This is a genomic window from Actinoplanes sp. NPDC049681 (assembly GCF_044465265.1).
Taxonomy (GTDB): Bacteria; Actinomycetota; Actinomycetes; order Mycobacteriales; family Micromonosporaceae; genus Actinoplanes.
Genome location: NZ_JBITLP010000005.1, coordinates 596821 through 768029 on the forward strand (window position 1 = coordinate 596821; position 171209 = coordinate 768029).

The following is a 171209-nucleotide window of genomic DNA, read 5'->3' on the forward strand; positions in this document are numbered from 1 at the left end:
GGTGTTCCGGGACAACGGCCGCCTGCTCGATCGCCTCGACGCCGGCATGCTGGAGCTCGGCCGCCAGGAGGCGCGGTTCCGGTACCTGGCCCAGGAGGCCAACGACGTCATCACGATCATCGATCAGAAGGGGGTCCTGCTCTACGCCAGCCCCCGCCTCGAACACGCGCTGGGTTACACCCCGGAGCAGGTCGTGGGCACCTCGGTGATCGAATACATCCATCCCGACGACCAGCACATAGCGGTGGAGAGCCTGACGGCGGCGCTCAGCAGGTTCGGCCACCGGTCGGTGTGGCAGCTGCGTTACCGGCATGCCCACGGCTCATGGCGGTGGATGGAGATCGTCAACACCAACCTGCTGGACGAGCCGAGCGTGCGCGGCATCGTCAGCACCGGTCGCGACATCACCGAGGCTCGACAGCACGCGGACGAACTGGCGTATCGGGCGACCCACGACCAGCTCACCGGGCTGCCGAACCGGGATCTGTTCACCCGGACCACCACTCAGATGCTCGAGGAGGCCGGGCCGGACGCGAAGGCCACCGTCGTCCTGGTCGACCTCGACGACTTCAAATCGATCAACGACCGGCTGGGGCACGCCGTGGGCGACGCGCTGATCGTGGCCGTCGGTGCCCGGCTGGGTGAGTGCCTGCGTACCGGCGACACGCTCGCCCGGCTCGGCGGCGACGAATTCGGGCTGCTGCTGTCCGGCGCCGGCGACGACGAGGCGACCCGGGTCATCGAGCACGTCCTGGCCGCCCTGCACCGGCCGGTCGCAGTCGCCGGCTACGAGCTCGTGGTGCACGGCAGCATCGGCCTGACCACCGGCGGGCTCGGCGAGGGCCAGGCCATCGAGCTGCTGCGCCAGGCGGACGTCGCGATGTACGCGGCCAAGGAGAGCGGTGGAAACCGCTGCGTGCGCTACGAGCCCGGCATGGACGCGGCCGCGCACGAGCACGCCAGGCTGGCCGCCGAACTGCACCAGGCCCTGGACAACGGCGAGTTCCACCTGCTCTACCAGCCCATCGTCGGGCTACCGGACGGCGACCTCATCGGCGTCGAAGCGCTCGTGCGCTGGCATCACCCAGTACGCGGGCTCGTCTCCCCGGTCGACTTCATCCCCGTGGCGGAACACACCGGCCTCATCGTGCCGGTCGGCGAATGGGTGCTGCGCGAGGCCTGCCGGCAGGGCGCGGAATGGCAGCTGCGCCACGGCGACCGGGCCCTGCGGAAGATCAACGTCAACGTCTCGGCCCGGCAGCTCCAGGAGCCGTCGTTCGTCGGCACGGTGGCGGCGGTGCTGGCCGAGAGCGGCCTCGACCCGTCGCGGCTGGTCATCGAGATCACCGAGACGGCGGTCTTCGGCGGCGGCAGCGCCGCCGAGACGGTCGCGGGACTGCGCGAACTCGGCTGCCGCATCGCCCTGGACGATTTCGGTACGGGACATTCCTCGCTGGGCCTGCTGCGCACCTGCCCGGTCGACGTGATCAAGGTGGACAAGTCCTTCGTCGACGGCGTCGGCGGCACCCTGGAGCAGGAGGCGATCGCCACCTCCATCGGCCAGATCGCCCAGGCGCTGCGGCTGGAGGCGGTCGCCGAGGGGGTGGAGACGGCGGCCCAGGCCGACCGCCTGCACCAGCTCGGATTCCGGCAGGCACAGGGCTTCTACTTCGCCCGGCCGCTGACCGCCGACGCGCTCGAGGCCCTGCTGGACGCCCCGTCGCTGCGACCGGCCGCGGTGGTCTGATCGGCCGTGCGCCGTGGAGCATGGTCGTGCGCCGCCGGGGACGACCGGGCGGCCGCGAATCCCGGGGCCGCCGCGTCACTCTGAGGGGTGCCGGATCCTTCATGTCGGACGCTCCTTCCTGCCGGCGTCCATCCAGCCAAAGGTCGCACACCATCGCCATGCGTCGATGTCGTCAAGGTTGTTAACCTTCGACCGTGGAACCCGCCCGGTCGCCGAACCAGGTCCTCGCCCACTGTCTCGCCGAGCTCGGCTGGAGCCCCCGGACCCTCGCGCGCCGGATCAACGACGCCTACGGCGCGGGCACCATCTCCGCGTCGGCCCCCTACCACTGGCGCGACCACGGCCGGGTGCCCTACCCACCGGTCTCCGGGTACGCCGCCCAGGTGCTCGCCGACGCACTGGGGCGCCCGATCGCCCTGGCGTACCTGTGGCAGGGCCGGGCCGCCGCCGGGCCGGGCGCGCAACCGGCTGAGTTCTGGACCGCTGCCGCCGGCCCGCCGTTCGGGGCGCCCGGCGACGCCGCTCCGGACAGCGGTGTCCTGGCCGACATCGCGTGGCGCTTCCTGGAGTTGGAGCCCGGGCGGCTGGCCGGCGCCCGGGACACCGGCGGCACCGGCGCCGTCCTCGTGGACCAGCTCGAGCGGGGGGTCGGCGCGCTCCGGGAAGCCGCCGAGACGGTCGACGGCGCCGACGCGCTCGGCCACGTGGCGGCGCAGTACCAGGCGGTGTCGCTGCTGCTACGGCAGGGCGGCCGCAGCGACGGGCTGACCCGGCGGCTGGTGCGGGCCCTGGGCGAGCTGGCGCAACTGGGCGCCTGGCTCGCGATGGACGCGGACCGTCCGCGCGAGTCCCGCGGCTATCTCGTGATCGCGCTGCGGGCGGCGCGCGAGGCGGGCGACCGCCGGCTGGCGGCCCACGTGCTGCGTGACCTCGCCGGCAACGTCGCCGCGGCCGGCCGCACCGCCGACGCCGTCCGCATCGGCGAGGCCGCCCTGCAGGCGGCGCCGCAACGGGGTCCGACCAGCGCCTTCGTCGCGGGGCAGCTGGCTTACGCCCTTGCCTGCCAGGGCGATCGCGCCGCCGCCCGGCACGTCGCGGAACGGGCCAGCGAATGGCTCGCGGCGGCGCCTGCCGGCGACGAGCCCGAATGGGTGTATCGACTGGCCTGCGGAACCACCGGCCCGATGGTGGCCCGCACCCTCGTACGGCTGGCGCACCACGACCTGAGGCGCGGTCGTCCGGTCCCGGCCCGCGCGTTGCTGCGGCGTGGCATCGCCCTGCTCGAGCCGGCACCCCGATCCCCGCGCGCCGCGCTCTACGAGGGGATCTACCTGGCCGGGGCCCACGTCGTCGGCGGCGACCTGGAGCAGGCGTGCACCGTCGGACGGGCCGCCGCCGAACGGCAGGCGCGGGTACGGTCGCCCCGCGGCGCCGCCCTCCTGCGAGCGCTGTGCCGGGACCTGATGCGCGCCGGGCCGCGTAACCGGTCGGTCCTGGCGTTCCGGGCCGACGTCGAGGGCGCCCGGTTCACGAGCTGATTCCCTCAGGTCGGTCACGGCGGCGCCGAAGAAGACCTTCGGCCGGAAGAGGAGCGACCATGGACACCACCGCGCTCGACGCCGGGGCCCTGTCGGATGCCCTCACGGAGCTCGAGGACGGGTACGTCTTCGACACGTCCGTCATGCGTACGCGGGCTGTCGCGCTCGAACGACGGGCGTACGAACTCGGCGACGAGCTGCTGGCGGCCCGCGCCCGCCTGTGCTCGGGCCACCTGGGGCTGCGCTCGGGCGATCTCTCTCAGACCACCCGGATCCTGACGGTGGTCACCCGCTGGGCCACCGCGCACGACGCCCGCCCGCTGTTGTCGCGGGCACACTCCCTGTGGGCCACCCTGTACCGCCACCTCGGCGATGCGGCGGCCGCCCTGGACCACATGCTGATCAGCGTCGAGTTGCTCGACGGGTCGGCCACGGCGTACATGCAGGTCTGGCACCGCACCAAGCTGGCCGACGCGCTGGGACAGGTAGGGTCGATCGGTTCCGCGCGCGAGCGCTACGCGCAGGCCGAGCAGCTCGCGGCGCGCCTGGGGCAGGAGAGGCTGCGCGTCGGCACCCTCAACAACTGGGCCTGGACCGAGTCCGCGTTCGGCGACCCGGAGGAGGCCCAGCGGATCGCCGCCGCGATGCTGCACGCCGCGGCGGCGTACGGCCACGAACTCGAGCCCGCCGACATGGACACGGTCGCGTCCATCCACGTCGCGAGCGGCCGGTACGAGGAAGCCGAGCGCATGATGCGCGAGTGCATCGACCGGCACCGCCGCGGCGAGCACGAAGAGGCCGACGCCCTGGCGGAGTACCTGCTCACCCTGGCGCGCGCCCAGCGTGGCCGCGCGGCGGCGGACCAGGCCCAGCGCACCCTGGACGACTGCCGGGCCCTCTGCACCGACCGGGACCTGCACGCCCTCATGGCCCGGGTCCACCAGGAGCAGGCGGAGCTGCACGCCTCGCAGGGCCGGTTCGCCGAGGCCCTGCTCTCCCACAAGGCCTTCTTCGCCCTGCACAGCCGGCTGCACTCGCAGCAACGGGAGGCGCAGGCGCGGACCCGGCAGGCCATGTTCGAGACCGCCGAAGCGCGCCGCGAGGCCGAGCGCTTCCGCGAGCAGGCGCGGCGCGACCCCCTGACCGGCCTGTGGAACCGGCGCTTCCTCGACGAACGGCTCCCCGGCCTGGTCGGCGACTGCTCCCGGCTGACGCTGGCCCTGCTCGACGTCGACAACTTCAAGCGCCTGAACGACGAGCTGTCCCACGACGCGGGTGACCAGGTGCTCGTCCGCCTCGCCCGGATCCTCGACTCGGCACTGGAGGCCTGCGCCCCGGACGGCTTCGCGGCACGCCTGGGCGGCGAGGAATTCCTCCTGGTGCTGCCGGGGATCGCACCAGGGGAGGCCATGCCGATGCTGGATGCACTGCGGCTGCGCATCCGCGATCACGGCTGGAGCGATCTGACCGGGGCACGGCCGGTCACCGTGAGCGCCGGCGTCGCCGGGCTGCCGGACGACGGCGACAACACCGCGCCGGCGCTGCTCGCCGGTGCCGATGCCCGCCTCTACAAGGCCAAGCGCGCCGGGCGCGACCGGGTCGTCCTCACACCTTGAACGTCGTGGCGGTGTGATTCATCTGCTCCGCCATGGAAGCGAGTTCCTCGATGGTGGCGGTGCTCTGCGTCAGGTCGCTGTGGGTGTGCTGAACGGTGTCGGCGACGGCGGCGACGTGTTCGGCGATCCGGGCCGATCCGGTCGCCGTCTGTGCCACGTTGCGGCTCATCTCGGCGGTGGTCGCGCTCTGTTCCTCCACCGCGCCGGCGATGGCGGTCACGTAGTCGTTGATCCGCTCGATGACGCCCTGGAAGGTGCCGATGACCTCGGCGGCGCCGCTGCTGTCGTCCTGGATGGCGCGGACCCGGGCGCTGATGTCCTCGGTGGCCCGCGCGGTCTCCTGAGCGAGGTCCTTGACCTCGCCGGCGACCACGGCGAAGCCCTTGCCCGCCTCGCCGGCCCGGGCCGCCTCGATGGTCGCGTTCAGGGCCAGCAGGTTGGTCTGCTGCGCGATGGCGTTGATGACCTTCACCACCGCGCCGATCTCCGACGACGACCCGTTGAGCTGGCGCACCCGAACGCCTGCGACCGACGCCGCGTTCAGCGCCTCGGTGGACACGCTCGCCGCCTGGGCGGCGCTGTGGCCGATCTCCTGGATGGAGACCTCCATCTCCTCGGTGGCGGCGGCGACCGTCTGACTGTTCGTGCTGACCTCCTCGGCGGCGGCCGCGGCGTTGCTGACCTGGGTCGCCGCGTCGTCGGAGCCCGTGACGACCCGGCCGGTGCCGGCGCGCAGGGCCTGCGACGCCCGCGACAGCTGCGCGGCGTCGGCCTTGATCCGGGTGACGGCGGCACCGAGCGTGTCGGCGGCTTCGTTGACCGCCGTACCCATGTCCCGCAGTTCACCGCCCATCGCCTTGGTGTCGACCCGCCGGGTGAGGTCCCGGCCCGCCACGGCCTTGAGCGTGGCCACCGCCGCGGTCAGCGGCGCGACGATGCTGCGCCGCGTCAGGTACACCAGCGGTACGGCGAGCAGCAGCGCGACGATCATGGCCATGCTGAGCTCGATCTGGGCCCTGCGCGAGGCGGCGGTCGCCTTGGCGGCGGCCTCATCGCTGCGCGACTGGGCGCTGTTGACCAGGTCCTGCGTGTTCTTGAGAATCCGGAAGTAGATGTCCCAGGACGCGCCGCCGATGGTCTCGTTCGCCTTGGCGACCGACTGCGGGGTCCCCTCGGCGAACAGGGCCACGATCGTGTCGTCCATGGCCAGGAAGGCGTCCCAGTCGTCGCGGATCGCCTTGAAGATCTTCTGCTCCTGCGGCGTCATCGTGGTCGTGTCGACGCTCTTGAGATGGGTACGCAGGCGCCCGACGACCTCCAGGTAGCCGGCGCGGCTGACGGCGTCCGGCTTGACCGCCGCCTTGGGGTCACCCAGCGCGGCCTCCCACGCGTACGCGACCTGCCAGCCGCTGACGTCGGAGTTGAAATACTTGATCTCCTGGACGGCCCGGCTGAGCAGCAGCATGTCCTTCATGTGCGCGACCGCGCGGTCCTGCGCCCGCAGGGCGACCAGGCCCACCACACCGGCGGCGACGAACAACGCCACCACCGTGCCCAGGCACACGACCAGCCGCGCGCCGACGCGGAGTCGGCCGAACAGACCCACCATTCTCCGAACGTACAGCGCGCCAGGGGTAGCCGAGGCGCGCTTCGGATACTGCAACGGTCACGCTGCGCGGGCCTTGCGCAGGACGAATGCCAGCACGACTTCGGCCAGACCGACGACCAGGCTGCTCACACCGGTCAGCACCACGAGAGCGGTGAGCGACACGTCCGGCAGCAGCAGGAAGACGACACCGGCGAGCAGCGACACCAGGCCCACGGCGACGAGGCCGATCCGGATGGAACCGGTCCGCTGCAGGCCGATCAGGATCCCGGTGAGCCCGCTGAGGATCCAGGTGATCGCGAAGAGCAGCGCCAGGACGGCCAGGCGGCTGACGAGATCGCGCAGGCAGATCAGGCCCGCGATGAGCACCACGATGCCGACGATCCCGGACAGGACGTGGCGGGCGATGCTCCCCCCGCTGCTCGGCAGGAACGCGCCGATGATCCGGGCGATCCCGGCCACGAGCAGCCAGACACCCGCGAGCGCCGCCATGAGCCGCAGGGAGAGGTCGGGCCAGATGAGGACCGCTGCGCCGAAGACGACGCCGCAGAGCCCGGTGGCCAGCACGGTCCACCAGGGCACCGGCATCGATCGGAGCTCGGTGGCCGCGTCCGGCCAGCCGCCCGCCGTGCCGCGGCCGACGTCTGCGGATGTCCCGGTCATGGTGACCTCCTTGCTCGCCGCGGGGGCGCTGATGCGCTGTCGTGCGCTAACGGCGTGGATCGCCGTGCTGAGCAAACCCGCGCGCCGCCGCGCGGTCATCATCCGCGGTGGGTGAGCGAGCGAGAACCCGGCCGGACGCCGGGAGTCGCCTCATGCCCGGAGGATGATGTCCCCGCGCCCCGCGAAGCGCACGCTGCCCCGTGGAATCCGGAACAATCTCCAGCTGAGCAGGGCGGTGCGGAATGGCTGAGCAGGTCATGGCGGGACGGCCCCCGAGTGCGCTGCGCCGGGCACTCGTTCCCTTCGCGCTGGCGCAGTTCATCTGCAGCTTCGCCGGCTCGAACATGAACGTGATGATCAACGACATCAGCAAGGATCTGCACACGACCGTGCAGGGGGTGCAGATCGCCATCACGATCTTCCTGCTCGTGATGGCGGCGCTGATGATCCCCGGCGGGAAGCTGACCGACCGCTTCGGCCGCAAACGATGCCTGACCGCCGGCCTCATCGTGTACGGGATCGGCGCGCTGCTCAGCGCGGTTGCGCCGGGCCTGGGCGTCCTCATCCTCGGCAACTCGATCCTGGAGGGCATCGGGACGGCGCTGCTGATCCCGCCGGTCTACATCCTCACCACCTTGCTCTTCACCGAGCTGACCTCCCGGGCCCGGGCCTTCGGCGCGATCAGCGCGATGGGTGGCATCGGCGCCGCCGCCGGCCCGTTGATCGGTGGCTTCATCACCTCGGCGTTCAGCTGGCGGGCCTCCTTCGTGCTGCAGGCCCTCATCATTGCGGTGATCGTCGTGCTGAGCCGCCGCTGGGTCAAGGACCCGCTCCCGCCGGACCCGACGCGGCCGTTCGACATCGGCGGCGCGGTCCTGTCGGCGCTCGGGCTGCTCCTCGTCGTCACCGGCATCCTCGCCGCGGACGACAACCTCTGGCTCATGACCGGACTGCTCGCCGCCGGCGCGCTCGTCCTGACGTGGTTCTTCGTGTCGATGCGGGCCAAGGAGCGCTCGGGCCGGGAGGCGCTGTTGTCGATGGCGCTGTTCCACAACCGCACGTCGAACCTCGGTCTGGTCACCCAGCACGTGCAATGGCTCATGCTCATGGGCATCTCGTTCACCGTGTCGGCGTACCTGCAGGTGGTGCGGGGCTACAACGCGGTCGAGACGGGCCTGATCTTCACGGCGACGACCGCCGGCCTGCTGGTGTCGTCGCTGGCCGCAGAGCGGTTCGCGAAGCGGCGCGCCCCGCGGACCGTCATCGTGGCCGGCTTCGTCGTCACGATCGCCGGAATCGTCACCGAGCTGGTCATGGTGAAGGGTACGAGCGAGGTGTGGACCTTCCTGCCGGGGCTCGTGCTGATCGGGCTCGGACTGGGCGCGATGCTGACGCCGTCGGTGAACATCGTGCAGTCGAGCTTCGGCGACGATCTTCAGGGTGAGATCTCGGGTCTGTCCCGCAGCATCTCCAACCTCGGGTCGTCGGTGGGCGCGGCGCTGGCCGGGACCGTCCTCGTCGCGGGCCTCACCTCCACGCCCGAGCGGTCCTACGCGCTGGCGATGGTCGTCGTGGCGGCCGCCGGTCTCATCGGCCTGGTGGCGGCGCTGCTGCTGCCCCGGGGTCGCATACCGGCGGGAACAGGCGTGAGCTGATCCGCTGGCCCGGGACGCGCTCCTGTTCCCGGGCCAGCAGTTCGAGGGCGTGGGCGTCCGCCTCGGTGGGCCGCCCACGGTCGACGGCTCGCGGCCACAGGCGGGCCTCGCGCACCGCGGCGGTCTCGGCCGCGAGGACCAGGGCGTTGCTGAGGACGTACAGCAGCGTGAACATGCCGGCGACCGTCGCGAATCCGCCGTAGACGGGCCCGGCGCGCCGGACGAGGCCGGGCAGCAACGCCACACCGAGCTCCAGCGCGCAGGTCGCCGCGACCGCGCCCGGCAGAGCGGCCGGCCAGAGCGCCCGTACGGGCGCCGGGCGGGCCAGCAGCAGGCGCGCGACCAGCAGAAGAACGGCGAAGACGATCGCCGCCTCCCCCACGACCGCCAGGAGCCCGGACACCGCGGTCACCACGACGAGGCAGCCGACGGTCACCGCCCCGCTCAGGATCAGTACCAGGGCGGCCACGACCCGCAGCGCACCGGACACCATTCCGTGACGCCGCCGGTACGGGACAGCCGCCAGGTGGTTCAGCGTGCGAGCCGCCGCGAAGACCACACCCGTCCCGGACAGCAACAGACCGGTCAGGCCGGCGACCAGGGCCACCGGCGAGTCCGGTACGGCGCCCGCCGCGTCCGCGACCGTGGGCTGCAGCGACGGCGGCACCATCGCCAGGATCAGCCGTTGCTGCAGCTCCGGACGCTGGGCGAGGGCGCGGGTGACGGCCGTCTGCGCGAGCAGCAGCGCCGGGAAGAGGCTGAGGAAGCCGTAGTAGGTGATGAGTGCCGCCTCCCGGCCGCCCCCGTCGTCGAGGTACTTGCGGAGCACCGCGAACGGGAACCCCAGGACCGCCCGGCGCCGCTGCAGGCGGTCGAGCCGTTCCAGGACGGTCAGCGCGGCTCCAGGGCCAGCACGTGGGCACCCCACGGCGGCAGGTCGACGTAGAGGCCCGCACCGGCGAGTTCGGCGCCGTCCCGCCGGTAGACCTGGCCCTCCACCAGGTCGGTGAGCCGCCACTCACGACCGCGCAGCGCTTCCCACGGCAGCGGTACGCGCCCCTGCGAGGCATGGTCGGCCAGGTTCACGACGACCAGATGATGCGGCAGGCTGCCGTGCCAGGCCCAGGCCAGCAGGTTCCGGTGCGTCGGGTTGTCCGGCCACCCGGTGACGCCCAGGAGCGTCCAGCTTCCCCGGCGCAGCAGCGCGGCCGCGGCGATCAGGCGGCGGTAGAAGCGGGCGAGCTCGTTGTCGACCGGCTCGTCCGGGCGTCGGCCGAGGAACACCGGCAGCTGCACGCGGCGCCCCTCGAACTGACCCTGATGCCACAGCGTGGCGCCCGGGAGCGTCGCGATGGCCACCGCCGCAGCCCGGTCCCGGCCACCCGGCAGGGCGGTCGCGGCCCGCGGCTCGTCGTGGTTCTCGATGAAGCGCAGGAGCCGTTCCTGATAGTCCACCCGGGCACCGAGGTGCATCCTTACCGCCCCGGCGTCCTCGTGCGCGAGGCGGTCGTAGAGGCGCTTGTCGTAGCAGAAGTCGAAGCCTTGTTGCTGCAGCGTCCACTCCATGTCCCAGTACGCCTCCGCGATCAGCACCGCACCGGGATACCGCCGGCGTACGTGTCCGATCACCGCCGGCCAGAACTCCTCCGCCGGCGCGGGACCCGCGTGTGCACCCCAGGTCTTGCCGAACACGTCGTTCGTGAGCAGCATCGCCATGTCGCAGCGGACGCCGTCGCAATGGCTCAGGATCTCGCTCAGGACACCCGCCGTCGCCCGCCGCATGCCGCCGTTGTACGCATCGAGCTGCACGACGTCGGGCCACGGCGCGAAGTACGGGTCGCGACCGTGGGCCAGCACCTCCCCACCGATCTCGCACCACGCCTCGGGATCCTTCGCCCGGTCGTCCGCGGTGCCCCGCACGAACCAGTCCGGATGCGCCATCACGGCCGGGTGGTCCGGGGCGACGTGGTTCGGCACGTAGTCGAGGATCAGATGCAGCCCCCGCCGGGCCAGTTGTGCGCGCGCCACCGCGAGCGCGGCCGGGCCGCCCAGGCTCTCGTCCACGACGTACCGGCGTACGCAGTACGGCGAGCCGACGACGTCGTCCGGCCGCAGGTCGGGGAGCGCCGCACGGAAGGTTTCCTGCAGCGCGGCGTTGTGACGAGCGATGTCCAGCCCGGCCCCGCTGCGCTCCCAGACACCCATCAACCAGACGGCGTTGGTGCCCACCGGGGCCAGCTCGTCCCAGATCCGCGCCGGCACGTCGGCGAGCGTCGCGGAGGATCCCAGTCGCTGTCTCAGGGCGGTCAGCCAGGGCACCGTGTCGACCTCGTAGACCACGGGGTGGGAGGGCCAGCCGGTCATCGGACATCCTTTCCGGACCGCTCACGCCGGACGCTGATCAGGCCGTGTTCGAGCAGATCCTCGCTGGTGAGGCCGGCGAACAGGTGCGGGAGCACCGCGACCAGCCCGGTCCACCCGGTCTGGTGGGAGGCGCCCAGGCCGGCGCCGTTGTCGCCGTGGAAGTACTCCGAGAACGTCACGAGGTCGCGCCAGTGCTCGTCCTCGGCGAAGAGGGCCTGGCCCCCGTAGCAGGGCCGGTGCCCGCGGGCGTCCGGCAGGAAGATCCGCGTCAGCCGTCCGGAGATGTCGCGCGCGACCTCGAAGAGCGTCATCCGCTTGCCCGAGCCGGTCGGGCACTCCACGGTGAAGTCGTCGCCGTAACACACGTGCAGATTGAGCAGTGCCCGGATCATCAATGCGTTCATCGGGAACCAGACCGGTCCGCGCCAGTTCGAGTTGCCGCCGAACATGCCGGAGTCGGACTCCGCCGGCTGGTACGACACCTGGAACCGGCGGCCGTCCACCTCCAGGTCGTACGGGTGGTCGGCGTGATACCGGGAGAGCGAGCGGATCCCGTACGGGCTGAGGAACTCGTCCTCGTCGAGCAGCCGCGCCAGGATGCGGCGCAGCCGCGACTCGTCGAAGAGCGCCAGCAGGTGATTGCCGCGCTGGCCCCGGAGCCGGCCCTCGGACAGCACCGAGGTCACGCTCGGGTGGCGGGCGACGAAGTCCTTCGCGGCCTCGAGCAGCTCCGGATACCGATCCGTCATGTGCGGTCCGAGAACCGTGGCGGCGGCCAGCGGCAGCAGACCGACCATCGAGCGCACGCGCAGCCGCGTGGCGCTGCCGTCGGGCCGGCGCAGCAGATCGTAGAAGAAGCCGTCCTCCTCGTCCCACATCGTCTCGGCCTTGCCGGAGGTGTGACCGACCGCGACCGCGATCCACGCGAAGTGCTCGAAGAACGTCTGCGCCTGCTCGAGGTAGACGGGGTCCTCCTCGGCCAGCTCCAGCGCGATCTGCAGCATGTTCTGGCAGTACAGCGCCATCCACGCCGTACCGTCTGCCTGGTCGAGGTGGCCGCCGGTGGGCAGCGGGGCGCTGCGGTCGAAGACGCCGATGTTGTCCAGGCCGAGGAAGCCGCCCTGGAAGACGTTGCGGCCGTCGACGTCCTTGCGGTTCACCCACCAGGTGAAGTTCTTGGCGAGCTTGTGGAACGCGTTCTCCAGCCAGGCCCGGTCGCCGTGCCCCGTGCGGGACTTCTCGAGCTCGTACAGCAGGTACGCGGCCCAGGCGTGCACCGGCGGGTTCACGTCGCTGAAGTTCCACTCGTACGCGGGGATCTGGCCGTTGGGATGCAGATAGCGCCGGCTCAGGAGCAGGTCCAGCTGTCCCTTCGCGAAGGCGATGTCGACCAGGCCGAGAGTCACCGCGTGGAAGGCGAGATCCCACGCCGCGAACCACGGGTACTCCCAGGTGTCCGGCATGGAGATGATGTCGTGGCCGAGCAGGTGGAACCATTCGCCGTTGCGGATGCCCTGCGCGTCCAGCGGGTCCAGGCCGTGCTCGGCGAGCCACTGTTCGACGTCGTAGCCGAAGTACTGCTTGCTCCACAGCATGCCGGCGAGCGCCTGCCGCGTCACCTGCCGCTCACCGTCGCTCAGCTCCGGGGCCAGCAGGTCCTGATAGAACTCGTCCGCCTCGGCCCGGCGCTGCCGTACGATCTCGTCGAAGCCTTCCGGCTCGGTACGGGGATCCGGGGCACCCGGCACGACCCTCTCGTCGGTGAGCCGCACGCGGACCGTCTCCGAGCCGCCGGGCGGTAGCGTCAGCGCGACGTCGACGGCGACCTTCGTGCCGGTCATCGCGGGGTTGACCGCCGTGTCGTCGCCGTGCACGACGAAGCGGTCGATGCCGTCCTTGACGTACGGTGACGGGTTGGGCGTACCGAAGAGCCGCTCGGTGTTGGTGTCGTTACTGGTGAACAGCAACCGGTGGGTGCCCTGGCACAGCAGCCAGCGGTCGCCGAGCCGATGGTGGGAGGCCGCGACGACGGACGCCCCGGGCACGCCGGGCACCTCGCGCAGTGCCGGCCTGTTGCCGTTCGAGCCCCAGGACCAGGTGTTGCGGAACCACACGGTGGGCAGCAGGCGCAGCTCCGCCGTTTCCGGCCCGCGGTTGTGCACGGTGATCCGCAGCAGCACGTCCTCGGGACCGGCTTTGGCGTACTCCAGGACGACGTCGAAGTAACGGCTGTCCGCGAACACGCCGGTGTCCAGCAGCTCGTACTCGAACTCGGCGCGGCTCCGGGACCGGTTGGTCGCGACCAGGTCGGCGTACGGGAATTCCCGCTGCGGATATTTGTAGAGCATCCGCTGGTAGGAGTGGGTCGGCGTGGCGTCCAGGTGGAAGTAGTACTCCTTGACGTCCTCGCCGTGGTTGCCCTCGGCGTTGGTCAGCCCGAAGAACCGCTCCTTGAGGATCGGGTCACGCCCGTTCCACATCGCGACGGCCAGGCACATCCGCTGCTCGGCGTCGCTGAACCCGGCTATGCCGTCCTCGCCCCAGCGGTACGCGCGGGAGCGGGCCTGGTCGTGGCTGAGGTAGGTCCAGGCCTCCCCGTCCGCGCTGTAGTCCTCGCGGACCGTGCCCCACTGGCGGTCGCTGACATAAGGACCCCATCGGCGCCATCCGGCGCCCGTCGTACCGGCCTCGCGCAGCCGTCGCTGCTCGGCCCCGGAGGATGCTGCAGTCGTCATGCCGTCATGGTCACCGCGCCTGGTGAACGGCACGTCACCCCGGACGGATGACCCCTCGCTCCCACGCGGCACCGGTCTGCGCCCGGTACGCCACCACGGCTTCGTCCAGGGTCGGGAAGAAGTGCGCCGGGTCGAGCGGGCCGGTCAGCCCGTACCGGTCCATCCTGCGCCGGACGGGGTCCTTGAGCTCGGCGAGCACCAGCGACGTCCCCCGGGCGTCGAGTTCGCGGTCGAGGGCCTCGAGCATGTCCGCGGCGGTGGTGTCCACGTCCGTCACCGGCTCCGCCGCCACCACGATCCACCGGGGCGCCGGGTCCCGGCGTGCCAGCCGACGGACCTGGTCCCGGAAGACCCGCGCGTTCGCGAAGATCAGCGGCGCGTCGAAGCGGAACATCACGAGCCCCGGCAGGCGCTCGGCGTCCGGGTACGAGCGCACGTCGTGGTAGCCCGGCACGCCCGGGGCCCGTCCCAGCTCGGTCTGGTACGGCCACCACACCCGGCGGAAGACGTTGAGCACCGACAGCCCGACGGCGATGCCGATGCCGGGCAGGACGCCGAGCAGCGCCACGCCGAGGAACGCCGCGATCGCCACGAGGAACTCGAGGCGGCGCCGGTGCCACAGCCGTACCGTGCCGGAGATGTCCGCGAGCGACAGCGACGCGGCGATCACGACGGCGCCCAGCGCCGGCTGCGGCAGATCCCGCAGCAGACCGGGGGCGAACAGCAGCATCATCAGGATGACGGCCGCGCCGACCACGCCGGTCAGCTGGCTACGGGCACCGGACTGCTCGGCGACCGCCGTACGCGATCCGCTGGTGCTGACCGGGAAGCCCTGGAAGAAGGAGGCCGCGAGGTTGGCGGCGCCGACGCCCTTCATCTCCTGATCGGCGCGGACCTCCTGTCCCGTGCGGGCCGCGAAGGCCGACGCCGTCGAGATGGTGTCGGTCAGCGACACGACGGTGATGCCCACCGCGCCGACCAGCAGCAGCGCGAGCTGCGACCACGACGCATGCGGCAGGGTCAGCGGCGGGAACCCGGCCGGCAGGGGGCCGACCAGCTGCACTCCCCGCTCACCGAGGTCCAGCAGCCAGGTGGCGGCGATCGCACCGGCTACGGCGATCAGCACCGCCGGCAGCTTGGGGAGCCAGCGCTGCAGGGCGACGATGACGACCAGGGTGAACAGGCCGACGGCGAGCGCGGCCGGGACGGCATCGCCCGCGGCCACCCCGCGGAGGAAGGCGGCCGCCTCGCCGAGGAGGCCGTGGGCGTCGATCGAGAAGCCGAACAGTTTGGGCAGCTGGCCCACCAGGATGGTGAGGGCGAGGCCGTTCATGTAGCCGATCTGAGTGGGCTGGGACAGCAGGTCGGCGATGAAGCCCAGCCGCGCGATCCCGGCCGCCGTCATGGTCAGGCCGACCAGCAGCGCGAGCATCGAGGCCAGCCCCATGGCGACGACCGGGTCACCGCCCGAGCCGACGATCGGGATGAGCACCGCGGCGATCATGGGCCCGAGCGAGGAGTCCGGGCCCACCACCAGGATCCGGGAGGCCCCGAACACGGCGTATCCGAGCAGGCCGAACACCGTGGTGTACAGGCCGGTGATCGGTGGCAGACCGGCGAGTTCGGCGTACGCCATGCCCTGCGGCACGAGCAGCGTCGACAGCACCAGGCCTGCGACGAGGTCCTTCGTCAGCCAGCTCCGCCGGTAGCCCGACGCGGTCCGGATGCCGGGGATCCAGCGGCCCAGCGCAGCGGCGGCACCGATCGCCGGCGGCCCGGTGCGGGTCATCGCCGGCTCCATCGTGGACCGACGATCAGCCATTCCGACTCCCACGAGCGCAGCCGACGACGATCGAGCCGCCAGACGACGATCCGCCGGACACCGCCCAGGCCCGCGGCCATTCCTCCCACGGCGAGCAGCCCGGCCACCGCGGCGTCCACGGCAGGGCTGCGCCGGCCGGGCCGCGGTACCACGGTCCCGTCGTCGTCGACCCAGATCGGCACCGTGCTACCGGCCCTGAGGCCCTCCGGCGCGGAGACCGTAGCGGTGTGCAGCGCGTCGTCGGGCCCGGTCCAGCGCACCCGTACCCGTACGGTGACGACATCATCCCCGCCGCCCGGACGGGAGGCGTCCTCCAGCAGGACGGCTTGCACCGCGACGTGGTGCTGCCGCTCCCACGCGCTCGCCCGCTCACCGGCCCGGTAGGTGCTCCGGCCCGCCCACCAGGCCACGTACGGCGCGACGAGCACCATCGTGACGATCAGGACGAGCGTCAGCCAGCCCTGGGCCCGGTCGGAGCCGCGGCGCAGCGACATCCGAGCCCACGGCATCCGGTGCGCGAACCGTCTCCCCCACATGCCGGCCTCCCCTGTCATGAGTGGCCTTGGGCGTCGGCCACCTCTGCGCCGTGGGCGGCCACCGCGTACATCACGATGGCGGTCATGGCGATGGCCGTGACCGACCACACCGGATATCTGCCGACGAACGCGAAGTTCACCAGCGCCGCCAGCCCTGCCAGCAGGATCGCGACGATCCGCGCCCAGCGGCGCCCGGCCACAAGCCCTACGCCGGCGGTCACCGCCGCGACGCCGAGCACCAGGTGTGTCCAGGCCAGCGCCGTCAGCGTCACGGGCAGCAGCAGGTCCGCGCGGCCGCCGGCCAGAACCTCGGGCCGGATCAGAGCGACGAGGCCGGTGCCGAGATGCACCGTCCCCAGCATGACGAGCATGACGCCGCCGAGCAGGACCCAGGCCACCCACGCCGTCGCCTGGCTGTGCTCCACCGTGCGCTGTGTCATCGCCTCCACCTCCCCGGTCGCGCAGATCTCAGCAGGTGCCGGACATCGCGTCGCCGAGGTTGCGGACGCTGTTCTGCAGGGTGTTCAGCGTTGCCCGTACGCCCGCCAGAGCCTTGACGTCCGGGTCGGCCCGGGCGGTGTCGACGCTCGCCGAGAACTGGTCGGCAGCCGCACGCACCACCTCGACCTGCGGCCCGAACTGCGCCGCGGCGTCGGTGCGCAGCTGCTGGAGGTCCAGCCTGAGCTGCTGAAGGTTCGTCTCCAGGTACGTCAGGCCGTTCTCGGCGACGTTCGCGTTCCGCACCTGGTTCATCGTTGCCTGCACGGCGGCGAGGCTGTCGCACACCGGCGGCTGATCCGTACCGCATCCACCGGCACCCAACAGCGCGGACACAGCCGCGGCGGCGATCCATTTCGGAGTGCGTGTCATGCTCCGAGCGTCACGGGCGCCCCCGGTGCGCACGTCATCTCGCGGGGATGAACGGGCCCGGAACGCGGGATGCCGGCCCGGACCCATGCCGGCCGGCATCCTGCTCGGTCCGCTACGGCGCCGGTGTGGCGGCCGCCTGCTCGGCCTGCCGGCCCTCGTCCCCACCGTGCAGAGCTTCCTGCAGCTCAGCCTCGGTCTCCTTGGGCAGCGACGACTTGAGCACCGTACCGCCGAAGCGGGACAGGCCCTCGACGGCCTTGTCAGGTGTCACCTGCTCGACCACCAGGAACAACGCCGACGTGCCGGGCTGCAGCATGTCGCGCACCTGGGACTGGAACTCCTTGTTGATCGCGCCCTTGGTCATCTTTCCCATCAGGGCACCGAGGCCCGCGCCGACGGCCATGCCGAGGAACGGGATGAAGAACAGCATGCCGAACAACAGGCCCCAGAACATGCCCCACGTGGCGCCGCCACCCACCGCGTGGTGGTTGGTGGTGACGTGGAACTTGCCCTCGCGGTCGCGGATGATCACCGCGATCGCGTCCGGTTGGATGATGAGGTCCTTGGCCAGCCGTTGAGCCTCCAGCGACGCAGCGGTCGCGGTGGTCTCGTCGGGGTAGCCGATGGCGACGAGGGTAGCCATGATTCGTACACATCCCTTCGCTGAACTGGTCCCCCCAGTCAGTCAGGCGGGCCCTCGGCCGACCTCATTCCGCACGAATGAAGCAGAGAAGCCGGCGCACGGGCACGGTGGGAAGGATCCGACTCGTCACCGAACGAGGGAGGCTGTGTCCCCGATGGGCGTGCAGTACGAGATCTGCGTAGAGGGTTTCCTCGGCCCGGTGCTCCGCTCGGCCTTTGCCGGCGTGCGGTGCGAGGCCGTACCCCGGCACTCGACGATTCAGGCCCGGCTCACCGCGGATGAACTGCGCCACCTGCTCATCCGCCTGGACCGGTCCGGGGTCGAGCTCCTCCGGGTCCAGCTCATCCATCCTGGATGAGGTGGGATCCGGTGGCGGCTCGAAGGATCGGGCGGGAGTGGCATCCGCCCACCGTTCTGTCCGATCAGGAAGGAGAGCCAGCAGATGGCCATCGGTCCGGTCCAGATGATCGTGCTCGGCTTCAATCATCCGAACTTCCATGGCGAGGTCATCGCGGAGCTGGAGCGGCTCCGCAAGAGCGACACCGTGCGCGTCATCGACGCGCTCGCCGTGTACAAGGACTCGCAGGGCGAGATCGAGGTCGAGCACCTGAGCAACCTCTCCACGCAGGAAGCCGTGGAGCTCGGCAGCAAGATCGGTGCCCTGGTCGGGCTCGGCATCGACGGGGAGGCAGGCGCGGAGGCAGGCGCGGCCGCCGGCGCGGAAACCGCGGCGACGCAGGGCCTGCAGGCTTTCACCGACGCCGATGCCTGGGACATCATCGCGGAGATTCCCGACGACACCGCCGCGGCGCTGCTCCTCATCGAGCACCACTGGGCCGTGCCGCTGCGCGACGCGATCGCGCGGGCCGGCGGCTACCGGATCGGCGACGGCTTCATCAGCCCGCTCGACCTGGTCGGCATCGGGTTGGCGACCGCGGAGGAGGCCAAGGAGCTGCACGACCTCGAGACGGCGGCCGCTCGATAGCGCGCTGCCCAGGCAGAAGGAGGTACGGACATGTTCGGATCCCGCCGGGTGGCCCGGCGTACGGCACGCCGCACGGCACGCCGTGTGTCCCGGCGACGCCGCTGACGACCACTCCCCAGGATGCAGCCGGATTCATGTCCGGCTGCATCCGTGTCGTGTGCTCCCCGCGGAGTCATCCCTGGCGGGTGGCTCCTTTCCCGGTCCGACGCGGCACCGTGAAGCCATGACGACCACGGATAACCAGCATGCGGCGGCTGACCGGTCACCCCTCGGGCTCGCCCGGTGGGGCGATGCGGCTCTGGGGACCGCCATGGCGGCGGAGGAGGCCACGGCCGGCTTGATCCGCGATCTTCGCCGGGCCGCGGAGTCGCGCCGGCAGCAGTTCACCGAGCTCGCCGCACGAGGGGCCGTGGAGCGTGCACGCTACCGCCGACGCACCACGGCGGCGGCCGAAGCGGCGGTCACCGCCGTCGCCGCGTCCCCGCTGATCGACCGGGTCGTGGACCATCAGCTCCAGCGGGTGCTCCGGCCCGTGATACGCGCCGTCCTCGACGACGTCCTTCTGCTGCTGGAGAAGGAGCCCGACCGGATCCAGACCCTCATCCGCGGGCAGCGCGAGAGCATGGTCGACGAGCTCGTCGGCCGGCTGCGGGCCGGCGCCGACGCTGGTGACACCGCGGTCGACAGGCTGACGTTCCGCGTGTTCCACCGTGCTCCCCGGCCGGAACCGGCGCCCCCCGCCGACCTGTGAGCACCTCGGCGCGGAGGTACGCCGGCCCGGTCAGCCGGACGATCGCGTACGCACTGGACGCGTTGATCGTCTCCGTGTTCTTCACCGCGGGCGCCGCCCTCGCCGGCCTGATCACCTCGGTCATGGGCACCGAGATACACGACGTGACCCGCTCCGCCGCCTCGGCCGTTCTCCTCGTGCTGCCGGCCATGCTGGCGGCCTACAGCATGCTGTTCTGGGCGCTCGCCGGCCGCACTCCCGGCATGGCGCTGCTGGGCCTGCGGGTCGTCGCCGTCCGCTCGCCCGATCTGTCCTGGCTCTCCGCGGCTGTCCGTGCGGTCGTGCTGGCGTACTTCCCGCTCGGTGCGGTGTGGGTGCTGGTGGACCGCCGGCACCAGGCGGTCCACGACAAGCTGGCTCGTACCGCCGTGATCCGCGTCGGCTGACTCAGGTCCGCCGCGGCCAGTGGTGGACGGGACCGGTGCGCCACCCGGCACCGGATTGGTGACGCTCCTCGACATGGACGGCTTCCTCGTCGATCCGGATCACGGTCCAGGACCGGCCGACCCCACGGGTACGCCGGCTCGTGGCGGTGCCGGCCACCACCTCGATCAGCCGGTGCGAGGTGCCGGCCGTCCGGACCGTCCCCGATGCCGGCACATGGGTGTGCCCGGCCAGCACCAGGTCCGCACGGGCGACGGCGAGGGCGCTCAACAGCCGGCCGCGCCCCGCGACCCGGGCGAGGCCCGTCGCCCGAGGTGGATGGTGCACCGCCAGCAGCCGGACGTCACCGAGGGGCGCGGCGGCGAGCACCGCCACGACCGCGTCGCTCTGACGCCGCGACACCCTTCCGCTCTTCCACCGCCAGGCGGGTGCGGTGGCCAGTCCGAGCGCGGTCAGCCCGGGCAGCCGCACCACCGGCTCCAGGTCCGGCTCGATCAGGACCTGATAACGCCGGTACGGCGAGACCAGCCGCCGGACGCTGATCAGGGGAACGTCGTGATTGCCGAGCACCACGAGCCGGGGTGCCGGTAGCCGGTCGATCAGATGCCGGGCCTGGCGGAACTGGCGGTTCCGGGCACGCATGGTGCAATCGCCGGTGACGACGGTCAGCGCCGGGCGTACGGCCGCGACGTCGGCGACCACCGACTCCACCGTGTCCGGATCGTGCGCCCCCAGGTGCAGGTCGGACAGGTGCGCGATCACGAGCCCGGCGGGGCCGGGTGCGCTCATCGGCGGCCGGTGGACAGGGCGAGCCGGCGCAGCCGGGCCCAGTCCAGCTCCGGCCTCGGCGGGGGGACGCCGGGACGCCGCCGGGGCACCCGCACGCGCAGGGCGCCCGGCACGATCGTGCACAGTACAGGAGTGGGCATGGTCACGGCCTCTCCGTCGATGCCGACGGGCACCGTGGGCGCGTCGGCGTCGATCACGGCTTCCCGCGCGGTGAGCACGGTGAGCGACTTCGCCCGGCGCCGCCCGCGGATCAGGCCGGCCGCGTCCACGGCGCCGCGCACCCTGACGGCCAGCACGCCGAGGACGCCGGCGTCGAGCCGGGGCCGGTGTTCGAGGCCGGCGATGTCCTCGACGGCGTACGGGTTGTTGCTGACGAGCACGGCCTGCGCCCCGGCCACTTCCCGGTCGCCGGCCAGCAGCCGTAACCGGGCTCCCTGGCTCCCGGTGAGCAAGCCGGGCAGCATGTCCAGTGTGGTACGGGTCTTGTCGTCGCGGTAGGCGGGGCTCTGCACGACAGCCGCGTACGCGCCGAACGAGGCATTGTTGACGAACGTCCGTTGCCCCGCCATGCCGAGGTCCACGTGCACCTCGACGCCGTCGGTCAGCGCGTCGAGGCTCCTGGCGGGGTCCTCCCGGTCGAGGCCGAGGTCGAGGGCGAAATGGTTACGGGTGCCGGCGGCGATGACCAGGAACGGCAGCCCGTGCTCGGCGGCCATCCCGGCCACCAGGGCCTGAGTGCCGTCGCCCCCGGCGACACCCAGCAGGTCGGCGCCGTCGCGGATCGCCTGCCGGGCCAGGTCGGTCACGGTCGCGCCGCCACTCTCCAGGAGCAGCACCTCCGCACCCAGCGCCTGCGCCCGCCGTACGAGATCGAACCGCACGACCTTGCCGCCGCCCGACCGCGGATTCATGATCAGATACGGCCGCGCCGGCGGCGGGGTGTCGTACTCGCGGGGCGGCGCGGCCTCGGCTGTCGAAAGGGCCCGCCGACCCGCCGCAAGCGCCGCAGACCACAGCACCGCGAACACGACCACGACCCAGAAGAGCCGGGCATGGACGTACAGGATGGCGACGATGAGCGGGGCGAGGACGACGGCCGCGCCGGCCAGCGCCCGCCGCAACCCGCGGTGCGTCAGGAACCACCAAGCCGCCGCCAGGGTCACGGCCATGCCCGCTGCCGCGACGACCAGCAGCAGGACGCCGGCACGCAGCCCCGCCACGACCAGCACCAGAGCCGTCGCCGCGGCGGCCGCGGCGAAGGAGAGCCGGGCCAGCCAACGCTGCGCCGGACGCGAGGACACCGGCGCCGGCGTCCCGCCGGTTCTGACGTCGATCATGGTCGCCTCCGTGTGGGAGCTCGGGACTTCCGGCAGTCTCGCCCCGCATCGCACCGGGGACCTCATCTCACCGGGATGAGGCGGCCACGGGCTGGCACGGCGGACGCTCGGCGCCAGCATCAGTGCCCGGACAGGAGGACCGCTGTGAAGACGTCCAAGCCGCAGCACACCACCACCACCGGCGGCCTGCGGCACCCCGCCGAGCTGCCGTTCTTCGTCCTGATGGCGGTGCTCAACGTGCTCATCATCGGCCTGATCATCCAGGCCGCCGTGATGCTGCCGCTGCTGCCGGAGCGCCTGCAGGAATCCGGCTGGGCGACGGCCGTGCGCTCCGCCCTCATCGGCCTGCTCCTTCTCGTCCCGTTCCTGATCGTGGTGCGGGAGACGCAGCGGGCCTCCGTACGCGGCACCGCCGTGGAACTGTCACCGCGCCAGTACGGCGATCTGTATCGCATGGTGGACGAGTTCGCGCACCGCCTCGGACTCCGGCGCCGGCCGCAGATCTATCTCGCCAACGGCAACGGCGCCCTGAACGCCTTCGCGGCACAGGCCACCGGCCACGACTACGTCGTGTTGTCCAACGAGTTGTTCGCGAACCTGTACCACGACAACCGGGAAGGGCTGCGGTTCATCCTGGGCCACGAGCTCGGCCACATCCGGCTGCACCACGTGTCCCTGTGGTATCAGCTCGCCGTGGCGTACTCCGAACGAATTCCGCTGCTGGGCCCGGCGCTGTCACGGCTGCGCGAATACTCGTGCGACCGGCACGGCGCCCATCTCGAACCCCTCGGGACGACCGGACTGGTCCTGCTGGCCTCGGGCCGGCACACCGAGAACGTCGTCGACGTGGACGAGCTGGTCCGGCAGGGCGAGCGGCTCAGGGGATTCTGGGTGGGCCTCTCCCAGCTTCCCCGCTCGCACCCGTTCACCGTCCGGCGGCTCGAGCGGCTGCACCGCCTCGGCTTGTTCCACGCCCGGCTGCGCGAGGCCGGCAGGGAGACGCCGGTCTGACGGGTTCAGACCCCTTCACGCACGGTGATCCGGCCGGAGCGTGCGGCCGCGACCAGGCATTCGTAGTCGTGTTCATTGACGTCGGCGTAGTTCTCCGCGAACTGCACCAGCGCCTGGTCGAAGGTGTCCTCGTCGCCCAGGTATCCGGCGATCGCGATGCGGTCGCCGGTGCGCGCGTGGGCGCGGGCGAGGGTCCATCCGCAGAGGGCGCCGTACACGCGCATCGCCTCCGGGTCCATCGTCGCGACCACGGCGGAACCCTTCCAGTCCCGCAGCTGCCGCACATAGAAGTCGCGCGTGCGGCCGTCGAAGCCGGCGAAGGATTGCCAGCCCAGGAAGATGTCGCCGGCTGCCTGCATCAAGCGCTGGCCGGACACGACCCGTTCCCCCTCGCTATGCCATGCGGCATCCGGCCGGGGCCGGACGTGCGCGGCCAGGACCGAGGGCGGCGCCTCCTTCACCTGCAGCAGCAGCGGGTCGTTCTCGTCACGGCCGCTGAGCAGCACCACCCAGCAGCGGGTACCGACGCTGCCCACTCCGACCACCTTCCGGGCCAGGTCCACGAAGTGGAACGACGTGAACAGGTGGCGCCGATCGGGAGCCAGGGTGGCGGCGTACCCGGCCAGCAGGTCACGCATCTGCCGCTCCAGTTCCGCGCGGTCCGCATCCGGCAGCAGATCCTGTACGGGCATCAGCAGCGGTGGGTCGGCGACGATCCGGCGCTGCCCGTCCACCAGCGCCGTCATCTTGCGGAACGCCTGCATGCTGTCCCGGGTGCGCGCCTTCGCCCGGGCCTCGGCGAAGCGCTTGCGGCGGGCCTTGCCGAGATGGGCCTTCAGCAGCTCCTCCACCTCCTCGAGGTCGGCGTGCGCATACCAGACATCGGCCGTTCGCTGGCCGGCGAAGCGCCGCATCGCCTCGCGGTACCTGCCCACGGCGGCGAGAACGATGCCGGAGCGGACCTTGCGGCCGAAGCCGTTGTCCCGGGCGGCCACGACGAGGCTCGCCGCCAGGCGCTTGACGTCCCACTCCCACGGTCCCGGATGGGTCTCGTCGAAGTCGTTGATGTCGAAAACCATCCGCCGCTCGGGGGAGGCGAACACGCCGAAGTTGAGCAGATGCGCGTCCCCGCAGAGCTGAGACGTCCATCCCGATGCCGGGGTCCGGGCGAGATCCGCCGCCATGACCGCGGCGGCGCCGCGGAAGAAGGAGAAGGGCGAGACGAGCATGCGGCCGTACCGGATGGGAACCAGTTCGGGCACCCGGGTCGCCGCTTGGGCGGCGAGCACGTCGACGGCATCCGCTCGCTCGCCGGTCGCCGATACCTGCGCATGCGCGTCGAGGGGAGCCTCAGCACGGGACGCACGCCCCGCCGCCAGTCGCACCTCGGGCGTAGGGCGTGCTCCGGCCGGTTCGGCGTCCGGTGTCGCGCTGCTGCCTCGTACCGTCCGACCTGCCATGGCGCACCTCCGGCGATGAGATCGACCCGTGTCTGCGACCGAACACCCACAGTGCCCGGACGCACACCATCCGCTGAGGAGGAACGGGACAGAAATTATCCGATCCGGACGATGTGGCGCCCCCGCCCAGCCGCAAGGCTGGGTCTCGCAGCTCCGTGGTTGCACCACAGGAGGGAGGACCCGTGCGTGCTGATCTTGCTCTCACCACGCCCCCGATCGGTCCGGTGACGGATGGCGATCCCCTGCTCGAGTCCAAATTCGAGATACCCGAACGTCCACGCTTCATGGTGGCGCGCCCGCGCCTGCTCGAGGCGATGGCCGCCCGCCGGGACATTCCGGTCACCTTGGTGGTCGGACCGGCCGGCAGCGGCAAGACCCAACTGGTGGCCTCATGGATCCGCGCAGGGACCACGAACACCGCCGTCGCATGGATCACCTTGGAGGAAGAAGACGATCAGTCATCGGCGTTCTGGACCTACGTCGTGGCGGCGCTCCGGCGCTCCGGGGTGCCGGTGTCGCCGTCGCTGACCCCACTGCCGTCGCGCGCGGGCGTGGACCGCTCCTTTCTGGTCCGCCTGGCGGCCGACCTGGCCGAACAGGACCGGCCGCTGCTGCTCGTCCTCGACGGCGTTTCGTGCGTCGGCGGGGAACAGTGGGCCACGGACCTGGAGTTCGTCCTGCGGCATGCCAGCCCGATGCTGCGGCTCGTGCTGATCGGCCGATGGGATCCACCCCTGCCGCTGCACCGGTACCGGCTCGCCGGGCGGCTGATCGAGATCCGCAGCGAGAACCTCGCATTCACCACCGAGGAGGCCGCCGAGCTGCTCACCCTGCACGGGGTCGACCTGAGCCCGGCCGGACTGACGTCGCTGCTGGAACACACCGAGGGATGGGCGGCCGGCCTGCGGTTGTTCGCCATGGCGCTGCAGGACCACCGCGACGCCGACCGTCTCGTCGACACGATCACCGGTAACGAGGCGACCATCGCCGAGTACTTCGTGGACGAGGTGCTGCGCGTCCAGCCGCCGCACGTCCGGGCGTTCCTGCTGGAGACCAGCATTCTGGACACGTTCACCCCTGAGCTGGCCGAAGCCGTCACCCGGCGTAGCGACGCCCGCCGGCTGCTCGTGGAGCTGGAGCGCCGGAACGCGTTCGTCCAGCCCGCGGCCGAGTACTCGGCGGCGTACCGGTTCCATCGGCTCTTCGCCGAGCTGCTCCGCGCCCAGCTGATGTGCGAGGCCCCCGAGCGGGCCCCGGAACTGCATCGTCACGCGGCACGATGGTTCGCGGCTCACGGCCAGACGGTCGAGGCGGTCAACCACGCCGTCAAAGCGCAGGACTGGCACACGGCTGCCTCGGTCGCCATCGACCACTACGCGATCGGCCGGCTGGTGGTCGAGGGACGTACCGGCCGGCTGGGCGCGCTCCTGGGACAGCTCCCGGACGACTACGACGACGCGGAGGTCGCGACCGTCATCGCCGCGCTCGACCTCGGCGACGCTGCGGTCGAGCGCGCCGCCCGCCATCTGGCCCGGGCGCAGGACCTGGTCATCAGCCGCGGCTGGGAGTACAGCAAGGCGTTGGCGCTGGCAGACTCGGTGCTCAGCGTTCTGGTGGCGGCGGCCCGCGACGACCACTGCGAGGTCCTGCAGCTGAGCCCGGCCACCGAGCAGGCCCTCGCCGAGGCGCCGCCCGAGGTGCTGGAGAAGCGCCCCGAGCTGCGGATGCTGACGCTGGCGGCGAAGGGATTCGCGCACAGCCGGCTCGGCGCGGTCGACGCGGCCGCGGTGTGCCTGGCGGAGGTGGCAGCCACCACGGCAACGGGATGCCGATACCTGGCGATCGACTGCCTCCAGCACCTCGCGCTCATCGAGGCCTACCGGGGTCGTCTGCGGCACGCCGAGAAGTTGGCGTCCGAGGCCGTCGACGCGGCCGATCGATGCGGGCTGGAGCAGGCGCGCAGGCCGATCGTGGCCCGCGTGGCACTCGCCTGGGTGGCGATGGAGCGGTACGACGTCGACGCGGCGGGACGCCATCTACGCGCCGCCGACCCGAAGCGCCATCCGCGCGACCAAGCAGTTGCCGCCGCCGCGTTCGCACTGGTCAAGGCGCGCCGGCTGCAGGCGCGCGGTGAGCTCCGCGGGGCCTTGAGCCTGCTCGAGGAGGCGTCGGCCCGGCCCGGCCCCGTGCCACCGGAGTGGCTCGCGCGGGAGATCACCGTGGCCCGGGGCCACCTGCTCATCGTGACCGGCCGGGCCGGGGAGGCGCTCGAGGTGGTCGGCCGGTTCCCGCAGCCCCACCCGCCGGAGGTCGTCGTACTCCACGCCGCCGCCCTGGCCGCGGACGGCGGGGCGGAACGGGCGGCCGAGACCCTCGTGCCGGTGCTGAGTTCGGCCGGACTCGCCCCGCCGATCTGCGTGGAAGCGTGGTTGATCATGGCCACGATCGCCGACCGGACGGGCGACGCCGAGAGTGCTCGCAGCGCCCTGCGGCACGCCGTACGGGCTGCCGCCCCGGACGCGCATCGCCGCGCCGTGCAGCAGGTCTGGGCACGGCTGCGCCGCGTGCTGCGTGAGGACGACGAACTGTCCCAGCAGTACCGGAGCCTGCAGGGCGGAACGCCGACGCCTCCGCCGCCGGCCGCGCGGGCACCCGAGCCCGGCACCCTGGTGATCGTCGAGTCGCTGAGCCGTCGCGAGATGGACGTTCTGGAGGGCATGGCCGGGATGCTGCCGACGGAGGAAATCGCCGCCACGCTGTACGTCTCGGTCAACACGGTGAAGACGCACGTCCGCAGCATCCTGCGCAAACTCTCCGCGTCGCGGCGTAACGAGGCCGTTCGCCGAGCCCGCTCGCTGGGACTCATCTGATGCGTCACTCGTCCGGGATGACGTCCGCCGACCACCGCTGCCCGAGGCTGAGAGTCAGCCGCTCGAAGGAGGACCACGATGCCCGCGTCTCCACCGCTGAGGCCCCCGGCAGACCTTGCCGCGGCGTACCGGGAGGCGATGCGGGAACTCGCGACGCTCCGGCGCGAACGCGCGGCACTGAGCCGGAAGCTGAAGGCGGATCACTGCCTGCGGCCGTGGCAGGTCGAGCTGCTCAAGCTCCAGCGCCACCTCGAGGCCGAAGACCTACGGATGATCGTGCTGTTCGAGGGCCGCGACGCGGCGGGCAAGGGAGGCGCCATCCGGCGCGTCACCCGCTTCATGAACGAGAAGCACTACCGTGTCGTGGCGCTGGGACGACCCACCGAGGAGCAGCGCTCCCAGTGGTACTTCCAGCGCTACGTGGCGCAGTTCCCCACCGGCGGCGAGATCGTGCTGTTCGACCGGAGCTGGTACAACCGCGCGATGGTGGAGCGGGTCTTCGGCTTCTGCAGCCGGAAGGAGTACCAGGACTTCCTGCGCGGCGTGACCGGCTTCGAGAAGGACCTGGTGCGCCAGGGCACGGTACTCGTCAAGTTGTACTTCAGCGTCACCAAGGAGGAGCAGGCCCGCCGCTTCGAACGCCGGCTGACCGACCCGCTGCGCCGGTGGAAGCTGAGCGAGATCGACATGCAGGCCCAGAACCGCTGGGACGACTTCACCAATCGAAAGTACGAGATGCTCGTGCGCACCGACACGAGGGCAGCCCCCTGGCAGATCATCCGCTCCAACGACAAGCAACGGGCCCGGCTGAACACGATCAAGGTCATCCTCGGCGCGATCGACTACAAGGAACGCGACCCGGACCTCGATTTCACCCCGGATCCGCGCATCGTGGTCCCGGGCCCGGACGAGGTCGCCATGATGCGGGCCGAGTTGAAGCGCAGCGGCAGGTTCGCGGGATGACCGCTCGGCGGGCGCGGGCGACGGAGGGAAAGATCATGCCCGAGGCGTCATATCAGGTCAGGGTCTCCGGAGAGATCCCGGCAGAGCTGCTCGCGGAACTCCGGGATCTCACCGTGAGCGTCGAACCGCCCGAGACGGTGCTGCACGGATCCCTGCCGGATCAGTCCGCCGTCGTCGGTCTCATCTCGCGCATCCACGGTCTCGGCCTGCGCCTCATCGAGGTGCGCCGGCTTCCCCCCGAGGAGGGTTCGGAGTCCCGGCCGGCCCCACCCCGCTGATCAGCCGTTCCCTCCAGCGCACCAGCTGCCGGTGTACGGCGTCAGCACCATCCAGCTCCTCGGTGACGGGCCAGGCCGCGGGATGGATGAGCATCGCCCGGCTCTGCCACCCGCCCAGGCCGCCGTGACAGCCGATCAGCTCCTCGAAGGCCGCGACCTCCTGCGTCACCGGATCCAGCAGGCTGTTCACGACGATGTCGCCCACGTGCGGCAGCGTGTCGTGGCGGCGCAGGTCGGCCGCGGCCGGCGGGCCGAACCCCGCCAGCGGGTCCTCACCCTCGACCCGGCCGCCGGTGAGGATGTGGCGCCCGGCTCGGCCCAGCACGACCGGGCCGAGCCGGCGCGACCGGACCATGATCCACCCGATACCCGCGTGGCCCACGAGCCCCGGAAGCAGCCGCGGAAACCGCTCCTCGATGTCCTCCATCGTCATCCGGCCGGGATGCCGCGCCAGATACAGCAGGGCCAGATTGCCCGAGGCCGCCACGACGATCTCCGGCACGGCACGGATTTCCTCGGCTCTCCGGCCCGTGCCGCCCACCAGCCCGGCCCGCAACGCCCGGGCCCGGCCGGCCTGCTCGTCGCCCCCGGCCGCCTCGACGGCCGGACCGGGCGTGGCGCTGAGCGAACGGACGAGCTCCTCCAGAGTGTGGCCGTACCGCTGAGCGAACGTCTCCCCCTGACTCTGCCCATGGTCGGAGAGCACCACGAACCGGTACGGGCGAGGAGCCGCCGCCGCGACTTCCTCCAATGTCGCTAGTACTCCGTCGATGCCTTCGAGCGCCGCCAGGGCTTCCGGACGCGCCGGCCCGGCGTGGTGCGCGATCTCGTCGTAGTCGACGAAGTCGCAGAAGATGGCCGGAGCACCCCGCATGACGTGCTCGGCGATGATCGAGAGATTGAGGTGCCGCAGCAGCACGTTGGTGACGCCCCGCAGCAGCACGTACGACGCCGTCCGTCGGATCCGCGGCCGCACCTGACGCAGTCGCTGCCGCCGTGCCTGATGCAGTTCCTTGACCATCTCGCCGACGGTCAGCAGGAGTGAACGGGTGAGGCCGAACGGATCGAGCAGGTACGTGCCGACGTAGCGGTCGGGACGGCCGGGCGCCCCGGACCCGACGGTGCTCATGGTCAGCAGGCTCGTCGGGGCATCGCCGGAGAAGACGTTGCTGACGCTGACACCACCGTCGGCCAACAGGCCTCGTCCGTTGCTCAGGCGGCCCTCCACCAGGGCGCTGTCCGCCGGTCGGTTGGTGACGACGAGGCGGCCCGGATCCTTCTCGTACCAGCGGAAGGCCGGCACCGCGGCGCTCGCGCCGTGCAGCAGGCCGGCCTGGCTGGCCGGGGTGGTCGCCGGCAGCTGTGCATGCCACTCCGTCAGCGTGTGACTGCCCGAGCGCAACCACCGGGCCACCGTCGGAAGGCAACCGGCGTCGATCGCCCACCGGGCCAGCGGCGCGGACAGCCCGTCGATCTGGATGAAGAGCACGCCCGGCACGTCGCTCGAGGGGGCGGCACGCCGGTGTCGGCGGTTCGCCCGGAGCAGATGCCGGGTGATCATCGCCGGCTGACCGGCCGTGACGAACCAGAGTCCGATGGTGGCCAGGGCGGCGTACAGCCAGGACGCCCAGAACGCTGCCCGGAAGCCGGCGACGTGCAGACCCGGTACCAGGGACAGGGCGAGATAGACGATCAGCGCGTGGCCCAGCAGCCAGCCGCCGAGGACGCCGGCCCAGCCCATGCGGGCGAGCAACGTCGCTGCCGCCGGGCGCAGAACGGCGCCGAGCAACCCCAGCACGGCCGCGGCGAGCAGGACGGCCCACCCGCTCGCAGCCGAGATTCCCGGCAGGACGCCGATCGTGATGCCCAGCGCCGCCCAGCCGAGCAGGACCACCGCGACGATCGGCGTTCTCCGCTCACTCATACCGCTCGCCGGGCCTCGTGGTCCGAGCGGATGTGTGCCCCGTACCGGACGGCCCACGGACCGGCGGTCACGCCGTGCAGCACCACGCTGAGCAGGACCGTCAGAACAATGACGGCGACGGCCGGGCCGGCGCGCTCACCCAGCCGTTCCACGGCCAGCAACGCGAAGACGACGGAGGCCAGCCCGCGCGGACCGAACCACCCGACGAACAGGACGGTACGGGTCCCGAGGTGGGCGCCGACGAGGCTCAGGGCGACGGGGATCATGCGTACCGCCGTCAGGCTCAGCACGGCGTAGAGCAGAAGTGCACCGTCGATCCGGCCGTACAGCAGCGGCACGGCGACCGCACCGAAGAGCAGCCAGACCAGCAGTGAGGCCAGCCCGGCGGACTGCTCGACGTAGAAGACCTCGCGCGGACCGCCCCGGCCGGCGACGTGCCCGAAAGCGAGGCCCCCGGCGAAGGCGGCGACGAATCCGTTGCCGTGCAGGGCCAATGATGCCGCGTAGGCCACCAGTGCCAGGGCCAGGACCGCGGGGCCGGCGAAGCTGTCGGCCGCCCAGCGGCGCCGGGCTGCCACCCGCAGCAGGGCTCCCCCGCCCGCGCCGATGCCCACGCCGATCAGCGCGCCGCCCACCAGCTGCAGGGCGGCCGCGCCCACGTTCGCCCCGGCATGACCGGGTGACGACGCGGCCCCGGCCAGCGCCACCATCACGACCGGCGTGACGATGCCGTCGTTCAACCCGCTCTCCACGTTCAGAAGGCGCCGGACCCGGGCGGGTACCGCGGGATGGGTGATCACGACCGCACCCAGGGCAGCGTCCGTCGGCGCGAGGGCGGCGCCGATCAGCAACGCCAGCCACGGCGTCGAGAAGCCGAGGATCGCCCAGGCGCCGACGGCTCCGCCCACCACGGTCAGGGGCAGGGCCAGGCCGAGGAGCCGGCCGTACACGGCGGCGTCCCCGCGCAGCTCGCGTAAGCCGACCCGGGCCGCATCGGAGAACAGCACCCAGACGAGCGTCGCCTCGGTCAGCACGGTGACGCCGGCCGCGTCGGCGTGCGCACCGAAGTCCGAGACGCCGGCCAGCAGGGCACCGACGCCGACGAAGGCGATCGGGGCGGTGAGGTCGGCGCGTTCCAGCCTCGCCGAGAACGCTCCCCAGGCGAACACGGCGGCCGCGATCAATGCCAGGGCGCTCGAGGTCACGCCCCATCTCAACGCGTGGCACGGACCGGTGGATCGTCCCGGGCGAATGGTCGGCCGACGCCCATCTCACCCGCGGCGGATGGCGCGAAGGCCCGGCCCGCCGGGCAACCATGCGAACGACAGCCGAAGGGAGGCTCCCGTGCTCACGTCGCTGATGATTGCGGCCTTCCTCGGCGTGGTGATCGCCGCCGACATCGCGGCGTACCGCAGCCGGCGACGCTTCGTCCGGTTCGAGGACGCCTTCCGGTGCCGGATCCGCACCTGCGGATACCCGTCGGCCATCTGGCCCCGGCTCGGACGGCGGTGGTCGCGACCGATGTGGGCGGCATGGGTGGACGACGTGCTGGTGGTCCGGCGCGGACCGGTGGTCAGCCGCATCATCCCCGTACGGGCCGCGGTGTCGGCCGGCGTGTACACCTTGCCCGCCTACGACGTCAGGCGATGCGGAGCGCAGCCGATCGCCGTCTGCCTGCTGGTGTGGGACGGCTCGCGGATGGAGGTGGCCGCGGACGGCGGGTCACGGCTGGCCCTCGTGGGGCCGTATCTGACGGCGGCGGTCAAGGACCTGCCGCAGGCGCCGGCGCCACGGCGCCGGACATGACGTCCGGTCGAGCGGCCGGACGACCGAAGGAAACCAGAGAGGTGGCATCGTCATGTCGGACACCCAGGAGAAGCGCGGCTACACCGCTGACGGTCCGTACGAGACGCCGACCCGGGCGCGCAGCGGGTGGACCGGGTTCGTCGTCTTCGGCGGCATCATGCTGGTGATGCTGGGCAGCTTCCAGGCCATCGAGGGATTCGTCGCCCTCTTCAAGGAGGATCAATATCTGGTCACCCGCAACGGCCTGACCCTCACCATGGACTACACGTCCTGGGGGTGGACCCACCTGTTCCTGGGTCTCGCCGCCATCGCCATCGGCATCGGCGTCCTGCTCGGCCAGATGTGGGCCCGTGTGCTGGGCATCGTGGTGGCCGTGCTCAGCGCCCTGGCGAACATCGCCTTCCTGCCGGCCTACCCGATCTGGTGCGTCATCGTCATCGCGACCGACATCCTGGTCATCTACGCGCTCGCGGTGCACGGCGACGAGGTCCAGGGACCCTGAGGGTGAGCCGCCCGTCCGGCGGCGTGAGCAACGGCGGCTCCGCCCTGCCTCGCGGAGTCATCGTGCTGCTGGGCCTGGCGAGCGTCGTGGTGTCGGTGGCCGGCCTGCGCTCGGTCTCCGACATCCTCGGCCCGGTCGTTCTCGCCCTCATGCTCACCGTCACCGCCAGCCCGCTGAGCACCTGGCTGCGCGGCCGGGGGGCGCCGGCCTGGGCGGCGGCCGCAGCCCTCATCGCGACGGTGTACCTCGTGCTGAGCGCGCTGAGCGTCGCCCTCGTGCTGTCGGTGACCCGCCTGGTCGACCTGATGCCGCAGTACCAGAGCCAGTTCGCGGAGTTGCGCGGCGCCGCCATCCGGTCGCTCGAGGCCATGGGAGTCGACGGGCAACGGGTGCAGGACCTCACCGGCCAGATCGGACCCGGCGGCGTCGCGGAACTGGTGCTGACCACGCTCGGCGGGGTTCTCGGGCTGCTCTCCAACGGCGTCTTCCTGCTCGCCGTGCTGCTCTTCCTGTGCCTCGACGCCGTCCACTTCCCCGTCCGGCTCGCGACCGCGGCGACGCAACGCCCCGAGGTGATCGGCGCACTGCGCTCCTTCGCCCAGGGAACCCGGCGGTACCTGCTGGTCTCGACGATCTTCGGACTGATCGTCGCGGTCATCGACACGCTGGTGCTGTGGGCGCTCGACATCCCGCTTCCCCTGCTGTGGGGACTGCTCTCCTTCATCACCAACTACATCCCCAACATCGGCTTCGTGGTGGGCCTGGTGCCGCCGGCCCTGCTCGCTCTCCTGGAGGGCGGCCCACCGCGGATGGCCGCGGTCATCGGGCTGTACTGCGTGGTCAACTTCGTGATCCAGTCGGTGATCCAGCCGAAGATCGTCGGCGATGCCGTCGGACTGTCGGCCACCACCTCGTTCCTGTCCCTGATCTTCTGGTCGTGGGTCCTCGGTCCTCTCGGCGCCCTCCTGGCGATCCCTCTGAGCTTGCTGGCCAAGGGCCTGCTCGTGGACATCGACCCGGCGACGCGCTGGATCGGCGCCCTGATCTCCGCGGACGGCGCACGCGGCGGACCGTCGAGGTGACCTGTGCGGCGCACACCGGATCCCCGCATCCTGCCGGCCCGGATCGCCACGGAGTTCGCCCGGGTGCAGATCTTCGACCGGTCGATGACGCTGGCGGCGCAGGCGTTCACGTCCGTCTTTCCGGTCCTGATTCTGCTCGGCGCGGTGCTCGGACCGAGCCGGACCAGTCATATCTCGGACCTCGCGCACGTACCGGAGTCCTCCCGGCGCGTCATCGACGAGGCACTCAGCCACCAGGGCATCGGTGCCTTCGGGGTGCTCGGCAGTCTGGTCGTGCTGTTGTCCTCCACCGGGCTCGCCCGGGCACTCGCCCGCGCCTACGGAGCCGTGTGGTCGGTGCCCCGCACGCCCACCGGTCCGAGGGCTGCCTGGCGATGGTTCGCCACGGTTCTGTTGCTGGCGCTGTTCGCCGTCGGTACGCGCATGCTCGGCCGGCTCACCGCCGGAATGCCTCTGGCCGCCGTGTGGTCGGCCGTCCTCCTCCTGCTGGCGGACTGCACGCTCGCGGTCCTCCTGCCGCTCCTGTTGCTCGCACACACCCTGCCGGTCCGGTCGGCGCTGCCCGGCGGCCTCGCCTTCGGTCTGATGATGCTCGCGGTCCGGCCCGTCGGCGCCCGGTACCTTCCGTGGGCGCTGCGTACCAGCGAGGAGCGTTACGGTGCCATCGGCGTCGCCTTCACCTACATCGGCTGGCTGTACATCCTGGCGTTCTGCCTGCTGCTGGCGGCGGTAGTGGGACACGCGATCGAGCAGGAGCGGCGAAACCATCCCCTCCGGGTGAGGGACCTGCGCGGGGACAGCCGCGAAGGTGGAGCCCGAGCCGAGCGGGAACCTCCGGCCGGCATCGGAGGGGGCACGCCATGACCGACGAGATCGGCACCATCGAGCAGACGAAGCCCGGCGCCTCCGACGGCCGCCGTCCGTGGTACGCCCAGACGGCCAGGGCCACCGTGGCGGCGCTGGAGACCGACCCCGACCGCGGGCTGGCTCCCCGCGACGCAGCGGCCCGGCTCTGCCGGTACGGACCGAACCGCCTGGCCGCCGAGAAGCCTCCGTCGGCGTGGGCGGTGGCGATGCAGCAGCTCCGCGATCCGATGAACATCATGCTCGTGGCCGTGGTCGTCGTCAGCATCCTGATCGGCGAGTTCTCGACCTCGATCATCGTGGGCCTGCTCATCCTGCTCAACGTGGTCCTCGGTGCGCGGCAGGAACTCAAGGCACGGGCGAGTGTGGACGCCCTGTCCAAGATGCAGGTGCCACAGGCGAGGCTCGTCCGCGACAGCGAGCCCACGCTGGTGCCCGCCACGGAAGTGGTTCCCGGCGACATCGCCCGTGTCGAGGCAGGTGACCTGGTTCCCGCGGACGGCCGCATTCTGCACTCAGCCACCCTCGAGGTGCAGGAAGCGGCGCTCACGGGCGAGAGCGTGCCCGTAGCCAAGGAAGCCCGCGCGCTGCCCGCCGGTGACGTCGCCATCGGCGACCGGTCGAACATGCTTTTCCAGAACACGTCGGTGACCAGGGGTACGGCCACGATGGTCGTCACCGCGACCGGCATGCGGACCGAGATGGGGCAGATCGCGACGATGCTGAGCGCGGTGCACCGCACCCGGTCGCCGCTGCAGCGTGAGCTCGACTCGCTGACCAAGGTCCTCGGCATCGTCGCCTGGACGGCGGTCGCGTTCATCGTGGTGGTGGGCTGGGCGCGCGGTATGTCCCTCGACCAGCTCCTGCTGCTGGGCACCGCCATGGCGATCTCGGCCATCCCGACCGGCCTGCCCGCGTTCGTGGCGGGGCTGCTCTCGTACGGCGCCAAGGGCCTCGCGGAGGCGAAGGCCATCGTCAAGAACCTCACCGACGTCGAGACGCTCGGTGCCACCAGTGCCATCAACACCGACAAGACCGGCACGCTGACGATGAACGAGATGATGGTTTCGCAGCTCTACGCCGGCGGCGCCTGGTACGCCGTCGAGGGCGAGGGCTACCGCAAGACCGGAGCCGTCACCTCCGCGGCGGGAACGCCGGTGCCCGAGTTCACCCGGCTGGCCCTCGGCCTGGCGCTGGACAGCGACGCGACGGTCGGCGACGACGGCAGCGTGGTCGGCGACCCGACGGAGGCGGCGCTCGTGGTGCTCGCCGCGAAGCTGGGTGTGGACGCCGGCGAGACGCGGCGCGCCTATCCGCGCCTGGCCGAGGTGCCGTTCGATTCGGACTACAAGTTCATGGCGACCTTCCACCGGTACCCGGTATCCGGGACCGACCGCGTCATCGAGCTGGTCAAAGGCGCGCCGGACGTGGTCCTGGCGCGGTGCAGCCGGGCCGGCGGCCCGTTGAGCGGCTCCCAGACGCCGATCGGCGAGGCCTACGCCGACATCACCGCCGCCAACCAGCGGATGGCTGGGAAGGGTCTCCGCGTCCTCGCTTTCGCGGCCCGGATCGTCGGTGCCTCCGAGGAGACCGCGCTCACCACGGATCCCATGTCCTTGACCCGGGACCTCGGCTTCGTCGGCATGGTGGGAATCATCGACCCGCTGCGTGCCGAGGCCGCAGGTGCCGTCCGGACCGCGCTGCGCGCCGGCATCGACGTCCGCATGATCACCGGGGACCACGCCGTGACGGCCCAGGCCATCGGCGAGACGCTCGGACTCGGGCCGGGCGCGATCAGCGGCAAGGAGCTGGCGGAGCTGACCGACGAGGAGCTGGCGCGGCTGCTGCCCCAGCTGCACGTCTTCGGCCGGGTCTCGCCCCAGGACAAGCTGCGCCTGGCGCGGCTGATGCAGGAGCAGGGCCTGATCGTCGCGATGACCGGCGACGCCGTCAACGACGCCGCGGCGCTCAAGCAGGCGGACATCGGGGTGGCGATGGGCAGCGGGAGCGAGGTCACCAAGCAGGCGGCGCGGCTGATCCTCACCGACGACAACTTCGGGACCCTGGTGCACGCCGTGGAAATCGGCCGCCGCGTCTACGACAAGATCGTCGCGTACGTCCGCTACCAGATGACCCAGCTGCTGTCCCTGGTCATGCTCTTCGTGGCCGCCACCGCCTTCGACATCAACCACGGCGTGGCCCTGACTCCCTCGATGGTGCTCTACCTGTTCTTCTGCGCCACCGCCGTCGGCGTCGTCATCATCGCCGTGGACCCGGGCGACTCCGAGGTCATGCGCCGGCCACCGCGCGATCCCCGGTTACCGATCACCAACCGGACAGCCGTGCTGACGTGGCTGCTCTACGCGGCGGTCCTCTTCCTCGCCGCGCTCACGCCGCTGGTCGCCGGCCCGGACACGCCCCGCACCGACGCGCCGAGCGCCGCCATGACGATGACGTTCGTGGTGATGGGTCTCGGCACGGTGGGCAACGCGCTGGTGAACCGCCGCGATCCCGCCGCCGGTCTGCTCCCCCCGGTGCTGAAGGCGGCAGCCATCGGACTGATCCCCGTCGGGCTGGTGGTGGCCGCGACCCGGATCGACTTCCTGCAACGGAGCCTGCTGACCCAGGCGCTGACCGGTGGGCAGTGGCTGATCTGCTTCCTGCTCGCCTCGGCGCTGCCGCTGGTCGTCGAGGTCGTCAAGGCGATCCGGCGCAGCCGTGCACCGGAGGTGATCCTCGACGCCCGGAGCGCGGTCACGCCCGCGCGAGCCCGTCGCGACTGACCGGACCATCCGCGGACACGCAAGGAGGACACCATGACTCAGCGGATGAAGAACAAGCAGTACCAGCGGGAGTTGCGCCGCCTGGACGGCGAACTGGTCGCCCTGCAGGAGTGGGTGAAGGGTACGGGCGCCAAGGTCTGCATCGTGTTCGAGGGCCGCGACACCGCCGGCAAGGGCGGCACGATCAAGGCGATCACCGAACGGGTCAGTCCGCGGGTCTTCCGGGTCGTGGCACTGCCCGCCCCGACCGAGCGTGAGCGATCCCAGATGTACCTGCAGCGGTACCTGCCGCACCTGCCCGGCGCCGGCGACGTGGTGATCTTCGACCGCAGCTGGTACAACCGCGCGGGCGTGGAACGGGTCATGGGCTTCTGCACCGAACGGCAGACCCACGACTTCCTCGAGGCGGTCCCCGGAGTGGAGCGGGCCATCGTCGACTCCGGGGTCATCCTGCTCAAATACTGGCTGGAAGTCAGTGCGGACGAGCAGACGCGGCGCCTCGAGAGCCGCATCAACGACCCGCGCAAGGTCTGGAAGCTCTCGGACCTCGACCTCCGCTCGTACGGCCGCTGGTACGACTACTCCCGCGCCCGCGACGCCATGTTCCGCGCCACGGACACCGCCTGGGCCCCGTGGTACGTGGCGAACACCGACGACAAGAAGCGCGGCCGCCTCAACGTCATCAGTCATCTGCTCAGCAGCATCCCCTACCGGCCGCTGAAGCCGCTCGACGTGACGCTGCCGAAACGTCAGAAGCCGAACGGCTACCGTGAGGCCGAGCTGTCCGTCCGGCACGTACCGACGCCGTTCTGACGCCGGACCGGGCTCACTCGCCGCCGAACGTCTCGAACAGGACGCCGCGCTCGGCATCGGTGAGGTTGGTGGCGATCAGCTTGCTCCGCATGCCGCGGAACCGCTCGCCCAGGCGGTCGAGGTCGCCCTGGTCCGTGACGGCGAACAGGGCCGACGTGCCGGCCGTCACCTCGGCGCGGATCCTCGCCAGCTCCTCCTTGCCGATCCCGGCGTCCTCGGTCGCCTTGCCGAGGGCGCCGAGCGCCGCACCGGCCAGGCCACCGACCAGCGGCACGAAGAACAGCGTGCCGATGAGCAGGCCGAAGATCGCGCCCCAGCCCGCGCCCTGCCAGACGCCCTCGTGCCCGTGGGTGGTGCTGGGGTGCGAGGCGCCGGCCGGCCACCGCACGATCGCATGGTCCTCGACCTTGACCAGGCCGTCCGCCTCGGCGTTCGTGAGGATCCGCGCGGCATGGTCCGCGCCGTCCGGGTCGTCGAACTTCCACACGGTGAAGGTTGTCATCGCTCGCTCCCGACATCGGTCCGCCCCGGTCCGCCTCCTGCGTGCGCCGGCGTCGCAGCCATGGTGTCCCGGCCGCGGCATCCTGACCCTCATCCCTGACGAGGTATTTCCCCGGGTTCACCCCGCCCGGATGAGGCACTGCGGCCCGCCCGCCGACGACGCTCGGCCCACGAGCGGCCACGGTAGCCGCGGGTGCCGAGGAGGAACGCCATGACGGCGATGTACCAGTCCACGAGTCCGTCACCGCGGCCGGCGCTCAACGCCGGCCGGTTGTGGGCCGGCGGAGCGGCGACCGCGGTCGTGGCCGCGCTCATCGCGATAGTCGGGGTCCTGGTGGGTCGCGGGCTCTTCCATGTGGACGTTCTCGCGCCCAAGGGCGCCGGCGTGTGGGGTGACGCCAGCACCGGCTGGTACGCGCTGGGCGCCGCACTGCTCAGCCTGGTGGCCACCGGGGTGATGCACCTGCTGCTCCTGTTCACCCCTCGGCCCATGCTCTTCTTCGGCTGGGTCATGACGCTGGCGACCGTGGTGGCGATGCTGGCGCCCTTCGTCACCGACCAGGACCTGGGCTCCCGGTTGTTCACCGCGGGCCTCAACTTCATCCTCGGGGTGGCCATCGGCTCGCTGGTCGCCGGTTCCGCGCACACGGCCGTCCGTCCCGCGCCGCGGCCGTACCGCTGAGATCCCTTGCCGCCTACCGGAAGGAACTGACCCGTCATGACCGAGAGCGAGCAAGCACCCGCGCCCGCCGAGCCCGAGGTGGCCACCGCGTGGCTCGGCTGGGTGGTGTTCATCGGCATCCTGCTCTGCGGCGCCGGCCTGATCAACGCCGTCCAGGGGCTCGTCGCGGGGTTCGACGAGAACTTCTACCGCTCGTCGGCCTCGGGCCTGGCGATCGACGTCAACTACGCCGTCTGGGGATGGGCGCTCCTGGTCCTCGGCGCGGTGCTGGTGGCCGCCGGCGGCGGGGTCGTGCTCGGATACCGATGGGCGCGTGTCGTCGGCGTGGTCGTGGCCGCCGTCAACGCGCTGGTGAACCTCGGATTCGTCACGGCCTATCCGGCCTGGACCATCCTCGCGGTCTGCTTCGACGTGTCAGCGATCTACGCGCTGATCGTCCACGGCGGCGAGGCGAAGACGCTGCGGATCACGCGGAGATGACGGGCATGAACGTGGAGTCGGACACCCCTCGCCCGGAAGCCATGCCCGCCGACGAGCTTGCTCGGCTGCGCGCCGAGGTGACACTCCTGCATGCACAGCTCGACACCCGGCGCCGCCGCGCCTCCGGGGTGCGCACCCTGCGCCGCGCCACGGCCGCCGTGCTCGTCGCTCTCACCGCCTTCGCCATGGTCGCCAGCGTGGTCGGAGTATGGGCGGCCACCACCGTGCTGAATACTGATCGATGGGTGGCGACCGTGGCGCCGCTGCCCCAGAATCCCCAGGTCGCCGCGGCGGTCGCCGAGTACGCCACGACGCAGGTGTTCGCGGCCGTCGACGTGGAGCAGCGGGTGCGTACCGTCCTTCCCCAGCAGGCCGCGTTCCTCGCCGGACCGGTGGCCGGCCAGCTGCGCGGCGCCGTACGGACGACCGTGACGAACGTGCTGCAGAGCGATCGCTTCGCCGGCATCTGGGTGGAGCTGAACCGCCGTGCGCACCAGCGCGCCCTCGCCATCATCGACGGCACCAGCACCGTCGTGATCGGCCGCCAGGATCGCGTCGACATCGACCTGCTGCCGCTGATCAACCAGGTGCTCCGGCAGCTCGGCAACCAGATGCCGACGCTGTTCGGCAAGCAGATCTCCCTGCCCGACCTCGACAGCGGCGCCATCCCGGACAACCTGCGGGCCCGGGTGCAGGATGCACTCGGGATCACCCTGCCGGAGAACTTCGCCCAGTTCACGATCTACGACTCGGGCCAGCTATGGGCCGCTCAGCAGGCCGTAGCGGCGGCCAAGCGCGATCTTGTCCTCGGCGTGATCGGCACGGTCGTCCTGCTGTGCCTTGCACTTGTCGTCTCTCCGGAGCGCCGGCGCACGCTGCTGCAGCTCGGTCTGTGGCTGGTCGTCGCCGCGGTGACGGTGACCGCGGCGCTGCGTGCCGTACGGGTCCAATTGCTCGACGAAGTGCCCGCAGGGGTCTACCGCGACGGCGTCGCCGCGGCCTTCACGAGTGTCTTCGGGTTGCTGCGCGTCCGGGGCGTACAGATCATGGTGGTCGGAGCGGTCCTGGCCGTGGCGATGTACCTGATCGGGCCGGGCCGGGCACCGACCTGGCTCCGCCGGCAGACCGTCGCCGGGATACGCGCCGCCGGTCGCGGAGCCCGTGCCGGCGGCCGCGTCCTCGTTTCGCGCGGCCCCGGCTGGGCCGCGGCTCACCTGGACGCTCTCCGCGTCGGCGGCATCGTGGTGGCCGCGGTACTCGCGTTGCTGTGGTCGTCGTGGACCTCCCTGCTCGTGATCGCGCTGCTGCTGGCGGCCTACGAGGTGCTCGTCACCGTCGCCGCCCACGCGCGTCCCCCGGGCCCGCGAACCCCCGGACCCGGCCCCGAGCTCGCCGCCACCGGCGCCCACTGACGGGGGTTACGGTGCGCTCTCCGCAAGCCGGTCCCGCCTCGTCGCGGCCGCCGAAGTCACCGCACGACGTGCAGGAGGCGACCGCGGCGGGCCTGTACGGCATCATCGTGAGCGCCGCCGTCATGGTCGCCTCCCACGCGCCGACGGCCTCGACCACCGTGGTCACCGTACTGGCCACGCTCTCGATCTACTGGGCCGCGGAACGGTACGCCCGGATCGTGGCCGAACGTATCCACGAGGGTCACCGCCCCCGGTGGGAGACCGTCCGCACACAGCTGACCAGCGGCTGGGAGATGATCACGGCGTCCCTCCTGCCGCTCGGCGTGCTGGTCGTCGCGTGGCTGCTCCGCTCCAGCCTGCGTACCGCGGTCGTCGCCGCCCTGATCTGCAGCACGGTGATGCTGTGCCTGGCGGGCTGGCGGATCGGCCGGGAGGGCCGGCTGTCCCTGGTCGAGCAGCTGATCTCCACCGCCGTCGCCGGCCTGTTCGGCATCGCCCTGATCGGCTTGAAGACCATGCTGCACTGAGCCGCGCCGAGGCGGCTCAGACAAGCCCGGATGCCCGCGCGCGCGTCACCGCCTCCCGGCGGCGGGCCACGCCGAGCTTGCGATAGATCGATCGCAGGTGGGCCTTGACGGTGTTGATGGAGACACCCAGCTCAGCGGCGATCTCTCCGGCCGTCAGCATGGTCGGCAGGTACCCCAGAACCTCCCGTTCCCGCTCGCTGAGGTCCACGTTGTGCTGTCCGGCCCGCTCCCCGGCATCAGTCCCCCTCATCATCTTCAGGACGCCCGCCATGAAGGGCGTCGGGCGGTCGGCCAGCAGGTTCTGCCGGCCGATCAGCCGTTCCAGCGGGCCGCCGCCCATGCTGACGAACGGCCGGCGCACATGCTCCTGCTCGGCCAGCGCGAACGCCCTGGCGAGGGCGTCGCCGGCACGGACGCCCTGTCGTCTCGCATCGGCGATGAGGGCGGTGAGGATGTAGGCCTCGACGGAAGCCACCGTCTCGGCCAACGCCGGAGGTGGCCCGGCCAGGTGCCCTTCCGCCTGTCTCACGTTTCCCCTCGCGAATGCCGCCCGCGCGCGGTGGACGCGCTCGGCGAAGGTGAGAACGCCTTGACGCCCCATCTCCGCGTACCGGTGCTCCACGGACTCGGCCGCGCCGGTCAGCAGATCGATCTCCGATTCGACGAGCAGCAGCCACCGGTCCAGGGCCGGCGCCCGGATGCGGGAGTCCCGGTATCGTCGGGCCTGCGCGAGCAGGCTGCGGGCACGCTCCGGCTCGCCCTGCGCCAGCGCCAGCCGTGCCTGGGCGCCCAGCCCCGTCAAACGCTGCACCGCCTCGGGCTCGTTACGATGCGCGCGTCGGCCCTGCTGGAGCGCCTGTTCCGCCTGCTCCGGCTCCTGGCGCTCGACGTGGACGAGCACCAGCGCAAGATGCGCCGCCACGGATTGCAGCGCACAGCTCCATCCGCGCCGGTCCGCGAGGTCCCGCGCCGTCCCGGCCAGCCGGTCCGCCTCCTGCACCGAGCCGTGCATGACCTCCAGCATGGCCAGGTGGCCCAGGGCGTTGATCTCCACCAGCTCGACGCCGGCCGCCCGGGCAGCGGTCGACGCGCTCCAGAGAAAGCGCTCGGCGAGGTCCGTCCTGCCCTGCCACAGCAGCCCGACACCCTTGTTGTTCAGCGCCACCGCGCGGAACTGCTCGGCCGGCGGCACCTCGGTCGATCGGACCCTGGTCAGGGTCGTGAGCAGGCGCGTCGTCTCCGCGACCACCTCCGGCATGTCGCCCACGGCCCGCCGCACGCTCATCTCCAGCGACCGTACGGTGATCTCGACCGGCAAGCGTTCGGACTCCGGGCGATCCCGCAGCAGCTGACGCGCGCCTTCGAGGCGTGCCGGCATCGCGTCCCAGTCCCCCGCGTCGAACAGCAGCAGGGCACCGCACACCATGAGCTCGGCGGTGGTGGACAACTCGGCGGGCGGTACGGCGCGCAGCACCTTCATCAGCGCCGTCCGGTTCGCGGACAGGATGAGCGGGGCGGCCTGCTCGACGACCAACCGGCCGACGAACGGCCAGTCGCGGCCGGCGACCGCGTGCACGAGGGCATCGAAGATCGATCCGTGCGCGAGATGCCAGCGCGCCGCCCGCCCGTGCAGCTCCGGCACCAGCGGCGCATCCCGCAGCAGCAGGTGATGCCGCAGCGCGTCGCGCAGCAGGTGGTGGTAGCGGTACCAGCGCGGTTTGACGCCCAGCCGTACGACGAAATCGTTGACCAGCTCCAGTTCCTCGAGGGTCCGCTGGCCGTCGTGGTCGCCGGTGACCGCGTCGGCCAGTTCCCCGCAGACGTGGTCGCAGATGCTGGTGTACAGCAGGAAGCGGAGCATTCTCGGCGACTGCGCCGCCAGCACCTCGGTCGCCAGGTACTCGTCGACCGGACGTACGTCGCCCGTGAAGTCGGTGACCGGGCGGGGGCCGCCGGGCCCGGCCAGGAAGGCGGCCGCCATCTGCAGGCCGGCCGGCCAGCCCTCGGTGCGCTCGACCAGCGCCGTCACGTCGTCGCCGTCCAGTTCGAGCGCGGGGCGCGCCAGCAGCTGGGCGGCCTCGTCAGCGGTGAAGGCCAGATCGCGGGCGCGGATCTCACCGACGGCACCCGCGAGTCGCAAGCGGTGCAACGGCAGCGCCGGCTCCGACCGGCTGATCAGTATGAGGTGGAGATCGGGCGGCGGAGGGTCGATCAGCGCACTCAGCTCGCGGAGGACCTGGGGATCGTCGATCTCATGAAAGTCGTCGATGACCACCACGGTCGGCGTGGTCAGCCGCTTGATGCCGCTCCCGAGGGCGTGTACGCGCTCATCGTCGTCGGACGGGACGCTCTGCCACCCGCCGAGCGGATCGCCGGCCGGCACCGCGCCGGCGGCCCGCAGCGTCGCCACCACGTACGCCCAGAACGACTGCACGTCGTTGTCGCCCCGATCGACCGTGAGCCAAGCGACGGGAAAGGGGCAGCGCTCCACCCACGCCGACACCAGCACGCTCTTGCCCCACCCCGCGCCGGCGCACACGAGCGTCACGGGAACGCGCACCGAAGCGTCGAGCGTGGCGTTAAGGCGTGGCCGGTGAACCTGCGCCCGTAACATCCGCGGCCGGGACATCTTCGCGGCGTTGAACGGAGTGAGCGCCGGCGGCCCGTGACGCCGGCTCACTCGGTGGCCCGGTCGGTCGGCCGAGGTCAGGAATCCATTCGCCCGCCCGGCCACGTTGTCGACGTCCATGCCGTCCTCCCCGGCACGGGTCCGCATCCGTCGAGGCGTCCGCCGTCGCCGGCGGACGCGCATGCCTCGGGCACCCCCTCGGCCCCGGCAACGACGACAACAGCGTCAGGCGTCTCCCGGAATCCGGTATCGCGGTCCACCGTCCCTGCACCCCTAGAACGACCACGCCTCCAGCGCCTTCGCTCCCCCAGCGAACCATGCGATCAAGGGCGTGGCAACACCCACCGTCACACCGTGTTGCGTGGCTCGGCCCACTCCCTCCTGTGTAGAGCGTGTCAGGAACACGCTGCCACACGCATGCACCTGAGCAGCTCATCCACTACGGACGAAGGACGCCGGCGGAATCCGCCGCAGAGGATGACGTACGGGAGCCCGCGCCGTCCGATGCTCGACCGCGTCCCGCCCGTAGCGGAGGAGGTACGCATGGTGACCCGGCTCAGCGTCCGCGGGAACGCGGTGCAGCCCCTGTTGCTGATGTTCCCGCTGGGCCTGCTCGCCGTGGCGGTCATCCTGGACGTGTTCCGGCTGCTGGGTGCGCCGGCCCTCGTCGGGACGCTGGGGTACTGCACCGTCGTCGCCGGCCTCGTGGGCGGCACCGTGACCGCTGCCGCCGTCTGGATCGACCGGATGACCGCCCGGCAGGCCGAGGACGCCTGGCCCGGGACCGTCCACCGGCTGCTCGACCTCGCCGTGCTGGTCGTCTTCGCGGTCATCGCTCTGCTCCGGATGCGCACCGCTGAGCGTACGGCGGGACCGGGGCTGGTGACGCTCGAGATCCTCGGCCTCGCCCTGGCCGGCACGGCCGGTAAGACACTCGTGATCGGAGGAGAAGATGATGACGTACCGACGAAGGATCGCGACCGCGCTGGGCGTCCTGCGTGGTCGCCCACCCCGCACGGACTACGGCATCCTGCTCGTGATGCCGTTCCTCGCGGCGGCGGGCGGGTCGCTGGTGGGGCTGGCCGTCGACGCCGCGGTACAACGCCGCCGGGCGAGGACCCCCGGCCTCGAGGCGCCGGCCGAGCAGCAGGGACGTCCCGGCACTCCGGTGGCGATGCCGGGGCTGAGAACCTGAACTCATCCGGCGCGGACGAGGCGCGGGCCGGCGCAGCCGCCCAGACTGAGCTCGTCGGCCCGGTCCCGCCGAGGGGGTGGAGACCCGTGCGGTCCAGCGTCGCGGGACCGGGCCGGCATCGGCCGCGATGCGCCGGAGACAGGATTCCGGCGTCAGGTGATCACGAGATCGGAGTCGATGGTCAGGCCGGTGAGCTCACCGATGGTACGGACCAGATCGGGCAGCCCCTCGGCCGGCGAGGTCTTGTCGGTGATGGCGATGACCTTGCCGCTGAGCCGCGTCTTCTCGGCGTCGCTGAGCGTGTGGGCGGTGAGCACGACGACCGGGATGCCGCGGGTGGCCGGGTCGCTGTGCAGCGCGGCGACGACGTCGAAGCCGTCCAGGTCCGGCATGAGCAGGTCGCAGATGATGAGGTCGACGTGGTGCGCCCGCGCGGTACGGAGGCCGTCGACGCCGCCGGTGGCCCGGAGCATGTGGATGCCTTCGCCCTGCAGGCTGGCGTGGATCAGGTCGAGGCTGTGCGGATCGTCGTCGATGGCGAGCACGGTCAGCTCCCGGCCGGTGCCGGGCGGGATCAGGCCGTGCCGGGCCAGCCAGGTGATGAGGGTGCTGCGGTCGACGGGCTTGACGAAGTAGTCGACGGCACCGAGCGCCAGACCGAAGTCGGTGGCGTCCTGGACACTGATGATCACGACCGGGACGTGACGCAGCCGATCGTCCTTCTTGAGTTCCGCGAGCACCTGCCACCCGTCGACGCCGGGTAGATGGATGTCGAGCAGGATGGCCTCCGGGTCGCACGCCCGCGCGGCCTCGAGTCCCTGCTCACCGGAGACCGCCACGGTCACCTGGTAGCCGGCCCGCTGCAGCTGGGTGGTCAGCAGGTCCGCGGCGGCCTGGTCGTCCTCGATGACGAGAACTCCCCCGCAACAGGCGCGGGCGGGGGCCGCACCCTGCTCCATGCCGTCGGCGGCGGGCAGGTAGACGGTGAACTTCGCGCCGCGACCCGGTTCCGACTGCAGCTCGATGCGGCCGCCGTGGGCGTCGGCCAGGCGGCGGGTCAGGGCGAGACCGAGCCCGGTCCCGCCGGAACGGCTCTGCTGGTCGCCGACCTGCTGGAACTCCTCGAACACCCGCCGCTGGTCGGCGAAGGCGATGCCCGGACCGGTGTCGGCGACGCTGAGGGCGATGTCGCGGCCGACGCGGCGGGCCGCGATGAAGATCTTCCCGTGTTCGGGGGTGAACTTGATGGCGTTCGACAGCAGGTTCGTGAGGATCTGCCGCAGGCGCATGGGGTCGGCCTCCAGCCGCAACGGCCCGACCGCCACGGTGAGCTCCAGGTCCTTCGGCCGCCAGAGCGCTGCCAGGCTCGTCACGACCTCGTTCACGGCCCTGGGCAGGTCGACGGGTTCGCAGTGCAGCTCCGTCTTGCCCGATTCGATCTTCGCCAGGTCGAGAACCTCGTTGATCAGGCCGAGCAGATGCTGGCCGCTGGAGTGCACGTGCTCGATCCACTCGGTAGGCACGGTGCTGTGCCCGTCCGCGGCGGGCTCGGTTCGCATGAGGTCGCTGAAGCCGATGATCGCGTTCAGCGGGGTCCGCAGCTCGTGGCTCATGTTCGCCATGAACGTGCTCTTGGCCTCGCCGGCCACCGTCAGGGCCGCCACCGAATCGGACAGCTCGGCGGTGAGGCGATCCCGGTCGCTCAGCAGCTCGGCACGCTGGCTCAGGGCGGCGACCTGGCCGGCAAGGTCGCCGAGCATGTGGACGTCGTCCTCGGTGAACAGGCTGCGATGGGTACCGAGGAGCAACATCACCGCCGCCTGGGTGGGCAGTCGCAGGCTCGCCACCGTGACGAACCGGAATCCCCCGGCCCGGGCGTACTCCAGCGCCACGGCCGGGGTGTCGGCGGGGCGCCTGGTGTCGTTGGTGTCGACGCCGGCGCTGAACTCGACAAGTGCCACACAGTCCGTCTCGCCGGCAGTGGGGCCGGGAGCGGGTACGCCCACCCGCGCCACCTCGGTCAACCGGTCGTCGGCACACGCGAGGACGACCACCGCGCCGGAGGCCGTGGCGTGCCGTACGGCCTGGGCGTAATGCTCCCAGATGTCCTGCGCAGGCGCGTCCGGGCGCACCTGCAACAGCTGCCTCACGACCTCGTACGCGGCCCGGCTCGACCAGGCCCGCCGCGCCCATCCCGGCGGGTTGAACGCCAGCAGGTAGCCCAGCGCCGACGCCAGGGCGATCACCCGGGCCGCCTGCCGCGCGTCCTGCGCGAGTGTCGAGTCCCCCGAGCCCGCGCCGGCAACCATGATCGCCACGGCGAACAGTGCGGTGGCCGCGGCGGCCAGGTACAGCCGGGCCCGGGGCGCACCTCTGCGTGCCGCGGCGAGCCGGGCCAGGTACCACGAGGCGGCGATCTCCGTGGCCACGAACACGCCTACCACCGCGAGCAGGGACCACGCGGTCATCGCCTGCCCGCCGAGGACCAGCAGGACCGCGCTGACGGCCCAGCCGGCCGCCGCCGCCGTGTAGACGCCGGCATGCACCGTCCCGATCCCGCGTACCACGCGCAGGGTCAGGAAAGGCTGGCCCAGCAGCAGGACGGACGCGGCCAGGGAGACCACGGGCGGGGGCTCCCCGGCGACCTGCCGCACCACGGCGAGCACGAACAGCACCGCCATCGCCGAGAACATCACGACGACGTCGCGGTGCAGCCCGTCCCGCCGGTGCAGATAGCCGGCGAGGACGCGCAGGAACACCGCGGTGAACAGCGCTTCCACCAGCAGCGTCAACCATATGCTCGAGCCGTCGGGCGCCATTGACAAAACGTACATCCCGGGCCGGTGCGCCGGGATGGGAAAGCCTGAGCGGCCGGCTACCTCGCCGGTTCGGCGGCGGGCAGGATCCGGCCACGGACCTCGCCGAGGCCGATGACCGTACCGTCCGCGCCGGGCGCGCTCGCGCTGATCACCACCTCGTCGCCGTCCTCGAGGAAGGTACGGCTCGTCCCGTCCGGGAGCCGCAGCGGCTCCGCGCCGCCCCAGGACAGCTCGATGAGCGAGCCGCGCTGGTCGGGACGCTCACCGCTGATCGTCCCGGAGGCGTAGAGGTCCCCGGTGCGCAGCGAAGCACCGTTCGCGGTCATGTGCGCCAGCATCTGGGCGCCGGTCCAGTACATGCCCTCGAACAGCGGGCGCGAGACGACGTGGCCGTTGAGCCGCACCTCGAGCCGCACGTCCAGCCCCCACGGCGGCGTCCCCGAGTCGTCGAGGTACGGCAGCAGGGGCACCGTCCGGGCCGGCGGCCTCACCCGGGCCGCCCCGAGCGCTGCCAGCGGTACGACCCACGGCGAGACCGAGGTGGCGAAGGACTTGCCGAGGAACGGGCCGAGCGGCACGTACTCCCAGGACTGGATGTCGCGGGCGGACCAGTCGTTGACCAGGCAGACCCCGAAGACGTGCTCCTCGAACCCGGCCAGGTCGACGGGCCGGCCCAGGCGCGACGGGGTGCCGACGACGAAGCCCAGCTCGGCCTCGATGTCGAGGCGCGCGGACGGCCCGAAGGTGATCTCGCCGTCGGCGCCGCGGCGCTGGCCGCAGGGGCGCACGACGTCGGTGCCCGAGCCGACGACGGTGCCGGCGCGGCCGTGGTAGCCGATCGGCAGATGTTTCCAGTTCGGCGTCAGCGGGTCCTGCCCGGGCCGGAACATCTTGCCGAGGTTCGTCGCGTGCTGTTCGGAGGCGTAGAAGTCGACGTAGTCCGCGACCGTGAACGGCAGATGCATGACCGCGTCCCGGGCCGGCACCAGACAAGCGCTGACCTGAGAGCTGAAGGCGGCGTCGGTGAGCCAGGTGGTCACCGCCGCACGCACCTCCGCCCACGTTTGCGGCCCGGCGGCCAGCAGTGTGTCCAGCGACGGTCCCGTCACGGCGGGCGCCAGTGACGGGGCCAGGCTCCGCGCCGCGGGCGCCAGGTCCAGGATCATCTCGCCGATCGCGACCCCGACCCGGGCGGCCGGGTCCGAGGCCGTGCTGAACACCCCGTAGGGCAGGGTGGCGACGCCGAACGGATGGTCCGCCGGGACGTCGAGCCAGGTCGCGGCCGAAACGGTGGTCAACGAAGGTCCTCCGGGAGTAGTCCGTGATGCAGCAGGCCGTCGACCGGCTCGGTGACGCTGCAGGTGCCGAAACTGACGAAGTGGCGGCGTACCCGCCCTGCCAGGCCGTCGTCGAACTTCGCGACCGCCGCCGCCACCCGGGCGCCGTCCTGGTCGGCGAGTGCCGCGACGACGTCGCCGCCCTCGAGGGCGCGGGCGGTGGCGAGGAGCACGTTCAGGAACCCGTGGTGTTCGAAGCCCGTGGCGGGATCCCGGTGCCGGATCGGGTCGTGCAGTCCCGCGGTGAGCTTGAACGCGACGCCGCCCCGCACGGCCTCCACCAGGACGCCGGCCAGCTGCCGCTCGTCGGGGAAGGCCGTGGCGACCAGTCCCCCGGTGCGGACCTTGAGGCGCAGGCCGGCGTCCGCGAGCGCGCCGACCGTGGCCGCGGTGACATCGGCCCAGGGCAGCTCGACGTACGTGAGCACCTGAGCGTCGACGGCCTTCACCAGGTCGGCCAGCGTCTCGGCGGAAGCCGGTACCTCCAGCGCCACGAGCCGCACCCGGGGCTCCGCGCGCGCCTGCGAGATCGCGGACGGAACGTCCGCAGCCCCACCGGGCACGGTCAGGGCGACCGGCAGCGGGGAGCCGGCGGTCAGCGTCGCCCGCAGCTCCTCCCACCGGGGCAGGGAGCAGATGAACGGGCCGAGCAACGGCGACGACTGCCGCTCACGGTAGGCCCGTACGGCGTCCGGCACCGGGACGTTGCCGGGCGGGAAGACGGCCGCGTCGTCCAGCAGGCCGGCGAAGAGCTCCGTCACGATGCCGGTCCCCGTCCCGCCCAGGTCCAGGCGTACTTCCCGTCGTCGCAGGCCCGGCCGCCCTCGCCGAGGCCGAGCGGCCGGAAGGTGTCGACCATGACGGCGAGCTCGTCGAAGCGCTCCGCGCCCAGGCTGGCCTCGATGGCGCTCGGCTGCGGGCCGTGGGAGTGGCCGCCGGGGTGCAGGGAGATCGACCCGACGTTGATCCCGGAGCCCTTGCGGGCCTCATAGTCGCCGCCCACGTAGAACATGACCTCGTCGCTGTCCACGTTCGAGTGGTAGTAGGGCACGGGCACGGCCAGCGGGTGATAGTCGACCTTGCGGGGCACGAAGTTGCAGATGACGAAGTTCGTGCCCTCGAAGACCTGGTGCACCGGCGGCGGCTGGTGGACCCGGCCGGTGATCGGCTCGAAATCGGCGATGTTGAACGCGTACGGGTACAGGCAGCCGTCCCAGCCGACGACGTCGAAGGGGTGGTGCGGCGCCACGTGCACGGTCCCGGCGAGCCCGGCCGGCCCGTCGCCGCGGTGCTTGATGTAGACCTCGACGTCCTGCTCGTCGACCGTACGCGGCGCGCCGGGAGTGCGCAGATCCCGCTCGCAGTACGGCGAATGCTCCAGGAGCTGCCCGTACCGCGACAGGTAGCGCTTGGGCGGGGCGATGTGGCTGTTGGCCTCGATGACGTACAGGCGCAGCGGCTCGTGTCCCGCCGGCACCCAGCGGTGCGTGGTGGCCCGCGGGATGATGACGTAGTCGCCCGCCCCGACCTCCAGGTCACCGAAGATGGTCTCCACGGTGCCGGCGCCGGACTCGACGTACGCGCACTCGTCCCCGGTGGCGTTGCGGTAGAGCGGCGACGCCTCGCCGGCCACCACGTAGGCGATCCGGACGTCGGCGTTGCCGAGCACGAGCCGCCGGTCGCGTACGGCGTCCCGCGACTTCCACTCCTGCTCGCCGAAGAGCTCGTGGAGCTTCAGGTGCCGGGGCATCAGCGGCTGGTTCGGCACGGTCGCCAGGTCGGGCAGGTCCCAGACGCGCGCGTCGACGATCGCCGAGGGAACGTGCCGGTGGTACAGCAACGACGAGTCGGACGAGAAGCCCTCCTCCCCCATCAGCTCCTCGTAGTAGAGGGCGCCGCCGGGGTCGCGATGCTGGGTGTGACGTTTGGCCGGGATGCTACCGGCTCGCTGGTAGTGCGCCATCCGTCCGTACCTCCGTCAGAAGTTGCCGCGCCGCTCCTGCTCACGCTCGATCGCCTCGAACAGGGCCTTGAAGTTGCCCTTGCCGAAGCCGAGCGAGCCGTGCCGCTCGATGAACTCGAAGAACACGGTAGGCCGGTCACCGATCGGCTTGGTGAAGATCTGCAGGAGGTAGCCGTCCTCGTCACGGTCGACCAGGATGCCCCGCTTCTGCAACTCCTCGATCGGCACCCGCACCTCACCGATGCGCGCCCGCAGCTCGGGGTCCTCGTAGTACGAGTCCGGCGTGCTGAGGAACTCGATGCCCTCGCCCCGGAGCACGTCGACCGTCCGCACGATGTCGTTGGTCGCCAGCGCCAGGTGCTGGGCGCCCGGCCCGCGGTAGAACTCCAGGTACTCGTCGATCTGGGACTTCTTCTTGCCGATCGCCGGCTCGTTGAGCGGGAACTTCACGCGGTGGTTGCCCGAGGCGACCACCTTGGACATCAGCGCGGAGTAGTCGGTGGCGATGTCGTCGCCGATGAACTCGGCCATGTTGGTGAAGCCCATGACCCGGTTGTAGAAGCCGACCCACTCGTCCATCTCGCCCAGCCCGACGTTGCCCACGACGTGGTCGAGCGCCTGGAAGACCCGCTTGGGCGCGCCCTCACGCTTGCGGAACGACGAGGTCCGCGCGACGTAGCCCGGCAGGTATGGCCCGGAGTAGCCGCCGCGGCTGATCAGCGTGTGCCGGGTCTCGCCGTACGCGGCGATGGCGGCCATCCGGACGGTGCCGTGCTCGTCGGAGACGTCGTGCGGCTCCTCCAGCACCGTGGCACCCTGCGCCCGGGCGTGCTCGATGCACTTGTCGACGTCCGGAACCTCGAGGGCGATGTCGGTGATGCCGTCGCCGTGCTTGGCGTGGTGGGCGATCACGGGGCTGTCCGGGTCGACCCCGCCCTGGATCACGAATCGGACCGCACCGCTCTTGAGCACGAACGACATGTGGTCACGGTTGCCGGTCTCGGGCCCGGAGTACGCCACCAGCTCCATGCCGAGGGCCGACTGGAAGAAGTGCGCCGTCTGCGTGGCGTTCCCGACCGCCCACACGACCGCGTCCCAGCCCGTGACCGGGAACGGGTCGCTGCCGGAGTCGTACTCGACCAACCCGACGAGCTGCTTGAGGGTGTCGAGGTCGAGCTCCGCGAGCCGTTCCTCGTTGGTGAGCGTGTCTTGCACGGACATGGGCTGGTCCCCCTCAGCTGGTCGTCGGTTTGCGGCCTCCAGCTTGGTGAACGGGGCTGTGGTGCACAACACGCCCAGCCCGGAGCGAGCATTCTGCGCAGATCGGCCGGTCTGAGCGGGCCCTGACTGGGCAATCTGCACAGACTACGATCGTCGGGGTGTTGATCGTCAGTACCAACGACCTGCCCGGCTACCGGATCGACGCGGTGCTCGGGGAGGTGTTCGGGGTGACCGTGCGGGCCCAGACCCTCGGCGCCGGGATGACCGCGGGACTGCGGGCGCTCGGCGGCGGCGAGGTGCCGGAGATGACCCAGCTGATGGTGCAGAGCCGCAACGAGGCCATGGGCCGGATGGTGTGGCAGGCCCGGCAGCGCGGCGCGAACGCCGTCATCGCCTACCGGTTCGACAACGGCGAGATCGGCGCGGCGTGGAGCGAGGTCTGCGCGTACGGGACCGCGGTCTGGGTGACTCCCCTCTCCGACCACGCGAAGAAGCAGTACGAGGCGATGACCCAGGCGGGCGGCCTGCCCCACCAGCTGCCGGGCTGAGCCAGGGTGGCGGATCGACGCCGGGTGTGATTCCATCTGATCGAAGGTCGGGCATCTTCCCCCGTGGATGCCCGACCTTTCTGCGTCAGGGAGAAGCCGCACAGGAGGGTGCCTCGCGATGACCGCGGTGCCGCTGCCGACGTCCGAGGCGTTCCTCACCGACCCGTACCCGCTCTACGGCCGGCTGCGGGAAACCACGCCGGCCTGCCGCGTGGAACTGCCCGACGGGGCGCCGGCCTGGCTGGTGACGCGCTACGCGGACGTCCGTGCCCTGCTCGCCGATCCCCGGCTGTCGGTGAGCAAGAGCAACGGCAACGGCAGCTGGCGGGGCTTCTCACTTCCGCCGGCGCTGGACGCGAACCTACTGAACATGGACCCGCCCGACCACACCCGGATCCGCCGGCTGGTGTCCCAGGCGTTCACCCCGCGCCGGGTGGAGAACCTGCGTCCGCGGATCCAGCAGACCGCCGACGCCCTGCTGGACGCGGTCGCGGAGCACGGCGAGGCGGATCTCGTCCGGGACTACGCCGGTCCCCTTCCCGTGGCGGTCATCTCCGACCTGCTGGGCGTTCCGGAGGCGGACCGGCACGACTTCCGGTCGTGGACCGACGCGATGGTCAGCCCGCCGGACTCGGACCGCGCCACGGCGGCGCGGGCGGTCGGCACCATCCACGCCTACCTTGCCGAGCTGCTCGCGGCCAAGCGCTCCGACCCGGCCGACGACCTGCTCTCGGCGTTGATCGCCGCCCGGGACGACGGCGACCGGCTGACCGAGGACGAACTGACGTCCCTGGCGTTCCTGCTGCTGTTCGCCGGCTACGAGAACACCGTGCACGCCATCGGTACGGCACTGTTCACGCTCCTTCGCCGGTCGGCATTCCCGCTCGACCCGGCGCACCTCGGGCCGTCCGTCGAGGAGTTGCTGCGCGTGGAACCGCCCGCGCCCGTGCTCCTGCGGCGCTTCCCGACCGAGGACATCGAGATCGCCGGCGTCGTGGTGCCCCGGGGTGAGACCGTGCTGCTCGTCGTGGGCGCGGCGAACCGCGATCCCGAGGCCTTCCCCGCGCCCGGCGAGGTGCGGCCCGGCCGCTCCGGCGCGCACCTCACCTTCGGCCACGGCGTCCACTACTGCCTGGCGGCCCCGCTGGCCCGCATCGAACTGGAGGTGGCCATCGGCACGGCGGGGCGCCGCTTTCCGCGGATGCGGCTGGCCGTGCCGGCGGACGAGGTGCCCTGGCGGCCGTCGTATCGCACCCGCGGCCTGGTCGCCCTGCCGGTCACCCTGGGCTGAGGACACCGCGGGTCAGAAGCGGACCCCGCCGTGCCGGTAGCCGCCCAGCGTCTCGGCGGTCTTGGTCACCAGCGCGGCGCCCAGGTCCACCCCCAGATACTCGCTCAGCTCCAGGGTCCGGATCAGGATGTCGGCGAGCTCCCGGCTCAGGGCGTCGTCCGGCCGTCGCGCAGCCGGGTCGAGGTCCAGCGAGCGGCTACGGATCTCCTGCAACGCCTCGCTGACCTCGCTGTGCAGCAGGGCCATCCGGGTCGCCGCGACGTAGGCCCGGCCGGCCGGGTGAGCCGCCGCCACGTCGTCGGAGCCCGAGAAGAGATCGATGCTGCTGGCGTACGCGTGAGCGCTGCGCTGGGCGTCCGGCAACAGCGCGGCCAGCTTCTGGATGTGCCGCAGCGCTTCGCTCACGGGTAACCCCCCAATCCCACGCCGCCGGTCCGGACCACAGCTGGTGCTTGTATACACCGCCTCACGAGGAAGCCCCTACCGAGGCCGTCGAGGCAACGACTTCGGCAGGGGCCCGCATCTCCCGGTGTCAGCGGGGCGGTGGCGGCGGCTCCGCCTCCGGAGCGGTCACGGCGGGGGCGGTCTCGGGCCGGAAGACGCGGTCCTCGTCCAGCGCGGACGTCTGCACCACGAGAACGTCGCAGACCGCATTCCGTACGACCCCCGCGGGCACCGACCCGAGCAGCTGGCCCTCGCTCGCGCCCAGTCCCCGGTTGCCGACGACGATGAGGTTCGCCGGGTTGTTGCCGACCGCGTCGAGCAGCGCCTGCGCCGGATCCCCCGCCACCAGCCGTTGATCGATGAAGCGGGCCCGTTCCTTGGTCAGCCCCGTGACCGACTTCTGCAGGGCCTCACGGGCGGCGTCGACGCCGTACAGGTCGCGGTGCACGCCCGCAGCCGCGGCCTGCGACGCGGTCTCGCCGCCCTCGCGATAGGCCGTGACCACGACCAGCCGTGCCTGGGCGGCCTGCGCCACCTCGGCGGCCCGGTCCACGGCGTACAGGCTGGTCGGGGTGCCGTCCGAACCGACCACGACCCGGTCGTAGACGGTGATGCTGCGCTTGCTGCCGAGCGGCACGATCGGCGACTCGTCGGCCTCGTCGGGCGGGTTGACCCACAGCATCGCGAGGGCTCCGATGCCCAGCAGGACACCGGCGAGCGCGATCGCGTTGCTGCCCTTGCCGCCGAGCAGGTGCTGGAAGATCCAGCCGAAGGTGACCGTCTGGATCAGCATCGGCACCACGATCATCATGTTCAGGATGCCCATGTAGACGCCGGTGCGCTTGGCGGGGACCATGCTGGCCACCATCAGGTACGGCACCCCGACCGCGCTCGCCCAGAAGATGCCGACGCCGATCATCGGGAGGAGGGCGACGTACTGGTTGTCGATGCGCGACAGCCAGATGAGCGACAGCGCCGCCAGGCCCAGGGCGACCGCGTGCACCCGCTTGGCGCCGATCCGCCGGGCGAAGCCCACCAGGAACAGCGCGGACACCATGGTGACGAAGTTGTAGGCGGCGTTCTCCAGGCCGCTCCACCCGATCGCCTCTTCCCAGGCGGGGCCGCCCTGCTCCGGGCTGGCATCGAACACGGTCTGGCCCAGGCTGACCGCCACGAACTGCCAGTAGATGAACATCGCGTACCACTGGAACAGGAACACGACCCCGATCTTGTGCATGGCGACCGGCATGGACCGGACGGCGTCCGCGATCTCGGCGACGGCGTGGTGCAGGCCCTTCGGCGCGGCCCGCATCTCCGCGAGCTCCTCGTCCGAAGGCGTCAGTTCCCGGGTACGAGCCATCGCGGTCAGCACGGTCAGCAGGATGCAGACGGTGCCGATCATGAAGCACACGTACATCCAGTAGGGCACGCCGTTGCCGGCGGTCCGCTGCAGCGGCGACACCTTCTCGAGGATGAACAGCGACAGGTTCGCCAGCACCGCGCCGGCACCGGTGAACATGCTCTGCGTCAGGAAGCCGCGCGCCAGCTGGGATTTCGGCAGCCGGTCGGAGATGAACGCCCGGTACGGCTCCATCGAGGTGTTGTTGCCGGCGTCGAGCAGCCAGAAGCAGATCACGGCCAGCCACAGGATGCCGACGAACGGGAACAGGAAGAGGATGACCGCGCAGAGCAGCGCCCCGCACGTGATGAACGGGCGGCGCCGGCCCCAGCGCGGATGCCAGGTGCGGTCGCTGACCGCGCCGATCAGCGGCTGGATGAGCAGGCCGGTGACCGGGCCCGCGAGGTTGAGGATCGGGAGCTGGTCGGGCTGGGCGCCGATCAGCAGGAAGAGCGGGTTCACCGCCGACTGGGTGAGGCCGAAGCTGAACTGCACCCCGAAGAACCCGAGGTTCATCATCAGCAGGGCGGGGCCCGTCATCAGCGGCTTGCGCTCGACCTGTCCGGCCTCGGGCGAGACGGTGGCGGCATTCGTGGTGGTGGTCATGCGACCCCCTTCGGCCGACGCGATCAAACTGCGACCATCGATGCGAAGCTAAGCCCGTTGTGACCGGCCCGCAACTGGGAGCGACGACAAGCGCGAATACTCGCTGAACCGCACGAATGGCGGCCGGACAAGATCTCGACCACTCTGGAGGGCACCGGCTTCCACGGAAGGAGACGACGGTGAGCGAATGGCGGACCATCGTGGTGGGTGTCGACGGATCGCCCGGGAGCCGCAAGGCGCTGACCTGGGCCGCCGCCGAGGCGGCGGAGCACAAGGCCGACCTGGTCGTGGTGAACGTGTGGGAGCACACGCTGCTGCCGCCGGCGGGCAGCGTGAGCGTGTCGGAGCGGTACGTGCCGGACCCGAGCCAGCGCACCGCCGACGAGCTCGTGCAGGTCATCAAGGAGGAGCTCGGCGAGGAGCCGCCCGTGCTGGTGCGGCCGCTGGTCAAGCAGGGCCGCCCGGCGAAAGTGCTGATCGAGGAGTCGTCCGGCGCGGAGCTGCTCGTGGTCGGGCAGCGCGGCCACGGCGGCTTCGCCGGGCTGGTGCTCGGCTCGGTCAGCCAGCACGTGTCCGCGTACGCGAAATGCACGGTGGCCGTGGTCCGCTGATATTTGGACTTGCGCAATACTCTGCCGTGCATGATATTGGGTGGCGTGGCAATCAAGGCATTGAACGAGCAGTCGTTCTTCATCCTGACCTCGCTCGTGGAGACCCCGCGGCACGGCTACGGGATCATGGGCGATGTCGAGGAGCTCTCCGAGGGCAGAGTGGTGCTCAAGGTGGGCACCCTCTACGGGATGCTCGACCGGCTGGTCTCCGACGGCCTGGTCGAGCTCGACCGGGAGGAGCCGCACAACGGGCGGCTGCGGCGCTACTTCCGGCTGACCGACGACGGCCTCGCCGCGCTGATGGGCGAGGTGGACCGGCAGCGCGCCAACGCGACCGCCGCCAGCGTGCGCCTGCGCGCGATCCGCCCGGCGGCCCGTCCAGCGGCGGAGGGCCTCTGATGACCAGCCTGCTGGAGGAGCGCTACCGCCGGACGCTGAAGCTGCTGCCCCGCTCGTACCGCGAGAAGTGGGCGGACGACATGACCGCCACCTTCATGGAGCGGGCGTACCGGTCAAGGCCCGACGATCCCGAGGGGGTCGACATCTCGAGCCCCCGCTGGCCCGAGGTGGCCAGCATCGCCGGGCTGGCGGTGCGGCTGCGGCTGGGCGCGGAGCCCGGGTACGTCGCCTGGGGCGAGGCCGTACGCCGCATCGCGCTCATCGGCCTGCTCGCCCACACGGTGTTCGCCCTGACCGCGGTGACGCTCGGCATCTGGTCCGCCGAGCAGCTACCGGGCGTCCCGGAGCCGGCCGTGAGCTTCACCAGCTGGTGGCAAGCACTGTGGAGCATGTCGAGCCTGCTGTGGCTGCCGGCCTACCTGGCCGCGCTCCACGGTCACCGGCGCGCGGCCCGGGTCCTGGCGGTGGTGGCGTACGCCCCGATGCTGGCGGGCGAGCTGACCCGCCTGTACGGCGAACCCGGCGGGAACGCCACCTGGCAGTTCGCCTGGCTCGCCTTCGACGCCTTGCCGCTCCTCGCCCTGATCGCGTTCCAGTCCGACGATCCGCCGGTCCGGCAGCGACCGTGGCTGCTCGCCCTGCCCGTCGGCGTCGCGGTGCTCAGCGGCGTGGTCCTGCTGACCCTCCACTTCCCGGACCGGTTCCTGCTCTCGTCCGTGGTGGCCGGTGGCACGGGCCTGTGGTGCGCCGGGGTGACGCTCGCGGGTATCGCCGCCCTGACTCCGGCCGGCCGCGCGTCGACCTGGCCGCTGACCCTGGCGCTGCTGACTCCCCCGGTGCTGGCGGTCCACGCGCTGCTGCTCGTCGGCACCATGGGTCTGCTCGACCCGCCGACGCAGGAATACGTCGTACCGGGCCTGGCCGGGCTCGGTCAGTGCGTCGTCCTGCTGATCGTGGGAACCGCCCTGGCGGCGGCCTCGGCGCGGCACGCGCGCACCGCTCTGCCGGCCTGAGAAGTGCCGCTGTCACGCCGCGGCGGGCTCGTCGAGAAGGCGCCGGAGCTCGGCGACGTCCTTGACGCGCTCGGCGCGGGTGGGCGCCAGCGGCGACACCAGCAGCGTGGTGACCCCGGCGGCCGCGAACTCGGCCAGCCGGGTCCGCAGCTCGGCGGAAGGGCCGACCAGTGCCGTCTCCCGGACCAGGTCGTCGGGGACCGCGGCGGCGGCCTCGGCGCGGCGGCCGCCGAGGAACAGGTCCTGGATGCGCTCGGCCTCGCGCCGGTAGCCGTAGCGGCGGACCAGGTCGTTGGAGAAGTTCCGGCCGCGGGCGCCCATCCCGCCGATGTAGAGCGCGAGCTGGGCGCGGTGGGGGGCGAGCAGTGCGGGGCCGGCGTCGGCCACGGCGAACGGCACGGGCACCATGATGTCCAGCGGCCCGAGCTCGGGCCGGCGCCGCGCCAGCCCCTCGGCCAGCGGATCGCCGAAGACGCGGGACGCGGCACGCGGGGCGAGGAAGAGCGCCTGCCAGCCCTCGGCGATCTCCGCGGCGAGCGCGACGTTGCGCGGTCCCATCGCGGCCAGCAGGATCGGGATGCGCTCCCGCACCGGCCGGTTGATCAGCTTGAGCGGTTTGCCGAGGCCGGTCCCCCGGTCGGGCGGCAACGGGATCCGATATCGCTCGCCCTCGAAGACCAGCGTCTCCCGGCGCCAGACGCGCCGGCAGATCTCCACCACCTCGCGGGTACGGGCGAGCGGCGCGTCGTAGGCGATGCCGTGGAAGCCCTCCACCACCTGCGGCCCCGAGGCGCCCAGCCCGAGCGAGAAGCGGCCGCCGGAGACGTAGTCGAGCCCGGCCGCGGTCATGGCGGTGAGGGTCGGTGTCCGGGTGTAGAGCTGCATGACCCCGGACGCCAGCGTCATCCGCCGGGTCCGGGCCGCGAGGTAGCCGAGCCGGCTGACCGCGTCGAAGCTGTACGCCTCCGGCACGACCACGATCTCGGCACCGGCCGCCTCGTACTCGACGACCTCCTCGACCGCGGCGGCGAAGTCCTCGCCGCTGTAACCCAGCTGGATTCCCAGGCGCATGACGGGCTCAGAGGTCCGGGTCGTGGACGACCACCTGCCGGATCACGTCGCCGCGACCGAGCGAGTCCAGGGCGTCGTCGAGCTGGTCGAGGGAGATCCGGTGGCTCACCATGCCCTCGATGTCGAGCCGACCGGCGCGCCAGAGGGACAGCAGGCGGTCGAAGTCGCGCGGCGGATCCGCGGAGCCGTACAGCGAGGGGATGATCCGCTTGCCCTCGAAGAGCAGCTCGAACGGGCTGAACTCGACCCGGTGCTCGGCGCTGCCGGCGCCCACGACGACGACCGTGCCGCCCCGGCGCGCCGCGGTCCAGGCGGTACGCAGCGTCTGGGGCACCGCCACGACGTCGAACGCGTAGTCGAACCCCTCCCCGCCGGTGAGCTCGATGGACAGATCGCTCAGCGCGTCCGGGGTGACCGCGTGGGTGGCGCCGAACCGCCGCGCCACATCGTGTTTGGCCGGCACGGTGTCCACCGCCACGATGAGGGCCGCGCCGGCGACCCGGGCACCCTGGATGGCGGCGATGCCGACGCCGCCGCAGCCGATGACCACCACGGTGTCACCGGGCCGGACGGCGGCCGTGTTGACGACCGCGCCGACGCCGGTCATGACGCCGCAGCCGACCAGGGCGCCCACCTCGTACGGGACGTCCTGCCCGATCCGCACGGCGCCGGCGCGCGGCACGACGATCTCCTGGGCGAAGGCGCCGCAGCCCGCCATCGCGAAGGCCGGGGTGTCGCCGGCCATGAAGCGAGGCGCGGCGTAACCGGCCATCACGTGGGTCACGCACAGGTGCGGCTCGCCGCGCCGGCACGACGAGCACGTGCCGCAGGACGGCAGCCAGTTCACGGTGACCCGGTCGCCGGCGGCAAGGTCCTCGACGCCCTCGCCTACCTCGACCACGTCGCCGGCCGCCTCGTGCCCGAGCACCGCGGGAACCGGCTGGGGCAGCGTGCCGCCGCGGGCCGACAGGTCGGAGTGGCAGACGCCGGCCGCGCGTACCCGGATCCGTACCTCCCCGGGGCCGGGCCCCAGCACGGTCACGTCGTCGCGGATGTCGAACTTCTCGTCGCCGATCCCGTGGAGCACCGCCGCCCGCATGCCGCCTCCTCGAATTAGAACGCGTTCTACGCTAATGGGCGGCGACGCACCGAGCAAGCGATTGGGCAAGCCGGGCAGGTGGTCGCCATAATGAGCCGGGTGACGACCTCCAGGAAGGCCGCGCCGCCCTCGGAGCGCCGCGCGCATCTGATCCGGCTGGCCGGCGACCTCTTCGCCGAGAAGGGCTTCCGGGCCACCACGGTCCGCGAGATCGCCGACGCGGCCGGGATCCTCTCCGGCAGCCTCTACCACCACTTCGACTCCAAGGAGTCCATCGGCGACGAGATCCTGAGCTCGTTCCTCGAGGACGTACTCACCGGCTACCGCGCCGCGGTGGCCGACAGCGACGATGCCCGCGCCGCGATCGAGCGGATCGTCCGCTCCAGCGCCGAGACGCTCAAGCGGCACCGGGCCGCCCTCGCCATGCTGGAGAACGACTGGCAGTACTTCAGCGGCCAGCCGCGGTTCGCGTACCTCCGCAAGGCGATGAAGGAGATCGAGCGGACCTGGGTGCAGCAGCTCGAGCGGGGCAAGGAGGCCGGGCAGTTCCGCGCCGACCTGGACGCCCGCCTGACCTACCGGCTGCTGCGCGACATCCTGTGGATTCCCACGTTCTGGCGACAGGGCCGGGGCGCGGGCTGGAGCAGCGACCAGATCTCCGACGGCCTTCTGCGCCTGCTCTTCGACGGCATCACCGCGCCGTGAATCGACGGCCGCCGAACGCCTCCACCCCTGTTAGGCTTCACCAAGCAAGCGTTTGGTTGTGAGCCGGCACCGGGGAGGGCCGATGGGGCGGCTGGACGGCAAGGTGGCACTCATCACCGGCGGCGCGCGGGGCATGGGCAAGTCCCACGCCCGGCACTTCGCGGCCGAGGGCGCCCGGGTGGTGATCGGCGACGTGCTCGACGAGCGGGGACGCGCCGTCGCCGACGGGCTCGGCGCGCGGACGTGCCGCTTCGTGCACCACGACGTGACGAGCGAGGCCGGCTGGGCCGCCGCCGTGCGGACCACACTGGAAGCCTTCGGCCGCCTCGACGTCCTGGTGAACAACGCCGGCATCCTGCGGTACGCACCGATCGGCGAGATGCCGCCGGACGAGTTCCGCCGGGTGATCGACGTCAACCTGGTGGGCTGCTGGCTGGGCATCCATCACGTCGTCGCGCCGATGACCGCGGCCGGGGGCGGCTCGATCGTCAACGTGTCGTCGATCGAGGGGATGGTGGGGGCGGCGGGGCTGTCGGCGTACAGCGCCAGCAAGTTCGGCGTCCGCGGGATCACCAAGTCGGCCGCGCAGGAGCTGGGACCGCTCGGCATCCGGGTCAACTCGGTGCACCCGGGCGGGGTGCTCACCTCGATGGCGGTCACGGCCGGCGAGAGCATGACCGGGGTGGAGCCGGGCGCGTTCCTCAAGTCACTGCCGATCGCCCGGTTCGCGGAGCCGATCGAGATCTCACGGCTGGTCGCGTTCCTCGCCTCGGACGAGTCGTCGTACAGCACGGGTGCCGAGTTCGTCGCCGACGGCGGACTCCTCAGTGGACCGGGGTACTGACATGACTGACGAGCTGCCTCTCGCGGGACGCGTCGCCGCGGTGACCGGCGCGGCCAACGGGCTCGGGGCGACCGAGGCCACCGCGCTCGCCGCGGCCGGCGCCCGGCTGGTCCTCAACGACCTGCCCGGAGCGGCCCTGGACGGTGTGGCCGAGAAGATCCGGGCGGACGGCGGCGAGGCGGTCGTCTGCCCGGGCGACGTCGCCGAATGGTCGACCGGTGAGGCCCTCCTGCACCGGGCACTGGAGTCGTTCGGCGGCCTGGACATCCTGGTGAACAACGCCGGCGTACTGCGCGACCGCATGGTCTTCGCGATGTCCGAGCGGGAGTGGGACACCGTCATCCGGGTGCATCTGCGCGGGCACTTCGTCACCACCCGGTTCGCCACGGCGTACTGGCGGGAGCGCAGCAAAGCCACCGGCGCACCGGTGTACGCCCGGATCGTCAACACGTCGTCCGAGGCGTTCCTGCTCGGCTCGGCCGGCCAGCCCAACTACGCGGCGGCCAAGGGCGGCATCGTCGCGCTCACCCTGTCGACCGCGCGCGGCTGCGCCCGGTACGGCGTACGCGCCAATGCGATCTGCCCGCGGGCCCGCACCGCCATGACCGGCGAGCTGATGGGACCGGCACCGCAGGGGCCGGACCCGATGGCCCCGGAGCGGGTGGCGCCGCTGGTGACGGCCCTGGCGGGACCGGCCGGCGAGCGGATCACCGGCGAGGTCTTCGTGGTGCACAGCGACGTGGTCGCGGTGCTCGGACCGCCGACGGTACGGGCCGCGTTCCACGCCCCGGCGGGCCAGTGGTCGGCGGCGGAGCTCGGCGCCGCGCTCGCACCGGCGTTCACGTCCGATCCGCCCCGTCCCGGCTTCGTCTGCGAGGAGACGCTGCCGCTGGCGCCGGGCACGTTCGGCGAGCAGTCGTGAAGCAGCGCTCGGTGGTGCGGATGCCGGCCGGCGAGGTCGCCGCCCTGCTGGCGGCCGGGCGCAAGCTGCAGGTGGCCACCATCAACCCCGACGGGACACCGCACCTGGTGACCATGTTCTACGGGCTCCAGGACGAGCGGATCGCGTTCTGGACGTATCGCACCTCGCAGAAGGCGCGCAATCTCGCGCGGGATCCCCGGCTGAGCTGCCTCGTCGAGGACGGCGAGGACTACTTCGCGCTGCGCGGCGTCCAGGTGACCGGCGTGGTACGGCAGATCGACGACCTGGCCGGGGTGACCGAGATCGGCCGGTTGATCGCGGCGCGGATGCCGGCCGGCCCGCCCCCCGGTGCTCTCGAGGAGTACGTGGAGCGGGCGGCCCCCAAACGCGTCGCCTACCTGGTCGAGCCACGCCGGACGGTCAGCTGGGACCACCGCCGCCTGGTCACATGAGCTCGTCGGAGGTGGGCAGCAGCACGGTCTTCAGCTCGGTGTACGCCTCGATGGAGCTCCGGCCGCCCTCCCGCCCGAGCCCCGACCGGCCGAAACCGCCGAAGGCCACGTGCGGCTCGAGCTGGTAGCCGTTGATGCCTACGGTGCCGGCCCGGACCGCGCGGGCCATCCGCACCGCGCGCTTGACGTCGGTGGTCCACACGGAGGCCGCGAGCCCGTACGTGGTGTCGTTGGCCAGCCGCACGGCCTCGTCCTCGTCGGCGAAGGGCACCACGGCCAGCACCGGGCCGAAGATCTCCTCCTGCGCGATGGTGGCGTCGTTGGTGACGTCGGCGAAGACGGCCGGGGTCACGAAGTTGCCGGCGGCCAGGTCGCCGTCGGGCCGCTCGCCGCCGCACACCAGCCGGGCGCCCTCCTGCTGCCCGCGCTCGATGTAGCCGAGGACCCGCTGTAGCTGGCGTTCGTTGATGAGCGGGGATGCCGTGGTCTCCGGGTCGAACGGGTCGCCGTAGTTGACCAGCCCCGCCATGCCCTCGGCGATGGCGAGGAACTCGTCGTAGACGTCGCGGTGGACCAGCGCGCGGCTGTGCGCCACGCAGGCCTGGCCCGAGAGGCCCAGCGTCACCGTACCCATCGTGAGCGTCGCGGCCGCGTACACCTCGGCGTCGGGGAAGACGATCGACGGGCTCTTGCCGCCCAGCTCGAGGCTGACCCGCTTCGTCCCGTCCGCCGCGGCGACGAGGACCCGGCGGCCCACGCCTCGGCTGCCGGTGAAGGTGATCTTGTCGATCTGGGGGTGATTGATCAGCGCGTCACCGGTCGTCTCGCCCGGGCCGGTCACCACGTTCAGCACACCCGGCGGGAGGCCGGCCTCCTCGATCAGCCGGGCCAGCCGCAGGACGGCGAACGTCGCGTATTCCGACGGCTTCAGCACCACCGTGCAGCCGACGGCGAGGGCGGGCGCCAACTTCTGGGCGGCGAGCAGCAACGGCCCGTTCCACGGGATCACGGCCGCCACCACGCCCACCGGTTCCCGCAGCGTCATCACGAGGTGCTCGCCGCCCTGGTAGGCCGGAAGCGTTTCACCGCCCAGCTTGTCCACCCAGCCCGCGTGATGGTCGAAGACGTCGGCGACACATTCGACCGACATCGCGTACGCCTGGCCGAAGGTGAGCGGCACGCTGTTGTCGAGCGCCAGCAGCGCCTCCAGCTCCTCGCGGTGGGAGCGGATCAGCTCGGCGATGCGGTGCAGCACCCGGATCCGTTCCTTGGCGCGGGAGCGCGGCCACGGTCCCTCGTCGAACGCGCGGCGGGCGCTGCGCACGGCGGCGTCGACCTCGGCCGCACCGGCCACCGCGAACTCGCCGACCTGCTCCCCCGTCGCCGGGTGCACGTGGGTCCACGTACGACCGTCGGCGGCCGGGCGCCACTGTCCGTCGACGAGCAGCTCGCCGGCGGTCAGGCCGACCTCGTCCCGCCTCGACTTGATCGAGAGAACCATGAGACACCTCCGGCAGCAGCCATTGGAACACGTTCTACTTCTGCGGAGGGTACGCCGCGGCCCGCAGGTCTGCCAGATACCCGGGCCATTCGCCGCCGCCGTGCAGCGCCAGCGCCGCACCGCTGACGTAGGCGGCCAGGGGCGACGCGAGCAGCAGGCAGGCGGCGCCGACCTCGGCGGGCGTGGCGGCGCGGCCCAGCGGCACCGTGCGGGCCACCGCCTCCGAATCCACCTGCGGTCCGGCCGACCCGGTGGCCACGGGGCCGACGACGAGGCTGTTCACCCGTACCTCCGGCGCCCACTCCATGGCCAGGCTCGTAGCGAGATGGTGCAGCCCCGCCTTGGCCGCGCCGTAAGCGGCGGCGCCGGGCGAGGGCCGCACGCCGCTGACGCTGCCCACCATGAGGATGAGCCCGCCGCCCGGCTGCTCGCGCAGCACCGGGCAGGCCGCCTGGGAGACGTGCAGCGGTGCGAGCAGGTTGAGCTCGACGATCTTCGCGTGCAGCCGGGGCGAGGCGGCGTCCGCCGGGGTGGGAGGCGCTCCCCCGGCGTTGTTCACCAGCACGTCGAGGCCGCCGAACCGCTTGACGGCGGCGGCGATGAGCGCGGCGGCCTGCTCCGGATCCCGGACGTCGGCCCGCACGAACTCGGCGGTCGCATCGCCCGCGCGGGGCAGACCCGCGGGCTCGCGGCGGCCGCAGACGAGCACCCGGGCGCCCGCGGCCAGAAAGGCGGCGGCGATCGCGGCCCCGATGCCCCGCGTCCCACCGGTGACGACCACGGCGCGGCCGGCGACGTCGAGCGGGTCCATCGGTCGATCGTAGACCACCAAGCAAGCGCTAGGTTAGGCTGCGGCGGTGGGCGTACAGTGGCGATCCGGCGCCGTCACCGAGGTGGTCTTCGACTTTCCCCCGGTCAACGCGCTGCCCGCGGCCGGGTGGACGGAGCTGGCCGAGGCTCTCGAGGCGGCCGGCGCCGAGCCGGGGACGCGGGTGGTGCTGCTGGCGGCCGAGGGCCGCGGCTTCTGCGCCGGCGTGGACATCAAGGAGATGCACCGCTCCCCCGGGCACGAGGCGTTGCTGGCCGCCAACCGTGGCTGCGCCGCGGCGTTCGCCGCCGTCTACGAGTGTCCCGTGCCCGTGATCGCCGCGGTGCAGGGCTTCTGCCTCGGCGGCGGCGTCGGCCTGGCGGGCAACGCCGACCTCATCGTCGCGGCCGAGGACGCCACCTTCGGCCTGCCCGAGGTGGACCGTGGCGCACTCGGCGCGGCGACCCACCTGTCCCGCCTGGTGCCGCCGCAGCTGATGCGCACGATGGTCTACACCTGCCGCACGGTCTCCGCCCAGGACCTGCAGCGGTACGGCACGGTGCTCTCGGTGACACCCCCCGCCGGCCTGCGCAAGGCGGCCCGCGAGGTGGCCGAGGAGATCGCCGCCAAGGATCCCGTGGTGATCCGGCGGGCCAAGGAGGCCCTCAACGGCATCGATCCGGTCGACGTCAAACGCTCGTACCGGTTCGAGCAGGGCTTCACCTTCGAGCTGAACCTGAGCGGCGCCGGCGACCGCGCCCGGCAGCGCTTCGTCGAGGGGCGGTGACGGCGTGGGCACGACGATGACCGTCGAGGAGGTGGCCGGCGAGCTGCACTCCGGAATGACGATCGGCATCGGCGGCTGGGGGTCGCGGCGCAAGCCGATGGCGCTGGTCCGCGCGATCGCCCGGGCCGGCCTCACGGATCTGACCGTGGTGAGCTTCGGCGGCCCGGACGTCGGACTGCTCATCGCCGCGGGTTGTGTCCGCCGGGTGGTCACCGGCTTCGTCTCGCTCGACAGCATCCCGCTGGAGCCGCACTTCCGGCGGGCGCGTCAGAACGGCACCGTGGCCCTGACCGAGCTGGACGAGGGGATGCTCTACTGGGGGCTGCTGGCGGCCGCGAACCGGCTGCCCTTCCTGCCGATCCGGGCCGGGCTGGGTTCCGACGTGCCGCGGGTGGGCCCGGAGCTGCGTACCGTCCGGTCGCCGTACGCCGACGGCGAGGAGCTGATCGCCATGCCGGCGCTGCCGCTGGACGCCGCCCTGATCCACCTCAACCGGGCCGACGATCGGGGCAACGGGCGCTACCTCGGCCCCGATCCCTATTTCGACGACCTGTTCTGCCTGGCCGCACGGCGGCGCTACCTGTCGTGCGAGCGCGTGGTGAGCACGACGGAGCTGGTGGACGGCGGGCCGCCGCAGGGCCTGCTGGTCAACCGGGCAATGGTGGACGGCGTGGTGGCCACCCCGAACGGCGCCCACTTCACGAGCTGCGTCCCCGACTACGGCCGGGACGAGGCGTTCCAGCGGGAGTACGCGGCCGCCGCGGCCGACCCGCCGGACTGGACCCGCTTCCGCGCCACCTACCTCGACAGCGACGAAGCCGGTTACCAGAAGGCGGTACGGGCGCGATGAGGGGGCCGACCCGGGCGGAGATCTGCGTCGTCGCTTGCGCGGAGGCGTGGCGCGGCGACGGGGCGATCCTGGCGGGGCCGATGGCGCTCATACCCCGGCTCGGCGCCCGGCTGGCACAGCTCACCTTCGCCCCGGAGCTGCTCCTGAGCGACGGCGAGGCGACCCTCGAGCACCGCGGGACCGTCGAGGGCTGGCTGCCGTACCGTGCGGTCTTCCAGGTGGTGGCCTCGGGCCGCCGGCACGCGATGATGGGCGCGAGCCAGCTCGACCGCCACGGCAACCAGAACATCTCCTGCATCGGCGACTGGTCCCGGCCGGCCACGCAGCTCCTCGGCGTCCGCGGCGCTCCCGGCAACACCGTCAACCACGTGGTCAGCTACTGGGTGCCGCGGCACTCGACGCGGACCTTCGTCGAGCACGTCGACATGGTGTGCGGCATCGGCTACGACCGCGCGGCCGCGCTCGGCATTCCGGCCAACCGGTTCCACGAGATCCGTACGGTCGTCACGGATCTCGCCGTCCTGGACTTCGCGACCCCCGACCGTCGCATGCGCCTGCGCTCGGTGCACCCCGGGGTGGCCGTGGCGGAGGTCGTCGGCGCCACCGGCTTCCCGCTCACCGTGCCGGACGAGGTGCCGCCGACCCGGCTGCCCACCGCGGCCGAGCTCGCCCTGATCCGGGACCGCCTGGACCCGGAGGGCTTGCGGGAGAGGGAGATCCGATGAGGACCCGGCTCACCGACCTGCTCGGCTGCCGGCACCCGATCGTGCAGACCGGCATGGGGTACGTGGCCGGCCCCGCGCTGGTCGCCGCGACCTCGGCTGCGGGCGGCTTCGGCATCATCGCCTCCGCCACCATGAGCCTCGACGAGCTGCGGTCCGCCGTCCACGAGGTCCGGCGGCGTACCGACGCCCCGTTCGGGGTGAACGTCCGCGCCGACAGCCCGGACGCCGCGGCCCGGATCGACCTGCTGATCCGCGAGCGGGTACGCCTGGCCTCGTTCGCCCTCGCGCCGAGCCGGGAGCTGATCCGCCGCTGCGCCGACGGGGGCGTGCTCACGATGCCCTCGGTCGGCGCCCGCCGGCACGCGGAGAAGGTGTGCGGCTGGGGCGTCGACGCGGTGCTGGTGCAGGGCGGCGAGGGCGGCGGCCACACCGGGCCGGTGCCCACGACCCTGCTCCTGCCGCAGCTGGTCGACGCCGTGGACGTTCCCGTGGTGGCGGCCGGCGGGTTCTTCGACGGCCGGGGGCTGGTGGCCGCGCTGGCGTACGGGGCCTGCGGTGTCGCCATGGGCACGCGGTTCCTGCTCACCTCCGACAGCCCGGTCGGTGCGGAGGTCAAGCGCCGCTATCTGGCCGCCTCCGTCACCGACACCGTGGTGACCACACGGGTCGACGGCGTCCCGCACCGGGTGTTGCGTACCCCGTTCGTCGAGGCTCTCGAACACTCCGGGCGCGTCGCCGGTCTCGCCCGATCGCTGCGGCACGCGGGCGCGTTCCGGCGGCAGACCGGCCTGTCGTGGCCGGCGCTGCTGCGGGCGGCTCGCACCACCAGACGGGGTAGCGAGCTGTCGTGGGCGCAGACCGTGATGGCGGCCAACACCCCGGCGCTGCTGCGGACGTCGATGGTGCAGGGCCGGCCGGAGTCCGGGGTGATGCCGGCCGGCCAGGTGACCGGCCTCATCGACGACCTGCCGTCCTGCGCCGAGCTCATCGAACGGATCATGAAGGAGGCGGACGACCGGCTCGCCGAGCTCAGCAGCGCTCGATGACGGTGACGTTCGCCTGGCCGCCGCCCTCGCACATGGTCAGCAGGCCGTAGCGGCCGCCGGTGCGCTCCAGCTCGTGCAGCAGCGAGGTGAGCAGCCGGGCGCCGGTGGCGCCGAGCGGATGACCCAGCGCGATGGCGCCGCCGTTGACGTTGACGCGGGCCGGGTCGGCGCCGGTCTCCCGCAGCCAGGCGAGCACCACGGCGGCGAACGCCTCGTTGACCTCGTACAGGTCGATGTCCGAGACGGCCAGGCCGGCGCGGCGCAGCGCATGGTTGGTGGCCTCGAACGGGGCGGTGAGCATCAGGACCGGGTCGTCGCCACGGGCGGACAGATGGTGGATGCGGGCGCGCGGGCGCAGCCCGTGGGTGCGCACGGCGGCAGCGGAGGCGACAAGCAGCGCGGCGGCACCGTCGGCGAGCTGACTGGACGTGGCCGCAGTGGTGACACCGCCCGGACGCAGCGGCCCGAGCGCGGCCATCCGCGCCGCCGAGGTGTCGCGGCGCGGGCCCTCATCGGTGTCGCACCCGCCCATCGGGGCGATCTCGGCGCGGAACCGGCCCTCGTCGATCGCCCGGATCGCCCGCCGGTGGCTGGCGAGCGCGTAGTCCTCCAGAACGGCGCGGGTCAGGCCCCACTTGGCGGCGATCTCGTCGGCGCTGCGGAACTGCGAGATCTCCTGGTCGCCGTAGCGGGCGGCCCAGCCGGTCGAGCCCGCGTACGGCCCGTGGGGCGCCATGGCGCTGCCGATCGGCACCTGACTCATGCTCTGCACGCCGCCGGCCACGACCAGGTCGGCCGTGCCGCTCAGCACCGCCTGCGCGGCGAAGTGGACCGCCTGCTGGGCGGAGCCGCACTGCCGGTCGACCGTCACGCCGGGCACGTGCTCCGGCAAACCCGCGGCGAGCCAGCTGGTCCGCGCGATGTCGCCGGACTGCGGGCCGAGCGTGTCCACACATCCGAAGACGACGTCGTCGACGGCGGCGGGGTCGGCTCCGGTGCGCCTCAGCAGCGCGGTGATGGCGTGCGCGCCGAGGTCCGCCGGGTGGATCGACGAGAGTGCGCCGCCGCGGCGGCCGACGGGCGTACGGACAGCACCGACCAGAAATGCCTCCACGGTTGACGCCCTCCGCCCGGTCGTCTCTACTAGAACTCGTTCTAGTCTAGGGAATCGGGGTCCATCGTGCACGTGGGATACACACCGGCGCACGTGCAGCTGCGCCGGCAGCTCCGGGACTACTTCGCCGACCTGATGACGCCGTCGCTGCGCGCGGCGTTGACCGACGAGAACGGCGAGTACGGCGACGGCGACGCGTACCGGACGGTGGTGCGGCAGCTCGGGCACGACGGTTGGCTGGCGCTCGGCTGGCCCGTGGAGCACGGCGGCGGCGGGCGGTCGCGGATGGAGCAGCTCGTGTTCGCCGACGAGGCCGCGACGGCCGGCGTACCGGTGCCGTTCCTGACCATCTACACGGTCGGCCCGACGATCATGCGCCACGGCACGCCGCAGCAGCGCGCCGAGCTGCTGCCGCGGATCGCCGCCGGCGAGGTCCACTTCTCGATCGGCTACTCCGAGCCGGACGCCGGGACGGATCTCGCGGCGCTGCGCACCCGGGCGGTCCGCGAGGGCGACCACTACGTCATCACCGGCCAGAAGATGTGGACGAGCCTCATCCAGTACGCCGACTACGTCTGGCTCGCCTGCCGGACGGACCCGGAGGCGCCCCGCCACAAGGGCCTGTCGATTCTCATCGTGCCCACCGACGCGGCCGGCTTCTCCTGGACGCCGGTACGCACCCTCGCCGGGCCGACCACCAGCGCCACCTACTACGCCGACGTCCGCGTGCCGGCATCCGCGCTGGTGGGCGCGGAGAACCAGGGCTGGCGCCTGATCACCGACCAGCTCAACCACGAGCGGGTGGCGCTCACCTCGGCCGCTCCCCTGCGCCGGGCGCTGCGCGAGGTCGCCGACTGGGCGTGGCAGACCCGGCTCGGCGACGGGCGGCGGGTGATCGACCAGGAGTGGGTCCGGCTGCACCTCGCCCGGGTGCACGCTCGCACGGAGGCGCTGAAGCTGTTCAACTGGCGGACGGCGGCCGGCGGGGACGGCACGCCCGCCGCGGCCGGCGCGTCGGCGGGCAAGGTGTACGGCACCGAGCTGGCGGTCGAGGCGTACCGGCTGCTCATGGAGGTGCTCGGGCCGGCCGCCACGGTCCGGGCCGGCTCGCCCGGCGCGCTGCTGCACGGCCGGATCGAGCGCATGCACCGTGCGTCGCTGATCCTCACGTTCGGCGGCGGCACGAACGAGGTGCAGCGGGACATCATCGCGGCCGGCCCGCTCGGCCTGCCCGTACGCCGATAGGGGTGCTGACGTGGACTTCTCTGTGAGCGACGAGGCCAGGGAGCTCGCCGCGCTGACGCGGAGGCTGACATCCTCCGACCGCCCGCTGTGGCCGGCACTGGCCGACGCCGGCGTGCTCGCGGCCGCGCTGCCCAAGCGGGCGGGCGGCGACGGCCTCGGGCTGCTCGAGCAGTGCGCCGTTCTGGTCGAGCTGGGCCGGGCCGCGGCCGTCGTGCCGTACCTGCCGTCCATCGTGGTGGCCGCCGGCGCCCTGGCCCGCTTCGGCACCGAGGAGCAGGTGACCGAGTGGGCCCTTCCGGCGAGCCGGGGCGAGGTCGTGCTCACCGCCGCGGCCGGCACGGTCCAGGCGGAGCGGGCCGGGGCCGGCTGGCGGCTGCACGGCACGGTCCCCGCCGTCCCGGCCGCCACCGGCGCCGCGCTGCTGCTGGTGCCGGCGGAGCCGGGGATCTTCCTGGTCCGCCCCGGCGACGACGGCGTCGGCGTCGAGGAGCAGGAGGTGGCCGGTGGCCCCGGCGCGGGCCTGCTCCGGCTGAACGGCACGGTCGTGGCCGCCGACCGCCTGCTCGCGGAGCCGGAGGCGAGGACGTGGCTGACCGCGTACGCGACGGTCGGCGCCTGCGCGGCACAACTGGGCGTGGCGGAGCGGGCCCTCGAGATGACCGCGGAGTACGCCCGCACCCGCGTACAGTTCGAGCGGCCGATCGGATCCTTCCAGGCGGTCGCCCAGCGGCTGGCCGACGCCTACATCGACGTCGAGGCCCTGCGAGTCGCCCTGTGGCAGGCGGCGTGGCGGTTGTCCGACCATCCCCCGGCCACCGCCGAGGTCGCCACGGCGGGCTTCTGGGCCGCCGAGACGGGGCATCGTGTGCTGCACACCGCGGTGCACGTCCACGGCGGCGTGGGCATCGACGTCGAGTATCCGCTGCACCGGTATTTCCTCGCCGCCAAGTATCACGAGTTCCTCCTGGGTGGCGCCACGGCGCAGCTGCTGACGCTCGGCGAGACCTTACGGTCGCCGGTAGAACGCGTTACAGTTTTCGAATGAAGTTCACCCTCGGCATCGCGCTGAACCCGCTGGACCAGCTGACCGAGCTAGCCCGGACCGCCGAGGAGTGCGGCTTCTCGTCGATCGCGCTGCCCGACTCCATCTTCTACGGCGAGCACGCGGGCGCCGCCTATCCGTACACACCGGACGGACGGCGCTTCTGGACCGCAGCCACGCCGTGGGCCGACCCCATGGTCACCGCGGCGGCGCTGGGCGCGGTCACCGAGCGGATCCGCTTCTACACCCAGGTTCTCAAGCTCGGTCCGCGCAACCCGGTGCTGCTGGCCCGCCAGGTGGGTTCGGTGGCGAACCTGATCGGCAACCGGTTCGGCCTCGGCGTCGGCCTCGGCTGGAACCCGGAGGAGTCACTGTGGTGCGGCGCACCGTTCGCCGAGCGCGCGGGCCGGGCCGACGAGGCGATCGAGGTGCTGCGCCTCATCCTCGGCGGAGGCATGGTGGAGTATCACGGCAAGCACTTCGACTTCGGCCGGCTGCAGATGAGCCCCGCCCCGGGCGAGCCGATCCCGATCTACGTGGGCGGCCACGCCGAGGCCGCGCTGCGCCGCGCGGCCCGGACCGGCGACGGCTGGAGTTCGGCCATGATCCGCCTCGACGGCCTGCGGAAGATCATCGAACGCCTGACGGAGCTGCGCGCCGAGTACGGCCGCGCCGGCGAGCCGTTCGAGATCCAGGCGGTGTGCGTGGACGCCCCCGGGCTCGACGGCTTCCGCCGGCAGGCCGACGTCGGCGTGACGGACGCGATCGTGATGCCGTGGCTCGCGGAGGGCGCCGGTTTCGACGCCCCGGTGGGCGTCAAGAAGGACGCCCTGCACCGGTTCGCGGACGAGGTGATCGTCCGTTTCACCTGACCGAGGGGCGGGCGGCCAGGTAGTCACCGAACGCGTCGTCGACCTCCGCCGCGCTGAGCCCGAAGTCGGCGAGCGCGTAGCGGTGAGCGCGGCGGGGCGCACGCAGCGCCTCGGCCGCGGACCGCACCGGCGACGGGAGCGGGAGGCCCAGCCGGTCGTAGATCGCGGCGGCCGTCCCGGCCGGATCGGTCACGAAGTCGTCGTAGTCGACGTCGACGAAGTGGGCCGGGTCGTAACGCGCCCGATCGGCCATGAAGCGGCGTACCCCGCGTGCCCAGAGTGCGAGCTGGTCGCGCCCGAGCGTCTCGCCGGTGAAGCGCTCGGACCAGCCCCGCGCGGCCCGGGCGTTCAGGCTGCACACCGAGGCGATCGCGGTGCGCGGCGCCCGGTGGGTCTGGACCACCAGGGCGTCGGGATAGACGCTGAGCAGCGCGTCCAGGGCGAACAGGTGGCTCGGGTTCTTCAGCACCCAGCGCCGCCCGGCATCCGCGAGCCCGATCAGCTGCAGGTTCCGCCGATGCCGGCGGTAGGCCGCCGTCCAGTCCCGCGCCGCCAGCCAGGTCGCGTACGCCGGGATGTGGGCCAGGCACTCGAACGACACCGACATCATCGACTGGCACAGCAGCCGCCAGCATTCCTCCACCTGATCGGCGGCGGTGTAGTGCATACCGGTGAATTCGGGATCGGCCTCGTGGTGGCGGCCGTACCCGGCCTGGAGCGCGGCGTAGACGGGATGCGACTCCCAGAGCGCGCGGGGCGGCCGGGGCTGCGGCGCCTCCGCGAGCCAGAGTTCGAGGCCCTGGTGCGCCCGGTCGGCGGTGAGCAGCCGGTGCAGGGCCGTCGTGCCGGTGCGGGGCAGGCCGGTCACGAAGATCGGCCGCGGCACGGCCACCGACGCGTGCTCCGGATGCTGCCGCCACGCCGCCTCACTGAGCAACCGGGACACCAGGGCCCCGCGCACCATCAGCCTGGTTGCCTTGCTGCCCGCCGGGGTCAGGGCACTCTCCTGCGCGTACGAGGCCAGCAGCGTCCGCAGCCCCTCGAGGTAGTCGTCGTCGCCGAAGTCGTCCAGTCCGGTGAGCCGGGCCGCCGAGGCGTGGAGGTCGTCGGCCGTACCGACGTCGGTGCGTGCGTCGCTCAATGGTGGAACTCCCCGCAGTTCACGTCGAGGCATTGACCGGTGATGGCGCGGGCGAGGTCGGAAGCGAGGAAGAGGACGGCGTCGGCGACCTCGTCGGGCTCCGGCAGCCGGCGCAGGTCGGTCGTCGCCGCGGTCTCGTCGTACACCTGCCGGGCCGGCACCCCGCGCTCGGCGGCCTGGTACTCGAACCAGGTGCGCAGGCTGTCGGCCCAGATCCAGCCGGGCGCCACCGAGTTGACCCGTACCCCGTGCGGGCCCAGCTCGCCGGCCAGGTTCTGCGCGACGGCGAGCAGCCCGGCCTTGGCGAGCTTGTACGGGCCGAACGGCCGCCGCGAGTGCCGCAGCACCGCCGAGTTGACCATCACCACGGACCCGCCCGACGCCACCAGCGCGGGCGTGAGCAACCGGGTGAGCCGCAGCGCGGCGAGCACGTTGATCTCGAAGTTGTCGCGCAGGTCGTCCAGGCCCACCCGGCTCAGGCTGCGCATGGGCGGCATCACGAAGGCGTTGTTCACGAGCGCGTCCACCCGGCCGAACCCGCCCAGCGCCGCGTCGGCGAGCCGCTGGGCGGCCGCCTGGTCGGTGAGGTCGGTGGGTACGACCAGCGCCCGGCGCCCCGCGGCGGTCACCTTCCCGGCCACCTCGGCCAGGTACGACTCCGTGCGGGCGGCGAGCACCACGTCGGCGCCCGACTGCGCGGCGCGCACCGCGACGGCCTGCCCCAGCCCCGGACCGACCCCGGCGACGAGCACGACCTTGTCAGCCAGCAGCATCGCGCTCACCCCAGCATCCGGAACGCCACCGCGGCCTGCCGGGCGGCGATCCGCTCCCGGTAGGCGGCCGGTCCGATCGCCTGGTCGTACGGAAGCACCTTGGGCAGGTCGTCCACGGCGACGACCTCGACCTGCGGCCCGTGCTCGGTGGTCAGCGCGCGCGACAACCGCTGCCAGCGCAGCTGGACGTAGCCGCGGCGATGGCCGGTGCACTCCAGCCAGTTCGCGACGCCGGGATCGCGTTCGCTGATGACGTACCGGATCATGCCGTCGGGGTCCACGTGCGCCTGCGGCACCGTCAGGCTGGTCTGGTGGTTGATGTAGTCCAGCGAGACGTACCACATGCTGCCGAGCTGGATGCCCTGGTACGGCGCGCCGGAGACGGGCGCGGTGACCACCATCGCCTGGTCGTCGTCGAGCTCGTAGTGGCCCACCGAGGAATACTGGGTGGCCAGACCTCCGGGCGTCGGCCGGGGCGCGGTCAGCGTGTTCACCGGTAGGCCCAGGTAGAACCGCTCGGCGAAGGCGAGGAAGGTGCGCAGCCGGCTGAGCAGGATCTTGCCGGCCACCCGGTACCGCTTGACGAGGGTGTCGTGCGCCGGTGGGGGCGGGGCCACGCCGATCCGGTCGGCACGCTGGATGCGCAGCACTCCGGGTTGTTCGCCGGCCCAGTCGCTGAACACCTCGCGGACGACCAGCATGGCCGAGCGGGGCGCGAGCGCGAACGCGTTGCGGCCGGAGGCGCCGGGGCCGAACCGCAGACGGAAGGAGCCGTCCGGGCCGGAAGCGATCTCGCGGTCGTCGAAGGCGGCGAGGCTACCGGGGACCTCGAGCGGCGAATAGTCGCCGTCGAGGATCTGGAAGCTCAGGTCGGTGGTGCTGCCCCGGCGCCCGGTGACCACGTATTCCGCGTCGTCGCGCAGCCAGGCGTGGAAGTAGAGGGTGTCGGGATTGTCCAGGCCGAGCTTCGTGTAGGGCCCGGTGGACCTGACGAAGTAGGGGAAATCGCGGTCGTAGGCCCACGCCATCTGGAGCGACGCCCGGATGCTGCCCGCCAGATAGTCGTAGCCCTCGACGAGGTCCTGGTCGCCCCGGACGTGCGGGGCCCCGGCGATGATCCGCTCGGCGTCGTGGATCGCATCCGTGAACGGCTCGGTAAGCACGACTCATGCTATAACGCGTTCTAGTAGAGGGTCAACGAACGGCTATCTCACACCTTGACCACCGGAGGAACGTGTTTCATTCTTGCGGCGTGGGCGAGACGATGCGGGCGTACCGGATGGTGGAGTGGGGTCGCGCGCCGCAGGCGGTCGAGGTGCCGGTGCCGGCACCCGGAGCGGGGCAGGTGCTGGTACGGGTGGCCGGCTGCGGGCTGTGCCGGTCGGACCTCACGATGCGGCGGATGCCCCGGACGGCCGGGGAGCGGCTCGGCTGGGCGATGCCGTTCACGCTGGGCCACGAGACGGCCGGATGGGTCGCCGCGCTCGGCACCGGCGTCGACGGCCTGGCGGAGGGCGACCCGGTCGCACTGACCGCATCCGCTTCCTGCGGCACCTGCTGGCATTGTCTTCGGGGCCTGGACACCGGGTGCCCGCACGGCCTTGCCGGCCGCGGCTACGGGCGCGACGGCGGCCTCGCGGAATACGTCCTGGTGACCGGCCGCCGCGGCGTACTGCCCCTCGGCGGGCTCGACCCGGCCCACGCCGGCCCGCTCACCGACGCGGGCGCCACGGCCTACCACGCGGTCCGGCGCGCGCTGCCACGGATCTCCGCAGGCGGCACCGTGGTGGTGCTGGGCGTGGGCGGCCTGGGCCTGTTCGCGGTCCAGTTCCTTCGTGTGCTCACCGCTGCCCGGGTGGTGGCGGTCGATCCGGATCCGGGCCGCCGCGCCCTGGCGGACGAGGCCGGAGCCGTGCCGTGCGAGGGCGTCAACGCGGAGACTTCCGGACGTCTGCGGCGGCTCACCGGGAGCTCCGGCGCGGACGCGGTGCTCGACTTCGTCGGCACCGACGAGACCATCGCCGCAGGCGTCGCGGCGGTCCGGCCCGGCGGGGCGTACGGGCTGGTGGGATCGGCGGGCGGCCGGCTCTGCGCGCCCTGGTTCGGCACGCTGCCCCGCGACGGCGAGGTCTTCACCTTCCAGGGCTCGACGATCGCCGACGCGCAGGAGGTCATCGCCCTGGCCGGCGCCGGCCTGATCCGCAACCCGGTCGAGGAGTTCGCGTTCGAGGCCGTCGAGGAGGCATACGCCCGGCTGGCGGCCGGGACCCTGACGGGTCGCGCGGTGATCGTGTCAGGTCGGTAACCACATCGACTCTCCGATGTGGAACCCTTACCGAACGCGAACACAATTCGCGTGGACCCCTGACCCGGATGGGATTCGCTGACGCCATGCACACCCCACCCCACCTCCGGCGCGCGCTCATCGTGCCGATGGCCGCCCTGGCCCTCGCCGGCGCGGTGCCGGCACCACCCACGCCGGCCCGGGCCGCCGCGGGCGACGACGCCGTCGACAGCACCTGGCTCGGACTCGGATACAACCAGGACCCCCTGTTCCGCGGCAGCGGCGACGGCTCGCCCGGCAACGACGAATGGCCCGGCACCGAATTCGGCAAGCTGACCGAGCGTACGGACTACATCAGCCCCGGCCTGGTGCGGATCATGGTCAACCGCCCGTGGTTCAACCCCTCCGGGACGGTCGGCTCGTACGACTGGGACACCCCCCAGATGAAGAACGTCTTCCGGATCCTGGCGCACTACAAGGAGCAGGGAACCAACGTGGTGACCGGCATGTGGGGCCTGAACGACCGGGCCTTCTACACCTCGCCGGAGGCCGCCACGCTCCAGGCCGACCTGGTGCGCACGTTCCGGGCCAAGGGCTACACCAACGTCGTCCGGTACAACGGCATCAACGAGCCGAACAACGCCAAGGGCCTCAAGTACGCCGACTGGGTCACCGCCACGGCGAACCTGCGGACGGCGTTCGGCCGCGCCGGTCTCAGCGCCGACCTGATCGGCGGCCCGGACACCGCGGAGGCGGGGATCGCCGCCCAGGAGGGCGACCTGGGTCTGCAGTCGGTGCCGGTGGAAGCGGCCGGGACCGAGCAGAACCTCGTTTGGAAGAAGGCGGGTCTGACGGGCTTCTCGGCCCGCTTCTACCGCACGCCCGACGCCGATGGCGTCCATTGGACGTTCCAGGCGTCGAAGAACGGCACGCAGTGGACCGACGTCGACCTGCAGCAGACGCCGCCGGTGAAGACCAATGCCACCACCGCGTGGTACCGCGTCGACGTCTCCCCTCGCGCGTTCCCGGGCGGCAGCAAATACCTGCGGCTCACGATGCCGCCCCGCCCGGGCATCGAGCGGGCCGTCTCGGCGGTGACCCTGTTCACCGGCGGCGGCGCGACGACCGATCCGATGAACGACCTGACGAGAACGGACTCGCACTCCGCCGGCTGGACCTACCCGGGCGGCTCCTCGACCGACGACTGGTGGCTGCAGTCCGCGCTGGACCGCGAGGTCGCCCAGTCCGAGGCTCACTTCTACGTGCACGAGGTGGACCTCGGTTCGCCGCCGGACTACCCCGAGGGAACACTCACCGAGGCGGTACGGCAGCTCAAGGCGGCGAGTGACGGCGGATCCGTGATCCTCGGCGAGACCGGCATGAAGGCGCCCGGCGACGACCCCGACAAGGACTACTCCTTCACCGGCGAGTACGCCCACGGCGTACGGATGGCCGACCTCGCCGTGCAGGAAGCGCGGGCCGGCGTGGACGGCGCCATGGCGTGGTGCCTCGACGGATACGACGAGGACGTCCAGTGCGGGATGTGGGACCACTTCCAGCCCTTGAGTCCGGCGACGCTGCGGCCGTGGTTCTACACCTGGAGTCTGCTCTGCCGGTACCTGCCGCCCGGGACCCGGATGTACGCACCCCCGCAGCCGGCCGGCGTACGGGTGCTCAAAGCCAAGCTCCCGGGCACCAAGGGCTGGACGTTCGTCCTGGTGAACCGCACCACCACCGCGGCCCGGGTATCGATCACCGCGCCGACCGGACGGATCGACCTCGACAAGTACGTCTACAGCCCGGACAACGCGCCGACCGACCCGGCGACCGGCTTCCCGAAGCCTGCCGAGCACCTCTCCGCGACCTTCGACGACGGTAAGGAACTGAGCGTGGGGCCCAACGCGGTCGCGGTGTTCACCACGACTGTCTGAATGGAGACGAGCCTCTCGACCGGCGGTCTGCTCACTGCGAGTATCGGTTCCGGGGAGGGCGCATGATCACGATCCTGCTGGTCCGGCATGCGGACATCGATCTTCCACCGGTCACGGCGGACCCGCCGCTGAACGACGACGGGCGCGAGCGTGCCGAGGCGCTCGCGCACGTCCTCGGCTCAGCCGGCGTGACGACGGTGTTCACCTCGTCGTTCGCCCGCACCAAGCAGACGGTGGAACCGCTGCTCAAGACGCTCGGCATCACCGCCCGGGAAATGCCGTCCGCGGCCGCCGTCGCACGAAAGGCCCGCGCCGGCGAGCTCGGGGACCTCGTGGTCATCGCCGGCCACAGCAACACCGTGCCGGAGGTGATCGCGGAGCTGGGCGTGGCGGCGCCGCCGGTCATCGGCGAGACGCAGTTCGACAACCTGTTCGTCGTCACTCTCGCCGATCCGGACGGCGCCGGCATGCTGACGCTCAAGTACTGAGCTTGCGCAGCCGGCCCAGGGTCTCGTCCGCCTCGGCGATGAGCTCGCCGAGCACCTCGGCGACCGGCCGCACCCGGTTCATCCGGCCCACGATCTGCCCCACCGGCATCGGTACGACGCTCGGGTCCCCGGCCGCCATGAGCCGCGAGTGCGCCTCCGCGACCAGCATGTTCTGCAGCGGCATCGGCAGCGGCTGCGGGGCCGCCGGCTCGCTCCAGGCGTCGGTCCAGCGATTGCGGAGCAGGCGGGCCGGCTTGCCCGAGTAGACGCGGCTGCGCACCGTGTCGCCCGAGCCGGCCCGCAGCAGCGCCTCCCGCAGGGCGGACGGGCTGCCGTACTCCTCGGTGCCGAGCCAGACCGAGCCGGTCCAGACCCCGAGCGCGCCGAGAGCCAGCGCGGCGGCTACCTGACGGCCGCTGCCGATCCCGCCCGCGGCCAGGACCGGCACCCGCTCCCCCACCGCGTCCACGATCTCGGGGATCAGCACCATGCTGCCGATCTCGCCGGTGTGCCCGCCGGCCTCGTAACCCTGGGCCACCACCAGATCCACCCCGGCGGCCACATGGCCGCGGGCATGGTCGGGCCGACCGGCCAGCGCGGCCACCAGCAGCCCGCGCTCGTGGGCCCCGTCGATGACGTCGGCCGGCGGCGGGCCGAGCGCGTTGGCGATGAGCCGTACCGGGTGGGCGAGCGCCACCTCCACGTGCGAGCGTGCCACCGAGTGCAGCCACCCGAGCACCCCGGAGCGGCTTTCCGCACCGGCGGAGAGCGGGGGCACGCCGAGCCGCAGCAGGGTCCGCTCCACGAAGTCGCGGTGCCCCGGCGGGATCAGGCGGTCCAGGTCGGCGGGGGCGCCCTCCGCCGGTCCGTGGGTGGGCATGACCACGTCGACCCCGTACGGGTGGCCCGCCGTTTCCGCATCCAGCCAGGACAGGGTGGCGTCCAGCTCGGCGGGGTCGTTGAAACGTACGCAGCCCAGCACGCCCAGCCCGCCCGCCCGGCTGACCGCCGCCACCACGTGCTCGGAGGGGCTGAAGGCGACGACCGGGTACGCGACCCCCAGCAGGTCGCACAGCTCAGTCCGCATGGGTCATGGCCTCGTCTCCATGTTTCTCGGCGTACCGGTGCGCCCACCGGTAGTCGGCCTTGCCGCTCAGGGTGCGGGCGATCTCGTCCACCCACCACAGCTGCCGGGGCACCTTGTAGCCGGCGATCCGCTGCCGCAGGTGCTCGTCCAGGTCCGCCGGATCGGGGCGGTGCCCGGGCCGGGCCTGCACCAGCGCCGCCACCCGCTGCCCCAGCCGCTCGTCCGGTACGCCGATGACGAGCGCGTCGAAGACGCCGGGGTGGGCCTTGAGCGCCCCCTCGACCTCTTCCGGGAAAACCTTCTCCCCGCCGGTGTTGACGCACGTGTTGCCGCGCCCCAGCAGCGTGACGGTGCCGTCCGCCTCGATCCGGGCCAGATCGCCGGGTACGGCGTAGCGGACCCCGTCCACCTCGGTCAGCAGGGCGGCGGTCTTCTCCGGATCCTTGTGGTAGCCGAGCGGGAGGTAGCCGCCGCGGGCCAGGCGGCCGACGACGCCGGGCGGGGCAGGCCGGCCATGGTCGTCGATGACGATGGTGTCGGGGCCGGGCGTGAAGCGGGGGCCGTCCACCGCGCCGCCCTCGACCTCGGCGACCACGCCCAGGCCGGCGAAGCCGGTCTCCGAGGAGCCGATCGCGTCGGTGACCAGCACGTTCGGCAGGGTCTCGAGGAACTGCCGCTTGACCACCGGGGAGAACAGCGCGGCGCTCGACGAGATCGCGAACAACGACGAGGCGTCGTAGTCCCCGGCCGCGTACGCCTCGATCATCGGGCGGGCCATCGCGTCGCCGATGAGCACCACCACGTTGACCCGGTACCGCTCGATCGCCCGCCACGCGGCGTCGGCGTCGAAGTGCGGCAGCATCACGACGGTGTCCCCGCCGAACAGTGCCGCGAGCGCCGCCCACTGGGCGTTGCCGTGGATCAGCGGGGCCAGGCAGAGCCGGACCATCCCTCCGGTCTCGGCGCCGTACTGTGCTTGCGCCCATTCGTCGGGGAGCGGTACGCCGGACATGAAGTCGACGCCGCCGCCGAGCACCCGCCAGACGTCCTCGTGCCGCCACATCACGCCCTTCGGGAAGCCCGTGGTCCCGCCGGTGTAGAGCAGGTAGAGGTCGTCGCCGGAGCGCTCCGGGAAGTCGCGACCGGCGTCGCCGGCGGCCAGCGCGTCGGCGTAGGTCACCCCGCCGTACGCGGCGATGTCGGCGTCCGAGCCGTCCGGCAGGGCCACGACGGTGTGCACGTCCGGTGCGCCGGCCAGCACCGCGGCGACCCGAGATGCGTACTTCCGGTCGTGGACGAGGGCGGTCAGGTCGGCGTCGGCAAAGAGGGATTGCAACTCGTTCTCGACGTACCTGAAGTTGACGTTCACCACCGCCGCGCGCAGCTTGTACACGGCGATCATGGCCGTCACGGCGTCGATCGAGTTGCCCGCGTACAGGCCGACGTGGTCGCCGGCCCCCACTCCCCGGGCTTTCAGGAAGTGGGCCAGACGGTTCGCGTCGGCCTCCAGCTCGGCGTACGTCGTCAGCCGCTCGCCGCAGGCTACCGCGACGCGCTCGCCGAACGCGTCCACCGCATGCTCGAACAGATCCGCAATATTGGCCGCCATCACTCGAAAGTAGAACGTGTTATTGTGCCGGGCAAGCCCCACAGCGCGGCGGGAGGAGACGGTCGTGGAAGCCGAGGAACCGCACGCCCTCGTCGAGCAGCGCGGACCCGTCCTCATCGTCACGATGAACCGGCCGCGGGCCCGCAACGCCCTGTCCGCGCAGATGCTCGCCATCATGCGCGACGCCTGGGACCGGGTGGACGACGATCCGGAGATCCGGGTCTGCGTGCTCACCGGTGCCGGCGGCGCCTTCTGCGCGGGCGCCGACCTCAAGGCGATGACCCGCGAGCACCCCGGCGACGGCTTCCGCTCCGGCGGCACCGACCTCTCCCGGATCGACGCGCTGCTCAAGGGCCGGCGCCTGGGCAAGCCGCTGGTGGCCGCGGTCGAGGGGGCCGCGGTCGCCGGGGGCACCGAGATCCTCCAGGCCACCGACGTACGGGTCGCCGGCGCCGGCGCCCGGTTCGGCGTCTCCGAGGCGTGCTGGGGGCTGTTTCCCCTGGGCGGGTCGGCCGTCCGGTTGCCGCGGCAGCTGCCGTACACGATCGCGGCCGAGCTGTTGCTCACCGGCCGGCACATCACCGCCCAGGAGGCCCGCCGCATCGGGTTGATCGGGCACGTCGTGCCCGACGGGCAGGCGCTGGAGAAGGCGCTCGAGCTGGCCGGCCGGATCGCCGCCAACGGGCCGCTCGCGGTCCAGGCCATCCTGCGCACCATGCGCGAGACCGAGGGGATGCCGGAGAACGAGGCGTTCGCGGTGGAGTCCCGCCTGGGCACCGAGGTCTTCATGAGTGCGGACGCCAAGGAGGGCCCCCGCGCGTTCGCGGAGAAGCGCACCCCCCTTTTCCGCGGGCTCTGACGCTCAGATCGCCCGCTCCCGCCCGGCCCAGTACGGGTCTCGCAGCAGTCGCTTGTAGAGCTTGCCGTTCGGGTCGCGCGGGAGCTGGTCGACGTAGTCGATGCTGCGCGGCAGCTTGAATCCGGCGAGGCGGCCGGCCAGGTACTCCAGCAGTTCCGCGGTCAGCTCCGCCCCGGCCCGGACGCCCGGTTCCGGCTGCACCACGGCCTTGATCTGTTCGCCCCACTCATCGTGCGGGATACCGAAGACCGCGACGTCGGCGACGGCCGGGTGGCCGGCGAGTTCGCCCTCCACCTCGGCCGGATACACGTTGACGCCGCCGGAGATGATGACGTCGCTCTTGCGGTCACAGAGGTACAGGTATCCCTCGTCGTCCAGGTATCCGATGTCGCCGACGGTGAACATGCCGGCGCGCCACGACTCGCGCGTCTTCTCGGGGTCCCGGTGGTACTCGAAGCCGGCGTCGCCCATCTGCAGATAGACCTGTCCGGGACGACCGGCCGGCGCGTCGGTGCCGTCGGCGTCCAGCACCCGGATCTTCGACCCGGGCCAGGCCCGCCCCACCGAGCCGGGGCGGGCCCGCCACTCGTCCGCGGTGATCAGCGTGCCGCCGCCCTCCGAGGCCGCGTAGTACTCGACGACCACGGGTCCCCACCAGTCGAGCATCTGCCGCTTCACATGAGCCGGGCAGGGCGCCGCGCCGTGGATCATCACGCGCATCGAGGACAGGTCGTACGCCGTGCGTACCTCGCCGGGCAGCGCGAGCAGGCGGGCGAACTGGGTCGGCACCAGGTGGCTGTGGGTGACCCGGTGCCGCTCGACCAGGCGCAGCGCCTCCTGCGAGTCCCAGTGGTCCATGACGACCACGGTGTGCCCGAGCTGGATCGAGATGACGGCGAAGTTCATCACGGCCGTGTGATACAGCGGCGAGCCGCAGAGGTGTACGTGATCATCGAACGGGCGGAGACCGAAGAGCCCGAAGAACCACGTCGAGGCCGCGGGCACGTCGTCCGGGTCGCCGCCGGTGAGCGGCCGGCGTACGCCCTTGGGCCGGCCCGAGGTGCCCGAGGTGTAGACCATCAGCGCGCCGGCCGTCCGCGAGCGTGGACGGCCGGACCCGCCGGCGCCGAGCCCCGCGAGCGGACGGAAGCCGGGGGTCTGCCCGACCGCGAAGCGTCCTTCTTCCGGCACCCCGGCCTCGTCCGCCGCCGGTACGGCCGCGGCCGCGAACCGTTCGTGGGCGACGAAGGCCCGCGCGCCGCTGTCGCGCAGGATGTAGGCGATCTCGGGGCCGGTCAGGTGCCAGTTCATCGGCACCAGGTAAAGGCCCGTCTGCAGGGCGGCGAAGAAGGCCGCGAGCATGTCGGCGCCGTTGGGCAGCAGGACCGCCACGGTGTCGCCGGGGGTCAGGCCGAGATCCTGCAGCCCGCGCCCGATCCGGTCGGCCTCCGCGGCCAGCTCGCCGTAGGTCACGGTACGGCCGTCGGCGTCCACGATGGCGGCCCGGTCCGCCGACTTCCCCGCGATGGTCCACAACCCGATCTCCGTCATGCCGCGATTCTATAACGCGTTCTATTCAAGGGAAGCTCGGAGCTAAGGCGTCTTGCCCACGCTTACAGGAACATGTTTCACTGGCGTTCGTGGATATCGCGCAAGCGCCGCCGCTGTCCGCCCCGATGGACATCGCCTTCGACTACACCCGCTCGCTCGGCCCGGTTCTCAGCCGGTTCATGACCGGCCTGCGCGATCGCCGGGTCCACGGCTGCCGGACCTCGGACGGGCGCGTCCACGTACCCCCGCTGGAATACGACCCGGTCACCCACGCACCGGTGAGGGATCTGGTGGAGGTGGCTCCCACCGGGACCGTGGTGAGCTGGAGCTGGATGAGCCGGCCCCTGGACGGCCAGCCGCTGGACCGCCCGTTCGGCTGGGCGCTGATCCGGCTCGACGGGGCGGACACGGCCCTGCTGCACGCCGTGGACGCGGGTGAGGCCGCCCGCATGCACACCGGGATGCGGGTGCGCATCCGCTGGGCCGAGGAACGGGTCGGCCACATCCGCGACATCGCGTGTTTCGAACCCGGCGAGGCACCGGCCGGCGAGGCCACCGATGCGGCGGAGCCGGCGGTGACCATGATGACCACCCCGATCCGGCTGCGCTACCGGCACACCACCTCGGCCGAGGAGAGCCGGTATCTCCGGGCGCTGGCCGAGGGCCGGCTGATCGGCCAGCGCTGCCCGGTGTGCCACAAGGTCTACGTGCCGCCCCGGGTCTGCCCCGCCGACGGCGTACCGCCGGACGAGGAGGTGGCCGTGGCCGACCGGGGCACCGTCACCACGTTCTGCGTCGTCAACGTCCCGTTCGCCGGTCAGCGGCTCGACCCGCCGTACGTCGTCGCGCAGGTGCTGCTGGACGGCGCCGACATCCCGCTGCCGCACCTGATCGTCGGGTGCCGGGCCGAGGAGGTCCGGATGGGCATGCGGGTGGCCGCGGTCTGGCGGGACCGGCAGCAGTGGTCCACCACGCCGGAGAACATCGCGCACTTCGCGCCGGCCGCCGAGCCCGACGCGCCCTACGAGTCGTACGCGGAGCACCTGTGAACGCCGTCGCCGTCATCGGTTTCGCCCAGTCGCCCTGCCGGGCCGAGGCGGGCACCACCAGCGGCGTCGAGACGCTCGTACCGGTCATGAAGGAGGCCCTCGCCGGCGCCCGGCTGCACCGGCGCGAGGTGGACTTCTGGTGCTCGGGCTCCTCCGACTACCTCGCCGGGCGGGCGTTCTCGTTCGTCAATGCGGTCGACGCGATCGGGGCGTACCCGCCGATCTGCGAGTCGCACGTGGAGATGGACGCCGCGTGGGCCTGCTACGAGGCGTACGTCAAAATCCTCGCCGGCGAGGCGGAGACCGCGCTGGTCTACGGCTTCGGCAAGTCCTCGGCCGGTCAGCTGCGCCGCGTGCTGGCGTTGCAGCTCGACCCGTACGCGACGGCGCCGCTGTGGCCCGACTCGGTGAGCATCGCCGCGCTACAGGCCCGGCTCGCCCTCGACGCCGGGCTCCTGAGCGAGCACGACATGGCCGAGGTGGCGGTACGGAGCCGGGCCGACGCGGCCGCCAACCCGTACGCCCAGGTGGCCGGGGAGACCACGGCCGAGCGGTTGCTCGCCGAGCCGTATCTCGCCGACCCGCTGCGGGCCCACGACTGCCCGCCGGTCTCCGACGGCGCCTCGGCGCTGGTGCTCGCGGCGGGTGACCGCGCCCGCCGGCAGCACGAGCGACCGGCCTGGATCACCGGTGCGGCACACCGGATCGACCCCCAGGGGCTCGGCGAGCGGGACCTGACGACCGTGCCGTCGGCGGCCGAGGCGGCCGAGGCGGCCGGGTTGCCCGCCGAGCTCGACGCTGCCGAGGTGCACGCGCCGTTCACCCATCAGGAGCTGTTGCTGCGTAAGGCGCTCGGGCTGGGCGACGGGGTGCGGATCAACCCGTCCGGCGGCGCGCTCTGCGGCAACCCGATGTTCTCGGCCGGGCTGAACCGGATCGGTGCCGCGGCCGCACTCGTGATGTCCGGCCGGGCACGGCGGGTGGCGGCGCACGCCACGAGCGGCCCGGCCCTGCAACAGAATCTGGTCTGCGTGCTGGAGGCGCAACGATGAGACGGGCGGCCGTACTGGGCACGGGGCAGACGCATCACCGCACCCGGCGTACCGATGTGTCGATGGCCGGGCTGTGCCGCGAGGCGATCGATCGGGCCCTGATCGACGCCGGCACCGACTGGTCGCAGATCGACGCGGTCGTGCTGGGCAAGGCGCCGGACCTGTTCGAGGGCGTGATGATGCCCGAGCTGTTCCTGGCCGACGCGATCGGTGCCGCCGGCCGTCCGCTGCTGCGCGTGCACACGGCCGGGTCGGTGGGCGGCGCCACCGCGAACGTGGCCACGAGCCTGATCCGCGCCGGAGTGCACCGGCGGGTGCTCGCGGTCGCGTTCGAGAAGCAGTCGGAGTCCAACGCCATGTGGGCGCTGTCCATCCAGCCGCCGTTCAGCGCGCCGATCGGCGCCGGGGCCGGCGGCTACTTCGCGCCGCACATCCGCGCCTACATCCGCCGGGCCTCGGCACCGGAGCACATCGGCGCGCTCGTGGCGGTGAAGGATCGGCGTAACGGGGCGCTCAACCCGTACGCCCATCTGCGGCAACCGGAGATCACCCTGGACTCGGTCCGGTCCTCGCCGATGCTGTGGGATCCGGTCCGCTACGACGAGACCTGCCCCTCGTCCGACGGCGCCTGCGCCGTCGTGATCGGCGACCAGGCGGCCGCCGAGGCGAGCGAGCGGCAGGTGGCGTGGATCCGGGCGACCGCCATGCGCACCGAGCCGACCTTCTTCGCCGGCAAGGACCACGTGGACCCGCGGGCCGGCGCCGAGGCGGCCCGGGCGCTGTGGGACGCGGCGGGCATCACCGACCCGCTCGACGAGGTGGACGTCGCCGAGCTGTACGTGCCGTTCTCCTGGTTCGAGCCGATGTGGCTGGAGAACCTGGGCTTCGCGGAGAGCGGGCACGGCTGGAAGCTCACCGAGGCGGGCGAGACGCGAATCGGCGGGCGGTTGCCGGTCAACCCGTCCGGCGGCGTGCTGTGCTCCAACCCGATCGGCGCCTCCGGGATGCTGCGCTTCGCCGAGGCGGCCATGCAGGTGATGGGACGGGCCGGTGCGCACCAGGTCGCCGGGGCGCGTACGGCGGTCGGGCACGCGTACGGTGGCGGCTCGCAGTTCTTCTCGCTCTGGGTGGTCGGGGCCGAGCCGGATCAGCGGTAACGCACCGGCAGATGCTTGATGCTGTGCAGCCAGCCGGAGCGCAGTCGCTGCGGCGGCCCGGCGAGGCTGATGTCCGGCATCGCGTCGGCGATGGCGTTGAAGATGAGCTCGATCTCGAGCCGGGCCAGGTTGGCGCCGAGGCAGAAGTGGGCGCCGCTGCCGCCGAAGCCGAGGTGCGGGTTCGGGCTGCGGGTGATGTCGAACCGCTCCGGGTGGTCGAAGACCGTCTCGTCGAAGTTCGCCGAGCCGTAGAAGAGCGCCACCCGCTGACCGGCCTTGATGTGCTGGCCGCCCAGCTCGGTGTCGCGCACGGCGGTGCGCTGGAAGACGTTCACCGGGGTGCCCCAGCGGACGATCTCCTCCACCGCGGTCCGCGGCCGCTCGGCCTTGAACAGCTCCCACTGCTCGGGGTGGTCGAGCAGGGCCAGGATGCCGTGCGAGATGGCGTTGCGGGTGGTCTCGTTGCCGGCCACCGCCAGCAGCAGCACGAAGAAACCGAACTCGTCGGTGGACAGGTGCTCGCCGTCGATCTCCGCCTTCACCAGCGTGGTCACGATGTCGTCGCGGGGACAGGCCTGCCGTTCCTCGGCCATCTTCATCGCGTACGCGAGCAGCTCCATCGCCGGCTCCATGGGGTCGGCGCCGCCGCTGTACTCCGGGTCGTCGTAGCCGATCATGGCGTTCGACCACTCGAAGACGTGCCGGCGATCCTCCTGCGGCACGCCGAGCAGCTCCGCGATGGCCTGCAGGGGCAGCTCGCAGGCGACGTCGCTGACGAAGTCGCCGGTGTCCGCGGCGCCCGCCTCGCGGACGATCCGCTCCGCGCGGGCGGCCAGGGCGGTCCGCAGCGCGTTGATCGCCCTGGGGGTGAAGCCGCGCGCGACGACCGCGCGCTGCTTGGTGTGCTGCGGGGGGTCCATGTTGAGCAGCACGCAGCGCTGCATCTCGATCCGCTCCCGGTCCAGCCCCGCCTGGAACCGGACGATGGCCGTGTTCTCCCAGCTGGAGAAGGTGTCGCTGTCGCGGGACACGGTCATCACGTCGGCGTGCCGGGTGACCGCCCAGTAGCCCTCGTCGTCGAAGCCGGCGCTCCCCCGCTCCTGCGGGATCCACCACACCGGAGCGGTCCGGCGCATCTCGGCGAACTCCGCGTGCGGCAGGCCGCCGAGGTAGAGCTCCGGATCGGTGAAATCGAAACCGCTGGGGATGCGAGGCTCGGTCACGGCTCCTCCTACAGTAACAGGTTCCACCACATTCAAGCACGCTCGTTACGGCCTGTGGTATACCTCGGATGCCGCGGAATAAGAACACGTTCTATAGGGAGGCCGCCGTGGGTGTTCCGGTGATCGTCGGCGCGGTCCGTACGCCGATCGGCCGGCGTCGAGGCCGGCTGGCCGGACTGCACGCCGCCGAGCTGCTCGGCGCGGCGCAACGCGCGGTCCTCACCCGCACCGGCGTGGACCCCGCCCTGGTCGAGCAGGTCGTGGGTGGTTGCGTCACGCAGGGCGGGGAACAGTCCAACAACATCACCCGTACGGCCTGGCTGCACGCCGGGCTGCCGTACGCGACCGGATGCCTGACCGTCGACGCGCAGTGCGGTTCGGCGCAGCACGCGGCCCACCTCGTCGCCGGGCTCATCGCCGCGGACGCGGTCGAGGTCGGCATGGCGTGCGGGGTGGAGTCGATGAGCCGGGTGCCGCTGCGCGCCAACCTCGGCACGGACGCGGGGCTCCCCCGGCCCGCGTCGTGGGACATCGACCTGCCCAACCAGTACGTGGCGGCGGACCGCATCGCCGCCCGGCGCGGGCTGACCCGGGCCGACCTCGACCGGTTCGGCGTACGGTCGCAGGGCAACGCCGCCCGGGCCTGGGCCGAGGGGCGCTTCGCGGCCGAGGTGGCACCGGTCGACGCCCCGGTGCTGGACGCGGACGGCCACCCGACCGGCGAGATCCGGACCGTCGACCGCGACGAGGGCCTGCGGGAGACGACGACGGCGGGCCTGGCCGCCCTGCGTCCGGTTCTCGAGGGTGGCCTGCACACCGCGGGCACCTCGTCGCAGATCTCCGACGGCGCGGCGGCCGTCCTGCTCATGGACGCCGGCCGGGCACGGGAGCTGGGCCTGCGCCCGCGCGCCCGCTTTCTCGCGCAATGCCTGGTCGGTGCCGAGCCGTACTACCACCTGGACGGCCCGATCGCGGCCACCGGGCGGGTGCTGGCCCGCACCGGCATGAAGATCGACGACATCGACCGGTTCGAGGTGAACGAGGCGTTCGCCGCCGTGGTGCTGTCGTGGCTCGGCGAGCACGGCGCCGATCCCGGCCGGGTCAACGTGAACGGCGGGGCGATCGCGCTCGGGCACCCGGTCGGCAGTACGGGCTCCCGGCTCATCACCACGGCCCTGCACGAGCTGGAACGCTCCGGCCTGGGCACCGCACTCGTCACGATGTGCGCGGGCGGCGCGATGGCCACGGCGAGCATCATCGAGCGGATGTGACGATCAGGGGTGCTGGCTGCTCACCGAGATGACCTCGCCGGTGAGGTACGAGGCGTAGTCGCTGGCCAGGAACGCCACCACCGTCGCCACCTCCCAGGGCCGCGCGGCCCGGCCGAACGCCTCCCGCAGCGCGAGGCCCGCCAGCTCCTGCTCGGGCATCACCTTCGCCAGGAACGGGTGGGCCGCGAGGCTGGGCGCCACCGCGTTGACCCGGATGCCTTGCGCGGCCACGTCGAGCGCGGCGCAGCGGGTGAACGCCATCACCCCGGCCTTCGCGGCGGCGTAGTGTGCCTGGCCGGCCTGGGCGCGCCAGCCCAGCACCGAGGCGTTGTTGACGACCGCGCCACCGCAGCCCTGCGCGATCATCTGCCGCAAGGCCGCCCGCGTGCAGCGGAACGTACCGGTCAGCGTGACGTCCAGGACCCGCGACCATTCGTCGTCGGTCATCTCGACCACCGGCCGGGTGCCGCCGAGCCCGGCGTTGTTCACCATGACGTCGAGCCGTCCACAGTGGGCCGCCGCGGCCGCGACGAGCGTCTGGACGGCGTCCTCGTCCGTGACGTCGCACGGCACCGCGAAGACCCGGCCCGGGTACGCCGCCGCCAGCTGCTCGCACGTCTCGTCGAGCCGGCGCCGGTGACGGTCGCTGAGCACCACCTCGGCCCCCTCGGCCAGGCACCGCCGGGCGACCGCGGAGCCGATCCCGGTTCCCGCCGCCGCGGTGACCACGACGCCCTTGCCCGCCAGCAGGCCGTGGCCGGCCGGCTCGGTCACCGGCGGTCCTGGCGGGGCAGCCCGAGCACCCGCTCGGCCACGATGGTGCGCTGGATCTCGTTGGAGCCGCCGTAGATGGTGTCCGCCCGGCTGAAGAGGAAGAGCCGCCACCAGCGCTCGACGTCCCGGTCGCCGGGGCCGGCCGCCGCACCGGCAGGCCCGAGCACCGCCATGGCGAGCTCGCCGAGGCCCTGGCGCCAGCGCGACCAGAGCAGTTTGATCACCGAGGCGGTCCCGGTCGAGTCCGGCTCGCCCAGGACGCGCCGTGTGTGCGACCGCAGCACGGACAGGTCGATCCACGCCCGGGTGAGCCGCTCGCGCAGCACCGGGTCGGCGGCCGCCCCCGTACGCCCGGCGAGCGCGATGAGGTCCTCCAGATCCTGCTGGAAACCGATCTGCTGGCCCACCGTGGCGGCGCCGCGCTCGAAGCCCAGCGTCGCCATCGCCACCCGCCAGCCCTGCCCCGGTTCGCCGACCACGAGGTCGCGGTCGGTGCGCGCCTCGTCGAAGAAGACCTCGTTGAACTCACTGTCCCCGGTGAGCTGCCGGATCGGACGCACCGTGATGCCGGGCGCGCGCATCGGCACGAGCAGATACGACAGCCCGGCGTGGCGCGGACCGCCGTCGGGAACCGGCTCGGTGCGGGCCAGCACGAAGCACCAGTCGGCCACCTGCGCGAGCGACGTCCACACCTTCTGCCCGGTGAGCACCCAGTGGTCGCCGTCGAGGCGGGCGCGGGTCGTGACACCGGCCAGATCGGATCCGGCGCCGGGCTCCGAGTAGCCCTGGCACCACAGCTCGTCGACCGCGGCGATGCGGGGCAGGAACCGGCGGCGCTGCCGCTCGGTGCCGAGCGCCATGAGGGTGGGCCCGACCATGGTCGTGCCGATGTGGTCGACGCGCGAGGGAGCGCCGGAGCGGGCGTACTCCTCGTGGAAGATGATCTGCCGGGCGAGGGAGGCGCCGCGACCGCCGTGCGCCACCGGCCAGGCGAGGGTGGTCCAGCCCGCCGCGGCCAGGCGGCGCGTGAAGGCCAGACGCTGCGGATAGGCCTCGTTCTCGCGCCCCGCGCCGCCCACGCCGCGCAGCTCGTCCGTCACGTTCGCCTCGAGCCAGTCCCGGACCTCGCGGCGGAACTCCTCGTCACCGTCCACTGGCGCCACCTCCCGGATCGCCGGTAAAGTCACCCTACCAAGCGATTGCTTGGTTAGCCATGGAGGTCACTGTGGAGCTGACCATCCCGGCGACCGTGGTCAGCGCGGCCCGCACCTTCGGGACGGCTCCGGCTCTGATGGAGCCGGGCGCGCAACGGCTGACCTTCACGGACCTGCTGGATCGGGTACGCACGGTCGCCCGCGCGCTGATGGCCGAGGGTGTGCACCCGGGCGACCGGATCGCCGTCTGGGCACCGAACACCTTCCACTGGGTGCTGGCCGCGCTGGGCGCGAGCTACGCCGGCGCGACGCTGGTCCCGGTGAACACCCGGTTCACCGCCGCCGAAGCCCTCGACGTGCTGCACCGCAGCGACGCCCGGGGCCTGGTCGTCACCGGCCCGTTCCTCGGTGCCGACCGGCTCGCCGCATTGCGTGCCGAGGCCGGCCGGGCCGGGCTTCCCCTGCCCCGCCTCATCGTGCGCGTGCCCACCGACGTCGCGGTCCCGCCCGAGCCGGACGTACTGGAGTGGCCCGACTTCCTGCGCCGCGCTGTCGATGTGCCGGCCGCGGAGGCCGACGCCCGCGCCGGGGCCGTCACCCCGGACGACGTGAGCGACATCCTCTTCACGTCCGGCACTACCGGCCGCAGCAAGGGCGCGATGAGCGCACACCGGCAGTCGCTGGGCGTGGCAGCCGCGTGGGCCGGCATCGGCGGGCTCGTCCCCGGCGACACCTACCTCGTGGTGAATCCGTTCTTCCACAGCTTCGGGCTCAAGGCCGGTCTCCTCGCCTGCCTGCTCAGCGGCGCGACGGTGGTGCCGCAGGCGGTCTTCGACCCGGCGCGCACGATGGAGCTGATCGCGGCCGAGCGGGTCACCGTGCTCCCCGGCCCGCCCACTCTCTACATCGGCCTGCTCGACCACCCCGGCCGGGCCCGGCACGACCTGTCGTCGCTGCGCCTGGCCGTCACCGGGGCGGCCACCGTGCCGCCCGCGCTCATCGCGCGGATGCGCTCGGAGCTGGGGGTACGGACGGTGCTGACGGCGTACGGGCTCACCGAGGCGGTGGTGGCGACCATGTGCCGGCCGGGCGACGACGACCGGACGGTGGCGTACACGTGCGGGCGGGCCGCGCCCGGCGTCGAGGTCGCGATCGGCGAGCCCACCGGCGAGGTGCTGCTGCGGGGCCCGCACGTCATGCTCGGCTACCTCGACGACAAGGAAGCCACCGCCGCGGCCATCGACGCCGACGGCTGGCTGCACACCGGCGACATCGGCCGGCTCGACGAGCGCGGCTACCTCACCATCACCGACCGGCTCAAGGACATGTTCATCTGCGGCGGCTTCAACGTCTACCCGGCCGAGGTGGAACGCGTCCTCGGCGACCTGCCCGGGGTGGCCGAGTCCGCCGTGATCGGCGTGCCCGACGCGCGCCTGGGCGAGGTGGGCCGGGCCCACGTCGTCCCGCGGCCGGGACATGAGCTCTCCCCCGCCCAGGTGATCGAGTTCTGCCGGGGGCGGCTCGCGGGCTACAAAGTCCCCCGGACGGTCGAGTTCCGCACCGAACTGCCGCGCAACGCGTCGGGCAAGGTCCTCAAGTATCTGCTCCGGGAGGAGATCGGATGAGCGAGGTCGTTCTGTACGAGCGCCGCGACCGGGTCGCCCTGATCACCGTCAACCGTCCCCGCTACCGCAACGCACAGAACTCCGCGGTGACGTACGCCCTGGACGCGGCGTTCACGCAGGCCGTGGACGACGACGAGGTCGCGGTGATCGTGCTGGCCGGCGCCGGCGACCACTTCTCGGCCGGGCACGACATCGGCACCCCGGAACGCGACGTGGACACCTCGTTCCCGCGGCGGGCCGCGCTGTGGTGGGACCACACCGGCAAGGCGGGCGCCGACCGGCGCTACTCCCGCGAGCTGGAGGTCTACCTCGGCATGTGCCGGCGGTGGCGGGAGATGCCCAAGCCCGCCGTCGCCATGGTGCAGGGCGCCTGCGTCGCGGGCGGCCTCATGCTGGCGTGGGTCTGCGATCTCATCGTGGCGGCGGACGACGCGTTCTTCGCCGATCCCGTGCTGCGCATGGGCATCCCCGGCGTCGAGTACTTCGCCCATCCCTGGGTGCTCGGGTCGCGGTTCGCGCGCGAGGTGCTGTTCACCGGTGACCGGTTCGACGCGCGGCGGGCGTACGAGATCGGCATGGTGAACCGCGTCGTGCCCCGCGCCGAGCTGGAGGCGGCCACCTTCGCGCTGGCCGGGCGGATCGCCGCGATGCCGGCGTTCGGGCTGGCGCTCGCCAAGCGCGCGGTGAACCAGTGCGAGGACGAGATGGGCATGCGGGCGGGGATGGACTCCGTGTTCGGCCTGCACCACCTCGCGCACGCCCACAACGTGGAGGTCAGCAAGGATTCCCTGGCCGGGCTGGACCCGGCCGCGATGAAACGGGCCGTGCCGTGAACCTCGACCTCGACGCGGCCGCGCTCGCCTTCCGGGACGAGGTCCGCTCCTGGCTGGTGGCCAACGTTCCCGCCGCCCGGCTGCCCAGCATGGACACCCCGCGGGGCGACGCCGCGCACCGGGCCTGGGAACGCCGCCTGGCCGACGCCGGCCTCGCCGTCGTCTCCTGGCCCGTGGAGTACGGCGGCCGGGCCGTGCCGCCCCTGCACGCGCTGCTGTTCGAGGAGGAGTACCACGCCGCCGGAGCGCCGGGCCGCATCGGCCAGAACGGCTTGTTCCTGCTCGCCCCGACGCTGCTGCGGCACGGTACGGCGGAGCAGCGCGCCCGGGTCCTGCCGCCGATGGCCCGGGCCGACGAGGTGTGGGCGCAGGCCTGGTCCGAGCCCGAGGCGGGCAGCGACCTGGCCGCGATCCGCTCCCGCGGCCGGCGCACGGACGGTGGGTGGCTGTTGTCGGGTCAGAAGACGTGGAGCTCGCGGGCGGCCGTGGCGGACCGCGCGTTCGGGCTGTTCCGCACCAACCCGCAGGCGGTCCGCCATCGGGGCCTCACCTGCGTCATGTTCGACCTGCACGCCCCCGGTGTGACCGTACGCCCGATCCGCCGGCTCGACGGTGATCCCGGCTTCGCGGAGATCTTCCTCGACGACGTCTTCGTGCCGGACGAGGACGTGATCGGCGACGCCGGCGACGGCTGGCGGGTCGCGATGAGCACGGCCGGGCACGAGCGCGGGCAGACGTTGCGCAGCCCGGGCCGGTTCCTGGCGGCCGCCGAGCGGCTCGTCGCGCTCTGGCGGGCCGGTGAGCCCGGCGATGCGGCGACTCGGGACCGGGTGGTGGACGCGTGGATCAGCGCGCAGGCGTACCGCATGCGGACCTTCGCCGACCTGCACGCGCCGCCGGGACCGTTCGCCGCGAGCGCCACCAAGCTGTTCTGGTCAGAGCTGGACCTGGCCCTGCACGAGACCGCCTTGGACGTGCTCGGGGCCCGGGCCGAGACGGACGCCGAGTGGACGGACGGGTATCTTTTCGCGCTCGCCGGCCCGATCTACGCGGGCACCAACGAGGTTCACCGCGGCATCGTCGCCGAGCGGATGCTGGGCCTGCCCCGCGAGGCGTCGCGATGAGGCTGGTGCCGTCGGCGGAACAGGACCGGTTCGCGGCCGTGCTGCACGACCTCCTGGCCACCGCCGACGTGCCGGCGGTGGCGGAGAGCTGGGCCCGCGGCGACGCCGGGCCGGGGCGGGAGGTCTGGTCGCGGCTGGCAGACGCCGGGGTCGCCGGGCTCGCCGTGCCGGAACGCTGGGGCGGTACGGACGCCCGCCCCGCCGACCTCGTCATCGCCGCCGAGGAGCTGGGACACCACGCGGTGCCCGGGCCGGTGACCGAGACGCTGGCCGCCGTACCGGCCCTGCTGACCGCGCTGGGCGACGACCGGCTGTGCGACAAGTGGCTGCCCGAGCTCGCCGCCGGGCGGGTGGTCGCCACGCTGGCCGCGCCGCCGTGGCTGCCGTACGCGGCCGACGCCCACGCCGCCGACCTCGTGCTGCTGGCCGAGGGCGACGCCGTACGACCGGCCCGCACCGGGCGCGCGTACGCCTCGATGGACTACACCCGGCGGCTGTTCGAGGTGGTGCCCGCCGGCGGCGCACTGGCCGAAGGACCCGCGGCGGCCGGCGCCACGGCCCGCGCCCTGGACCTCGGTGTCCTCGCCGCCGCCGCGCAGCTGCTGGGCGCCGGCTGCGCGCTGCTGGAGGCAGCGGTGGCGCACGCCCGGACCCGGGTCCAGTTCGGCCGGCCGATCGGCCGGTTCCAGGCGGTCCAGCATCGCCTCGCCGACGTGGCGGTCGGCCTGGAGTTCGCCCGGCCGCTGCTGTACGCGGCCGCGGTGGCTCTCACCGACGCCGGCGAACCCGGGGCCCCGGGTACGGCCGCCCGCGACGTGTCGGCGGCGAAGGTGGCCTGCGGCACCGCCGCGCACCGGGCGGCCCGCGCGGCGCTGCAGGTGCACGGTGCCATCGGCTACACCCGCGAGCACGGGCTGGGCCGGTGGCTGACGAAGGTCCGGGTCCTGACGCTGACGTGGGGTACGCCGGCGCAGCACCGGGCCCGGGTGATGGCGGAGCTGACGAGGTGACCATGGACCTGACCGCGGAACGCCGGGCGCTGCGCGACGCACTGCGCGACCTGCTCTCCGGATCCTCGACGCGGGCGGTGATCGACACGCCGGCCGGCTGGGACCCCGCGCTGTGGGCGCGCATGTGCAAGGAGATCGGCGTCGCCGGCCTGGCCGTGCCCGAGGCGTACGGCGGCGCGGGCGCCACCCTGCGCGAGTCGCTGGTGGTGCTCGAGGAGCTCGGCCGAACCCTGACCCCCGGGCCGATGCTCGGCTGCGGCGTCCTCGCCACCCAGGCGTTGCTGCGCGCGGGCGACGCGGAGGCCTGCGCGCGGCTGCTGCCCGGCATCTGCGCCGGCGAACGCCTCGTCACGCTCGCGTGGAACGGGAATCCCGACGACCTCCCGTGCACTGCGACGGCGGCCGGCCGGCTCACCGGCGAGGTGGCGAGCGTCCTCGACCTGGCATCCGCGGACACGCTGCTCGTCCCCGCGCACGGCACGCTGTACGAGGTGGACCCGAAGGCTCCGGGAGTCACCCGCCACGCGCCCACCCCGCTGGATCCGACCCGCCGGCTCGGGGCCCTGCGGCTCGCCGACGCGCCCGCCCGCCGCCTGGGCGACGGACTCGCGCTGGCGGGCCTGCGCGACCTGGCGTGCGTGGCGCTCAGTGCCGAACAGGTGGGTGCGGCGTCGCAGGCCCTGGCGGCCACCGTCGCCTACGTGCAGGTGCGGGAGCAGTTCGGCCGGGCGATCGGCACGTTCCAGGCCCTGCAGCACCGGCTGGCCGAGGGCCACGTACGGCTCGAAGCGGCACGGTCGGCATCCACCGCCGCGGCCGAGGCCCTGGTGTCCGGCACGGCCGACGCCCCGGCGCTCGCCGCGGTGGCCAAGGTGACCTGCTCGGAGGCGCTGGAGGCGATCGCCGCCGAGATGGTGCAGATGCACGGCGGCATCGCCATCACGTGGGAGCACGACGCCCACCTCTACCTGCGCCGCGCGTGGGCCTCGGCGCAGCTCTTCGGGGCTCCCGGCCGCCACGTCGCCCGCCTGGCCGACTCGCTCCTGCCGGCGGTCAGCGGGAGCGGGCCTCGACCGGCGCGAGCGTCCGCATCGACGCGAGTGCGGCGTCCCGGTCCGCGCCGAGGCCGCTGAGCAGGCTCACGAACATCGGCGTCAGCACCTGCTCGACGCCGTCGGCGCCGAAATAGCCGGCGACCTCGAGCATCACGTACCCGTGCATCGCGGTCCACAGCTGGCCGGCGACGGCCGAGGGCTCGGCAGGCCGCAGCCGTCCCTGGTCCACGGCCCGCCGCGCGGCGTCCACGATCTCGTCGAAGGTGTACCGGCCGCGCCGGCGCTCGTCGGCGGTCTGCGGCCGGTACGCCCCCAGCGAGGCGCTGCCGAACATGACGGCGTACAGGTGCGGGTTCTGCCGCGCGTTGACCAGGTAGGCGAGGCCGAGCCCGGCCAGATCGGTGATCGCGTCCCCGGTGCGCGGCACGCCGGCGAGCAGGGCGCCCAGCCGGCGGAAGCCCTCGTCGACCACCGCGTCGGCGAGGTCGGCCATGGAGCCGAAGTGCGTGTACACCGCCATGGTGGAGGTGTCCGCCTCGGTGGCGACCCGGCGCAGGGTGAGGGCGGAGGGGCCTTCCTCGGCGAGCAGGCGGGCGGCGCCTTCCAGCAGGCGGACCCGTACCTCCGGGTTGGCACGACGTTCGGTCACCACCGGATCCTAGCGCTATATCAGTTGCTATATCTGGTGCTATGGTGGCCGGCGGAGGTGCCACATGACCGACTGGGACGCGATCGTCATCGGCTCCGGGCTCGGCGGCCTGACCTGCGCCGCCTACCTGACCGCCGCCGGGAAGCGCACCCTGGTGCTCGAGCAGAACCAGGTGGCCGGCGGCTGCAGCCAGGTCTTCCGGCGCAAGGGCAACAAGTACGAGTTCGACGTCGGCATGCACTACATCGGCGAGTGCCACTCCGGCGGCCGGATGACAGCGGCGCTGCGCGGCCTCGGCCTGGAGGGCCGGGTCGAGTTCCGCCGGCTCGATCCCGACGGGCACTCCACGCTGGTCTTCCCCGGGCTGACGTTCCGGGTGCCGAGCGACTGGGACACCTACCTGGCCCGGCTGATCGAGGCCTTCCCCGGCCAGGAGCGCGGCCTGCGGCTCTGCGTCGGAATCCTGCGACGGATCGGCGCCGAGCTGCGCACCGCCGAGCTGCCCAAGCGCAGCCTCCCCAGCCTGCTGCGGTTCGCCCGCAAGGCACCGACCCTCGCCAGTGTCGGGCAGTTGCCGCTGACCTGGCTGTTCGCCGCGTGCCGGCTCAGCCCGCTCGCCCGGGCGGTGCTCGTCGGCGAGTCCGGCGACTACGGGGCGCCTCCGTCGCGAACCTCGGTCGCCCTGCACGGCGGCTTCCTCGATCACTACCTCACCGGCGGCGCCTGGTACCCGCGCGGCGGCGGCCAGGTCGTGCCCGCCCACTTGATCGACGTCATCCAGACCCACGGCGGACGCGTACGCACCAAGGCCCGGGTCACCCGCATCCTGATCGAGAACGGCGCCGCGACCGGAGTGGAACTCGAGGGCGGCGAGACGATCCACGCGCCGATCGTGGTGTCCGGGGCCGACCTCAAGCGGACGTACCTCGACCTCGTCGGCCGTGAGCACCTGTCACCGGCCACCGTCGCCCGCGTGGAGCGCTACCGGATGGCACTGCCCCTGTTCAGCGTCTACCTCGGACTCGACATCGACCTCGCCGACCGGCTGCCCAACAGCACGTACTGGTGCTACCCGGACGCCGACGTGGAGGGCGCGTACCAGGCCGCATACGAGGGCCGGATCCCCGACGAGATGCCCATCTTCCTGACGTCGGCCAGCACTAAGGATCCGGGCAACCCGCACGCCGCCCCGCCGGGGCACAGCACGCTCGAGGTCATGTGCCTCGTGCCGCAGGGAACGTTCTGGCCCGGCGGTGACGGCTACAGCCGGGACCCGGAATACCTCGCGCTCAAGGAGGCTCTCGCCGAGCGGCTGATCGACCGGGCCACGACCGTGCTCCCCGAGCTGCGCCGGCACATCGTCTGGCAGGAGGCGTCCAGCCCGGTCACCCACGAGCGGTTCACGCTGTCGAGCCTGGGTTCCTGCTACGGCATCGAGATGGCCGCCGACCAGATCGGACCCCGCCGGCCGGGCCCGCGTACCGAGATCCCCGGGCTGTGGCTCACCGGGGCCAGCACCACCTGGGGCAACGGCATCGTCGGCGCCGTCAGCAGCGGCCTCGGCGCGGCGGGAGCGATCCTCCGCCGCCCGCTCAGCGCCGAGGTGAAGGCCGGTGCCGTCATCGCCGATCCCGCGAAGCTCACGCCGATCGGCCCGGACTGGGACCCGCTGGCCGTCTCGAAGCCCAGCTCACCGCTGCGCCGCCGGACGGCTCGCGCCTAGGGCCTGCGGCGCGCCAGCAGCGTCGAATCCTCGATGTCCATCGTCACGCCGTTGCGGGTGACCGTACGCGGCCGCTGCTCGACCACGACGGCCTCGAAGTCGTCCGGCAGGGCGGGCACCAGGTCCTTGGCGACGAACATCGCCTTGAGCTTGCTCTCCGAGTGGTGGGCGAACGCCTCGCAGGGCGCGTGGCCGACGACCAGCAGGTGGCCGCCGGGCGCCACCGCGCCGGCCAGGCGGCGGGCCACCTCCGGCATGCCGCCGGCCGGCGGGTGCAGGAAGTGGGTGGTGACCAGGTCGTACGACCGGCCGTCCGCCGCGAAGTCCCGCGCGTCGATCCGCCACCAGTCGGTGCGGTCGGCGACCCCGGCCTCCTCGGCGTGCCGTGCGGCGCGGTCCAGGCCGTTGGCGGAGAAGTCGGCGCCGGTCACCCGCCAGCCGTGGGCGGCCAGCCAGATCACGTCACCGCCCTCGCCGCAGCCGACGTCCAGCGCCGTGCCCGGGGTCAGCCGGGCCGCCTCGGCGACCAGCTGCGGATTGGGGTTGCCGCTCCAGACCTTCTCCTCGCCGGAATACCGCTCGTCCCAGCCTTCCGGCTCGAACATGCGGGCCGCGTCGTCCTCGGTGCCGTGATGGCCGTGTTCACTCATTGCTGGTCTCCGCTCCGCGGATCGGCGCTCGTCCGCCGTTGTGGTTCCGGCCGTAGCCTCACCGCTCCGCTCATGGCCCCAGCATCCGCAACGCCGGCGACGTTGACAAACTAACTTGCCGATCCGGCAAGGACCCTCAGATCCAGTCGGTGTGGCGGGGCCAGGCGAGCAGGGTGTCGGCCACCTCGGGTGACTCGTACGGCGACACCGCGGCCGTGCCCGTGTAGCGCCCCAGGTAGAACAGCAGCGGCGCGCCGTCGCGGCACTCCCCCAGGGCCGTCACCCGGCCCACCACGATGGCGTGGTCGCCTCCTGGGTGCACCGCCTCCACCCGGCATTCCGCCCAGGTCAGCGCGCCGGTCAGGAGCGGCGCGCCGGCCGGGGACGGCGTCCAGCGGACACCGGCGAACTTGTCGCCGCCCCGGGTGCCGAAGACGCGGGAGAGGTCGCGATGCTCCACGGCCAGGACGTTGATCGCGAAGAGGCCGGCGCCACGGATCCGCCGCCAGGTCTCCGAGCCGGCCTGCGGGCAGAACAGCACCAGCGGCGGATCGAGCGACAGCGGCACGAACGCCTGGCAGGAGAACCCGGCCGGCCCGTCGTCGTCGATCGTGGTGACCACCACGACGCCCGTGCAGAAGTGGCCGAAGACCCGGCGGAAGAGCCGGGCCTCGACGGCGGCGAGAGAGTCCGGAGAGGCGGTCACTGCGCGCCCGGCGCGAAACGGTGACCCCAGACGCTGTGCGCCGTGGTCTGGCGCGCCACCCACGTGCGCTCGTCCACGGTGGTGCCGCCGGTGCCGTACTCGATGTCGAAGCCGCTCGGGGTGCGGACGTAGAACGAGATCATCCGGTCGTTGGCGTGCCGGCCGAGCGTCGAGATCAGCGGCGCCCTCCGCTTGGCGCAGCGGTCCATCGCCAGCCCCACGTCGTCGATGGTCTCGGTCTCGACCATCAGGTGCACGAGGCCGCTGGGTGCCGGCATCGGGGCGAGCGCGACGCTGTGGTGGCGCGGGCCGCAGCCGAGGAACCGCATCCACAACGGCCGGTCGGAGGGCGGCAGGCCGACCGTCTCGGGGATGAGCCGCATGGAGTCGCGCAGCCGGAAGCCGAGCACCTCGGTGTAGAAGTGCAGGGCCGCCGCGTCGTCGCCGGCCGGCAGCACCACGTGGCCCATGCCCTGCTCCCCGGTGACGAACCTGGTGCCGTAGCGGCTCAGCGCGGGCCGGCTGTCCAGTGCGGCACCGCAGAAGAACTCGAGGCGGTTGCCGAACGGGTCGTCGGCGCTGACCATCTGCGCCACGCGGCGGTCGGCCAGCTCCTCGGCGCCGGCCGGCTTGACCGCGGCGCCCGCCTCCTCCAGGGTCGCGGTGAGCCGGGCCAGGGCGGCCGGGTCGGCGACCTCCCAGCCGGAGGCGGTCAGCCGGTCCCGGTCGCCGGGCACCACCACGATGCGCGCGGCGAGGTCGTCCATGCGCAGGTAGACGCTGTCCGGGTCGGGGCCGCGCCCCTCCACCATGCCGAGCACCCCGACACCGAACTCCCGCCAGGCGGCCACGTCGGTGGCCTCGACGCGGAGATATCCCAGGGATCGCACGAGACTCACGGCCGGTCACCTTCCAGGAAGTCGAACGCCAGGCGGTTGAACTCGTCGAACTTCTCCAGGTGCGCCCAATGCCCGCAGCCGCCGAAGACGTGCAGCCGGGCGCGGCGGATGAGCTTGAGCGCCACGAGCGCCCCGTCCAGCGGATTGACCCGGTCCTCGCGGCCCCACACCAGCAGCACCTCGTGGCGCAGCCGGTGGGCGTCCCGCCAGAGCAGGCCCTCCTCGTAGCGCTCGGGATCGGTGAACGAGGCACCCATCGCGCGCATCGCGCTCATCGCGGCCGGATCGGTGGCCGCGCGGAACCGCTCGTCGATCAGCTCGTCGGTGATGAGCTTCGGGTCGAAGACGAGGGTACGCAGGAACGCGGCCAGCCTCTCCCGGCTCGGGGCCGCACCGAACGCCGAGAGCCGCTTCACGCCCTCGGTCGGGTCGGGCGAGAAGACGTTGAGGCTCAGCCCACCCGGGCCCATGAGCAGCAGCCGCCCGGCCCGGCGCGGATGGCGCAGGGCGAACCGGACCGCCGTGCCGCCGCCCAGCGAGTTGCCGACGAGGTCGACCCGGTCGAGGCGGAGCTCGTCGAGCACCGCGAGCAGCGCGTCGGCGGCGGCGGTGAAGTACTGGCCGCCGATCGGTACGGCCGCGGATCCGCCGTACCCGGGCTGGTCGACGGCGAGCGTGTCGAAGCGCTCCGCGAAGGCGGGCAGCGTACGCCCGAAGTTGCTCCACGCGGAGGCACCGGGCCCACCGCCGTGCAGGAGCACCACCGGGCGCCCGGACCCGGCGCGATGAAGGTGCAGCCCGGCGGCGTGCGAGCTGGTGCCGGCGAAGTCGATGAGGCTGGTGGTCATCGCGGCCTCACACCATCGCGTCCGTGATCGGCAGGCCGAACTCGCCGCGGCCGAACAGCGACAGCGCCCGCTCCGGGTCGTTGATCGCATGCACCCGGCCGGCGTGCGCATCGCGCCAGAACCGCTGGATGGGCGTGCCGGTGGCCAGCGCCCGGCCGCCGGAATTCTCGAACAGCCGGTCCACCGCACCGATCGCGAGCTCGGTCCCGCGGACCTGGTCGCGCCGGGTGCGCAGCCGCAACCGCATGGGCAGCTTCGCACCGGCCGTGGCCAGCTCCATCAGCTCGCGCAGGTCGGCCTCGAGGGCCAGCCAGGCCGCGTCCAGGTCGGCCGCCGCATTAGCGACCCGCACCTGCGAGTACGGGTCCTCGGCCGCTCGCACTCCCACGTAGGAAGCACGCACCCGCTCTCGCAGGTAGCTGACGTGCGCGTCGTACGCCCCGGTCGCCATGCCGATGATCGGTGTGGTGATGGCGTAGGAGAAGATCGATGCGTACGGGATCCGGTAGAGCGGCGCGGTGTTCACCTCCTGCCCGGGGCAGAGGCAGCGGGCGGTGTCGTTGAAGCTGAGGGTCCGGTGTTCCGGGACGAACGCGTCGGACACCACGATGTCGTTGCTGCCGGTGCCGCGCAGCCCGACGGTGTGCCAGACGTCCTCGATGGTGTAGTCCGCGGCGGGCAGCAGGAACGTCCGGAAGTCGGCCGGTGCGCCGTCGCCGCCGGGCGGGATGATGCCGCCGAGCAGCACCCAGCCGGCATGGTCGCAGCCGGAGGAGAAGCTCCACCGGCCGTTCACCCGGTAGCCGCCGTCGACCGCGCGGATCGTGCCGGTCGGCGCGTACGACGAGGACATCCGGGTGCCCGGATCCTCGCCCCAGACCTCCTGCTGCGCCTGGTCCGGGAAGAGCGCGAGCTGCCAGTTGTGCACCCCGATCACCGAGGCGACCCAGCCGGTCGAGCCGCACGCGCCGGCCAGCTCGCGCACCCCGCGCAGGAAGGTGACCGGGTCCGCTTCGTACCCGCCGAACCGGGCCGGCTGCAGCAGCCGGAAGAAGCCGGTCTCGGCGAGCGCTTTGACGGTCTCGGCGGGCAGCGCCCGGCGGTCCTCCGTCTCCTGGGCGCGCTCGCGAAGGGCGGGCACCAACTCCCGCACCGCGGTCAGCACCGTCGCGCCGGCGCTTGCCTCCATGGGATCCCTCCAGCGGGTTGGCCGACGAACTGGACGGTCCCTATACTAGAACACGTTCTACCTCTGCGGCCACCATCACAGGGAGCGGCTCATGCGCAACGGCGACGGAGCACGAACGATCGACGCCGGCGCGCTGCCGACGCGTTTCGCCCGCGGCTGGCACTGCCTCGGGCTGGCGGACCCCTTCCGGGACGGCCGGCCGCACGCCATCGAGGCGTTCGGCACGAAGCTGGTCGTGTTCGCCGACTCCGGCGGCGCGCTGCACGTGCTCGACGGATACTGCCGCCACATGGGCGGCGACCTCACCATGGGCACCATCAAGGGCGACACGATCGCCTGCCCGTTCCACGACTGGCGCTGGCGCGGCGACGGCCGCTGCGAGTCGGTCCCGTACGCGCACCGCGTGCCGATGCGCGCGCGCACCCGCTCGTGGCTCACCCTCGAGGAGAACCGCCAGCTGTTCGTCTGGAACGACCCGCAGGGCGCCCCTCCCCCGCCGGAGATCGTGATCCCGCGCGTGGCGGGCGCTTTTTCCGACGAGTGGAGCTCGTGGACGTGGGACTCGATCCGCATCGACGGCGCGAACTGCCGCGAGGTCATCGACAACGTCGTCGACATGGCGCACTTCTTCTACATCCACTTCGCCTTCCCCACGTTCTTCAAGAACGTGCTGGAGGGTCACGTGGCCGCCCAGTACCTCACCACCCGGCCGCGCCCGGACGTGCCCATCGGCGCCAGCCAGTCCGGCGGGGGCGGGTTGCGGTCCGAGGCCGCCTACTACGGGCCCTCGTACATGATCGACAATCTGTACCTCGACTACCAAGGCGTCGATGTCGAGGCCGTGCTGATCAACTGCCACTATCCGGTCACCGCCGACTCGTTCGTGCTCCAGTGGGGCCTCATCGTCAAGCGACTGCCGGGCCTCAGCACCGAGCAGGCACAGAAGGCGGCGGCCAAGTTCGCCCGCAGCATCGGCGTCGGCTTCCGGCAGGACGTGGAGATCTGGCAGCACAAGAGCCGGATCGACAATCCGCTGCTGTGCGTCGAGGACGGCCCGGTCTACCAGCTCCGCCGGTGGTACGAACAGTTCTACGTGGACGTGGAGGACGTCTCGGAGGACATGGTGGCCCGGTACGAGTTCGAGGTCGACACCACCCGGGCGGTGCAGACCTGGGAGGCCGAGGTGGCCGAGAACCTGCGGCGCCAGGCCGGAGCGGCGGCGCCGTGACCTCCGATACGCTCGCCGAGCGCCGGGCGTACCTGGAGGACGGTCTCGCCGAGCTGAGCTGTGACCGCTGCGGCGCCCTGGTCCGCGCCGGCAAGCGCAGCCTCCAGCAGACCAGCGTCCAGTGGACCGTACGGGCCGCCCGTGAGTGCACCGCACTCGCCGCCGCGCACGCGGCCGGGCGCCCGGCCGCACTGGTGCCCACCTGCCCCGACCTGCGCGACAGCATCGACCGCGCGGTCCGTGAGGGCCGGCTGGAGGTGAGCTGATGTTCCACCGGCTGCGGGTCGCCGAGGTGATCACGGAGACGGCGGACGCGCACTCGCTGGTCCTGTCGGTGCCCCCCGCGCTGGCCGCGGCGTTCGGCTACCTCCCGGGGCAGTACCTGACCGTGCGGGTCCCCGGCGGCGGGGGCACGGTCGCGCGCTGCTACTCGCTCTCCAGCTCACCGCACACCGACGCGGACCTGAAGATCACGGTGAAGCGGGTCCGCGACGGGCAGGCGTCGAACTGGATCTGCGACCACGTCCGGGCCGGCGCCGAGCTCGACCTCGCACCGCCGGCCGGGACGTTCACCCCGTCCTCCCTCGACGACGACCTGCTGCTGCTCGCCGGCGGCAGCGGTATCACGCCGGTGATGGCGATCATCAAGTCCGTGCTCGCCCACGGGCGCGGGCGGCTCGCCCTCGTCTACGCCAACCGCGACGCCGCCTCGGTCATCTTCGGCGCGGAGCTGGCGGCGCTGGGTGACCGGCACCCCGAGCGGCTCACCGTGACGCACTGGCTGGACGACGAGCGCGGCGCTCCCCGCGGGGCGGATCTGGCACCGCTGCTCAGCCCGTACGCGGAAAGGGAGGCCTTCGTGTGCGGCCCGGAACCGTTCGTCGTCGTGGCCCGGGAGGCCCTGGGCCGGGCGGGCGTGCCCGAGGACCGGATCCGGGTGGAGCGTTTCGAATCCGCCCTGCCCGCCACCCAGGACGCCACCGCCGAGGTGACGCTGGACGGGCAGACCCACCGGCTGCCGTGGCCCGCCGGCACCCGCCTGCTCGACTTGATCATCTCGGCGGGGCTCAACCCGCCGTTCTCCTGCCGGCAGGGCAACTGCGGCGCCTGCGCCTGCCGGCTGCTCGCGGGCGAGGTCGAGCTCGTGCACAACGAGGTGCTGGAGGAGGAGGACTTCGCCGACGGCTACATCCTCGCCTGCCAGGCGGTGGCCCGCAGCGGCACGGTCGCGGTCACCTATTCCTGAGCCGCATCGCGATGTCGATGAGCTGGTCCTCCTGACCGCCGACCAGCCCCCGTTCCCCGGCCCGCACCAGGATCGCCGCGCCGGAGACCCCGTAGCGCTGCGACAGCGTGGAGGCGTGGGCGAGGAAGCTGGAATACACCCCGGCGTAGCCCATCGTCAGGGCGAGGCGGTCCAGCAGGCACTCCTGGGGCATGACCGGGCGCACCACGTCCTCGGCCGCGTCCACGATGGCGAAGAAGTCGATGCCCGTACGGATGCCGAGCTTGTCGCAGACACCGACGAACGCCTCCACCGGGGTGTTGCCGGCCCCCGCGCCGAAGCGCCGGGTGCTGCCGTCGATCTGCACGGCACCGGCCCGCACGGCCAGCACCGAGTTGGCCACGCCGAGGCCGAGGTTCTCGTGGCCGTGGAATCCCACCTGCGCGTCGTCGCCCAGCTCCGCCACCAGTGCGGCGACCCGGTCGGCGACCTGGTCCAGAACGAGCGCTCCCGCCGAGTCCACCACGTACACGCACTGGCACCCCGCGTCGGCCATGATGCGGGCCTGTCCCGCCAGCACCTCCGGCGTTTGCGAGTGAGCCATCATGAGGAAGCCGACGGTCTCCAGCCCGCGCTCACGGGCCAGCCCGAAGTGCTGCACGGCGATGTCGGCCTCGGTGCAGTGCGTGGCGATCCGGCACACGCTCGCACCGTTGCCGGCCGCCACCCGGATGTCGTCGGCCACCCCGACGCCCGGCAGCATCAGGAACGCGATCCTGGCCCGCGTCGCGGTCCGCACCGCGACCTCGATCAGTTCCTGCTCCGGCGTCCGGCTCAGGCCGTAGGTGAACGACGAGCCGCCCAGCCCGTCGCCGTGCGCCACCTCGATCACCGGTACGCCGGCCGCGTCCAGCGCGGCGACCACCGAGGCGACCTCGGCGGCGGTGAACTGGTGGCGCTTGGCGTGCGAGCCGTCGCGCAGCGTCGAGTCGGTGATCCGTACGTCCGGGTCCGGCATCCGATCTCCTAGGCGGGTACGGCGGCCCGGGCGAGCTCCTCGCCCACCCGGGTCGCGGCGGCGGTCATGATGTCGAGGTTGCCGGCATAGCGGGGCAGGTGGTCACCGGCGCCGGTGATCTCGAGGAGGATCCCGACCCGGGTACGCCCGCCGGTCGCCGGGGACGGCGGGTCGAACTGCGGCTCGCCGAGCAGGCGGTAGCCGGGCACGTAGCGGGCCACGGCGGCCACCATCGCCACGATCGAGGCGGTGACGGCGCCGGGGTCGGCCTCGGGGCCGATCGCGCAGAACACGGTGTCCCGCATGATCAGCGGCGGCTCGGCGGGATTGAGGACCACGATGGCCTTGCCGCGGGCCGCCCCGCCGACCACCTCCAGCGCCCGTGCGGTCGTACGGGTGAACTCGTCGATGTTGGCCCGGGTGCCCGGTCCGGCCGACCGGGAGGCGACCGTCGCGACGATCTCGGCGTAGCTCACCGGGGTGACGCGGGAGACCGCGTACACCATCGGGATGGTGGCCTGCCCGCCGCAGGTGATCAGGTTCAGATTCGGCGCGTCCAGGTGTTCCCGCAGGTTGACCTCCGGCACCACCGGTGGGCCGACGGCCGCCGGGGTGAGGTCGATCGCACGGATGCCGGCGCGGGCGTAGCGCGAGGCGTTGGCCCGGTGCACGGCCGCCGACGTGGCCTCGAAGACCAGGTCGGGGAGCGGGTCCTGGGCGAGCAGCCAGTCCGTGCCGGCCGTGCTCGTGGCCAGCCCGAGCTCGGCGGCGCGGCGCAGGCCCGGACTGTCCGGGTCGATGCCGGCCATCCAGCGCGGCTCGACCAGCGGCGAGCGCCGGAGTTTGTACAGCAGATCGGTGCCGATGTTGCCGGACCCGACGATCGCGGCCGTGAGCTCAGCCATGCGACTCCTCCTCGAAGGTCACGCCGACCTCGCCGAGGCCCGTGAACACCGCCCGGAACCGGTCGCCGGGGTGGACGTCGACGGCGCGGGCGCAGGCTCCGGGCAGCACGAGGTGGCCCGCGCGCAGCCGGACCCCGAAAGCCGCGACCGTACGCGCCAGCCAGGCCACCGCGGTCACGGGATTGCCGAGCACGGCGTCCGACCGTCCCCGCGCCACCTCCTCGTCACCGCGATAGAGAACGGCGTCGATGGTGCGCGGGTCCACGGCATCCGGCGCCACCCGGGCCGCGCCGATCACGAAGCCGGCCGAGGACGCGTTGTCGGCGACGGTGTCGGCGAGGCTGATCTTCCAGTCCGCGATGCGGCTGTCGATCAGCTCGATGGACGGGGCGAACGCCTCGGTGGCGGCCAGCACGTCCGCCTCGGTGCAGTCCCGGCCGGGCAGGTCGGCCCCGAGCAGGAACGCGACCTCGATCTCCACGCGCGGGTAGCAGTAGCGCGACGCCGGCGCCGGCTGCGTCTCGGACAGCCGCATGCCGGCCAGCAGGTGACCGTAGTCCGGCTCGTCGACGCCCATCATGGCCTGCATCGCCGCCGACGACAGGCCGACCTTGTGCCCGACCACGGCCTCGCCGCGGCGGCGCACGTTGAGCAGCTGGATCGCGTACGCCTCCGCCGCCGTCAGGTCCGGATGCTCGGACACCAGCGGCGGTATCGGCGCCCGGTCCCGCTCGGCGGCGTGCAGCCGGTCGGCCAGCACCCGCAGCTCAGTCTCGGTGAGCATGCACCCCTCCACGGTCCTCGGCCGGCGCGCTCCGGCCGGCCCGCCGTCCGGAGAAGACGCAGTCGGCCAGCGACAGCCCGCTGACGTAGCTGTGCGAACAGACGCCGACCGCGGTACGGCCGGCCGCGAACAACCCCGCCACGCCGCTGCCGTCGGGCCGCAGCACCCGCCCGGTGCCCTCGTCGACCCGCAGGCCCCCAAGGGTGAGCATGGGCGCCGGCACGGCGAGCCGCGGGCGGATCGAGACGTCGATCAACGAGTACGGCGGCCGCACCAGCGCCCGGACCAGATCCGCGGTCTTACCGGCGGGATCCGGCCCGCCGGCCTGATACGCCGCCACGGTGGCGGCCAGCCCCGCCGGGTCGATCCCGGCCTTGCGTGCCACCCGCTCGAGCGAGGACGCCGCGACCCGGTCCACTCCGAACAGCCAGCGGGCCTGCAGCCATTGGAACCACGACGCCTGCCCGCGCAGCTGGCGACGAGCCTCGGCGAGCAACGGCGCATCGACCAGCAGCCACGCGCGACGGTCCGGGCAGTGCAGCACGGCGTCGCCGATCGCGGCACCGTAGCGCGACTCGTCGCAGACGCGCCGGCCGTCGCGGTCGACCAGCAGGCCGCCGACGAGCGCGGACGGGGGCGTGAGGAAGCGCCAGATGCTGACCCGGTCCAGATGGCCCGTGGCGGCACCCGCCGCGGTGCCCAGCCGGATGCCGGAGCCGTCGTCGCCGGGCGTACCGAGCCGCAGGCCGCCCCGGTATGCCGGGGCGTGCTCGCGGAACATCTGCCGGTCGAACACGAATCCGCCGGCGGCGAGGACGACGCCGTGCGAGGCTGCGATCCGCAGCGGCCGGGCGTACCGGCGTTCCAGCCAGGAGACCGGCCGGTGCAGGGCTCGGCCGAGCACGGGCACGTAGAGGCCGGGCTTGACCGACCAGCGGTGCAGGACCCGGTGGGCGTGCCGGGCCCAGGCCGGTGCGTCGCGCAGGCTGTGGCACTCGACTCCGGTCACCCGGCCGTCCGCGGCGGTGACCAGCCGGTGAGCGCGGGTCTGGGCACGGATCTCCGCGCCGGCGGTACGCGCCGCGGCGGCGAGGCGGGCGAAGAGCACCCGGCCCGAGGCGCCGGGGGCGTGCGTACGGTGACCGCGCGGTGCGGGCCGGGGGAAGGAGAGCTCGCTGCCGGAGTAGTAGAGGAAGTAGCGATCCGTCGGATAGGAGGTCTTGTGCGGGCAGAGGCGGGCGTCGAACGGTACGCCGTGCTCCTCCAGCCAGGCCAGCATGGCGGGACTCTCCACGCAGAACCGGCGCAGAGTGGCCGGGGAGACGGCGTCGGCCACCTCCTCGCGCAGGTAGGCGGCCATCGCCTCCGGGGTGTCCGTGACGCCGGCCTGCGCCTGCTGGCGGGTGCCGCCGCCGGCGTAGACGACGCCGCCGGAGATCGCCGTCGCACCGCCCCCGGTGAAGCGGTCCAGGACCAGGACGCGCGCGCCCGCCTCGGCGGCCTCGATGGCGGCGCACGCCCCGGCGGCACCGAACCCCACGATCACGACGTCGGCGGTCTCGTGCCACGCCGCGGATGGCATCCCCATGCGCAAAACTATAACCTGTTCTAGTGGCGGAATTCGATGTCGTCGTGGTCGGCTGCGGCGCGGCGGGAATGGCGGCGGCGCTCACCGCGGCGCACCGCGGGCTGAGCGTGGTCGTCGTGGAGAAGGCGGACGTGTTCGGCGGCTCCGCCGCGCGCTCCGGCGGCGCGCTGTGGCTGCCCGGCAACGCGGTGCTGCGGCAGGCCGGGGTCATGGACGACGCCGAGGCCGCCCGGAAATACCTCGCCCACGTCGCCGGGCCGGAGGTGGCCGAGTCGCGCCGCGAAGCGTTCCTGGCACACGGACCCGCGATGCTGGAGCTCGTCCGGGAGCGCACGCCGCTCGAGTTCGCCTGGGTGCCGGGCTATGCCGACTACTACCCCGAGGCACCGGGCGGGCTGCCCGGCGGCCGCACCATCGAACCGCGGCCGCTGGACACCCGCGTGCTCGGGTCCGACCTGGACACCCTCGCCCCGCCGTACCGCGCGGCGCCGGCCGGCATCACGGTGACGGCGGCCGACTACCGGTGGCTGTCGCTCGGCACCCGGCACCCACGCTCGATCCTGACGGCGGCCCGGCTCGCCGCCGGTGGCCTGAGCGCCCGGATCCGGCACCGGCGCCGGCTCACCATGGGCCAGGCGCTGGCCGCGGGGCTGCGCGCCGGGCTGCGCGCGGCCGGCGTTCCGGTCCGGCTCGGCACGCCCATGACGCAGCTCGTTCGCGAGGGAGAGCGGGTCACCGGGATCCATGCCGGACAGGAGCACGTCCGGGCCCACCGGGGCGTGCTCATCGCCAGCGGCGGATTCGAGCAGAACGAGGTCATGCGCCGGCAGCACCAGCCGGTCGGTGCCGCATGGACGACGGGCGCGCCGGGCAACACCGGCGACGGCATCGAGGCGGGCCGGCGGCTGGGCGCCGCGCTCGACCTGATGGACGAGGCGTGGTGGGGGCCGTCGCTGCCGCTCACCGGGGGGCCGTACTTCTGCCTCGCCGAGCGGAACCTGCCGTGCAGCCTCCTCGTGGACGCCACGGGCCGCCGGTTCGTCAACGAGTCCGCGCCCTATGTGGACGCCGTGCACGCCATGCTCGCCGCGCCCGGGCACATGCCGGCCTGGCTGGTCACCGATCAGACGTACCGGGACCGCTACCTGTTCGCCGGGCACGGCCCGCGCTCGCCGCTGCCCCGGCGCTGGTTCACCGCCGGTGTGGCACATCGGGCGGGCACCCGGGACGAGCTGGCCGGGCGGATCGGCGTCCCGGCCGGCGCACTGTCCGAGACGGTGCACCGGTTCAACGGGTTCGCCGCCTCCGGCCGGGACGACGACTTCGGCCGGGGCGACTCCGCCTACGACCGCTACTACGGCGACCCGCGGAACCGGCCGAATCCCTGCCTCGGGCCGGTACGCAAGCCGCCCTTCTACGCCTTCCGGGTCGTACCCGGGGACCTGGGCACCAAGGGCGGGCTGCGCACCGACGACCGGGCCCGGGTCCTGCGCGAGGACGGGACACCTGTTCCGGGCCTGTACGCGGCCGGCAACGCCACCGCCTCGGTGATGGGCCGCAGCTACGCCGGGGCCGGCGCCACCCTGGGACCGGCGATGACCTTCGGATACCTGGCCGCCCTCGACCTCGCGGGCTAGGACGTATGTCTTCCGCATCGGCGCGTGACTGGCCGACGGGTCAAATGTGGATTCTTCGACTCCGCGGCGCGGACCGGTTCGCGTGTTGTCGCGTCGCGCGTCGGGCGCAGCCGGGTGACCGCCGCGACGTTGCCTTGCATGGCCGGCCGTACCTGCTCAAGGACGGGGTCGGACTCGCGCACCGCGACGTGAAGCCGCAGAACATCACAGTGCTGCCGGCCGGCGAGGCGAAGGATTAGCTGGTGACGGAACTTCGTTACCGGTCGTCGCATAGGGGCAGCCCCGCCACCTCGTCCTCAAAGGCGTCAACCTCCGGCGTTCCCTGGTACTTCGCCAGCTTCGCCCGCAACGCGCCGATGCGTTCGTCGACCCGTACGGAGCTCGCCGTCCGGCCCAGCCGTACCGCCTCCGTCGTCGCGCTCGCCGCCCGCTCGACCTCGTTTGCCTGGAGTAACGATTCGGCAAGCCAGGTGAGATAGAGGGCTGTCTCTCGGCTCGTCTCTTCGCCATACCCGGCCGTTGCCCGCTCCAAGATGGGCACCGCCCGGAGGGGGCGCCGAAGTTGCGTCCAGACCCGGCCCTCCATGATTTCGATCTCGTCCTCGTCGAGCCAGTAGACCCAAATCGGGTCCTCCTCCGGGCGCCGATGGGTGTATGCCTCCTGTACGGCCCCCAGGGCGCGCTCGGCACCGCCCACCTCCCCGACGCGGGCCTCCGCCCAAGCGACGCGCTCCGCGAGCAGGGCCGTTGTCGTGGCCGTAGCCGCTCCCTTCGCCCCAGCGAGCGCAGACCTAGCCAGCGTGACCGCGATTCGTGGGTCGCCGACGTTCGCGATTTGATAGGCCAGTGACGAGAGGTTGTTCGCCGCGCCAGCGAGGTCCCCGCCTGCGTGCGCCGCGCGCATACCGGCAAGGTAGTACCGCTCGGCCTCGTCGTAGCGTCCAGCGTCGCTCGTGACCCATCCGGCGACCTGGGCCAGCTCACCGACCGCGACCAGGAGACGTCTCCCGACGTCCTCGGTATACGCCGCGTCGCGGAGGAGCGCCGTCGTCGCTGCGAGTTCACCCACGACCATCGCGTGTGTGTCCTGGCCTCCGACGTAGTCGTCAAGGCGGCGTAGCTGGTGGACGCGGGCTTCGACCTCGGCGACCTGGGCAAAGCCGATGCGCCGGCCAGCCCTCGTCGCACTGACCTGGGGCGGTTCGGAAATCAGCCACTGGTGGGCCAGCACGACGGCGTTCGCCGCGGTGACGCGCTGGCCGACGACGGTTGCGGCGAGGCTTTCGGAGTCGTTTGGGCGCCAGATTCGACCGTCGAGTTTCCAGAGCACGTTGCGGGACCCGGCGACGAGGGCGGCCAGCTCGCCGCCTGCGGCGTAGGCGTCGTCGAGGGCTTGGGCGACCGTGATCGTCGGAGGACGCTTGCCACTTTCGATCCGCGAGAGGTGCCCGGGGTCCATGTGCGCGAGGCGTGCGGCTTCGCGGACGCTGCGGGCACCGCGTAGGCGCCGGGCCGCGTCGCCAAACGTCTCCATGGCCCCTCCCCACGCGTTGCCAGTGTTGCCAGAGAGCAAGCTTGCCTGATGGCAGCGCGCCATATCTACCGACGGCGGAGTGAGACCGACACGCTACTTCTATGACACATCGCCGACGCCCCTTCCCCCGCCGCTCGAGATGCTCTTGCGGGCACCGCTGGCCATGTCCCGACGGTGTCTACGATTTCTCCGGCGGAGACCCGATTCCCGACGGCGACCGGCACTCCCGGCTGTCGCACCCGGCGCTGTACGAGCCAACAGTCGCCCTCGCCCAGGTCGGTCGCGCGGGCACGCTCACGCCGGCTCAGGCTGAGCGAGCCGGCCTTGGAGGCGGTCACTGATGCCGACGCCGCCCACTCCCGGACTTCTCGTCTCCATGCTCCAGCTTGTCGGTACGTCGCCGCCGGATCGCGAGTTCGGCCCGTTCTCAGAGACCCGGCTCGAGAAGGGCTGGGATAACACCATGAGGATTGCGTGAGCGGGTGGCGCGCCATGACAAGGCGCCACGCACGTCAGGCACGCGGTCCTCCCACCGTTCGATCGGCCGCGCCGCGCCACTAGACCGACCAAGCGGCGCGGAACCAAGTCCGCGCCCACACGCACGGGTTGAAGGAGGAGTCATGACCACTCTCGCAGAACAGTCGGCCAGGATTGCAGATGACCCGAGAACCCTCGTCTCCGGGGAGGTGTTCGACAAGCTCGCCCGCCACTTCGCCGCGGTGCAGGAAGTGACGCAGATCTACGCCGAGCGGGCGATCGGGCAGATGCTGCTCATGTTACGGGCGCACGCTGACTCGCAGAACGATCTCGATTTCGGCAGGCGCCTGCCCGACGGTCGGTCGTTCCGCGTCGTTCCGACCAAGCCGGTCGACGTCGCCTGGCACGTGTCCCTTCAGCACACCGAGCCTTACCTCGCCGCGTGCCAGCAGATCGCGGGCGGCTTCGTCCATCACGTGCCGGTCCTGACCGAGGGGATGGCGAACGGTACTTCCATGGACTACACCCGCAAGGCACTCGACGCCACCGGCTACTACGTCGACCTGGAGTTCTGGGATGGCGCGGCGGAGTCCTGCTGTCCGCCGAACCCGCCCCAGCCCGGTCGGGGCTAGCCGATAAGGTGTCCGATGCGCACTGACTGGACCGCTCTGCCCGCAACCGTCACCACAAAGATCGCGGAACGCGTCGGCGGAACCCGCATAACTCCGTCCTCGACCGGCGACCACGCGGAGATCGCCGCGACTGTCGGTGGGCCGCACACGAAGGTCTTTGTCAAGGCGGCTTCCTCAGATCTGGGCGTCCGGTCGCTGCGTTACGAACTGCTGGTGAGTGAGGCTGTCGACCGGTCTTACTCACCAGCAGTCGAGTGGCACTTCGAGACCGACGGCTGGCTTGTGGTCGGTTTCGAGCAGCTCGATGGCCCTCACGCCGACTTGTCTCCCGGCAGCCGGCATCTCGATCTGCTCGCGGCCGTCGTGGATGACCTCAGTCGTACGCCCGCGCTGGGGTCTACCTGGTTCACTCCGGCGACGCGGCTCGGGTTCTCGCATCCTGTGGCGGAGGGTCAGATGCTCGTCCACACCGACCTCAACCCCGCCAACCTCATCGTGACCTCGTCCGGCCTGCGAGTCGTCGACTGGGCATACGCGACCAAGGCGGCACCGTGGCTCGAACTCGCACTACTAGCTCAATGGTTGATTGGTAGCGGCCACACTCCCGAGCAGGCCGACAAGTGGCTGACCCAGTTTCCGGCCTGGGGCACGACCGATCCGGAAGCCATCGACGATCTCGCGTCGCGAAGCGCCTCGAAGTGGTCGGCCAAGGCTCACGGAAGCACCGACAAGTGGATTCGCGACCTCGCCGACTGGACCGGCCGGTGGGCGGCGTACCGGGCCGAACGATAACCGGCCCTCTGGCCTGGCGAATCAGGTGGTGCGTGATCGCTACGACCACCGCACTCGACCTCGCGGCCTAACTGCCGGCGCGGGCCGCGCGCCAGGGGGCGACGGTCGTCCGGCCGGCATGGCGCAGCATCGCCCGGACCACGAGCGGGTGCACCAGCCGTACCACGGCGAGGTAGAGCCGGCCGGCACGGGACCGCGTCGCGGCCAGGGTGGACACCGTGACGGTCGTGCCGTCGTCGTCCGGTTTCACCAGCACACTCGCCCGGAAGTCGAGATGGCCGGCGTCGACTCCCAGCAGCACCTCGCGGTCGGTACGGGAGATGGTGTCGAAGGCGGATTCATCCCCGCGGGCGATGCCGAGCAGGCCGACCAGCCGGTTGCGCAGCTGCAGCAGCGCGACCACCGGCCGGGGCGGGTTGCGGAAAACGGCGTCCGCCCAGGCCTGCGGATCGGTGGTGGTGCCGGGAGGCACGCGCAGGGCGAACGCGTCGGCCAGGTCGGGCCGGGCGACGGAGCTGTGGAGCAGGGTGGCGGCGGCCGGAATGGGTACGGCACGGACCCGGCTGCTCTCGAGGCTCACGGCGATCCGGGACCGCCACGGATAGCGGACGGGCCGGGCGACGGTGCCGGTGACGGCACGCTCGGCGTTGTCGAAGGCGTGTTCGATAACGGTGTTGTGGCAGACCTTGACCAAAGCCGGCCAGAGCAGCCGCATGGCGCCGGACGGGCGGGCCGTCAGCCGGTGTCGCAGCAGGCAGGCCTGCGGACCGTCGTCCTCGACCTCGAGGGTGTGCGTGCCGTGCAGGCCGGTCCGCGGGTGGAAGGTGAACTCCACCCGCCGGCCCGGCCGGTAGTCGGTGACGTGGTACCGCACGGGGCCGTGACCGCCGTCGGCGCCGACGCCGAGCGGCCGGTCGAATCGCATCGGCACCCAGGCCGGGGAGGGCCAGAGCGGGTCGTCCGCCGCGCCGATCCGGTCGAGTAAGCGGCCCACCTCCGCGGCGGGAACCGGCAACGCGCGTTCGTGGACGTTCTGCACCGGGACAGCCATCGTCGCCTCCATACGGCTGCGTATGTTTTCCGTACGCTACCGTACAGTCATGCCGGAGCGACCTGTCAAGCAGCGGCGGCTGACCGCCGACGACTGGACCGCCGCAGCGCTGGAGGCGATGGCCGGTGGCGGGCTCGCGGCCGTCGCGGTCGAGCCGCTGGCCGCCCGGCTCGGCGCGACCAAGGGCAGCTTCTACTGGCATTTCGCCGACCGGAACGCGTTGATCGAGGCGGCCGTGCTGCGGTGGGAGCGCGAGCACACCGAGGCGGTGATCGCGTTCGTCGACGCCGAGCCGGATCCGCTCGCCCGGCTGCGCCTGCTGATCGGGGCCGTCCTGGGGTCGACGACCCAGCAGCCGGACGGCAACATCGAGCTGGCCATGCTCGCCACCGCCGGCCATCCGCACGTCGCCCCGGTGCTGGCCCGGGTCACCGAACGCCGGGTGGCGTACACCGCCGGGCTGTTCACCGCGCTCGGCTGGCCGCCCGATCAGGCCCGGCGCCGCGGCCTCCTGGCGGTCACCGCATACCTGGGCCACGCCCAGGTCGCCCACGTCGCGCCGGGCACCCTGCCGCAGACCGAGGCGGACCGCCGGCACTACGTCGACCAGGTGGTCCGGCTGCTGACCGCCCCGGACAGTTAGCCGGCGAGGATCAGACCGCTGGTGGGCACCCCGGTGCCGGCGGTGACCAGGACCGGACCGTCCCCCGGGACCTGGTTGACCGCGGTGCCGCGCACCTGGCGGACCGCCTCGGCGATGCCGTTCATGCCGTGGATGTACGCCTCACCCAGCTGTCCCCCGTGCGGGTTGACGGGCAGCCGCCCGCCCAGCTCGATGCCGCCGTCGGCGACCAGGTGCCGGGCCTCCCCCCGGCCGCAGAAACCCAGCTCCTCCAGCTGCATGAGCACGTACGGGGTGAAGTGGTCGTACAGCACGGCCGTACGCACGTCCGGCGGCGCGTACCCGGACTGGCGCCATAGTTGCCGGGCCACCACGCCCATCTCCGGCAGCGCGGCCAGCTCGTCGCGGTAGTAGCTCGTCATCACGTACTGATCGGGACCGCTGCCCTGGGCCGCCGCGCACACCACCGCGGGCGGCTGCCGCAGGTCGCGTGCACGCCGCGCGGAGGTGACGACCAGCGCGACCGCGCCGTCGCTCTCCTGGCAGCAGTCCAGCAGCCGCAGCGGGTCGGCGATCCACCGCGAGGCCCGGTGGTCCTCCAGGGTGATCGGGCGGCCGTGGAACCAGGCGTGCGGGTTGGTCGCGGCGTGCCGGCGGGCCGCCACCGCGACCCGGCCGAAGTCCTCCGTGGTGGCGCCGTGGTCGTGCAGGTAGCGCCGGGCCACCATGGCCACCATGGCCGCCGGGGTGGCGAGGCCCATCGGGTAGTGCCAGCCCGCGTCGACGTCCGCCGAGGAGGTGCCCGCCTGCACCTGGGCGCGGCCGAACCGGCGGCCGGAGCGTTCGTTCAGCGCCCGGTAGCAGACCACGACCTCGGCGAGGCCGGCCGCCACGGCGAGCACCGCCTGCTGCACGACCGCGCAGGCCGCTCCCCCGCCGTACGCGATCCGGCCGAGGAACGTCAGCTCCCCGACGCCGAGCTCGCGGGCGACGGCCACCTCGGCGTTGCCGTCCATCGTGAACGTCGCCATGCCCTGCACGTCGGCGGGGCGCAGGCCGGCGTCGTCGAGGGCCGCGCGGACCGCCTCGACGGCCAGCCGCAGCTCGCTGCGGCCGGAGTCCTTGGAGAACTCGGTGGCGCCGATCCCGGCGATGGCGGCGGTCCGGGCGATCACGACGCCACCCGGACCGTCGCGGCGACGTGCTCGCCGGTGGCCGTACGCCCGCTCACGGTGACCACCCGCTCGCCGTCCACGGCGTCGCGGGCCCGTCCGGTGAACGTGAGGGTGTCGTAGGCATGGCAGGGCGTCCCGAGCCGGATCGCCATGCCGCGCAGGACGGTGTCCGGCCCGGCCCGGTCGGTGACGTAGCGCTGCACCAGGCCGGCGGTGGTCAGGATGTTGAGGAAGATGTCGCGGCCGCCGCGCCGCACGGCCGCGTCCCGGTCGTGATGGACGTCCTGGAAGTCGCGGGTGGCCAGGGCCGTGCTGATCACGACGGTCGGGGTCACCGTGAGCTCCCACGGCGCCATCGGGACCTCCGCCGGCCCGTCGAGGCGCCACGCGGGGAGCGTCACCTCGTCGTCGAGGCGGACGAACTCCACCTGCACCGGAGCACCGATGCGGACCTCGTCCGGGTCCGCCCCGCGCAGCTCGCCGACCATCCGTACGCCCTCCGCCAGCTCCACCAGGGCCACCACCACGGGCGACCGCCGGCCCGGCAACGGCGGGTGGCGGTGCACCACGAAACTGTGGACACGGCCGGTGCCCGACGCGATCGCGTACTCGGGCTTGGTGGCACCGCACTGCGGGCAGGCGGGCCCGGGCGGATGGCGCAGGACGCCACACTCGCCGCAGCGCTGCACCCTGAGCTCACCGGCCGCGGTGCCGGCCCAGAAGAACGCGGTGTCGGGGCTGATCACCGGTCGCAGCGGGACGTCCGGGTCCGCGGCGGGCGGCGGGTCGCCGGGCCGGAACTTCAGCACCCGGAACCGCATGCTCGCCACCGGCTCGCCGGCCACGAACCAGGTGCTCTCGGTGGTGACGAACCAGCCCTCCCCGAGCGCGGTGCGCTTCGGGCCGGTCACGTCCGTGAGGCGGCTGCGGACGGTCAAGACCTCGCCCTCGCGCAGGTAGCGGTCGTACGTATGCTCGCAGTTGGTCGCCACCACCGAGGTGAAGCCGGCCTCGTCGAGCACCGCCGACATCGCGCCCAGCGGGTCGTCCGCCGAGCGGGCCGGCCGCAGCCCGGGCATCGTCCACACCTGCACCATCGCGGGCGGGGCGAGCCCGTCGCGCTCGTAGACCGGGTTCGTGTCGCCCATCGCCTCGAGCCAGCCCCGGATCGCCGGCCTGTTCACCGGGTCCCGGGCCGGCCGCGGCGCCGACTCGCCCGCCTCGGTGATGCGGCGTGCGGCGGCCCTGATCGCCTCGTCCATACCCAGCCCACCTCACCTATCTCGGCACCCGGGGCAGCCCGAGGCCCGCCGACGCGATCAGTTCCCGCTGGATCTCGTTGACCCCGCCGCCGAAGGTCAGCACCAGGTTGCGTTTGGCCTGCAGGTCCAGCCAGGACATCAGCTCGGCGGTCGCGGGATCGTCCGGGTCGCCGTGGCGGCCGACGAGGTCCTCGAGCTCCTGGCCGATCCGCAGCACCGTTTCCGAGGAGAAGACCTTCGTGGCCGAGGCGTCCGCGGCCCCGGCCGGTTCGGCACCGGCGACCTGCCAGTTGAGCAGCTCGTTGACGCGCAGGCACGCGTACGCACGGGCCAGCGACCGGCGCACATCGGGCTGCTCGCACACGGCCGGGTTCGCCCGGGCCCACGCCTGCACCCGCGCGTAGAGGGCACCCGTCCGCCCGGCTGGGCCCAGCATGACCCGCTCGTGGTTGAGCTGGGTCGTCAGCAACCGCCAGCCGCCGTGCTCCGGGCCGACCCGCATCGAGGCCGGGACGCGTACGTCGCTCAGGTAGACCGCGTTCACGTGATGCGCGCCGTCGCAGGTGATGATCGGGGTCCAGGCGTACCCGGGGTCACGGGTGTCGACGATGAGGACGGAGAGCCCCCGGTGCCGCGGCGCCTCCGGGTCGGTGCGGCAGGCGAGCCACAGGTAGTCGGCGTCGTGCGCTCCCGTGGTGAAGGTCTTCTGGCCGTTGACCACGTACTCGTCACCGTCGCGCACCGCCCGGGTCCGCAGCGCGGCGAGGTCGGTGCCCGCCTCCGGCTCGGTGTAGCCGATCGCGAAGTGGAGTTCGCCCGCGAGGATGTGGGGCAGGAAGAAGTCCTTCTGCGCGGCGGTCCCGAACGCCAGCAGCGTCGGAGCGACGGTCTGCAGGGTGACGGCGGGCAGCGGGACGTCGGCGCGGGCCGCCTCGTTCACCAGGATCTGCTGCTCCACCGGGCCGTACCCGCCGCCGCCGTAGCGGGTGGGGAAACCCAGGCCGAGCCAGCCGTCGCGGCCCAGCCGGGCGACGACCTCCCGGTGGACCGGTCCGTGCCGTTCAAGGCGCAGCGTACGGCGTTGCTCCGGCGAGAGGAGACCTTCAAGGTACGCGCGGAGCCGCCCGCGCAGCGCATGCTGCTCCTCAGTCAGGTCGATGAACAACGCGCCCTCCCAGCCGTTGCAGGCAATGCTCGGCGCCGCCGAGCCGGCGGGCCAGGTCGCGCAGCAGGGCGCCGTGGCGGTGCAGCGGGTAGTCCGCCGCGAGCCCGAGGCCGCCGTGCAGGTGGTGGCAGGAGCGCAGGGCCGGGAGGGCCTCGCCGGTCAGCCAGTACGCGGCGACCCACACGTCGTCGCCGGTCCGCGGATCGTCCGGGCCGGGGCCGGCGTCGATGCCCCAGCACGCGGCCAGCACGGCCAGGTGCAGCGTGCGCGAGGTGACGTAGACGTCGGCGATCTGCTGGGCGACCGCCTGGAACGTGGCGAGCGGGCGGCCGAACTGGTGGCGGTCGCGCACGTGGCCGGCGGTCAACCGCAGTGTCCCGGCCAGGGCACCGTCCCCGGCCGCGCAGGCGGTGGCGACGGCGCACCGGTACAGGTCCGCGACGCACCGCCCGTCTGCGGCGGAACCGAGCGGCTCGGCGGCCACCGCGTCCATCCGTACGGTGAATTCCGGGGTCCCGGCCGACGTGGCGGTTCGCCGCAGCGTGACACCGGGTGCGGCCGGGTCGACCACCGCGATCGCGAGGCCGCCGGTGTCCCGGCTGACCGGCACCAGGATGCGGTGAGCCTGCTCGGCGTCGCTCACGCCGGTCTTGGTGCCGGTGACCTGCCAGTCGATGGTGGCCGTGGTGCGCGGTGCTCCCGGCAGCGGATCGCCCGGCTCGGCCAGGGCCGCCGTCAGGACGCGGCCGTCCCCCACCCCGGTCAGCAGGTCGCGTTGCTGATCCGGGGTCGCCCACCGGGTCACCGGCAGGACGCCGAGACCGAGTGTGGACAGTGCGGGGACGGCGACGGCGCGGCGGGCGACCTCGGCGATCACCAGGGCGGTCTCCACGGCACCGAGCCCGGCACCGCCGAGCGGCGCCGGGACGGCCAGGGTCAGCAGGCCCGCCTGACCGAGCGCCTTCCCGAGGCGGTCCGGGGTTGCGGCGTCGTCGTCCAGCACCTCGCCGGCCAGACGGACGATCGCGTCCTGTGCCTCGTCCAAAGCGAAGTCCGGGCCCATGCCAGAATTAGAACACGTTTCAGTCCTGACACGCCAGCCGCCTCGGCGGGCGAGCGCTCCACACCCGTTGGTACGCTGGTAGATCTCACGACACGGCCCGCGGCCGTGGTCCGGAATGCTCGGAAGGCAAGGATGGCAGCGTCGAGAACGAATATCAGTAACGGCGCCGGCCGCGGCACGCTCGCCGGCGCGGACGCGCAGCAGGGTTCCGCTGCCCAGCGGGACCGGCGCCGCCGGATCCTGGAGGCCACCCTGGCGCTGGCCGCCAAGGGCGGCTACGACGCCGTCCAGATGCGTACGGTCGCCGAGCGCGCGGAGGTGGCGCTCGGCACGCTCTACCGCTACTTCCCCTCCAAGATCCATCTTCTGGTGTCCGCCCTGGTGCTGGAGTTCGAACGGATCCAGGAGAAGCTCGACCGCAAGCCCATCCCGGGCGACACCCCCCACGAGCGGACCCTGTACGTGCTCGGCCAGATGACCCGGGTGATGCAGCGGGAGCCGTTGATCACCGAGGCGATGACGCGCGCGTTCATGTTCGCCGACCCGTCGGCGAGCGCCGAGGTCAACGCCGTCGCGCGGCTCATGGAGGACATGTTCACCCGGGCCATGCACGAGGGCGAGCCGACGCCGGACGACCGGGCGAAGGCCCGCGTGATCGGCGACGTCTGGCTGTCCAACCTGGTCGCCTGGGTGACCCGCCGCGCCTCGGCGAACGACGTGGTCAACCACCTCGAGCTGGCCACCCGCCTGCTCCTGCGCTGACAGGAGCAGGGGGAACGCCGGGCGGGACGTCAGCCGAGGAGAGCGGTGAGCTTCGCCAGGGACTGCTGCGCCGCGGTGCCGGCCTGCTTCTCGAGCATGCCGGCCATCGGCCCGGCCAGCGCCGGTCCGACGAACTCCATCTCGTAGGTGATCTGCGACCCGTCCCCGGACGGCTCGATCGTCATCCGGCTCTTCGCCTTGACGCCCATCGGGCCGTCGCCGGACTGTTCGAGTCGTTGCGCCGCCGCCACATCCGTCACCCGCCAGGCCATCTCGGCGGGCATCCCCATCAGCTTGACCTTCTGCCGGTAGGTGGTGCCCGCGTCCAGCGTCGACGGGACCTCGCCGGTGAAGCCCTCGTGCATCGTGTTCCACTCCGCGACCCGGGGAAGGTCCACCACCACCTGCCAGACCTTCTGCGGTTCGGCCGCGGCGCCGGCCGTGACACTGACCTTGGGCATCGCATTCCTCCTTGCGGGTGATCCCAGAGAACTAGAACAGGTTATAGCAATGTGACCAGCTTCACTAGCTTCATTCATCAGCGGTGGAGCCCCGCGGAGGTAGAACCATGTCCTGGCCGTCGAACGGTGGAGGCGTGCGGTGACCGAGAACGATCCAGGCCGGGCGGCGGAGCAGTCCCCGTCGGCCGCCTGGCACCAGGACGCCATCGCGCCCCGTGCCATCCGGAGCCTGCGCGCCGTGAAGGGCCGTGACGACCCGGCGGTCCCGTCCCCGCTGGAGCGCCGGCGGCGAGCCGTGAGCGAGCTCGGCGACGCGCTGCGCACGCTGGTCGAGCTGGCCTCCTCCACCGAGGCCCCGGTGGAGGAGCTCGACCGCGCCACCCAGGTCGTGCGCGAGGCGACGGCCCTGCTGGGCGGGCGCCTGCGCGACCGGTCCACCCCGCCGAGCACCGACGACCTCCTCGACGGCGTCCGCATGTACAACCCGGTGACGGGCACCGGCAGCGCCCTGGCCCCGCCCCTGCGCATCGAGCAGTCCGGTGACGTCACCGTCGGCACCTGCACCCTCGGCCTCGCCTTCGAGGGGCCGCCCAGCTACGCGCACGGCGGTGTGAGCGCGCTGCTGCTCGACCAGATGCTCGGATACGCGGTGAGCGCCTCCGGGCACCCGGGCATGACCGTGCGCCTGGAGACCTCGTACCGGGCTCCGGTCCCGCTGCAGACGCCGCTGCGCCTGACCGCCGAGGCGACCGCGGTCGACGGCCGGCGCGTGACCGCCACCGGGACCATCGCCACCGCCGCGGAGCCGGACACCGTGCTGGTCGCCGCGACCGGCACGTTCGTCGCCCTCAACGCCGACCAGGCCCGTCGCCTGTTCTCGGCGGTGTGGGAGTCCGGCTCACGGGCGGGCTGAGGCTGCGGCCGTACCGTCAGAGATCGGTCTCGATGATCTTCTCGATGTTGCGTTCCGCGAGGGCGGTGATGGTGACGAACGGGTTGACGCCGGTCGAGCCCGGGATCAGCGAACCGTCCATGACGTAGAGCCCGGGGAAGCCCGGCAGCCGACCGTAGTTGTCGGTCGCCTCGTTGAGGATGCACCCGCCGAGCGGATGGTAGGTGAAGTCGTCCCCCCAGATCTTGCCGGGGCCGAACAGGTCGCGGCGGTAGACGGTGAACTGCTTCGCGTTGATGGCGTCGAAGACCCGCTTGGCCGCGTCGACGGCCGGCTGGTTCTGTGCCGTCTGCCAGGTCAGGCCGACGGTGCCGGTGCCCGCGTCGAAGACGAAGCGGGCGCGCTGAGGATTGCGGGTGATGGCCAGGTAGAGGCTGATCCACAGCTCGACGCCGGCCGGGAAGGGCGCGATCTCCGCGAACACGGGCCCGGCGGGATCCGACCAGTTGTCGATGCCCATGGCCGGCATGCCGGACTGGAGGGCGCCGGTGGTGTCCCAGACGTGGTCCGCGCGGCCGACCATGACGTTGCCGTTGTTGCCCCAGCCCTGGCCCACCGCGTCGGGCAGGCCGGGCAGGGCGCCGACGGCCTTCATCGCCACCAGCAGCTTGCTGGTGCCGATGCTTCCCGCGGCGAAGAACACCCGGTCGGCGCGTACGGTCTTGGCGGCCAGCGGCTCGCCGGCGGTGCTGATCTGGGTCATCGTGACGGCGTACCCGCCGGCGGAGGCGGGCGCGACGGCGGTGACCACGTGCTGGGTGGTCACGGTCAGCCGGCCGGTCGCCGCCGCGGCCGCCAGGTAGGTCTTGTCCAGCGAGCGCTTGCCGTAGTTGTTGCCGTAGATCACCTCGCTGGCCAGAGCCGAGCGGGGAACGGTGCCGGCCTGCTCCCGGGCCATGTACGTGAAGTCGTACACGTTGGGCACGAAGGTGGTGCGATAGCCGGACTCGTTGGCCTGATCCCGGCTGAGCCGGGCGTACCGGTAGCACTCCGCCGTCTCGAACCAGGCCGGGTCGATGTAGTTGACGCCGAGCGCGGCGTTGGCGCGCGGGAAGTAGGTGTCGTACATCGCGTCGGCGTCGACCGAGGGCAGAACCTCCTCGAAGTAGCTGCGCCGGGGCAGCACCGCCATGCCGCCGTTGACCAGCGAGCCGCCGCCGACGCCCCGCCCCTGGTAGACGCGGATGCCGGCGAAGCGCTCGGAGTCGAGCACACCGGTGAACCTGCCGATCGGTTTGTTGGCCGGGATGCCGAGGAAGTAGCCGAGGGGCTGGTCGGTCGAGGTCCGCAGCCAGTACGACCGCTGGTCCGGGTGGAGCATGTCGCAGAAGACCTTGCCGTCGGATCCGGGGCTGTTCCAGGCCATCCCCATCTCGACCACGGCGGTGGCGACGCCGGCCTGGGTCAGGCGCAGTGCGGTGACCGCGCCGCCGTAGCCGCTGCCGATGACGAGGGCCGGCACGTGATCGCCGTCGGCGAGGGTGGCGCCGGCCGCCGCGGCGCGGGCGAGGGGCCGGCCCCCGGAGGCGCCGAGCACGGCCGCCACCGCGCCGCCCTTGAGCAGACCGCGACGCGAGACCGTCCGGGACCGGGGAGGGGCATGGCGGTCCATCAGATGCCGTCGGCGATGTCGTTGGCGGCGATGTACCCGAAGGTCATCGCCGGGCCGATGGTGGAACCCGCACCGGCGTAGCTGTGCCCCATGACCGCGGCGCTGGAGTTGCCCGCCGCGTAGAGCCCGGGGATGAGCGAGCCGTCGGCGTGCAGCACCCGCGCGCGGGCGTCGGTCCGCAGTCCGCCCTTGGTCCCGAGATCACCGGGGACGATCTTGCAGGCGTAGTACGGCGGCAGCCAGAGCGGCGCCAGGCAAGAGTTCGGACGGACCGCGGGGTCCGTGTAGTAGTGGTCGTACGCGCTGTCGCCGCGGTGGAAGTCGGTGTCCCGGCCGCTGCGCGCGAACCCGTTGAAGCGGCTCACCGTGGCGGACAGGGCGCCGGCGGGAATCCCGATCCGGTCTGCCAGGGCGCCGATGGTCGGCGCCTTGTGAACCGCTCCGGCGTCGTACCAGGAGTCCGGGAACGGCAGAGCCGGTGGGACGTCGCGGAAGAGATACCGGTTGCGGTAGTTCTGATCGAAGATCAACCATGCCGGGATGTCCGGCGTGATGCCGTTCTTCGCGTACATGACGTGCACGACGTCGCTGTATGGCGCCGCCTCGTTGACGAACCGCACCCCGGCGCTGTTGACCATGAGGCTGCCGGGCAGGGTCCGCTCGGCCAGGCAGAAGTACGGCTCCTCGGGCAGCGGGACGGCCGGCCCCCACCACGAGTCCTCGAGGAAGTCCGTCGCCGCGCCCGCGCGCAGGCCGGCCTCGATGCCGTCCCCCGTGTTCTCCTTGGCGCCGACCGTCCACTCGGTGCCGATCGGCGCCTGCTGGTACGCCAGCCGCATGGCGAGGTTGTGCTCGAACCCGCCGGCGGCCACGACGACGCCCCGGTTCGCACCGATGACCGTGGAGGCCCCGTCCCGGGTGACGACCACCCCGGTGACCCGGCCGCTCGCGTCGAACCGGAAGTCCTCGAACGGCGTGTTCAGCCACACGGGTACGCCCGCGGCCGCGAGGCCCGCGCGCAGCCCGCCGGCCAGCGCCTGCCCCATGGTGAGCGGCGTCTGGCCGTGCAGCACGGCGGTGGCGTACCGGGCGGCGCACTCGGCGGCCACGGCGAAGCCCTTCGCGTTGACCAGGGCCAGGACGAGCCACTTGTAGTCGGCACTGAAGACGGACGCGCCCGGGGGCGTCGGCATGTACGCGGGGTTGAGGTGCTCGAGCTCGGCGCCGAGCAGCTTGCCGTCGAACAGGTCCGGCTCGATCGACCGGCCCTGCGGCATGCCGCCGGCGAGCTCGGGATAGTAGTCGGGGTACCCGTCCATGAACCGGAACCGCAGGGGGCTGTTCGCCATGACGAACGAGATCATCGAGGGGCCGTTGTCCAGGAACGCCTGCTGCTTGGCGGTCGGCACGTCGCCGTTCACCACCGCGGCGAGGTAGGTGGCCGCCTTCGCGGGGGTGTCGGGAACCCCGGCCGCGAGGATGACCTCGTTGTCGGGGATCCAGATGCCGGCACCCGACCTGGCCGCGGAGCCGCCGAAGGTCGGCGCCTTCTCCACCACCACCACGCTGAGGCCCCGCCGGGCCAGCCGGAGCGCCGCGGTCATGCCGGCGGCCCCGCAGCCGACGACCACGGCGTCGAACTGCCCGGCGGCCCGCGCCGCCCGCCCGCGGACGGCCGGTCCGACGGCCATGCCGGTGCCGATGGCGGCGGCGCCCGCGAGGACCTGACGCCTGCTGAGGGATGCGTTCATCGCTGACCTCGATGGGCTCAGAGCGACTGTAACGCGTTCTACTATTTACACAAAAAACCCTGGCGTCAATGAGAATCTTTAACAGGAACGTGATATAGCACGGCGGTCGATCAGGGATGCGGGTGCTGCAGCGCGGCCTCCAGCCGGTCGACCTGCTCCCGCAGGACGGCGAGCGCCGATGCCGCCTGCGGCGAGGGCCATGCCGTCCCGGCCGGACCGGCGGGCTCGGCGGCGAGGCCGTGCACCGCCATCTCGGCGAACGCCTCCGCCACCGGCTCCACCGGGTGCTCCGGCGAGGGCCGGAACCACCAGGCGATCCAGTTGCACATGCCGAGGATGCCGAGGGCGGCGGTGCGGGAGTCGACCGGGCGCAGGATCCCGGCGTCGACGCCGTCGTCGATGAGGCCCCGCAGCTCCGCCAGGACCTCCCGCTTCGCCCGTTCGTTGCGGCTGGCGAGCGGCTCGCTCAGCTCCATCTGCCCGATGTGCCAGAGCCGGAACCGCGCCGGGTTGGCGGCGTTGCGGCTGGCCATCTCGTACGCCGCGAGCCGCAGCCGTCCGCGCGGGTCCAGGTCGGCACGCCCCCGGATGGTGCGCAGCAGCGCCACCCCCTCGAGCGTCACCTCGGTGACGATCTGCTCGAGCAGGGCCTCCTTGCTGTCGACGTAGTGGTAGATCGCGGTGCGGGTGAGTCCCATGGACACGGCGATGTCCTGGAGGCTCGTGCCCGCGAAGCCCCGCTCGGCGAAGAGCCGGGCCGCGTGCTCGTAGATCTCCTGTTCGACGATGCCCCGCCGGCGCCGGGTCCGGCCGGCGGAGGTGGCGCTCGCGCCGGAGGTCTGGGCGACCATCAGGCCACCTGCTCGAGCTGGTCGGCGGCGGTGCCGGCCTCGACCACCTCGCCGCTCGCCACCGCGCTGCGCGACAGCAGGTACGCGAGATCGGCGAACAGCTCGGGATCCGTGCCCTGCGGTGCCGTCAGCCCGTTGACCCGTACCTCCGGGGCGACCTCGGCGGCGATCAGCCCGGTCAGCCCGCGCAGCATCGCCGCACCGAGGGCTACGCGTCCCGCCCCGACGGTCGTGGCCAGGTGCAGCACGCGGCCGCCACCGTCCGCCATGGCCAGCCAGTACGCCCGCTGGGCCCAGCCGAGCGGCGCGGCCACCCAGCCGCGGACCAGCGCCCGGAAGGCGATCGGATCGCATTCGAGGAGCGACCCCGGGGCCGGTTCCGGGGTGTGCACGACGAGCAGGTCCAGGCGGCCCCAGCGATCGACGACCGCCCGTACGACACGGCTCTGCACATCGACGTCGGTGGGGTCCCCGGGCAGCGCCCAGTCGGCGTGCGCGCCGTCCGCCGGATCCGCGCCGACCAGGCAGACGCGCAGCCCCTCGGTCCGTAGCCGCCGGGCCAGCGCCGGTGCCACCGGATCCGTGCCGACCACCACTGCGACCTGCGCGTTCCCTGGCGACATGGCGCTCCTCCCCGCGTACCGATTTGACATAGCGTCATTGAAACTGACAGGGGTGTCAAGTAGCGTGTTGCGGGTCAGAAATGGGGTGGGCAGATGATGCAGACGTCAACGGCAACCGGCTCCGGGACGCTCCGGCAGCTGATCTCCGCGTTGCTCTCCCGCCTGCCTGAGCTGGCGCACGACCTCGCCCGCCGGATCGAGGACGCGAACCAGGCGAACGGCTATCGGGAGCGGGTGTCCGGGCCCGACCTGCTCGACTCCTGCCACGCCAACCTCGAGCGGATCCTGCAGGTGCTCGCGGACGCCCTGCCGGCCGGCGTGGACCCGCTCGACGCCCCGCGCGCCTCCGGCCGGCGGCGGGCGGTCCAGGGCATCCCGCTCGAAGCGGTGCTGCACGCGTACAGGCTGGGTACCGCCACGATCTGGCAGGCGCTGCTCACCGAGGCGCGCAGCGGACCGCCCGGCTCCGTCGACGTCGTCACCGAGGCCACCAGCAGCGTCCTCGACATCGTGAACCGATATTCCCTCGTGGTCGCCGACGCTTACCGCGCCACCGAGGCCGAGCTCGGCATCGGGGACGCCGACCGCCACGGCGCCCTGATGGACGCGCTGCTCACCGGCACCGACCTGGACCCGGCCACCGCGGCCGCGGCCGCCACGGCGCTCGACCTGCCGCCGCACGACCGGTTCGCGGTGGTGGCGCTGCGCTACGACGCCACCCGCGACCGCCCGCTGACGGTGCCGCGGGACGCCCTGGCCGTCCGCGGCGTCCGGTCGGCCTGGCGCACCACCGGCGACCGGGAGTTCGGGGTGCTGGCCCTGGGCGGGAAGTCGCTGACCGCCGTCGCCGCCCTGCTGGAGCCGCTGCTGCCCCGCCCCGCCGGACTGTCCTGGTCGGTGGCGGGCCTCGGCTCCCTGGCCGAGGCGCGGCGCGCCGCCGAGACGGCACTGTCCACCGCGCCCGCACGATCACCCCGGGTGTACCGGATCGACGACCGGCTGCCGGAGGCCATGGTGGTCTCCCGGCCCGACCTCGCCCACCGGCTCACCGAACGCGTCCTCGGCCGGCTGCTGGAGCAGACCCCGGCCGAACGCCGGCTCCTCGTCGACACGCTGGAGGTGTGGCTGCGGGGCGGGCGTTCGGTGGCCGCGGCCGCCGTGGCCCTGCACTGTCACCGCAACACCGTGGCCAACCGGCTGCGCCGGATCGAGACGCTGACCGGTGGCTCGCTCGACGACGACCGGCACGTCCTCTGCTGCTATCTCGCCCTGACGGCAGTACGGCTCCTGCCGGCCGACACGTCGCTTGCCACACCGGCGCCGGGGCTCGCCTCCGCCTGCTGAGCGGCGCCCGGCGCTCGGCCGCGACGATGCCGGCACGCAGAGTGCACGGTGCCCAGCCGAGCCGGGCCGGAGTTGTGCAGCGCGGACATTGCCCAGCTCCGGGGGCGGCCCGATGCTGTCTGCCACAGCTCCGCCGCCCACCTGGAGGAGACGCCATGCCGTTCACCAGTCCCCTGCCCGACGTCGAGATACCCGCCCTGCCCGTGCACCGGCTGGTCCTCGACGGTGCCGCCGCGCGCGGTGAGCACCCGGCCCTGGTCGACGGGCGTACCGGCACGACGATCAGCTACGCGACGCTGGCTCGCATGGTCGACCGCCTCGCCGCCGGGTTCGCGGCGGCCGGGCTGCGCAAGGGCGACGTCCTCGCCCTCTACAGCCCCAACAGCGAGCTCTACCCGGTGGTCTTCCACGCGGCGCTGACCGCGGGCGCGACCGTCACCCCGGTGAACGCGCTGGCCACCGGCAAGGACCTCGCGGACCAGCTGCGCGACAGCGGAGCCGCGTGGCTCGTGACGACCTCGGCGCAGGTCGGCCGCGTCGCCGAGGCCGGCGCCGGTACCGGCGTGCGGGAGGTCTTCCTCCTCGATGCCGCCCCGGGCTACCGCTCGGTGCGGCAGCTGATGGAGTGCACCGATCCGGCACCCCGCGTGGAGATCGACCCCGATGCCGACCTGGCGGCACTGCCGTACTCCAGCGGCACGACCGGCGTGGCCAAGGGCGTCATGCTCACCCACCGGAACCTGGTCGCCAACGTGCGGCAGGTGCAGGCCACGCTGGACCTGCGGCCCGACGACCGGGTCGTGGCGGTGCTGCCCCTGTTCCACATCTACGGCCTGACGGTCCTGATGAACCTGGGCCTGGCCGCCGGCGCCACCCTCGTCGTCCTGCCCCGGTTCGAGCTCGACGAGTTCCTCCGGGTCCTGGCCGAGCAGCGGATCACCCGCGCGTTCGTCGCCCCGCCGGTGGTGCTGGCCCTGGCCAAGCACCCGGCCGTCGCCGACCACGACCTGTCGGCGCTGCGCGTGGTGTTCAGCGGCGCGGCACCGCTCGATCCCGAGCTCGCCGAGGCCTGCGCGCGCCGGCTGGGCTGCCCGGTGCACCAGGGCTACGGCATGACGGAGATGTCGCCGGTGTCGCACGCCGTACCGTTCCACGAGCCGGCCTCCCCGCCCGGAACGATCGGCAAGCTGGTGCCCGGGACCGAGGCCAGGGTGGTGGACGTGGCGACCGGCAGCGACGTCGGCCCCGGCACCACCGGGGAGCTCCTGGTCCGCGGCCCGCAGGTGATGCGCGGCTACCTCGGCCGCCCCGAGGCGACCGACGCCACCGTCGACGCCGACGGCTGGCTGCACACCGGCGATCTGGTCCGCGTCGACGAGGCGGGCGACTGGTACGTCGTCGACCGGGTCAAGGAGCTCATCAAGTACAAGGGCTACCAGGTGCCGCCGGCCGAACTGGAGGCGGTCCTGCTGACCCACCCCGGTATCGCCGACGCGGCGGTGGTGGGCGGCTACGACGGCGACGGCGAGGAGATCCCGCACGCCTTCGTCGTACCGGCCGAGGGGTCACTGACCCCGGACGAGGTGATCGCCCACGTGGCCGCGCGGGTCGCGCCGTACAAGAAGGTCCGGCTGGTGACCCTGGTCGACCGGATCCCCAAGAGCCCTTCCGGCAAGATCCTTCGGCGCCAGTTGCGCGCGCTGCCGGGCTGACGATCACGACGAGCAAGGAGTACGACCATGCCCGCTTCCTTCGGGCACATCAACGCCACGCCGGACCCCGTCCCACCGCGACCCGGCGATCGCCTTCCGCCCGGCGGCCGCTGGCCCTCCCAGCAGCCGTACGGCAGCGCGCGGGCGGCGGACGCCGAGGCCCGCAGGCGCGAGCGCGCCGCGCGGGAGCGCAGCCGGTGGCACTGGCTGCTGGCGATACCGGTGACGGTGCCGCTGATCACGCCGCTGTTCGACCGCGCCGAGCCCCAGGTGTGGGGCATCCCGTTCTTCTACTGGGCGCAGATCGCCTGCATCGGGCTCACGATCGCGGTCACGGCGCTGGTGTACCAGCTGACCCGGGTGCGGGGCTGACATGCCCGTACCCGATCTCAGCCTCACCGAGTTCTCCGCCTTCGCCTGCGTGCTGGGTCTCGTCGTCGTGCTCGGGTTCTGGGCGGCACGCTGGCGCCGCCCACGGGACATGCACAACCTCGAGGAGTGGGGGCTGGGCGGGCGCGCCTTCGGCAACTGGGTCACGTGGTTCCTGATGGGCGGGGACATCTACACGGCGTACACCCTGGTCGCGGTGCCCGCGCTGGTCTACGGCATCGGCGCCGTGGGGTTCTTCGCCGTGCCGTTCGCCGTCATCGCCACGCCGATGGTGTACCTGATGGTCACCCGCGCCTGGTCGGTCGCGCACGTGCACGGCTTCGTGACCCCTGCCGAGTTCGTCCGGGCCCGGTTCGGCTCGCGCGCCCTCGCCGGGACGGTGGCGGTCACCGGGCTGGTCGCCACCATGCCGTACGTGGCCCTGCAGCTGGTCGGCCTCAGCGTCGTGTTCGCCACGATGGGCATCACCGGCGACTGGCCGCTCGTCGCCGCGTTCACGCTGCTGGCGGCCTGCACCTTCCGGTCGGGGCTGCGCGCCCCGGCGCTGATGTCCATCGTCAAGGACGTCCTGCTGCTCTGGACGGTGCTGGCCGCGATGCTGGTGATCGCGATGACCCCCCGCGGCCTGGCGAACGCGTTCCGCAGCGCGGGCGACCACTTCGACAAGACGGCGACCGTCCGCGACGGTCTGCTGCTGGGCTCCTCCGACCACCTCGGCTACGCCACCCTCGCCTTCGGTTCGGCGCTGGCGATCTTCGCCTATCCGCACGTGCTCACCGGCGTCCTCGCCGCCCGTAACCGGGCCACCGTGCAGCGCAATCTCGCCGCACTGCCCGTCTACACCATCGCCCTGGGCTTCGTCGCGCTGCTCGGCTACGTCGCGCTGTCGAAGGGGGTGGTGCCGCTCGACGGCGACATCAACACGGTCGTGCCCCTGCTGTTCCGTACGGTCTTCCCCGACTGGTTCGCCGGCATCGCGCTGGCCGCGATCGGTGTCGGCGCCCTGGTGCCGGCCTCGGTCATGTCGATCGCCGCCGGCAACCTCTACACCCGCAGCATCTACCGCGAGTACGTACGGCCGCACGCCACCGCGGCCCAGGAGGCGCGGGTGAGCCGGTACGCCTCCCTGGCCATCAAACTGGGTGCCGTCGCCTGCATTCTGTTGCTGGATCCCCAGTTCGCGGTCGACCTGCAGCTCATCGGCGGTGTCATCGTCCTGCAGACCGTGCCCGCCGTCGGCCTGGGGCTGTTCACCGCCTGGTTCCACCGTCGCGCGCTGCTCGGCGGGCTCGTCGCCGGCCTGGCCACGGGTGTGCTGATGCTCTACCAGATCCCGCAGATCGGCCCCGACGACCGCACCGTCGTCCGCGCCCACTTCGGCGGCTCCTCGTGGCCGCTGTCGCACCTGGGGCTCTCGACGGGCGCCAGCGTGTACGTCGGGATGCTCGCACTGGCCGTCAACCTCCTCGTCGCGGTCGCCGGCACCGTGTTGCTGCGAGGGCGCGGCGTGCCGAGCGGCCCCGACCTCACCCGGGCCGACGACTACATCGCCGACGAGGGCGACCCGACCCTGCACCGCATGACCGAGCTGGTCGACGGCGACACGGCACCCCCGACGCACTCTAGGGCCGCCAGGTGACCAAGGCGTCCAGCGCCTCGACGCGCGTACCGCGGACGAGCAGCGGGTTGATCTCCAAGGCCTCCAGCCGATCGCCCAGACCCTCCGCCAGCCGGGCCACCGCGGCGATCGCGCCGGCCACGACGTCCAGGTCGGCGGGTTCCGTGCCGCGGGTGCCCCGGAGCACGTCGGCGCCCCGGAGCTCACCGAGCGCCCGGCGGATCTCGGCGGCGTCGACCGGCAGCAGGCGCAGCGCGGAGTCGCGGAGCGCCTCGACCCAGATGCCGCCGAGGCCGACCGCCAGGGCGAGCCCCCAGGCGGGGTCCCGGACCACCCCGACCAGCAGTTCGACGCCTCCCGTGCGATGCGGCTGGATGAGCGTCCCGGTCGCGGCGGCGTCCCGGGCCCGGGCCGCGGCCAGCACCTCCCGGTGGGCGCGGCGGACCTCGCCGGCGTTGATCAGGTGGAGCCGGACGGCGCCGGCGTCGCTCTTGTGCAGCAGGCCCGGGGCGACCGCCTTGACCACGACCGGGTAGCCGAGGCTCTCGGCCGCGGCGGCCGCGCCGTCCTCATCGGACGCGAAGGCCGATGGTACGACCGGTACGCCGTTGTCGGCGAGCAGCCGGGCGGCCTGATGCTCCGTCCACACGCCGGTGGCCGCACCGGACACGACCGGGGCCGGTCCGCGCCCCCGCACCCGGGGGCCGCACGCGCGGGGCGGGCTCCACCGGGCGGCCGCGCCGAGCGCCGACATGCCGTGTTCGATGCCGCCGACGACCAGCGGGAAACCCGTGCGCTGCGCGACCGTACGGCCGTAGTCGGTGACGTCCGTCAGCATGGTGCCGACCACGACCACCGGCCGCGGCGAGGTGCGGATGCGTTCAGCGGTGCTCCCGAAGAGGGCCGTCATGGGCGCCGGGTCGCCGGCCGGTGGTACGCGCGGGAGTTCGGACAGCAGCAGGACCGCGTCGATGCCGGGGTCCTGCACGACCACGTCCAGCGCGCGGCCGAGCAGGGTGCGGTCGACGACCACGTATCCGGTGACGTCCAGTGGATTCTGCACGGTGGCGAAGTCGGGCAGGATCGCCTTGAGCCTCGCGGCCGTCGTGGGGGCGAACGGCGGCAGGCTGAGCCCCTCCGCCTCGGCGCGGTCCGCGATGATCTCGGAAGCGCCACCGGACGGGGTGACCACGCCGAGCCGGGAACCGGGCAGGGGGCCGATCTCGCCGAGCAGGCCTGCGGTGATCATGAGATCCTCGAGGGCGCGTACGCGTACCACGCCGAGCTGCCGGAACGCGGCGTCGACGACGTCGTCGTCGCCGACGAGCGCGCCGGTGTGCGCCCTGGCCGTGCTCGAGGCGAGCGGGCTGGACCCGATCTTCATGGCGACGACCGGCTTGCCGGCCGCCGCCGCCCGCCGCACCGCGCGGGCGAAGTCGGCCGGGCGGCGCACCGATTCCAGGAACAGGGCGATGACCCGGGTCGCCGGGTCGTCGACGAGGTAGTCCACGACGTCGGTCACGGACACCAGCGTCTCGTTGCCCATCGAGGTGAGCAGGCTGATGCCGATGGCGCGGGCCTGGGCGAAGGCCAGGAGGGAACTGGCCAGGGCCCCGCTCTGCAGCACGATGCCCACCGGGCCGGCCGGCAGCGGCGCCGGGAGGGGCAGCCCGTACGGCATGACGTTCGCGGCGACGTTGAGGTATCCGTTGCCGTTCGGGCCCAGCACCGTCAGCCCGTGCCGGCGCGCGAAGGCCGCCAGGTCGTCCTCGCGCCGGCGTCCCTCCTCGCCCGTCTCGCCGAAACCGGCCGTCAGGACCACGTAGCTGCGGATGCCCAGTCCGGCGCCCTCGCGCAGCACGGGCAGCACGGCGGTGGTCGGCACCATCACGAAGGCGAGGTCGACCGGGCCGGGAAGGGCGGACAGGCTCGGGTACGCCCGCTCGCCGTGCACCACCTCGGTACGCGGGTTGACCAGGTACACCGTGCCCGGGAAGCCACCCGCGCGCAGGTTCTCGTACGTGCTCACCGACCAGCCGGACTTGTCCGTGGCACCGACCAGCGCGATGGCACGGGGATTGAACAGCTCCCGCACCGCCCGGCGCGGGATGCTCATTCGCCGATCCCGCCGAGCCGGGCGTGCCCTTTGAGCAGGTTGCGGGCGATGGTCCGGCGCTGGATCTCGTCGGTTCCCTCGAAGATGCGCAGCAGGCGCAGCTCGCGATACCAGCGTTCGATAGGCAGTTCCTTGGTGTACCCGAGCCCGCCGTGTATCTGGAGCACCCGGTCGACCACCTGGTTGGCCATCGTCGCGCCCTGCAGCTTGGCGATCGAGGAGGCATGCCGCGCGTCCATGCCCTGCTGCACCCGCCAGGCGGCGTACAGGGTGAGCCACTTGGCGGATTCGATCTCCACCTGCGAGTCGGCGATCTGCCACTGGATCGCCTGGTAATCGGCGATCGGCCGGCCCATCGAGCAGCGGATCTTCGCGTAGTCGACGGCCATCTGGAGCATCCGCTCCGCGGCGCCGATCGCGTGCGCGGGAATGATGTACCGGCCCTGGCCGATCCAGCGCATGGCGAGGGGGAATCCCTGGTTCACCTCGCCGAGCACGTTGGCGGCCGGCACCCGGACGTCGTCGAAGACCAGCGAGGCGGGACCCCACTGGCCCATCGTCGGGATGGGTTCCGACTTCCAGCCCATGTCCCGGTCGACGAGGAAGCAGGTGACGCCGCCGTCGGCACCGCGGCCGGGGTCCGTGACGGCGAAGACCATGACGAAGTCGGCCTCGGCTCCCCCGGTGATGAAGGTCTTCTCGCCGTTGATGACCCAGTCGCCGCCGTCGCGGACGGCCCGGGTGCGGATGTTGCGCGCGTCGGAACCGGCGCCCGGCTCGGTGATGGCGAAGCAGGAACGGCGTTCTCCCTCCAGCGTGGGGATGAGGTAGCGCTTCTTCTGCTCGTCGTCGCAGCCGTACAGGATGTTGTCCGCGGTGCCGCCGAAGCTGAAGGGCACGAACGTCCGCCCGGTCTCCATGACGAGGATCGCGGTCATGACGGCGCCGAGGTTCATCCCGCCGTACTCCTCGGGGGTGTTGATTCCCCAGAATCCCGCCCGGCGCGCCTTGTCCCGCAGCTCCCGGAGCACGGACGGGTCGACGGCCGGGGCGCCGGTGCGCTCGTTGCGCAGGACCTCCTGCTCGAGGGGCATCACTTCCCGGGTGATGAAGGCACGCACGGTGTCGCGGATCTGGCGTTCCTCGTCGCTGAGCGAGAAGTCGACCATCGATGGACCGCCCTTTTCTAGAACGATACTCTAGGATTGAATTCAGCCTGCGCCGCTACCGGCAGCCTGTCAAGAAGAGACGAAAATGGTTCATAAAGGCAACAGCAACGCCTGGCAATGGAGCCGCACCGCCGAGACTCGCCGCCTCCTGCTCGAGGCCGCCCGGGAGGTCTTCGTCGAGAAAGGATTCGCGGAGGCCGGCGTGGCCGCGGTGGTGGAACGCGCGGGCTCCAGCGTCGGCAGCCTGTACCACCACTTCGGCGGCAAGACCGAGCTCTTCCTGGCGCTGTGGGAAGACCATCAGAGCGCGCACGAGCAGGCAGCGGCCACCGCGGTCGCCAAGGCTCGCGCCGGTGGCGAGCAGGATCCGCTGAACCTCTTCATCGTCGGCGCCCGGGCCTTCCTGGAGGGTTCGTGGCAGCGCCGGGACCTCGCACGGCTGTTCATGGACGGCGACGGACCGCCCGGGTTCGAACTCGTCCGCCGCAGCCGGGGCCGCGAGTGGGTACGCCAGAACGCGGTCCTGCTCGGCGCCGGCACCGACCCGGTCGACCGGCTCACCGTCGCCGTGCTCACCACGGTCATCGGCGAGGCCGGACGAGAGATCGCCACCTGTGCCACCAGGCGCAAGGCCAATCAGATCACCGAGGCGGCGATCCGGCTGATCCGGCGGCTCGATCCGCTCCGCGACGCCGGCTGAGACGAGAGGTTCGCCATGACCCTGACCGACCTGCGGGAGGCCTTCCTGAGCCCCTCCGGGGACCGGCTCGTGCCGGGGCCGCACGCCCGCAGTCCCTGGGGCGCCGACATGCTGCACGGCCGGCTGCTGGGCGGGCTGCTCGCCCGGGCCGTCGAGCGCGAACACGCCGAGCCGTGGCTGCACGTCGCCCGGCTGACCGTGGATCTGTTCCGCAGCACCCCGATGGTGCCGGTGCAGGTGGTCACCAGCAGGGTTCGCGACGGCCGCCGGATCCGGGTCGTCGACGCGACCGTGCTCACCTCCGACGGCCCGGCGGCGCGGGCGAGCGCCGTGCTGCTGCGCCGCGGCGACCAGCCGCCCGGGGACGTGCCGGCCACCCCGGCCTGGGACGTTCCCGGCCCCGACCGGCTCGGCCCCGCACCGCATCGGACCAATTCCGCGCGCCGGGTCCCCTGGGACACCTGGCTGCTCGACGCCGACGGCAAGCCGGCAACGGGCTGGGACTCCGGCCACCCCCGGCGGGCCTGGCTGCGGGAGACCCACGAGCTGGTCGCGGGCGAACCCCTCACCCCACTGGTACGCGCCGCGCTGGCAGCCGATTTCGCCAGTCCCCTGGCCCACGCCGGAACGGCGGGACTGCAGTACATCAACGCCGACTACACGCTGGCGCTGAGCCGCGAGCCGGTGGGCGACGCCATCGGGCTGGAATCCGCGGGGCACCTCGGCCAGGACGGCACCGCCGTGGGCCGCTGCACCATGTATGACACCAGCGGGCCCATCGGCTTCTGCACGGTGACCGCGCTCGCCAATCCCAACAACGGCTTCAGGCCGGCCGGATCAGGACACTCCCCCGGTCGATGACCACCGTGCCGTCGTCCTTGGCGGTGCGGAACCTCGCCCGGTCACCGTCCACCCACATCGAGACGGTCAGCGCCTCCCCGGGGAACACCGGCGCGCTGAACCGGCCCGACATGGCGGCGAACCTCGCGGGATCGGAGCCGGCGAGCGTGTGCAGCAGCGCCCGGCCGGTCACCCCGTAGGTGCACAAGCCGTGCAGGATCGGACGGGGGAAGCCGGCCCGCGCGGCGAAGGCCGGATCGGAGTGCAGGGGATTGCGGTCCCCGCTCAGGCGGTAGAGCAGCGCCTGTTCCGGCCGCGTCGCGTACGTCAGGCGGTGATCGGGATCCCGGTCCGGCTCCGGCCACTCGTCGCGCGGGCCGCGCTCGCCCCCGAAACCGCCCTCCCCGCGGACGAACACCGAGGACCGCGAGGTGACCATCGGCTCGCCGGTGCCGGGGTCGGCGGCGACCGCCTCGATGACCACCAGCGCGCCGGAACCCTTGTCGTAGATGCCGGTGACCTTCGACGTCACGCTCGCCCGCCCCTCGGCCGGCAGCGGCCGGTGCAGCTCGAACGCCTGCTCGGCGTGGACCATCATCGCGGGGTCGAAGTCGCCGAGGTCGCGGCCGCCCGGCGCCTGCGCGACGAGGACCGCGAAGGTCGGCAGCACGGACTGCCGTACCCCGTGGGAATTCTCGGTGGTGAACGGCAGCTCGCTCAGCGGATCGTCCAGACCCGCGCCGACGCCGACCGCATAGAGCAACGTGTCCGTGGACGTCCAGGACCGCTCGTACGGCCCGGACTCCGCTGCGACGACATCGAGGTTCAGTGGCATCTTCGGCCCCTTCCCGGCGCCCTCCGGCACTCTGGACAGGATTCTAGAACGTTGTTCTAATGGCCGGGTGAAACGCACCGTGGACCCGGCAGAGATCGGCTTCGATCCGGCTCGCCTGCAGCGCATCGACCGACACTTCGCCCGGTACGTCGACGCCGGGCTGCTCACCGGGTGGCAGATCGTCGTCACCCGCCGCGGCGAGATCGCCCACGCGTCGGCGTACGGCGACCGCGACCGCGAGGCGGGCCTGCCGGTGGAACCCGGCACGCTCTGGCGCATCTACTCGATGACCAAGCCGGTGACCTCGGTGGCGGCGATGGCGCTGTGGGAGGAAGGCGCGTTCCAGCTGACCGACGAGGTGAGCCGCTGGATCCCGGCGTTCGCCGACGTACGCGTCTTCGAGAAGGGCAGCGCCCGGCAACCGTTCACCGTCCCGGCGACCGAACCCGTCCGGGTCTGGCACCTGCTCACCCACACCGCCGGGCTGACGTACGGCTTCATGCACACCTCCGTGGTCGACGCGCTCTACCGGGCCGCCGGACACGAATGGGGCGCCCCGGCCGGCACCGACCTCGCGCAGGCGTGCGACCAATGGGCGCGGCTGCCCCTGCTCTTCGAGCCCGGCACCCGGTGGGGCTACTCGGTCGCCACCGACGTGCTGGGCCGGCTCGTGGAGGTGGTGTCCGGCCGGCGCCTCGACGAGTTCGTCGCCGAGCGGATCCTCGAGCCGCTCGGGATGACGGACACCCGGTGGTGGGTGGACGAACCCGACGCCGACCGCCTCGCCGCCCTCTACGCGCCGGACCCGTCGACCGGCCGCGCCGTCCGCGACGACCGGCTCGGCGCCGCCGCCCGGCGCCCGCCCGCCCTGCTCTCCGGCGGCGGCGGTCTGATCTCGACGGCCGCGGACTACCACCGCTTCACCCAGATGCTGCTGCGCGGCGGCGAGTTCGACGGTGCCCGCATCCTCGGAAGCCGCACGGTGCGGTTGATGGCCACGAACCAGCTGCCCGGCGGCCAGGACCTGGGGAGGCTGGCGACCGGCGGGTTCGCCGAGACGACGCTCGACGGCGTCGGTTTCGGGCTGGGGTTCGGCGTCGTGGAGAACCCGGTGCCCGGCCGTACGCACGCCAGCCGCGGCGAGTTCTTCTGGGGCGGCGCCGCCAGCACCGCCTTCTGGATCGACCCGGCCGAGGAGCTCACGGCGATGCTGTTCACCCAGCTCCTGCCGTCCAGCGCCCACCCGGTACGGCCGCAGCTGCGTCAGCTGGTGTACTCCGCGCTCGTCGACTGACCCTCCCGCCGACTCGATTTGACATGGACGCCACGCCTGTAAAGTATGGCTACAGTGGACCCCGCGCGTGGCAGTGGCCCTTCCCCCACAACTGCCGGCGCGGGCGGGCGTCCGCACCCGCCGGCGGACGCCCGCCCGGTGCGCGCCGGTGTGCCGGCGCGCACCGGTACCGACCGGGAGCCACCCCGGGCGCCATTACGATGCACTGACATGTCCGCTGCACCGTCGTTCCGCGAGTCCAGCCGTGCCCGCCTGCGGGAGTCCCTCATCGTCGCCGCGCGCGAGCTGACGATCACGCACGGCTGGAACAGCGTGCGCATGGCCGACGTCGCGCGCCTGGCCGGGGTCAGCCGCCAGACCCTCTACAACGAGTACGACAGCCGCGCCGGCCTCGCCGAGGGCGTCGCCGTACGGGAGATTCAGCTCTTCGCGACGGGCGTGCGCGAGCGGCTGTTCAGCCACGGCGCCGACGTTCGCGCGGCCGCGCGAGCCGCGATCCTCTACGCGCTCGAGGAAGCGGAGCGCAACCCGCTGGTCCGGGCCATCCTCACCAGCGCCCGCGGGGGCGCCGACGAGCTCCTGCCCTACCTGACGACGCGTGCGGACGTCGTGCTGCAGGCCGCCGGCGAGGTGATCCGCGACTGGGCCGGCGCCCACGTGCAGGGCACCGGGTCCGCGGCGCTCGACGTCGCCTCGGACTCGATCGTCCGCCTCACCGTCAGCCACATCATCCTGCCGCAATCCTCGCCCGCCGAGGCCGCCGACGTGCTGGCCGACATCTTCGTCCGCCTGCTGCAGTAGCCAAAGAGCCTGTTCAGCAGGCACTTACTTGACACGGAGCGGCTCGGTGTAAACCATAGCCGCATGGACATCGCTGCATCCGTCTGGCGAGACACCAGACGCCCGCTCTGGCCGCTCGCCCTCGTGGTGCCGGCCCTGCCCTTCGCCGGCCTCGGGCTGGCCCTCGCCACCGGCTCCGGCTGGGCCTGGTGGCTGACGCCGGTCTTCATCCTCGGCGTCATCCCGGTCATCGACCTGCTCGTCGGCGACGACCGCGAGAACCCGCCCGAGGAGGCCGTCCCCGCCCTGCAGGCATCGCCGTACTACCGGTGGATCACCTACCTGTTCCTGCCCGCCCAGTTCGCCGCGCTGGTGATGGCCTGCGCGGTCTGGAGCCGCGGGGCCGGCCTGATCGGCGGCCTGGGCCTGGTGCTGACGGCCGGGCTGGTCAACGGCATCGCCATCAACACCGCGCACGAGCTCGGCCACAAACGCGAGAGCGTCGAACGGTGGCTGTCCAAGATCGCCCTCGCGCCGACCGGCTACGGGCACTTCTTCGTCGAGCACAACCGCGGCCACCACGTACGCGTCGCCACGCCCGAGGATCCCGCCAGCTCCCGGCTGGGCGAGTCGTACTACCGGTTCTGGCCGCGTACCGTCGTCGGCAGTCTGCGGTCGGCCTGGCGGCTGGAGACCTCGCGGCATCGGCTGCGCGGACGGACGCCGTGGGGCGTGCACAACGAGATCCTTCATGCCTGGGCCATGACCGTGGTGCTGTTCGCCGTCCTGACCGCCGCGTTCGGCCCGCGCGTGCTGCCGTTCCTGATGCTGCAGGCCTTCGTCGGTTTCTCCGTCCTCGAGGCGGTGAACTATCTCGAGCACTACGGGCTGCTGCGGCAGCGCACCGCCGCCGGCCGGTACGAGAAGGTCGACGCCCGGCACAGCTGGAACAGTGACCGGCTGACCACCAACGTCTTCCTCTTCCAGCTCCAACGGCACAGCGACCACCACGCGAACCCGCTGCGGCGCTATCAGACCCTGCGCAGCTTCGACGTCTCCCCGCAACTCCCGGCCGGATACGCCACGATGCTCGTGCTGGCGCTCATCCCACCGCTGTGGCGGCGAGTGATGGACCACCGGGTCCTCGCCCACTACGGCGGCGACGCGTCGCAGGCCAACGCCGTTCCTTAACGTTCGCTTAAGCCTGGCGATGATCGATCCGACGGCGCCACGATCGCGTACCACTGCCTGGACTGTGCGCGGGTCGCGACGCAGCGTCGAAGGAGTGGTGATGAGCCCAACCCAGCCGGCATCACGGTGGCACCTGCGCCTGTGGTGGATCGCCGCTACCGCCGCCGTCATCACGATCCTGATCGAGCCCCGGATCGCGCGTGCCGATTCCGGGGTGCCCCTCCCGCCGAACGAGTTGCTGTCCGACCGCAACGTGGGTGCCGTGTCGGCCGCCGACCGCGACTTCGTGGTCAGGGTCCGCCTGGCGGGCCTCTGGGAGATACCGGCGGGCGACATGGCGCAGCGCAAGTCGGACGACGGCAGGATCCGCGCCATCGGGCGGGAGATCGCGCGACAGCATCGCTTCCTCGACAAGTTCGACCGGGAGGCGGCCAAGAAGCTGGGCGTCGAGCTCCCCGACGAGCCCAACACCGACCAGCAGGGCTGGCTCGCCGAGATGGCGGCGGCGGACGGCACCGACTTCGACGAGATCTACATCGACCGGCTCCGGGCCGCCCACGGCAAGATCTTCCCCGCGATCGCCACGATCCGCTCGAGCACCCGCAACGACACCGTACGCAAGCTCGCGCAGCAGGCCAACCAGTTCGTCATGACGCACATGACCCTGCTCGAGAGCAGCGGGATCGTCGACTACGAGGCGCTGCCCACCGCGCCGCCGCCGACCACGGCGAGCCCGCCCGCCCCGCGCAACCGCCTGCTGGCGGCCGTCACGAGCGACAGCTCACCGACGCTCACCGCGGTGCTGATCCTCGTGCTGGCCCTCGGCGGGCTGGCCACCGCGCGCTTCATGATCAAGGGACGGCCCCGCTACCGGCGACGCACCGTCCGCCACCGGCGCCTGTAGACCGTTGCCGCGTACCGACCGCAGCAGCAGCTCCGACACGTCCGTGACCCGTACGTCCTCCGCCGCCCGGCCCTGCTGCTTGCGGGTGGCGACGCCGTCGGTGAGCATGCTGATGCAGAACGGGCACGCCGCGGCCACCACGCTCGCCCCGGTCTCCAGCGCCTGGTCGGTGCGGGCTTCGTTGATGCGGGTGCCGAGCGGCTCCTCCATCCACATCCGGGCGCCGCCCGCCCCGCAGCAGAACGACGTCTCCCGGCTGCGGGCCATCTCGGTGAACTGCAGCCCCGGCACGCTGCCCAGCACTTCCCGGGGCGGGGAGAAGACGCGGTTGTGCCGCCCCAGGTAGCAGGGGTCGTGATAGGTGACCGCCGTGTCGACCGGGTGCACCGGGCGCAGCCGGCCGTCGGCCACGAGCCGGGACAGCAGCTGGGTGTGGTGCACGACCTCGTAGTCGCCGCCCAGCTGACTGTATTCGTTGCCGATCGTGTTGAAGCAGTGCGCGCAGGTCACCACGATCTTGCGTGCGCCGACCGCGTCGAAGGTCTCCACGTTCTGCCGCGCCAGCTCCTGGAACAGCAGCTCCTGGCCGAGCCGGCGGGCGGCGTCGCCCGTGCACGTCTCGCCGCTGCCCAGCACCATGAACTCGACGCCGGCCTCGTGCAGCAGCTGCGCCACGGCGCGGGTGGTGCGCTTGGCGTTCTCGTCCAGCGCACCCGCGCAGCCCACCCAGAAGAGGTATTCGACGTCGTCGGGCAGCCGTTCCTCGCCGCCGGCGCCGAAGACGCGGACCTCGAACGGCAGCCCGGCCGTCCACTCCAGCCGCGCCTTCCCGCCGCGGCCCCACGGATCGCCGGCCCGCTCGAGGTTGCGCAGCATCACGTTGGCTTCCCTGGGGAACTGCGACTCGATGAGCACCTGGTATCTCCGCATGTCGACGATGTGGTCGACGTGCTCGATGTCGACCGGGCACTGCTCGACGCACGCGCCGCAGGTCACGCACGACCACAGCACGTCGGGGTCGATGACCCCGCCCTCCGCCACCGGTGCGACGAGGGGCCGGGCCGCCTCCGCGAGGACGTCCTTGGGCAGCGCGTCACGCTCGGCGTCGGAGGTGGCCAGCAGGTACGGCGCCTTCGCCAGCGCGTGGTCGCGCAGACTCATGATGACCAGCTTCGGGTTGAGCGGCTTGTCGGTGTGCCAGGCGGGGCACTGGGACTGGCACCGGCCGCACTCCGTGCAGGAGCCGAAGTCCAGCATGCCCTTCCAGGTGAAGTCCTCGATCGCCCCCCGGCCGATCTTGTCGTCCTCGTCCGGGTCCTCGAAGTTCACGGGTACGCCGCCCGAGTACACCGGCAGCAGCGGGCCGAGCGCTCGCGGCCGGCGGGAGAACAGCACGTTGAGCGGCGCGAGTCCGATGTGCAGGTGCTTGGAGTGCACGACGATGACGAGGAAGGTCAGCACGGCGCCCAGCGAGGCCAGGATGCCGACCGTCTCCAGCACCTCGTTCGCGGACTGCCCGGCCGGCCGCAACAGCCGCCCGACCGCCTCCGAGGCGAACGCGCCGTCGGGGAAGGGGAAGTTGCCGGTGTTGACCTGCGCGCCGCGGTAGAGCAGGAGCGTCCACATCACGTTGAAGATCATGAAGAGCACGAGCCAGGCGGCGCCCAGGTGGGAGCCGAAGAACCGGGACCGGCGCCCGTCACGCTGCGGGCTGTGGCGCAGCCGGATCACCGCGAAGACGACCAGCGACAGGAGCACCGCCACGATGAAGAGGTCCTCGAGGAAGCCGAGCCAGGCCTGCGTACCGATGAGCGGGATGTGGAAGTCGGGGTCGAACAGCGCGCCGTAGCCCTCCACGATGGTCGCCCCGAGAATCACGAAGCCCCAGAACACGGCGAAGTGCGCCAGGCCGGGCACGCTCCACTTCAGCAGCTTCCGCTGGCCGAGCACCTCGGTCATGATCGCGCCCAGGCGAGGGCCGACGTCGGCGGTGCGCTCGGGCTCCACCGGCTGCCCGCTGCGGGCGATCCGGACCAGGGTGAGGATCCGCCGCCCGGCCAGCGCGAACGCGGCCGCGGTCAGCACCAGCCCGAGCACCAGTCGTATCGTCACGTCGTCTCCTCGCTGTGGCGGATCACCGGGTGGCCTTACGTCTGCTGATCTCGGCGAGCAACTCCGGCACGACCCGGTGGACGTCGCCCACCACGCCGAGGTCGGCCAGGTCGAAGATGGGCGCGGCCGGATTCCGGTCGATCGCCACGATCGTCTCGGCGTGCTGCATGGCGGCCCGGTGCCGTACCGAGCCGGAGATGCCGAGCGCCAGGTACAGGCGCGGGTGGACGATCGTGCCGACCTGGTCGATCTGGTCGCGCCGCGGGCACCAGCCGAGCTCGGTCGCGGTGTGCGACCCGCCGGCGGTGCCCCGCAGCGCCTCGGCCAGCGCCTCGACCAGGCCGAACGACTGCCGCGAGCCCAGCCCCCGGCCGCCGGCGACGACGACGGCCGCGGTGGCCAGGTCCGGCCTCGGCTCATCGCCGGCCGGCCGGCGGGCGATCCGGCGCACGGCGCGGACCTCGGGCGGGAAGCTGATCTCCACCCGCTCGACGACGGGCTCCACGGGCGCGGGCGCCGGCTCGACCGCGTCGGTCCGCACGGTGAACACCGGTACGCCGCGGGTCACGCCGGATTCCACCCGCCACGCGCCGAGCAGCGCCGACTGGACGCCGACCGGCCCCTCCGCGCCCATGCGCACGTCGACGACGTCACTGATGAGGCCGGAGCCGAGCCGCGCGGTCAGCCGGGCGGCCACCTCCTGGCCGAGCCGGTGGGACGAGACGAGGACGGCGGCGGGGGCCGTGCGGCGTACGAGGTGGGACAGCACCTCGATCCGGGCGGCGGCGGGATGGTCGTCGAGCTCGCCGCGGCTGATGGTCGCGACGGTGTCGGCCCCGAACCGGCCCAGCAGCGCGACGCCGGCCGTGTCCGGCGGGCCGCACAGGACGGCCATCGGCGAGCCGAGCCGGCGGGCGAGGGTCAGCAGCGCACAGGTCGAGCGGCACACGCTCCGGTCGGCCGCATTCCGGTCCACGAGCACCAGCACATGTCTCATGACCCCTCTTCACGGGTGACGCGACGGCTACAGGGACAGGTGGAGCGCCAGGAAGTCCGCCAGCCGGATGGCCGCGACGGTGGGGTCGTCGGCCAGCACGACGCGTGTCGTGCCGGCCGGCTGCGGCGTGACGGCACGGACGACCGTGGTGGGCCCGCTCTCCGCGATGCCCAGATCGGCCAGCGACCAGGTGTGGATCAGCTTGTGGCGGGCATCGAGCGTCGCCGTCAGCGTCGGCACCAAGGGCTCGGCGCAGCGCTCGGTCACCGAGACCACGGCGGGCAGCGCGGCGGCGTACGTCTGCAGCCCCGCGCCGTCGTCACGCCCGATCTCGACCTTGTGTTCGCGGACCCGCAGGATATCGGCGAAGCCGAGCATGGGGACCCCGAGCAGCTCGGCGACCATGGCCGGCACCGCGGACATGCCGGCGTCCGACGACGCCGAGCCGGACAGCACGAGGTCGAACTGGAGCCGGCCGGCGACGGCGGCCAGCACCCGCGCGGTGGCGAGCGCGTGGCTGCCGTGCAACCGTTCGTCGTGGACGTGGACCGCGTCGTCGGCGCCGAGGATCAGCGCCTTGCGCAGCGCCCCGGCAGCCGCGGCCGGGCCCATCGTCACCGCGGTGATGTGCACGTCGCGGCGCCGCCGGGCGATGCGCAGCGCCTGGTCGACCGCATACTCGTCGACCTCGTTGAGCTGACCGGGCCGGGCGGCGCGGTCCAGGGTGTGGTCGGCGCCGAACGTCAGCCCGCGCAGCGTGCAGGGCACATGTTTGACGAGGACCACGACTCGCATTGACGGAGTCTATCGATCAAAGCATTGATCACCATAGATTTTTCGACCCGGCCGCCGGCGCGCATCTCCTCAGCGGCGCGCTCCTGCCCCGGCCGCGGCGGTGACCGCGCTGAGGATGTCGTCCACCCGCTCCTTCGCGTCGCCGAAGAGCATCGCGCAGTTCTCCCGGAAGAACAGCGGGTTCTGCACGCCGGCGTACCCGGAGGCCATCGACCGCTTGAAGACGACGACGTCGTCCGCCTCCCAGACGGTGAGCACCGGCATGCCGGCGATCGGGCTGCCGGGGTCCTCGGTGGCCGCCGGGTTCACCGTGTCGTTGGCGCCGATCACCAGCACCACGGAGGTGCCGGCGAAGTCGTCGTTGATCTCGTCCATCTCGCACACGATGTCGTACGGCACCCGCGCCTCGGCCAGCAGCACGTTCATGTGGCCCGGCAGGCGGCCCGCCACCGGGTGGATGCCGAACCGGACGTTCACGCCGCGCTCGCGCAGCACCCGGGTGAGCTCGGCGACGCCGTGCTGCGCCTGGGCGACCGCCATCCCGTACCCGGGGGTGATGATCACCGAGTCGGCGTTGGTGAGCAGGTCGGCGACGCCCTCGGCGCTGATCTCCCGGTGCTCGCCGTAGTCCTTGTCGCCGGCCGGGCCGGCCTCGATGCCGAAGCCGCCGGCGATCACCGACAGGAAGGACCGGTTCATCGCCTTGCACATGACGTACGACAGGTACGCACCGGAGGAACCGACGAGCGCCCCGGTGACGATGAGCAGGTCGTTCTCGAGCAGGAAGCCGGCGGCCGCGGCGGCCCAGCCGGAGTAGCTGTTGAGCATCGACACCACCACCGGCATGTCGCCGCCCCCGATCGAGGCGACCAGGTGCCAGCCCAGCAGCAGCGCGACGACGGTCGCGACGATCAGCATCCAGAGCTGGGACGTCACCACGAAGCCGGCGGTGAGCCCGGCGAAGGCGGCGAGGGCGCCCAGGTTGAGGAGGTTCTTGCCCGGCAGGGTGAGCGGGCTCGACTTGATGCGGGCGGACAGCTTCAGGAACGCCACGATCGAGCCGGTGAAGGTGACCGCGCCGATGAAGACCCCGATGACCACCTCGGCGCCGTGGATGCCGAGCATCCCCTGACGGTCCAGCTGCAGGGCCTCGGTGCCGTGCGGGTGGGCCTCGACGTGCAGGTAGCCGTTCCAGCCGACCAGCACGGCGGCGAGGCCGACGAAGCTGTGCAGCAGGGCGATCAGTTCCGGCATGCCGGTCATCTCGACGCGGCGGGCCCGGTGCAGGCCGATCGCCGCGCCGATCAGAGTCGCCACGACCAGCAGGATCAGGCCCGTGCTGCTGATGTGCCGGGTGATCGCGAGGGCGATGGTGGCGCCCAGCGCGACGGCCATGCCGGCGATGCCGAACGAGTTGCCGGCCTTGGCGGTCTCGTGCTTCGACAGGCCGGCCAGCGCGAGGATGAAGAGCAGGGCGGCGACGATGTACGCCGCCTGAGCCGCGGTCTCGACGGTCATCAGATCAGCTCCTGGAGAACATGGCGAGCATGCGGCGGGTCACCGCGAAGCCACCGACGACGTTGATACTGGCCAGCAGGATCGCGACGAACGCCAGTCCGGTCACCAGGTTGCCGCCGTGCCCGAGCTGCAGCAGGGCGCCGACGACGATGATCCCGGAGATCGCGTTGGTGACCGACATCAGCGGCGTGTGCAGGGCGTGGTGCACGTGCCCGATGACGTAGTAGCCGATCACGATCGCCAGGGCGAAGACGGTGAGGTGACCGCGCAGCGTGGCCGGCGCCAGGGAGGTGAGCAGGAACAGCGCCGCGGCGCCGGCACCGACGAACGCCAGCTGCCGGCCGGGCCGCTTCTCCGCCGCGGCGGGTGCCGCGGGCGCGGCGGCCACCGCAGCGGCGGCCGGCGCGGCGGACACCGCGACCGGGGGTGGCGGCCAGGTCAGCTCGCCGTCGCGCACGATGGTCATCGAGCGCTGCACGACGTCGTCGAAGTCGAGCACGAGCTGCCCGTCCTTCTCGGGTGTCATCAGCTTCATCAGGTTCACCAGGTTGGTGCCGTACAGCTGGGAGGCCTGCGCCGGCAGCCGGCCGGGCAGGTCGGTGTAGCCGATGATGGTCACGCCGTTCGCGGTGACCACCACCTCGCCGGCGACGGTGCCCTCGACGTTGCCGCCGTTGGCCGCCGCCATGTCGACGATCACGCTGCCCGGCTTCATGCTCCCCACCATCGCCGCGGTGATCAGTCGCGGCGCCGGCCGGCCGGGGATCAGCGCGGTGGTGATGATGATGTCGACCTCGCCGGCCTGCGCGGCGTAGAGCCGGGCGGCGCGCTCGTTGTAGTCGTCGGACATCTCCTTGGCGTAGCCGGTCGACGACACCTCGACGTCGGCCGCCTCCACCGAGAGGTACTCGCCGCCGAGGGACCTGACCTGGTCGGCCACCTCGGGGCGGGGGTCGGTCGCCCGGACGATCGCACCCAGGCGACCCGCGGCGCCGATGGCCGCGAGGCCGGCCACGCCGGCCCCCGCGACCAGGACCTTCGCCGGCGGCACCTTGCCGGCGGCGGTCACCTGGCCGGTGAAGAACCGGCCGAAGGCGTGCGCGGCCTCGACGACGGCCCGGTAGCCGGCGATGTTGGCCATGGACGACAACACGTCCAGGGACTGGGCGCGGGAGATCCGCGGTACCGCGTCCATCGACAGAGCCGTGATGGGGCGGCGCGCCAGATCGTCGACGAGATCCTGGTCCAGGCGCGGGTTCAGCATCCCGATCAGCGTGGTGCCCGCACCGAGCCGGTCGAGCTGCCCGGCGGGGGGCGGGTTGATCGTGAAGAGGACATCCGCGGCAAGGGGGTCGCCGACGCTCGCCCCCGCGGTGGCGTAGGCCTCGTCGGAGAACGAGGAGCCGATGCCGGCACCGGCCTCCACCACGACGTCGTAGCCCAGCTTGACCAGCTCCGCCACGGTGGCGGGTGTCGCCGCGACGCGCCGCTCACCCGGATGGGGATCACGCGGTACACCGATGATCATCCTTGACTCCCCTGTTGACCTTGACCATGGAAACGTGGGGCACGAGCGGCCGGTTCAATGCCGCGGGCCATATTGTTACCCGCCAGTAGGGAGATTGGGGCGTCCGGGTCCGGATGTCGAGATACCGGACGGCCACTGTTGCGTCCACCGATCGCACGATCAGCAGGAACCGGCGCCTGCCACCTCAGACTCGGACGCGACCGCCGGCAGGTCAACCAGAGCGCGCTGGGCACGGGCGCCCAACAGGTGGGCACCGGAGCGCGCGAACCGGGCCCGGGCCCGGACGAGCGCGGCGCGTGCACCTTCGATGTCACCGATCGATGCCCGGGCGGAGCCCAGCGTCAGGTACGCCTGCCCGGCGCCGATCGGGTCCGCGGCGACCGCGAACGGCTGGAGCGCCGCCTCGGCGTACGTCGCCGCGGCGGCCGGGTCGGTGGGCAGGAGCGCGTACGCCCGGGCGAGCCGGGCCGAGCCGGTCCGCTTGGGCGAGTCGCCCGCCCCGGCCTCCGCCTGTGCCCGCTCGGCCCACGTCATCGCCTGCTCCGGTCGTCCGCGGGCGGCATCGGCCTGGGCGAGCAGGAGGAACCACGCGCTGCGGCTCAGGGGGTCGATGCGCCGGACGTCGAGCTCGGCCCCGTCGCCGAGCAGCGTGGTGACGCATCCGGCCGGATCGCCGGCGTGCAGCAGTGCCAGTGCGAGGGCGCCGGCCGCCGTACCGGCGAAGTAGCCGCTCCGGTTGCCGGCGACGGCGACCGCCTCCTTGCCCAGCCGCAGCCCGTGGTCGAGGTCGCCCTGCAGGACGGTGACGGTGCACTGGTACGCCAGCACGAGCGCGGTCAGCTCGTCCGTGTCGAGCAGCGCGGCCGCGTCCCGGGCGTCCTCCAGGCACCGGGCCGCCTCCGGCAGGTCGCCCAGCGCGCGATGGACGCAGGCGCGCAGGGCGTGGATCTGGCCGACGAGCGTCGTCTGCCCGCTCGAACGGGCGGTCTGCAGCGCGCGTTCGGCGTGCCGCTGCGCGTCGAACGGCCGGTCCTGGCACAGCTCGGCGGTGGCCAGCCAGGCGACTCCGTGCAGCAGCTGAGCGACCTCGGCGTCCGGCATCGCGTCCACGAGCGCGGCGGCCTCGGTCAGCCGGTTCCCGATGTCACCGCTCGCCCGGCCGGCCCGCTGATCCTCGAGCACGGAGGTGGCCAGGGCGGCGGCCAGCAGCGGGCGGTCCCCGGCCAGGCGCGCCGCCGCGACGGCCGACGCCGGCCGGTCCGGGTCGCGGCCTCCGCTGCCGTCGTCGTCGACGGTGGTGAAGTCGCTCGCGAGGCCGAGCAGCAGGGTCGCCGCGGCGCGGCCGGCGGTCGGGGGCAGCGCCGCGACCTCGGCCGCGAGCAGGGCGTTGGCTTCGGCGTGCCGCCCGAGCAGGCGTTCGATACCCGCGCACAGGGCGACCAGGGAAGCACGGGGCTCCGCGGCGGCAGCAGGCACCAGGTGGAGCAGGTCGTGCAGGGTCTGCCGGCTCTCCCGGAGCCTGCCGGTGACGGCGAGCGCGTGTGCCCGGGCGCTCAGCAGCTCCATGCGCGTTCCGGCGGCCGCCGCGGTGTCCGGCAGCAGCCGCATCGCCGTACCGAACCAGTGGCCGGCCACGCCGGGGTTGCTGTCGAGGAGGGCCGCGCCGGCCTGCCGCAGCACCTCCACGGCGCCCAGGTCACCGCGGGACGCGCACCGTTCGAGATGGTGCGCTTGCTCCGCGAGGGCGGCGCCGTGTTCCCGCAGGAATTCCGCCGCCCGCGCGTGGGCCGCCACCCGCCAGCCGGGGTCGGCGGACTCGTAGGTGGCCCGCCGCAGCAGCGGGTGCCGGAACTGGAACCGGTCGCGCAGCGGGGAAACGCGCAGTATGTCGTACGCCACCAGCCGATCCAGGGCGGCGAGGACCTCGTCGACGGGAAGTTCCGCCGTCCGCGCGACCAGCTCCGGCTCGGCCACCTCCGGAGCCAGCGCGGCAGCCCAGGCCACCCGCGCCTCGGCCGGGGTCAAGGCGTCGAGCTCGGCGGCCAGCGCGACCTGAACCTGCGTGGGCAGCGCATCGGGGGCACCGGCCCGGTCCGGGGCGACGCGAGACACGACGGCCCGCGCCAGCGCCTGGACGTAGAACGGGTTTCCGCCGCTCGCCTCGTACAGCTCGTGCCGGCGGGATCCGGACAGCCCCGCCGGCAGCAGCTCGCCGATGTCGGCCTCGGCGAGGGGGCCCAGCTCCAGGCTTCGGACGGTCCCGTCGGCGACGGCCCGCACCAGCCCCTGCCGCAGCCGGCCCGACAGTTGCCGCGGCCGGTACGACACGGCGAGCAGGACCGGCCCCGCGGGCGGATGCCGGAGCAGATGGTCGAGCAGCTCGGCGGAGCCCGGATCGGCCCAGTGCAGGTCGTCCAGAACGACCACCAGGCCCGACGAGCCGGCGACGGCTTCCAGGAACGTCCGGACCGCCCGATGGAGCCGGAACCGCTCACCGCCGAGCGCCGGCGCGACGGTGTCACCCGGGGGCCGGCCGGTCATCGGCAGGATCTCGTGCAGCAGCGCCAGGTCGTCGGCGGGCAGGCCCTGCGGCGTAGCGAGGTCGGCCAGCGCGTCGGTGATCACGGCGAAGGGGACGTGCTGCTCGTACTCGGCCGCGCGGCCCCAGGCGACGGTGCGGCCGCACCGCTGGGCGTGCCGGGCGAACTGCCGCAACAGGCTGGTCTTGCCGATGCCCGGGTCGCCGCTGATCGCGACCATCGGCGCGGCGTCGGGCCCTCCCGCGCCGAGCAGGTCCTCCAGCGCCGACAGCTCCCCGCCGCGGCCGACCAGCAGGCCGCCGACCGCGACCGGCGGCGGGGGCGGGGGCGCTAGGCCCGGGCTCTGACTCAGCACCGCCGCCTCCAGGTCCCGCAGCGCCGGGCCCGGGTCGATACCCAGCTCGGCGGCGAGCCGGGCCCGGACCTCCCGGAGCACCAGGAGGGCGTCGGCCTGCCGGCCCGACCGGTACAGCGCCAGCACCAGCCGTCCCTGCACCTCCTCGTCGAACGGGTGCTCCCGGGCCAGCTCATGCAGCTCCGGCAGCACGTCGGCGTGCTGACCGAGGGCCAGCCGGGCCTCGACCAGCAATCGGCGGGCATCCGACGCCAGCGCGGCGAGCCGGTCGGACTCCCCGCCCAGCCACGGCAGCTCCGCCACGTCCGCCAGGGGCCGCCCGCGCCACAGCGCCAGCGCCGACCGCAGCAGCTCCACGCGCCGCCCGGCATCGGCCGACCGCCGGGCTTCCCGGATCAGACCCTCGGCCACGGCGACGTCCGTGCCGCCAGGTCCGGGATCCAGCAGGTATCCGGGAGCGCGGGCGATGATCATTGCCGGGTCGCCCAGGGCCCGCCGCAGGTACGACACGTGGCTCTGCACCGTGTTCAGGGCGGTCGTGGCACCTTCGCCCCACACGGCCTCGACGAGCCGATCCGTACTCACGACCTCGCCGGCCCTGAGCGCGAGGACGGCCAGCACCGCCCTGCGCCGCAGGCCCGGAACCGGCAGCGCCGTCCCGTCCGCGCGGACGACCTCGACCGGCCCGAGCAGCCGAACCCGCATCCGTTCCTCCGCACCTGACCGTTTTCAGCCGCGCATCAGCGTGGTTGCAGGCCCGACCGGCACTGTCTCGGCGTCACCGTACACACGGGAGCAAAGAGCACGTCCACACCGTAGGAGAACGTCATGACACGCATCTTCACCACCGCGGGTACGCGGATCGGCATCGTCACCCTCGCCGCGTGCGGGGCGTTCGCCGTCCCGGCCTCGATCGCGGCATCGGCCGCCCCGCGCGCCGCGGCGCCCGGCGTCGCGTCCGTCGTCACCGCGGCGGCCGATGACTGCAGCAGCATCCAGGCGTCCATCGACGCGCTCGAGGTCCGGGTGCTCGTGCTGCAGGAGCGGCTGTCCGAGGCGGGGCCGGCGCAGAAGCCAGGCATCATCGCCCAGATCCGCAAGCTCGAGGCCCAGATCGCCCAGCTGCAACGAGACCTGGCCACCTGCACCGATTAGGTCACCCGGGACACGGCACGGGGGCGGGAATGCCGGCGGCCGCGGTGCTGAGGCCGCCGGCGCTCCCGGTCGTCAGGCGCCGCGCGGGCCGCTAGTCCTCGTTGTTCTGGGCGCGGCGCCGCTCGGCCAACTGCCATTCGAGCAGGTAGCGGCGTACCTGCTTGCCCTGGGACTCGGACAGCGTGTAGAGGACCACCACCTCGGCCTTGTCCTCGCAGGTCTTCTCCGGCTCGCGGGTGAGGAGCACGGTGCCGCTCACGTCCAGCGTCGCTTCGCCCAGCGTGACGCGCGCGCACACCGGGTCGCCCTCGACGAACTGCAGCTCCGTCACGAAGCAGCGCAGCGCGGCCTCACTGATGTCCTCGACCGTGGCGACCTGCCACTGCGTGTCATCCTCGTGGCGCAGGAGCGCTACTTCCCCGCCGCCGCCGCGGTAGAAGGTGCGGCGGGTGACCGGCTCCGGGTCGCTCACGATCCGCAGGCGCCACCGGCCCCCGGCAGGACGCAGCATCGCCGCTCGCACCCGGTAACGGTTCGGCGGGCGGTTCCACGAGATGTTCACCACGGCGTCCTCCGCCGGGGCGGCGATCGCCAGCTCCTCCGGGGGCGCGGACATGATCAGGAGGTCGTCCTCGAGCTCCTCGGCCCGGGACTCCCACTCGATGCCCTGGAACTCAGGGTTGATCATGGTGCCCACCGTCAGCTGCTTCGTGTTTCGTGGCACCGCACACCTCGCAGGTCGGAGCTGTCCTTGGAGGCCCACACCATCGTCCGCGAGGCGCCGTCCGTTAGCCGTCCTGGCCGGGATGTACGTCACTCCCGGCTCCCGCGACGTTCAGCAGGCCCGCCTCCACGACCGCGCGGCTGATCCGCCCGGCCAGCTCGACGAGCCGCGCGCAGCCGGCGCTGCCCAGCACCTCGTACGCCCCCACGGCCGACAGGTCGGTCCGCTCCTCGACCCACTGCCGCCGCTCCCGGCCGGTCGCGGTCAGCCCCGGCTCATCGCCGGCCTCGAGCAGCCCGCCGGAACGCAGGCGATCGGCGGCGGCGTCCCATTCGGCCGTGCTCCAGCCCCGCGTCCGCCGCAGGATCTCCGCCCCGACGGCCCCCGTCGCGGCGTGCAGGACGAGCGCCTCGATGCCCGAGAACCCGGCCAGGAGCAGGGCCGCCACGTGGCCGTCGCCCCGATACTCGCGGAGCAGCGTCTGCGCGTGCCAGAGGACGAGGTGCGGCTCGCCGGGCCAGGGCAGCGCCGCGGTGGCCGCGAACAGCGGACGTCCCTCGGGGTGCTCGCTCGCCGACTCGGCCGCCCGCCGGGCCAGGGCCGCCGCCTCGGCCAGCTCCGGCGAGGCGAGCAGGTCGGGGTCGCAGGCCCTGCGGAGGGCGGCGTCGGCCGCTTCGAGGCGGGCTCGCAGGACGTCCTCCGGCGCGGCGATCCGCCACGCGTCCGGGATGGCGGCCCGTACCAGCGCGGGGTTGAAGTTGAAGAACGTCGCGACGACCGCCTCCGCACCGACCGGCCCCAGCGCGGCCGCCCGGGAGGCGAAGTAGCCCATTCGTCCGCCCAGCCCGAGCGCGGCGTACCGCTGGTGGGCCTCCGGCGCGAAATAGATCATCCCGTGGACGGGTTCGGCGGCGCGCCAGGCCGTGCGGGCCACCGCCGGATCAAGCTCTGTCATAGTCATCGATCCATCTTGTCAAGATCCGAATATTGCCGCCTGTCTTCCCGCGCGGACGCTTTCGTACGGTTCCGGATGGCGTTGACCACCACGGTGATCCCGGCCGAGACGGCGCGGCAGGCACTCGCCTGAACGGATGCGATCACGTCTCCTCCGGTGTAGACCGGACGGGAGTCCCCCGCCGGAGGAGGTCGTGATGACGCCCGTCCTGCCCGCTCTGCCCGTGCTCCTGGTGGCCGCGCTCGGACTCACGCCCATGGCGCCGGCCACCGGGGCGGCCCCCGGTGCCCCCGGCGTCGATCAGCAGTATCTGCCGGCCGACAAGTCCGGTCTGCTGACGTCGCGGACGCGGGAGAGCCGGGTCTGGGCGACCGTGCAGCGCGAGGGCGGGCTGGGCGAGATCTTCTACCCGACCATCGGCGGGCCGAGTGCCCGGTCCCTCACCTTCGCGGTGACCTCCCGCGGCCGCCTCTCGACCGCGGCCGTACGCACCGAGCAGCTCGACGGCCTGCGTTTCCGCCAGAGCTTCGAGGGCGCCGGCTGGCACCTCACCGCCGACTACACCACCGACCCGGCCCGGTCGGCGGTCCTGGTCGACCTGACGTTCACGGCCCCGCGCGGCTTCGGGCTGTACGCGATCTACGACCCGGCGCTGGGCAACTCCCGTGGCGGCGACTCGGGCCGGACCTCCGGCGGGGCGCTCGTCGCCACGGACGGCGGGGTCTCGAGCGCGCTGGCCGGCCCCTTCGCGGCGACGTCCAGCGGGTTCGCCGGGGTCAGCGACGGGCCGACGGACCTGCGCGACGGGCGGATGGACTGGCACTACTCGTCGGCCGCGGCGGGCAACCTCGTGCAGACCGCGGCGTTGCGCGGGCGGCACACCACCGTCGCCCTCGCGTTCGCCGGCTCGGCCTCGGAGGCGCTCAGCACCGCCCGGCGGTCGCTGCGGGACGGCTTCCGGAGCGTCGCGCGCTCGTACGCGTACGGATGGAAGCACTATCTGGCCGGCCTGAGCGACCCACCGCGGGTCCTGCGCACCGCCGCGCAGCGGCAGCTCTTCCGCACCTCGGCGATGGTCCTCGCGGCGTCGGAGGACAAGATCCACCCGGGGGCGTACGTCGCGGCGCCGGCCTCACCCTGGGCATTCGGTACGGACGACCCGTCCGGCCCTTACCACCTGGTGTGGGCCCGCGACCTGTACCAGATCGCCACCGGCCTGATCGCCGCCGGTGACCGCGCCGGCGCCCACCGGGCGCTGACCTTCCTGTTCGATGTGCAGCAGAAGCCGGACGGCTCGTTCCCGCAGAATTCGCAGGTCGACGGCACACCGGTGTGGGGCGGCCTGCAGCTCGACGAGGTGGCGCTGCCCATCGTGCTGGCCTACCAGCTGGGTCGCACGGACACGTGGCCGCACGTCAAGCGGGCGGCCGACTTCCTGGTGTCGTACCCCGGCGCCCCGTTCACGCCGCAGGAACGCTGGGAGAACCAGTCGGGCTACTCCCCCAACACCATCGCCACGGCCATCGCCGGCCTGGTCTGCGCCGCGTCGATCGCGCGCACCCAGGGTGATCCGGCCTCGGCCCGGCGGTATCTCGCGACGGCCGACTCCTGGCGCGCCCGGCTCAAGTCGTGGACGGTCACGACCACCGGCCCGTACTCGGCCCGGCCCTACTTCCTGCGCCTGACCAAGGACGGCAAGCCCGACGCGGGCACCACCTACGCCATCGGCGACAGCGGGCCCACGGCCGTGGACCAGCGCACCGTGGTCGACCCCAGCTTCCTCGATCTGGTACGCCTCGGCGTGCTGCCGCCCTCCGACGCCGACGTGGTCACCACGCTGGCCGTGGTCGACACGCAGCTCGGCGTGGCAACCCCGCGCGGATTCTTCTGGCACCGGGCCTCGTTCGACGGCTTCGGCGAGCAGCTCGACGGCAGCCAGTGGGAGTACGACGAGCCCGGCGGTTCTCTGGTCTCCCGGGGCCGGGCGTGGCCGCTGCTCAGCGGCGAACGCGGCGAGTACGAGATCGCCGCCGGTGACCTGCGCGCGGCGTCGGCACGCCTCGCCTCGATGGCGCGGGCGGCCGGTCCGGGCGGCCAGCTTCCCGAGCAGGTCTGGGACCGTACGCCCCCCGCCGGGCAGGGTCGCCGCTTGCAGCCCGGCACGCCCACCTTCTCGGCGACGCCGCTGGCCTGGACGCACGCCCAGTACCTGCGGCTGGCCCGGGACCTGGCCGCCGGCCGGGTGGTCGAGCAGCCGGCCGCCGTCGCCGACCGCTACCTCGGCTAGCCCCCGCGCACCGCTGCCATGATCGCGCGGGAGGCGGCCAGGTCCACCAGGCCCAGCACCTCTTCACGGGTACGGCCGCGCTGGTCGTTCCACCGCGTCAGGTCCCGTACCCGTGCCATGCGCAGCTCGCGGGGAGCCGCCCAGGCGGCGATCCCGGCGCCGCCCAGCCCGCGTGACTCCTGCCAGGCGTCCCAGAGGTAGTCCAGCGCCGGACCCGCCTTGACCGCCGGGTCCCCGGGGCCGCCCTGCCGGGCCGCGTGGACCACGGCGCCGACCAGGCAGGCGGCGGGGGCGGGCCCGGAGACGAACCACCGGTTCTGGATCCAGCCCTGGGCGAGCACCGCGCGGGCGTCCTCCAGCACGCGGTACGCCTCGTCGGGCCGGCCGTGCCACGGCCGGGCTTGCGGCTCCGGCCGCTGGAAGACGCGGATCCGGTCCAGCAGCGATCGCCGCCGCCGGGCCGGCCGGCCGCGCGTACGGGTGCCGCCGATCGTCGGTGTCATCGGCCCTCCCCGGGCTCGCCGGGATGTTCGGGAACGGCTTCGAGGCCGTGGTGGCGCAGTTGTTCGGGCAGGTCCTCCTCGGTGACCTCGTGGCTGTGCAACAGCTGCGGCGGCCGCAGCAGCAGCCAGACGATGAAGACGGCGCCCAGGACGATCATGATCAGCCCCAGGATCAGCGCCAGGTTCATGCCGGCGGACTTGGCGATGTCGGCATCGCTCGCGGTCAGCCCGACGACGGTGACGATGATCCCGAAGATCAGGAACAGCGCGCCGGTGAAGGAACGGATGTCGAAGAGCTTCGCGAGGAGGTCGGTGCCCTGCTCGCCCGCTCTTCCCTCCGGTGACGTCATGCGGAACCTCCTCAGGTCCGGCGGGTCAGAAGGCGTAGACGGCGGCGTACAGCCCGGCGTTGATGACGAGCACCCCGATCCCGAGCGCGACCGGGGACCGGTACCACGGACGGGCGGCGATGTCGGACGCGTCGCGGATCTCCATCCCGTACACCAGGCCGTGCAGTTCCTCGTCGGTCTTGCGGGCCTCCCGCAGCGAGGCCAGCACCATGGCCGCGGCGCCGGCGGCGAACGCCGCGATCGAGCCCCACATCGTCTCGTGCAGGTCGCTGCGGAACTGGAGCACGTCGAACTTGTAGAGCGCGTACACCACGACCGCCGTCACCGTTCCCACGAGAATGCCCCAGAAGCCGGCGCTCCGGGTCGCCCGCCGCCAGAACATGCCGATGATGAACGCGCAGAACAGCGGGACGTTGAAGAACGAGAACAGCGTCTGCAGATAGTTCGAGATGTTGCTGAATCCGGAGGCGATCAGGGCGGTGAGCACGGCGACGCCGACCCCGCCGACGGTCACCCAGCGGCCCACCACGAGGTAGTAGCGGTCGGGGCGTCCGGGCCGGATGTAGTCCTGCCACAGGTCGTAGGTGAACACCGCGTTGAAGCTGGACACGTTCGCGGCCATGCCGGCCATGAAGGCGGCCAGCAGGCCGGTCACCGCCACCCCGAGGACACCCGGCGGCAGGTACTTGTCCATCAGCGCCGGGATCGCGTCGTTGTACTCAAGTCCGCTGCCGGGGGTGCCGATCCCGGGCAGCAGGACGAGAGCCGCCATGCCGGGCAGGATGGTGATCAGGGGCACGAACGACTTGGGGTAGGCCCCGATGATGGGGGTGAGCCGGGCGGAGTTGCCGTCCCGGGCGGCCATCGCGCGCTGGACCTCGGCGAAGTTCGTCGTCCAGTAGCCGAACGACAGGCAGAAGGCCAGGCCGAGGATGATGCCGATCCAGTCGCCGACGGGGTTGGCGCCGCCGACGCCCGTACCCGTCCAGGGTTCGACGAAGGCCTTCCCGTGCTCCGAGCCCAGCTTGGCGAACAGCTCGCTGAGGCCGCCGGTCTCCTTGATCGCGATGATCGTCAGCGGGACCATCCCGATGAGTACGACGAAGAACTGCATGACCTCGTTGTAGATAGCGCTGGTCAGCCCGCCCAGGAGGATGTAGGAGAGGACGAAGGCGGCGGACAGGATGATGGCGAAGATGAGCGGGATGCCGAGCAGCGCCTCGAGCACGATCGACAGCGCGTAGAGGTTCACGCCGGCGATGAGCATGCTCCCCACGACGAAGGTGATCGCGTTGATCAGGTGAGCCTTCGGGTCGAACCGCAACCGCAGGTACTCGGGGACGCTGCGCACCTTGGAGCCGTAGTAGAAGGGCATCATGACGATGCCCAGGAACACCATGGCGGGAATGGCGCCGATCCAGAAGTAGTGCACCATCGCCGCGCCGTACTGGGCACCGCTGGCCGACTGCCCGAGCAGCTCCACCGCGCCGATGTTGGCGGAGATGAAGCCGATCCCGGTGACCCACGCCGGCAGCGAACGGCCGGAGAGGAAGAAGTCCAGCGACGACTTGACCGCGCGTCGCAGGGCGAAACCGATGCCCAGGACGAAGGTGAAGTAGATCGCCATCAGCACCAGGTCCACCGGGCTGAGGTCCAGGCTGAGGGCGCTGCCGCCGTCCGCCGCGGAGAAGGTCATGGCGTCTCCCCCCAGGCCGGGTCCAGGTCGACCACCCCGGCGGGGTCGACCACCGCGGTGGCGGTGCGGGTCCGGGCCCGCTCGAAGGAGCGGAGGATCTCAGCCTCGGCCTCGACCCGGCCGACCCACGGCTCGTCGTCGATATCCACGCGCTTGCCGGGCTCCACCGCCTTGTACACCTCGAAGAAATGCTTGATCTCGAGCAGCAGGAAACGGTCCAGATCCGTGACGTCGTGCAGGTGGGCCAGCCGGTGGTCGGCGGCCGGTACGCACAGCACCTTGGGCGTCGGGCCCTGCTCGTCGCGCATCAGGAACAGCCCGATCGCCCGGCTCAGGACGAGGCAGCCGGGGAAGGTGGGCTCCTGGACGAGCACCAGGGCGTCGAGCGGGGTGCCGTCGGCGGCCAGGGTGTCCTCGATGAAGCCGTAGTCGGCCGGGTACTGGGTGGCGGTGAACAGCGTGCGGTCCAGGTGGATCCGGTGCGTGCGGACGTCCACCTCGTACTTGTTGCGGGTGCCGCGGGGAATCTCCACGGTGACGTCGAAGTCCATGGTCCTCACCTCCCCAGCGACACGAGACGCGCGGTTCCCGGAACGCCGGTGCGGGTGTCGACGTAGCCGGTGAAGCGAAGTCCCGGCACCAGCCCCCGGACGTCCTCGGCGGTGGCCGGCACCAGCACGACGGTCATCGCGCGAGGGTTGTCGTTCGCCGTCGTCCCCGGGGTGCCGACGCGCGGAACGACACGCTGGACGACGGCTCGCACCGTACGCGTGATGCCTTCGGTCTCGAGCGTGGCCCGCATGCCCGGGGCGATGTCGGGCAGATCCTCGAGCGGCACCCTGGTCTCGAAGCGCAGCTGCGCCGGGTCGTAGAGCTGCACGAACGGCTGGCCGGGCCCGATCGTGCTGCCCACGGTGACCGGCAGGTCGACGACGATGCCCGCCCGTGGAGCGGTCACGTCCACCTTGGTGGTCTTCGGGTCACCGTTCGAGTCGGTGGTGACGACCTCGATCGTGCCCAGCTTCTGGTCGGCGGAGACCCGCTGCTGCGCCGTGATCGACACCGCGGTGACCTGACCGGTCTGCGACACCTCCACCGGGATCGGCTGGGCGGTGAGCGTGATCGTGCCCAGGTCGATGTGCGCCGCGTCGGTGGCGCGGTCCGTGCTGATCCGCAGGAAGAGCGCGACGGCGGCGGCGAGCAGGACGAGCACGACGAGCCGCGCACGCCATTTCCGCAGCCCGCCGCGGGCCGGCCGGGACGCCGGCGGCGCCGGCGCCTGGGGCGCCTCGATGGGATCGGCGCTGTCCTGTGGACTCGTTCCCGTCGGTTGCACCATGACGACTCCCTTCAGGCGGACCGGGACGGCGGGGCAGGCGCGGCGGCGGACTCCACGGCCGCGTTGACGATCTCGTCGTTGGCGTCCGACCGGGCCGGCCACGGCAGCGCACGGGCCAGCTTCGCCCCCGCCTTGCGGCGCTCGAGGCGCTGCCGGATGACGTGGGGTGCGATGACCGCTTCGGCGACGACCCGGCCCAGCACCACCACGTAGATCACGGCCCAGCCGATGGACAGGCCCACGGCCGCGACATCCGTCCCGCGCAGCGGCAGCATGCTGAGGCCGACGGCGACCGCCACCGCGTTCAGCAGCAGCAGCGCGACGTGCGGCAGGACGAGCTCGACGCCGGGCAGCCCGGTGGGGCCGGCGTTGGTGACGGTCCAGCGCACCTTGCGCTTGAAGATCGCCATGATCAGGGCCTTCACGTGCACCGGTGCGGCGCCGATGCTGGTCACGATCGCGGCCGGCTTGAACCCGCCCAGCTGCATCACCGTCACCAGGACGATGAGCAGGTAGAACGGTGCGTAGTGGACGATCCACGTGCTGATGTCCGACCGGATCGGGCTCAGGCCGAACAGCAGGTAGACGGCCGGCAGGCACATCAGGATCAGCGCCGCCAGCGAGAGCAGATAATTGACGCCGGCGAGCAGATACTGGAAGCGCTGGTCGACGGTCAGGCCCTTGCGGCGGAACAGGCCGCCGCGCAACATGACCTCGAAGGCACCGTACGCCCACCGGAACTGCTGCTTGAAGTACGACAGCAGGCTGTCCGGGGCGAGCCCCCGCGCGAGCACCTCGGGGATGAACCACGAGCGCCAGCCCCTGCGATGCAGCTCGATCGACGTCCAGATGTCCTCGGAGTTGCTGGCGACGTACATGCCGCCGATCTGTTCGAGCGCGGCACGCCGGAAGATGACGTTCGTGCCCACGCAGAACACGGCGTTGAAGTAGTTCCGTCCCGGCAGCACCAGCTCGTAGAAGATCTTCTGCGACTCCGCCGAACCCTCGGCGACCAGCCCGCGCGCGCTCGGGAATGCCTGCGGCGTCTGCACGAACGCGACACCGCGGTCCTGCATGTGGGGCAACGCGCGCACCAGGAAATCGGGGCTCGGCACATGGTCGGCGTCCAGGATCACCACGAACTCGCCATCGGTACGGCGGAGAGCAGAGTTGATGTTGCCGGCCTTGGCGTGCAGGTGCTCCTTGCGACGCAGGTAGCCGACCCCCTCGCGGGCAGCGGCATCGCGCACCTCGTCGCTGTCCCCGTCGTCGAGCACCCAGGTCCGGTGCTCGACCGCCATGTCGCGGGCGGCCCGGATGGTCACCAGCACGATGTCGAGCGGTTCGCCGTAGACGGTGATGAACACGTCGATCGTGGGCTTGAGCTCACCGGACAGCAGCCGGCGACGCCACGCGTACACCTCGGGCGGATCGGGCTGCGGCGTGTGGACCAGGACCGTCCACCACATCGCCAGCGCGTTGAAGATCGTGATCCCCTCGGCGAACAGCACCAGGCACCACACCCACGTGGTTCCGCGGTACGCCGGGTTGAGCAGGAAGACCATGTAGAAGAGCGTCACGCCCAGGGCCAGGAACACGGCGACCCTGGTGGACCGTTGCATCGGCCGCCAGTCCATGTCGTCGGGGGTCCGGGCCTGAGGCATCGCAGAATCGACGGCCATCGGCGCCACCTTCCTCGGTCGCTCCCCCGTTCAGTCATGGATGTTTGTCGAACGTCAGCCGGCGCCCGGGGTGCTCAGTACCGCGACCCGATCGACCAGCATCGGCACACCCGGCTTGGTCGCCGGCGTAGGCCCCCCACCGAACGGCGCGGGGAACGAACCCCCCATGGCGACGTTCAGGATGACGAAGAATCCGTGGTGGTTCGCCGCCGACCAGGTCGCCGGGTCCACCCGGTCCGCGCGAACGGTGAACGTGTTCCTGCCGTCCACGTACCAGCGCAGCTCCTCAGGGCTGACACTGCGGTCGAACTCGATCGCGTACGTGTGGAAAGCGGCCCTGCACCCGGAACAGGGAAGCTCGCCGCTGCCCAGCCCGGTGGTCTCCTGGCACGGGCCACCGACGGGCGTACCGCAGTGCAGCGTGTGCCACACGGAGTCCCGCCCGTTGACGTTCTCCATGATGTCCCACTCCCCGATGTGCGGCCAGTTGGTCGCACCCACCGGCCGGGCCGGCGCGCCCAGCGCCCAGAACGCGGCCCAATAGCCCGCCGCCTGCGCCCCGGTCACGTCCGGCATGCGCAGCGAGGCCTCGATGCGCACCGCACCACCCGCGGCAGCGGCGAAGTCCGTCCGCCGCGTCTCCACCCGCCCGGACGTCCACCGGCCGACACCACCGCCCGCCCGCAACGGCAGGATGGCGAGATGCCCGGCCCCGTCGAGATGAACGTTGGCGGCATCGCCGGTCATCGTCTCGACCTCGCCGGTGCCCCACTGCCGCGCGCCGCCGGGATAGCCGATACCGGTGCTGAGGAGCCAGTCCTTGCCGGACGGCAGGCTCCCCGCGGCGCCGTCGAAGTCGTCGCTCCACACGAGCCGCCAGGCCGGCCCCGTGCTCGCGCTCGAGGGTTGCGGCACGTCGGGGGTGCGGTCGGTACAGGCGCTCAGGGTCATGACCAGGGCCACGACGAGAGCCCCGGCCGTACGCCGGCGCCCGGAGCGGGGTTTCGGCTGACCCATGTGCGGCCTCCCTCGGCCGTCATCAGCATCGATGGATCCACACTACGACCTATGCCCCGCGTTGCGCCTCCTGAGTGGATAAGATCGTTTCGCACCGCCCGGCGACGGCGCGAAGGGTCAGAGCCCCTCGAGGCACCCGCCGGACGTTCCGACCGCGCGAAGACCGGCCAGGTCCCCCGCGCCCCAGGATGCGGCCTCCCCCGTCAGGCGGGGGTACATGATCTCGTGAGGGTCGTCGATCAGCGGGTGGGCCAGGCCGACGGCGTGGCCGAGCTCGTGCAGCAGGAGCCGGCCGGTCGTTCCCCCGGGCGCCGCGCCGAAGCCGCGAGGCATGGAGCCGGTCTTCGTCGCGTCGAGGACGACCATGCCCTTGGCGATGATGAGAGCATCTGCGCCCGACCCGGTTCGGACAGGCAGGTACATGGCGCCCCCGACACCGGCGATGTCGGCGGCCGCGGACAGCGAGGGGGTGCTGGTGCCCGGCACCGCCCAGGCGATGACGAGCCGGGTGTCCGGCGGATAGTTGCCCGGGTCCTGGCCGGGTACGACGGTCGTGGTGCCGGCGTAGCGGAACGTCAGGCCGGTGCCCTGGGAGATCCGGGCTACGGCCGTCTTGACCTCGGCCAGCGAGCCCCGGGGCGCCCGGGCCGGGTTGACGCGGTAGGTGATCTCCTCGCAGGGGTTCCAGCGCGCGACGAGATCATGGCCGCTGCGCCGGCTGAGGAACGCGTACGCGCCGGGGTTGCCGGCGGGATGCGCCGTACCGGACTGCGACAGCAGGGGAACGGTGACGGCGGCGGCCATCAGGCAACGCAGGGCACGAGCGAGCACGACGATCCGATCTGGCGAGGGGATCTCCTCATCGGCTCCGGCGGGGCCGGCACGAGCCGACGTGTCAGTGACTTAGTGCACCACCGGCACCGGGGTGGCGAGCACGGTCAGGTTCCGGCCCGCGGCCTTGGCCTTGTAGAGGGCCCGGTCGGCCTCGGCCACGAGGGCGAGCGCGTCTCCGGGAACGGTGCCGGGAACCCACTGGGACACCGCCACGCCGAGGGAGGCGGTCACCGTGACCGCGGGGTGCTGGGGCAGCGGGATGGGGCCGGCGGCCAGGCGGGTACGGACCCGCTCGGCGATCTCCATCGCCTCCGGTGCGGCGGTGTCGGGCAGCAGGACGACGAATTCCTCGCCGCCGTAACGCGCGAGGAGATCGGTGGCGCGGATCGCGCGGCGGATACGTTCGGCGGCGTGCACCAGCACCGCGTCGCCGGCCGGGTGCCCGTACGTGTCGTTGATCTGTTTGAAGTGGTCCAGGTCGACCACCACGACGCTCAGCGGGCGCCCCGTGAGGGCGGCGCGCTCCGCCTCGGCCCTGAGCATCTCGGTGTGGTGACGGCGGTTGTACAGGCCGGTCAGGCCGTCGGTCACGGCCAGGCGCTGCTGCTCGGCCACGGCCGCCTGCAGCTGCCGTGCCAGGCGCGTACGGTCGGTCGCGAACAGGTACTGCCGCACGAGCACGGCGATCACCATGCCGCCGGTGGTCATCAGCGCCGCGACGCTGACGGTGTCCGTGCGGATCTTGTCGACGACCAGGCAGGTGAAGGTGGCGAGCGCCCCGAACCACGCCGGCAGGAGGGTGAGGTTGCGGTCCAGGGCTTGCGGGCGGGGTTCGCTCTCCCGGCTGCGCATCGCGGTCAGCCCGGCGAGGCTCGCCAGGACGGCGGAGGCCTGCCAGCCGACCGTGAGCCAGTCGTACACGTCGAAGCCACGGATGACGACCAGGTAGTTGTACCCGATGTCGCTGAGCACGAGCACGCCCACGGACCAGCCGACCAGGGCCGTCGAGCGGGGCAGGCCGCGGTGACCCGCGAAGCCGACCACCGCCAGGCAGGTGAGCAGCACCAGGTCGAGCAACGGGTACGCGGCGCTGACCAGCACCGCGGCATCCGGTGAGCCGGTCAGCTGCGGACTGAGCAGGAAGGTCCAGCCCAGCGCGCCGGCACCCAGCATGATCAGGAAGGCGTCGAGCAGCCCGCGCAGCTGCCGCAGCAGCCCCGCACCGCCGAAACCGACCAGGATCGCGGGTACGGCCAGCGCCGACGCGATCAGGTAGAACGCGTCCGCGGCGGAGGGCTGGGGAAGCTCCCCGTCCCCGAGGTAGGAGGAGCTGCTCCAGATCACCTCGCCGACCAGCTGGGCCGCGTACGAGGCGGCGAGCAGGCGCCACATCCCCGCGCCGCGGCCGCGCAGGCGCCGCGCCGCCACCACGCTCAGTACGGCGGAGCTCACGATCGGCACCAGGTACAGACCGTCGGTCACGAACCGTTCGAGGGCGGGTGAGCCTTTCGCCGCGCCGACCAGCACCGCGTAGCACAGCAGCCACCCCGCGCCGAGGCAGGCCGCCACCCGGCCGGTCACGACCCGGCGCGCAGCCTTCTCCCCCATGGCTACCACGATGGCCCCCCGAGCTATCAGAACGGGTGCAACGAGGCTGCTGGCCAGGGCGTTTCTCGTCGCCTCGCGGTCAGAACGGTGGCGGCCCGCTTCCGACGAAGGACATCAACACCTGCGTCGCGAGCAGCTTGCGGACCCGGGTGACGGCCACGGTGCCGGACCGGTCGTAGGGCAGCTCGAGTTGCAGGCCCTCGCCCGCGTTGCTGAGTTCCTCGGTGACCTCGTCGGGGCGGAACGTGCCGCCCCAGCCGTTGAGGCCCCCGCGCTGGTTCGTACTGAGAGAGGCCATGCCGGTGACGCACGCGCCGTCGGCGAGGAACAGTCTGGCAGGGCCCGAGTAGGTCGTCGTCATCGTCTTAACCGTAGCCGGTGCGCCGGCGAGCTGTTTCAGGGTGTGCATCGAACCGACATTTCTCAAGCCGGGCCTCACCCGGCCGATTCAAGCGCACACCGACCCGGGGTCCGTTTTCCGCACAACCGAGCGGCACCCGCACGGGCACCGGCGGCGCACCGCGGGTCCGTGAATCTTCTTCGTATGCCCGGCCGATGAGGCGGCCGGACAACTCGGGGGAGATCAGATTTTGCGTCGCTCGACCATTCGTAAGACGGTGCTGTCGCTGAGCGCGGTGTTCGCCGGTATCGGCGCCGCGCTCGCCGGACCGGCCGGGGCGCAGGCCGCCCCCGCCGCCCCCGCCGCGGCCGCCGGGGAATGTGTCACCGATGCCCGGCTGGTGCCCTCGTGTGGGGTGTTGTGGGGTGCCGCCGCGGGTGGTTTCACCGACGCGCCGCGAGACACCGCGCTCAAGGACTGGGAGAAGCTCAGCGGTCGCAC

At 72.4% G+C, this 171209-nt stretch carries 153 protein-coding genes and 4 pseudogenes (1 of these 157 running past the window's edge); 76 read left to right on the forward strand and 81 right to left on the reverse strand.

Annotated features, from left to right (window positions below):
- The 3 genes from ACIBO8_RS20960 to ACIBO8_RS20970 all read left to right on the forward strand — a co-directional run.
- Positions 1–1747: the 3' portion of a putative bifunctional diguanylate cyclase/phosphodiesterase gene (locus ACIBO8_RS20960; protein ID WP_396117108.1), read on the forward strand. Its footprint begins 875 nt before the window's first position; 1747 of the gene's 2622 nt are visible here — the last part of the coding sequence; its start codon lies beyond the left edge, outside the window; its stop codon occupies positions 1745–1747.
- A 194-nt stretch (positions 1748–1941) separates the two neighbouring features.
- Entirely contained in the window at positions 1942–3285 is a 1344-nt protein-coding gene (locus ACIBO8_RS20965; RefSeq protein WP_396116935.1) for a hypothetical protein, read from the forward strand.
- Positions 3286–3344: 59 nt separating this feature from the next.
- On the forward strand, positions 3345–4901 hold the full coding sequence (locus ACIBO8_RS20970; protein ID WP_396116936.1) for a GGDEF domain-containing protein: 1557 nt from the start codon (positions 3345–3347) through the stop codon (positions 4899–4901).
- Here the strand turns inward: ACIBO8_RS20970 and ACIBO8_RS20975 are convergent.
- Positions 4891–6510, reverse strand: a complete 1620-nt coding sequence (locus ACIBO8_RS20975; protein ID WP_396116937.1) for a methyl-accepting chemotaxis protein — start codon at positions 6508–6510, stop codon at positions 4891–4893. The genes ACIBO8_RS20970 and ACIBO8_RS20975 overlap by 11 nt on opposite strands.
- A gap of 57 nt (positions 6511–6567) precedes the next feature.
- Positions 6568–7170, reverse strand: coding sequence for an HdeD family acid-resistance protein (locus ACIBO8_RS20980; protein WP_396116938.1), 603 nt, complete (start codon positions 7168–7170; stop codon positions 6568–6570).
- A gap of 242 nt (positions 7171–7412) precedes the next feature.
- Here ACIBO8_RS20980 and ACIBO8_RS20985 point away from each other — a divergent pair, with 242 nt between their 5' ends.
- Positions 7413–8825: an MFS transporter gene (locus ACIBO8_RS20985; protein WP_396116939.1), complete on the forward strand. Its 1413-nt coding sequence runs from the start codon at positions 7413–7415 to the stop codon at positions 8823–8825.
- Here the strand turns inward: ACIBO8_RS20985 and ACIBO8_RS20990 are convergent.
- The 8 genes from ACIBO8_RS20990 to ACIBO8_RS21025 all read right to left on the reverse strand — a co-directional run bounded on the left by ACIBO8_RS20990 (position 8758) and on the right by ACIBO8_RS21025 (position 17795).
- A complete protein-coding gene (locus ACIBO8_RS20990) occupies positions 8758–9753 on the reverse strand; it encodes a YihY/virulence factor BrkB family protein (RefSeq protein WP_396116940.1) in 996 nt (331 codons plus the stop codon). The genes ACIBO8_RS20985 and ACIBO8_RS20990 overlap by 68 nt on opposite strands.
- Entirely contained in the window at positions 9717–11189 is a 1473-nt protein-coding gene (locus ACIBO8_RS20995; protein WP_396116942.1) for an alpha-amylase, read from the reverse strand. The genes ACIBO8_RS20990 and ACIBO8_RS20995 overlap by 37 nt, the downstream gene beginning before the upstream one ends.
- Positions 11186–13924, reverse strand: coding sequence for an MGH1-like glycoside hydrolase domain-containing protein (locus tag ACIBO8_RS21000; RefSeq protein WP_396116944.1), 2739 nt, complete (start codon positions 13922–13924; stop codon positions 11186–11188). Before ACIBO8_RS21000 ends, ACIBO8_RS20995 begins: the two co-directional genes overlap by 4 nt.
- Before the next feature lie 34 nt (positions 13925–13958).
- Positions 13959–15746 carry a SulP family inorganic anion transporter gene (locus tag ACIBO8_RS21005; RefSeq protein WP_396116945.1) on the reverse strand — a complete coding sequence of 596 codons (1788 nt, stop codon included), beginning with the start codon at positions 15744–15746 and terminating at the stop codon, positions 13959–13961.
- Positions 15710–16282: a hypothetical protein gene (locus tag ACIBO8_RS21010; protein ID WP_396116946.1), complete on the reverse strand. Its 573-nt coding sequence runs from the start codon at positions 16280–16282 to the stop codon at positions 15710–15712. Before ACIBO8_RS21010 ends, ACIBO8_RS21005 begins: the two co-directional genes overlap by 37 nt.
- 14 nt (positions 16283–16296) lie before the next feature.
- Positions 16297–16722, reverse strand: a complete 426-nt coding sequence (locus ACIBO8_RS21015; RefSeq protein ID WP_396116947.1) for a hypothetical protein — start codon at positions 16720–16722, stop codon at positions 16297–16299.
- A 28-nt stretch (positions 16723–16750) separates the two neighbouring features.
- Complete coding sequence (locus ACIBO8_RS21020; protein WP_396116948.1) at positions 16751–17152, reverse strand: hypothetical protein; 402 nt, start codon at positions 17150–17152, stop codon at positions 16751–16753.
- A gap of 112 nt (positions 17153–17264) precedes the next feature.
- On the reverse strand, positions 17265–17795 hold the full coding sequence (locus ACIBO8_RS21025) for a DUF1269 domain-containing protein (protein ID WP_396116949.1): 531 nt from the start codon (positions 17793–17795) through the stop codon (positions 17265–17267).
- 154 nt (positions 17796–17949) lie between these two features.
- On the opposite strand from ACIBO8_RS21025, the gene ACIBO8_RS21030 reads away from it, so the two are divergent.
- The 4 genes from ACIBO8_RS21030 (at position 17950) to ACIBO8_RS21045 (ending at position 19956) form a co-directional block, all read left to right on the forward strand.
- Entirely contained in the window at positions 17950–18153 is a 204-nt protein-coding gene (locus ACIBO8_RS21030; RefSeq protein WP_396116951.1) for a hypothetical protein, read from the forward strand.
- Positions 18154–18237: 84 nt separating this feature from the next.
- Entirely contained in the window at positions 18238–18780 is a 543-nt protein-coding gene (locus tag ACIBO8_RS21035) for a hypothetical protein (RefSeq protein ID WP_396116952.1), read from the forward strand.
- A 223-nt stretch (positions 18781–19003) separates the two neighbouring features.
- On the forward strand, positions 19004–19531 hold the full coding sequence (locus ACIBO8_RS21040; RefSeq protein WP_396116953.1) for a hypothetical protein: 528 nt from the start codon (positions 19004–19006) through the stop codon (positions 19529–19531).
- Positions 19528–19956, forward strand: a complete 429-nt coding sequence (locus ACIBO8_RS21045) for an RDD family protein (RefSeq protein WP_396116954.1) — start codon at positions 19528–19530, stop codon at positions 19954–19956. The genes ACIBO8_RS21040 and ACIBO8_RS21045 overlap by 4 nt, the downstream gene beginning before the upstream one ends.
- Before the next feature lies 1 nt (position 19957).
- On the opposite strand, the gene ACIBO8_RS21050 is transcribed toward ACIBO8_RS21045, so the two are convergent.
- Both ACIBO8_RS21050 and ACIBO8_RS21055 read right to left on the reverse strand, forming a co-directional pair.
- Positions 19958–20743, reverse strand: coding sequence for a metallophosphoesterase family protein (locus tag ACIBO8_RS21050; RefSeq protein ID WP_396116955.1), 786 nt, complete (start codon positions 20741–20743; stop codon positions 19958–19960).
- Entirely contained in the window at positions 20740–22080 is a 1341-nt protein-coding gene (locus tag ACIBO8_RS21055; protein ID WP_396116956.1) for a diacylglycerol/lipid kinase family protein, read from the reverse strand. The genes ACIBO8_RS21050 and ACIBO8_RS21055 overlap by 4 nt, the downstream gene beginning before the upstream one ends.
- Before the next feature lie 144 nt (positions 22081–22224).
- On the opposite strand from ACIBO8_RS21055, the gene ACIBO8_RS21060 reads away from it, so the two are divergent.
- Complete coding sequence (locus tag ACIBO8_RS21060; RefSeq protein ID WP_396116958.1) at positions 22225–23091, forward strand: M48 family metallopeptidase; 867 nt, start codon at positions 22225–22227, stop codon at positions 23089–23091.
- 5 nt (positions 23092–23096) lie between these two features.
- Here ACIBO8_RS21060 and ACIBO8_RS21065 read toward each other — a convergent pair whose 3' ends face one another.
- Positions 23097–24551: a DUF2252 domain-containing protein gene (locus ACIBO8_RS21065; RefSeq protein ID WP_396116959.1), complete on the reverse strand. Its 1455-nt coding sequence runs from the start codon at positions 24549–24551 to the stop codon at positions 23097–23099.
- Positions 24552–24733: 182 nt separating this feature from the next.
- On the opposite strand from ACIBO8_RS21065, the gene ACIBO8_RS21070 reads away from it, so the two are divergent.
- From ACIBO8_RS21070 to ACIBO8_RS21080, 3 genes are all read left to right on the forward strand, one after another.
- Positions 24734–27421, forward strand: coding sequence for a LuxR C-terminal-related transcriptional regulator (locus tag ACIBO8_RS21070; RefSeq protein ID WP_396116961.1), 2688 nt, complete (start codon positions 24734–24736; stop codon positions 27419–27421).
- A 78-nt stretch (positions 27422–27499) separates the two neighbouring features.
- Positions 27500–28384, forward strand: coding sequence for a polyphosphate kinase 2 (ppk2, locus tag ACIBO8_RS21075; RefSeq protein WP_396116962.1), 885 nt, complete (start codon positions 27500–27502; stop codon positions 28382–28384).
- Positions 28381–28662: a hypothetical protein gene (locus ACIBO8_RS21080; RefSeq protein WP_396116963.1), complete on the forward strand. Its 282-nt coding sequence runs from the start codon at positions 28381–28383 to the stop codon at positions 28660–28662. Before ppk2 (ACIBO8_RS21075) ends, ACIBO8_RS21080 begins: the two co-directional genes overlap by 4 nt.
- Here the strand turns inward: ACIBO8_RS21080 and ACIBO8_RS21085 are convergent.
- Both ACIBO8_RS21085 and ACIBO8_RS21090 read right to left on the reverse strand, forming a co-directional pair.
- Positions 28598–30586, reverse strand: a complete 1989-nt coding sequence (locus ACIBO8_RS21085; protein WP_396116964.1) for a phage holin family protein — start codon at positions 30584–30586, stop codon at positions 28598–28600. The two genes, ACIBO8_RS21080 and ACIBO8_RS21085, sit on opposite strands and share 65 nt — an antisense overlap.
- The gene (locus ACIBO8_RS21090; protein WP_396116965.1) at positions 30583–31791 is read right to left on the reverse strand and encodes a cation:proton antiporter; all 1209 of its coding nucleotides are present in this window, start codon (positions 31789–31791) and stop codon (positions 30583–30585) included. Before ACIBO8_RS21090 ends, ACIBO8_RS21085 begins: the two co-directional genes overlap by 4 nt.
- Before the next feature lie 139 nt (positions 31792–31930).
- Here ACIBO8_RS21090 and ACIBO8_RS21095 point away from each other — a divergent pair, with 139 nt between their 5' ends.
- From ACIBO8_RS21095 to ppk2 (ACIBO8_RS21120), 6 genes are read left to right on the forward strand one after another with little or no spacing between them, the layout of a single operon-like run.
- Positions 31931–32392, forward strand: a complete 462-nt coding sequence (locus ACIBO8_RS21095; RefSeq protein WP_396116966.1) for a hypothetical protein — start codon at positions 31931–31933, stop codon at positions 32390–32392.
- Positions 32393–32444: 52 nt separating this feature from the next.
- On the forward strand, positions 32445–32894 hold the full coding sequence (locus ACIBO8_RS21100) for a hypothetical protein (protein ID WP_396116967.1): 450 nt from the start codon (positions 32445–32447) through the stop codon (positions 32892–32894).
- A gap of 2 nt (positions 32895–32896) precedes the next feature.
- Positions 32897–33976, forward strand: coding sequence for an AI-2E family transporter (locus tag ACIBO8_RS21105; RefSeq protein ID WP_396116968.1), 1080 nt, complete (start codon positions 32897–32899; stop codon positions 33974–33976).
- Between the two features lie 3 nt (positions 33977–33979).
- Entirely contained in the window at positions 33980–34840 is an 861-nt protein-coding gene (locus ACIBO8_RS21110; protein ID WP_396116969.1) for a YhjD/YihY/BrkB family envelope integrity protein, read from the forward strand.
- On the forward strand, positions 34837–37623 hold the full coding sequence (locus tag ACIBO8_RS21115; protein WP_396116970.1) for a cation-translocating P-type ATPase: 2787 nt from the start codon (positions 34837–34839) through the stop codon (positions 37621–37623). Before ACIBO8_RS21110 ends, ACIBO8_RS21115 begins: the two co-directional genes overlap by 4 nt.
- A 33-nt stretch (positions 37624–37656) precedes the next feature.
- Positions 37657–38436, forward strand: a complete 780-nt coding sequence (gene ppk2, locus ACIBO8_RS21120; protein WP_396116971.1) for a polyphosphate kinase 2 — start codon at positions 37657–37659, stop codon at positions 38434–38436.
- A 13-nt stretch (positions 38437–38449) separates the two neighbouring features.
- Here ppk2 (ACIBO8_RS21120) and ACIBO8_RS21125 read toward each other — a convergent pair whose 3' ends face one another.
- Positions 38450–38938 (reverse strand): DUF1269 domain-containing protein, encoded by a 489-nt coding sequence (locus ACIBO8_RS21125; RefSeq protein ID WP_396116972.1) that lies wholly within the window; start codon positions 38936–38938, stop codon positions 38450–38452.
- Positions 38939–39148: 210 nt separating this feature from the next.
- Between ACIBO8_RS21125 and ACIBO8_RS21130 the strand changes: the two genes are divergently transcribed.
- Genes ACIBO8_RS21130 through ACIBO8_RS21145 form a run of 4 tightly spaced genes read left to right on the forward strand, consistent with a single transcriptional unit; the run spans position 39149 to position 42038 of the window.
- On the forward strand, positions 39149–39619 hold the full coding sequence (locus ACIBO8_RS21130; RefSeq protein ID WP_396116973.1) for a DUF6069 family protein: 471 nt from the start codon (positions 39149–39151) through the stop codon (positions 39617–39619).
- Positions 39620–39655: 36 nt separating this feature from the next.
- Positions 39656–40099, forward strand: coding sequence for a hypothetical protein (locus ACIBO8_RS21135; RefSeq protein ID WP_396116974.1), 444 nt, complete (start codon positions 39656–39658; stop codon positions 40097–40099).
- Between the two features lie 5 nt (positions 40100–40104).
- Positions 40105–41511 (forward strand): hypothetical protein, encoded by a 1407-nt coding sequence (locus tag ACIBO8_RS21140; RefSeq protein WP_396116975.1) that lies wholly within the window; start codon positions 40105–40107, stop codon positions 41509–41511.
- An 11-nt stretch (positions 41512–41522) separates the two neighbouring features.
- A complete protein-coding gene (locus ACIBO8_RS21145; RefSeq protein WP_396116976.1) occupies positions 41523–42038 on the forward strand; it encodes a hypothetical protein in 516 nt (171 codons plus the stop codon).
- Positions 42039–42054: 16 nt separating this feature from the next.
- Here the strand turns inward: ACIBO8_RS21145 and ACIBO8_RS21150 are convergent, their stop codons facing one another.
- A complete protein-coding gene (locus ACIBO8_RS21150) occupies positions 42055–44598 on the reverse strand; it encodes a LuxR C-terminal-related transcriptional regulator (RefSeq protein WP_396116977.1) in 2544 nt (847 codons plus the stop codon).
- Between the two features lie 612 nt (positions 44599–45210).
- Here ACIBO8_RS21150 and ACIBO8_RS21155 point away from each other — a divergent pair.
- Together ACIBO8_RS21155 and ACIBO8_RS21160 are read left to right on the forward strand one after the other, a co-directional pair.
- Positions 45211–45582: pseudogene (locus ACIBO8_RS21155) on the forward strand (DUF2231 domain-containing protein); the annotation flags it as partial.
- 40 nt (positions 45583–45622) lie between these two features.
- Complete coding sequence (locus tag ACIBO8_RS21160; RefSeq protein ID WP_396116978.1) at positions 45623–45862, forward strand: hypothetical protein; 240 nt, start codon at positions 45623–45625, stop codon at positions 45860–45862.
- A 152-nt stretch (positions 45863–46014) separates the two neighbouring features.
- On the opposite strand, the gene ACIBO8_RS21165 is transcribed toward ACIBO8_RS21160, so the two are convergent.
- From ACIBO8_RS21165 to hppD, 5 genes are all read right to left on the reverse strand, one after another.
- Positions 46015–48654 carry a response regulator gene (locus ACIBO8_RS21165; protein WP_396116979.1) on the reverse strand — a complete coding sequence of 880 codons (2640 nt, stop codon included), beginning with the start codon at positions 48652–48654 and terminating at the stop codon, positions 46015–46017.
- 83 nt (positions 48655–48737) lie between these two features.
- Positions 48738–49979 (reverse strand): fumarylacetoacetase, encoded by a 1242-nt coding sequence (gene fahA, locus ACIBO8_RS21170; RefSeq protein WP_396116980.1) that lies wholly within the window; start codon positions 49977–49979, stop codon positions 48738–48740.
- The gene (locus ACIBO8_RS21175) at positions 49976–50779 is read right to left on the reverse strand and encodes a hypothetical protein (RefSeq protein ID WP_396116981.1); all 804 of its coding nucleotides are present in this window, start codon (positions 50777–50779) and stop codon (positions 49976–49978) included. Before ACIBO8_RS21175 ends, fahA begins: the two co-directional genes overlap by 4 nt.
- Positions 50776–51981, reverse strand: a complete 1206-nt coding sequence (locus ACIBO8_RS21180; protein WP_396116982.1) for a homogentisate 1,2-dioxygenase — start codon at positions 51979–51981, stop codon at positions 50776–50778. The genes ACIBO8_RS21175 and ACIBO8_RS21180 overlap by 4 nt, the downstream gene beginning before the upstream one ends.
- A 15-nt stretch (positions 51982–51996) precedes the next feature.
- Positions 51997–53202, reverse strand: a complete 1206-nt coding sequence (hppD, locus tag ACIBO8_RS21185; RefSeq protein ID WP_396116983.1) for a 4-hydroxyphenylpyruvate dioxygenase — start codon at positions 53200–53202, stop codon at positions 51997–51999.
- Positions 53203–53360: 158 nt separating this feature from the next.
- Between hppD and ACIBO8_RS21190 the strand changes: the two genes are divergently transcribed.
- A complete protein-coding gene (locus ACIBO8_RS21190) occupies positions 53361–53750 on the forward strand; it encodes a YbjQ family protein (protein WP_396116984.1) in 390 nt (129 codons plus the stop codon).
- Between the two features lie 118 nt (positions 53751–53868).
- Positions 53869–55041, forward strand: a complete 1173-nt coding sequence (locus tag ACIBO8_RS21195; RefSeq protein WP_396116985.1) for a cytochrome P450 — start codon at positions 53869–53871, stop codon at positions 55039–55041.
- Positions 55042–55053: 12 nt separating this feature from the next.
- Here the strand turns inward: ACIBO8_RS21195 and ACIBO8_RS21200 are convergent, their stop codons facing one another.
- Together ACIBO8_RS21200 and ACIBO8_RS21205 are read right to left on the reverse strand one after the other, a co-directional pair.
- Positions 55054–55446, reverse strand: a complete 393-nt coding sequence (locus tag ACIBO8_RS21200; RefSeq protein WP_396116986.1) for a hypothetical protein — start codon at positions 55444–55446, stop codon at positions 55054–55056.
- 127 nt (positions 55447–55573) lie between these two features.
- Complete coding sequence (locus tag ACIBO8_RS21205; protein ID WP_396116987.1) at positions 55574–57490, reverse strand: MFS transporter; 1917 nt, start codon at positions 57488–57490, stop codon at positions 55574–55576.
- A gap of 179 nt (positions 57491–57669) precedes the next feature.
- Between ACIBO8_RS21205 and ACIBO8_RS21210 the strand changes: the two genes are divergently transcribed.
- Genes ACIBO8_RS21210 through ACIBO8_RS21220 form a run of 3 tightly spaced genes read left to right on the forward strand, consistent with a single transcriptional unit; the run spans position 57670 to position 59513 of the window.
- The gene (locus ACIBO8_RS21210; protein WP_396116988.1) at positions 57670–58101 is read left to right on the forward strand and encodes a universal stress protein; all 432 of its coding nucleotides are present in this window, start codon (positions 57670–57672) and stop codon (positions 58099–58101) included.
- Between the two features lie 45 nt (positions 58102–58146).
- Positions 58147–58500: a PadR family transcriptional regulator gene (locus ACIBO8_RS21215; RefSeq protein WP_396116989.1), complete on the forward strand. Its 354-nt coding sequence runs from the start codon at positions 58147–58149 to the stop codon at positions 58498–58500.
- The gene (locus ACIBO8_RS21220; protein WP_396116990.1) at positions 58500–59513 is read left to right on the forward strand and encodes a hypothetical protein; all 1014 of its coding nucleotides are present in this window, start codon (positions 58500–58502) and stop codon (positions 59511–59513) included. The genes ACIBO8_RS21215 and ACIBO8_RS21220 overlap by 1 nt, the downstream gene beginning before the upstream one ends.
- Positions 59514–59525: 12 nt before the next feature.
- Here the strand turns inward: ACIBO8_RS21220 and ACIBO8_RS21225 are convergent, their stop codons facing one another.
- Positions 59526–60584 (reverse strand): LLM class F420-dependent oxidoreductase, encoded by a 1059-nt coding sequence (locus ACIBO8_RS21225; protein WP_396116991.1) that lies wholly within the window; start codon positions 60582–60584, stop codon positions 59526–59528.
- A 7-nt stretch (positions 60585–60591) separates the two neighbouring features.
- The gene (locus ACIBO8_RS21230; protein ID WP_396116992.1) at positions 60592–61683 is read right to left on the reverse strand and encodes a Zn-dependent alcohol dehydrogenase; all 1092 of its coding nucleotides are present in this window, start codon (positions 61681–61683) and stop codon (positions 60592–60594) included.
- Between the two features lie 90 nt (positions 61684–61773).
- On the opposite strand from ACIBO8_RS21230, the gene ACIBO8_RS21235 reads away from it, so the two are divergent.
- From ACIBO8_RS21235 to ACIBO8_RS21250, 4 genes are all read left to right on the forward strand, one after another.
- Complete coding sequence (locus ACIBO8_RS21235; RefSeq protein ID WP_396116993.1) at positions 61774–62388, forward strand: TetR/AcrR family transcriptional regulator; 615 nt, start codon at positions 61774–61776, stop codon at positions 62386–62388.
- Between the two features lie 82 nt (positions 62389–62470).
- Positions 62471–63232, forward strand: a complete 762-nt coding sequence (locus ACIBO8_RS21240) for a glucose 1-dehydrogenase (protein ID WP_396116994.1) — start codon at positions 62471–62473, stop codon at positions 63230–63232.
- Position 63233: 1 nt separating this feature from the next.
- Positions 63234–64154 (forward strand): SDR family NAD(P)-dependent oxidoreductase, encoded by a 921-nt coding sequence (locus tag ACIBO8_RS21245; protein ID WP_396116995.1) that lies wholly within the window; start codon positions 63234–63236, stop codon positions 64152–64154.
- Complete coding sequence (locus tag ACIBO8_RS21250) at positions 64151–64606, forward strand: pyridoxamine 5'-phosphate oxidase family protein (RefSeq protein ID WP_396116996.1); 456 nt, start codon at positions 64151–64153, stop codon at positions 64604–64606. The genes ACIBO8_RS21245 and ACIBO8_RS21250 overlap by 4 nt, the downstream gene beginning before the upstream one ends.
- Here the strand turns inward: ACIBO8_RS21250 and ACIBO8_RS21255 are convergent.
- Both ACIBO8_RS21255 and ACIBO8_RS21260 read right to left on the reverse strand, forming a co-directional pair.
- On the reverse strand, positions 64599–66107 hold the full coding sequence (locus ACIBO8_RS21255; RefSeq protein ID WP_396116997.1) for an aldehyde dehydrogenase family protein: 1509 nt from the start codon (positions 66105–66107) through the stop codon (positions 64599–64601). The two genes, ACIBO8_RS21250 and ACIBO8_RS21255, sit on opposite strands and share 8 nt — an antisense overlap.
- Before the next feature lie 34 nt (positions 66108–66141).
- Positions 66142–66918, reverse strand: coding sequence for an SDR family oxidoreductase (locus ACIBO8_RS21260; RefSeq protein WP_396116998.1), 777 nt, complete (start codon positions 66916–66918; stop codon positions 66142–66144).
- Between the two features lie 46 nt (positions 66919–66964).
- Here ACIBO8_RS21260 and ACIBO8_RS21265 point away from each other — a divergent pair, with 46 nt between their 5' ends.
- Genes ACIBO8_RS21265 through ACIBO8_RS21280 form a run of 4 tightly spaced genes read left to right on the forward strand, consistent with a single transcriptional unit; the run spans position 66965 to position 70323 of the window.
- On the forward strand, positions 66965–67702 hold the full coding sequence (locus ACIBO8_RS21265; protein ID WP_396116999.1) for an enoyl-CoA hydratase family protein: 738 nt from the start codon (positions 66965–66967) through the stop codon (positions 67700–67702).
- 16 nt (positions 67703–67718) lie between these two features.
- Positions 67719–68552, forward strand: coding sequence for a CoA transferase subunit A (locus ACIBO8_RS21270; protein ID WP_396117109.1), 834 nt, complete (start codon positions 67719–67721; stop codon positions 68550–68552).
- Positions 68549–69277, forward strand: coding sequence for a CoA-transferase subunit beta (locus ACIBO8_RS21275; RefSeq protein ID WP_396117000.1), 729 nt, complete (start codon positions 68549–68551; stop codon positions 69275–69277). Before ACIBO8_RS21270 ends, ACIBO8_RS21275 begins: the two co-directional genes overlap by 4 nt.
- On the forward strand, positions 69274–70323 hold the full coding sequence (locus ACIBO8_RS21280) for an NAD(P)H-dependent flavin oxidoreductase (RefSeq protein ID WP_396117001.1): 1050 nt from the start codon (positions 69274–69276) through the stop codon (positions 70321–70323). The genes ACIBO8_RS21275 and ACIBO8_RS21280 overlap by 4 nt, the downstream gene beginning before the upstream one ends.
- On the opposite strand, the gene ACIBO8_RS21285 is transcribed toward ACIBO8_RS21280, so the two are convergent.
- Positions 70307–71437 (reverse strand): acetyl-CoA C-acetyltransferase, encoded by a 1131-nt coding sequence (locus ACIBO8_RS21285; protein ID WP_396117002.1) that lies wholly within the window; start codon positions 71435–71437, stop codon positions 70307–70309. The two genes, ACIBO8_RS21280 and ACIBO8_RS21285, sit on opposite strands and share 17 nt — an antisense overlap.
- Before the next feature lie 66 nt (positions 71438–71503).
- Between ACIBO8_RS21285 and ACIBO8_RS21290 the strand changes: the two genes are divergently transcribed.
- From ACIBO8_RS21290 to ACIBO8_RS21300, 3 genes are read left to right on the forward strand one after another with little or no spacing between them, the layout of a single operon-like run.
- Positions 71504–72682, forward strand: coding sequence for an acyl-CoA dehydrogenase family protein (locus ACIBO8_RS21290; RefSeq protein ID WP_396117004.1), 1179 nt, complete (start codon positions 71504–71506; stop codon positions 72680–72682).
- Positions 72683–72692: 10 nt separating this feature from the next.
- Positions 72693–73727, forward strand: a complete 1035-nt coding sequence (locus ACIBO8_RS21295; RefSeq protein ID WP_396117005.1) for an acyl-CoA dehydrogenase family protein — start codon at positions 72693–72695, stop codon at positions 73725–73727.
- Positions 73724–74596 carry a TIGR03619 family F420-dependent LLM class oxidoreductase gene (locus tag ACIBO8_RS21300; protein ID WP_396117006.1) on the forward strand — a complete coding sequence of 291 codons (873 nt, stop codon included), beginning with the start codon at positions 73724–73726 and terminating at the stop codon, positions 74594–74596. Before ACIBO8_RS21295 ends, ACIBO8_RS21300 begins: the two co-directional genes overlap by 4 nt.
- Here ACIBO8_RS21300 and ACIBO8_RS21305 read toward each other — a convergent pair.
- From ACIBO8_RS21305 to ACIBO8_RS21315, 3 genes are read right to left on the reverse strand one after another with little or no spacing between them, the layout of a single operon-like run.
- Positions 74589–75737, reverse strand: a complete 1149-nt coding sequence (locus tag ACIBO8_RS21305; protein ID WP_396117007.1) for a sulfotransferase family protein — start codon at positions 75735–75737, stop codon at positions 74589–74591. The two genes, ACIBO8_RS21300 and ACIBO8_RS21305, sit on opposite strands and share 8 nt — an antisense overlap.
- Entirely contained in the window at positions 75734–76510 is a 777-nt protein-coding gene (locus ACIBO8_RS21310; protein ID WP_396117008.1) for an SDR family oxidoreductase, read from the reverse strand. Before ACIBO8_RS21310 ends, ACIBO8_RS21305 begins: the two co-directional genes overlap by 4 nt.
- 5 nt (positions 76511–76515) lie before the next feature.
- A complete protein-coding gene (locus tag ACIBO8_RS21315; RefSeq protein ID WP_396117009.1) occupies positions 76516–77673 on the reverse strand; it encodes a hypothetical protein in 1158 nt (385 codons plus the stop codon).
- A gap of 89 nt (positions 77674–77762) precedes the next feature.
- On the opposite strand from ACIBO8_RS21315, the gene ACIBO8_RS21320 reads away from it, so the two are divergent.
- The 3 genes from ACIBO8_RS21320 to ACIBO8_RS21330 all read left to right on the forward strand — a co-directional run bounded on the left by ACIBO8_RS21320 (position 77763) and on the right by ACIBO8_RS21330 (position 81213).
- Positions 77763–78815 (forward strand): alcohol dehydrogenase catalytic domain-containing protein, encoded by a 1053-nt coding sequence (locus ACIBO8_RS21320; protein WP_396117010.1) that lies wholly within the window; start codon positions 77763–77765, stop codon positions 78813–78815.
- A gap of 86 nt (positions 78816–78901) precedes the next feature.
- The gene (locus ACIBO8_RS21325; protein ID WP_396117011.1) at positions 78902–80725 is read left to right on the forward strand and encodes a hypothetical protein; all 1824 of its coding nucleotides are present in this window, start codon (positions 78902–78904) and stop codon (positions 80723–80725) included.
- A gap of 62 nt (positions 80726–80787) precedes the next feature.
- Positions 80788–81213 carry a histidine phosphatase family protein gene (locus ACIBO8_RS21330; RefSeq protein WP_396117012.1) on the forward strand — a complete coding sequence of 142 codons (426 nt, stop codon included), beginning with the start codon at positions 80788–80790 and terminating at the stop codon, positions 81211–81213.
- Here the strand turns inward: ACIBO8_RS21330 and ACIBO8_RS21335 are convergent.
- A complete protein-coding gene (locus ACIBO8_RS21335) occupies positions 81203–82300 on the reverse strand; it encodes an NAD(P)H-dependent flavin oxidoreductase (RefSeq protein ID WP_396117013.1) in 1098 nt (365 codons plus the stop codon). The genes ACIBO8_RS21330 and ACIBO8_RS21335 overlap by 11 nt on opposite strands.
- On the reverse strand, positions 82290–83909 hold the full coding sequence (locus ACIBO8_RS21340; protein WP_396117014.1) for an acyl-CoA synthetase: 1620 nt from the start codon (positions 83907–83909) through the stop codon (positions 82290–82292). Before ACIBO8_RS21340 ends, ACIBO8_RS21335 begins: the two co-directional genes overlap by 11 nt.
- A 64-nt stretch (positions 83910–83973) precedes the next feature.
- Between ACIBO8_RS21340 and ACIBO8_RS21345 the strand changes: the two genes are divergently transcribed.
- Complete coding sequence (locus tag ACIBO8_RS21345) at positions 83974–84768, forward strand: crotonase/enoyl-CoA hydratase family protein (protein WP_396117015.1); 795 nt, start codon at positions 83974–83976, stop codon at positions 84766–84768.
- A 3-nt stretch (positions 84769–84771) separates the two neighbouring features.
- Here ACIBO8_RS21345 and ACIBO8_RS21350 read toward each other — a convergent pair whose 3' ends face one another.
- Positions 84772–86319 (reverse strand): acyl-CoA synthetase, encoded by a 1548-nt coding sequence (locus tag ACIBO8_RS21350; RefSeq protein ID WP_396117016.1) that lies wholly within the window; start codon positions 86317–86319, stop codon positions 84772–84774.
- Between the two features lie 89 nt (positions 86320–86408).
- On the opposite strand from ACIBO8_RS21350, the gene ACIBO8_RS21355 reads away from it, so the two are divergent.
- Genes ACIBO8_RS21355 through ACIBO8_RS21365 form a run of 3 tightly spaced genes read left to right on the forward strand, consistent with a single transcriptional unit; the run spans position 86409 to position 89577 of the window.
- Positions 86409–87368: a Zn-ribbon domain-containing OB-fold protein gene (locus tag ACIBO8_RS21355; protein WP_396117017.1), complete on the forward strand. Its 960-nt coding sequence runs from the start codon at positions 86409–86411 to the stop codon at positions 87366–87368.
- On the forward strand, positions 87365–88420 hold the full coding sequence (locus ACIBO8_RS21360) for a thiolase domain-containing protein (RefSeq protein WP_396117018.1): 1056 nt from the start codon (positions 87365–87367) through the stop codon (positions 88418–88420). The genes ACIBO8_RS21355 and ACIBO8_RS21360 overlap by 4 nt, the downstream gene beginning before the upstream one ends.
- On the forward strand, positions 88417–89577 hold the full coding sequence (locus tag ACIBO8_RS21365; protein ID WP_396117019.1) for a thiolase domain-containing protein: 1161 nt from the start codon (positions 88417–88419) through the stop codon (positions 89575–89577). The genes ACIBO8_RS21360 and ACIBO8_RS21365 overlap by 4 nt, the downstream gene beginning before the upstream one ends.
- On the opposite strand, the gene ACIBO8_RS21370 is transcribed toward ACIBO8_RS21365, so the two are convergent.
- A complete protein-coding gene (locus tag ACIBO8_RS21370; protein WP_396117020.1) occupies positions 89568–90800 on the reverse strand; it encodes a cytochrome P450 in 1233 nt (410 codons plus the stop codon). The genes ACIBO8_RS21365 and ACIBO8_RS21370 overlap by 10 nt on opposite strands.
- A gap of 107 nt (positions 90801–90907) precedes the next feature.
- Here ACIBO8_RS21370 and ACIBO8_RS21375 point away from each other — a divergent pair, with 107 nt between their 5' ends.
- Complete coding sequence (locus tag ACIBO8_RS21375) at positions 90908–92071, forward strand: steroid 3-ketoacyl-CoA thiolase (protein WP_396117021.1); 1164 nt, start codon at positions 90908–90910, stop codon at positions 92069–92071.
- 3 nt (positions 92072–92074) lie between these two features.
- Here ACIBO8_RS21375 and ACIBO8_RS21380 read toward each other — a convergent pair whose 3' ends face one another.
- Both ACIBO8_RS21380 and ACIBO8_RS21385 read right to left on the reverse strand, forming a co-directional pair.
- Positions 92075–92845, reverse strand: a complete 771-nt coding sequence (locus ACIBO8_RS21380; RefSeq protein WP_396117022.1) for an SDR family oxidoreductase — start codon at positions 92843–92845, stop codon at positions 92075–92077.
- Positions 92842–93999 carry an acyl-CoA dehydrogenase family protein gene (locus ACIBO8_RS21385; RefSeq protein WP_396117023.1) on the reverse strand — a complete coding sequence of 386 codons (1158 nt, stop codon included), beginning with the start codon at positions 93997–93999 and terminating at the stop codon, positions 92842–92844. Before ACIBO8_RS21385 ends, ACIBO8_RS21380 begins: the two co-directional genes overlap by 4 nt.
- A 59-nt stretch (positions 94000–94058) precedes the next feature.
- Between ACIBO8_RS21385 and ACIBO8_RS21390 the strand changes: the two genes are divergently transcribed.
- From ACIBO8_RS21390 to ACIBO8_RS21410, 5 genes are read left to right on the forward strand one after another with little or no spacing between them, the layout of a single operon-like run.
- Positions 94059–95624 (forward strand): FadD3 family acyl-CoA ligase, encoded by a 1566-nt coding sequence (locus ACIBO8_RS21390; protein WP_396117024.1) that lies wholly within the window; start codon positions 94059–94061, stop codon positions 95622–95624.
- Positions 95621–96457, forward strand: coding sequence for an enoyl-CoA hydratase (locus tag ACIBO8_RS21395; protein ID WP_396117025.1), 837 nt, complete (start codon positions 95621–95623; stop codon positions 96455–96457). The genes ACIBO8_RS21390 and ACIBO8_RS21395 overlap by 4 nt, the downstream gene beginning before the upstream one ends.
- The gene (locus ACIBO8_RS21400) at positions 96454–97581 is read left to right on the forward strand and encodes an acyl-CoA dehydrogenase family protein (RefSeq protein WP_396117026.1); all 1128 of its coding nucleotides are present in this window, start codon (positions 96454–96456) and stop codon (positions 97579–97581) included. The genes ACIBO8_RS21395 and ACIBO8_RS21400 overlap by 4 nt, the downstream gene beginning before the upstream one ends.
- A complete protein-coding gene (locus ACIBO8_RS21405) occupies positions 97578–98591 on the forward strand; it encodes an acyl-CoA dehydrogenase family protein (protein ID WP_396117027.1) in 1014 nt (337 codons plus the stop codon). The genes ACIBO8_RS21400 and ACIBO8_RS21405 overlap by 4 nt, the downstream gene beginning before the upstream one ends.
- Positions 98592–98599: 8 nt before the next feature.
- A complete protein-coding gene (locus tag ACIBO8_RS21410; RefSeq protein WP_396117110.1) occupies positions 98600–99724 on the forward strand; it encodes an acyl-CoA dehydrogenase family protein in 1125 nt (374 codons plus the stop codon).
- Here the strand turns inward: ACIBO8_RS21410 and ACIBO8_RS21415 are convergent.
- Positions 99645–100295 carry a TetR/AcrR family transcriptional regulator gene (locus tag ACIBO8_RS21415; protein ID WP_396117028.1) on the reverse strand — a complete coding sequence of 217 codons (651 nt, stop codon included), beginning with the start codon at positions 100293–100295 and terminating at the stop codon, positions 99645–99647. The two genes, ACIBO8_RS21410 and ACIBO8_RS21415, sit on opposite strands and share 80 nt — an antisense overlap.
- Positions 100296–100359: 64 nt before the next feature.
- On the opposite strand from ACIBO8_RS21415, the gene ACIBO8_RS21420 reads away from it, so the two are divergent.
- Entirely contained in the window at positions 100360–102018 is a 1659-nt protein-coding gene (locus ACIBO8_RS21420; RefSeq protein WP_396117029.1) for a phytoene desaturase family protein, read from the forward strand.
- Here the strand turns inward: ACIBO8_RS21420 and ACIBO8_RS21425 are convergent.
- The 5 genes from ACIBO8_RS21425 to hsaA form a co-directional block, all read right to left on the reverse strand.
- Positions 102015–102668, reverse strand: coding sequence for an SAM-dependent methyltransferase (locus ACIBO8_RS21425; RefSeq protein ID WP_396117030.1), 654 nt, complete (start codon positions 102666–102668; stop codon positions 102015–102017). The genes ACIBO8_RS21420 and ACIBO8_RS21425 overlap by 4 nt on opposite strands.
- A gap of 136 nt (positions 102669–102804) precedes the next feature.
- Positions 102805–103374 carry a 3-hydroxy-9,10-secoandrosta-1,3,5(10)-triene-9,17-dione monooxygenase reductase subunit gene (gene hsaB, locus ACIBO8_RS21430; protein WP_396117031.1) on the reverse strand — a complete coding sequence of 190 codons (570 nt, stop codon included), beginning with the start codon at positions 103372–103374 and terminating at the stop codon, positions 102805–102807.
- On the reverse strand, positions 103371–104273 hold the full coding sequence (gene hsaC / locus ACIBO8_RS21435; RefSeq protein WP_396117032.1) for an iron-dependent extradiol dioxygenase HsaC: 903 nt from the start codon (positions 104271–104273) through the stop codon (positions 103371–103373). The genes hsaB and hsaC overlap by 4 nt, the downstream gene beginning before the upstream one ends.
- Complete coding sequence (gene hsaD, locus ACIBO8_RS21440) at positions 104270–105121, reverse strand: 4,5:9,10-diseco-3-hydroxy-5,9,17-trioxoandrosta-1(10),2-diene-4-oate hydrolase (RefSeq protein WP_396117033.1); 852 nt, start codon at positions 105119–105121, stop codon at positions 104270–104272. The genes hsaC and hsaD overlap by 4 nt, the downstream gene beginning before the upstream one ends.
- A gap of 7 nt (positions 105122–105128) precedes the next feature.
- Complete coding sequence (gene hsaA, locus ACIBO8_RS21445) at positions 105129–106310, reverse strand: 3-hydroxy-9,10-secoandrosta-1,3,5(10)-triene-9,17-dione monooxygenase oxygenase subunit (RefSeq protein ID WP_396117034.1); 1182 nt, start codon at positions 106308–106310, stop codon at positions 105129–105131.
- A gap of 91 nt (positions 106311–106401) precedes the next feature.
- Between hsaA and ACIBO8_RS21450 the strand changes: the two genes are divergently transcribed.
- The 3 genes from ACIBO8_RS21450 to ACIBO8_RS21460 are packed head-to-tail and all read left to right on the forward strand — an operon-like array spanning position 106402 to position 108784.
- Positions 106402–107538 (forward strand): Rieske 2Fe-2S domain-containing protein, encoded by a 1137-nt coding sequence (locus ACIBO8_RS21450; RefSeq protein ID WP_396117035.1) that lies wholly within the window; start codon positions 106402–106404, stop codon positions 107536–107538.
- Entirely contained in the window at positions 107535–107804 is a 270-nt protein-coding gene (locus ACIBO8_RS21455) for a hypothetical protein (protein WP_396117036.1), read from the forward strand. Before ACIBO8_RS21450 ends, ACIBO8_RS21455 begins: the two co-directional genes overlap by 4 nt.
- Positions 107804–108784, forward strand: coding sequence for a 2Fe-2S iron-sulfur cluster-binding protein (locus tag ACIBO8_RS21460; protein WP_396117037.1), 981 nt, complete (start codon positions 107804–107806; stop codon positions 108782–108784). Before ACIBO8_RS21455 ends, ACIBO8_RS21460 begins: the two co-directional genes overlap by 1 nt.
- On the opposite strand, the gene dmpG is transcribed toward ACIBO8_RS21460, so the two are convergent.
- From dmpG to ACIBO8_RS21480, 4 genes are read right to left on the reverse strand one after another with little or no spacing between them, the layout of a single operon-like run.
- Entirely contained in the window at positions 108771–109781 is a 1011-nt protein-coding gene (dmpG, locus tag ACIBO8_RS21465) for a 4-hydroxy-2-oxovalerate aldolase (protein ID WP_396117038.1), read from the reverse strand. The genes ACIBO8_RS21460 and dmpG overlap by 14 nt on opposite strands.
- 8 nt (positions 109782–109789) lie before the next feature.
- The gene (locus tag ACIBO8_RS21470; protein WP_396117039.1) at positions 109790–110686 is read right to left on the reverse strand and encodes an acetaldehyde dehydrogenase (acetylating); all 897 of its coding nucleotides are present in this window, start codon (positions 110684–110686) and stop codon (positions 109790–109792) included.
- Positions 110679–111470: a 2-keto-4-pentenoate hydratase gene (locus ACIBO8_RS21475; protein WP_396117041.1), complete on the reverse strand. Its 792-nt coding sequence runs from the start codon at positions 111468–111470 to the stop codon at positions 110679–110681. Before ACIBO8_RS21475 ends, ACIBO8_RS21470 begins: the two co-directional genes overlap by 8 nt.
- Positions 111454–113052, reverse strand: coding sequence for an FAD-binding protein (locus ACIBO8_RS21480; protein WP_396117111.1), 1599 nt, complete (start codon positions 113050–113052; stop codon positions 111454–111456). Before ACIBO8_RS21480 ends, ACIBO8_RS21475 begins: the two co-directional genes overlap by 17 nt.
- Positions 113053–113081: 29 nt before the next feature.
- On the opposite strand from ACIBO8_RS21480, the gene kstD (ACIBO8_RS21485) reads away from it, so the two are divergent.
- A complete protein-coding gene (gene kstD, locus ACIBO8_RS21485) occupies positions 113082–114695 on the forward strand; it encodes a 3-oxosteroid 1-dehydrogenase (RefSeq protein WP_396117042.1) in 1614 nt (537 codons plus the stop codon).
- Between the two features lie 256 nt (positions 114696–114951).
- Here the strand turns inward: kstD (ACIBO8_RS21485) and ACIBO8_RS21490 are convergent, their stop codons facing one another.
- A complete protein-coding gene (locus tag ACIBO8_RS21490) occupies positions 114952–116229 on the reverse strand; it encodes a helix-turn-helix domain-containing protein (protein WP_396117043.1) in 1278 nt (425 codons plus the stop codon).
- Between the two features lie 620 nt (positions 116230–116849).
- Here ACIBO8_RS21490 and ACIBO8_RS21495 point away from each other — a divergent pair.
- Complete coding sequence (locus ACIBO8_RS21495; RefSeq protein ID WP_396117044.1) at positions 116850–117338, forward strand: hypothetical protein; 489 nt, start codon at positions 116850–116852, stop codon at positions 117336–117338.
- Positions 117339–117353: 15 nt separating this feature from the next.
- A complete protein-coding gene (locus tag ACIBO8_RS21500; protein ID WP_396117045.1) occupies positions 117354–118130 on the forward strand; it encodes a phosphotransferase in 777 nt (258 codons plus the stop codon).
- 67 nt (positions 118131–118197) lie between these two features.
- On the opposite strand, the gene ACIBO8_RS21505 is transcribed toward ACIBO8_RS21500, so the two are convergent.
- Positions 118198–119181 carry a DUF2867 domain-containing protein gene (locus tag ACIBO8_RS21505; RefSeq protein WP_396117046.1) on the reverse strand — a complete coding sequence of 328 codons (984 nt, stop codon included), beginning with the start codon at positions 119179–119181 and terminating at the stop codon, positions 118198–118200.
- A 49-nt stretch (positions 119182–119230) separates the two neighbouring features.
- On the opposite strand from ACIBO8_RS21505, the gene ACIBO8_RS21510 reads away from it, so the two are divergent.
- Positions 119231–119824: a TetR/AcrR family transcriptional regulator gene (locus tag ACIBO8_RS21510; RefSeq protein WP_396117047.1), complete on the forward strand. Its 594-nt coding sequence runs from the start codon at positions 119231–119233 to the stop codon at positions 119822–119824.
- On the opposite strand, the gene ACIBO8_RS21515 is transcribed toward ACIBO8_RS21510, so the two are convergent.
- From ACIBO8_RS21515 to ACIBO8_RS21535, 5 genes and pseudogenes are all read right to left on the reverse strand, one after another.
- Positions 119821–120978 carry a lipid-transfer protein gene (locus tag ACIBO8_RS21515; RefSeq protein WP_396117048.1) on the reverse strand — a complete coding sequence of 386 codons (1158 nt, stop codon included), beginning with the start codon at positions 120976–120978 and terminating at the stop codon, positions 119821–119823. The two genes, ACIBO8_RS21510 and ACIBO8_RS21515, sit on opposite strands and share 4 nt — an antisense overlap.
- Positions 120975–121334: an acyl dehydratase gene (locus ACIBO8_RS21520; protein WP_396117112.1), complete on the reverse strand. Its 360-nt coding sequence runs from the start codon at positions 121332–121334 to the stop codon at positions 120975–120977. Before ACIBO8_RS21520 ends, ACIBO8_RS21515 begins: the two co-directional genes overlap by 4 nt.
- Positions 121335–121355: 21 nt before the next feature.
- Positions 121356–122240, reverse strand: a pseudogene (locus ACIBO8_RS21525) (bifunctional MaoC family dehydratase N-terminal/OB-fold nucleic acid binding domain-containing protein); the annotation flags it as partial.
- Between the two features lie 16 nt (positions 122241–122256).
- Entirely contained in the window at positions 122257–123405 is a 1149-nt protein-coding gene (locus ACIBO8_RS21530; protein WP_396117049.1) for an acyl-CoA dehydrogenase family protein, read from the reverse strand.
- The gene (locus ACIBO8_RS21535) at positions 123386–124468 is read right to left on the reverse strand and encodes an acyl-CoA dehydrogenase family protein (RefSeq protein WP_396117050.1); all 1083 of its coding nucleotides are present in this window, start codon (positions 124466–124468) and stop codon (positions 123386–123388) included. The genes ACIBO8_RS21530 and ACIBO8_RS21535 overlap by 20 nt, the downstream gene beginning before the upstream one ends.
- A 132-nt stretch (positions 124469–124600) precedes the next feature.
- Here ACIBO8_RS21535 and kstR point away from each other — a divergent pair, with 132 nt between their 5' ends.
- Positions 124601–125230 (forward strand): cholesterol catabolism transcriptional regulator KstR, encoded by a 630-nt coding sequence (gene kstR / locus ACIBO8_RS21540; protein WP_396117051.1) that lies wholly within the window; start codon positions 124601–124603, stop codon positions 125228–125230.
- A gap of 29 nt (positions 125231–125259) precedes the next feature.
- Here kstR and ACIBO8_RS21545 read toward each other — a convergent pair whose 3' ends face one another.
- Positions 125260–125691 carry an SRPBCC family protein gene (locus ACIBO8_RS21545; RefSeq protein WP_396117052.1) on the reverse strand — a complete coding sequence of 144 codons (432 nt, stop codon included), beginning with the start codon at positions 125689–125691 and terminating at the stop codon, positions 125260–125262.
- Positions 125692–125920: 229 nt separating this feature from the next.
- On the opposite strand from ACIBO8_RS21545, the gene ACIBO8_RS21550 reads away from it, so the two are divergent.
- On the forward strand, positions 125921–126604 hold the full coding sequence (locus ACIBO8_RS21550) for a PaaI family thioesterase (RefSeq protein WP_396117113.1): 684 nt from the start codon (positions 125921–125923) through the stop codon (positions 126602–126604).
- A gap of 16 nt (positions 126605–126620) precedes the next feature.
- On the opposite strand, the gene ACIBO8_RS21555 is transcribed toward ACIBO8_RS21550, so the two are convergent.
- The 4 genes from ACIBO8_RS21555 to ACIBO8_RS21570 all read right to left on the reverse strand — a co-directional run bounded on the left by ACIBO8_RS21555 (position 126621) and on the right by ACIBO8_RS21570 (position 131480).
- The gene (locus tag ACIBO8_RS21555) at positions 126621–128255 is read right to left on the reverse strand and encodes a GMC oxidoreductase (protein ID WP_396117053.1); all 1635 of its coding nucleotides are present in this window, start codon (positions 128253–128255) and stop codon (positions 126621–126623) included.
- Entirely contained in the window at positions 128255–129946 is a 1692-nt protein-coding gene (gene kstD / locus ACIBO8_RS21560; protein WP_396117114.1) for a 3-oxosteroid 1-dehydrogenase, read from the reverse strand. Before kstD (ACIBO8_RS21560) ends, ACIBO8_RS21555 begins: the two co-directional genes overlap by 1 nt.
- Positions 129947–130116: 170 nt before the next feature.
- Positions 130117–130857, reverse strand: coding sequence for a TetR/AcrR family transcriptional regulator (locus ACIBO8_RS21565; protein ID WP_396117054.1), 741 nt, complete (start codon positions 130855–130857; stop codon positions 130117–130119).
- Positions 130857–131480, reverse strand: coding sequence for a hypothetical protein (locus tag ACIBO8_RS21570; protein ID WP_396117055.1), 624 nt, complete (start codon positions 131478–131480; stop codon positions 130857–130859). The genes ACIBO8_RS21565 and ACIBO8_RS21570 overlap by 1 nt, the downstream gene beginning before the upstream one ends.
- Positions 131481–131573: 93 nt before the next feature.
- Here ACIBO8_RS21570 and ACIBO8_RS21575 point away from each other — a divergent pair, with 93 nt between their 5' ends.
- The 4 genes from ACIBO8_RS21575 to ACIBO8_RS21590 all read left to right on the forward strand — a co-directional run bounded on the left by ACIBO8_RS21575 (position 131574) and on the right by ACIBO8_RS21590 (position 136565).
- Complete coding sequence (locus ACIBO8_RS21575; protein ID WP_396117056.1) at positions 131574–132824, forward strand: PucR family transcriptional regulator; 1251 nt, start codon at positions 131574–131576, stop codon at positions 132822–132824.
- Positions 132825–132979: 155 nt separating this feature from the next.
- Positions 132980–134536, forward strand: a complete 1557-nt coding sequence (locus ACIBO8_RS21580) for an AMP-binding protein (protein WP_396117057.1) — start codon at positions 132980–132982, stop codon at positions 134534–134536.
- Positions 134537–134563: 27 nt separating this feature from the next.
- Positions 134564–134908, forward strand: coding sequence for a DUF3311 domain-containing protein (locus ACIBO8_RS21585; RefSeq protein WP_396117059.1), 345 nt, complete (start codon positions 134564–134566; stop codon positions 134906–134908).
- Position 134909: 1 nt separating this feature from the next.
- Positions 134910–136565 (forward strand): sodium:solute symporter, encoded by a 1656-nt coding sequence (locus tag ACIBO8_RS21590; RefSeq protein ID WP_396117060.1) that lies wholly within the window; start codon positions 134910–134912, stop codon positions 136563–136565.
- Here the strand turns inward: ACIBO8_RS21590 and ACIBO8_RS21595 are convergent.
- Together ACIBO8_RS21595 and ACIBO8_RS21600 are read right to left on the reverse strand one after the other, a co-directional pair.
- The gene (locus ACIBO8_RS21595) at positions 136549–138660 is read right to left on the reverse strand and encodes an acetate--CoA ligase family protein (protein ID WP_396117061.1); all 2112 of its coding nucleotides are present in this window, start codon (positions 138658–138660) and stop codon (positions 136549–136551) included. The two genes, ACIBO8_RS21590 and ACIBO8_RS21595, sit on opposite strands and share 17 nt — an antisense overlap.
- Entirely contained in the window at positions 138657–139829 is a 1173-nt protein-coding gene (locus ACIBO8_RS21600; RefSeq protein ID WP_396117062.1) for an acyl-CoA dehydrogenase family protein, read from the reverse strand. The genes ACIBO8_RS21595 and ACIBO8_RS21600 overlap by 4 nt, the downstream gene beginning before the upstream one ends.
- A gap of 85 nt (positions 139830–139914) precedes the next feature.
- Between ACIBO8_RS21600 and ACIBO8_RS21605 the strand changes: the two genes are divergently transcribed.
- Together ACIBO8_RS21605 and ACIBO8_RS21610 are read left to right on the forward strand one after the other, a co-directional pair.
- Entirely contained in the window at positions 139915–140529 is a 615-nt protein-coding gene (locus ACIBO8_RS21605) for a TetR/AcrR family transcriptional regulator (RefSeq protein WP_396117063.1), read from the forward strand.
- Between the two features lie 15 nt (positions 140530–140544).
- On the forward strand, positions 140545–141390 hold the full coding sequence (locus ACIBO8_RS21610; protein WP_396117064.1) for an acyl-CoA thioesterase domain-containing protein: 846 nt from the start codon (positions 140545–140547) through the stop codon (positions 141388–141390).
- Here the strand turns inward: ACIBO8_RS21610 and ACIBO8_RS21615 are convergent.
- Positions 141353–142204 (reverse strand): MaoC/PaaZ C-terminal domain-containing protein, encoded by an 852-nt coding sequence (locus tag ACIBO8_RS21615; RefSeq protein ID WP_396117065.1) that lies wholly within the window; start codon positions 142202–142204, stop codon positions 141353–141355. The genes ACIBO8_RS21610 and ACIBO8_RS21615 overlap by 38 nt on opposite strands.
- Positions 142205–142271: 67 nt before the next feature.
- Between ACIBO8_RS21615 and ACIBO8_RS21620 the strand changes: the two genes are divergently transcribed.
- The 4 genes and pseudogenes from ACIBO8_RS21620 to ACIBO8_RS21635 all read left to right on the forward strand — a co-directional run.
- Positions 142272–143498 carry a serine hydrolase domain-containing protein gene (locus ACIBO8_RS21620; RefSeq protein ID WP_396117066.1) on the forward strand — a complete coding sequence of 409 codons (1227 nt, stop codon included), beginning with the start codon at positions 142272–142274 and terminating at the stop codon, positions 143496–143498.
- A 210-nt stretch (positions 143499–143708) separates the two neighbouring features.
- Positions 143709–144299, forward strand: a complete 591-nt coding sequence (locus ACIBO8_RS21625; protein WP_396117067.1) for a TetR family transcriptional regulator — start codon at positions 143709–143711, stop codon at positions 144297–144299.
- A gap of 63 nt (positions 144300–144362) precedes the next feature.
- Positions 144363–145469 (forward strand): alkane 1-monooxygenase, encoded by a 1107-nt coding sequence (locus ACIBO8_RS21630; protein ID WP_396117068.1) that lies wholly within the window; start codon positions 144363–144365, stop codon positions 145467–145469.
- 100 nt (positions 145470–145569) lie between these two features.
- Positions 145570–146121 (forward strand): annotated as a pseudogene (locus ACIBO8_RS21635) (DUF4142 domain-containing protein); the annotation flags it as partial.
- Between the two features lie 129 nt (positions 146122–146250).
- On the opposite strand, the gene ACIBO8_RS21640 reads toward ACIBO8_RS21635, so the two are convergent.
- From ACIBO8_RS21640 to ACIBO8_RS21665, 6 genes are all read right to left on the reverse strand, one after another.
- On the reverse strand, positions 146251–148485 hold the full coding sequence (locus tag ACIBO8_RS21640; protein ID WP_396117069.1) for a (Fe-S)-binding protein: 2235 nt from the start codon (positions 148483–148485) through the stop codon (positions 146251–146253).
- Between the two features lie 22 nt (positions 148486–148507).
- Complete coding sequence (locus ACIBO8_RS21645) at positions 148508–149482, reverse strand: electron transfer flavoprotein subunit alpha/FixB family protein (RefSeq protein ID WP_396117070.1); 975 nt, start codon at positions 149480–149482, stop codon at positions 148508–148510.
- A 27-nt stretch (positions 149483–149509) separates the two neighbouring features.
- Complete coding sequence (locus ACIBO8_RS21650) at positions 149510–150277, reverse strand: electron transfer flavoprotein subunit beta/FixA family protein (RefSeq protein ID WP_396117071.1); 768 nt, start codon at positions 150275–150277, stop codon at positions 149510–149512.
- A 69-nt stretch (positions 150278–150346) separates the two neighbouring features.
- Positions 150347–151795 (reverse strand): Re/Si-specific NAD(P)(+) transhydrogenase subunit beta, encoded by a 1449-nt coding sequence (gene pntB, locus ACIBO8_RS21655; RefSeq protein WP_396117072.1) that lies wholly within the window; start codon positions 151793–151795, stop codon positions 150347–150349.
- Between the two features lie 4 nt (positions 151796–151799).
- Positions 151800–153323 carry a Re/Si-specific NAD(P)(+) transhydrogenase subunit alpha gene (locus tag ACIBO8_RS21660; protein WP_396117073.1) on the reverse strand — a complete coding sequence of 508 codons (1524 nt, stop codon included), beginning with the start codon at positions 153321–153323 and terminating at the stop codon, positions 151800–151802.
- Between the two features lie 159 nt (positions 153324–153482).
- Positions 153483–156923 (reverse strand): BTAD domain-containing putative transcriptional regulator, encoded by a 3441-nt coding sequence (locus ACIBO8_RS21665; RefSeq protein ID WP_396117074.1) that lies wholly within the window; start codon positions 156921–156923, stop codon positions 153483–153485.
- Between the two features lie 123 nt (positions 156924–157046).
- On the opposite strand from ACIBO8_RS21665, the gene ACIBO8_RS21670 reads away from it, so the two are divergent.
- Positions 157047–157373 carry a hypothetical protein gene (locus tag ACIBO8_RS21670; protein ID WP_396117075.1) on the forward strand — a complete coding sequence of 109 codons (327 nt, stop codon included), beginning with the start codon at positions 157047–157049 and terminating at the stop codon, positions 157371–157373.
- Positions 157374–157464: 91 nt separating this feature from the next.
- Here ACIBO8_RS21670 and ACIBO8_RS21675 read toward each other — a convergent pair whose 3' ends face one another.
- Together ACIBO8_RS21675 and ACIBO8_RS21680 are read right to left on the reverse strand one after the other, a co-directional pair.
- On the reverse strand, positions 157465–158097 hold the full coding sequence (locus tag ACIBO8_RS21675) for a hypothetical protein (protein WP_396117076.1): 633 nt from the start codon (positions 158095–158097) through the stop codon (positions 157465–157467).
- Positions 158098–158161: 64 nt separating this feature from the next.
- Complete coding sequence (locus ACIBO8_RS21680; protein WP_396117078.1) at positions 158162–159058, reverse strand: hypothetical protein; 897 nt, start codon at positions 159056–159058, stop codon at positions 158162–158164.
- 190 nt (positions 159059–159248) lie between these two features.
- Here ACIBO8_RS21680 and ACIBO8_RS21685 point away from each other — a divergent pair, with 190 nt between their 5' ends.
- A complete protein-coding gene (locus ACIBO8_RS21685; RefSeq protein ID WP_396117079.1) occupies positions 159249–161339 on the forward strand; it encodes a glycoside hydrolase family 15 protein in 2091 nt (696 codons plus the stop codon).
- Here the strand turns inward: ACIBO8_RS21685 and ACIBO8_RS21690 are convergent.
- From ACIBO8_RS21690 to ACIBO8_RS21735, 10 genes are all read right to left on the reverse strand, one after another.
- Complete coding sequence (locus ACIBO8_RS21690) at positions 161336–161842, reverse strand: hypothetical protein (protein ID WP_396117080.1); 507 nt, start codon at positions 161840–161842, stop codon at positions 161336–161338. The two genes, ACIBO8_RS21685 and ACIBO8_RS21690, sit on opposite strands and share 4 nt — an antisense overlap.
- On the reverse strand, positions 161839–162192 hold the full coding sequence (locus tag ACIBO8_RS21695) for a hypothetical protein (RefSeq protein ID WP_396117081.1): 354 nt from the start codon (positions 162190–162192) through the stop codon (positions 161839–161841). Before ACIBO8_RS21695 ends, ACIBO8_RS21690 begins: the two co-directional genes overlap by 4 nt.
- A gap of 25 nt (positions 162193–162217) precedes the next feature.
- Complete coding sequence (locus tag ACIBO8_RS21700; protein ID WP_396117082.1) at positions 162218–163888, reverse strand: sodium:solute symporter family protein; 1671 nt, start codon at positions 163886–163888, stop codon at positions 162218–162220.
- The gene (locus tag ACIBO8_RS21705; RefSeq protein WP_396117083.1) at positions 163885–164439 is read right to left on the reverse strand and encodes an inorganic diphosphatase; all 555 of its coding nucleotides are present in this window, start codon (positions 164437–164439) and stop codon (positions 163885–163887) included. Before ACIBO8_RS21705 ends, ACIBO8_RS21700 begins: the two co-directional genes overlap by 4 nt.
- Before the next feature lie 5 nt (positions 164440–164444).
- Positions 164445–165227: an HlyD family efflux transporter periplasmic adaptor subunit gene (locus ACIBO8_RS21710; RefSeq protein ID WP_396117084.1), complete on the reverse strand. Its 783-nt coding sequence runs from the start codon at positions 165225–165227 to the stop codon at positions 164445–164447.
- 11 nt (positions 165228–165238) lie between these two features.
- Positions 165239–166909: a glycosyltransferase family 2 protein gene (locus ACIBO8_RS21715; RefSeq protein WP_396117085.1), complete on the reverse strand. Its 1671-nt coding sequence runs from the start codon at positions 166907–166909 to the stop codon at positions 165239–165241.
- A gap of 54 nt (positions 166910–166963) precedes the next feature.
- Positions 166964–167926 carry a glycoside hydrolase family 16 protein gene (locus ACIBO8_RS21720; protein WP_396117086.1) on the reverse strand — a complete coding sequence of 321 codons (963 nt, stop codon included), beginning with the start codon at positions 167924–167926 and terminating at the stop codon, positions 166964–166966.
- 117 nt (positions 167927–168043) lie between these two features.
- Positions 168044–168757: a hypothetical protein gene (locus ACIBO8_RS21725; RefSeq protein WP_396117087.1), complete on the reverse strand. Its 714-nt coding sequence runs from the start codon at positions 168755–168757 to the stop codon at positions 168044–168046.
- Positions 168758–168829: 72 nt separating this feature from the next.
- Positions 168830–170368, reverse strand: coding sequence for a diguanylate cyclase (locus ACIBO8_RS21730; RefSeq protein WP_396117088.1), 1539 nt, complete (start codon positions 170366–170368; stop codon positions 168830–168832).
- A 79-nt stretch (positions 170369–170447) separates the two neighbouring features.
- Positions 170448–170729, reverse strand: a complete 282-nt coding sequence (locus tag ACIBO8_RS21735; protein ID WP_396117090.1) for a hypothetical protein — start codon at positions 170727–170729, stop codon at positions 170448–170450.
- Positions 170730–170958: 229 nt separating this feature from the next.
- Between ACIBO8_RS21735 and ACIBO8_RS21740 the strand changes: the two are divergent.
- A pseudogene (locus ACIBO8_RS21740) lies at positions 170959–171209 on the forward strand (endoglucanase); the annotation flags it as partial.

Bases quoted from the DNA above. Each gene is read 5' to 3' on its own strand.
- ACIBO8_RS20970 (WP_396116936.1), top strand. From the start codon at position 3,345: ATGGACACCACCGCGCTCGACGCCGGGGCCCTGTCGGATGCCCTCACG.
- ACIBO8_RS20975 (WP_396116937.1), bottom strand. From the start codon at position 6,510: ATGGTGGGTCTGTTCGGCCGACTCCGCGTCGGCGCGCGGCTGGTCGTG.
- ACIBO8_RS20980 (WP_396116938.1), bottom strand. From the start codon at position 7,170: ATGACCGGGACATCCGCAGACGTCGGCCGCGGCACGGCGGGCGGCTGG.
- ACIBO8_RS20985 (WP_396116939.1), top strand. From the start codon at position 7,413: ATGGCTGAGCAGGTCATGGCGGGACGGCCCCCGAGTGCGCTGCGCCGG.
- ACIBO8_RS20995 (WP_396116942.1), bottom strand. From the start codon at position 11,189: ATGACCGGCTGGCCCTCCCACCCCGTGGTCTACGAGGTCGACACGGTG.
- ACIBO8_RS21000 (WP_396116944.1), bottom strand. From the start codon at position 13,924: ATGACGACTGCAGCATCCTCCGGGGCCGAGCAGCGACGGCTGCGCGAG.
- ACIBO8_RS21005 (WP_396116945.1), bottom strand. From the start codon at position 15,746: ATGGCTGATCGTCGGTCCACGATGGAGCCGGCGATGACCCGCACCGGG.
- ACIBO8_RS21010 (WP_396116946.1), bottom strand. From the start codon at position 16,282: ATGTGGGGGAGACGGTTCGCGCACCGGATGCCGTGGGCTCGGATGTCG.
- ACIBO8_RS21015 (WP_396116947.1), bottom strand. From the start codon at position 16,722: ATGACACAGCGCACGGTGGAGCACAGCCAGGCGACGGCGTGGGTGGCC.
- ACIBO8_RS21020 (WP_396116948.1), bottom strand. From the start codon at position 17,152: ATGACACGCACTCCGAAATGGATCGCCGCCGCGGCTGTGTCCGCGCTG.
- ACIBO8_RS21025 (WP_396116949.1), bottom strand. From the start codon at position 17,795: ATGGCTACCCTCGTCGCCATCGGCTACCCCGACGAGACCACCGCGACC.
- ACIBO8_RS21030 (WP_396116951.1), top strand. From the start codon at position 17,950: ATGGGCGTGCAGTACGAGATCTGCGTAGAGGGTTTCCTCGGCCCGGTG.
- ACIBO8_RS21035 (WP_396116952.1), top strand. From the start codon at position 18,238: ATGGCCATCGGTCCGGTCCAGATGATCGTGCTCGGCTTCAATCATCCG.
- ACIBO8_RS21040 (WP_396116953.1), top strand. From the start codon at position 19,004: ATGACGACCACGGATAACCAGCATGCGGCGGCTGACCGGTCACCCCTC.
- ACIBO8_RS21050 (WP_396116955.1), bottom strand. From the start codon at position 20,743: ATGAGCGCACCCGGCCCCGCCGGGCTCGTGATCGCGCACCTGTCCGAC.
- ACIBO8_RS21055 (WP_396116956.1), bottom strand. From the start codon at position 22,080: ATGATCGACGTCAGAACCGGCGGGACGCCGGCGCCGGTGTCCTCGCGT.
- ACIBO8_RS21065 (WP_396116959.1), bottom strand. From the start codon at position 24,551: ATGGCAGGTCGGACGGTACGAGGCAGCAGCGCGACACCGGACGCCGAA.
- ppk2 (WP_396116962.1), top strand. From the start codon at position 27,500: ATGCCCGCGTCTCCACCGCTGAGGCCCCCGGCAGACCTTGCCGCGGCG.
- ACIBO8_RS21080 (WP_396116963.1), top strand. From the start codon at position 28,381: ATGACCGCTCGGCGGGCGCGGGCGACGGAGGGAAAGATCATGCCCGAG.
- ACIBO8_RS21085 (WP_396116964.1), bottom strand. From the start codon at position 30,586: ATGAGTGAGCGGAGAACGCCGATCGTCGCGGTGGTCCTGCTCGGCTGG.
- ACIBO8_RS21100 (WP_396116967.1), top strand. From the start codon at position 32,445: ATGTCGGACACCCAGGAGAAGCGCGGCTACACCGCTGACGGTCCGTAC.
- ACIBO8_RS21115 (WP_396116970.1), top strand. From the start codon at position 34,837: ATGACCGACGAGATCGGCACCATCGAGCAGACGAAGCCCGGCGCCTCC.
- ppk2 (WP_396116971.1), top strand. From the start codon at position 37,657: ATGACTCAGCGGATGAAGAACAAGCAGTACCAGCGGGAGTTGCGCCGC.
- ACIBO8_RS21125 (WP_396116972.1), bottom strand. From the start codon at position 38,938: ATGACAACCTTCACCGTGTGGAAGTTCGACGACCCGGACGGCGCGGAC.
- ACIBO8_RS21130 (WP_396116973.1), top strand. From the start codon at position 39,149: ATGACGGCGATGTACCAGTCCACGAGTCCGTCACCGCGGCCGGCGCTC.
- ACIBO8_RS21135 (WP_396116974.1), top strand. From the start codon at position 39,656: ATGACCGAGAGCGAGCAAGCACCCGCGCCCGCCGAGCCCGAGGTGGCC.
- ACIBO8_RS21140 (WP_396116975.1), top strand. From the start codon at position 40,105: ATGAACGTGGAGTCGGACACCCCTCGCCCGGAAGCCATGCCCGCCGAC.
- ACIBO8_RS21160 (WP_396116978.1), top strand. From the start codon at position 45,623: ATGACGTACCGACGAAGGATCGCGACCGCGCTGGGCGTCCTGCGTGGT.
- ACIBO8_RS21180 (WP_396116982.1), bottom strand. From the start codon at position 51,981: ATGGCGCACTACCAGCGAGCCGGTAGCATCCCGGCCAAACGTCACACC.
- hppD (WP_396116983.1), bottom strand. From the start codon at position 53,202: ATGTCCGTGCAAGACACGCTCACCAACGAGGAACGGCTCGCGGAGCTC.
- ACIBO8_RS21195 (WP_396116985.1), top strand. From the start codon at position 53,869: ATGACCGCGGTGCCGCTGCCGACGTCCGAGGCGTTCCTCACCGACCCG.
- ACIBO8_RS21205 (WP_396116987.1), bottom strand. From the start codon at position 57,490: ATGACCACCACCACGAATGCCGCCACCGTCTCGCCCGAGGCCGGACAG.
- ACIBO8_RS21220 (WP_396116990.1), top strand. From the start codon at position 58,500: ATGACCAGCCTGCTGGAGGAGCGCTACCGCCGGACGCTGAAGCTGCTG.
- ACIBO8_RS21225 (WP_396116991.1), bottom strand. From the start codon at position 60,584: ATGCGCCTGGGAATCCAGCTGGGTTACAGCGGCGAGGACTTCGCCGCC.
- ACIBO8_RS21230 (WP_396116992.1), bottom strand. From the start codon at position 61,683: ATGCGGGCGGCGGTGCTCCACGGGATCGGCGACGAGAAGTTCGACATC.
- ACIBO8_RS21235 (WP_396116993.1), top strand. From the start codon at position 61,774: ATGAGCCGGGTGACGACCTCCAGGAAGGCCGCGCCGCCCTCGGAGCGC.
- ACIBO8_RS21240 (WP_396116994.1), top strand. From the start codon at position 62,471: ATGGGGCGGCTGGACGGCAAGGTGGCACTCATCACCGGCGGCGCGCGG.
- ACIBO8_RS21245 (WP_396116995.1), top strand. From the start codon at position 63,234: ATGACTGACGAGCTGCCTCTCGCGGGACGCGTCGCCGCGGTGACCGGC.
- ACIBO8_RS21255 (WP_396116997.1), bottom strand. From the start codon at position 66,107: ATGGTTCTCTCGATCAAGTCGAGGCGGGACGAGGTCGGCCTGACCGCC.
- ACIBO8_RS21260 (WP_396116998.1), bottom strand. From the start codon at position 66,918: ATGGACCCGCTCGACGTCGCCGGCCGCGCCGTGGTCGTCACCGGTGGG.
- ACIBO8_RS21270 (WP_396117109.1), top strand. From the start codon at position 67,719: ATGACCGTCGAGGAGGTGGCCGGCGAGCTGCACTCCGGAATGACGATC.
- ACIBO8_RS21275 (WP_396117000.1), top strand. From the start codon at position 68,549: ATGAGGGGGCCGACCCGGGCGGAGATCTGCGTCGTCGCTTGCGCGGAG.
- ACIBO8_RS21280 (WP_396117001.1), top strand. From the start codon at position 69,274: ATGAGGACCCGGCTCACCGACCTGCTCGGCTGCCGGCACCCGATCGTG.
- ACIBO8_RS21300 (WP_396117006.1), top strand. From the start codon at position 73,724: ATGAAGTTCACCCTCGGCATCGCGCTGAACCCGCTGGACCAGCTGACC.
- ACIBO8_RS21310 (WP_396117008.1), bottom strand. From the start codon at position 76,510: ATGCTGCTGGCTGACAAGGTCGTGCTCGTCGCCGGGGTCGGTCCGGGG.
- ACIBO8_RS21325 (WP_396117011.1), top strand. From the start codon at position 78,902: ATGCACACCCCACCCCACCTCCGGCGCGCGCTCATCGTGCCGATGGCC.
- ACIBO8_RS21330 (WP_396117012.1), top strand. From the start codon at position 80,788: ATGATCACGATCCTGCTGGTCCGGCATGCGGACATCGATCTTCCACCG.
- ACIBO8_RS21335 (WP_396117013.1), bottom strand. From the start codon at position 82,300: ATGCGGACTGAGCTGTGCGACCTGCTGGGGGTCGCGTACCCGGTCGTC.
- ACIBO8_RS21340 (WP_396117014.1), bottom strand. From the start codon at position 83,909: ATGGCGGCCAATATTGCGGATCTGTTCGAGCATGCGGTGGACGCGTTC.
- ACIBO8_RS21350 (WP_396117016.1), bottom strand. From the start codon at position 86,319: ATGACGGAGATCGGGTTGTGGACCATCGCGGGGAAGTCGGCGGACCGG.
- ACIBO8_RS21365 (WP_396117019.1), top strand. From the start codon at position 88,417: ATGAGACGGGCGGCCGTACTGGGCACGGGGCAGACGCATCACCGCACC.
- ACIBO8_RS21390 (WP_396117024.1), top strand. From the start codon at position 94,059: ATGGAGGTCACTGTGGAGCTGACCATCCCGGCGACCGTGGTCAGCGCG.
- ACIBO8_RS21395 (WP_396117025.1), top strand. From the start codon at position 95,621: ATGAGCGAGGTCGTTCTGTACGAGCGCCGCGACCGGGTCGCCCTGATC.
- ACIBO8_RS21405 (WP_396117027.1), top strand. From the start codon at position 97,578: ATGAGGCTGGTGCCGTCGGCGGAACAGGACCGGTTCGCGGCCGTGCTG.
- ACIBO8_RS21420 (WP_396117029.1), top strand. From the start codon at position 100,360: ATGACCGACTGGGACGCGATCGTCATCGGCTCCGGGCTCGGCGGCCTG.
- ACIBO8_RS21425 (WP_396117030.1), bottom strand. From the start codon at position 102,668: ATGAGTGAACACGGCCATCACGGCACCGAGGACGACGCGGCCCGCATG.
- hsaD (WP_396117033.1), bottom strand. From the start codon at position 105,121: ATGACCACCAGCCTCATCGACTTCGCCGGCACCAGCTCGCACGCCGCC.
- hsaA (WP_396117034.1), bottom strand. From the start codon at position 106,310: ATGGAGGCAAGCGCCGGCGCGACGGTGCTGACCGCGGTGCGGGAGTTG.
- ACIBO8_RS21450 (WP_396117035.1), top strand. From the start codon at position 106,402: ATGCGCAACGGCGACGGAGCACGAACGATCGACGCCGGCGCGCTGCCG.
- ACIBO8_RS21460 (WP_396117037.1), top strand. From the start codon at position 107,804: ATGTTCCACCGGCTGCGGGTCGCCGAGGTGATCACGGAGACGGCGGAC.
- dmpG (WP_396117038.1), bottom strand. From the start codon at position 109,781: ATGCCGGACCCGGACGTACGGATCACCGACTCGACGCTGCGCGACGGC.
- ACIBO8_RS21470 (WP_396117039.1), bottom strand. From the start codon at position 110,686: ATGGCTGAGCTCACGGCCGCGATCGTCGGGTCCGGCAACATCGGCACC.
- ACIBO8_RS21475 (WP_396117041.1), bottom strand. From the start codon at position 111,470: ATGCTCACCGAGACTGAGCTGCGGGTGCTGGCCGACCGGCTGCACGCC.
- ACIBO8_RS21480 (WP_396117111.1), bottom strand. From the start codon at position 113,052: ATGCCATCCGCGGCGTGGCACGAGACCGCCGACGTCGTGATCGTGGGG.
- ACIBO8_RS21490 (WP_396117043.1), bottom strand. From the start codon at position 116,229: ATGGAGACGTTTGGCGACGCGGCCCGGCGCCTACGCGGTGCCCGCAGC.
- ACIBO8_RS21495 (WP_396117044.1), top strand. From the start codon at position 116,850: ATGACCACTCTCGCAGAACAGTCGGCCAGGATTGCAGATGACCCGAGA.
- ACIBO8_RS21500 (WP_396117045.1), top strand. From the start codon at position 117,354: ATGCGCACTGACTGGACCGCTCTGCCCGCAACCGTCACCACAAAGATC.
- ACIBO8_RS21505 (WP_396117046.1), bottom strand. From the start codon at position 119,181: ATGGCTGTCCCGGTGCAGAACGTCCACGAACGCGCGTTGCCGGTTCCC.
- ACIBO8_RS21510 (WP_396117047.1), top strand. From the start codon at position 119,231: ATGCCGGAGCGACCTGTCAAGCAGCGGCGGCTGACCGCCGACGACTGG.
- ACIBO8_RS21520 (WP_396117112.1), bottom strand. From the start codon at position 121,334: ATGGCGCCGTGGGAGCTCACGGTGACCCCGACCGTCGTGATCAGCACG.
- ACIBO8_RS21535 (WP_396117050.1), bottom strand. From the start codon at position 124,468: ATGGGCCCGGACTTCGCTTTGGACGAGGCACAGGACGCGATCGTCCGT.
- kstR (WP_396117051.1), top strand. From the start codon at position 124,601: ATGGCAGCGTCGAGAACGAATATCAGTAACGGCGCCGGCCGCGGCACG.
- ACIBO8_RS21545 (WP_396117052.1), bottom strand. From the start codon at position 125,691: ATGCCCAAGGTCAGTGTCACGGCCGGCGCCGCGGCCGAACCGCAGAAG.
- ACIBO8_RS21555 (WP_396117053.1), bottom strand. From the start codon at position 128,255: ATGGACCGCCATGCCCCTCCCCGGTCCCGGACGGTCTCGCGTCGCGGT.
- kstD (WP_396117114.1), bottom strand. From the start codon at position 129,946: ATGGCCGTCGGACCGGCCGTCCGCGGGCGGGCGGCGCGGGCCGCCGGG.
- ACIBO8_RS21565 (WP_396117054.1), bottom strand. From the start codon at position 130,857: ATGGTCGCCCAGACCTCCGGCGCGAGCGCCACCTCCGCCGGCCGGACC.
- ACIBO8_RS21570 (WP_396117055.1), bottom strand. From the start codon at position 131,480: ATGTCGCCAGGGAACGCGCAGGTCGCAGTGGTGGTCGGCACGGATCCG.
- ACIBO8_RS21575 (WP_396117056.1), top strand. From the start codon at position 131,574: ATGATGCAGACGTCAACGGCAACCGGCTCCGGGACGCTCCGGCAGCTG.
- ACIBO8_RS21580 (WP_396117057.1), top strand. From the start codon at position 132,980: ATGCCGTTCACCAGTCCCCTGCCCGACGTCGAGATACCCGCCCTGCCC.
- ACIBO8_RS21585 (WP_396117059.1), top strand. From the start codon at position 134,564: ATGCCCGCTTCCTTCGGGCACATCAACGCCACGCCGGACCCCGTCCCA.
- ACIBO8_RS21590 (WP_396117060.1), top strand. From the start codon at position 134,910: ATGCCCGTACCCGATCTCAGCCTCACCGAGTTCTCCGCCTTCGCCTGC.
- ACIBO8_RS21595 (WP_396117061.1), bottom strand. From the start codon at position 138,660: ATGAGCATCCCGCGCCGGGCGGTGCGGGAGCTGTTCAATCCCCGTGCC.
- ACIBO8_RS21600 (WP_396117062.1), bottom strand. From the start codon at position 139,829: ATGGTCGACTTCTCGCTCAGCGACGAGGAACGCCAGATCCGCGACACC.
- ACIBO8_RS21605 (WP_396117063.1), top strand. From the start codon at position 139,915: ATGGTTCATAAAGGCAACAGCAACGCCTGGCAATGGAGCCGCACCGCC.
- ACIBO8_RS21610 (WP_396117064.1), top strand. From the start codon at position 140,545: ATGACCCTGACCGACCTGCGGGAGGCCTTCCTGAGCCCCTCCGGGGAC.
- ACIBO8_RS21615 (WP_396117065.1), bottom strand. From the start codon at position 142,204: ATGCCACTGAACCTCGATGTCGTCGCAGCGGAGTCCGGGCCGTACGAG.
- ACIBO8_RS21625 (WP_396117067.1), top strand. From the start codon at position 143,709: ATGTCCGCTGCACCGTCGTTCCGCGAGTCCAGCCGTGCCCGCCTGCGG.
- ACIBO8_RS21630 (WP_396117068.1), top strand. From the start codon at position 144,363: ATGGACATCGCTGCATCCGTCTGGCGAGACACCAGACGCCCGCTCTGG.
- ACIBO8_RS21645 (WP_396117070.1), bottom strand. From the start codon at position 149,482: ATGAGACATGTGCTGGTGCTCGTGGACCGGAATGCGGCCGACCGGAGC.
- ACIBO8_RS21650 (WP_396117071.1), bottom strand. From the start codon at position 150,277: ATGCGAGTCGTGGTCCTCGTCAAACATGTGCCCTGCACGCTGCGCGGG.
- pntB (WP_396117072.1), bottom strand. From the start codon at position 151,795: ATGACCGTCGAGACCGCGGCTCAGGCGGCGTACATCGTCGCCGCCCTG.
- ACIBO8_RS21660 (WP_396117073.1), bottom strand. From the start codon at position 153,323: ATGATCATCGGTGTACCGCGTGATCCCCATCCGGGTGAGCGGCGCGTC.
- ACIBO8_RS21665 (WP_396117074.1), bottom strand. From the start codon at position 156,923: ATGCGGGTTCGGCTGCTCGGGCCGGTCGAGGTCGTCCGCGCGGACGGG.
- ACIBO8_RS21670 (WP_396117075.1), top strand. From the start codon at position 157,047: ATGACACGCATCTTCACCACCGCGGGTACGCGGATCGGCATCGTCACC.
- ACIBO8_RS21680 (WP_396117078.1), bottom strand. From the start codon at position 159,058: ATGACTATGACAGAGCTTGATCCGGCGGTGGCCCGCACGGCCTGGCGC.
- ACIBO8_RS21685 (WP_396117079.1), top strand. From the start codon at position 159,249: ATGACGCCCGTCCTGCCCGCTCTGCCCGTGCTCCTGGTGGCCGCGCTC.
- ACIBO8_RS21690 (WP_396117080.1), bottom strand. From the start codon at position 161,842: ATGACACCGACGATCGGCGGCACCCGTACGCGCGGCCGGCCGGCCCGG.
- ACIBO8_RS21695 (WP_396117081.1), bottom strand. From the start codon at position 162,192: ATGACGTCACCGGAGGGAAGAGCGGGCGAGCAGGGCACCGACCTCCTC.
- ACIBO8_RS21700 (WP_396117082.1), bottom strand. From the start codon at position 163,888: ATGACCTTCTCCGCGGCGGACGGCGGCAGCGCCCTCAGCCTGGACCTC.
- ACIBO8_RS21705 (WP_396117083.1), bottom strand. From the start codon at position 164,439: ATGGACTTCGACGTCACCGTGGAGATTCCCCGCGGCACCCGCAACAAG.
- ACIBO8_RS21710 (WP_396117084.1), bottom strand. From the start codon at position 165,227: ATGGTGCAACCGACGGGAACGAGTCCACAGGACAGCGCCGATCCCATC.
- ACIBO8_RS21715 (WP_396117085.1), bottom strand. From the start codon at position 166,909: ATGGCCGTCGATTCTGCGATGCCTCAGGCCCGGACCCCCGACGACATG.
- ACIBO8_RS21720 (WP_396117086.1), bottom strand. From the start codon at position 167,926: ATGGGTCAGCCGAAACCCCGCTCCGGGCGCCGGCGTACGGCCGGGGCT.
- ACIBO8_RS21730 (WP_396117088.1), bottom strand. From the start codon at position 170,368: ATGGGGGAGAAGGCTGCGCGCCGGGTCGTGACCGGCCGGGTGGCGGCC.
- ACIBO8_RS21735 (WP_396117090.1), bottom strand. From the start codon at position 170,729: ATGACGACGACCTACTCGGGCCCTGCCAGACTGTTCCTCGCCGACGGC.